This is a genomic window from Humidesulfovibrio sp. (assembly GCF_030689645.1).
GTDB lineage: Bacteria > Desulfobacterota > Desulfovibrionia > Desulfovibrionales > Desulfovibrionaceae > Humidesulfovibrio.
The window spans coordinates 115,344-334,512 of sequence record NZ_JAUYFU010000048.1 but is presented as its reverse complement, the minus strand read 5'-3'; the positions used below and the strand labels follow the sequence as shown (position 1 = coordinate 334,512).

The window sequence follows — 219,169 nt, the reverse complement described above, 5'->3', positions numbered from 1 at the left end:
CACCACCTCACGTTCAGGTTCCGTGAGGTCGGGAAACTCGGCTTCAGCCATTTTGAGCAGGCGTGCGACATTATCCGGCATGGAAGATCTCCTTGCCGGGCATATTATGCGCAATATCGGTGAATTGAAAGAGTCTTGCCGCTAATCCACCCGGTAGTGGCAGCCCATTGTGGTCTTGTTGCGCATGGCCGCCTGGGTGACCACGTAGGCCGTCTGGCAGCCGTGGAACAGGTCGATGATGGGTTTGCTGATGGGCGTCTGCTTGTAGAAGTCGTGCATGTTCTTGGAGAGCGTGCGCAGGTCTTCAAAGGCGCGGCGCAGGCGCGCGGTGGAGCGGATGATGCCCACGTAGTTCCACATGGTGTTGCGGATGGTGGCCCAGTCCTGGGCGATGAGCGCCGGGTCCTCGTTGTGGATGTCGCCGGGGTTCTGCCATTCCGGGATGGAGTCGATGAGTTTCTTGGACAGCCGCCACTTGGCGCCAAGGCGCTTGGAGATGTCCTGGCCCGCGCTGTGGCCCCAGAGCATGGCCTCGAGCAGCGAGGTGCTGGCGAGTCGGTTGGCTCCGTGCACGCCGGTGCAGGTGCACTCCCCGGCGGAATACAGGCGCTCCAGGGTGGTGCGGCCTCGCGTGTCGACCAGAATGCCGCCGCAAAAATAATGCGCAGCCGGGACCACCGGGATGGGCGATCTGGCCATGTCCACGCCATGTTCCAGGCACTTGCCGTAGATGGTGGGGAAGCGTTCGGCCACGTTGTCGTGCATGCCGCGCGTGGTGTCCAGGTACACGCAATCCTCGTCGGTGCGCAGCATCTCGGCCATGATGGCGCGGGTGACGATGTCGCGGGGGGCGAGGTCGGCCCGCTGGTCGTAGCGCGCCATGAAGGGCTCGCCAGCGGAGTTCACCAGTTGCGCCCCTTCGCCGCGCACGGCCTCGGAGATGAGGAACCGCCGCTCGAAGCGCCTTGCTCCCTGGTAGAAGGCCGTGGGGTGGAACTGCACGTATTCCATGTTGTGCAGCTTGGCGCCTGCACGGTGGGCCATGGAAAGCCCGGACCCGATGGCCTCGCGCGAGTTGGTGCTATGCAGGTAGATGCGCCCGGCCCCGCCAGTGGCCAGCACAGTGAAGTCCGCCAGAATGATCTCCACCTGGCCGAGGGCTTCGTTGAACACGTAGGCCCCCACGCACTGATTTGCGAGGTTGTACTTGAAGTCCAGGTGTGTGGCGTGGTGGTGGGTGGACAAAAGGTCGATGGCCGTGCGCTTGGTGAGCACGCGGATGTTGGGGCAATCGCTCACGGCCTTGGTGAGCTGCTCCATGATGGTCAGGCCGGTGTGGTCCTTGGCGTACAGGATGCGCGCAACGCTGTGGCCGCCCTCGCGCGTGAAGTACCAGGAATCTGGGTCGCGGTGGGCGAAGGGCACGTGGTAGGCGTCGATGAGTGTCTTTTGAAGGACTTTCGGCCCCTTGTGACACAGGTATCGCACGGCCCGCAGGTAGTTCTGCTTCCACCCGGCGGTCATGATGTCTTTTTCCAGAATGCCGGGATCGTCGTCCTCGGAATGAAACACGATGCCGCCTTGGGCCAGCCGCGTGTTGCCTGCGAACAGGTCCTCGCCCGAGGTGATGAGGGTCACGTCCGCCCCGGACTCCGCCAGGTTGAGCGCGGCGAGGGAACCGGCGATGCCGGAGCCAATGACCAGCACATCGGTCTTCAGGCGATACTCGTTCATGGTGGTCCTTCGGCCGGAGCTTGTCCGGCCTGCGTCTTGCGGCGCTCTAGGAACAGATGTCCAGCATGCGCGTCAGGGCCACCTGGGCGTGCTCGGCGACATCGGCAGGCAGGGAGAGGGGCGTGGCGCTGTCGAGGGTGTCCAGCAGGTCAGCCAGGCGCTCCTCGGTGGTCTTGGCCATGTTGGTGCAGCGCATGGTCTTGAGGGGCACGATGATCTTGCCCTCGGCCTTGTGGCGCTCGGCCAGTCGCAGCACCAGGTTCACTTCGGTTCCGATGGCGATCTTGGCGCCGGGCTTGGCCTCTGCGCAGTAGCGGATGATGTGCGAGGTGGAGCCTGCGCTGTCTGCTGCGCGCACAACCGCGGGCGCGCATTCGGGGTGCACCACGATGCGCACGCCGGGCATGGCCTTGCGCATTTCCTCCACGTGCTGCTTCTTGATGGCGTGGTGGATGACGCAGGAGCCGGGCCAGAGCAGGAGCCGGGCGTAGGCTGCTTTCTTGGGGTCCACCACCTGCCTGCCAGGGCGGATATCCACCTGAAGACGTTCTGAGGAAGAAATGTTTAGCAGATTCGCCGTGTTGTTGCCCAGGTGCTTGTCTGGCAGAAAGAGCACGGCATCTCCCTGCTGCAAGGCCCAGTCGAGCATGACCTTGGCGTTTGCGCTGGTGCAGACGCTGCCGCCGTAGAGGCCGCAGATGGCCTTCACCTCGGCGCTGGAGTTCACGTAGGCCAGGGGAATCACTAGCCGTCCTTGCTCGCGCAGTTCGGTGAGCACATCCTCAAGGCGCTGGGCCGGGGCCATGTCGGCCATGGGGCAGGTGGCGTCGGCATGGGGAATGTGGATCTTCTGTCCGGGCCGGGCCAGGGCCACGGCGGATTCGGCCATGAAATACACGCCGCAGAACACCACGTGCTCGGCCTCGAGCCCGCCAATTTTGCGCGCAAGCTCCAATGAATCGCCCTGGAAGTCCGTGTGGCGGATGATGGCGTCGTTCTGGTAGTGGTGGCCCAATATGGCCAAGCGTTTGCCGTAGCGGGCGCGAACGGCCTTAATGCGCTCATTTGCGGAAGTCATGTGCTGTATCTCCGTCCTTGAAACGTGAGGTTTTACGATCCTTCGTTCACAGGGCGCTGATGCGCATGCTCAGGTCAGCCACGGGGGCGGAGTGGGTGAGGCGGCCCACGGACACGAAGTCCGGGCCGATGGCGCCGATGGCTGCGATGTTCTCCAGGGTCACGCCGCCGCTCACCTCGGTTTCGATGCCAGCAGGCACGCGCGCCAAGGCCAAGCCCAACTCCTCAAGGTCCATGTTGTCGAGCATGATGCGGCTGACTTTGCAGCCTACGGCCTGGTCCACCTCGTCAAAGCTGCGGCACTCCACCTCAATGGGCGGGCAGTCCTCGCCATAGGCGGCGCGCAGCTTGTCCACAGCCGGGATGATGCCGCCGGCGCGATCGATGTGGTTGTCCTTGACCATGAGCATCTGGCCCAGATTCAGTCGGTGGTTCTGCCCGCCGCCCACACGCACCGCATACTTCTCAGGGTAGCGCAGCCCCGGCAGGGTCTTGCGCGTGTCGAGAAGGGTGGTCCGGGTGCCTTTGAGCGCCTCGACGTACTTGGCCGTGAGTGTGGCGATGCCGGACAGGTGGCAGAGATAGTTCAGGATCACGCGCTCTGTGCGCAGCAGGTGCCGCGCCGGGCCTTGAATGGCTGCGATGAGCGCGCCCGGGCCCACGCGGTCGCCCTCGTCCACGTTGATGATGTGCTGGAACTCGCAGCCTGCGAATTCCAGAATCAGCGGGATGAGCGGCAGGCCGGCGATGACCGCGTTGTCTTTTGACATGATGTGCCCTGTGGCCAGGTCGGCATCGGAGAAAATGCCTTCGCTGGTCAGGTCTTTGCCGTCCTCGGAAAGGGCGATGCGGATGGTGGCCAACAGGAACAGCTTGGCCTCGGCCTTGAAGAAATCGTCGAACAAAGAATCGGTGGCGGACATGGTTGCGTTCCTTTGGGTGCTCGAACCCCGCGCCGGGCGGGCGAATTGATGCGCTGCAAACTACAGGACCGGACAGCGCCAGTCAACTTGCAGCAAGGTCTGAGGCTTGCGGCTGCTCAAGGAGCGGGATGAGTCCGCTTCACGCTGCACGGCCTTGCTGATCCCTATCCTCCGCCCACTGGCAGGGTCAGCACGGGCGCGCTCTTTGGGGGATCGGCTGACTGCAGCGAGAAGATGTTGAGAATGAGCTGGAACACTTCCTTTGAGACGTTGTCCTCGGTGCGGATGTAGTACCAGTGCTTCTCGTGCCGCACGGCCAGGTAAGATTCGGGGGGCTCGCTTTCGGAGACGCGAATGTCGCACAGCTTGAGGAAGTGCTGCCGCATGTCGAAGGCCATTCGTCTGGCGAGGTTGTTTTTGGGCACTTCCACGCCCTGCGCCACGTAGTCCATGGCGCGCAGGCAGTTGCGCAGGCGCAGCGGCACCGCTGGCAGTCCGTCGGCGTCCTTTGGGGCGTGCCCTAGGGTGCTGGTGGGCACCAGCCGGAAGGTGGAGTAATAGTGTCCGGCGGTGTTCATCATAACGTGCAGGTCGTAGCCCAGCAGGCTTTGCACAGTGCCCGCCTCCGTGGCGTTGTGGAATTCCATGCTCATGACCGTGGCAGTGGAGTTGTCGCTCAGGTTCACCTTGAGGATGTCCAGGTCGCCGCGGTCGTCCATGCGGGCCAGGATTTCGGTGAGGCTCTTGAAGCGGCTGTGCTGTTCCGCAGCGAAGCCGTTCCTCGCGTCGTAGCCGTGGTCGATGGCGCCGAAGCGCACGAACAGGATGGGCATCAGATATTCTATGTCCCAGCCAGCCTTGTAGAGCATGACGAAGCGGTCGAAGTCCATCTCGGCCAGGAATTGCTGGGCGTATGTCTGGCCCTGGTAGGCGGTGTAGGTGACGGTGGGGGAGTCGCTGTACTGCCCGCTGACGTTGGGCGTGTAAGTGTTGTACACGCCGTTTTCCAGGCTGCGGTGATCGGGCAGCGTTGCGGAAACGCCGCCGGCAATATTGAAGCTGAAGCTGGAGGCCACCGAACCCACCTGCAGGAACAAGGGCTGTTCGAAATACTTCATGCGCACGAGGTTCAGGAGCATTTCCTCGTTGTTCGACCTCTGGATGGCCCGGTTGTAATCCATGCGCGAGGGCGCGAGCTTGCCGGGGCCGAAGCTCAGTCCGCCTGCGCAGCCGCCAAGGAGGATGACGAGCAGCAGGGCGCAGAGGGCTGACAGTGAAGGCGCGTGGTGTTTGGGATGCAACCGGGGCTCCTAGGTGCGAAGGCGATAGTGCCTTCTAGTACATCCAAAGCTCCCTCGGCAACAGGCAAAGGACAGGAATATGCACGGCTCAGTGAAGTGCGCGTGTTTTCAAGCGGGCTGCGCGGAATGGCAAAGGGCTCAGCTTCGTGTACTCAGGCAGGACGGGGGTCATTAATAGACGAGGTCACGCCCCACGTAGTTTTGGGGCTGACCACTGGGGTTGGCGATCTTGTGCGGATTGCCGTTCAACTTGGTGCGCACTGCAGGCTTCATTCCGCCGTTTTGCTTGAGTTGCGGCAGCAGCGCGCGGGTGTTGCGGTTCACGGGCACTGTCCAGCTGTGTGCGGCCAGCACCTGGCCGTCGTCCAGGGCCACTATCCGGGCGGAAATGTAGATGACCTTGTCTGCGATGAGATAGGTGCCAGAGAGCAGGCTTGGACGCGCTTCATTATGGGCCTCCCAGGTGCGCTTGTCCGCAGCCTTGGCCTCCGGCCCGGAAAGGGCGAGCCCTTCCGGCCTGTCAGCAGTCTCTGGCGCGGACTTCGGCGCGGGTTTCTTCGGAGGGCCAAGCGTGACCAGGAAGTTGCGCAGGGCCAAGCGTGCGGCAACCTGCTCAGAAACGAGCCCGCCGAAGGGGGAGGGATCATTCATGTCCATCCGGTTGCCAAAGGGCTCCACATAGATGGCCGAGTTCTTGTTCAACGCGGGCATGAACATGCCCATCATCATGTCCGCCGCATCGTAGTTGATGTCGATGAGCGGGGTGGAGTCTTCCTTGAAGAGCTCGCTAGTGGTGGGCCGCGTGCTCAGTAGGTCGTCTTTGGCGTCCACGACGGTGCGCTTCATGGCGGAATAGTACGAGGTGCTGCCGCCGCAGCCAGACAGCAGAAGCCCGGCCAGGAGGACCAGGAGGGCTGTGGCTGCTCTGTGTTGATGCTGCATGTTCATGTTTGCTTTCGCTGCGAAGCGCGGGTTGGGATGAATGTGGGCGCTCCGTGTCCTGTATGCGTATCGTACATTTTGAGGAAAAACTTTACGCCGCGCCGGAGGGCGTGTCCAGCGCAGGGTTCGCGGCCAGAGCGGACAAAAGCCGAGCCATCTGCTTTGCGGTGCGTCCGGCCATGTCCAGCACGGCCTCGTGGCTGATGGGGTCCATGCAGTCGGGCATGTTCTTGTTGGTCAGGCAGCTTATGCCCAAAAGGCGCAGGCCCATGTGCCGCGCGGCGATTGCTTCCATGACCGTGGACATCCCTATGGCATCCGCTCCCATCTGCCGATAAGCTCTTGTCTCGGCGGGAGTCTCCAGGCTGGGGCCGGGGATCTGCATGTAGACGCCGCGCTCCATCAGGAGGCCCAGGCCGACGGCTTCCCGCCGCGCCAGGGCGACGAGATCCGGGCACCAGGCCCGGCCCATGTCCGGGAAGCGCGGGCCGAAGGCGTCGATGTTCGGACCTGTGAGCGGGTTCTGCCCGGTCATGTTGATGTGGTCGGTGATGAGCATGAGGCTGCCTGCGTTGAACAGCGGATTCAGGGCTCCGGCGGCGTTGGTGATGATGAGCGTGCCCACGCCGAGGGCTCCCAGCGTGCGCACTGGCAGGCATGTTTCGGCGGCGCTTGCGCCCTCGTAGAGGTGCACGCGGCCGCACAGGGCCAGCACCGGCCTGCCGGAAAGTCTCCCGGCGCGAAGGAAGCCTCCGTGCCCGGCCACGGCGGACTGAGGCAGGCCAGTGATTTCTGCGAAAGGGATGTCTACGGCTCCGGTGATCGCATCGGCCACGGGGGTAAGCCCGGATCCGAGCACGAGGCCCAAGGTTCCTGCTTGAACATTTCCTAACTTTTCGCGTATGAGTCGGCTAGCGTGGCTGACGGTCTCTTGGTGATTCACGTTTGTTCCTGTGTTTGTAGCGTGGAGCATCTGTCCGCCTCATAGCGCAACAGGACGTCATCTTACAAGCCAGGGTAGGCTCGCCATATGGATTTTGCAACACTACTTGGACTGATTTCCGGTTTGGCCCTGGTGGTCGCCGCCATCATGATGGGCGGCGAAATGAACCTGTTTGTGGACCTTCCGTCGGTGATGATCGTCTTTGGCGGCACCTTCGGAACCATCTTCGTGGCCTTTCCTTTCGAAGAGGTGAAGCAGGCTTTGGGCGCAGGCTTCAAGGCCTTCTCTTCGCGCAAGGTGCAGGTGCGCGAAGTCGTCAACATCATGGTCAAAATCGCGGAGATCAGCCGCCGCGAGGGCCTTATTGCCCTTGAGCATGTGAAGACCGAAAACATGGTGCTTAAAAAGGCCTGCCAGCTCATCGCCGACAACGCCGACCCCAGCCTCATCCGCAGCACCCTGACCATTGAGATCACCTCCATGAAGCGCCGCCACAAGGTGGGCGAGGAGGTCTTCAAGCGCCTTGGCAGCCTTGCCCCGTCCTTCGGCATGATCGGAACCCTCATCGGTCTGGTGCAAATGCTGGCGAACTTGAACGATCCCAAGGCCATCGGCCCGGCTATGGCCGTGGCCATCATCACCACCTTCTACGGTTCTGTCCTGGCCACGGTCATCTTTCTGCCGATAGCAACCAAGCTGAAGGCGCGCACAATGCAGGAGGAGCTGCAACTGGAGGTTATTTTCGAGGGGGCGAAATCCATCCTTGAAAATAACAACCCCATGCTTGTGTATGAGAAGCTCTCATCCTTCCTGGCGCCCAGAGAGAGGAAGTAAGCCATGTCCGAAGATTACGAACGCCGCGTAGACGAGGAAGAAAGCGACGCCGTTGAATGGTTGATGACGTTCTCGGATTTGACCATGCTCATGCTGGTCTTTTTCATTATGCTCTATGCCATGAGCACGCCTGACACGCAGAAGGTTTCCAACGCCCTGCAGGCCGTGACCCAGGCTCTGAGCGGCAAGGAAAGCAAGCTGGCCACCAGCACCATCAGCCGTGAAGAGGCCGGGGTGATTTTGGACCAGGTGTTGATGAACAAACAGATTCAGATTGCTCAGCAGAAGGTTTTTTCCGACGTAAAGTACCTGCAGACGAAGAAAGGTCTGGAGGGCTTGGTGGGCGCGAACTTCGAGGATGGCATCATCACCATCCGCGCTCCCGGCGACGTGCTTTTCGCCACCGGCGAGGTGACCCTTACCCCCAAGGGGCGTGAGGTCATTGAGGCCATGAAGGATTTTTTCATTCAGCACCCGGACCAGACCATCAACATCCGCGGCTATACCGATGACCGGCTGCCCGGCGCGGGGGGACGTTTCCGCGACAACTGGGAGGTCTCTTCCATGCGCGCGGTGAACGTTTTGCGGCTGCTCATGGACATGGGCATTGAGCCCAAGCGCCTCACGTCAACCGGCCTTGCGGACTTGAACCCGCTGTTCCCCAATACCTCCGAGGAATACCGGGCTCAGAACCGCAGGGTGGAATTTGTGCTGGAAAAACGTGTTACAGGGAAGTAGACTGGCGGCAATGCCGACCTAGGCACGGCACAGGCCAGCAAGTGTGCGAGGACGATCATGGACTTTGAAATCAAGATGGACGGTGACGACAAGCTCCGCCAGGCATACAGAACCCGTGTGCCCGGTCTTGACGTGCGCATTATCACGAATTCCGGCCCCCAGGATTATCCTGTGAGCGACATCAGCGCCTCGGGCTTCGCCTTTGCGGACAACCCCCGCGGCTACAGTTCGGGCATGGTCTTTTCCTTTGACCTGCTTCTGAGCAAACGGCTTTTTCTGGGCGACCTGAAGGGGAAGGTCATGCGCGTGCTGGACAAGGGCATCATCGGATGCAATTTCGAGAGCATGGAGCGCCGCCAGGAGATCAAGCTGGACAAGCTGGTGCTTGAAGTCCAGAAACGCCTCATTGAATTGCGCAAGGCCAAGCGCGAAGCTGAATAACCCCTCGCCCAAGGCAGCAGTGACGCAACACAAAGTTCTTATTGCCAACCGCGGCGAAATCGCCATGCGGATCCTGCGGGCCTGCGTTGGCCTGGGGCACGAGTTTGTTTGCGTTTACACCCAGGCGGATGCAGCCTCGGGCCATGTGCGCTTGGCGCGTGAACTGGGCGGCGGGCAGAGCCTCTTTCGCATCCGCTCCTACCAGGACCCCAGCGAACTCTTCGCCGTGGCCGATGCCTCTCAGGCAACGGCGGTGCATCCCGGTTACGGCTTCTTTGCCGAGGACTACCGCTTCGCCCGCAGGACGGAAAATCGCGACCGCCCGCTGATCTTCATCGGCCCCTCGTGGAGCGTCATTCGAGATCTGGGCGACAAGATCAACACCAAGCGCATCGCCCGCTCGCTCTCCGTGCCCACCATCCCAGGCTCAGACAGGCCGATTTTTGACGAGATGGAGGCTGTGGAGTTGGCCCAGGCCATTTTCGCCTTCCAAAACGACCAGGGCATCACCGAGGGCTGCGTGCTGGTGAAGGCCAGCGCTGGCGGCGGCGGCATGGGCATCGAGGAAGTCTACGACCTGGACACTTTCCGCTCCGTGTATCGGCGCATCCGCAACTACGCCAAGCGCAATCTGAGCGACGAGGGCGTTCTCATCGAGCAGCGCATTTTCGACTTCAACCATCTGGAAGTGCAGGTGGCGGCAGAGCGCGGCGGCAAGAACGCTGTGCACTTCGGAACGCGCAACTGCTCGGTGCAGAGCCTAGGCAGGCAGAAGCGCATTGAGGTGGCGCCCGGATTTGATCCCGCGAGCCTTTCCTATGCCTTCGACGCCAGCCACGTGCTCGACTCCATCACGCAGCACTCCGTGAACATGGCCAAGGCCGTGGGCTACGACAACGTTGGCACCTGGGAGTGGATCGTGACCCCAAAGGGCGAGCCTTTTCTCATGGAGGTCAACACGCGCATCCAGGTGGAAAACGGGGTGTCTGGCGTCATTTCGCGTTGTCGCTGTCAGGCCGACACGAAGCACGGCGTGGACATCATTTCGGAGCAGATCCGCCTGGGCCTGGGTGAGCCCCTTGGCTACACGCAGGATGACGTTGGGTTTGAGGGCGTGGGCATCGAGTACCGCATCATCGCAGAGGACCCGACGGACCGCTTCACGCCCTGCCTGGGGCGCATCGAACGCTTCGCCTGGCGGCCCGAACCTTGGCTGCAGGTGTTTACCCAGGTGCCCACAGCCGTTGACGCGGACATTGCCTACGACATCCCCATGGACTTCGACCCAAACCTAGCCCTGGCCATCGTCTGGGGCCAGGACCTGGGGCAGGCTCGCGCACGCGGCGAAGAATTTCTGCAGAATCTTACCCTTGCTGGCACGGACACATCGGGCGCCCCCCTGCGCACAAACCTGGGCTTCCTTCTCTCCAGAACCCAGACCATCCTGCATTTCTAGGCCAAGGCGCACGCAATGGACATCGATAAACGCACCCAGCAGTTGGCCGCGCGGCTGACATATATCCGCGACATCTTCGGCCCGCGTGAAAACTCGTCTGTCTCGCTCCTGAAGCATCGCCTTGAGGAGTTTTTGACCAACGCTTCCGGCTACGGCATGCGTGAACTCCAGCTCCAGGTGTCGCGTCTGGAGGAGCTGTTCTCGCTTCTGGAGGGTAAGCTTGAAAGTGAGCTGTGCCCCATGGACCGGGTGCGCATCGTGCGCCACCCCCAGCGCATCAGCCTCAAGGACATCCTGGAAAACGTCTACGACAACTACGCTGAGATCGGCGGGCAGGACGAGTGGAGCATTGATCCGGGCATCATCATCGCCCGGGCCACCATCGCCCGGCGCATGGGCAAGAAGACCGTGCACCAGCCGGTGATGGTCATCGGCCAGGAGAAAGGCCACGGCCAGGAATTCCGCAATGGCGGGTCCATCAAGCCCTGGGGCAACGCCAACGCCTTGTATTATATGCGCGTGGCCGAGGTGGAGAATATACCCATCCACACCTATGTGTTCACCCCCGGAGCCTATCCGGTGGAGGACTACCCCGGCGCGGCCCAGCAGATAGCTAAGAATCTCTACGTTATGGCGGGTCTGAAGGTTCCGGTTATTGCCGTCTTTTCCGAGGGTGGGTCCGGCGGCGCCGAGGCCATCGCCCTGGCCGACAAGCGGCTCATGCTGTCGCACGGCTACTACTCCGTCATCTCGCCGGAGGGCGCAGCGGCCATCGAGGGTGGACTCAAGGACAAGGCAACCCCGGAGCTCATCGAACGCTGCGCCGAGCGCCTCAAGATCACGGCCCAGGACAATTTACGCCTGGGCTTCATCGACCGCATTATCCAGGAGCCGCCCCTTGGCGCTCGGCCTGAACATTATGAGTTCTTTCGTCAGCTCCGGCGGGAGGTCATCCGCGCCACGGACGAGGTGGTGCATTCGGCCCAGAGCCTTGGCCCATTGCGCGCCCTGGCCATCCGCCGCCAGAAGCGGAGCGCAGATCCCCAGGACATCTTCGTGCGTTGGCAACTGCGGCAAAGCGCCCGCAACACTCTGGTGGAGCTTCGCTATACGCGTTTTCGGGCCATGAGCCGCACGGCCTTCATCGATAACCGCACCTTGGGAATCCGCCTCGCGACGGGCCTGGCGCGAGGCCTGTGGCGCGTGCACTCCCTGCTGCGGCACGATGTGCTGGCGCGCTACAAACGCAGGACATTGAGCCTGCTGGAGCAGTTGGAGGCGGAGCTGCGGGCCCTGGGACAGGGCGTGGGCGGCCATTTCTCGTGGCTCGGCATGGGGCGCACCGGCGTGCCGCCGGAAGCCTTGGAGCGCCTCACTACTTTGTCTTGCCCGGAGGAAGGCGCCTGCCGCATTGAGGACGTTTGGGGCTATGTGAGCCCTAAGAGCAAAGAGGACCGCACCCTCACCTGCCCGAACACGGCCAGCCACGGTTGCCAGGATCTTTGGGCGCCGGACCTCTTTGGCGAATTCGCAGGTGTGTGCTCCCACTGCGGCCACCATTTTCCAATGGAATTCCAGTGGTATCTCTATAACGTTTTCGACTTCGCCCAGGCCTACGAGTTCAACTCCGCTCTTGAGTCCGCCAACCCTTTGAACTATGAGGGTTTCGGCCTGAAGCTCGACGAGGCCAAGCGCGCCACGGGGCTCGGCAGTTCATGCATCACCTTTGAGACCCGGCTGGAGGGCATCGCCACGGTGGTGGCCATGCTGGTGAGCCCATTCCGGGGCGGCACTGTGGGCGCGGCCGAGGGCGAAAAGCTCATCCGCGCGGCGGAACGCGCACGCATCAAGCGCATGCCGTTTTTCATGTACTCCCACGGAACTGCGGGCATCCGCATTCAGGAAGGCACCTGCGGAGTGATTCAAATGCCGCGGGTGACCATGGCTGTGCGGCGCTATATTGATGCTGGCGGGCTGTATTTGGTGTTGTACGACACCAACTCCTACGCCGGGCCGGTGGCGAGCTTCCTGGGCTGCTCGCCCTACCAGTTTGCGGTGCGCTCCTCCAACATCGGCTTTGCCGGGCCGGGCGTCATCCGCGAGACCACAGGCGTCGATGTGCCCCCGAAATATCACCGCGCCTTCTCGGCCTTGTCGCGCGGGCATATTCAGGGTATCTGGGACAGGCGCGACTTGAAGAAGAACCTGCACCAGGCTTTGCTGACCATGGGCGGCAGGAACCTTTATTACCGTTGAAAAAGAACAAGAGGAACCGACTTTGCTGAACGTCAAGGAATTGCTCGAGGAACTGAAGGCTTCTCCCTATGAGGAGATCGAGGTCAGAACCCCGCACACCGGCATCGTCCAGTTCGTGGGCCTCAATACCGGCGACCGGGTTCTTGGCCCTACCGGTAAATGGAACGAGAAGCCGGGTACGCTGCTCGCCAATCTGACCCGCGAGAAGAACAAAAAGCCCATCTGCGCCACGCAGAAAGGCGTGGTGACCGACATCGCCAGCGACTTTGAGGGCAAGTTCGTGGAGGCCGGAGAGCGCCTGATCACCATCCGCCACTTTTTGTCCAAAGAAGAAGTCATCGCCCGCATCTTGAAAAAGGCGCTGCACCTGTTCTGCGCCCCGGAGCGCGCAAAATACTATTTCGTTCCCGAGATCGACGCCAAGATCAAGGCGGGCGGCGAACAGTCCGTTAAGCCCCGCGAAGGCATGGAGATGTTCATCGTCTCCCGCATGAAGCGCGAGACCCCGCTGGCCTACAGCGGTCCGGAAGGCATCATCTACGCCGTGTACTTCCAGCAGGGCGACAACGTGGACGGCGGCCAGCCGCTCATCGGCGTGTGCCAGGAATCCCAGCTGTCCCTCATCCAGGACGTCGTCAGCCGCGTTCAGGGCGAGTGGGAAGAGCAGGACTAGCAGTGGGCCGCACCCTGCAAATCCGCGTTTCGGCCTGGACCTTTGATCCGGCTGAGGTGGAGAAACGCTGGCCGCGTTTAGTGGCTTTGGGCTTCAGCCCTCCTGTGTTGTTGAAGCAGGAGCGGGGCGTTCTTGAGCTGGTGGACAATCTGGCCGACCGCCTGGACATGGGCGTGCTGCCAGAGCCTGCCCAGAATGCCCTGGGAGATTCTTTGCGCCGCGCAGCCGCAGCGCGCGAGCGTCTGACAGCAGCCCTTGCCGAATGGAACGCCCGCGCGGCGAACACCGCAACGGACGAGATCGAAGAGGCCCTGGACGAGGCCGAGCAGGACGCGCGAAAGCTTAAGAGCCTGCCTGGGCAGGATTAATTGACGTGTGCTTTCGCATGTGCGTTGAACGCCAAATATTTCAAGGAGCGAAAAAATGGCTGGCAGCCTGAATAAAGTAATTCTTGTTGGACACCTTGGGCAGGATCCGAAAATTTCCTACACCCAGTCCGGTCAGCCCGTGGCCAACCTGCGCATGGCCACCAGCGAGCGCTTCAAGGACAAGTCCGGCCAGTGGACCGACCGCACGGAATGGCACACTGTCGTGGCCTGGGGCAAAGACGCCGAGTTTTGCAGCAACTACCTTGGCAAGGGCGCGCTGGTCATGATCGAAGGCCGCCTGCAGACCCGCAAGTGGCAGGACAAGGACGGCCAGGACCGCTATTCCACTGAGGTCGTCGCCAACCGCGTGCAGTCCCTTGGCGGACGCCAGCAAGGCGGCGAAGGCGGCGGCGCTGGTGCTGGAACGGGCAGCAGCGGCATGCGTCCGCAGGGCGGCATGGCGCCTCAGGGTGGGCGCGGCCAGCAGCAGCAGGGCGGCGGCAAGCCGCAGTTCCACGATGATGAGGACCTTGGTCCTGCGTTCCCGTCCGAGGCCAGCGGCATGGATGACGTGCCGTTCTAAGCGATCATCTCATGGGGCGCGTTGTCCCCTGGCTTCGCTGAGGATGCCGCTTTTTCACAAAGCATCGCGGTAAATGAAAGGTCCGGTCTGTGCGTTACAGACCGGACCTTTTGCTTGTGGTCGGCGTGAGGAGATCCGAGCGTTGCGCAGCCCATTTTGGGATTTTCTTACCCCCGCCCCTCATGCTCCAGCTTGGTGATGAGGCTCTTCAGCTTCAGCGACTGCTCAGCCAGTTCGCTTACGGCCTTGGCCGCCTCGTTCATGGCTTTCGAGGTCTCGGCGGAGATGATGTTGACCTGCTCGATGGAGCGGTTGATTTCTTCGCTGGCCGCTGACTGCTCCTCGCTGGCGGTTGCAATGGAGCGTACCTGATCTGATGCAGAATCGACGAGATGGACAATTTCACCAAGCGCAACGCCTGACTCCTGAGCCAGGCCCGTGGCGGTCTCAATAAGCTGCACCGACTTGTCGACATTCTCCACATTGAGCCGCGTGCTCTGCTGGATGACGCTGATGGCGTCACCCACCTCCTTCGTGGCCGCCATTGTCTTCTCGGCCAGTTTGCGCACTTCGTCGGCGACTACGGCGAAGCCGCGCCCGGCGTCACCGGCGCGGGCGGCCTCGATGGCGGCATTGAGGGCCAGCAGGTTGGTCTGGTCGGCGATGTCCGTGATGACCGTCATGATGCGGCCAATGTCCTCGGCCTGCTTGCCCAGGCGAGCCATGTCGCCCTTCAGTTGGTTTGACTGCACCTGAACTTCGCTCATGCTGGACACGACCTTGCTGACGATCTGTGAGCCGTGTTGAGCCTTCGTCCGAGCGCCACCCGCTGTTTCAGCCGCCTGGCTGGCGTTCTTCGCGACTTCAATGACTGTTGCCGTCATTTCTTCCATGGCAGTTGCCGTCTCGCTCACGCGGGCAGCTTGGGTCTCGGCTCCGTGGCTTGATTCCTCGATTTGGGAAGATAGCTCTGTTGAGGCCGAGGTTACAATCTCTACTATGCCTTCAAGTTGCTGAGCGGCATGAAGCATGCCGGCACGCTTGGCTTGCTCAGCCTCTGCTTTTGCTGTCTCGGCTTCGTCCGTAGCTTTTCTTGCCAGTTCCGTTTGCTGTTCGGCTTCTGTGGTTTTCTGCTGCGCCATTGCTATCATCTCGCGGAGGCTGCCGACCATCTTGCGCAACGAGTCCGCGAGTCGGCCCAGTTCGTCGCTGCGTTCAACATCCAGTTTGTGGTCGAGATTTCCTGACGCGACTGTTTCGGAGAAAAGCACGCAGCCAGCCAGGGCGCGCAACATGTGATTCAGGATGACAACGATGGCTCCGCAGACCAGCACGATGCCTAGCGCGCCGAAGAGCATGCTGGCGTTGCGGACGTTGCTGGACGCCTTGGATATGTCGTGGTTGCTGACAGTGATGACCGCGCTCCATCCCGTGGTCTTGTCACGAGCGAATACTGCGGTCTTTGCAACTCCGGCCTCATTGTAGCTAATGGACCCGGCTTCGTCGCTGATGAGCTTCTTGCCCCATTCGGTCTCGGCAAGCTTGAGCTTGAGCAGGAGGCTCTTGTCAGGGTGGCTGAACACCACGCCGGTCTTGCTGATCATGTAGGCATAGCCGCTTTGCCCAACCTTCACCGGGGCCACGATGTCTTCCGAGAAACGTCCGAGGTCCACGCGGGCGTACACGATGCCGAGGATTTTTCCGCCAGATTTGAGCGGCGCGGCGGCGATGAACACCGGCTTGTTGGTCACGCGGCTCATGGTTGGCTCTGAGATGTTGGCTTCGCCCGTGATGGCCTTTTTGAAGTAGTCGCGGTCGGCGAAGTTTCCCTTGGCCTTCGGGTCATCGCCAAACAGCACTTCCCCCGAAGTATCAAGCACGTTGACGCCTTGTATGGAAGGATCAAATTTGACGAGGTCCACCAGGGCTTGACGGGCGTCTTCTACGTTCGCGGCGTTTGGAGTTGTAACCGCACGGATTAGCATTGAATTGTGTGATTGTAGCACAACTGCTGCGCGCACGTCACCGGCGAAGGTGCCGACGTTGTCCGCAAGATTCTTTGCAAGAACGCTTGAAGCATTGATAAGCTCAGACCACAACTCGTCGGAGGCTCTCTTTGCGGAAAAGTAGCCTGCCATGGCCATACAGATGATGACGGCGCTTAAAGCGGGAATCAATAGTTTGGAGCGCAGTCCTAACTTCATAATTCCTCCAAAGACTAGTGGGCTACAGGGCTATTTGTGAACGCAATACTCGACGTGACATCGTAAAAAGGGAAACTATGAAAAGTTAGCATGTAGCACAGCCAGAATCAATATTAATTCCGGGGAAGTTCCGTATGCATGCTATTGATGCGGACTCTTGCAAAGGCGGGGATGATCGGGAGAGGTCTTTGCTCAGCTTTTGCTGCTCATGGCGATGCGCTCAAGATCCAACTCGGTGAGAAGATCAATGAGGCTCCAGGTTTCAGACGTGGGGGTGAGGGTGGCCCAGTTTTGGCGCGGCAGGCCCAGGTGTTTCCAGGCGGCCATGAAGGTCGAGAGCTCTTTCTCGGTGATGCCAGCAAGAATGATAGCGCGAGGCAGCGGGCTGTCCTGGCCGCGCCCATGCGGCGGGGCGAGGGACAGCAGTTCCGAAAGCGTGCGGTCCATGTCGTCGCCCGTAGCGAAAAGGGCAGGCAGGTCGGTCAGGCGGAAGCGCTCCATCATAGCCAGAAGCGCATCTTGCTCTGAGACCGTATAGCCGCACACGAGTACAGAGCGCGGACCGTAAATCCGCTTCCTTGCGCTTGCGCCTACTTTCGAGAACCCGGAAGGGGACATGGGGCGCCTGCTGCCGGATGGGAGGTTATGGCGTAGAAGCGGTTGGAGGCATAGGTGAGGCCCAAGGCAAAGACCATGGCGCCAACGCCCATAATCACCGAGAGTATGGTGTCTGCCGTCAGGGCCATGCGGATGAACAATGTGGAGAGTGCGAACCCGGAATTTCTAAAAATAGCATGAAATTCAGGCATATATCGCTGGGCGATGAGAACGATGAGAATGTCCGTGAAGATGAGCAGCGTGTAGAAGTCGTGGAAGATGTCGAAGGTGGGCTGCCCGCTCAGCAGTAGGTAGCTGTCGTAGACCCCCATGAAGATGAAGGCGCCGAGCAGCAGCAAGGCCACCAGCTTTTTGGCTGTTATGAATTTTGTCAGTATTTCCGGGGCCCAATGGCGCGGTGCGCACCGTTGTGCGTATTTGTAGGCCCCCAGCAGTACGAAGACGACGAGGGCTCCAGCCCCATTTGCAGCTAGGCGGATGAGCACATCGGTGTGGCCGATGACCTCAATCGGCACAGGAAGGTTCGTGAGTTCCTTGAATGCGTTGCGTAAGAGAATGAGCGCCAGGATCTCGAATTGCTTTGCTACCGCACGCGAGGTGGACCGTGGCAGCGAAAAAATCAGGTCAACCACTTCGAGCACCAGCACCAGGGTGAAGGTCTGGGTCACGGCATGAAAGCGGTTCATGGACACATGCGAGGACAGCCATTCGGGGAGGAGTCCCAAGGTGTTCAGCTCAATGAGCGTAAGCGTTCCAAGAAAAAAGAGGATGAGCCCCTTTCCAACGCGTCGGCGCGTCACCTCGGATTCGGCATGTGCCTGAATCGTATCGAAGAGATGCACTAGGTAGAGCGTAATGATGTTCATTGTGTGGAGATGGTCCCTTCTGGAAGGCTAAACCTCAAAAAGCATCTCAAGGTCATCCCGGGTGAGGGACTTGAAGGCGGACTGGCCTGGGATAATGGACTCGGCCACGTCCTTCTTCATCTCCTGAAGCTTCAATATCTTCTCTTCCACCGTGTTCTGGCAGATCATTTTGTAGGCGAACACCTGCCGCTTCTGGCCAATGCGGTGTGTGCGGTCCGTGGCCTGATTCTCCACAGCCGGGTTCCACCACGGGTCGTAGTGTATGACATAATCGGCAGAGGTCAGGTTGAGCCCGGTGCCGCCAGCCTTGAGTGAAATCAGGAAGATAGGGATCTCCGGCGTATCGTTGAACTTGTCCACCTGCTCAAAGCGGTCCTTGCTCGATCCGTCGAGATAGGCAAAGGGCACCTCGCGGATTTGCAGCCAGGAACGGATGATGTGCAGCATCTGCACGAACTGCGAGAAGACCAGCACCTTGTGGCCACCGTCCACAATGTCCGTCACAAGATCCTTGAAGGCGTCGAACTTGCCGGACGGAAGGTTGGTGTTGATGCCGGGGATGTCGAGCTTGAGCAGCCTCGGATGGCAGCAGATTTGGCGCAGCTTGAGAAGCGCGTCCAGAATGGACATCTGGCTCTTTGCCAATCCCTTTTCGTCCACGTCGCGCAGCACCTGCTCCTTGAGCTTGGCTGCCAGCGCGCCGTAGAGGTCGCGCTGCTCGTCGGCCAGTTCGCAGTAATGCGTGGTTTCGATCTTTGGGGGCAGGTCCTTGGCCACTTCGCTCTTGGTGCGCCGCAGAATGAAGGGCTTCACGCGTGAACGAAGGTAGTTGAGAGTTTCCTCGTCAGCGTCCTTGATGGGCTTTACTATGCCGCGTTGGAAGGCGTGCTGCGAGCCGAGGAAGCCGGGCATGAGGAACTCGAACAGGCTCCAAAGCTCGAACAGATTGTTCTCAATGGGCGTGCCCGAAAGGCACAGACGCATCTCGGCGTCAAGCCTGCGTACGGAACGCGCTGTGATGGTGTTGGGGTTCTTGATGTTTTGGGCCTCGTCAAGAATCACCACCAAGTACTTGTACTTGGTCAGTTCCTCCAGGTCGCGCCGGAGCAATGCGTAAGTGGTGATGACGATGTCAGAGTCCTTGATGCGCGCGAACAGGTCGTCGCGCTTTGCCCCATAGATGGTGAGGCGTCGCACGCTCGGCACGAACTTCGCGGCCTCGCGTTCCCAGTTGGGCAGCACGCTGGTGGGCACCACGATGAGGCAGGGGCCGGTGATGCCGCGTTCGATGAGCGAGAGCACGAAGGACAGAGTCTGCACGGTCTTGCCCAGCCCCATCTCGTCGGCCAGGATGCCGCCGAAGCCGTACTCGCGCAGGAAGTTCATGTATGACATGCCCATCAGCTGATAGGGACGCAAGGTTGCGTTCAGGCCGCGCGGCGGGGGAAGTTGGCGAATCTGTTGGAAGTTGCTGATTTTTTCACGCAGCTTCACAAAATACGCGTCTGTGCGCGCTCCAGGCATGTCGTCCAGCAGATTGTCGAGCACCGGGGCCTCGAACTGCTGGAACTTGCGCTGGGGTGGCTTTTCAGGGTCGAAGCCCAGGGCCTTGAGCTTGTGCCCCAGCCTTCTGAGCCAGGATTCCGGCAAGCTCGTGTACGAGCCGTCCTTCAATTGCACGTAACGCTTCTTCTGCACCCAGGCGCGCCAGATGTCTTCGATGGGCACCTTCTGGTCGTCGTATTGGATGGTGAGATCAAGGGTGAACCACTTGTTCTCTTCGTCGCTTGTAACTTCGGCCACGATCTGCGGCTTGGTCAGGCGCACCTTGTAGCGGGTCAGGTTCTGCTCGCCGTAGACGCGGTAGCCCTCCACCAGCATGGGGTAGAAATCCAGCAGGAAGTTGATGGCCGCTTCCTGCTCCATGAACCAGGTGTGGTTGCTTCTGGGCTGGAAGCCCATGTGCTGGAGCTCTGCAAAGAGCACGGCCTCTTCGTCCTGGGCGCGGCGGATGAGGTAGCTTTTGTCCGCGAAGCGGTAGCTGCCGGTCTGCAGGTCCGGGTTGGGCCCGGGCAGGGTGACTTCTCCGTGTTCGGTTTCGTACACGCACTGGATCTTGAGCACGAGCAGGCTGCCCTCTTCGTCGAGGAACAGCTTGGGGTTGAACTCCGCAGGCTGGAAGATCGGCCCCATGCGCTCCAGAAAGTCCTCCTGGCCGTAGAGGTCGGAGACTGGAATCTTTGTCCATACGCGATCAAGATATTCGGAAATGTCTGCGTGCGGGATGATTGGCCCCTGCTCGACCATTTCCTGGATGAGCTCGGGGTCCAGCCCGGTCTGCACGGGGTGGAAGTTGCCCTTCCAAAAAAGCCAGAGCGGCAACCGTCCGTAGAAGAAGATCTCGTCCTCCTTGCGGATGGAGAAGGGGGGGCGATCCTCCCGGGAAAGCATGATGTCGAAGCCCAGACCGTCCTCTGAAAGTTGGGGGGAAAGCTTGAGCTGTAAGGTCTTGTTCTCAAGGCGCACGGGCGCTTCGGTGTCGCGCAGGTACAGGTAGTACTCGTTCTTTATGGCGCGGAAGAACCAGGAATGCAGGCCCGCAGGCAGCTCCACGCGGTGCCCCTGGTAGTCCAGGTGGTGGGCGATCATGGCTGCGACCTTTGGCAGGCCGGGGGAAAGTTCGCACCAGTCCGGGTTTTTTATGATCTGTTCGAGGGTGATATCCTGTTGCACAGCGGAGATGCCGCTTTTGTTCTGACGGGCGCGTGCAAAGGCCACCTGCAGCCGACCAGGCTCCGGGTAGAAGCGGAAAACGAGATAGTGCTTGCCTGGCTCGGCCTCAAGCTCGGTGGAGAAGAAGACGCGGAAGGTCTGCCGCCAGTCCGTGCGAGGGCGGGGCAGATCGGACTTCTTCTTGTCGCCGGAGAGGCTCTTGAGCATCTTGAGGGCCGTGGCCCCTACGTGGCGACATACACCGGAGAATGATTCCGGGCAGTTACAGTATGAGTTGATGGTGCCGTCGGCGAGGTTCAACCCCAGTTCGGAGGTGTAGATCTGGAAATCCTCACCCTGCACCTGTCCGTCCACGTCCAGAAACTGGTCGCGTTGTTGGATATCGAGCTTTTGCACGCCATCAGACTCAAGGATGGCGCTGGAACTCTCGATGATATAATCCGGGATCGTCTCCCGTGTGAACCGGGTGAGTATGGCCCGGACCTTGTCTTGCTCGGCAATGGGCATGGGGTCGGAAACTCCCTTGGATATTTATGGCTTGCAGCGTCTTGGCTCGCAACCTGTGTGCTAATTCATACGGAAGCGAGGGACAATAGTCACTGGGAACACAAAAGCAAGGTCTGCTTGGCTTTTTGTTGCGTCTGGGACATACTGTTATCGCAAGGCGCTCTTCGCATATTGTATGCGCAAAATATTGGCGTTTGGCAAGAGGATTGATGAAGCGGTCGGCACTCCATCTGGCGTTATGCGCCCTGCTTTTTCTAGCCGCTTGCGGCCGGGGCGAAGCCCCGCGCACCCAGGCCGGAGAGGCTGCTCCCCAGGATGTTCCCGCCGCGCCCGAGGTGGGAGGACGCCTGGTGGAAGCCACCATCGGCGAGCCAAGCAACCTCATCCCTCCCCTGGCTACAGACTCTGCGTCGCATGAAGTGTCGGAACTCGTCTACGTGGCGCCTCTTAAGTACGACAAGAACATCAATCTCGTTCCGCACGCTGCGGAATCATTTGAAATTCTTGATGATGGACGCCTCTTGCGCTTCACCCTGCGCAAGGGAATCCGGTGGACCGACGGCACGCCCCTGACGGCGCACGACGTGGAGTTCACCTATAAGCTCATGGTCGACCCCAAGACGCCCACGGCCTACGCCGAGGACTTTCTGGCGGTGAAGGAGTTCAGGCTCACCGGCGATTATACCTTCGAGGTGCGCTATGATAAACCTTTTGCCCGTGCTCTTGTCACCTGGGCTCACGCCATCCTGCCCCGGCACCTGCTGGAGGGGCAGGACCTGTTGAAGACGCCCCTGGCCCGAAAGCCCGTAGGCGCGGGGCCTTATATGCTGAAGGAATGGACTGCCGGGAACCGGCTGGTGCTTGTGGCCAACCCTGACTATTTTGAGGGCCGCGCGTATATCGACGAAGTGGTCATGCGCATTATCCCGGACCAGTCCACTCAGTTCATGGAGCTTAAAAGCGGCAACCTGGACCAGATCAATCTCTCGCCGCAGCAGTATTTGTATCAGACCGAGGGCCAGGACTGGGCGAAGGACTACCGCAAGTTCCAGTACGTTTCCTCCGGCTACACCTTCATGGCCTACAACCTGAAGAGCCCGCTGTTCAGCGACGTGCGCGTGCGCCGGGCGTTTTTGTACGCCATCGACAAGGATGAGATTGTGCGCGGCGTGTTGGCCGGGCTGGGCATCGCCACGGGCGGACCGTACAAGCCGGGCACCTGGGCCTTCAACGACAAGATCCCGGCCAACGAGTTCGATCCGGCCAGGGCCAGGCAGCTGCTGGCCGAGGCCGGCTGGACGCGCCGCACTCCAGACGGCCCCCTTGTGGACGCCAGGGGACGCCCCTTCGCCTTCACCATCCTGACCAACCAGGGCAACACCCCGCGCATCAAGTCGGCCATCATCATCCAAAGCCGCTTGGCGGGCCTGGGCATCAAGGTCGAGATCCGCACAGTGGAGTGGGCAGCGTTCGTCAAGGAGTTCGTGGACAAGGGCCGTTACGATGCCATCATTCTTGGTTGGAACATCGTGCAGGACCCGGACCTGTACGACGTATGGCATTCGTCCAAGGCCCATCCCGGCGGGCTAAACTTTGTTGGCTACAAGAATCGCGAACTGGACGAGCTTTTGGAGCGCGCTCGGCGCATGCTGGACCAGAAGAAGCGCAAGCCGCTGTACGACCGCCTTCAGGAGATTCTGCATGAGGACCAGCCTTATTGCTTTCTTTACGTGCCCATGGCCTTGCCCATGGTTCACGCGCGCGTGCAGGGCATCGAGCCCGCCCCCGCAGGCATTTCATATAATTTCATCCGCTGGTGGATCCCCAAGGCGAGCCAAGGCCCGGAGTTGACACAATAATGATCCGCATCGACGAGATTACCGACAAGGTCGCGAGCTACATAGAAAAGCCCGATTTGGAGCTGATCCAGAAGGCTTACATCTTCGCGGCCGAGGCCCACACGGGACAGACGCGCCTTTCGGGCGAGCCCTATCTTTCGCACCCCATGAGCGTGGCCAAGATCCTGGCGGACATGACCCTTGACGAGGCCACGGTGGTGGCCGGTCTTCTGCACGATACGGTGGAGGACACAAAAACCAGCATTGATGAGATCGAGGAGCTTTTCGGCGAAGAGGTCGCCGACATTGTCGACGGCGTCACCAAGATCAGCAAGATGCAGTTCGAGTCAAAGGCCGTGGCCCAGGCCGAGAACATCCGCAAGATGATTCTGGCAATGGCCGAGGACATCCGCGTACTCATGGTCAAGCTGGCCGACCGGCTGCACAACATGCGCACTCTGGACTTTCAGAACTCGGTGAAGCAGCGTCTCATCAGCCAGGAGACCCTTGAGATCTATGCGCCGCTGGCCAACCGCCTGGGCCTGCACCGCACCAAGGTGGAGCTTGAGGACCTGTGCCTCAAGTACCTCAAGCCCGATGTGTACGAGCAGATCGATCAGGGCGTTGCCGCGCACCACACCTCTGGCAACGACTACATCGACAAGGTCATCGGCCTCATCAACGGCATGCTGGCTGAGAACAACATCAAGGGCCGGGTGGCCGGGCGCACAAAGCACCGCTACAGCATCTACAACAAGATGCAGCAGCAGGAGCTGGGCCTGGATCAGATCTTCGACCTCATCGCCTTTCGCGTCATCGTGCCCTCTCTCAAGGACTGCTATGCCGCCCTTGGCCTCATCCACTCCATCTGGAAGCCGGTGACTGGGCGCTTCAAGGATTACATCTCCATTCCCAAGGCCAACATGTATCAGAGCGTGCACACCACGGTCATCGGGCCGGACGGTGAGCGCATAGAGATCCAGATCCGCACTGAAGAGATGAACCGCGTGGCTGAATACGGCGTGGCCGCGCACTGGCAGTACAAGGAGAAGGGCAAGAAGGGCAGCAATCGCGACGCCGAGCGCTTTACCTGGCTGCGCCAGATCCTGGACTGGCAGCGAGACCTTCAGGACCCGCGCGAGTTCATGGCGAGTTTGCGCATCGATCTGTTCCAGGACGAGGTCTATGTGTTCACCCCGCGCGGCGACATCAAGGAACTGCCCGAAGGCGCCACACCCGTGGACTTCGCCTACGCCGTGCACTCCAAGGTGGGCGACCACTGCGCCGGGGCCAAGGTCAATGGCCGACTGGTGCCGCTGGGCACGCCGCTCAAGAACGGCGATCGCGTGGAGATCATCTCCGACTCGCACCGCAATCCCAGCCGCGACTGGTTGAAGTTCGTCAAGACCGCGCGCGCCAGAACGCGCATCAAGCAATACATCCGCACCGAGGAACGCGCCCGCAGCATCACCCTGGCCAAGGAAATGCTCGAAAAGGAAGGACGCAAGATCGGCATCAACGTGGCCAAGGCCATGAAGGACGGGCACTTCCTGAAGCTGGCCGAGGAATTCGCCTTGCCCAGCGTGGATGAGCTGCTTTCCCAGGTGGGCTATGCGCGCCTGACTCCGCGCAAGGTGCTCCAGAAGCTTTACGGCTTGCTCCATGTGGGCGAGAAGCTGGTGGACGACCCGCGTGAGCGCAAGGCCCAGGATGCTCCGGCCGCCGCCGCGGCGGCAGCGGACGCCTTCAAGATCAAGAAGAGCGAGGGGATCAAGATTAGCGGCGTTGACGACGTGCTGGTTCGCTTCGCCAGTTGCTGCAACCCGCTCCCGGGCGAGCCCATAGTCGGTTACGTGTCGCGCGGGCGCGGCGTCACCATCCACGCTGCGGATTGCCCCAATCTGAAGGACCTTGAGAGCGAGCGCCTGGTCTCGGTGGCCTGGGATGGGGTGGAGGACAAGCCCTATCCTGCCAAGATCCGCATCGTGTGCCGCAACTTCAAGGGCGCTCTTTCGCAGGTCACGGCCCTCTTGACCATCGACAACGTGAACATCGACTCCGGCACGTTCCAGTCCAGTGTGGACGGCAATGCGGTGATGGAATTCACTGTGGAGGTGACCAACCTCACGCAGCTTTACGGCGTGCTGGACAAAATTCGGAATATTGATTCCGTCACCGAGGCCGTGCGCGTCTCATAGTTTCAGACCCGCCAAAAACCCTGCCAAATGCCCGCTGGCCCTGGACGACATCCATCGTCCGGGGCCAGCGTTTTTTTTTACTTGTAGTCCCCCGTCAGGGTGAAGGCGCTCCAGTATCCGGGATGCGGGAAGCGCGTCTTCACATGCAGCATGGCCCGGCGCAGGCTCTCGGCCTTGGGCCGGGTCTGATACTCCCGGTAGAACTGCTTCATGAGCATGGCTGTGGAGATGTCGCTCACGCGCCAGAGGCTTGAGATGAGCGCGTGCGTTCCGGCGTACAGAAACGCCTGGTTCATGCCCTGCACCTCGTCGCCGCTGGTGACCTTGCCAAGACCCGTTTGGCAGGCCGAGAGCACGATGAGATCCGCTGTGATCTTGAGGTCGAATATCTCCGCCGCCTCCAGATCGCCGCTGCCTTGTTTCTTGCTCCCCGTAAGCTTCAAGGTTGAGAAGAGCGGATTCACTGGGTCGAACTCGCCGTGGGCGGCCAGGTGAATAATGCCGAACTCAGCTATATGTTCGGTGATCCAGCTCTTGGTGGCCTTGTCGCGGGTCAGCGCGGTCATGTTGGGATAATTCCAGGACAGCGATCCCACCTCTCGTTCGGCAAAGGGGAGCTCAAGGGACTGGTCCTGCAGGTCCGGGTTGCCCACGGCAAGCACGCGCGTGTTGCGCTCGGTCTTGCGGCGTTCGAGCGTGAACCGGAAGACGCTGGCGCTGGGCAGCTGGAACAGCGGGTAGCTGTCCAGCAGGTAGTCGGCTCCGTTGGTCAGGCTGGCGAAGGAGAGCGTGTGCAGGGAGTCGTGGGGGATGATGCCCAGTTCCTTCACACCCGCGAGCTTGGGCAGGGCCGGGGCCACCAGCAGGGCATACAACTCCTTGGAGTGGGTTTCCGCAGGCTCAAGGTTCTGGAGCATGCGCCGGTAGGTCAGCACCATCTTGCCCAGGCTCTCCCGCCCGATGCGTGTGCGCGTCAGCTCCACGCGCTCCTTGTCCACGGACCAGCAGAGCACTTCGTTGGCGGTGACGTAGTAGGTCAGGAGCCCAACGCCGGGCTCCAGCAGCTTCTGCACCTCGGCCAGGTTCAGCGGGTTTACGGAAACCAGGCTGGCGATGTCCGGGCGGCTGGCCTGGAGTTCCAGCAGCACGTCGCGGTGCTCGTCCTGCATCCGCTTGACGCCCCGGGCGTAGATCTCGCGCTCGCTTTGCGCCTGGGCGTGGGCCAGCAGCGACTCCTGCTCGGAGAGCTGGGTGCGCAGAGAGGCGATGCGGTCATACAGCGCCTTGTCCTGGGCGCGCTGCGGAGCCCGGCGCTTGTTGCCCAGGAGGTCGATGAGGTTGCGGGCGCGGGAGCGCTCAGCCGTGCGGAAGCTCTCGGCCACCTCGCCCATGTCGGCCAGGAGCGTCACCAGATCCTCGTAGACCACGGCCTTGTCGGCGATGAAGCCATCCTTCAGCTGGTCCACCTTGAGTTCGGCGCGCATGCCCTCGATGACCCCCACGGCCTTTTCCAGCAGGGCGCGGGCCTCGGGCTGTTTCCGTGCGGCGATATCGAGACGTGCGAGGCCATGCAGGGCGCGCCACTGGCTGTCTCTCAGGCCCATGGAGCGGGAGAGCTCGTCGGCTTGGGCAAAGGCGGCGCGGGCCTTGTCGGCTTCGCCCAGGGACAGGTGCCCCTCGCCCTGGGCCAGCAATATCTTGGTCTGGTTGATGCGGTTGCCCGTGCTTGCCACGATGGCGAGGGCTTCATCGAGCAGGGGCAGGGCCTTCTTGGAATCGCCCATGCGCGTGTAGGTTTGCGCGATGTTGCGCAGATCGTAGGCAATGGCCCAGCGTGATCGGATCTCGCGGTCGATGACAAGCGCTTCGTTCAGGGTCTTAAGAGCCTTTTCCGGCTGGCCCATATCGCGCTCCACCAGACCTCGGTTGTTCAGGGTGGTGGCCACCTCGTCTTTGCGGATGCGCAAGGACTTGGCCAGAGGCAGGGCTGCGTCAAGCTCGCGCACGGCGCGGTCGTGGTCGCCCAGGCTCCACCACAAAAGCCCGGCGGTGTTGCGGGCGATGACCTGCTCCAGCACCCAGCCGTTCAGCTCCGCGCTTTTAAGCACTTGGCGCTGCAAGTCGAAGGCTTGCTGGAACCGGGCCTGGAACCAGGCGTTGTTGGCCTGCTCAATGATGATGCGCAGGCGCAGACGCTCCTGGTCCTTTGCGGTTCCGGCCAGCTTGAGCGCTTCGGAGTACTTGGCCTCGGCCTCAGGGAAGTTGCCGATGAGCCGGGCGCAGCGGCCAATGTCGAGCAGGGCCTGAGCCATGTCGGCCCTGCGATTGAGGGCCGTGTAGATGGCGAGGCCTTGGCCGTAGGCTGCCTTGGCCTGGGCGTATTGCGAGAGGCGCAGGTCGTGGATGCGGCCAATGCTCATGTATTGCTTGGCCACCAGTTCCTGCGAACCCGCCTTTCTGGACAGCTTGGCCGCGCCTTCGAAGTGGGCCAGGGCCTTGTCGTACTGGATGGCGTTTTCCAGCACAGCGCCCAGGCTGGACAGGGCCTCGATTTCCCTGGGCGCAAGCTCCAGGTTGGCCAGGATCTCCGCAGCCTGCTCCAGCGCCGGGATGGCCTTGGCGTATTGCTCCAGGCGGGCGTGCACCAGCCCCAGGCGCATGAGCGCTTCGGCCTGGGCCGGGGTGTCGGGCTGGGTTTTGGCCAGCATCAGGGTCAGCTCCTGGGCAAAGGCCAGAGACTTGTCGAACTGCTCGGCCCCGTAGGCGCTTTCCCGCCCATAGGCCAAGAGGTCTGGCAGGTGCTTCTTGAACTGGTCGGATGGTCTGGCAACGCGCAGGGCGTTCTCGAACAGCGCAAGCGCCTGGGCGCTCTTGCCCGCCTTGAAGGCGTCCATGCCCGTGCGCACATAGCGGGCGAACTGGGTTGCGGCAAAAACACCTGCCTCCTGCGCTGTAAGGCCCGGATCGCCTAACAGCAGCCAGGAAGCCTGCGCCCCGCCTTGGGCAGCGGCCTTGGCCCCAGAAGCCGCTGCGTCTGCATAGGCTGTCAGGAAGGGCTCGATAAAGGCCTTTGCGGCGGGGGCTTGTGAAGCCAGTACAGTGGGAACGCCATAAAGTGACAGCAGGTGAGCGATGAGTGGCAGGTCCTGGGGCTCGGCTTGGGCCAGCACCGCCAGGGACGCGTCCTGCATGCGCGCAGCCAGGCTAGGCAGAGCCACTGGCTCGTTTTTGGTTGGTGCCAGGGCCAGGAAGCGCACGGGCAACTGGTCCTGGCGGCTGGGTGCGGTCTGGACGGCGCGGACGGGGTCCGAGGCCACGAATGTGTGCGTTGCCGCAGTCATCTCCGGCAGGGACGGAAGAGCTATGCCTGCCTGCGCAGATTCAAAAGCCTTGGGCGCGGCGAAGGCCCCGGAAACGAACAGCACATTCTTGCGGAAGGGCTTGCGGGCGGCCAGACTGCGCTTCATGTGCGTGCCGGAGAGGCCAACGGCGAGTGAGCTCGCTGCATCCTGACGGGCGAGTGCGGACGGCTCCTCGTAGAGCAGCAGGCGCTTCTCGCCTGGGGCCAAGGGCGGCAGCGCTGGTTGCGGGCCGTTGCCCAGGGCCATGATCTGCACGGAGTCGGAGTCCAGCCGGAAGCCGATCCATCTTGCGCCCGGCAGCAAGGCCACGCGCAGGGCGTTCGCGCCCTTGGGCAGCACATCCATGAGGTCCATGGCCTCTGTGGGCGCGGCGAGAACGAGCCCCAGCGCGCCCGGGGCGTCCTGCCTGCCCAGGGTCTTTGCTGCTTCGGCCTTGAGCGCCGCCAAGCGGGCGGCAAGCTCGGCATGACGCTTGCGCGTTGCCATGCCGACAGGGTCATCGCCCGCGACAACGGCCATGTCTGCCGTGGCGGAGAGTTCTGCCGCTAGGCCGAAGAGTGTCGTCAGCCAGTCCTGTTCCGCCGGGCTTGCGCCCAGACGCGCCACTCCGGGCAGATACTCGCGTTCCGAGCCCAGGTCGCGCTTCAATATATCCTCTTCCTGGTCCAGGCGGCGCGACAGATCCAGGCGCTCCTGATCCTTGGCGAGGGCAATGCGAGCCTTGAGATCGCGGATGACCAGCAGGCGTGCGCCGCTGCGGCGCAGGAGCCCCAGTTCTGCGGTAGTTGGACTGGGTACGCCAAGCCGCCCCATGCGGCCCACGCGCTCAAGTTCCGACAGGCGCTCCAGCAGGTTGTAGGCATCCTCGGCCCTCTTGGCGTCGACGAGGGAAGCAACCAGCGGCGTGAAGGTGTTCATGATTTCGCCAGCACCGCAGGCCAGCTCATCCACGGGCAGGGCTTCGACCACGGCCAGGGCCTCCTTGAGGCGGCCCAGCCCGGCGAGCGCGCGCCAGCGTTGCGCTGGAAGCAGGCCGCGTTCCGCCAGAGCCAGGGCCGCGTTGAGGCTCTGGATGCGGTGGGCGTCCTCGCCTAGGCGCAGTGCCAGCTGGGCTTCGTTGAGCCTCAGCGCGGCATTGAGAGCCAGGGCGCGGCGGGTGACGGGCTCATGCGCGGCGAACCAGGACAGGCCATCGGCCACACGCTGACCCGCACGGGAAAGGCAGTCCATGCGCAGGGCTGCGGCATCGGCGCTTGCGGCGGCAAGGCGGTCAGCCAGGGCCATGTTCGTGGCGGCCATGATGTTGTGGAAGGCCGCGGCGGCAAGGGAATCCGCTCCAGGGGGGGCGTTGCGCAGGGAGTTTGCCGTTCGGTCTTCCAGGCGGCGCAGTTCGGCCAAGCGCGCGGCGAAGTCGCCGCTTGTTTGCGGCAGGGTCAGAAGCGCACCCGCCATATCGACCACGTTGAGGGAGGCGCTCATCGGATTGCCCAGTTCAAGGGCCAGTTCAGCCGAGCGGCGGAAGCGCTCGAAGGCCGCGGCCTCGCGTCCAAGGGAGGTCTCCAGCAGTCCGGCGCGGTGCAGCAGGAGCGCGGCTCCGAAGGCATCCTGCATGGCCACTGCGCCCTTTTCAAAGCTTCGCGACTGTCGCTCCACGAGGCTGAGGGCCTCGCGCGGCCGGCCGCGCTCTGTGGCGATGCGCGCCAGGAATGTCTCGGCCAGGCGCTTTTCCTGCTCGATGCTGAAGCCGTACGAAGCCTGGGAAGCCGCGCCCTTGTCCAGCGCTACGTCGATGTCCAGATTGATGAGGCCCTTCATGCGGCCGCCGCTCTTCTTGTCGGCAACGCCGTACTTGTCCAGCAGCTCCGGGATGCGCCGGAAGCCTGCTTCGGCCTGTTCCAGCAGCCGGTCGCGGTCCTGTCCGGTGGTGAGCCCGGCCTCCATGAAGGCGTTGTAGGAAACCGAGCGCTGGTTGGCCGCAAGGTTGCGGGTCAGCCCAAGGGCCGTGTTCATCGCCAGAGCTTTTTCGAAGGCTTCGCGCGCCTCGCGCCAGCGCCCGGCCTCCTGATAGGCCAGGCCCAGGCGGTCGTGCAACTCCGAGCGCAGCTCCACGAAGCGCGGGGGGAAGGCCAGGGCCTCGCGCACCTTGGTCGCCATGACGGCCAGAGTCTGCATGCTGGCTTCGCGGTCATCACGCAGAAGCGGGGGCAGTTCCGCGATGATGCGCTCCTGTTCGGACAGAAGGGACTGCACGGCGGAGACGTAAGTGTTCCATGTGGGATCGGGCGGTGGCCCGGCGGGTTTGATGCTGGCCTCGAAAAGCCTGTTGTTCAGCTCGCTTTGACGCGTGGCTAAAGCCTTCGCCTTGTCGGCAACCTCGGCGCGGCCCAGAGCCGGAGTGAGCACGCGGTCGAAAACGAACTTGTTGATGCGCCCGAAGACCTCGGAGGCGTACTTGGGCTGGATGCGCCGCTCAACCAGCTCCAGGGATTTGGAATAGGCCAGGATAGGCTTATCCGGTTCCCGCGCCTGGAAGGCCGAGGCGCCGAAGCGCTGGTAGAAAAGGATCTCCGTCTCCTCGTTGTCAAAGGGAACCTTGGAGTCGAAGCGCTTGGTGTATTCCTCGAAGGCGTTGGCGTACTGGCCCAGCAGGAAGTGGATGTTGCCGATGTTCAGGTCCAGGTTTGCGGCGTTCTCCGGGTTCTGCTCCCGGGAGTTCAAGAACCGTGCGCGCTGATAGGACTCAAGGGCCGACTCAAGCCGTCCGCGCTCCTTGTGCACGGTCTCCAGCACCTCGTCGACATACCCCAGAGTCTGATGGAAGTACTCCACCTGGCCGTTCTTCAGGATCGCCTGGCTGATGAGCTTGCGCGCCTCAAGAAGCTGCCCCTTGCCGTCCAGATAGGTCATGGTCAGGCCCGTGGCGTAGAGCAGGGTGGCGTCGCCGGGTTTGGCGGCGAGCTGCTGCCGATACTCGGCCAAGGTAGCGGGGATGGTCTTGAGGGCGGAGCTGGCGCGTATCATGCCCCTGTGGGCGGGCACGCAGTCCGGGTCGTCGCGCAGCAGTCCGGCGAAGATGGCCCGGGCCGACGGCACCTCGCCGATGCGCAGCAGGTAGTCACCTGCGGCTATGGACTTTCGTAAATGCGCGGTTTTGGCCAGCCGGTACAGGCGGTCCTCAAAGGGCCGAGCTGCCATTTCCGTTTCATAGAGGTCCAGCGCTTGGTGGAAGCGTTCCTCCCGGTACAGGATCTCAGCCAGGGCCAGGCGCGCAGCGGCCAGTTGTGTGGCCACTTGCGGGGCCTCGCGGGCAGAGTCGATGGATTGACGGTAGGCGTCCTTTGCCTTTGCCCATTCGTCGGCAGCGTAATACACGTCGCCCAGGCGGTTTTGTGCGCCTAGCGAGAGCTTGAGCAGGTCCTTGCGGTGCTGCTCGGCCAATAGCACCAGGGCTTGTGCCTGGTCCTCATGCTTCCTGCCTGCGCCGGAAAGGCTCTGATCCAGCACGCGCGACACCGCCAGGTCGGCCCAGGGGCCATCCTCCGGGTATTGGCGGATGACCTGGGCGTACAGCGGCAGCACGGTCTGGATCTGGCCGATGCGGGCGAAGGTCTCAGCCTTAAGGAATAGGGCCTCGGCGAATTGCTCTGGGCTCTGGCCCTGTGGGGCCATCTGTATGTCCAGCAGGCGCAGGGCCTCGGTGAGGGAGCGCGAGTCGCCTCCCAGTTCAAGGAGAAGCCGCGCCTGCTCGATGCCAGCTTGGCAGAGCACGCGCGGGTCTGACGCCATGAGCCCCGCCAGAGCCTTGAGGGCGTTTTGCAGCGACGCCCGCCTGCCCTTGTCATTGGCGGCCAGACGGCGTTCGGCCTTGGCCTTGAGCAATATGGCCCGCACCTGTGCAAAACCGGAATGCGGCTGCATTGCCAGCTTCACTGCGGACTCATGGGCTTCCAGGGCTTTGGCTTCGAGGGACAGGGCCTCGTACTGGCGGCCCTGGGAATACAGCGCCACCGCAGCCAGATGCGCGGCTGCCCCTGCTGTCTGGGCGGAGCGGCCATAGGCCAGGATGGTCAGGTGGCGGTTCACAGGCAATTGGTTGGCCAGGGTATCGGCCAAGCCAAGCAGTTCCTCAGACGGGCGGTTGGGGATCTCGCCCTCCGCAGGCAATGACCACAGGTTTATCGGACCGGTCTGGGCGGACAGGTAATACAGCCTGCCTCCGGCCATAAGGGGGGCGAGGTCGGCATTCTTGGCAGAGGTAAGGGGCTGAGGGGCGGAACCTGGCTGGGCTGGTGCGCTGGCAATAACCGGCGCGAGGAGCTTTGTGGCTTCTGCAAAAGTGCTTTGTTCTGAAGTGAAGGGCGAACTGACGAAAAGAACGCTGGCGCCGTCTGGGGTGAAGCGCGGCATGGATTCGCTGGTGCGGCCAGTGGTGAGGCGCGCCGGGAGCCCTGCGGGCAGGTCCATGAGGTATACGGCGCTTGCGTCTTGACGGCCCTCGCGGTTGGAGACGAAGGCCATGCGTTTGCCGTCGGGCGAAAGGGCGGGGGCGTAGGCGTCGCCGCCGGTTTGGATGACCCGCAGGGATGCGGGCGCGCTCAAATCAAGGGCAGCGATGCGCCGGACGGTTTCGCCGGGCAGCCGCTGGTGGAAGTAGAGGGTGCGGGCATCGGGCGAGAACACGGGCGCTCCGTCCTCGGTGTCGCGCCCCGTGAGCTTCTGCGGTGTAGCGTCAGCGCGGTTCAGATCCAGCACGTAAATGTCGCCCTTGACGTCGTCCTCCATGCCCACGAAGGCCAGGCGTTTACCATCGGGCGAGAGGGCCGGGGAAAGCCGGTCGGCCAGCGCCGGGGCCAGTCGCCGAGGCAGCATGGAAAGCCCTGGGTCCAACGAGCGCAGCCAAAGCTCGCTGTACCCGCCGGAAAGACGGGCCAGGGCCAGCCACTTGCCGTCCGGGGTGATGTCTGCCTGCTGCACAGCGCCGGTCTCGAAGCTGGCCTGCACGGGAAAATTCACGTCGAGACGGCGGGGCGCGGCGCGTTTGGCGCTTGGCCGCAGAGCCTCGGCAGCCAGCTTCTGGGCGGAAACACTTTGGGCTGAAATATCATCTGCCGGGGGTGCGGACTTGGCTGTGGGAGCAGCGAAAACGGGGCCAGGCAGCAGGCTGGCCGAAAGCAGCGCCCAGGCGAGGAATTGCCGCAGGCGATGCGCGTTCATCTCTTCACCGTCCAGTTGCCGTCGGAGGCTTGAAGCTTGTCGCCTGGGCGCGAGGTGTCGGCGGCGAGCTTGGCGAATACGGCTTGAACCTTGGGCAGATCGGCTGGAGTCAGGCTCGCGTTGGTCTCAATGGCCCGGCGCATGATGACCTCGCGCGCGGCGTTGACCTCCCTGAGCACGCTGTCGAACTCCTGCTGGCGGAAGCGCGCGGCGAAGTCCTTCAGGTCGTCTGGGGTCTTGTCGCGGGCCAAGCCAAAGGGCGTCAGCAGGCCCTTGTTGTCCTCACCCACCCAGCCAAGGCGTTTGAACGACTCCACGTCATCAGCGTGGAAGGAGAGCACCTGCATGGCGGCAATCGCGTCCTGTTGCTCCTGGCTCTTCTTCGGCGGGGTCTGGATGCGTCCGAGGGGGTCCACGCCGCGCACCGAGGCCACCAGCAGCGTCTCTTCAGACAGCGAATTGTAAGAGCCGAGAATCTGGTTTTCAAGTGAGGTGCGCTCGCTGGCCACGTTGACCTTCACTTCGGCCAGGGTACACCCGGAAAGGGTCAGGGCCAGGCAGACTGCTGCTGCGGGAAGGCGTTTCATTGCGATGCTCCTTGGCTGGTTGGTTGCACGACGCGAAGCGTGCCAGGGGCGGCTGCGGGATCGAGACATATGCGAGTTCCAGAGGCTGCGTCCAAAACCTTGATGAGCCCTGGCACAGCGGCCAGCGGCTTGGCGAGCTGCTTCTTCAGAGGCAGGTTGGCGATGGATAGGCGGTCCACCGGCGGCAGGTCGAGCTGGAAGCCCTTCACCTCCACCGCACCTGAAAGGGACAGGTTGCCGTAGGCTGCGGCCATGCGCAGGTGACGCGGGAAGCCCATGCCCATGAGCCGGCGCTGCTGTACGATGGTCTCGTTCTGCTCGTTCGGGTCCAGGGCGTAGAGCATGCGCTCAAGGGTGCGTGGCCCGATCTTTGTGATGTCCGCCCGGAATGTGAGGCGCTGAAGCAGATCTTCCGGGGCCGGGGTCAGCGGAACGGACAGGCTCACCCGGCCCGAAGCTTCGGCCTGGGTACCCATGTCGCGGGCAGATTTTTCAGGCAGCAGTCGTCCGGTGTCGATGCCGGTGAAGGCCAGATCGGCGTCCATGGAATACCGCCCGGCGCTCTTGCGCAGCATGGCGCTGCCCAGGATGTTGCCGCCGAGCAGCCCGGCCCTGAAGGAGCGAAGACTCGGCACCGGGCCGGAGTCGTCCAGAACAGCGTGCACGTCGCGGATGTCCAGCGGCAGCCCGGCGGACTTTAGTTTGAGTTGCGCCAGGCTGAGGGAGCCTCCTGCCCCACGCGCGTCGTCGGTGCGCAGAAGTTGGCCCAGGGCAGCGTTTCCCGGAGCGGGTCGAGCAATGCCTTGCGCCGGATACAGATCGAAGACCTGCTCGGACAGGGGGGCAAGGACCGCCTCGGATTCGCCGCCGCAGCGCAGACCGGGAGTGATGCTGTAGCGGTGGTTGAAGCGGAGGGAGCTGACGAGGCCGTTCACGGCCAAGTCCGGACTCAGGCGCATGTCAAGACCGGGACTCAAAAGACGGGCGGACAGGGCCAGGCTTCGCCCTCCAGTCAGTCGCGCTTCGGCCCCTGCTTCCATGCGGCCTTTTCCAGACAGCCCTTGGGCAGCAGCGCTTGAGCCCAGTGCATTCAGGCCGGCAACCACATTGAAGGAGAAGCTGGCGTCGACGCCTTCGAGCACCGCGGCCATCCTGTCGGTGTCGCGGTCCAGAACCGTGTCCAGCTTGTCCAGCATCAGCGAAAGACTCTGGTCCAGATCCAGCCCTTCCAGGCGCAGCGCCTGGGAGAATTGCACAGAGCGCGCGCCTTGCTGCGTGGCGTTGACGGTCAGAAGGCCGCGCAAGGGTTTGGTCAGCCTGCCTGCGCCCGGCAGGGTGTCCATGGGGCCGAAGGCCAGAGTTCCCGTGAGGCTGGCTTGGGCGACGCCGTCGCGGGACGACAGACGCAGCGCCCTGGGTGTGGTGAACCCGCGCAGGCGCAAGGTCTCGGAGGACTGTCCCGCCGCTGCCGCCAAGGGCCAGTCCAGGCTCAGGCTGTCGAGCCTGAGGACTGCCTCGACCTCGTGCAGGAAGCTCAAATCATTGAGAGTCTGCGAGAGTTTTTTGGGCGCTCCGGGTTTGCCCTTGGCTCCTGGTGGGGGCGCCGGCAGGGTCGCGGCCAGTTTCCAGTCTACTGAAAGTTCGCCGGAAGCCTTGGCTTGGCGCGGTGCGTAGGTCGAGGCCAGGGCCATCAGGTGCTGCGCATTCAGAGTCAATGCGCCTTCAGTCCGCAAGTCGCGCCCGGCAGGGCCGTCCAGGCTCGTGGTGGCCTGGAGGCGCAGGGCTTTTCCCAAGCTGAGGTCAAGCTTCATGCCGCGCAGGGCGGGAGCCGTGCCCGGACCGGAGAGGACTATGCCCGGCGCGCTTGCGTGCAGGTTCAACGGTGTTTCCAGAGTTTTTTTGCCCGGCTGGAGCACGCGCATCAGGGGAACGTCAAGATGCATCTTTTCAAGGTTCAGGCTGGCGGACTTTGACGCTGGAAAGTCCGCATGCAGGCGTGTGGTCTCGATGAGGAGCGGGATGGAGGCCTTGCCTCTGGCCTCGATGTCCATGGCCTGGGCGTCAAGCTCCAGAAGCGCCTTGCCGGTTATGCCGAAAAGCGCCTGAGCGTCCTGGGCTAGGTTGTCCATGCGAAGGCTCACGCGGGGCAGGCTGAACTGGCGCACGCTGAGCGGCATGGGGCCGCCGATGCGGATGTCGTCGATTTCGGCGGAAAGGCTGACCTCGGCCAGTCCCGGCCCTGCGCCGGGCAGGCTCAGGTTTGCGGAGCCCACGCGCAGGATGGCGTGGCCGATGTCCTGCTTTCCTGACGCGTCGCTGCGGCGGAGCCTTGCGGCAGAGAGTTCCAGACCCTTGAACCGAGCCTCCATGTCTGGTTTGCGTCCTTCATTGGGAAGCGTTGCGGCTAAAGCAAGGCCTTCGAGGTTGAGGCTGGTTTGGCCAAGGGTCAGCCCTGGCGGCAGAAACGCGCGCACGGCAGGCAGAAGCTCGCTCAGGACAATATGCACCTGGGCTATGGCAAGGGTCGCGCGCGGATTTCCTTCCGCTATCCCGGAAAGCTCGCCCACCCAGCGGACCGGGTTTGAGTTCCGACTGGTGGCCTTGAGGTCCAACTGCCCAGGAAAACGCACAGTCTCGGCCTTAAGGTCCAGCGCGGCTTCTTGCAGCAGGCTCAGGCTGATGGGGCCAACTGACTTGTCGCCAAGTTGACCATTTGCGGCGTGCAAGCTGTCGGCGAAGAATACCAGGCCGAGGTCCAGCCTGTCCGGCGCGGTCTGGGCCAGGGTCAGCGCCAGGGCCAAGGCTCCGCCCACAGTTAGCAAAGGGCGAGCGGCCAGGGGGCGCACGGCGTCCAGAACCTCGCCTGGGCGTGCGCGGAGATCGACTTTGATGCTTTTTGCCAGGCTGCCGCCAGCGTTCAAGTCCAGGCCTGGGGCCGTGAACTTTGCCGTAAGGTGGGCCTGGGCCGGGCTCATTCGCCCCGCCGGGTCAGTCAAACCTTCCAGCTTGGCGGAAAAAACGAGCGGCGTCAGCATTCTGTCCTCTATGACGAGGTTCGCGCCCGCATCGATGGTCAGGGGGTTGGTTTTGATCCCTTGAACCTCAGCCTTGAATGATGCGTCGCGCAATTCCAGAGGTTTGCCGCCTGGGGGAGGCGCCAGGAGCACAGCCATGTCCGTCATGTCGATTGTTGCATGCGCATCGAGGTTTTGGGGTATGGGCGCGCTGATTGAACGCAGGACGGCGAAGAGCCCTCGCAGTGCATCGGAGAGGGGTTTTGCCGGTGGTTCGGGCACTGTCGCGGAATCGGAGTAGGGCAGGCGCAGACGCAGGCCTTTCAGCGAAAGTATAAGCCGTACGTCCTTGCGCAGGGCTGCGAGGAGGCTGAAATCGGCGTGCAGGTCGTCGAGCGCCACAAGGAAACTCTCGTCTGAAAGCTGGCCATGTCCTATGCCCAGGGCCTTGATGTGCAGCCCCTGGCGCCAGCTGAATGAGAGGCTGCCGAGGCTTGCTCTTTTTCCAGTGGTTTTGGTCATATACTGTTCAATGTGCCCGCGCGCCCAGTCTGATGAAACAACGACCGGCAGGACAAGGATGAACAGTATGGACAAGCTGAGTAAACATGCCAAGGCCAACGCGGAGCGGCGCAACACCCTGAATGAGCGTGGCTTTAGTATCTTGCTGGGCTTGGTGTCAGGCATTGCCGCTCCGGTGCGGTTGGGGCGCCTCCGCTGCGGGTCGCAGGGTGGTGTCAGTCGTCCCTACTCTCCATTCAATTTTGCAAGAATCCCGTCATGGTTGCAATGAATTTTCTGAATACTGCGGGTATGCGATTTGGCCGGGTTCTTGCTCATGATGGCCTTGTTGTCACTCAACGCAAGGAGCGCGAAATATTATGACGTCACGAGCATGCTTGGTTTATACATTAATTATCTCGGCGCTTAGCCTTTTGGTTGTCGGGGTGCTCGCAGCCATTCCGGGTATGCCAGCGTTCACTTCTGAGATGAATAATCTGACGAATTTGCAAAAGTATAGCCTGGAGTATGGAAGAATTCTTGCCATACTCATGGTTCTTGTCAGTCTGTGTATTACTGTGCGTATGCGCGTAACTGTCCGTAATTATATGGCTGATAGCATCGGTTGTGCAACTTCTGTTGCAATTTTAGGTTCTACGAAAAAGGAATCACCGATTCTTGTTGATGGCGACATATTTGTTGAGTTATCACAGCAAATAAACAATATTGTAAGTGAATGTTTGGATTTACGTCAACGCGAGGCGGATCTTCAAGTTCAGCTTGATCTGGAGACAAAGGCTGCGAGGGCCGCGTGCTCTGAGGCTGTGATTGCTCGTGAACGTGCGGAGACGTCACGTCGCGAGGGCCTCATTTCGGCATCCAAAACTCTTGGGGTGGCTATTGGCGGGATCCATTCCTCATGTGAAGAGCTTCGCACTCTTTCTGAGTCCAGCGGATCCGGTGCACAGCGTCAGCAACGCCTCATGCAGGACGCGGCAAGTTCCATGGACCAGCTTGATGACGCAGTGCGACAGATGTTGTTGCGGTCCTCTGGCGCCGTGGATCAGGCGCAGACTGCGCAGGACAAGGCGCGCAGCGGCTCAGTGGCGGTTGACGAGACTGTTTCCGCCATACGGTCTGTGGAGCAGAAGGCTCAGGATCTTGCATCAGTTGTGCGCGATCTTGGAAGACAGGCCCTGGCAGTCGAAAAGATCATGGACGTCATTTCAGACATCGCCGACCAGACCAACCTTCTGGCGTTGAACGCCGCCATTGAGGCAGCCCGTGCTGGCGATGCAGGTAGGGGCTTCGCTGTCGTGGCGGATGAGGTGCGCAAGCTGGCCGAGAAGACCATGAACGCTACGCGAGAGGTGGCGCAACGGACCCTCGGCATTCAGCAGGGAGTAGAGCGCACGGAGCGCGACATGGAGGAGACGGCCAGTCGGGTGAATTGTGCAGTGGACTTGGCCCAGGGTTCCGGCGCTTCCCTGCGCGAGATCGTGCTGCTTGCCGGAGATACTGCGCAGCATATCCGCGACATGGCCGATGCGGCCGACAAGCAGGCCGACACAAGTGGTCGCATCAGCGACATCGTGCGGCAGGTACGCACCATTTCCGAACAGAGCTACGCTGGGGCGCAGGGGGCGATTGAATCCGTGGCTGGGCTGCTTGGCCGGGTCGTTGAACTCGAATCGATGAATGCGGTGTTTCAGCTCATCGGCAGCGGCACTGTCCAGGGGATTGTTGAAGGCCTGGCATCGGATCCGCGTGTGCGCTCTTCGCAGCGCGCTGAACAGGAGACGGCCATGCGCCAGTCCCTGAGTCAGAATGAGGCACTTGAGCTGGTGTATCTGACCGATGCCAGGGGGTTGCAAGTGGTGTCGAACATCGGGCGCGGGCCAGGAGGCATCAGCGCCGATGCAAGCGCCTATGGGCGCGACTGGTCGAACAGGGATTGGTTCCGGCAGCCCGCTGAAACGCGAAGCATGGCTGTGAGCGAGGTCTATGTGTCGAGCGCCACAAACGAGAACTGCATCACCGTATCAGCTCCCATCATGACGCAAACGGGTGAGTTGGCGGGAGTGCTTGGGGTCGATGTTAACCTTGGACGGGCCATAGGGGTGAAGCTCCTGGCCTGATGAGCCTCCTCCAGGTGCTGAAAAGAGCCGACTTCGCCTGGGCGGGGGGCTTTTACGGTATGCGCTTAAGGCTCAGGCCTGATAACGCCGCAGGACACTGCCGGGCCGGAGTTTCCGGTGGGTTGGGTTGTGAAGTCGTCTGGCCGTTCCGTGACGATGACAGTGCGCCCCCGAATGCCTGTGGGCGCGTTGTCCAGCGTCAAGCCGGGCATGCGTGCCTGGAAGCGTGCAGAGCCGTTTTGGCCTGCGGTGAGCATGGGCAGGTCGCCCAGATGGTGCGAGGGGCTGGCCGGGCTGCCGTGGCGTGCGCCGGTTGGATTGAAGTGGCCGCCCGCATTTCTTGCGGCGGAGCCACCGCAGTCGCCTCCCTCGTGGATATGCAGGCCGTGGGCGCCTGGCGTAAGACCGGAGAAGGTGCCTTGGATCAGCACCTCATTTCCCTGTTGGCGAAAGGTCATGAGCCCGCTGGCCTGATTGCCCTTGGTGGGTTTGAGAGCTGCCTGGAGGCCTGCGGGGCTGCCGAAGTGCGTGGCAAGGCCGCAGCCGCTCAGGAACAAGGCCAGGCCAAGTGGCAGCAAGAGGGGGAGAGTGCGTTTCAGCATGGGGGCTCCCGGAGTTGAAGAATACTGGCTGTGCGGCAGAAACAAAAAAGGGCCATGCCGTGGCATGACCCTTTATGAAAGCTGGTGGGCAATGGGCGGTTCGAACGCCCGACCTTCGGCTCCGGAGGCCGACGCTCTATCCAGCTGAGCTAATTGCCCGTAGGGTCGCCTAGCTAACCTTTCGGCCAGGCTCTGTCAAGGAGCCGCTCGCGCTAGAGCTAGAGGCCAAGGCTGGACAGAAGGTCATCCACTGATCCTTGGGTGCTGTCCAACTGGGGGCCTTGTAGGGTCGAAAGCTGGTCCTTGGCTTTGGCCTGCAGATGTTGGAAGTCGGCCTTTTCGTTGGGAGCTTCGGTGTGCGCCTTGATCATGAGGCCTGTGGTCATATAAACGTCGAGGACGATTTTCTCAATTTTCTTGATTGTTTCGATGATGATCTTGATGCGCTGGCCAGTGAGGTCCTGGAAACTCAGCGTGGTCATGATGCTCATGAGGTCCATGCTCAAGGTGTTGTTGATGCTGGCCAGGGTTTCGCGCTCAGCCTTGGACACGCCGCCAGTTTCGAAGGATTTGACGATGCCTGCCAGAGTGTCTGAAAGGGTCTGAAGATTCTCGATTGTGTCGATGATCTTGACAGTGGCGCTTTCCGTGGTCTGCAGAATGGCGTCAAGCTGGTTGGATGCTTGGCTGAACAGCTCGTTGGGGTCTTCGCTCAAGGGCGCGGGAGAGCTGGACGTCTTGGCGACCTTGATCTCCTGGTATATTTCCTTGAAGCCCTTTTGCAGGTCCTCGTTAACCCGGCGGTAGAATTCGCCCTCCAGCAGCGCCCCGCTCAGCGTCTTAGAAATCTCACGCTCCACCGCAGCGGTCAACGTTTCGCGAAGGTCCGCCGCCAGTTGGTCGGCAACCTTTTGCATCAGCTCTCGCATGAGCGGGTTGTCTTCGGTCACGTTCCGCCTCCTTAAGGGGAAGGGTCAGCTTAAGTCGTTGTCGTTCATGTCCACAATCATGGCGCGGACGGGGCAAACGCGCGTGCACATGCCGCAGGCAGAGCATTTCTCGACGTCGAAGGTGATCCGGCGCGAGGGGATGTCAACGAAAAGGGCCTTGGCGCGGCAGAGCGAGGTGCACAGACCACAGTGCATGCAGGCGTCTTCATCGCGCGAGACCTTCTGCGAGGCTGGAGTTATCTTTACCCCATTCTCTTTCAGGTACGACAGGCCTTTGTGATAGTTTTCTTCTCGGCCCGTGATCTCGAGCGTCAGGCTGCCCTCATGGCGCGGGCTGATGTCAGCCTTGAGTATGTTGAAACTCAAGTTGAACAGCAGGGCCAAATTGCAGACCACGGGGCGACCGCTGGCCTCCGGTGGAAAGGAGAGGTAGATGATCTTGCGGAATCCGTTGCCTTCTTCGGTCATGTGAGCCTCTGGATCAGGTCCGTGCGGTGGTTGTCCGTACGGGCCGGGCGTTACTTGTGGTCTTTGAGGAACTTCTTGGCGCTGATGGCTTCGGGCGAACTGGGGAACCTGGCGATGAGGTCCTCAAGCACGGCCTTGCCCGCCTTGTCCTTGCCGATCTTGAAGAAGGCCATGCCTTGCTTGAGCACTGCGGACTTGTACTTTGTGCTCTTCGGGAAGCGTTCGATGACCTCCTGATAGGCCAGTACGGCCTTGCCGTAGTCCTGCAGGTTCAAGGCGCATTCGCCCACCCAGTACACGGCTTCAGAGGTTTTGGGGTGCTTCTTGAAGTTGGTGGCGAATTCAGAATAATACTGCCGGGCTTCTTCGTATTTTCTGGCCTTGAAGGAGGCATCGGCCTTGGCGAAGAGGGCGTCGGCCGTATCCACCTTGATGACTTCTGCGGCGGGCTTGGGGGCCTCTGCCTTGGGGGCGGCCTTGGCCTGAGCAGCCAGCGCCGGCGTTTCTGCTGGGGGAGCTGCTGCTGCGGCGTTGCCCAGGTCCATGCCGAACTGGCTTTGCAGCGCCGTCTTGATGTTCTGCACGTCGCTGGCCACGTCAACGAGGCTCGGGCCGCCAGCAGCGGAGTTGGTCATGGCGTTGAATTTGACGGAGAGTGTGTCGAGTTTTTCTTGAAGCTTCGCCACCTGCATGCGCATTGATTCCAGCTCAGCCCAGGTGTTGGCCTGCTTCGCCTGCACCGGAGAGGTGCTCTTTTGAATCTCTTCACGCAGCTCTTCTTGGGTTTGGGTGAGCTGCTCTTCAAGCTTTTGGATTGTGCGGCGGCTTTCTTGCCGGTCGCGATAGGCCTGGTTCTGAAGGGTGTCCAGGTCTGATTTGGTTGCGCAGCCCGAAAGCATGGCTGCAAGACCGAGGGCCAGGACCACATTGCGGCTGGTCGATGCGGACATCAGAGTTTCCTCCCTCTTTTTCTACCAAAAATCAGATACGCCAGTCCACCGAGAAAAGGAACCATCACGGACAGCTGAATCCAGCCGAACCGGGCCGTGGGAGACCCGAAGTCGCGGCGTGAGGCGTCCCAAATGGCGTACAGGCTGATGGCGGCAAAAACACCAACGGCGCCGAGGATGACGATCCATTGGGACGGGGCCAGGGGCGGCAGTTCGAACATGTTCGTGTGCTCCTTCGGCCTTTAGGCGCTTTGCGTCGGCGATTTTTTATCGCTTTGATTCTTCATGTACATGGAGATGATAACGCTGAAGGCTCCGCAGGTAATGGCGATGTCCGCAACGTTGAACGCTGGCCAGTGATATTCGCCGATATGGAAATCAAGGAAGTCCACGACGAAGCCGAAGCGGACGCGATCGATGAGGTTGCCCAGCGCTCCGCCAAGCACAAGCCCAAGACCCCAGATGAAGAATCTGTCCCCGTGGTCAGCCGTGGTGAGCAGGTAGTAGATGAAGCCCACCGCGAAGATGGTCACGGCCACGAAGAACCAGATCTGCCAGTTGGTGTCGGGCTGGTTCAAAAAGCCGAAGGCCGCGCCTTTGTTCAGCACGTGCACCAGATTGAAGAATCCGGGAATCACGGGGTCTGTGTCCCACAGGACGTACTTCTGCTGGATCACCGCCTTGGTGATCTGGTCTGGAATGATGATGCTGGCGGCCAGGATTGCCGCCGTCTTCAGGCGCGAGTCCATTTAGCTCCCCAGTACAAGCGCCTGCACCACGGTGGTGCAGCGCGGGCAGATTTCCGGGTGCTCGGCATTGGAGCCGAGCTTCTCGTCGTAGCGCCAGCAGCGCTGGCACTTGGCGCCGTTGGCCTTGGTCACCGCAATCTTGACCGGCGTGGCCGCGTCTGCGGAGATTGCGTTGTCCGGGGCCGCGTCAAAAGGCATCAGCGCAAGCTTGGAGATGATGAAGAACTCCTTGCCGCCTTCTTCGCCAAGCTCATCCAGCACAAGCTTGCTGAACTCTGGTTCGGCGAAGAGGGTGATCTCCGTCTCCAGGGAGTGGCCGATTTCTCCGGCCTTGCGCATGGGCTCGATGGCCTTGGTCACTTCGCCGCGAACGGCCAGCAGAAGCTCAAAGCCCTGTCGGCGCGCGTCGGAAAGGGCCGGTGCGGCCTCGGGCAGGCGCATGGTGAACACGCTGGATCCGCCGGGGCGCTGCGTTTCGGGCAGGGTCTGGAAGGCCTCCTCAGCCGTGAAGCTCATGACCGGGGCCATGTCGTTCAGGAGGATGAGCAGGGCCCGCCAGAGCACGGTCTGGGCGGAGCGGCGCTCAAGGCCGGAGCACACGTACAGGCGGTCCTTGATGATGTCGAGGTAGAAGGCCGAGAGGTCCGTGGTGCACAGGTTGTGCAGCGTATGGTAGACCTTGTGGAACTCGAAGTCCTCGTAGGCCTGCTGAATGGTCTTGTGGCGGCGCTCAACCAGATCGAGTGCGAAGCGGTCAAGGGGCAACATGGCCTCCGGGGCCACGGCGTCCTTGGCCGGGTCGAAGTCGGCCAGATTGCCCATGATGAAGCGCACTGTGTTGCGGATACGGCGATAGGCGTCCACCAAGCGGTTCAGGATCTCGTCGGAGATGCGTACATCTTCCTGGTAGTTCACGGCGGCAACCCACATGCGCAGGATTTCGGCGCCGTACTTGTCGATGATCTCCTGAGGCGCGATGACGTTGCCGATGGACTTGGACATCTTGCGGCCTTCGCCGTCCACCACGTAGCCGTGCGTGAGCACGGTCTTGTAGGGCGGCACGCCGCGCGTGCCCATGCTGGCCAGCAGTGAGCTGTGGAACCAACCGCGATGCTGGTCCGAACCTTCAAGGTACAGGTCGGCCGGGCAGGAAAGCTCCGGGCGCTGCTCAAGCACGGCGGCGAAGCTGGTGCCGGAATCGAACCAGACGTCCAGGATGTCGGTTTCACGCCGCCAGTGATCGCGGCCGCACTTGGGGCACTTGAGCCCTGCGGGCACGATGTCCTCTATGGGCGCTTCAAACCAGTAGTCGCAGCCCGTGGCATGCTGGGCGAACTTGTCTACAACGCCCATGACCCAGGCTGTTTCGAAATAGGCTTCGTCGCAGTCCTCGCAGATGAGGGCCACGATGGGCACGCCCCAGTTGCGCTGGCGCGAGATGCACCAGTCCGGGCGGTTCTCAATCATGTTGCCGATGCGCTCCTCGCCCCAGGCGGGAATCCAGCGCACGGTCTCGTGGATTGCCTTGAGCGCATTTTTGCGCAGGTCGTTGGCCTCCATGGAGATGAACCACTGGGTGGTGGCGCGGAAGATCACCGGCTCTTTGCAGCGCCAGCAGTGCGGGTAGGAGTGGCTGATCTTCTCCTGGGCCAGCAGGTTGCCCACCTGCTTGAGCTTTTCGATGACCTTGGGATTGGCCTCAAACACGGTGAGCCCTGCGAAGAACTCCACGTCGGTCAGGAAGCGGCCCGCGTCGTCGAGGGGGGAGTAAACCTCCAGGCCGTACTTCATGCCCACTTCGTAGTCCTCGCGGCCATGGCCGGGGGCGGTGTGGACGCAGCCCGTGCCCGCGTCCAGGGTCACGTGGTCGCCCAGGATGATGGGCGACTTGCGCTTGTAGAAGGGGTGGCAAGCCTCAAGGCCCTCAAGCTTCGCACCGGGCACGCGCGCAACGACTTTGGGCGAATCCCAGCCGAAGATCTCGGCGCAGGGGGCGAGCAGCCGCTCTGCCACCAGGTACAGACAGCCATTCGCCTCGGCAAAGACGTAATCGAACTCCGGATGCACGCACACGCCCATGTTGTCGGGCAAAGTCCAGGGAGTGGTGGTCCAGATGGCCACAAAGGTCTTGGCCGGGTCGTATTTGGCCCCGGCTGGCAACAAGGCCTGCACGCGCTTGTCCGTGAGCGGGAAGCGCACGAAGATGGACGGCGAGGAATGGTCGGCGTATTCGACTTCGGCCTCGGCCAGGGCGGTGTGGCACGAGCAGCACCAGTAGATAGGCTTCTTGCCGCGGATCACCGAGCCCTTGTCCATGAAGTTGCCAAGTTCGCGCGCCGTGGCGGCCTCGTACTTGGGGTCGAGGGTCATGTAAGGCTTGTCCCATGTGGCCAGGACACCCAGGCGCTTGAATTCGTTGCGCTGGATGTCGAGAAATTTCAGGGCGTAATCGCGGCAGAGCTTGCGCACAGTGACGGCGGGCAGCTCCTTCTTCTTTTTTTTGAGCTCGGTCTCGACCTTGTGCTCAATGGGCAGGCCGTGGCAGTCCCAGCCGGGCACATACTGGGCCTGGCGGCCGCTCATGTTGCGCGACTTGACTACGATGTCCTTTAGGGTCTTGTTCATGGCCGTGCCCATGTGAATGTTGCCGTTGGCGTAGGGCGGGCCGTCGTGCAGGACGTATGTCTTATTGCCCTCGTTGGCCGCCACCATCGCGCCGTAGGCGTCGATCTGCGCCCAGAACTTGAGGATTTCCGGCTCTTTCTGCTTCAGGTTGGCCTTCATGGGGAAGCCGGTCTGGGGCAGCTTGAGGGTCTGCTTGTAGTCGCTCATTTCTTGTTTTGTCCTTACTCTTAGCGCGCGGCATTAGAGGCGCCTGCACGCCGGTTCATGGAACGGAGTAACTTGGAACAACATGGCCTGGAAGTCAAGCCGCAGCCCATCCTCCCGGATTAGCCGGGCCAGGTCTGGAGGGGCTGCGGCAGCCATTCCGGCTATTTGCTGGTGTGTGTGTACACTCCGTCCCAGTCCGCCGCAGGCGGGTGATCCAAGAGGGTTTGGCAGCGCTCGGCGTACATGGAATAGAGCGCCTCGTTCCCGGTGAGGCTTTGCAGGTCTTTGAACGCTGTTTCGGCCTCGGCGAAACGCATGGCCTTGTAAAGCGTCAGGGCTTCATTGTGACTGAATATCTCCTGGGCGCGCTCCGTCGCCTGTTCGTGCGTCATGGCTGTGTAGATTGTGATGGGCTTGTTTTTGCCCTTCACGCGCACGCAGTCCATCTCCAGGTAGCTGTAAGCATCGCCGCAGGCCTCGACCATGGCCTCGCTGACCAGCAGGATCTGGCCGTAATATTTGGTCAGGCTCTCCAGGCGCGATGTCAGGTTCACGTTGTCGCCGATGAGCGTGTAGTCGAACAGGTCGGCCGAACCCATGTTGCCCACGCGCACGCGCCCGCAGTGCAGGCCCACGCCGATTTTGATGGTCAGCCCGAACTTCTCCTGGAAGCCCACGTTCAGGGTTTTCAGGTGCTCGAACATCTGCAAGGCCGAGGAGACGGCCTTTTTCTGATGTTCAGGCACGTCAAGGGGCGCATTCCAGAAAGCCATGATGGCGTCGCCGATGAACTTGTCGAGTGTGCCCATGTTCTCAGTTATCACGCGGGTCATGGGCGTCAGGTAGTCGTGCAACAGGTCGGTCACCTGGGTCGGGGTGAGTTTTTCAGACATGGTGGTGAAGCTGCGCACGTCGGAGAACATGACAGTGACTTCCTTCTCCTGGCCTTGCAGGCTCAAGGACTCCGGGGAGTCATAGATCTGCTTGATGACCGCAGGCGCCAGATAGTGCGAGAAGGCGCCGTGGATGAACTTCCTTTGTTTCTCCTCCCGCCAGAACTTTATCAGCGTGAGCAGGGCGAAGTTGGCGGCCAGGATGAGGTAGGAGTAAAGCGGCGAAATGTACACGCGCAGATTGGACATCATGTAGGAGGTGCCTTCCCACATGCCAAGGGCCATGCCAACCAGGGGCACGATGATCCAAACCGCTTTGGCCCATGTTACGAGCAGGGTGATGAGGATGCCCGCCAATAGCGTCGCCGTCAGTTCGACGGCAGGGGCGTAGTCCGGGATGGAGATGAAGTCCTGGGTCAGGATGTTGTCAACGATGGTGGCGTGGGTCTCCACGCCCGGGTACACAGCGGTGAAGGGGGTGGCGCGCAGATCCTTGAGGCCGGCAGCCGAGGTTCCGATAAAGGCAATTTTGCCGCTCAGGAGCGCCGGATCAACCTTTCCTTCCATGATGTCCACGGCGCTGACGTACGGGAACATGCCGCCGCCGCCGCGATAGTTCACCAGCATCTGACCGGCGCGGTCCACCGGGATGACCGCCTCGCTGTAGCGCAAGGATTCCGTGCCCTGGGTGTCGATCTTGAGCAGGACACTTGGGTCGCCTGTTGCCTGCATCAGTGTGGACAAGGCCAAGCTGGGATAGATTTGCCCGTTATAGTTGATGAGCAGGGCTACTCGGCGCAGGATTCCGTCCGCGTCTGGCGTGGCGTTGAAGAAGCCGGTGGCGGTGGCCGCCTCGGCCAGCACCGGCAGGGGGCATACTGCTCCGTAAGCCGAGTGCAGAGCTTGCTCTGGCGGCAGGGCGCCAGGTGCGGAGAGCACGGACACCTGCCCGGGCTTGATGAAGCAATCGCCGACCTGTTTTTGCTGGTCGGCCTCGGCCTTGGAGAATGAGAAGTAGAACCCCAACACGTATGGTTTGCCCTGAAGCACGTTGGCCAGGAGCGCGTCGTTGTCCTCAAGAGCCGGGGGCAGTCCTTGGAAGGTAACGTCGACCATAAGCTCATTTTTGATTTGCTTTTTGAGCAGCGCCGGGGAGGTGCGGTCCGGCTCCGCCAGCACTACGTCCATGCCCACGGCCAGCGCTCCTGCCAGCCGGATCTTCTCAAGCAGCAGCGCAACGCGATAGCGAGGCCAGGGCCACTGGCCCAGTGCGGCCAGACTTTTCTCGTCGATGTCAACAATGACGGGGATGCCGGAGGTTTTTTCAGAGTGGTTGCGGCGGAGGTGCTGATCGTAAATCTTGTAGTCGAGGAAACGCAAGATCTGCGGTTGTAGTACGTAGAGCACGACCATCAGAAAAGATGTGCATAGCCCTGTGGCCAGAAGCAGAAATTTGTCGCCTTTAAAGAACTTTTTGAGCTTGCCCAGCATGGGGCCTCCCTCGCAAAAAAATGGTAGACTACAGTGATTTTTGTGTCAGGAACTATCAGAATTACTGGGGCATCCTCTTGCAAATCGGCTGTGCGTAGTGTAGCGATCTCGCTAACTGAGCATGATAGTCCCGAGGTCTTGTCCAGTCGGGCTTTGGGGTCACAGGCAATCGATACAGGAAAGGTACGAATTTGCATAGATTACGCAGCCGCAAAAATCCAGTTTTTCTGGTGCTGGCAGCACTGCTTGTGCTGGTCGGCTCTTCGGGTGCCCTCTGCGCAGAGGAGAACCAAGCACTTACCGCCAAATCCACAGCCGAGATCCCTGTCACACTGAAGGAATCCATCGGCCACCTCATGCAGATCCATGATCGCATCAAGGCTGCGGAGGCCTCTCTCAAGTCCGCCGAGCACATGGAGCAGCGGGCCAAGGGCGTCTGGTATCCTCGCTTGAATGCCCAGATTGACGGCGGGCGTGAGGATATCAACCACTCCGACGGCACCAAAGGCACCGGCATGAACCGCAACGTTGAAACGTTGTCGGCCAATCAGCTTATCTACGATTTTGGCGGAGCCAGCGGCACCATCGCACAGGCCAAGGGAGCGCGAGAGGAGACCAAGGCCAAGCTCGAACAGATGCGCCAGGAAGTCTCCATGCAGGGCGTCAGCGCCTATCTTGGCCTCATACGCGCCCGTGAAATGCTGCGCTACGCCATCCGCTCCGAGGACAACATCAAGCGCCTCTCCGGCATGCAGGAAGCATTGGTTGAGCGCGGCGTCGGGTTGTCTTATGAAGAGCTTCAGATCAAGGCCCAGCTCGCTGGTGCGCAAGCGCACCGCGTGAACGTTGAGCGCGGCATGGTCAGCGCTCGCAACAATTATCGCGCCGTGTTCCAGTTCGACATAAGCGATGCTCAGATCGACTCCCTGCTGCTTCCGGGAATGCCCAAGACTCAAATGCCGCAAACCCTTGATGGCGCAGTCGAGCTTGCCCTCGACGCCAACCCCACTCTCATTGAGCTCCAGTATTCCATCGCCTCCCGCCAGGGCGAACTTGCCGTGCGCGAGTCTGCCATGTTCCCGAAGTTCGAGGCCGTGGCCGAGGCCATGCGCAAGGAGAATGATTCCGGCGAAACCAGCGTGCGCACCGAAGGCCGCGCCGGGCTGCAGGTTACCTATAATCTTTTCCAGGGGTTCCGAGACGTAGAAGCCACGCGCGCCGCCAAGAGCGACATCGTCGCCGTGCGAAAGACCATGCTTGACCGCCGCCGCACAGTCGAAGAGCGCGTCCGCAACGCTTGGAACGACATGACGACCCTCACCCGCACTGTCGCCTTGTACGACAATCAGGCCAACATCACCTGGTCGTTTCTTGAGCTCATCAAGAAGAAGAAAGCCCTTGGCGGAGAGGTGAACCTGCTGGACATCCTTGTGGGCGAGCGAGACTACATCTCGGCCACCAGCTCTAAGGTCACGGCTGATATCGACCTCATCAGCGCCTCGTACACCCTGTTCTATCAGATGGGCCAGCTGCGCCCGGAAGTTGTCGAGAACTAGGCTCGGCCAGCCGCCGCGCCAGCCGCATAGGTCCGCCTCTTTCGCGCCGGTTGGCTTGGGTCGCCCATGAAGGAACTCCTCCGCCGCCTGTCTCTGTGCCCCCGCATCGCCTGGGAGATCCTGGCCGCCTCTTTCTTGTCCAACCTCATGTCTCTGGCCTCTTCGATTTATGTCATCCTGGTGCTCAACCGCTACGTGGGCTACGGGTTCGACGGCACCTTGTACACACTCACCACGGGCGTTCTCATCGCGGCCGCCTTGGGCTTCGCCTTTGGCGAGGTGCGAAGCCGCCTTGCCGGCGTGGTAAGCCAGGGGCCAGACGAGGAACTGGGCGAACGGACCCTGGGGGCCCTCGCGCGCACACGCCTCAGCGACCTGTACCGCCTGCCAGCCGGGCGGCACCAGGAGATGCTCGGAGCCTTGCAACAGGTACAAGGCTCTTTCGACGCCACCAACGTCTCCGCTGTTCTTGACGCGCCCTTCATGATTATCTTTCTTCTTGCCATAGCCCTCATTCATCCCTGGCTCATGGTGCTGACTTTTGTGGCCATTTGCTTCACCGCAGTCTTCACCCTGGTTGGGCTTCGCAAGGGGGAGGCGGACGGCCTCAAGTATCAGCAGGAGAATCAGGCGCATCGCAACCTTCTCAGTTCCGCCGTCACCGGTGCAGAAACCGTCCGGGCCTTTCTGGGAGGTGAGTTTCTTCGACGCAGTTGGCGCAAGCAGGTGGAGGCGCTTTCGCAACTTAAGGAGCTTATGGACAGGCGGCAGCTCAAGAGCCGCATGCGCTTGGAATCAGTCACCGTTTTGCTTCGCGTGTTCATTTACGCCATTGGAGCCATGCTTGCCGTGGCTGGCGACATGAGCGTAGGCGGGCTCATCGGCGCGAGCATCCTGTCTGGCAAAGTGCTTCAGATGAGCAGCAGCTTTTTGCAGGCCTACCAGGCAACGCGCAGGGGTGAGCATGCCTTGGCGCGCCTGGGTGAGTTTCACGCCATGCCCCTTGAACCCCTTTCTGGAGCGGCTCTGCGGGAGTATTCCGGCCGCCTGGAGTTCCGCGACGTCGGTTTCGCCTATTCCGGCAGCGCCAGCCCGCTCTTCGAGTCTTTGAATTTCGTCCTTGCGCCTGGCTCCGTGCTTGTCGTCACCGGCTTCAACGGCGCGGGCAAGTCGACATTCTGCAAGGTGGCGGCTGGACTGCTTGATCCGGGTAGGGGGCAGGTGCTGGCCGATGGCGTGGACCTGCGCCAACTGGCCCCGGATTGGTGGCGCAGGCAGGTGCTCTACCTGCCTCAGGAGCCGACCTTTCTGAACACCACCATCCGCGAGAACATAGTGCTGGCCGACCCGGAGCCTCAGGGGGCTGCCAGCCAGGAGCGACTGAATCAGGCCGTGCGCGCCGCCTCCTTGCGCCGTTTTCTCGACACCAGCCGTCAGGGTTTGGATATGCCGGTGGTGGAAGGCGGCAAGGCGCTGCCTCTTGGCATTCGCAGACGCATAGCTCTGGCGCGTGCGCTCATGAATCCTGGGAAACTGGTGGTCTTTGACGATCCTACCGAGGGCCTTGATTCCGAGGGATGCCTGGCCGTTTACGCCATCCTGAACGCCTTGGCCAAGGCGGGGCTCACCATCATCGTCTCCACGGCGGACGCCAACATCATGAAGGGCGCGTCCGTGGTGCTCGATATGAACGAGAAACCCACACCAGCCTTTGGGCCAGCGCCTGCGCGCGCGCCCAAGGCCGAGGAGGCCTGATGGACGAGCCTATCGCCTCCGTTCTCGGGCCGCAGGCTCGGGCCTGCACTGTGGATGTTGCCCTGGTTGCGCATCGCCGTTTTCTGTACCTGTGCTGCTGTCTTTTTGTGCTTGCCTTCGCCTGGTCCGCGCTCACGGATCTGGACATCGTCAGCGAGGCTGTCGGTGAAGTGATCCCCCAGACAAAGGTCAAAAAGATTCAGCATCTTGAAGGCGGAATTGTGCGCGAGATCTTGGTGCGCGAAGGTGACACAGTGAAGCAGGACCAGCCGCTGATTGTGCTTGACGCAGCAGCGGCTGACGCCACCACTGAGGAGCTGGACGTGCGTCTCATCAGTTTGCAGATTGAGGCCATGCGTCTTGACGCAGAGTCCAAGGGGCTGCCTCAACCCATTTTTACCCCGGAGCTTGAGGAAAAGCACAAGGAGCTCGTCGACCAAGCCAGGAATCTATTTGAGGCTCGCCGCAAGCGACTGCAAACCGACATGGCCACCTTGTCTGAACGCGTGCGCCAGCGCGAGCAGGACATCCGCGAGACAAGCGCGCGCCTGGAGAATCTGCGTCGAAATCTGCCCCATGTGGTCCGCCAGGTGCAACGAAGCGAGGAGCTCATCCGCGAGCGTCTCGTCAAGGAAGACGAACTCATCGGGCGCATCAAGGAGCGCAACAACACCGAGAGCGCCATTCAGGAGAATTCCGCCGCCCTTTCCCGCGCCAGCGCCGCCCTTGCCGCAGCCAAGGAGGAGTTGGGCCACGCGCGCAACACCTTCAACGAGGAAGTTGAGAACGATCTCAAGAAGGTTCAACGCGAACTCGGCGAACTCACACAGCGCATGAAAAAGTTCCGCGACAGCCAGAACCGCACCGTGCTTCGGGCCACGGAGGCCGGCGTCGTGAAGAGCATTTCTGTCTTCAGCGAGGGTGAGGTGGTGATGCCCGGCATGACCGTGGCGGAGATAGTGCCTGTTGGAGACAAGCTCGTAGTCGAGGCCCACTTGCCCATTCAGGACATCGGCTACGTGCGGCCTGGCCAACTGGCGGTGATCAAGCTGGCCTCACGTGACGCCCGGCGTTTCGGAAACATCGAGGGCAAGGTGCTGCACGTGAGCCCGGACGCAGTGACCCAGAACATGCCGGGCGGGGTGAACACCTTCTACAAGGTATTGCTGGAGACAGACACCGACCACTTCTCCCGCAAGTCCAATCGCTATGATTTGTTCCCTGGAATGCGTGTTGTGGTGGGTATTCACATTGGCAAGCGTTCAGTGATGGGCTATTTTTTGGATCCCTTCGTTGACGCCTTGAGCGGCTCCATGCACGAGCGCTAGTATGGGCAATAAGCGCATGGTTCATTCGCTTGCTGTATGCAATGGATTTGTTCCTACTGCTTAAAGGGCAAAGGCCTCCCTTCGGAGGCTGTTTGTCGCTGCCGTTTCCAGCGGTGAGGCGAGAGTCTTCGGCTAGGCCGGATTGTTCAGCAGAACCCCGGTCATTTCCTTAATGGAGGCCGTGAGCTTCAAGAGGTCATCCTGCGGGATCTTGCGCAGCACCTTGTTGCTCTTTTGGTCCACGATTTCCACCTGGACGCGGTTCTGCGAATCGTCAAGCACCCGGATCTTAAGCCCGGTGTTGCTTGCCTGGAGCTGCTTGTCGAGCTTCTCGGCAGCATCCTTGGCCGCAAGCCTGTCGGCAGCGGCAGCGGCGGCCTGGGAGCGGGCATCCATGCCGTTCGACTCCTGATTGGCGACCTGCTGCGCACTGGCCTGTGCGGAACTCCGTTGCGTTTCCGCTGTAGTAGCTGCTGGCGTGCCAGCAGGGGCGGTGACGGCGTTTTCGGCAAGGGAGAACCCCAGCCTGACATCCATGTCCGAGGGGTTGATGTTCATGACTGTCACCTCTTTCTGTTTGGTCCTGAGTGAAGGATGATTTTATCCTTACGATGACTCTATCGACGCAATTGAGACGATTCTTTAGGCTCGTTTGAAACAAAGTAGTTATTGCGTATGTTTTGCTTGAAAACTGATGGCCTGGTCGGTTCCGGCATCTTGCCCACGTGATGTGTATTTGCTAGGCGCTCAAGAACTGCACCCTGACCTTGAGATTGCGAACACAACTTTCTGGGGGAAGTATGAAGAAATGGTTTGCGTTTTGCGCTCTTATACTGGGACTGTCCGCCTCGGCTCTGGCGTCCTCGGGCGGGTCCATGCTGCCTGCCGATGAGGCCATGCAGCTCCTGAAAGACGGCAATGCGCGCTATGTGGCCGGGAACTCGACCCACAGTCATCAGGGGCTTGATCGCCGCGCCGAAACGGCGAAGGGCGGTCAGCATCCTATAGCCACCATCGTTGGCTGTTCCGACTCCCGCGCGCCCCTTGAAGTGCTGTTCGATCAGGGCGTCGGCGACATCTTTGTCATCCGCGTGGCGGGCAACCTTGCCGGTGCCGACGAACTTGGCAGCGTCGAGTATGGCGTTGGCCATCTTGGCACCCCTGTCGTTCTGGTGCTGGGCCACACGGCTTGCGGAGCTGTGACCGCCGCTGTGCAGAACGCCAAGGTCCATGGCAATATCCCGGCGCTCATCGATCAGATCAAGCCCGCCGTTGCCAGGGCCAAAACCTGGAGCCCCACTGCCAGCGGCGATGACCTGCTGAACAAGAGCATCAAGGCCAACGTCTGGCTGACCATGGAGAACATCCTGCGCAAAAGCCAGGAAGTGCGCGAGTTCGTGGCAAGCGGCAAGGTGCTGCTTGTGGGCGGAATCTACGACCTCAACTCGGGCCAGGTGGCTTGGATTGGGCAGCACCCGGAGCAGGGCAAGTTGCTTACGGTCCCCATGCAAGCCAAGTCCAAGCCCAAACCCAAGGCCAAGGCAAAGCCCAAGGTTGAACCTGAAGCCAAGGCCGACGACCAGGGCGATACCAAGCCTGAGGCTGAAAAGGCTGGAGCCGCCAAGCCTGCCGCCAAGCCTGATTCCAAGTCAGACGGTGCAGGCGAACTGCTTGCTCCCACACCGGAGAAGGCTCCGGCAAAGGCCGTCAAGGGCGCGCACCAGTAGGCGTCCGCAGACCGAAACGCACCGGGGGGACGGCGACCTAGGCCGTTTCCTCCGGTGCTTTTTTCGTGCTGAATCTTCGGTGTCTTCGCCTGGAAAGTCCCAGCATCATCTTGATCGTATCAACCTCGGACGCGGCATTCTGTGGGTCGAGCCCGGACGAAAGGTGCAAGCCCAGCCAACACGCGCCGCCCTTGACCTCTTGGCCTGATTTTTTTAGCGTGCATGACTTCGTGAGTCTTCGGCCCGGCCATCTGGCGCGGCGCGGGGGGCTCCCCCACAATCGTGCAGTAGGGAGTCTAGGAAATGGTTCAGAAAGCGGAAAAGATTTGGTTCGACGGCAAACTCGTGCCCTGGGACGAAGCCAACGTGCACATCCTTACCCACACCCTGCACTACGGATGCGGCGTGTTTGAGGGGATCCGCTCGTATGAATGCACTGATGGCCGTAGCGCCGTATACCGCCTGACGGAGCACATGCAGCGTCTTATTGATTCCGCGCACATTCTGAACATGAAGATCCCCTTCAGCCGTGATGTCATGGTTCAGGCCGTCATCGACACCCTTGTGGCGAACAAGATGAAGTCTGGCTACATCCGGCCCTTGGTCTTCATCGGCGACGGCGTCATGGGCGTGCATCCCGGCGCCAACCCCATCCGGCTGGCCATCGCCACTTGGCCCTGGGGCGCGTACCTGGGCGACGACGCCCTTATCAAGGGCATCTCCGTCAAGACCTCCAGCTTCTGCCGCCATCACGTCAACGCCATGATGACCAAGGCCAAGGCCTGCGGCAACTACGTGAACTCCGTGCTGGCCAAGACTGAAGCAGTGGCCGACGGCTACCATGAGGCCCTCATGCTCGACACTCAGGGCTACGTGTCTGAGGCCTCGGGCGAGAACATCTTCATCATCAAGAATAAGGTCATCAAGACCACGCCCCTCACCAGCGTGCTGCCCGGCATCACCCGCGACAGCATCATGGTGCTTGCGCGCAAGCTGGGTTATGAGGTCCAGGAACAGCTCTTCACCCGCGACGAGCTTTACGTCGCCGACGAGGCTTTTTTCAGCGGCACTGCAGCCGAAATCACGCCCATCCGCGAAGTGGACCGCCGAGTCATCGGCGCGGGCCAGGCCGGTCCCATTACGCAGCAGGTGCAGAAGGAGTACTTCCGCATCGTCAAGGGCGAGAACCCGGCGTTCGCGTCCTGGCTGCACGAATACAGCTTCTAGACAAACCCCCGGACGGGGTCTCGGGACAGTGCCCGCAGGCCCTGTCCATATGTTTCATAAGCCCCAGGAGCCCAGCCATGTCCAGCCTCACCGCCAAGTACAGGCCACGCCGCTTCGCCGAAGTCGCCGGCCAGGATGCGGTGAAGGCCATCCTCAGCCGCGCCTCGGCCACGGGCAAGATCGCACCGGCCTACATGTTCAGCGGCACCCGCGGCGTGGGCAAGACCACCATCGCCCGCATCTTCGCCAAGGCGCTCAATTGCGAAAAGGCCCCGGCTGCCGAGCCCTGCAACGAGTGCCGCCTGTGCAGGCAGGCCAACGCTGGCAGCGCCGTTGACATCATCGAGATCGACGCGGCCAGCCACGGCGGCGTGGGCGACGTGCGCGCCCTGAAAGAGGACGTGGGCTACGCGCCCCTTGAGGGCCGCTTCAAGGTCTTCATCATCGACGAAGCGCACATGCTCTCAACAGCGGCCTTCAACGCGCTTCTGAAGACCTTGGAGGAGCCGCCCGCCCGCGTCACCTTCATCCTGGCCTCCACGGAAGCCCACAAATTCCCCGCCACCATTTTGTCGCGCTGCCAGCACTATGTGTTCAAGATGCTGCCCCAGGCCGAGCTTGCCGCGCACTTGGAGAAGATTCTCCAGGCCGAGGGTCTGCAATACGAGGCCGGGGCTGTGCGCATCATCGCCCGGCGCGGCGCGGGCAGCGTGCGCGACAGCATCTCGCTTTTGGGTCAGGCGCTGGCCTACAGCGCCGGAACATTGGTGGAGAGCGAAGTCCGGGCCTGCCTCGGCTTGGCGGGCCAGGAGGTGTTTTTCGCCCTCATGGAGGCCATTGCCGGGCGTGACCTGCCGCTTCTGTCGCGCACCCTGCGCGGCGTGCTGGACCAGGGCCTGGACCTTGGGTTCTTCCTGCGCGAACTTTCGGGCTGCTGGCGGAACATGTTCTTGCTGCGCCAGGCTGGCGAGGCCATAGTGCCTGAGCTGGGCCTGCCCGCAGAGGAGGCGGCCCAGTGGACGGAGTGGGCCGGGCGCTTTTCGCCTGCGCACATCCACGCCTGCTGGCAGATGACCCTGGACGGCCAGCAGCGCGTCATCAAGAGCCTGGAGCCCGCACAGGCCCTGGAGCTTCTTTTGCTGAACTTGGCCTGCCTGCCGGACCTGCTGCCCCTGTCCGCGCTTGGCGGCTCCAGCTCACAGGGCGCGGCCCCACGGCCAGTCACCGGCGGAGGCAGCGCCCCGCGCACGCCTTCCACGCAGCCGCCGCCTGCGGCCCCGCCTAAGGCTTCCCCAGTGCAGGCCAGCGAGCCTGCCCCGAAGCCGCCGGTCGAGGCCAGGCCAGCGCCTGCGCCCGACCTGGCTGCCCAGGCCGCCCCGGAAGCTCCCGTTGCCGGGCAGGGCAGGGTGGCCGAGCCTGAACCAGTCAGTCGCCCTGTAGCGGCTGCACCGCAACCCGCACCGCACGCCTCCGAGTCCTCGGCTTCATATGCCGGTGGCGGTGGGCGCAACTGGGAGGGCTTCCTGGAGTTCGTGGCGGGCAAGAATGGCAACGGTTTTGTCACCGGCTTGAGCCAGGCCCGCGGCGAGTTCTGCGGCGGCGTGCTGACCTTGTCCTGCCACAACGAGACCCACAGCGGCATGATGGACAAGGGCGACAACTACCTGCGGCTACAGCGGCTGGTGATGGAGTATTTCGGGCCGGAATCCTCGGTGGCGTTCAACTGCCTTGACCGCGAGCCCGTAAAGAGTGAGGGCATCATCCAGCGCGAAATGCAGGAGCATCCGGTTGTTCAGCGCGTGCGCGAAACCTTTGAGTGCCGCGACCCTGCCCTGGTGTATCCGCGCGGACGCTAAGCAGATCTTTCCCGGCGCGCACTTCGCGCCGTATCAACCCCTATGCAACAATTCGGAGGAACTTATGCGCGGAATGCAGGATATGCTGCGTCAGGCCCAGCAGATGCAGAAAAAAATGACCACGGTTCAGGAAGAGCTCAAGACCCGCGAGGTTGAAGGCACCGCTGGCGGCGGCATGGTCACTGTTCGCGCCACAGGAGGGCAGCAGATCGTGTCCGTGGTCATCGACAAGAGCGTTGTTGAGGCTGGCGATGTGGAGATGCTCCAGGATCTGGTGCTGGCCGCAATCACCGATGCGCTGAAGAAGGCCAAGACGATGATGGAAGAGGAGATGGGCAAGATCACCGGGGGCTTCAAGATCCCCGGCATGTTCTAAAGCCATGTCCATAGATCGGCTGCCCGGACCCCTGCGCGAGGTTGCCGAGCATCTTGCAAAATTGCCTGGGCTGGGGCCAAAGTCCGCCTTGCGCGCGGCTTTGGCTCTGCTCAAGTTCCCTCGCGAGCAGGCCGAGGGGGTTGGGCGCGCCATCCTTACCCTGCGCGAGCGCCTGTGCCTGTGCGGCACCTGCGCCAGCCTGGCCGAGAGCGATCCCTGCCCCATCTGCGCCGACGAGACCCGCAACCGCGAGCAGCTCTGTGTGGTTTCGGAGTGGGATTCGCTGCTGGCCCTTGAGGAAATGGGCCTGTACCGGGGCCTGTATCTTGTGCTGGGCGGACTTTTGTCGCCCTTGGACGGAGTGGGGCCGCAGGTGCTGGAGTTCGATCTCCTGCGTCGCAGGTTGGATTCCGGCCAGGTGCACGAGTTGATCCTGGCCCTTGGCTCCACTTTGGACGCCGAGAGCACTGCCTCCCACATCAAGAATATGGTGGCCCAGGGCTACCCGGGCATCGGCGTTTCGCGCCTGGCCCAGGGCATCCCCATGGGGGCGGAGGTGAAGTATATGGACCGCGAAACCTTGCGCCAATCCCTCATGCACCGCCAGGCGGTGTGACCCGGCCATGCCTGCCTCCATAAAGGCCGAGGTGCAGTCCGTGGTCTACCACAACCCGGAGAATGGGTATGCGGTGGCACGCGTGCGCGCCAAGAACGAGCCAGGCATCATCACCGTGGTGGGCTGTCTTGGGCAGTTGCAGCCCGGCGAGTTTCTGGAGATGGAAGGGGAGTGGAAGAACCACCCCAAGTTCGGTCGTCAGTTGGAGGTCAGCAGCTTCAAGCAGACCTATCCGGCCACCGAACACGGGGTGGTGCGCTTCCTCAAGAGTTCCTTGAAGGGCGTGGGCGAAAAAACCGCCGAAGCGCTGGTCAAACAGTTCGGCGTGGCAGTGCTCGACATTCTGGACACAGACCCGGACCGCCTGCTGAAGCTCAAGGTCATCACCAAGAAGAAGCTTGAAGGCATGGTCGAGTCCTGGCGCACCCAGCGCGAGATCAAGAGCCTCATCGTTTTCCTGCACAGCCACGAGGTGCCGCCCACATACGCCTCGCGCATATTCAAGCTTTACGGCGCCCAGAGCGAGGAAAAGCTGCGGGCCAATCCCTACGAACTGGCCTACCTCATCCGGGGCATCGGCTTCCGCACGGCGGACACCATGGCCCTAAAACTCGGCTTTGCCGAGGACGCGCCGGAGCGTGTCGAGGCGGCGCTGGGCTATGTGCTCATCTCCCAAGGCGACCGCGGGGGGCACATGTTTTGCCCGGAGGAGCAGCTATTCAAGGAATGCTCGCGCATGCTCGGCCTCGACAACGTGACGCTGCTTGAGGAAGGGCTTGAGTCCCTTGAGCGCAAGAAACGTGTGCACATTGAGGACCTGCCGGAGCAGGGCGTCACACGCGCCGTGTTCCTCATGAGCAGCTACCGGGCCGAGCGCGAGATATCCCAGCGGCTCTTCGGGCTGGTGAGCCACCCCTCGCCCGTATCGCGCTCCAAGGTGCAGCAGGCCCTGCCCAAGATCGAGGCGGCGCTGGGCTTCGACCTCTCCCGCGAGCAGCGCGAGGCGGTGTTCGAGGCATGCGTGAATAAGGTGTTCATCATCACCGGCGGCCCCGGCACCGGCAAGACCACAATCACTCGGGCCATTGTGGCCGCCCTTACCCAGTTGAAGCTCAAGGTGCGGTTGGCCGCGCCCACGGGCAGGGCCGCCAAGCGTCTTTCCGAGGCCACGGGCGAGCCCGCTCAAACCTTGCACCGCCTGCTGCTGTATTCTCCAGAGCACGGCTTTTACCACTGCGAGGACCAGAAGCTTCAAGCCGAGGTGCTGCTGGTGGACGAGGTGTCCATGCTGGACGCCGGACTGTTTCTGGCGCTCTTGCGTGCGTTGCCCGTCACCTGCCGCCTCATCCTGGTGGGTGACGTGAACCAGTTGCCGTCCGTCGGCGCGGGCAACGTCCTGGCCGATCTCATCAACAGCGGCGACGTGCCCAAGGCCGTGCTGACGCACATCTTCCGCCAGGCCCAGGAAAGTTCCATTGTCGTCAACGCCCACCGCTTCAACGCGGGGAAGTTCCCCGTTGCGAGCGACAAGGAGCCGCCCGAAGCCGACTTCTTCTGGATTCCGCAGGACAACCCAATCAAGGTGCAGGAGATGATCCTGGAGATGGTCTGCCAGCGCATTCCGGAGCGCTATGGCCTGAACCCCCTGCGCGATGTGCAGGTGCTGACCCCCATGCATAAAGGCGAGGTGGGCACCAGCGCCCTTAATAATCTCTTGCAGGAGCGCCTGAACCCCAAGCGGGGGCTGGAGCTCAAGCGTGGCTACGCCACCTTCCGCCCCGGCGACCGCGTTTTGCAGCTGCGCAATAATTACGACAAGGACGTGTTCAACGGCGACCTGGGCTGGGTGCATGAGGTTGACCCGGAAGAGGGTTCGCTTTCCGTGGACTTCGACGGCAACCTGGTGGCCTTTGACGCCACCGAGCTTGAGGACCTGACCCTGGCCTATGCCGTCAGCGTGCACAAATCCCAGGGCTGCGAATACCCAGCAATCGTGGTGCCCGTCGTTACGCAGCACTATGTGCTGCTCATGCGCAACCTGCTCTATACCGCCCTTACCCGCGCTCGCAGTCTGGCCGTGTTCATCGGTTCGGAAAAGGCGCTCACCATGGGACTCTCCAACATCACATCCGGCCAGCGCATGACGCATCTGCAGCACCGCATACGTCATATCTTCAAAGGCAACCTCCTGGGCTAGCACGCGGTTTTTCTCTCTATCCGCCCTTCACAACCGCATGCCAAGTGCGTATGTACTGAAAATGGCCCAGTAAGAACGCTACCTATCCTCACTCGAAAAGGAGACGCGCCATGTTGAGCAAGAAGATGGAAAAGGCCTTCAACGACCAGATCAAGTGGGAGTATTACTCTGCGTATTTGTACCTGTCCCTCTCCGCCTACTTCCAGAACCTTGGCCTGAAAGGCTTTGCCAATTGGATGGACGTGCAGTTTCAAGAGGAGCAGTTTCACGCGCGCAAGATGTTCGACTACGTGAACGAGAAGGGGGGGCGTGTCATGCTCCAGGCCATCGAGGCTCCGGGGAACACCTGGAAATCGCCGCTGGCAGCCTTTGAGTTCGCCCTGAACCACGAGTTTGTTGTCACCAAGCGCATCAACGACCTTGTGACCCTGGCCCAGAAAGAGAACGACCACGCCTCGGCCATCTTCCTGCAATGGTTCGTCACCGAACAGGTGGAGGAGGAGTCCAACTTCGGGGACACGGTGAACCAGCTGAAGCTGGTGGGCGATGGCGGCGGGCTGTTCATGCTCGACCGCGAACTGGCTGCCCGCGTCTTTGTCCCGCCTGCCGCAGCCTAGGGGCGCAGCAGTTGTTCGAATGCAAAAGGGGCGCTTCTGGCGCCCCTTTTTTTGGGCCTATGCCGCAGCTTCAGGATTGTCGTACGCAGGTGAGCTGTCTTGCCCCACTGGTTGAGTGCCCAGGGGGGGGCGACGGTCCCAGGCGTAGACGTTGCCGGGCATGGACTTGGCGTATTTCTTGACGTGGGCGGCTCGTTCACCAATTTCCAGCAGGGTGCATTGCCCGTCAATCTCCAGAATACCGATTGAAAGCGATACCAGGGGGTAGGAGCGCTCTACGCCGTCGCGTCCGGTTGCCACGACCTCGCCACGTTGGCGGTCCTCAGGGCTGTAGCAGGTGCGGATGATTCGCTTGAAGCAGCGCGTGGCGGACTGGCAGATGCGCTCCACGTTCTCCGGCTTGGTGAGCAGCACGAAGTCGTCGCCGCCGATGTGGAAGAGCTTGTCCGAGGCATCGCCATAGCGGCGTACCGCGTGGTCAAGAATTTCTGCTGCGAGCTTTATGACGCGGTCGCCATTCTTGAAACCATAGGTGTCGTTGTAGACCTTGAAGTTGTCCAGATCGGCGTAGGCGATGGAGAACCGTTTGCCTGAACAGATGCCTGCCTCCACCTCGCGCTCCAGGTTCACGTTGCCAGGCAGCCCGGTAAGCGGGTTGGTGCCCTTGGCCATTTCCACCTGCACATGGGCCAGAGTGTTCAGAAGTCGCTGCACGGTGACGATCCCCAGCACCTTGCCCTGACGCGTCACGATGATGTCGTCGTAGGCTTTGATATTCTCGCGCAGCATGGCTGATTTGGCCGTTTGCTCCACCGCCGTGGTCTCGTCCACAATGAGCGGGTGCCTGTCCATGATGGCGTCTATGGGACGCTTGGAGTAGAGGGCCGCGCCATACTGTGCGGAAAGTTGGCGGTTGAGCTGATACTCCATGATGAGCCCCACGGGAGTCTCCCGGTCCTGGTCGACAACCACGATGCTGGCCTGCTGGCGATTGATCTCGAAACTGTGCTGGGCGTCGGGCACCAGAGTGCCCTGAAGGCGGGTTTGGGCAGCCTCGATAAGGTTCCCGATGGGCATGAGGCAGGAGGTGTTGATGCGTGTCTGCTCCTGAGACTTGCGCAGGTAGGTCGTGTCCATAGAAAGTGGTGGCTTTGGCGTTGTTGGCCGCGCCAGGTAGTATCCCTGTCCGTAGTGCACACCGATGTCGATGAGGCAAGCGGCTTGGGCCTGTGATTCGATGCCTTCGGCGATGATCTTGGACCCGATCTTGTCCGCGAAAGTGACGAAGGTCTCAATGAGCGCGCGCTTCACCGGGTCTTTGTCGATGCCTTGGATGAGCGACATATCGACTTTGATGTACTCCGGTCGAATCTGCGCCACGCTGGTGAGGCCGGAATAGCCGGCACCGGCGTCATCCACGGCGACCAGATAACCTTGGCTGCGATAGTGGTCGAGGGTGCGGTGAAACAAAGCGAATTCCTGAATGCTGTGTCGCTCGGTGATCTCGAAAACGATATTTTCCGGCGCGAGGCCGACCTCGTTCAGTAATTCCAGGGTCTTGCCGTGTGTGAATTCCGGGTCGGCCATTGTTTTCGGGTGGATGTTCAGAAACAATTTTTGCCCCTGGTTGATGTTGCCCAGGCTGCGGATGGCTTTCTCCCGGCACAGGCGCTCAAGCGCAAAAAGCTTGCCGCTTTGCTCGGCGAAGTCGAAGAGCATCGCGGGGGACTGGAAAGCGCTTCCTTTGGGGCCACGCGTAAGGGCCTCCCATGCCAATATGGTGCCGTTGGAGAAGTCTGCGATTGGCTGGAACAGGGCGTTAAGGGTCCCTTCGTTCAGGATGGCGTTGAATTCAGAGGAAAGGGACAGCTGACTCAAATCCACGCGCATCCTTGCGCGCAGCCGAGCGTCACCAACGGCCCGGAACAGCCTGGATTCTGGGTTGGTGGCGGAATCCGCTGGGGAGTTCAGGTGCCTGGCGCAGCCGAATCCAAGGTCCAGCTCTCGCCCAGCCCATCGCAACAGGTAGGCGTTGGCTTCATGTTGGGCCACCAGCTTGATTTCATAGGCCGTATCATGTTGGGAGCGAGTATCGCCGCCGCGCGTGGGCCAGCAGAGCAGGTACTCGCCGGGTTCAAGCGGCATGCAGGTTGGCACGATGTGCAGGCGTTCGGTAACGGCCCTGCGCAATATCGTGGTGAGCTGTACCTCAATTTCCTGTGACAGCTCAGAACCGTAAAGCTCTTTTAATAGTGCAAAGTCCCGAACGTTAATGAGCATGATGTCGAAGTTTTGCCCGCCATGCAACAGCTCGCGCAAACGGCTTGGTGGCGGTGGAACGCTTTTCCGGCGCGTGTTGAAGCGGGTGTGCAGGGCGTTGGAGCAAAAATTCTTCAGCGCGGTCTTGAGCATTGTTTGACCTCATTTTGGATGCAGCCTTGTGGGGTGCCTTGAGCGAACGTTATGTGAAAGAGAAGTGATCCGTGTGACGAAGAGGTTACGGGTGGGTCATGATTGTCCGCAGGACGCAAAAAAGCCCGGCAGGATTCAACTCCTGCCGGGCTTTTGCTGTTCTTCTTGGATGCGTGGCTAGCGGTAGTATAAGTTGCGTCCGCCCATGGTCAGGAAGGCCTGGTGCATGTTGGCGCGAACATCGCGGCGGTCCCAGATATCCTGGATGTGCCCGCGCGACAGCGCCTTGTACGCGCTGTGGTAGTCAGGGGGAATGTCCATGCCCGTGGTCTCTCGGATGACGCCGGGACCAGCAAAGCCGATGCGCGAGCTGCGGACCGCGTACTGGTAGGGCGAGCAGCCGAGGAAGCTGGCCACCGGACCAGCGTAGGAGTTGGTGTCGTAAAGCACGATGTACAGGCCGCCCTCTTCAATGTAGCGGCGCACGGCCAGGGTCACGCGGGGCATCTGGATGAGGCCGTTGACGCCCTCCTGGATGCGGATGCCTGCGGTGCCGTGCACATAAGCCAGGAAGGGCTGGTGGCGTTTTCTCGCCAAGTCCAGGGCCCGGATGAGCTTTTCGCCCTCTGCCGAACCTACGGTGCCGCCGCGGAAGTTGGCCACAAGCATGCCGCAGGTGAGCCGGATGCCGCGGATGCTGGCGTTGAAGGTGACGCAGGAAGACTGCAGATGCGTCGTCTCCTTGGCCTTCTGGATGCGCTCGTCGAACTTGGGGAAGCCTGTGGGGTTGCCGGCGGCGATGGACTGGTTGAATTCGCGCACGCTGCTGCGGTCGAACACGTTGGCCATGTACCACTGGTATTCCATGGGAAAGTGATAGCCGCAGTTGGGGCACACGCCTGCGAATTCGCCGAACAGATCGCGAGTCCAGATGTCCAGGCAGCCGCGTGTGGCGGCGTGCGGGCAGGATACTTCGCGGTCGTCCAGGGATTTAGGGCTCACATAGGCCGGGCCGCCAGACTTGCCTGTGTCTCGGGTCGGCTCGGAAAGGCAGGTGAGGGCGGATTCGTCGCCGCTGCCGCCCCACTGTGGAATGCCCAGCATCTCCATGGCCTGGCAAGTCATGCGGTCCATTTTGCTGGTGACCACATGGATCTCGTCGGTGACATCCGTAGCCATGCGCGCGATTTTCTTCTGGTAATGCTTGAGTATCTCGTAGCGCACCGTGGAGTAGATGGAGAACAAAAACTCCATGTGCTTAGCGCCCAGGCGCTCAAAGATGCCGCGCTTGTCGATGTAAGCCTGGCGGGACATCTTGCGGTACTTCTGGTAGCGCCGCCAGACCAGCAATTCGCGGTCAGCCGGATCCATTTCCCAGCGAACGATGACGTCCTCGCCCACCTGCTTACGTTTGGAGCCGCGCATAGCCAGACGGCGCAGCAGGCTTACGCTCTGCACGCCGACAACCACTTCGTCCGTGGCGCGGATGACCGAGGCCCGCAGTTGCTTGAAGAAGTCGAAGTGCTCGTTTCTCGCGCCGAGGGGCGGTTCCTGCAAAATGCCGTCGATATAGCCGTTGCGCAGGTTGTCCTGGGCGGTGATCTGCTGGTGCTTGGCGCATTGGCCGATGAGTTCCGGGGTTGCGCGGGTCAGGCCGTGGAAGTTGCATTCGATGGCGGCTGCGCCTTCGGGGGAGATGACGGAATAGTAGCCGTGCGAAAACATCAGACGTTTGTCCGCAAGGGCGATGGCCTCGGCGCCGCCGCTGCCGCCTTCGGAGAAGATGGCCACAATGGGCACGTCGAGCCCGGCCATTTCATAAATGTTCTCGGCGATCTGCTGAGCCGCGCCAGGGTAGTCCTCAACAGGGTATGCGCCCGGCGTGGACACGTAGGCGTGGATGGGGATGTTCTCCCGAGCCGCGACCTTCATGTATTTTAGGGCCTTGGCGTTGCCCCAGGGCTTAATGGACCCGCCGTTGCGGAACTCCTGGCCATGACCCTTTTCCTGGCCAACCACCATGACCGGATGGTGGATGACGCGCTTGCCCACGCGGCGGGTTATGTACGCCCTGGCGATGAGCATGCCGGGGTCGATGGACACTTCGTCTCGCCCGCCGATCTCGGTGTAGTTGTCGTAGACGTTCTCCAGGATGTCCTTGAGACAGACGCGTTGCGGGTGCCGCACGATGCGCACCTTGTCCATGGGCGTGAGCAGGCCGTCCAGGTCATCCTCAAGCGCGGTCAGCCGTCGCGAGAGTTCCTGCGTCTTGTCGATGGACTCTTCAATGCTCAGGCTGTCGGCCCTCTGGCCCAGACTTATGATGTCCTGGCTGACGGCTTCCAGGCGTTCGCTGACGCGCGCGCCCATGATGTCGCGGGCGTAGGCCACGCGCTGCGTGAGTGATTCGAGACTTTTTTCAATATCCATGCGGCCGTCCCTGGCTGGCTAGAATTCCAGCAGATCCTTGGTTTTCTCGCGCAGGAAGGCGATGTTAGATTTAAGGGCCACACCCTGGGCGTCAACACCTTCGAGGACAAAGTCGTCCAGAAAGGCTGCGCCGCGCGCCTTGGCTTCCTCCAGATCCTTGCCCCAAATGATGGCCAGCGCCAGGTTCGGGTCGTATTCCGTGGGGATCTGGTAGGGGCGATCCTTGGGCACATGTGTGTGCATCTTGAGCCAGTCCTGCTGCTGCCAGGCGATCTTTTCGATTCGTCCGGTCCAGGGTGCGAAGCGGTTCTGCGTGTCCTCGGCGATGATGCGGTACTCAATGCCAACGCCGCCGAAGGAGACGTCGTCCTGGCTGTACCCCATGGGTTCGCCCAGGCCCAGGCGGATCTGTTCGCGAATGAGGTTCACGCCGTCCTGCCCCTTGATGCGGGCGATGGCGGCGGAAACGCCGTTCTCAACCTGGATGCGTGTATTCACTTCCATCAGGAAGGGATCGCCCTTGGGCGTCACGATCCATTCCCAGGTGCCCACGTTGTCGTACTTGATCTCGCGGGCGATGGACAGCGAATGGCGCACGATGTCGTCCATGACCTTGCGGGCGTCGAAGCTGTAGGAGAGGCCTTCAGGGAAGAATCCCGGTGCGGTCTCGATGCGCTTCTGGCGGCCTGGGCTCTGCACGGAGCAGTTTCGCGTGCCGAAGTGCACGGGATCATCGCCGCCGCGGGCGGAAACGATCTGCACTTCAAGGTGGTTGTAGTTGAAGATCCGCTGCTCGATGAGCACGCCTGGGTCGTTGAACTGGCGCTGGGAGTAGTTGCGGATGCGCCGGTACGTCTGGCGGAAGCGGTTCATGTTGTGGACTTCGTCGATGCCCATGCCGCCGCCGCCGGCGCTGGCCTTGACGAGCACCATGGGCCGGGCCACGCCTTGCTTCTCCTGGTAGTCGAAGAGCTGCTGGGCGATGGTTTCGGCCTCCATCTCGTCATAGATGGCGCGGTCGCTGCCCGGCACCGTGGGCACGCCGAGGGAGCGCGCAAGGCGCTTGGTGTTGATCTTGTCGCCCAGGTCGCGGATGACGCGCCAGGACGGTCCGATGAAGTGCATGGGGCGGGAGCGTTCAACCACGCGCCGGGCAAAACGGTAGTTCTCCGAGAAGAACCCGTAGCCGGGGTGGATGGCCGTTGCGCCCTTGGCATCGGCTGCGGACAGGATGTCGCCCGCGTCAAGATAGTTGTGGATGCGCACCAGGGCTTCTTCGCCGCCCAGTTCACGTGCGAGTGCCACGTGACCAGAGGCGGCGTCTTCCTTGGTGTAGACGGCGACGAAAGCCAGGTTGAGATCGCGGCACGACTGCATGATGCGCACGGCGATTTCGCCCCGGTTGGCGATGAGTACTTTGTGCTGGTCCCTGCTCACGTTGTGGTGTTCCTGTATGATGTTCGTGGTGGGAGTTGGACAGCGCCCTTTAGCCGTTCTTAAGCCTTCTGGCAAGTGGACCGGGCTGGTCCTGTATTGGCGGGGCCTTGAAGCAGGCCGCAAAGAGGCAAGGAAAGACCCCACCGCGTGTGCTTGCGGCGGGGCTTCCCTCGGGGCGTTGTCTTGATCGATCGGCGTCGTTTAGATGTTGATGTCGGTGATGGCTCCCAGGCTGGCCGCGTGGCCGCCAAGGATGGCCTTGTTGAAGTCGTAAGTCTGGGCCATGTCTGAACCAGGGCTGTCGCCGCTGTTCATGTAGTCGAAAGTCTTGGAGACGACGGCGGCCCCAAAGCTTTCTTTGTCGGTGATGGCGAAATTGTTGCCGGATCTCTGGCCGTTCATTGTGTCCAGGGTGGAGCTGACCACCTGAGCACCGATAGTGCTCTTGTCGTAGGCGGTGGACAGCCCGCCGATGGAATCGATTGACATGCCGTGACCACCTCCTTTACGCCGCAGGGTAAGACAACGCTTTCATCGTGTCCTATCGGCAAATCCTTAAAAAACTTTAGGGCGGGTACGAAAAAGCGCCCTCTTTGTTTGACAAGCGCGCTGCCTTCGTTAATACACGCCCCAGGCGGCTCATTGCCGCCAATATCTTCGCGGAACATCGCACAGGAGCAGCAGATGACGGATCAGGCACAGAACACCGGGGATCAGGAGCAGAGCTTCGCCGAACTCTTCGAGGCCAGCTATGCGGGACAGGGCGAGCCCTTGAACTTGGGCGACAAGATTTCCGCCCGCATCATTAGCATCGGCGCGGAGAGCGTCTACTTCGACACCGGCACCAAGATCGACGGTGTGGCCGACAAGAAGGAGCTCCTGGACGCTGAGGGCAACTTCCCCCACAAGGAAGGCGAAAGCATCGACCTCTACGTGGTCTCCAAGACCCGTAGCGAGATCGTCCTCTCCCGCGCCCTGGCTGGCGCTGGCGGGTACGAGATGCTCCAAAGCGCCAAGGACGCGGGCCTGCCCGTGGACGGCAAGGTGAAGGAGACCTGCAAGGGCGGCTTCTCCGTCGAGATCATGGGACGCCGGGCATTCTGCCCCGTGAGCCAGATCGACGCCCGCTTTGTGGAGAACACCGAAGCCTACGTCGGCAACACGTATCCCTTCCTTATCGCCAAGCTGGAGGAACGGGGCCGCAACATAGTTGTTTCCCGCCGCGCTCTCATCGAACGCGAGCGCCAGGCGGCAACCGAGGAATTCCTCGCCGCCATCAATCCCGGCGATGAAGTGGAAGGCACCGTGGTTCGCCTGACCGACTTCGGCGCTTTTGTTGAGCTGGCCCCGGGCCTTGAAGGCATGGTCCACGTGAGCGAGCTTGGCTTCACCCGCGTGAGCAAGCCGGACGAGGCCGTGAGCGTGGGCGAAAAGATCCGCGTGAAGGTTCTTGGCGTCGAGCCTGGCAAGAAGCCCGGCCAGATGAAGATCTCCCTTTCGCGCAAGCAGACCATGAGCGACCCCTGGGCCGACATCGCTGGCCAGTTGAAGGACGGCGAGAAGGCCACCGGCAAGGTGGTTCGCCTGGCCGACTTCGGCGCCTTTGTGGAGCTTCTGCCCGGCGTGGATGGCCTCATCCACGTGAGCGAGATGAGCTACAAGAAGCGCATCAACAAGCCCTCCGACCTCCTGAGCCCCGGCGACGTCGTTTCCGTGGTCATCAAGGAGATCGATCTGGTCAAGCGCCGCATCTCCCTGTCCCTGAAGGACGCCGAGGGCGATCCCTGGGTTGAGGTTGCGGCCAAGTACGCTCCCGGCACCCAGGTCACCGGCACCGTGGAGAAGCGCGAGACCTTCGGCATCTTCGTGAGCCTGGAGCCCGGCATCACCGCGCTCCTGCCCAAGTCTCGCATGGCCGTGGCCGTTGACCCCAAGCAGTTCGACAAGCTCCAGCCGGGCGACAGCGTCACCCTGGTGGTGGAGGACTTGCGCGCGGCCGAACGCCGCATCGCCTTGTCTCCCCTTGAGGTTCGCGCCGGTTCGCAGAACGAAGGCGGCGGCGGAGGCGGACGAGAGAATTCCGACTGGAAGAGTTATGCCAAACCAAGCAAGCCCGCTGAGAAGCCCATGGGGCTCTTGGGCGAAAAGCTGGCCCTGGCGCTGAAAACCAAGAAATAGCGAACGCAAACAAAGAGGGCCGGGTAATACCGGCCCGCTTTCATTAAAAGAGCAGGAGAAAAGACCGGCATGGCCGAACCTTACAAGATTATTTACAGCATGATGCGCGTGAGCAAGTTTTACGACAAGCGTCAGGTGTTGAAAGATATCTCGCTGTCGTACTTCTATGGCGCCAAGATAGGCGTCCTGGGCCTTAACGGTTCGGGCAAGAGCTCGCTCTTGCGCATTTTGGCCGGTGTGGACACTGACTTCCAGGGCGAAATCGCCCCTTCCCCTGGATACAGCATCGGGCTGCTGGAGCAGGAGCCCCGCCTCGACGAGACCAAAACCGTTCGCGAGGTGGTGGCCGAGGCCGCCCAGGAGACCGTTGACCTGCTCGCCGAGTTCGAGCGCATCAACGAGAAATTTGCCGATCCCATGAGCGACGACGAGATGCAGAAGCTCATCGACCGCCAGGCGGCCGTGCAGGAGAAGCTGGACGCCCTGGACGCCTGGGACCTGGACAGCAGGCTCGAGATGGCCATGGACGCCTTGCGCTGTCCCCCTGGCGACACGCCCGTGAGCGTCATCTCTGGTGGCGAAAAACGCCGCGTGGCCCTGTGCCGCCTGCTTTTGCAGAAGCCGGACATCCTGCTGCTCGACGAGCCCACCAACCACCTGGACGCGGAATCCGTGGCTTGGCTGGAGCACCACCTGCAGCAGTATGCTGGCACTGTCATCGCCGTTACCCACGACCGCTACTTCCTGGACAACGTAGCTGGCTGGATTCTTGAGCTGGACCGTGGCCGGGGCATCCCCTGGCAGGGCAACTATTCCTCCTGGCTGGAACAGAAGCAGCAGCGTCTGAACCAGGAGGAGAAGTCCGAAACCGAGCGCCAGAAGACCCTTGCCCGCGAGCTTGAATGGATCCGCATGAGTCCGCGCGGCCGCCACGCCAAGGGCAAGGCGCGCATCAGCGCCTACGAGAACCTGCTTTCCCAGGAGAACGAAAAGCTGGCCCCGGAGCTGGAGATTTTCATCCCCGCCGGTCCGCGCCTGGGCAATGTGGTCATCGAGGCCAAGGGCGTCAAAAAGGCCTTTGGCGACAATTTGTTGGTGGACGGCATCGACTTCAACCTGCCGCCGGGAGCCATCGTGGGCATCATCGGCCCCAACGGCGCGGGCAAGACAACGCTGTTCCGCATGATCACCGGCAAGGAGACCCCGGACGAGGGCACCCTGCGCCTGGGCGAGACCGTGCAGCTGGCCTACGTGGACCAGGACCGCTCCATGGACGCCGACAAGACCGTGTATGAGGTCATCTCCGGCGGAAACGACATAATGAAGCTGGGCAACCGCGAGGTCAATGCGCGGGCGTACATCGGCAAGTTCAACATCACCGGTTCGGACCAGCAGAAGAAGGTCGGCCTCCTCTCCGGCGGCGAGAGAAACCGCGTGCACCTGGCCTCGCTCCTGCGCGAGGGCGCCAACGTGCTGCTCCTTGACGAGCCCACCAACGACCTGGACGTGAACACCATGCGCGCCCTGGAAGACGCATTGGTGAACTTCGCGGGCTGCGTGCTGGTCATCAGCCACGACCGCTGGTTCCTGGACCGCATCGCCACGCACATCCTGGCCTTCGAGGGCGATTCCCAGGTGAGCCTGTACGAGGGCAACTGGAGCGAGTACGAGGCCGACCGCAAGGCCCGTCTTGGCGCTGCCGCCGAACAGCCGCACCGCATCAAGTACCGGCACCTGACGCGTTAAGAGAGTTTGATAATTCCGGGGCGGGGATTTCCCCGTCCCGGTTTACGCACAGGGAGGCGATGATGCGCAAGAAGCTTCTGACCGTCTGTGTTCTCGCCCTGGTTCTGCTGCTTCCGGCCTTGGGCTTGGCCCAATACAAAAAACCTTCGGATGTCATCCGCACCGACGCGGGAGACGTCGCCATCACCTTTCTGGGCCACGGCACCCTGATGCTTGAGTGGCAGGGCAAGATCATCCACCTCGACCCCTGGTCCGCACAGGCGGACTATTCGAGCCTGCCCAAGGCCGATCTGGTCCTCGTCACCCACGAACACCGCGACCATCTGGACACGGGCGCCATCGAGGCCGTCCGCAAGGAGGGCACGCTCTTCGTCGCTTCTCTCAAGGCCTCCGGACCGCTCAGCGGTGCCGTAGTGCTCAAAAACGGCGACTCCAAGACCTTCCTCGGCATCCGCGTTGACGCTGTGCCCGCTTACAACCGCGAGCACATGCGCTCCCCTGGAGAGCCTTTTCACCCGCGCGGCGCTGGCAACGGCTATGTTCTTCACTTTGGCTCCACGCGCATCTACGTCGCGGGCGACACCGAGGTTGTTCCTGAGATGGCGGAACTCAAGGGCGTTGATGTGGCCTTCCTGCCTGTGAACCTGCCCTACACCATGACCATAGACATGCTGGTGGAGGCTGCGAAGCTGATCCAACCCAAGATTTTGTATCCCTACCACACCGGTGAGACTGACATGATTCAGGTGCAGGCCCGGCTCAAGGATATCCCCGGCGTCGAAACGCGCATCCGCCCCATGAAGTAGACCCGACCTGGCCGGGCTGTCCTGCCCGGCCTCACCACCGGAGGCCCCATGACCGTTGCCAGCGTCCCGTTGCCCTGGAAAGAACTCCCGGCGCCGGTACGTCGGTTGCTGCTTCATGGTTCTGTCGGGCGCGAGCATCTGTTGTCCGTGGCGCGCCAGCTGACCAGCCTTGCCGCCGTCGATGCCGCTTCCCGTGCGTCTTTGCTGTCTCTGTTTCAGGAGGTGCGCTTGGCGGCTTTTGCCGAAGCACCTCTTGATGGCTCCCTGGCCATGTTGCTGCTCGCTACGCAGGCTCCGGGCGGGCCGACCCTCCCGCAGCCCCTTGCCGATGTCCTGAAGGCCTTGGCGCACTTCTGGGCCCCCCCCGCGCAGGATGATGCGTGGTGGAACTCCGCTAACTTCGACGAGCGCCGCAACCTAACGCTTCAGGGCCTTGAAGCGGAGCCGAAGAATCTGTTCTGGAAATTCTCCGCCTGGAATTTGGCTTGGCCGCAGGCGGATTGGGCCCTTGTAGACGCATTGCTGGCCGAGGGCGCTTGGCCGCGCACTCTGGCCCCTGTGCGTCAGCGTTTCGCGGCCCATGCCCTCCTGGCAAGGGGGGACGTCTACGGCGCTTTGGCCAGCCTCAACGCCTCCGCTCTGGCGTCCTTTGTGGACGACACGGGCCCGCGCGCAGAGTGCCTGCTTGTTATGGGCCGCGCTGACGACGCCCGGCAGGTGTTGCGGCAGAGCCTGACGCGTTCTCCCTGGCGCGTGAGCCAGTGGCTGCGCCTGCACGACCTGGAACGCGGACTGCATCAGGCCCTTGCACCTTTGCCTGGCCCCGTCGCCATTCTGCTCTACACATGGAACAAGGCCCGTGAGCTGGAGGAGACCCTGGCCTCCCTGGCCGCCTCCGATCTGACACTGGGTAATGGCGAAGCCCGCGTATGGGTGCTGGACAACGGCAGCACGGACGATACTCCGAGCGTGTTGGCGCAGTGGCGTGATCGTCTTGGTGAGCGACTCACTGTGCTGCGCCTGCCTGTAAACGTGGGCGCGCCGGCCGCACGCAACTGGCTGCTGTCGCTTCCCGAAGTGCGCCGCTGCCCGTATCTGGTTTTTTTGGATGATGACGTGACCTTGCCCCCAGACTGGCTGCTGCGCTTGGGCGCCGGGCTGGCCGCATGCCCGGAGGCCTCGGTTTGGGGCTGCCGGGTGGTGGACGAGGCCAATCCGCTGGTGGCCCAGAGCGTAGACCTGACCCCGGCCCCATCCACTGACCAGCCTCTGGCGCTGTCCTCCTTGCATCAAGGCCAGCCGGACCTGGGCCAGTTCTGCTACTTGCGGCCTTGCGTCAGCGTTACGGGCTGTTGCCACCTGTTGCGCGAGGCGGACCTCGACAAGACCGGCGGCTTCGACATTCGTTTTTCTCCCTCGCAGTATGACGACCTTGAGCGCGACCTGCGCCTGGGGCTGGCGGGCGGCTTCGCCGCCTATCAGGGGCACTTGTCCGTGCGGCATAAACGTCGCAGCGGTGCTGCTGCGGAACGCACGGCCGCTGATCTTGGCAACGCGACCGCCAACACGCACAAGCTCATCACCAAACACTCGGCAGACGATTTGCTGCGTGTGCGTGAGCAGGGCGAGGCTATTCTGGAACGAGACCTGTTGCTGAAGATGGAGCGTTTGGGCGGGCTTGTCTTCAAGGCTTAAGCGCTGGGCGGATTGGGCCCAGAGGGTCCGGACTGCGGGGAGATGTTCAGGCGTCCTTCCAGCAGAGTCATGAGCTTAATCTGATCTTCCACGCCATTGAGCCGGAACGATAGGCCAAGGTGGTAGCTTGTGTCTTGCGCCCTGCGCACACGCCGAACCTCGGCTTGAAGTGGCAGGTGAATTGATCCCGCAGCATCGGAGAGCACGAGGCTCAGCAGGGTTGAGGTGGGCAGGGGGGCATCGGAACTGCAGGAAAGCCCGCCAAAGCTGATGTCTAGGGCGTTGGCTTCTAACTTGTCTTGTTGTTCTGTCACCATGCGCAAGGGCAGGGGGGTGTTCAACGAATAACGCCTATGGTTGCGCTTGTGGTCGTGGAACCGCCGCACGCAGTTGCGCAGTTCCTTGGCCTGATACAGCGCGAGGTCTGCGCATTGCACGAGCCCAGCCATGTCCATGGCGTCTTTTGGAAAAACTGCCAGTCCTATGCTTACTGTGATGACGCCCACATCTTGTCCCGCGTAGTGCATGCGGTGGCGCTCCATGGATTCGCGGATGCGCTCGGCAACAATCATTGCCTCGTCACAGTTCGTTTGTGGTAGGATAATGGCGAACTCCTCGCCGCCGTAGCGCACCACCCGGTCATACAGCCGGGCAGTGTCGATAAGGATGCGCGCCACGTCGCACAGGGCCTGGTCTCCTGCCAGATGTCCATGGGTGTCGTTAAATGTCTTGAAATGATCGAGGTCGAGCATGAGCAGGGAGAATACCTGCCCAAAGCGCCGGAACCGCTCCATCTCGCGGGGGAGTTCTTGGTTGAAGGACCGTCTGTTGAGAAGTCCTGTGAGATCGTCACGGAAAGCGCATTCTTCCTTTTGCTGAAGCAGTCGCACTTCCACCAGGACAGGGTCTCGCACCAATGGCTGGATGTTGGCAAAGTAATCGCTGGTGGCGGTGATGAGGCTGACGTTGCGCTTCAGTTGCACGCTCATATTACTCTGGTGCTCAAGTATGGCAAATAGGCTTTCGCGCGCCTTCTTTGGCGGCAATTCCAACCGGGTGAGGCAATACAGAGCCTCGGAGTATACCTCCTGGCCACATTCATAGCTCAAGGCTTCCCACTGCTCCGGCGCTATCGGCGTCTGGGAGGAGCGTTGCAGGATTTTCTTGAGGCCTACACAGCAATTTCCTAAAGGTCGGTATGGGACATTCATCGTCGCCACCCTTTTTTAGCACAGTTGCGGAGGTAACGTTCTACGTAGTCAGTAGTCTCGGTTCAGGGCTGTGTCAACGCGATACGTGATCTTGACCTAAACGTTGCCCAGGTGCAGGGTGTTAATGACTATTGGCTGGCTTGCGGCAGAACTGGAGGATACGCCATGGTTGAGATGTTTCGTAACGACGATTCGGCGTTGCGCGCCCGTGTGGAGCGCGTTCGGCAAGAACGGGTGGCCCTTGGGTTGTCTGGCCTTGTGGGCGGACTAGAAATCGTCATGGTCTCTGTAGAGCCTGATCGCCTCAAGGGTGCGGCATCTGAATTTTTGAACACCACGGGCTATGACTTTGCAACCTCCCTGCAGTTCGATGACGGGCAGGGGTGTGTGTTGTCCATGCCAGGCTCTGCGGACTTTCTCTTTCGCACACGCACCAGCGGCACCCAGCCCTTTGCCGGGGAACCCCTTGGACCCAAGTCCGCACACCTGCCTGGAACAAGGGTTGAGGCCATGGTCTTTGCCTGTCGAGACCTGGAACGCTTCGTAGCTATTCAGAAAAAACGCGGCGTGCGCTTTCTCACTGAGGATATCGTCCGCTCCGACGCCTCGCTGTTCATTCAGACTGTTCCATCGGCCTACAGCGCCCTGTCGTTCGGATTTGTGCAGTGGTTGCATGGTGAGCGCCGCCACGTGTCCAGCTTGGTGCGCGCAGGCGGGTGGTGCCTGCGCAAGCCAGAGTACTTTCACCTGAAGGATATCGGGGTATTCGACCACGCCTCGGTGCGCGTGCGGGCGAAGGACCGTGACGACGCCATTGTCGAGTTCCTGGAGTTGACTGATTATGAATTCGCCATGGCGGTGTACGTCGACAATTTGAATTCCATCACCAATGTGGCGCGTCTGGCGAATGAGCCATACGCCATGGTCATCACCTCCGGTCTAGGCGATGCTGCAGCAGGAGAGGAAGGCCCCACCGAGAAGTTCATCCAGAACTACGGGCGGCGCATCCACCATCTGGCGTTCCGCACCGAGAGCATTGAGAACACCTTTGCCAGCCTCAAGGCTCAAGGCATGGAGTTTCTTCTGGAGCTCGTCGGGTCGCGGGAGGATGGGCTCAAGCAGACCTTCAGCCGACCCTCGGCACAGACGCTCATCGTCAATGAATACATTCAGCGGTATGAGGGTTTTGACGGATTCTTCACCAAGAGCAACGTGACGCTGCTCACCGAGGCCACGGCCAAGCAATAGCCTTGACAGATTGCTTGGCTGGGGATAGGCTGCATGTATGAGCACTCGTTCAGATGATCTCGGACAGTTTGACGTCTGCGAAAAGACGTGCATCCATCACGAGCGTGTAGCGCAGGTCCAAGGGGCGTTGCTGGATGACGACGCGGCGGCAGATCTGGCCGAAATCTTCAGCCTCCTGGGTGATCGGACCCGCGTGAGAATACTGCATGCCCTGACCCTTGGGGAGTTGTGCGTTTGCGACATTGCGGCGGCACTGAATATCACTTCTTCGGCCATTTCGCATCAGCTCCGGCTGTTGCGCACGGCAAAACTGGTAAAGGCGCGCAAAGAGGGCAAGAACGTGTTTTATTCGCTGGATGACAGCCATGTGCACAGCCTGATTGCCCAAGGGCTGCAACATATTTTGGAATAGCCCCCCCCTTTTTTTTGTCGCATTCAGTGAATAGTTGCTCACACGTTTGAATGAATGGAAGGAGCTGGAATGATACCTCAGATTCTACAAGATTTTATGTTGGAGTGTTGGTCCGTACTGTGCGAGGCCGCCCCTTTCGTCCTTTTTGGTTTTTTCGTCGCAGGTCTGCTCAAGGCCCTGTTGCCAGACACTTGGTTGTCGCGGCATTTGGGGGGGCGCGGTCCGCTTTCGGTACTCAAGGCGGCGCTCATTGGAGTGCCGCTGCCCTTGTGCTCATGCGGAGTTGTTCCAACGGCTTTGGGTTTGCGCCGCCAGGGGGCAGGGCCGGGAGCCACAACGGCTTTCATGATCTCCACACCTGAGACGGGGGTTGATTCTCTGGCCATAACTTGGGCCATGATCGACCCGATGATGACAGTGCTGCGGCCTGTGTCCGCGTTTCTTACTGCCACGGTGGCCGGGCTTGCGGCAAATCTATTGCCGGTGCGCATGGTTCCGGCCATTTCTGCTGGTTCTGCGGCAGCCGGAGGATGCTGTGGCGGTTCGTGCGGGACTGCTGCTTGCGGTGTCGCCGACTTCAGCCATGTGCGACCCGGCTTGTTTCAGCGTCTGCGCGGCGGTCTTGGCGACGCCTTTGGCGAAATGCTGGCCGATGTCGGCGGCTGGCTGCTCATTGGCATTCTCGTCGCCGGGGCCATCTCGCTGCTTGTGCCTCCGGATTTCTTCCTGGGCGTTCTCGGCGGCGAGTTCACGTCCATGCTGGCCATGCTTCTTGTGGGCATCCCCATGTACGTGTGCGCGTCCAGTTCAACACCCATCGCTGCCTCACTGATATTGAAGGGGCTATCGCCCGGCGCGGCTCTTGTGTTCCTGCTCTCCGGCCCGGCCACCAATGCGACAACCATCACGGTTATGACCCGCAGTTTCGGCCCTGCCATAACGGCGGTATACGTGGCGTCCATCGCCGTGTGCTCACTGTTTTTCGGATTCCTGGCAAACCGCATCTACACAGCCCTTGGGTTCGATCTCCACGCGGTGCTTGGCGCTGTTACCGAGACGTTGCCGCACTGGGTTGGTGTTGTCTCCGCTCTTCTGTTGCTGGCGCTCATCTTTCGAGCATTTTTTGAGCAACGTCGCAGGGGGCATGGTCACGCGACCGGTCTTGCGGCTCAGGGCTGATTGCTGTAGCCAAAGACAACGAGCAATCAACGGAGGCAGGCGCACGGCATGAGCATGAAGGGCGGGTCCACCCGCAAACTGGAGTTCCAGGATTCGGGGCTGGCCAACAAGCTCTTTGGCCCCCAGGGAGCCAACTTGGCGCTGCTTACGGAAAAGAGCGGAGTGGTCATCGAAACCAGGGGGGCGGCTTGCACCCTCACGGGGGAGCCTGACCTCGTTGAAGTGTGCGCCAGTGTGCTGACGCAGCTCTACGGGTTGTTTCGCGAGGGCAGGCAGGTGCATCCGCAGGACGTGGACTGCGCCTGGCGCATTCTGCTCCGCGAACCCGGCTCGGACATTCGCCGCATCTTTCAGGACACGGTCTACGTGGCCTCGCCCAAGAAAACCATCGCGCCCAAGACCATCAGCCAGCGCGACTACCTTGAGGCCATCCGCCAGAACGATCTCGTGTTCGGCATCGGCCCCGCAGGCACGGGCAAGACGTATCTCGCCGTGGCCCTGGCCGTCTCCTCCCTCATGCGGCGCGAGGTGAAACGCATCGTGCTGGCCCGGCCCGCAGTGGAGGCTGGCGAGAAGCTGGGCTTCCTGCCCGGCGACCTGGCCGAGAAGGTCAACCCCTACTTGCGCCCCCTGTACGACGCCTTGCACGACATGCTGGACTTCGCCCGCGTGCAGGACATGCTGGAAACCGGCGTCATCGAGGTGGCCCCTTTGGCCTTCATGCGCGGCCGCACCCTGAACGACGCCTTTGTCATCCTTGACGAGGCCCAGAACACCACCCCCGAGCAGATGAAGATGTTCCTCACGCGGCTGGGCTTCGGCTCGCGCTGCGTGGTCACCGGCGATGTGACCCAGATAGACCTGCCCAGCCACACCCGTTCTGGCCTGGTGGAGGCGCACAGGATTTTGCAAGGCGTGCAGGGTATCCGATTCGTGGCTTTCCACGAGGAGGACGTCATCCGCCATCCGCTGGTTGGGCGCATCGTGCATGCCTACGAACGCAGCCAGCGCGAGGCCAAGGGCGAGACCAAGCCCGGCGCCGTGTCCGAAGCGCAGCCAGAAGACAAGCCCGCGCCTAAGGCGGCAGCGAAATCCGGGGCCAAGAAATGATCCGCGCCTCCGGGATCACCCTGGACTTCATCACCCCGCCCGCCACCCTGGATCCGCGCTTCCCCCTGGCCCGGCGCGAGGTGCTCGCCCTGGTGGACACGCTGCTTCTGGTGTTGGGCCTTCGCGGCTGCCGCCTGTCCCTCACTCTTGTGGATGATGCGGGCGTGGCCGCCCTCAACGCCAAGTTTCTGGGGTGCAAGGGGCCGACAAACATCCTGAGCTTCCCCGAAGGCGACCCGGATCGGCCGGAGGAGCTGGGCGCGCTGTTTCTGTCCGTGGAGACTCTGGCGCGCGAGGCGTTCCTGTACGGCCAGGATCCGCAGGAGCATCTTGCGCGCCTGCTCGCCCACGGCATCCTGCACCTGGCCGGGCATGACCACGGCGTGGAGATGGACACCCTGACGAATCTCGCAGTGTCCTGCGCCTGCTCGCCGGAGCTTTACGTGGATCTGTGACCGGGCGATTGGGCCGGTTTCCGCTCTGCCTCTTTACATCCTCCGCCCCGTTGGGCAAAATACAAAGTTCGCACCAATATCGCACCAATCGCCCCCAGGCGGTTCCCGTGAGGAGAAACAGCCATGCCCAGACATTTTCTGAATATTCTGGACCTGACCAAGGACGAGGCGCACGCAGTGCTTCATCGGTCCAAGGCCCTCAAAGACGGCAAGGTCCGCACCACGATGCTTGACGGCAAGACCGTCATCCTCATTTTTGAGAAAGCTTCCACGCGCACCCGCGTGTCCTTTGAGGTCGCCGTGCGCCACCTCGGCGGCCAGACTGTGTTTTTGACTCCCCACGAATCACAGCTGGGCCGCAATGAACCCCTGAAGGACACGGCCCGCGTGCTCTCGCGCTATGCCGACGCCCTTGTGGTGCGAACCTTCGGGCAGGAGAAGCTGGAGACCCTGGTGGAGTGGGGCAGCATTCCGGTGGTCAACGCGCTTACCGACGAGCACCACCCCTGCCAGGTCATGAGCGATGTGCTGACCATGTATGAGCGCACGCCGGAGCTGTGCGCCCTCAAGGTGGGCTGGATAGGCGATGGCAACAACATGGCCCATTCCTGGATCGAGGCCGCAGCGCAATTCGGCTTCGAGCTGACCCTGGCCTGTCCCTCCGGTTATACCCCGGATCTGGGCATTCTGGCCAAGGCCAGAGGGCTTGGCGCGCGCATCGTTCTTACCGAGGATCCGATGCTGGCCGCCAAGGGCGCGGACTACCTGAACACTGATGTCTGGGCCTCTATGGGCCAGGAGGCCGAACAGCTGCGCCGCGAGGCTGCCTTTGAAGGCTATCAGCTGAACGACAGCCTCATGTCCCTGGCCAAGCCCGGCTGCAAGGTCATGCATTGCCTGCCCGCCCACCGGGGCGAGGAGATCTCCGACGAGGTCTTCGAAGCCAATGCCGACATGATTTTCGACGAGGCTGAGAACCGCCTGCACATGCAGAAGGCCATTCTTGAATGGGTCTTCGAGGCCCTGTAACCATATTTTCGCAAGCAAGGGAGCACGACGCATGAGTTCCATCAAGAAAGTTGTTCTGGCCTATTCCGGTGGTCTGGACACCTCCATCATCCTCAAGTGGATCAAGAACACCTATGATTGCGAGGTCGTCACCTTCACCGCCGACCTGGGCCAGGGCGAGGAGTTGGACGGCGTTGAGGCCAAGGCGCTGGCCACCGGCGCAACCAAGGCCTACGTCGAGGACATCCGCGAGGAGTACGCCCGTGACTTCGTGTTCCCCATGCTGCGTGCCGCCGCTTTGTATGAAGGCCGCTATCTGCTGGGCACGGCCATCGCCCGGCCGCTCATCGCCAAGCGCATGTGCGAGATCGCCGAGGCCGAAGGCGCTCAGGCTGTGGCTCACGGCGCCACCGGCAAAGGCAACGATCAGGTGCGTTTCGAGCTCACCGCCATGGCTCTTTCCCCCAAGCTCAAGACCATCGCCCCCTGGCGCGACTGGGACATGAAGTCACGCACGGATCTCATCGCCTACGCCGAGAAGCACGGCATCCCGGTCCCCGTCAGCCAGGCCAAGCCCTGGAGCCAGGACGCCAACCTGCTGCACGTGAGCTTCGAGGGCGGCGAGCTTGAAGATCCCTGGAACGCCCCGGCCAACGGATGTCATCGCTACTGCGTGCCTGTTGAGGAAGCGCCGGACAAGGCTGAGGAGATCACCTTGGACTTCGAGGCCGGCAATGCCGTGGCCCTCAATGGCAAGCCCCTTTCTCCCGCGCAGATGGTGCTGACACTGAACGAGATCGCCGGACGCCACGGCATTGGCCGGGTGGATATGGTCGAGAATCGTTTCGTGGGCATGAAGTCCCGCGGCGTGTACGAGACACCGGGCGGCACTGTCCTGCACATCGCCAAGCGCGACCTGGAAGGCCTGTGCCTGGACCGCGAGGTCATGCACCTGCGCGACTCGCTTATTCCTCGCTATGCCGAAATGGTTTACTACGGCTATTGGTTCGCGCCAGAGCGCGAGGCCCTGCAAGCCCTGGTGGACAAGACCCAGGAGAAGGTCACCGGCACTGTGCGCGTAAAACTCTACAAGGGCAACGCCATTCCGGTGGGCCGTAAGTCGCCGTTTTCTCTCTACCGCATGGACCTCGCCACCTTTGAGGAAGATGTTGTCTATAATCAGGCCGACGCCGCGGGCTTCATCAAGCTTGTGGGCCTGCGCTTGAAAGGCCGCATGGCTGGCAAGTAAAGAGAATCAGGGGACGCTGTCCCTTGCACCCCTGCAAGGGGGGACACGCCCCCCTTGACCCCGTGTACCGCCTGATTCGCGCGGCCTTTGCCGCGTGAATCAGGCGGCATGGGGGTTCCAAGGGGAATCATTCCCCTTGGCGGAGGGGGCCTGGGGGAGGCGGAGCCTCACCCGGTGCAACATCAGCGCAAGGACGACACCATGACCAAGAAAATGTGGGGCGGACGCTTTGCCGAGGCTGCGACGGCCTCGGTTGAGCAGTACACCCAGTCGGAGAGCTTTGACCGCGCCCTGTACCGCGAGGACATAACGGGTTCCAAGGCCCATGCGCGCATGCTGGGGGCGACGGGCATCATCAGCCCGGAAGAGGCCGAGGTGCTTGTGCGCGGCCTGGAGCAGGTTTTGGGAGAGATAGAGTCGGGCGTGTTCGTCTGGAAGCGTGAGCTGGAAGACGTTCATATGAACATCGAGCGTCGGCTGACGGAGATCGTTGGTCCGGTGGGCGGCAAGCTGCACACTGCTCGCAGCCGCAACGACCAGGTGGGCCTGGACTTCCGTCTGCACGTCAGCGTCCGGCTGGATGTTTGGAGCCAGGAATTGGCACGGCTGGTGGATGTGCTGGCGAATCGCGGAGAGGAGCATGCGAACACGCTGCTGCCTGGTTGCACGCACCTGCAGCCGGCACAACCCGTGAGCCTGGCCCAGCATCTGCTGGCCTATGCGCAGATGTTCAGAAGGGATCATGAACGTTTGACCGACTGCCTGAAGCGTGTGCGCGTGTCGCCCCTCGGCGCAGCTGCGCTGGCGGGAACGACGCATCCCATCAATCCTGCGCTGGTGGCCGAGGCCGTGGGCTTCCCCGCCACCTTCGCCAACAGCATGGACGCGGTGAGCGATCGTGACTTCGCCCTCGAGGCGCTTTTCTGCGGCAGCGTCATCATGATGCATTTGAGCCGCTTCTGTGAGGAGATCATTCTCTGGGCCAACCCGAATTTCGGGTATGTGAAGCTGCCGGACGCCTATTCCACCGGTTCGAGCATCATGCCGCAGAAGAAGAATCCGGACGTGTGCGAACTTATGCGCGGCAAGACTGGCCGCGTGTACGGCGCGCTGACTACGCTTTTGACCATCATGAAGGGCCTGCCCCTGACCTACAACCGCGACATGCAGGAGGACAAGGAGCCGTTCTTCGACGCGGACCGCACTGTGTCCGCCTCGGTGTCCATCATGGCCGACATGCTTGCCGTGCTGGAATTTCAGCCGGAGAACATGCGCCGCGCCCTGGACAAAGGCTTTTTGAACGCCACGGAGCTGGCTGATTATCTGGCCGCCAAGGGATTGCCTTTCCGCGATGCGCACCATGCCACCGGCGCGGCGGTAGCCCTGGCTGAGAGGAAGGGCGTTCGCCTGGAAGACCTGAGCCTAGAGGAGCTGCGCGGCTTTTCTGAACTTGTCGAGCAGGACGTTTTCGCCGTTCTTGAGCATGAAGCCGCAGTGCGCAGACGCGCACTTTCCGGGGGTACCGGTCCTGGCCCTGTGGCTGCCCAATTGACGAATCTTCGTTCCTGGCTGGCTGGCCTGCGCTGAACATTATTCGTTTTGCCGATGGGATCCAGGGGGGGGCGCTGTATGGCGTCCTCCCCTTTTTTCTAGGAAATCCATGTGCATTTTGGAACATGGGTTGCGTTTTCCTGGGATAATGACCTAATGAGTTGCACCGTAGAGTCACAGCCATCCGCTCCCGGAGGGAAACAATGACGACGTACACAGTGTACAAGGAACAGCTGCCTGGGCTGTTTGAGAAATGGAGCCAGCAGCATGCGCTCCATGTTCCGGCAAAGCTGCGCGAAGGTTTTTACGATCTGGTGCCCTGGAAAAAGGGCCTGGAGATCGCCTGGGACTTCGACGTTGCTTACAATTCGCCCAAGCGCTTTCTTTTGCCTCCGCGCGAAACGCTCATCACCTTCAATCTCAAGACCTGCGAGGCAGCGCCAGTGTTCGAGGCCCCTCCGCAGATCCTTTTCGGCGTGCACCCGTACGACGTCAAAGCTATCAATCAATTGGACCAGTTGCTTGAGTCCGGCGCGCCAGATCAGAATTACGTTCGCCGTCGCGCTGCCACGGTGATCATGGCCTTTGAACCGCTCACGGTTTCGCCTGCGGCCTTTTGGGCCACTGTGGGGGCAGCTACGGCGGCCCACGGCTACGATCTTTACTGGACCAAGATCGGTCCCGCTGCTTTCACTGTGGAGGTCGGGTCGGTGCGTGGCGAGGAACTCCTTGCCATGGGCGGTCCTCTCCTGCTTTCCACTGCTGGCGACAAGGAAGGCGCGCGCCGCGCCAAGGCGCGCATTCTGTTCAAGGCCCGCAGAAGCGGTCTGCGTTACAACTGGGAGGAAACCCCGCGCCTGCTGGCCAAGTGCTGGGATTCTCCGCTTTGGCGTCGCTACTCACAGATGTGCCTGGCCTGCGGCTCGTGCAATCTGGTGTGCCCCACCTGCTATTGCTTCGACATCCGCGAGGAGGCTGACGACCTGCTTGAAGAGGGCATCCGCTATCGCGAGTGGGACGGCTGCATGCTGGAGAGCTTCGCCAAGGTTGCGGGCAACCACAACTTCCGGCCCAAGGCTCAGGATCGTTACCGCCACCGGTACTTCCGCAAGGGCAAATACATTTACGACAAGATCGGGGAGCTTGGCTGCGTGGGCTGCGGGCGCTGCGTGCGCGCCTGCACCGCTGGCATCGCCAACCCCCTCAAGGTCTTTAACGAGCTTTGGGAGGAGACCGTGCATGAACACTAAACTCTTCTCGCCGTATGTGCCGCGTCCGGTTACGCTGGTGGAGAAAACCCAGCTATCCGACTTCGTCACCCGCTTCACCTTCGAGCAGGACAACGGCAAGCCGCTGGCGCACAAGCCAGGCCAGTTCGTGAACCTGTCCGTTTACGGCATCGGCGAGGCACCGTTCTCCATCAGCTCGCCTCCGCGGCGCACGCACAACACCTTCGAGATCGCCGTGCGGCGCATCGGCGCTGTGACAGGCGCCCTGCACGCCCTTGAGCCTGGCGCTAAGGTGGGTCTGCGCGGCCCTTACGGCAGCTCGTTTCCGGTTATGAAGTTCGTGGGCAAGGACGTGCTCATCGTGGCTGGCGGCCTGGGGTACATCCCTTTGCGCTCGCTCCTTTTTTATCAGTTGCGCCACCGCGACGAGTTTGGCCGCATGGTGCTCATGGTGGGTACGCGCGAGCCCAAGGAGCGCATTTTCGTCGACGAGATCGCCGACCTCGCCAAAAGCGGCGACATTGAGGTGCTGGAGACGGTAGACATGCCGGACGACACCTGGAAGGGCAATGTGGGTGTCATAACGACGCTTCTGCCTAAGGCCGAGCTTGATCCTGGCAACACATTTGTGGCCATGGTCGGTCCCCCGATCATGTACCGCTTCGTCATAGCCGAATGCCGCAAAAAGGGCATCGCCTCGGACCAGATCTTCGTCTCCCTTGAGCGAAAGATGAAGTGCGGCCTGGGCAAGTGCGGCCACTGCCAGATCAACGAGCTCAACACCTGCATCGACGGCCCCGTGTTCTGCTACACGGACATCGAGGCCTACCAGGAAGCCATCTAGCCGCGGCCGGAGGGGACAGTCATGGCAAAACCAAGAATAGCCTTCTTCGACTTCGCCGGATGCGAGGGCGACCAGCTTCAGATAGCCAACCTGGAGGAGCGCCTGCTCGATATCCTGGGGCACGTTGAGGTGGTGAGCTTCCGCGAGGTGGCCACCGGCCACTCCGACGACTACGACGTGGCCTTCATCGAAGGCTCCATCACCAGGCCGGAGGACGAGATACGCCTGAAGGAGATCCGCAAAAACGCCAAGGTGCTTGTGGCCCTGGGCGCCTGCGCGGCCATTGGCGGCATCAACTGCCTCAAGAACTTCCTGGCCGAGAACGTGTACCGGGAGGAAGTCTACGGCAACAGCGCCCGCTGGTTCAGCACATACGCCGCCCGCCCGCTCAAAAGCGTGGTCACTGTGGACGCCGAGATTCCCGGCTGTCCCATCGACCCCGCTGAGTTCGCTCGCATCACCAAGGAGCTGCTCCTGGGCCGCACGCCCTGGATACCGGACTTCCCGGTGTGCGTGGAGTGCAAGCAGGCGGGCAACGTTTGCCGTTACGAGATGGGCCGCATGTGCCTGGGTATCATCACCCGAGCGGGCTGCAAGGCGGCCTGCGTGAGCCAGGGCGCCCACTGCTGGGGCTGCCGCGGCCTTGTTCCCGGCGCCAATCTCGACGCAGCGCGCATCGTCATGGACCGGCCCGGCACCAGCCGCAAGGCCATTCAGGATCTTCTGCGTTTTTTCCTGGGCGACACGGGCGCGGCCCTGTAGCATCGACGTCAGCCACCGGCCCGGCAACGGGACGAGGAGAGGATAGACCATGGCCAAGACACCTGCAAAGACCGCCACAGCAAAGCCGAAGAAGGCCAAGTCTCCGGCTACGCCCGTGTCCGTGCCCGAGAACGTGCCAGGACCCAAGAAGGTCCGCGTCCATTACCTCACACGCGTGGAGGGCCACGGCAATATAGTGGTGGACGTGGAGGCCGACGGCACCGTTTCCACCTGTCGCTGGGAGGTTCCCGAGGCTCCGCGCTTTTTCGAGGCCATGCTTGTGGGGCGCGACTACACCGACGTGCACCACATCGTGTCGCGCATCTGCGGCATCTGCGCCATCGGCCACCAGCTTGCCAGCCTGCAGGCCACCGAGGACGCGCTCAACATCAACGTGAGCGAGCAGACGCACCTTTTGCGCCGCCTGGCCCTGCATGCCGAGAACCTGCAAAGTCATCTGCTGCACATCGCCTATCTGGTGCTGCCGGACCTCATGGGCGTGGACTCCATCCTGCCCCTGGCTCAGACACATAAAGAAGCCGTGCTCAAGTTCATCGGCGCGCGACGTGTCTCGAACGAGTTTAGCCGCCTCATCTGCGGCCGCACCACGCATCCCCAGCGCATGACTCCGGGCGGCTTCACCATGTTCCCCTCCACCGAGGACCTGGTCACCCTGCGTGGCATGCTTGTGGATACTTTGCCCAATCTTGACTTCGCTGTGGACTTCTTCGCCGGGCTCATGGACAAGTTCCCCAAGTTCGAGCGCGAAACCGAGTACGTGGCTCTTGTCTCCCCATCGGAATACGCCATGTACTGGGGCGAGATCGGCTCCAGCCGCGACGAACGCAGGCCGGTGCGGCAGTACCGCAACGTCACCCGTGAATACATCATCCCCACCTCCACCGCCAAGTGGACCAAGAATCAAGGCGAGTCATACATGGTGGGCGCCCTGGCGCGCTTCAACCTCAACGCCGACTTCCTCATGCCGCGCGCCAAGGCTGCAGCCAAGAAGCTTGGCCTCAAGAAGGGCGAGACCAATCCCTTCCTGATCACCATCGCCCAGCTGGTTGAGTGCGTGCATACTGTGGAGGAGGCCATCACCCAGGTTGACGAGCTGCTCATCCGCGGCATCCGCGAAGAGGCTCCGGCCCGGCCAAGCATCTCTGCCGGGCGCGGCGCGGGCGCGGTGGAAGTGCCGCGCGGCATCCTGTTTCATTTCTACGAATACGACGATAATGGCCGCATCTTTCAAGCCGATTGCGTCATCCCCACCAATCAGAACCATGCCAACATCCAGCGGGATTTGGACGCGCTTGTGCCACAGCTTTCTGGCCTGTCCGAGAAGGAGCTGGAGCTGAAGCTGTCCATGCTGGTGCGTGCGTATGACCCCTGCATCAGCTGCTCCACGCACTGCATCGATGCGCGCGGTCTGGACGACGGAGCTCGGAGTCTGGTGCGGTTCAATAGGAAGTAATGGATGGCATTCCTCCCCCGGAGGAATGCCCCCCTCTAGCCCTCTGGCAAACGTGGTGACCGGTTCGAGCAGTAGTTCGAACCGGTCGCCACGTTTTTGGTGGTCATGTCGCCGAGACCTCAAGAATGCTGTTGCTTTGTTTTATGAGGATGCTAATATTCACCATGGTCTTTTTTAGGTGCCTGGTCCTGGCGACGTTTTTGGTGGTGATGCATGCGTCTTTTGCTCATTGCCTGATCTTGCAAAGATAAAATGCTGTTGTTTCCGTGATGCCACGTGAAAACAGTTAGTTTATTTGCTGTGTTGATAAGATCAGTATATTTTGTTCTTGTTGGTTTATATGCCTGTGATTTATGTGTCTTGCTTGATTTTATTAACCTGTTATTGTTTAGTGTTGAGTTGCTGCTGCATACTCTTGTTAAGTTTTTGGGCTGGTCTGTAGGATCGAGTATGTCATGGTCAATACAACCGAAAGGAGACTAAAATGAAAATGGGCACAACATTATTTTCTACTTTGGTCATGCTGGCTGTGCTGCTTGGTTTTGGATCTGCGCAGGCCGCAGAAACAAAGGTAGAGCACTTCCTGGGTAAAGACTATTCTCTGCTCAAGGCTAGGGATAAAGACGGCAACATAATGAAGTGGCGCAATCCAAAGTTTGATCCGAAAAAATACAACAAGATATTAGTGGACGATGTTGTCTTGTGGCCCACTGTGCAGTCGATGAATGAGCGCACTGGCGTAGAGAAGGAAGACCTCGTGGTGATCCAAAAGTATTTTCGTGATGTTCTTGTGAAGGCCTTGAAGGACATCGAGTTCCCCCTCACGGAAACGCCTGGCCCCAAGACGATCCGCGTTCAGGCGGCCATCACCGATGTGACGCCGAGCTACCCTGTTGGCAACGCCATCACCTCAATCGTACCTGTTGGCATCCTCTTGTCGTATGGCAAGAAGGCGGTTACCGGGAAGCACACTGCTGTCGGCCAGTGCTCTGTTGAGGTGCGTTTTGTTGATGCCGTCACCAATGAGCCGCTTGCCTTGTTTGCGGGCAAAAAGGCTGGTGATAAGTACGACTCTGCGGGCTACGAGAGTCAGGGCGTTACCAAGCAGGCCATGGAACAGTGGGCCTTGCAGAGGGAGAAGGCCATTCTTGACGCTTGGGGCGCCAAGGCCAAGTAAAGTTGCCCCAACTCTGTTCGTGGGGTATGTGATGGTAACGTAGCGCACAGTATAGCACTGCGCCAGTAGACACGACAAAATTACGACCACCGGTCGCTTTCGGACCACCGTTAGCGGCCGGTGGATGCTTTAATCTTAATGTGTTCATCTTCTCTGAGCAGTTCAGCCAGCATTTGAGATGGGCCTGTACCAGGAGGATTCATGCCGCGAAAATGTAATGCCCCATGCCGCAAGGTGGTTCTCTCCACTCTGATGGCGCTGCTGCTCACGGCTCTTGTCCCTGGCTTGGCCTTCTCGCAGAATTCGTCGGACTCCACGACTTCGGCAGGAATTGAAAGCCCCGTGAAAGGCATGCTGGACAGTCGCTGGGTCGGTGACTTGGACACGTTGACGCCCAAGCGCATGTTGCGTGTTCTTGTGACATACAGCCGCACAAATTTCTTCATGGACGGCGCGGCGCCAAGCGGCGTAACGGCAATGGTGTTCCAGGACTTTGAGCTTTGGCTCAATAAGCGCCTTAATACCGGAAAGTATCCCGTGAGCATTGTGTTTATCCCGGTTCGCCGCGACGAACTGCTGCCTGCCCTGATAAGCGGTCGGGGGGACATTGCTGCGGCAAGCCTCACCGTCACTGAGGCGCGCGACGCAGTGGTGGACTTCTCTAATCCTATCTCATCCACAGTGAAGGAGGTCGTGGTTCAGGGCAATCAATCGCCACACTTGAAGTCACTGGATGACCTGTCCGGCAAGCGCGTGTATGTGCGCCGTTCAAGCAGCTACTATGAGAGCCTGTTGGGCTTGAGCAAGCGCCTGGCTGCTGCTGGGCGAAAGCCAGTGATTATTGAAGAAGCAGACGAGCATCTTGAGTCTGAGGACATCCTGGAACTGATTGGGGCCGGTGTGGTGGATTACACCGTTGTGGACGATTATCGCGCCAAGCTCTGGGCGCAGGTCATTCCGAACCTCAAGGTCCGTGAAGACCTTGTCCTGGCTGCAGATAGAAGCGTCGCCTGGGCCGTGCGTTCGAACAGTCCGCAGTTGAGCAAGGTTCTGAATGACTTTCTTACAGAGTACAAGGCGTTAGGGTCCGTAGGTCATCTTGTGGGCAAATATTTTGGCAAGGCAGGCTATCTGCGCAATCCGACCACCAGTCAAGAGTTGAAGCGCTTCAACAAGTCCGTGAAGCACTTCAGGAAGTACGCAGAAACCTACTCGCTGGATTATCTGCTTATCGCCGCGCAGGCCTACCAGGAGTCGAGGCTTAACCAGGCAGCACGAAGCTCACGCGGGGCCGTTGGCGTTATGCAGATCATGCCCAGCACGGCAGCGGGCTCGCCCATCAACCTGCCACGTGTTCACGAGTTGGAGACGAACATCCATGCTGGGGTGAAGTATCACAGGCATCTTATTAACACCTATTTTGACGATGCGAACGTTGAGCCGCTTGATCGCATGCTTTTCGCCTTTGCCGCCTACAACGCCGGGCCTGGAAATATGGCCCGCATGCGCCGCACCGCAGACGAGATGGGCCTGGACAACAACAGGTGGTTCGGCAATGTCGAGATCGCTGCCGGCAAGGTTACCGGAATCGAAACGGTCCGCTACGTGTCGAACATCTATAAGTATTATGTGGCGTACAAGCTGACCGCCCAGCGTGAGCTGGAACGCAAGAGCCACAAGGCGCGGGGAATTTCAGGCAATGGCCGTGCTGAGTTGAAGGCTAAAAAATGAGGTTGTCTCCCCCTCTGCTGCTCATGGCCAAGGGTCGGTTCCGCCTTTTGCAGTGGGGGGTCGCCCTAGTGGCGCTGCTGCTCGCGCTCCTTTTTGGGGCGATGGCTCGAGAGTTGGGTTCACGCGCTGAACGCAACGGCTTGCTGCTGACCCTGCAGGCGATGGAGGCGCGGCTGGCCCTGGTGTCCAGCTCGATGGCCGAGGCCGTTTTCCTTTCGCGTCATGGCGTGAATCCTTCTGTGCAACCTCTGACGCGAGTCTCGCTGGAGCGGCTTTTCAGGCCCATTGTCGGGCGGCTCCGGTTCATCGACTCCGCTGTCGTCACACGTGGCTCCGATGTATTGCTCTATTTACGAAAGAGCCAGGATCGCGTGGAGTCTCTGCCGCCTAGCCGCGCCGCGTTTGCTGTAGGCATGGTGCAGCCCTTGAGTGCGGGCCCTGTGCTGAGCCCTGCCACCGATGAAGGGCTCTTGGCGCCCCAGGGCTTCGACGTAAGGGGGAGAAGCGGGGGAGACCTTGTCTGGTCCAGCACGCCGGCAGGGGCGGAGCCTGGGCAGGTGTTCGCCAGCTTGCGGCTGCCTGATGACAATGGGCGACCTTTGGTTGTCTCTTTTGGCATAGAGCTTTCAAGCTTGGATTCTCCGTTTACCGCATTGGCTGGCAGGGAGGCGGGAGTCACCATTTTCGGATATGGCGACAAGGTCGTGGGGTCGCTGGACCAGCAGGGTTTTCATCCGGCGCGAGATGGCGTGTTGGACGCCGCCGCCGGGGCAATGGCCGAGGCTTTCGCCAGGTCCGGGAACAGCTATCTTGAGGTCGTCGAGTTCAGTTGGAAGGGCGAGCGGTGGCGCGGAGTTTTTGACAAGCTCACCCTTATTGACCGTGCATCGTTCATTGGCTTTGCTGTGCCCCGCGGCAAGGCGCAGGCAGGCATTGGGAGCGGCGCAAATCTGCTTTGGGGGCTTGCCGCCGTTTGTCTCGCCGCTGGCGCGGTCGGCTTATGGCTTGTGTCGCTTCTCAGGAAACGCTTGCGCTCGGGACTGCTCACCATTGGATTGGATCGCCAACTTTCAGCGGATGATGTCTATGCGTTTCTTCGCGCTGGCGAGCGCGAGGACATTGAATTCAAGTCAACGTTGCGCACAAATCTTTACTCTGGCAAGTCCGACAAACGCATTGAACTGGCATGTCTCAAGACCATCGCCGCTTTCTTGAATTCCAAGGGAGGAGTGCTGCTGGTGGGAGTAGAGGACACGGGCGCGGTGCTTGGCACCGAGGCCGACGGCTTCCCGAGCAAAGACCGCCTGCTTCTGCATTTTGTCAATTTGTTCAACCAGCACATCGGGGCTGAATATGCCCGGTTTGTCTCCGCCCAGGCTGTGACTATTGAGGAAAATGTGGTTCTGGCCATCACGTGCCAGAAGGCGGAAACCCCGGTCATCGTCACAAACGGCGAAGAAGAGCACTATTACGTGCGCGTCGGACCCGCGACAGGCGAGCTGAAGATGAGCCAGGTGGTGGCTTTGCTGCGAAAGTAGGCCCACGTCCTCCCTGTTCGCCGCCAGCCCTTTGCGATGTGGCGCCGCCTGCGGGTTACTCTTCGCCAGGCCCTTCCTGGGCCAGCTTCATGTTCTTGGCGTAGGTGGCGGCGTTTGTCCCCGCAACGCAGCCCTCGCCCACGGCCTTCGCCATTTGCAGTGGCGCGCCGCAGATGTCCCCCGCGGCGTATACGCCTGGAACGTTGGTGGCCTGTTTCTTGTCGGTCTCAATATATTTCATGGATTCATCAAGCATGAGTCCAAGGGACGAGGCCAGCTCCAGCACGCCCTTGGCCCCGAGTTCGATGAACACTCCGGCCACGGGCAGGTTCGTGCCATCGGAAAGCTCCAGGCCGGTGACCTGCGATTCGCCGTGGATAGCCTTGATCTTGACGCCTTCGTGCAGGATGGCACCGCTTGTGGCTAGCTTGGCCTGGAGCACGGGAGATACATCAAGGGTTTCCGCTACAATATGCACGCTCTTGGCGAGGTGGAGCAGGGTGAGCGCACCGCCCGCTGCGGCGCTCTGTCCGCCGACAACGGCCACGTCCTCGTCTCGGAAGAAGCCGCCATCACAATCCACACAGTAGGACACGCCGCGTCCAAGGAATTCCTTTTCGCCTGGGACGCCAAGCTTGTTGCGCGTTGTGCCGGTGGCTATGATCAGCGTCCGAGCCAGCAGGAGCGTTCCGCTCTCGGTTTCGATTTCAAAGAGTCTTCCCGCAGGTGTGAGGCGAAGGGCGTCTTCCTCAAGAACTTCTGTACCGAAGCTCTTGGCCTGAGTCAGGCCGGTGGTGAGCATATCCTCGCCGCTGGTTTTGAACATGCCGAGGAAATTCTCAACGTGCGCCCAGAACAGGCTGCTCTTGTTGAGGCGTCCCAGCATGAGCACGCTTGTCTTCTTGCGAGAGGCGTGAATTGCTGCCTGTATGCCTGCGGGGCCGCACCCCAGAATCACCACGTCGTATACTTGCTTCTGGTCCATGAGGTTCCCCTGGCTGGCTGGAGGTTCGGTCAGGCGACGGAGTTAAGCACCCGCAAGCCTGTGGGCAAGGTCTGTCGAGATTTGTCGCCTGAACAGGGCAAGCTTCTCGTCGCGGGGAAGGGTGTCGAAGAGGGTGTCCAGGTAGGCGCGTTCCTTGAGCAGGCGGCAGGATGTGCGGAAGTTCAGGTCGTAGAGCCACCCTATGGTCATCAGTTTGAAATCGTTGACGTAGACGATTGTCCGGTAGTCGCCTGGTTCCCGGCGTAGCAGGGCGTCCAGCACTGGGGCGGTGTACATTCTCGGCTCGTCGATGACGTTCATCGCAACCTCGGGATGTTCTGGATTCTCCTGCGAGAAATGGGCGATTATGACGCTGTAGATGTCCAGCTTGTCGCTGTCGCGGATGACCCTGGACACAGTTCTGAGATCTTCGGAAGCGAGGTGCGGCAAGGAGCGTTTGTTATGCAGAAAGGTGGCGCCCAGCACCAATCGGCGGATGTTGCCGGGCACATCGGCCAGGAGTTTCTCCCGCAGGGCGTGGGTGACGCTTAAGCCTGCGTGGTTTGCGGAATCGGGATCGCGGAAGGTGCGGAACTGACGGTATTGCGGGAAGCGCCCAACGTCGTGCATCAGCGCCGCCAAGCGCGCCGCCAGGGCCAAATGCTCTGGCAGGCCTTCATCTCTGGCTATGGTCTCAGAAATTGCTTGCACGCGCTTGGTGTGCGCGATTTTAAGTCGAAAGGCGAAGTCGTCGCCGGGATCGTTGAGGAATTGGCCAGCAAAGGTCTCGAAGCGCTCGGCCACAAGGCGCACAAGAGCTTCGCTCATCTGTCGATGGCCTTCTTTTTCAGTTTGTACATCTGCTGGGTGATGCGCCCGGAACGCAGGTCCGAGTCAAGCCGGGCGTGTTCGCGGCGTCGGGTTTCCTCGGCCTCACGCTCCATTTCCTTGTCGCGCCAAATGCCCTTGGGGCCGTAAAGCGCGCGCAGGAAAAGGCAGATGGCCGCAAGAATGACGAAAGAGAATGCGTAAGTGGCGAGACTGGTTTCCCAGTCGCCGCCGGCGCCGGAATGGAACGGCCAGCCCTTCCATTTCGCGGGCAGGTCGGACTGGGCTGAAAAGCTCAAGTAGGACATGAAGCGTATGCCTCCAGAATGTGTTGGGCCTGGGGGGAACCCGGCCTGGGGGGTACAGATACTTCGACTCGCCCCTTGTGGCAAGGGCGCACGCGAATGCCGTATGTGGAGCGATTGTTTCTTGCCGGAAGTTCAGATATGGATGGAGGCAAGGGAGAGACGCCATGCGCATACTCATCGCCGAAGATGACAGCACCAGCGCTCGCTACATGTCTGGACTTCTTTCCAGGTTTGGCGAATGTACGGTTGTCGGCGATGGAGATATGGCTCTTGCCGCCTACCGCCTTGCGGTGGATGAGGGCAGGCCCTACCAACTCATTTGCCTGGATATTATGATGCCGCGTAAGAACGGCCAGGAAGTACTTGAGGATATACGCAGCCAGGAGCAGGTTGCCGGAGTCCGATCCGGGCAGGGAATCAAGATAATAATGACCACGGCTTTGGGCGACATGCGTTCAGTCATGAGCGCTTATAAGGGCGGAGCAACCGCCTACATTACGAAACCTATTCTGACAGAACGTCTCTACGAGACAATTGGCAGCCTCGGCTTCGAGGTTTGAAAAGAGGATACAGGTTCATGAAAACGAAGATGAAGACCCTTTCCGCTATGCTTGCGCTGACGCTGGTGAGCGCCCTGCTTGCTGATGCGGCTTTGGCAAAGCGGGTGGGCGGCGGCGGTTCCTTTGGTGGCAAGAGCAGTTATTCCCGCAGCTACACCCCGGCCACTCCCAGTTCGCCTACCGGCCCGGCACAGACTGCGCCGGCCAGTCGTCCTATGAACCAGCAAGCCGCGCCGACCCCGCCGCCACAGGCTCCGGGCGGCATGTTTTCTCGTATGGGGTGGGGGCTTGGCGGTTTGGTCGCCGGCGGCCTGATCGGCTCAATGCTCTTTGGTGGCGGCGGTGGCTGGGGCGCTGGCGGCGGCATGGGCATGTTCGACATCCTGCTCATCGGGCTTGTCGCATTCTTGGCCTACAAGCTCTTCCGCCGCTGGTCTGACTCCAAGAAGGCCGCTGCTGCTTCGGGATCCATGTCGGCTCCCTCCGCTGGCTCCCACTCCGCAGATCCCCGCTCTCGTGCGGAAACAAGCTGGGGTCCTCTGCGCAACGATTCCGGCCAGGCTTCGACTGGCGGCTTTGGCGTAACCGCTGCAACAGACGCCCCGGCTGGGCCCATCGTGCCGCAGGGCTTTAATGTGCACGAGTTCCTGGAAGGTTCCAAAACAGTGTACGCGCGTCTTCAGCACTCCTGGGACCGTCGCGACCTGAATGACATCGCCCTGTTCACCACGCCGGAGGTTTTGGCCGAGATTCGCCGTCAGGCCGCCGCCGACCCCACCCCCTCCAAGACAGAGCTGCTGCTGGTCAACGCCCAGTTGCTGGAGTTCCGGGAAGAAAGTGTGGACACTGTGGTTACTGTGATGTTTGACGTTTTGATGCGTGAGGACGCAGGCGAGGAACGGCCCAAGCAGATCCGCGAGGTTTGGCACTTCTCACGCCCCACGGCTGACGTGAATGCCAACTGGCGTCTTGAGGGCATCCAGCAACTGGACAGTTAGCTCCATTTGCCATTCACATGAAACAGAAGCCCGGAATGTCCATTCCGGGCTTCTTTCTGCAAGGAGCATCCATGTTGAAGCTCAAGGACTGTTTCAAGGTCTACACAGCGGATCAGGATAAGGCGGCCTCCCCCGCTCAGACCGTGGCGTTGGTCAAAGCCCGGTTGGAGGAGAAATGTCCCGGCGTGCTGGAGGAGACCAAGCGTGTGGACACTGGTCGCTTAGGCATTCCAGTTTTTCTGAGCATCTGCGGACCGGAGGCCCGGGCCGTGATGCCCACCCGCAAGCAGATGGGCAAGGGCGCGAGCCCTGAACAGGCTGAGGCTTCGGCTCTGATGGAGCTTGTGGAGCGCTTCAGCTATTTCAGCTTCTGGGCCGATGAAACGAATTTCACCCTGGCCACCTGGTCTGAGGCTGAAGATCTTTTCGGGTCGCAGCTCATGGACATCGCCCAGATTTGTCAGTCTGTGGACGATGACCTTACCATTGAAGACGCCCGGCGGCTTATGGATTTGGTGCGCTGGCGCTTCTGTCCAGTTCTGAATGTGGCTACTGGAGAAACGTGTGTGGTGCCGCTGGACTGGTTCAAGACCCTGAACGAGTTTAACGGTTCCTCAGCCGGAAATACCCCTGAGGAGTCGATCCTTCAGGGTGGTTGTGAGCTGGTGGAACGCCATGTTTCGGCCCTTGTCGATCGTTCATCGCCAGAACTGCCCACTATCAACCAAGAAACGCTGACCGACCCGGTGTTGAAGGATTTGTGCCAGCGTTTTCGCAAGAACGGCGTGCTGCTGCTGCTGAAAGACATCAGCCTGGGCATGCCCGTGCCCACCGTGGCCGCGCTGGCCTTTGACCCCAAGACCTTTCCGGCCTTGAGCGAGATCGTCTATACGGCAGGCACCGCAGCCAACCCTGTCAAGGCGGCGGTGCGCGCAGTGACGGAGATCGCCCAGCTAGCGGGTGATTTTGAGACCGCGCGGGTGTACGAGGCCTCTGGCCTGCGCAAATTCACCGATCCGGCGCAGTTTGATTGGCTGCTCAAGGGGCCTGTGGTCGATTTGAACAGCCTGCCTTGCGTGGAGGATGCGAACATTCGTGTGGAGTTGTCCCGGCTGGCCGACGGTTTGCTGGCCCAAGGCTATACCCTGTATACGCTCGAGACCACGCGCGCCGATCTGGACGTGCCCGCCAACTACAACTTTGTGCCTGGGTTCGACTTTCGAGAGCGCACGCAAAATCGCAGTCTGGGGCTCTTTGTTGGCCGCAAGTTGGCCGAGGAGTCGGCCGACGACGAGGCGCTGGCCGGGCTTTCCATTTTGTCCGATGTAGCGCCGGACGTATACTATCTGCCTTTTTTCCAAGCTCTGCTGATGCTGCGCATGGGCGACATACATGGCGCGGCAGCGCTTTTCGCCAAGGCCGAGCCCGCCCAGCCAGGAGCAGGGGAGCGCGCCCTGTGTGCTTTCTATCAGGCCTATGCGCTGTCTCAGAATAACCGCTGGGAGTCGGCGATGCCGCACCTTGACCGAGCCATAGAGCTTGACGGCGAAGTGAAGGAGTATTTTAACCTGCGTGGGGTGGGCCGATTCAAGGCCGGTGAATACGAGCGGGCCAAGATCGATTTTCATGCCGTGCTGACTCTGGATAGCGGCTCCGCGCCAGATCTGGCCAACCTTGGCCTGTGCCACAAGTTTTTAGGTGAGCGCGAGGAAGCTCTGGAATACCTGGAGTCGGCCCTGAAGCTTGACGCAGGCCTTGACTACGCGCGCAAGCATTTGAAGGAATTGTGCGAAGGCGCCGGGGAATAAAAATCCTCCTCAAAGGCGGATATACTCCCAGACCGTATTGACCGGGAGCCAGAAATCAATTAGTCCCTCTCTGACGCGGATAGGCTTTTGCCATGTCTGCGGCAATTTTGGAATGAACGGCTGTGGCTTTATCCATAAGATCCTAGAGGAGGAAGACGAATGGCTATTCTTGAGTTCAAAGGTAAAAAGTTTGAAGTTGACGAGGACGGCTTTCTGTTGAAATTTGAGGAATGGAGCCCCGAGTGGGTCGAGTTCGTCAAGGAGAGCGAGGGCATCCCCGTCATCTCCGAGAACCACCAGAAGGTTATCGACTTCCTGCAGGACTACTACAAGAAGAACGGCATCGCTCCCATGGTTCGCATCCTGTCCAAGGTGACCGGATACAAGCTGAAGGAGATCTACGAGCTGTTCCCCTCCGGCCCCGGCAAGGGCGCCTGCAAAATGGCTGGCCTGCCCAAGCCCACCGGCTGCGTGTAAGCCTCCAGTTTATGATTTGCAAAGGGGCGGAAGCTGATGCTTCCGCCCCTTTTTTTGCGTCTGCCGTCAGGCAACGGCAGACGCTTCCGTTCAATGAAGCTTATTTCTCTGGTTCGGCCATGCGAATGGCGCAGAATTTTCCGCACATGCCACACTCTTTGCCATGTTCCGTGCCCTGCGAACGCTGGCGCACCAAGCAGGGGTCCAGGGCCGCATCGGCCATACCCGCCCAGTCCAGGCGCAGCCGCGCCTCGCACATGGCTTCCTCGCGGGCCACAGCCCAGGGACGGCCAAGGGCCGTTTCGCCGGCCTGGGCGGCGATGCGGGAGGCGAGCACACCCTCGTGCACGTCCTTGGCGTCTGGGAGGCAGAGGTGTTCAGCCGGGGTGAGGTAGCACAAGAAGTCTGCGCCAAACTGGGCGGCCATGGCGCCGCCGATGGCCCCGGCGATGTGGTCTCGACCGGCCGCCGTGTCAGTCACAAGCGGCCCAAGGACGTAGAGGGGCGCGCCGAAGGTGGCCCTTTTTATACCCTGGATCTGGGCCTGAACCAAATGCAGGGGGACGTGGCCAGGTCCTTCGATCATCACCTGAACGCCAGCGGCCCAGGCGCGTTTGGCAAGTATCCCCAAAGTCAGCACCTCTTCCCATTGGGCCGGGTCGCCCGCGTCGATGCCTGCACCGGGCCGCAGGCCGTCGCCTAGGCTGATGACGACGTTGTGCCGACGGCAAATCTCCAACAGCTCGTCATAGTGGGTGAGCAGCGGGTTTTCCTCGCCCGTGCGGCGCATCCAGCGCGCCAAAATGGCGCCGCCGCGAGACACGATACCGAGCTTGCGAGAACCGCTTTGGGCCAATTCGGCCCCGCGTTTAGTCAGGCCGCAGTGGAGCGTCATGAAATCCACGCCTTGCTCGGCCTGTTTGGCCACCTCTGCCAGAAGCTCGGCGGGTTCGAACCCGGCAGGATCGCGCCCGGACTCTGTGCATTGTTGGGCAACGGCGTAGAGGGGCACTGTGCCCAAAGGAAGATAGGTGGCGGCAAGCATGCGTTCACGAATGCCGTCCAAGTCGCCTGCGGTGGAAAGGTCCATAACCGCATCGGCTCCGGCGGTTTCGGCCACCTGGAGTTTGTCTGTCTCGGTGCCCATGTCGCTCGTAATGGGCGAGGTGCCGATGTTGGCGTTGACCTTGACCCGTGCGGGCTGGCCTATGAGTGTGGGCCTGACCTTGGCGTGCTTGGGGTTGCCAAGAAGCGCTAGGCTCCCCTGGTCAATGCGGGATCTGATGTCCGCTTCGCTCATATGCTCGAAGGCCATGAGCTCGGGAAGGCTCTTGGCCAGGATCTGCGCAAGGGCCGGGTTGGCGTTGATGATGGACATGACGCACTCCTTGTTTCGCCCTGGGGCCAGGGCGGTTCAAACTGGGACATGCGTGAGGAGGGGGGCCGATCATCCAGCCTGTTCCAATTCCTCCAACGGCATGACCCGTCTTGAGTTCCACGGTCGGTCTCGATGCTAGAGACCCTCTCAGCCCGGTTTTCCAGACTCCCGTATGGCTTTATGCTGGCAATGAACGAGGTTCCTTGCTAGCTTCACGTGGTGTGGAAGTCAACAGGCGCAAGGCATGGCTGGATTTTGCCCCAGCGCGGAAAACTTGCTTCCGGGCTCTTGCAATCGTGGACCATCGGGCGTATATGGCCCTTCTTCAAGTGAACAATGAGCACGGAGATTACCATGAAGAAAGATATTCATCCCAATGTGAATGACGCCATGGTGCGCTGCAACTGCGGATACGAAACCGCCATGCTGACCACCATGGGAAAAGAAGTGACTGTGGAAATTTGTTCCAACTGTCACCCCTTCTACACGGGCAAGCAGCGCTTCATCGACACCGCCGGCCGCATCGATCGCTTCCGCAAGAAGTACGCTGCCGTCGCCGACGCCAAGAAGTAGCGCACCCGCGCGCACACTGGAATGCCTCTGTTGGGTACCCAATGGAGGCATTCTTGTTTCCTTTTGTCCGCCCTCCTGCCTCGCGCTATCATTGCGCGCCTTTACTTCGGAGGTTCCGGACTTATCTGGAAGGGGCCTGCCGGATGGTCCGGCTGGCCGTATGTTGGCTCTAGCCCCTTGACCATCCAGAGGTTGCCCCCTTGAGACGCGCCCTATTTCCATTTCTCACCGCCGCTCCGACTGTCGGCGGCCAGGCTGTCATTGAAGGCGTGATGATGCGCGCCAAAAACCGCTTGGCCATCGCCGTGCGCAAGCCCGACGGCGAGATCCTGGTGGAGTTGCGCCCGTGGTTTTCGCTCACCGATGCCGCCATCCTGCGCAAACCGTTTTTGCGCGGTTTTCCTGTGCTTTTGGAGACCCTGGTCAATGGCATCAAGGCGCTGAATTTTTCGGCCATGCAGAGCGGCGAGGGCGAGGACGGCGAAAGCGAGCTCTCGCCCTGGCATCTGGTGGTGACCATGGTCGTCGCCCTGGGCGTCGCCCTGGGGCTCTTCGTGGTGCTTCCGCACTTCCTGTCCGCCCTTATGCAGTGGTTCGGCCTCTCGGGCGATGTCGAGTCTCTGAGCTTCAACGCCTGGGACGGCATGTACAAGATGGTGGTCTTTGTGGGGTATATCGGCATCATTTCTTTGGTGCCGGACATCCGCCGCGTGTTCCAATACCACGGGGCGGAGCACAAGGTCATATGGAGCTTTGAGAACGGCGACGAACTGACCATCGCCAACGCTCGCGCCATGAGCCGGCTGCATCCGCGTTGCGGCACCTCTTTTCTTCTCTTCGTCCTGGCTGTGAGCATCCTGCTGCACACTGCATTGGTCCCGTTGCTGCTCAAGTTCTACAAGCCGGATGTCGCCATTTTCAAACATTTATACATTGTTGGGGCAAAGCTGTTGTTCATGGTTCCCGTGAGCTGCCTAGCCTATGAGATCATCCGCTTTGCTGGGAAGTTTAATTCTAACGTGCTTTGCCGTATGCTTTGTTGGCCTGGGCTGGTGCTCCAGATGTTGACCACCAAGGAACCGGACGATAGCCAAATCGAGGTTGCCATGGCAGCTTTAAAGTGTGCCGTGAACGAGGAGGGCTGTTCCTGATGTTTGCCAAGCTCGAGGAAATCGAACACAGCTTCGAGGATCTTGAAAAGGAACTCGGAGCACCTGAGGTGTTGGCCGACCAGGAGCGTTACCGCAAGGTCGCTAAAAGCCATGCTGATCTGGGCGTCATCGTTCGCGCTTTTCGCGAATTCAAACGCCTTTCCCAGGAATTGGCCGACAACCGAGAGTTGTTGAAGGACGCTGACCCTGAGATGCGGGAGATGGCTGAAGCCGAGTCTGAAGGGCTTAAGGTCAGCCTTGAGAAGCTGGATACCGACCTGAAGCTCATGCTTCTGCCTAAAGACCCCTTGGACGACAAGGACAGCATTCTGGAGATTCGCGCTGGCACTGGCGGCGATGAGGCTGCCCTTTTTTGCGCCGATCTTTTTCGCATGTATTCTCGCTTTGCAGAACGTGCTGGGTGGCGTGTGGAGGTTCTTGACGCGAGCCCGACGGACACTGGCGGATATAAGGAAGTCATCGCTTCCATTTCCGGCGACCGCGTGTTCAGCAAGCTCAAGTGGGAGGCTGGCGTCCACCGAGTGCAGCGCGTTCCCGCCACAGAGGCCCAAGGCCGCATCCACACCTCCGCCGTCACCGTGGCCATAATGCCCGAGGCCGAAGAAGTGGACGTGAACCTTCGAGGTGAGGACCTGCGCATCGATGTGTTCCGCGCTAGCGGCGCTGGCGGCCAGCACGTCAACCGCACAGAGTCCGCCGTGCGCATCACTCACATTCCTTCCGGGCTTGTGGTGCAATGCCAGGACGAAAAATCACAGCACAAGAACAAGGCTTCGGCCATGAAGGTTTTGCGCTCACGCCTGCTGGCCCAGGAGCAGGAAAAGGCCAAGGCCGTGGAGACGGACATCCGCCGCGCGCAGGTTGGATCGGGCGATCGCTCCGAACGCATCCGCACCTATAATTTTCCTCAAAGCCGCGTGACGGACCATCGCATCAACCTCACCCTGTACAAGCTGGATGCAGTGATGGAAGGGGATGTGGGCGATTTCATCCAGGCCCTCACCAGCCATTACCAGACCGAATCCCTGAAGTTGCAGGCTTCCGGATCCTGAACTCGTGAGCGAACGGCGCCGCCCTTCATCTCTGCGTGAACTTCTGGCCAAGCACGACACCCGGCCCGGAACCATCAACGACGCTGTGCTGTGTGCGGAGAAGCAACTCATTGCGGCTAAGGTGGATTCCCCACGCTTGTCGGCAGAGCTTCTTGCCGCCAAGGCCTTTGGTTTGTCGCGCCTGGGGCTCATCATGCGCGCCAAGGATAAGCCTGATGACGCGAACCTGACTGCCTTTCGGGAGTTGGTGTCCCGGCGCGAAAAGGGCGAACCTGCAGCCTACATATTGGGAGAGAAGGAGTTTTTCGGCCTGACTTTCCGCGTCACGCCGGATGTGCTCATTCCTCGTCCTGAAACGGAACTCATAGTTGAAGAGGTTCAGCGCCTGTTCCCGGCAAACGCCTCCTTCGCTTTTGCAGATTTTGGCACTGGATCCGGCGCATTGGCAGTTGCACTGGCTCATGAGTTTCCCGCAGCGCGTGGCCTGGCTGTTGACGTCTGTGGTCACGCCCTTGAAGTGGCCCGGCAGAACGCCCGCGCCAACGGCGTTGAGGAACGGCTCGCTTTCCAGTGCGCTGACTTCACACGTCTGGATTTCCCTGTAGCTTCCCTTGACCTTCTCGTTTCCAATCCCCCATATGTGACGGAATCCGAATATGCGGAATTGTCGCCAGAGGTCCGTTTTTTTGAGCCTCGCTTAGCGTTGGTCAGTCCTGAACAGGGGCTTTGGCACCTTGAGGCTCTGCTTCCGGTCGCAAGGCTGGCCTTACGTCCCGGAGGCGTGCTTCTCTGTGAGATCGGCAGCGGCCAGGGGGCGGCTGCCCAAGAATTGACCCGCCAATCGGCCTATGAATTTGCCCATGTGTCTATCCTTAAAGACTACGCGGGGCTGGATCGCATTCTCAAGGTCGTTTTACCCTCGCAAAAATGCGGCGAATGCGCGTGACCGTGTGGCAACCTTGCCACCTTGTTGCAGAAAAGACACAAGTTGATGTTTTTGTTTGGACAAATAAATTCCTTTGATGTCGTTGGTTTAGGTTGTGGTTCGTGCTTGGCATCCCCTGTGCATATGGTCGGTCGTTGGAGGGAACATGCATCAGACCACCATTAAAAACACAGTGCGTTGCGCGGGCATCGGCCTCCATGGCGGCAAGCAGGTTGAGTTGGTGCTGCGTCCCGCTCCAGAAGACACGGGCATCCTCTTCGCCCTGCGCAGCGGGTCTGGCACTTCCTTTCTGAGCCCCAAGCCCCGCATGGTCGTTGATACCGGTCTGGCCACCAGTCTTGGCAATGGTCATGACCACATCGCCACCGTTGAGCACTTGCTGGCCGCCGTGCGCGGACTCGGCATCGACAACATCCGAATCGAAGTTCAGGGCCGTGAGCTGCCCATAATGGACGGCAGCGCAGCCTCTTTCGTGTATCTGCTGAATCAGGCCGGTGTCCGTCGCCAGACCAAGGCGCGCAAGGTTCTGGCCATCACCAAACCCATCAGCTTCGAGCGCGACGGAAAATTTATCAAGGCCACCCCGCATGACGGTTTCAAGGTCGACTACACCATACAGTTTGCCCACCCGCTTATTGGTCGCCAGAGCTTGAGTCTTGAAGTCACCCCGGACGTTTTCGCCACAGACATCGCCAAGGCGCGCACCTTTGGGTTTCTGCGCGAAGTGGAGTACCTGCACGCCAATGGCTTGGCCCTTGGCGGCAACCTCGACAACGCTGTAGTGCTTGACGAATTCGGCGTCCTGAACACTGACGGCCTGCGCTACTCCGACGAGTTCGTGCGTCACAAGATGCTTGATTTTGTGGGCGACATGGCTGTCATGGGCCTGCCTCTTCAGGGTCACTTCGAGGTGTACGCCTCGGGGCATGCGCTTAATAATTCCTTCCTGCGCTACATTGAGGATAATACCACCGAGTACCTTGAAGAGCGCACCCTGGCTCTGCCTGAGGTGGCTCCAGCCGACGCGCCGGGAAAGGCTCCCGTTGCCGAGCCGGCTCGTGGCGGTTTGCGCGGTCAGCCAGCCATGGCTTAGTTTTTCGGATGAGCGAAAAGTGTAACGCCCTTCGGGGCGTTTTTTTGTTTCCGGCCTAACTAAACTCGTGTGTTGAGACCGCCAGAGGTCCAGCCTGGCACTGAGCCGAAGAGTTCGCCAAGCACTCCGCCTTGTGGGTTGTTGCGTCGCCGGGTTGGCCCTAGCATCTCAGGTTCGACGGAAAACTCATGCCGAATCAGGGCGGCCAGCTCAACCTGGAGCGGACCGCAAGCCTGCGGCAAGTCGGCTGCGAGAAACAGTCGGGCTGTGCCGGGGGCCGCAATAAGCCGGGACTCGAAGGAGCCGGCAGCGGGGTCGACTGCGCTAAGGCAAACCTCCGTGCCGCCTTGGCTGCGCATGGACCGAAGCATTTCCTGCCTTCGGCCCATGGGAAGGAGCCAGGGCTGGTAATCGGCAACAGTGTTCTGATCTGCAGCAAGGCTTGCGTTGATCTGAGCGAGGAGATCCTGAACTTTTGCGAGACGCATGGCGCTTTCCGGGTTGTCGGCTAGAGCCAGTTGGAAGCTTTCGTGTCGCAAGCCTGGGTGTGGTGGGATGGAGCAGAGCGTTGCCAGAAGCGTGCTGTCCTGGACCTCGAATACTTCGCGCGCGGCGCGGAAGCGTTGCACCAGCCCAGGCACGTCGCCTGCGGACATTCCGCCGGAAAGCGCCTGAAGCATTATCTCCGGGGTCAGGGCACGCACGATGAAGATGAGATGGTCACCGGGTTCAGCCTGGACCTCAAGACGCGCCAGCAGTTCACCGCCGCCCACTTGAACCCAATACAAACCGTTGTGCTCACGCCGGAGTATGCGGCCATTGATGCGTTGACCGATGCTGTGCTTGGCTCGAAATGCTGCGGCGCGGTCGCGGCTGTCGCTAGGTTTACCGAAGCCTGATCCGTAGCCGTTGATACGCATGGGGATTGTCGCGCTGGGCTAGTCGCCGGACTGATCGATGATGAATTCCACCTCGTCCGCGCCGATGCCCGTAGCCTTGGCCAGTTCCTTGACGGTTTTGCCTTGCCTGTGCCCGGTGATGATTATCTGGCGCAGGAATTGCGGAGAGCGGGCGTATTCGTCGGCCTGCTTGAGCAGCTTGTTCAAGATGAACACCCGTTCCGTGAGCTGGGTGTCAAGGCGTGAGAGTTCGTCCTGTCTGCGTTCGAAGCTGTCTACCAACTCTTGTTCTAGCTGAGCGTTGGCACGAAGCTTGACGAGAAATTCCTCCTGCTTGGTCTGCATGCGGGCAATGAGCGCCTCGCTTTTGCGCAGGCGCAGGTAGAAGGCGATGACCACGAAGAGGAGCACCAGTTCTGTGACTGTAAGGGACAGAAGCAGGAGCGCGGAAATCTGCATGTCGGCACCTATGCGGTTGTGCTTGTTGGGAGGGGGGCGTTGCCAGTGAGATGCCCGGTTTTGCGGGGAATTGCAATCAAGCGTAGCGGGCGTGTGGGATGACAAAAAAACGCGGGCGACGCCGGATGTTGCCGGACGCCGCCCAGCGCGGAGGTGTTCTGTAAACGACGGCCTATTGGCCTGTGCCGAAGGATCTGGCGAAGAGAGCCGCGATGGCTGCTCGGCCATTGTCTTCGATGAACCGGGTGCCAGTGCCTGTGAAATGAGCTTTGCTGATGACAGGCTCGGCGACTGGTTTCCAGGCGTTGTCCTCCCATGAGAACCAGCTGTTTTTCACCTGATCGAAAACAAACAGGGGTTTGTTGCAGATTTTAGCGAATTCTGCTCCCCAGCCTGTGCCGCCGTTGACCGTGCCGTTGTCCAGAATGGCTCCCACCACAAAAACTTCGAGCCCGCCGTCAACCTGGTGCATTATGGTGCGCAGCACCATGCGGATAAGCGGCCCGTTGCTGAAGTTGCGGTCCAGCAGTTTGGAGACGTAAGTCAGACTGACGTCCTTTCGCATGAGCTCTTCCTGGGTCAGCATGCGCAAGCCTCTGGAGCGCTCGATCTTGTGCCCTTCGAAGGAGTAGTTGACCTCCTGCACTCCGAAGCGCTCGGCTTGGCTGCCGAACTCTGCTTCTGCGCCCTGGGCGCCACCGCTGAACAGGGTAAACTCGCTGGCTACGGGCATAAAGGCTCCTTGTCGTGATTGAGTTGGCGAGTGGGATACCGCATTGTCAGAACATTATGCATATTTCTGTGTGAAGAGGCAATGCGGGAAAGGTCGAGAATTAACCTCGCGTTTCGAATCTGTGTAGGATAATGTGTTAAAACTGGTGAGTTTCATCCAACCGCCTGCAGGAGGCACCGGACATGTCCACCTGGTTGTTCGCAATTATCGTGTTGCTAATCGGTGTCTGCTTTGCCTTTTTCTTTGACCGCATGAAGGTGAGGCCTGGCAGTGGGCCTACGGAGTTGAAGACCAGAAGCGAACGCGCCAAGTGGATTTATTACTGGTACACAGGGCGCTTTCCAGAAAAGGAGGAGCAGGAGGCGGATGACGAGCAGGCTCAACACGAGGAGGAGGAGGGGCGCAAAAAGGGTGTGCAGTTCAACAGCGATGAGCATCGCGGGAAGTGAAAGATAGTCAAATCTTGACGTTGATGATGTTGCCTGACCATGGAGAGGCGTTGGAGGACTGTGGGCCGGGACTGGCTGGTTGGTCCTGGTCAGGTGTGCTCTTGGGGCGACTTGGTCGTGGGGCGTGTTGCGAGGCGTTCTTGTTGCCGCCAGAGTCGCGCCCCATGGCATCCAGTCCCTCGTTCTTGTCAACTTCTTGGACGGTTTGCTCTTCCTTGCGTTGCTTTTCGGCAACAATCTGGCCAAAAAGATACTTTTGCGCTTCGTGCGGCATGTGCTGAGGCCCCAGCAGCTGCTGCACGTTCGGCAGTTGTGAGATCAGAATGGGCATGTCCAGCGGGCTGGAAGACATTTACTTCACCACATACTCCTCGAACATCAGTGTGTCGAATTTGCCATCGGCGACGTACTGGTTGATGACCAGAAGTAATTCCGCCTTCAGTTTGTCTGTATTCTGCTCATCGACCAAAAAATGGACGTCTTTATTCTTCAAGTAATAGAAAATGGCGTTTCGAGCTGGCAGGAGCTTCATCTCGAAGTCCTTGGCCACTGCTGGGTCTTTGGTGCCAAGTTGCATGCGCACGATGAGGAAGCGAACTTCTTCCGGGCCAGCCTTTTGTTCAACCCAAAAAGGCTCCATGCGAAAATGAATTTCCGGCTTCTCCGGCTCGGCCACCGTAGCGTTTTCTTGGGCAGGGGCAGCCTGTTCGGTCTTTGCAGGTTCCGGTGCTGCCTTGCTCTTGAAGAACAGGAACTTGACGGCTAGCGCAGCTACGATGATCAGTACAAGGGTAGCCGCGCCAATGATAATGAGTTTCTTTTTCTCAAGGGGCGGCTTCTCTTCTTTCGCAGGCTCAAGGCTTACTGGCGCTGAGGGCTTTACCGGCTCCGGCTTTACTTCTTCTTCTTCCTCAAGGAAAGGGGCATCGTCGAGATCAAGTTCAACCTTCTGGGTGCCACGCGAAGTTTCACTGGTGTCAATCGCGATATCATTTTGGCTATCCCCGCCGGCGCGTGAACCAGCAGTCTCATCCAGTGGATCAGCAGCCATGCAGCAAGCACCCCCCCGTCAAGGGTTCAGTGCCCAGAGTGGCTAGGTGAAAATCTTGTCGATCTTCTGCCCCAGCGTCTCGGGCGTGAACGGTTTAACGATGTAGTTGGACACCTTGGCCTGCACAGCCTCAATGATATTTTCCTGCTGGGCTTCCGCAGTGACCATGAGGAAGGGCGTTGTGGCGTATTCTTCGCTGCCGCGGACTTTGCGCAGCAGTTCAATGCCTGTCATCTGCGGCATGTTCCAGTCGGAGATGATGAAGTCGATGTTGTCACGGTTCAGGGTTTCCCATGCAGTGGTTCCATCGTCTGCCTCAACCACATTGTTGAAGCCGAGCTGGCGAAGAATATTTTTAATGATTTTGCGCATGGTGGAAAAGTCGTCAACAACGAGGATGCGCAAATTTCTGTCTGCGGGCATGGTTTTATCTCCTGTCAGTCTTCGTTTTCGTAACGTCTGCGGAAACTGTCCCTCAGCTTGGCCAGCGCCTGGGAATGCAGTTGGGAGACTCGTCCCTCGGTTATGTCCATAACCTGGGCCGTTTCCTTCATGTTCAATTCTTCTCCGTAATACAACGATATGACAAGCTTCTCTCGCGGTGTCAATTCTTCTATGAGCCCAGCAATCTTGTCAACCATTTCCTGGAAGGCTGTGGATTGATAGGGTTCATTCTCTGACAACGATTCCCGGCTCCCGACAAAATTCTCTTGAAAAGCGTCCAGGCTGACGCATAGCTGGTTTTGCAGCGCCTCAAGGCCGTTCTGAACCTCCCGGGCGGAGAGACCGGTCTTGGTCGAAAGCTGCTCCTGCGTTGCCGCGGCGCCGGTTTCGTGCTCAATCTGACGCATGGCCTCGTCGAGCATTTTGACTTTTTGGCGCATGCCGCGCGAGAACCAGTCCATTCTCCGCAGCTCGTCGAGCATGGCGCCCTTGATGCGGTTCTCGGAGTAAGTGTCGAACTTGATGCCGAGTTCAGGGCGAAACTTACCCAGCGCATCAAGAAGCCCCATGCTTCCCGCGCTTATCAGTTCGCCAAGTTCAACACTCTGCGGAAGCTTGTTCTTCATCCGCAGTGCGAGAATGCGAATCTTCGGGGCGTAGTGGCGGACGATCTGCTCCTGGTCGCGCGGGGGAAACTGCGCCCAGGCCGTTTGTCCGGCCTCCAGCTCACGCCACGGACTGCTCCTGGAAGAGGAGCTTTTTCCAAAAGAACTTGATGTTTCCATCTGCTTTTGCCGTGACTTTCCAGGTGTTGATCTTCTCTGCCGCCTTATTGATGGCCACGCTGGCCGGACAATGCGGGCTCATGCTCGCAAAGGGGGTCTGGTTGATGACGGCCTTGCGCACCGCCGGATCCATAGGGATGGAGCCCACGAGGTCAAGGGAAACGCCGCTCAAGAAATGGTCGCAGGCCTTGTAGAGCTTGGTGAAAATTTCCTTGGCCGTCTTCTCGTCATTGGCCATGTTTACCAGCACGCGGAAGCGGTCCACGCCGTGGTTCAGCTTCAGCACCTTGATGAGCGCGTAGGCGTCGGTGAGGGAGGTGGGCTCTGTAGTAAGCACAACCAGCCGTTCCTGGGCCGCGATGTTGAAGTACAGCACATTGTCGTTGATGCCTGCGCCTGTGTCCACAATGAGGTGGTCGATGTCGCCCTCAAGGTAGTCCATGGCCTCCAACAGGTCGAGCTTCTGCCCCGTGGTGAGGTTCACCATGTCGCTGACGCCCGAGGCGGCAGGCAGGATGCGGAAGCCGTAAGGCGTGTCGCACAGGATGTTCTCCAGCGTCATGCCCTCGTTGAAAAGGTGGAACAGATTCAGTTTGGGCGCAATGCCCAGGATGACGTCCACGTTGGCGAGGCCGAGGTCGGCGTCCAGAATCACCACGCGTTTGCCCATCCGGGTCAGGGCGCAGGCCAGGTTCACCGATATGTTGGTCTTGCCCACCCCGCCCTTGCCGGAGGTGACGGAGAAGACCAGGGGGAGAGCCGTACGTGTCATGGTGCCTCGCCTTATGCCGCCTGCTCGGCTTGGTGGCCGGGCAGCGTGTGCTTGAAGATCAGTCGCCACAACATGTCGCTTTGGGCCGGGGCGATGCTGTTTTTGAGGCCCGGGCCAAAGGACAGGGCGGAAACAGGCAGTTCCGTAAGCCGCGCCATATTCAGCAGCGCTCCGAAACTACAGGCTTCGTCCAGTTTCGTCCAGATGAGACTTTGCAGTAGCGTGCAGGCATAGCGCTTTGCTATCTGCGCATACTGACTTGCGGAGAAATATGGCGCCAGCACTAGATGTGCAGCCATCTCCCGATTGTCCGTAAGGCCCAGGTCCGTCAGGTGCTCGCTCAACGTGGCGGACCCAGAGAGTCCGGGCAGGTCGATAAAGATCAGGTCGAACTTTGAGGACTCCTTGAGCACTTCCTGCATTTCTTCGGCGCTGCCCGCCTCGCGGAAGGCCAGGCCGGAAAGGTCGGCATAATGACGCAGCACCAAGCGGCCCTTTCCCTGGCCCTGGTCGGCCGCGACAACGCAGATGCGCGCCTTGGGGCGGGCCTGCTTCTCCCGCAGGGCCAGGCGGATGAGCGACAAGGTTTTGCCCACGCCGTGCGGGCCGGCAAAGATGTGGAACTTCTGAAGCCATTTTTTTGACTCGAACCCATAGCAGGGCGCCACAGACTCAAGCACCGGAAGGATGGGCCGCTCCGGGTTGGCCTTGAGGTCCAGAAACACGCGCAGGAGCACCTGCATGTCCACTTCTTCGCGCTCCAGGTACTTGATGGCAACGCGCTGACGCGGCGACAGGTCGTCCATGTTGAGCTGAGGCTTCACCAAGGCCATGAGCTGATCCTTGATGTGCCGCCACTCGCAAGCCCAGTCGGCTGGATTCTCATCCAGCTGCTGCGGTGAGCCAGCGCCGTCGCGGGACGATGAGCCGCCCTTACCCTTGCTCCCGGCGCTTGATCTCGGATCAATGGCTGCGGTTATCTCACAGCCCTTGCCTGACCCGCTGCGCACGGTCTTGGTGTTCAGGATGATGGCGTCCTCGCCCAATTCGGCCTTCACCCTCGCAAGGGCAGCCTGGACATCCGATCCTCTGAAAGTTTTTACATGCATGGCACTAGCTCAGTTTAACAGTGGCCAATGATTGGATTCTGATATCTGCCGGTATCTCCGCCTGTGATATCACGGGCATGGTTGGCAGGAACCGAAGCAACAATTGGGCCAAGTGCGGGCGAACCTGTGGAGTGGTAAGCAGGACAGGCTGGCCGTCCGTGCCCACGGCGCTTTCCTGGGCGTTGCCGATGGCCTTGATGATCTGCTGCGCCTTGGCAGGTTCAAGCGCCAAGTATCCGCCCTGATCCGTGTTGCGCAGGCTGCTCATGAGCGTGGCGTCAATGTCGCTCGAAAGGGTGACGATGGGCAGGGAATTGTCGCTCGCCAGATATCCCTTGACGATGGTGCGGCCCATGCGGGAGCGCACGTACTCGGTGAGCATTGCCGCATCCTGGACGGCCGGGCCGTAATCGGCCAGGGCCTCCACGATGGAGAGCATGTCGCGGATGGAGATGCTCTCGCGAACCAGATTCTGCAGCACCTTCTGCACTGTGCCAAGTTGAAGCACACCGGGGACCAGGTTCTCCACTGCCTTGGGAGCGCGCTTGGCCAGATTGTTCAAAAGTTCCTGCACTTCCTGGCGGCCCAGGAACTCGTGAAGGCTGCGGCGGAAGACTTCCGTCAAATGTGTGGCGACCACTGTGGACGGATCAACCACTGTGTAGCCAGCAAGCATGGCAGCCTCGCGACGTGCCTCAGGAATCCAAACAGCGGGCAAGTTGAAGGCCGGCTCCACCGTAGCAACGCCTTCGATGCGATGCTTGGCGTCGCCTGGGTCCATGGCCAGGAAGTGGTCGATGAGGATTTCCGCAGAGGCGATGGGGTTGCCCTTTACCAGCACGCGGTACTCGCCAGGCTTGAGCTGGAGGTTGTCGCGCAGGTGCAGCGAGGGGATGACCACGCCCATATCCAAGGCAAACTGACGACGGATGCTCCTTATGCGTGACAGCAGGTTCCCGTTCTGTTCCTCGTCCACCAGCGGGATGAGGCCGTAGCCGACCTCCAGTTCCAACTGGTCGAGCGGCAGCAGGGACTGCACCTCTTCGGGCGTATCGAGCTTGGGTGCGGCGCCCTTGTTCTTTTCGGCCTGCTGCTGGGCGTCGTGGGCTGGGCGGGTGCGCTCGGCCACTCCGGCGATCCAGTAAATGAGCGCGCTAAAGGTGAGGAAGGGCAGGGTGGGCAGGCCCGGCACAAGGCCAAACACGAGCAGGATGCCGGAAACGAGCTTGAGGGCTCGGTGGTGGAAGGTCAACTGTCCCAGGAACTCCTCGCCCATCTTGGCCTCTGCCGCGGCGCGGGAGACAATGATGCCGGACGCGGTGGAGATGATAAGCGAGGGGATGGTGGCGACGAGACCGTCGCCGATGGTCAGCAGCGTGTAGGTGCGCGCGGCGTCCATCCAGGGCATGCCCTTCTGGAATACGCCGATGAAGAATCCGCCGAAGATGTTGATCAAAAGCATGATCATTCCGGCCTTGACGTCTCCCTGCACGAACTTGCCCGCGCCGTCCATGGCGCCGTAGAAGTCGGCTTCCTTGCGGATCTTGTCACGACGGCGGGTGGCTTCTGGCTCGTCGATGAGCCCGGCGTTCAGGTCTGCTTCAACCGCCATCTGCTTGCCGGGCATGGAGTCCAGGGTGAAGCGTGCGGCGACTTCTGCGATGCGCGTCATACCGGCGACGATGACGGTTTTGTTGATGGTGAACAGGATGAAGAAGATGACGATGCCGATGGCGTAGTTGCCGCCGACGACGAATTCTCCGAAGCTTTGGATGACGCCGCCAGCGGCTCCTGTCCCCTCATGGCCGTGCAGCAGAATGAGGCGCGTCGAGGCGACATTCAGCGACAGCCGGAGCAATGTCGTGACCAAGAGCAGCGAAGGAAAGATCGTGAACTCCATGGGCGATTCCAAGAACATGCAGGTGACGAGCACCACGATGGAAATGCTGATGCTGAAGGTGAGCATGAGGTCGAGGAGGAGCGTGGGCATGGGCACGAGCATCATCATGAGGATGATGACGACGCCAACAGCCAGCATGATGTCGCCTTGCTTGGCGAACTTTGCGTAGTCGATGTCTATGGAGGCGAATTTGGCGCTCTGGGACATTTTGTTGACGCTCCTCTCGGTTTGAAACCGGCCAGGGCATCAACTCGCGAAGGGGAGATCAGGTCGGGCGCTTCTTGAATTTCGCCAGCTTGGCGAGAATTGCCGCCACTGCCTGATACATCTCTTCGGGGATTGTCTCGCCGATTTCCACCTGCTTATACAAAGCTTGTGCCAGAGGAGGGTTCTCGTGCAGGGGGATGTCGTTTTCTATTGCTATTTCACGTATTTTAAGCGCCATGCGGTCTACGCCCTTGGCCAGAACCATTGGTGCTGGGGCCTCGGTGACATCGTAGCGCAGGGCGATGGCGTAGTGCGTGGGGTTTGTGATGACCACGTCGGCCTTGGGAACTGTGGTGTTGAGCCTGCGCCCCATGACCTCAAACATTTTGCGTAGCTGCTTCTGCTTGATTTCCGGGTCGCCTTCCATCTGCCGGCGCTCGTCCTTGGTCTCTCCCTTGGTCATCATCAGGTTGTCTTCGTAGCGGTAGCGTGTCCACCACAAGTCAGCCAGCGCGATGAGGATCATGGGCACCAGGGCATAGCAGATCATCTTGTACGAGACGAGCAGCATGTATGTGGTGATGCCCATTATGTTCTGGTGGAACAGTGGGATGAGGTTTGGAAGCTCCTGCTTGATTACAATATACGGGGCGATGCCGACAGCCAGGGCTTGGGCGACATCGCGCCCCAGGCGCACCAGAGTTTCTGGGCTGGCCATCATCTGCTTCAGTGAGCTGAATATGTTGAGATTGATTCTGTCCCACTGGAATTTGAGGGACCAGAGTTTGCCGACCTGCAGCCGCATTGTGATGTACGCCGCGGCTGCGATGATAAGCATCACCGGGAGAACCATGTAAGCAATCTTGAGCGAGGACCACAGGAGCATGCTATGCACGGTTCGTTGATTAAGGGGTTGGCGCAGACCTTCAGTGAAGAACCAGTGGAAGACTTCGTTTATGTTGTTGAAAAAGAACTCGCCCATGTAGCGCATGGCCACGACCCCAGCAAGGAGCACCACCACCTTGCTGAGTTCGGCGGATTTGGCGACGCTGCCTTCATCGCGGGCTTTCTTGATCCGCTTTGGCGTCGCCTTTTCTGTTCTACTAGGATCTTCTCTCGACATTTCCTGTGGTTCCTCTGTGTGCCGCTAGGTGTGCGGTGCGCCAAGCTTCATCAGGTGAATCAGCACCCCGTCCATGGCCACGATGAAGTTGGTGACATATTCACTCATTATCTCCATGACATAAGAGAGGAAGAGGAAGCCGACGGCGATTTTGAGGGGGAAGCCCATTACCAGGATGTTCATTTGCGGGGCCATGCGAGAAATGAGCGCCAGGGCCAGGTCCACAAGGAATAGCGCCATGATGACTGGCGCGGCGATGCGCACGCCCAGCACGAACATCTGTTTGGAGAAGAGCATGACTTCGTTCATGAGTTCCGGGGAAAGGAAAAGGCCCCCCGGCGGCACTATGTCGAAACTGGAGCCAAGGGCCTTGATAAGGTGCAGGTGCCCATTGAGGGACAGGAAGGTGAGCATGGTGCACATGTAAATGAAGTGCGTTGTCATGGGCTCCTGCTGACCCGTGAGGGGGTCGATGGAGTTGACCATGGAGAATCCCATTTGGAAGTTGATGATGGCGCCGCCAATCTGCACAGCGGCGACGAGCATGCGCACGATGCAGCCCAGAGTCATGCCGAGCACAATTTCGCCCGCGAACATAATGGCGATGTTGAAGGGGTGGGCCGGAAAGGCCGTGCCGGGAAACGAGAGGTTGGGCCATACGGCCAGGGAGAGCACCAGCAGCAGGGAGGCTTTCATCACGTTGGGCAGGGTGTCCCCGAAAAAAGGCATGATGAAGAGCACCACGCTGATTCGGAACAGCGTGAGGTAAAAGCTCAAAACCATGCTCGGGTCGAAATTGAAGATGTCCATTGCCCGCCATCACACGTTTGTATGGCTGCGCATAAATGGCCGCGCACATTGCGCGTACCTGTGATTGGGCGCAGCTCTTTGTACCTAGCCCACCTTGCGCAGTGCGTAAAGTGGCAAGGTTCTGCGGGGTGTTGCGCCGCGTTGGCGGGCGGATGGAGGCGCTAGTTCAGAATGTAGCGCATGGGGTTCACGGGAACGCCGCCGATGCGCACCTCGTAGTGCAGGTGCGGGCCGGTGCTGCGGCCGGAGTCACCGATGAAGGCGATGACTTCGCCGCGTTGGACTACCTGGCCCTGCTTGGTGTTTACGCGCTGGAGGTGGGCGTAGCGCGTAACCAGTCCGGTGCCATGGGTGATGTTCAGCACCAGCCCATAGGAGGGGTCGCGCTCGATGAAGGAAACGACGCCGCGTGAGGGGGCGTAGATGGGCGTTCCGGCTGGTGCGGAAATGTCGAGCCCCTTGTGAAATTCCTTCTTGGCCGTGAAGGGCGAGCTGCGCCAACCAAAGCCGGAGGTAACCCAGCCGCCGGCGGGCCACACCGATGGGGTGGACTCAAGCACGTCCTTGTTGGCGCGCAGGCGCTGGATGATTTCCTGCTGGCGGACCTCTTCCAGGCGCGCCTCCACGGAAAGCTGGCGCAAGAATTCATTCATCTTGCGGGCAAGAAGCTCTTGTCTGTAGATGGGCAGGTAGCCCTTGGTCATGTCCTGGCCGGGGCCGCCGCGGGATGCCACGCTCATGGTGTTTTCCTGCTCAAGGTTGATCATCACCCTGAGCTTGGAGTCGAAATCGCGAATGCGCGAGACGTCTTTTTGAAGGGTCACGAGCTTCTGGCTTAAGTTAAGGAGCTGTGATTTCTGTTCGTTGGCGGATTTTTCAGTGAGGCTCAGGCTGCGTTCCAGCGTGCCGCTGTTGGTCGCATTTTTGAGAAGCACCAGGTTTCCAGCCAGAAGCGCCACCAGAAGCGTCCCGAGGCCAAGCAGCATCCAACCGCGCAGTTGCAACTTTCGGGTGCTGCCGCGCTTCTCGCGGAAGATGACTATGTGGAACTTGCCGAATAACATGATAAATTATGTTTACGCCTTGATGAAATGTGGACATGACCCCAGAGTTCATTCCCCTAGCCCATGATGGAACCGGGGTCAAGTTCGTGCCCCGTCAGTCCCTTTTGGCGTCCCAGCTGGAATTTCGTCAGTGCATTAAAAATGTTCTGCCGGATGCGTTTGTCGCGGCCCATCTCCAATTGCAGCCAGTCGTGAATTTCTTTGCGCCTGGTGCTGCCGGAGGACGGACAATCGTTCTTCCAGATTGGCAGCTCCCATTGGCGTGCTGCAGCACGCATGAAGGATTTCTCCAAAAATAGCGCAGGCCGGATGATTCTGAGGCGACCCTTGAAGAAATCCTCGGATGCCGTAAGCCCGTCTACTCGTCCGTTTTGCACAACGTTCATAAAAAAGGTGACCACGAGGTCATCGGCGTTGTGGCCAAAGGCCAAGTGTGTCAGGTTGTACTCGCGGCAAAGATCAAACAGCCGTTTGCGACGCAGCATGGCGCACAGAAAGCAAGGCGAATTCTTGCGGTTCTCATCGGAGTGCGCACGCGGGCCGTGGTCGGTGAGCTCAATGTGTGCGGACAAGCCTTCGCTCTTGCACCATTCCACCAGCGGAATGTGGCTGTCCGGGCTGAACCCGGGATTGATGTGCAGCACCATGAGTTCGATGGGAAAGGGCAGAATGGCCTTGCGAATGGTCAGGGTCTTGATGAGGGCGAAGCTGTCCACCCCACCGGACACAGCGACCCCAATCCGTGCGCCTGGACCGGCCATATCCACTTTTTGCATCAGCATGCCCACGGTGCTGACGCATTTTTTTTGCGCATACGAGAGCTTGTTGAATCCTGACATGGGAATCTCCTCAGCTGTCTTTCTGAACTGCCTGAGGCCCGGGCTTAGGGCATTTGAGCTTGACATGCAAGGGAGTCACGGTTAACTAAAACTCCTTTGCGTAGTCGACATACAAGCAACTGAATACTTCGCACCGCGAAACCGCTTCGCGGTTCACGTTACACCCCCTTGGGCGCTGCCCTTAGCCATATTCGGAAGGCCAGCCTTGACCACCCCATTCACCCGCTTCGGACTGATGCTGCTTCTGGTGCTCTTTATGGCGCTAGGTGTCGCTTTTTTTCTGTACCAGCAGGAACAGCGCCTTGCCATGAGCATCTGGCCCGACTACACTATCGACGCCGTGCAGAGCATCGAAGTTGCCACGCCTAAGGAACGCTATTCTCTGCTGCGCGAACCCTCGGGATGGGTGGTGCGCTTTGACGGAGCCGAGGCTGACGCACTGCCTGTGCCCGCAGACACGGCCCGCATTGAGGCTCTGCTTGCCGCCATAGCTCACAACCGTCCGAGCCAGATGCTGGAGCAGGCCGCCAGCGCAGACACCTCGGCCCTGGGGCTGGATGCGCCGTCCGTGCAGATCCACATCAAGCCTGCCAGCGCTGATGACCGCGAGGCCAAGCTGACGCTTGGCCATGAGACCCCGACCGGCGCTGCGCTTTACGCTCACAGCTCCCTTGCGCCGGAGTCTGTGTTTCTGCTGGACGCCAGCGTGCTGCACCATTTCGACAAGCCCATGGACTTCTATTTCGACACCCGGCTGCTTGAGGTGCGGGGCGAAGATGTTCAGCGTCTCACCCTGCACGGCGCGCACGGCGTCCAGTGGGATCTTGAGCGCAAGGACGATCTGTTCACCTTTGTTGTTCCCGCATCCATGCAGGGCACCACCGTCACATCCTCTGAGGTGCGGCTGTATGTCCACAATCTCACGGCTGTAAATGCGGATGTCATTCTCACCAGGCCTGACAGGCAGGTGACTGGTCGGCCTGTGTGCAGCATTGAGATGACCATGCCCAAGGCTGCTGCGCCCCTTCGCCTGGAGCTGTTTGCACCGTTGGATGCGGACCAGGTTTATGGCCGCTCCACTCGGCACCCGGCTGGTTTCCTTATTGACCGCGAAAAGGCCAAAAGCCTTGTGCGCCAAGCCTACGACATGCAGTGGCGCGGGGTGGTTAATTTTGATTCATCCCGCGTAGAGGGTGCGCGCATGTACTCAACCATGAACAATCAGACCCTTCAGGTTGATAAGACGCCCTCCGGCTGGGAGGAGCGCGACACGGGACGCAAGGTCTCCGGTATTGACATGACGCTGTGGAGACTTAAAGAGTTAAGGTTCGAAGCCGAACCCGTTGCCCGCCTGGGCTACCCGGCAGTGCAGCGCCTTGAGTTCGACCTTCTTACGAAGGACGGCAAGGTGATGTCATCGTTTACATTCTTTACAGATCCCCGCCTTCCGGCGGACCAGTGCTGGCTCAAGGTCGGTTCGGAGGAGATGTTCTACCCCGTGACCAGCCAGCTGCTCGAAGATGTTCAAGGATATCTGCCCGCGAGGCAGCCCAAAGCCCCGCAGTAGCGCGGCAGTTCTGTTCAACACCTGTTCACAAGGAGTGCTTCATGGCGAGAATCACCGTCGAAGATTGTCTCGAAAAGGTCCCCAATCGCTTTCTCATCGTGCAGATGGCCATCAAGCGCGTGAAGCAGTACCGCGAGGGATACGCCCCCCTCATCGAATCCAACAACAAGGAAGCCGTCACCGCCCTGCGTGAGATAGCCCAAGGCAAGGTTTTGCCTGGCGCTGCCATCCCCGAGGCCGGTATCCAGGCTCCTGAAGCATAAAGAACAGACTCATGTCCAAACGAGATTTTTACGAAGTCCTCGGGGTGCAGAAGACCGCCTCGGAAGACGAACTCAAGCGCGCCTACCGAAAATTGGCTTTTGAGTTCCATCCCGACCGCAATCAGGAAGACCCGGACGCAGAGACGAAGTTCAAAGAGGCCGCTGAGGCTTATGATGTTTTGCGCGATGCGGAGAAGCGCCGCCGTTACGACACCTTCGGGCACGATGGCCTGAATGGCGCCGGGCAGGGCTTCAACTCGTCCGAAGACATCTTCGGAGCCTTCAGCGACATCTTCGGTGAGGTGTTCGGCTTCGCAGGAGCAGGCCGAGGCGGCGGACGACGCCCCCAGGCCGGCATGGACCTGCGCTACAATCTGAACATTAGCTTCCGTCAGGCCGCCAAGGGCGACGAGGTGACCCTCAAGATCCCCCTGAACGTGCCTTGCGCAGAGTGCAAGGGCACAGGCGCGGAGCCGGGCACCGAGATGTCCGAGTGCAGACAGTGCCGTGGCACTGGCAGCGTGCAGCAGGCGCAAGGGTTCTTCCGCATCTCGGTCACCTGTCCCAGCTGCCATGGCCGGGGTAAGCTCATCACCAAGTTCTGCACTGCCTGCCGGGGTGCTGGGCTCACCAGCCAGACTCGCGAACTCAAGGTGCGCATCCCTGCCGGGGTGGACGACGGCTCGCGCCTGCGTCTGCGCGGAGAGGGCGAGGCTGGAGTCAACGGCGGCCCCCATGGCGACCTGTACGTTGTCATCAGCGTCGAGGTGGACAAGACTTTTGACCGCCAGGACCAGAACCTGATCCTGCGGCGCAGCATCAGCATGGTGCAGGCCGCTTTGGGAGACAAGATCGAGATTCCCACTCTTGATGACCCCATCACTGTGGATATTCCCAAGGGGACTCAGGGCGGAGAAGTATTCCAACTGCGGGGCATGGGCCTGCCTCATCCGAGCGGTGGTCGCAAGGGCGACCTGCTCATTGAAATCAAGGTTGAGACACCAACCAGTCTTTCCTCAAAGCAGGAAGAACTCTTGCGGGAATTTGCCAAGCTGGAAGACGAAAAACCCCTGAAGAAGGCCAAGAACTTCTTCAAGAAGGCCAAAGAAAAGGTCATGGGGGATTAGAGTATGAGCCAGGAATTCTCGCACCTTGACGATGCTGGACGTGCCCGCATGGTGGATGTTTCGGGCAAGAACGACAGTGTTCGCATTGCCCGCGTGCGGGTGGATGTGGTGTTGAATTCTGAGACCATGCGCCTGCTCGTCCTGAAGGCCCTGCCCAAGGGCGAGGTTCTCGGCACGGCGCGCATTGCTGGAATCCTGGCCGCCAAACGCACGGCTGAGCTTATCCCGTTGTGCCATCCCCTTGCACTTGATTTCGCCGACGTCAGCTTCGACATAGACGAGACTGCCTGCATCATTCGCATCGAGGCCGAGGCCCGCACCAGCGCCAAGACTGGCGTTGAGATGGAGGCCCTTGTGGCCGCTCAGATCGCTGCGGCCACCATCTATGATATGTGCAAGGCTGTGCAGAAGGACATCTGCATCACTGATTGTCGCTTGGTGTACAAGAGCGGCGGCAAGAGCGGGCTGTTCCAGGCCGACTAGCTCCTCCGTTTTGAATGCACAATGAAGCGCCCGCCCCGGTACTGCCGGAGCGGGCGCTTTTTCATGCGCATGTGGTTGGGTCAGGAGCGGTATAGGTGCGCAGTCTCCCGCAGCACTTCCGTCAGGCCACGCTGTGCGCGGCTCAATTCCTCCGGGGTGATGCAGGCAGGCGGCATCAGGTACACCACGTTGCCCATGGGGCGAATGAGCAGCCCTCGCTCAAAGCACATCGCTTTCACAGCAGCACCAACGCCTGCGTGGTAGTCGCTTTGGTCCGCGCCCAGCGTGACTGCGGCGATTGAACCAAGCGCTCGCGGTCGTGTGACGCCGGGCAGTTGCGCCACATCCTCCAGCCAGGCGCGATTGGCTTCGGTAATACGCGAGATGCGCGCCAGGGTGCCTTCTTCCTCGAACAGAGCGAAGGAAGCCAGCCCGGCGGCGCAGCCAAGGGGGTTGGCGGTGAAGGAATGCCCGTGGGCAAAGGCTGTGTGGAAGTCTTCGCCCAGAAAGGCGTTGTAGATGCGCGAATTGGCGACAGTGGCGGCCAGGGGCAGAAAACCGCCGCTAATGCCCTTGGACAGGCAGACAAGATCCGGCGTCACCTGCGCCTGTTCCATGGCGAACATGGTGCCCGTGCGACCGAACCCAGTCATGACCTCGTCTAGGATCACCGGAATGTCGCGGGCCTGCATGAGTTCCACAACGGCGCGCAGGAACTCCGGGCGGCACATGTTCATGCCGGAGGCGCCCTGAACCAGCGGCTCGGCCAGGAAGGCTGCGGCCTCGCGCCCATGCGCTTCAAGCAGGGCGTCTATCTGCGCAAGAGCGAGAGCTTCGCGTTCCTCAAAGGAGTTGTCGCCGATCCAGGTGTGCACAAAGGGTAGATGCCGCACCTCGCACATGAGGTCGTTGAAGGGCGCGTAGTAGCCGCTGGTGCGGCCCACGGCCATGGCCCCGAAGGTATCGCCGTGGTACCCTCCGTTAAAGGCCAGGAACAGGCGGCGGCGCGTGTCGCCCGTATTGCGCCAATACTGCCAAGCCATCTTCAGAGCCACTTCCACCGCGGTGGAGCCGTTGTCGGAATAGAACACACGGGCAAGAGGACGGGGCAGAGCGTTAACAATGCATTCGGCCAGCCGCGCTGCTGGCTCGTGGGTAAATCCGGCGAAGATCACATGCTCCATGGTGGCAGCCTGGTGGGCCAGGGCTGAGGCGATCTTGGGATGACTGTGCCCGTGCACGTTGACCCACCAGGAACAGGCCATGTCCAGCAGTTCCCGACCATCCTCAAGAAACAGGCTTGCTCCATTGGCCCGCACCACAGGCAGCGGCGGCGGCGCGGTGCGCTCCTGCGTGAACGGATGCCAGACGTACTTGCGGTCAATGTCGACAATGCTCAAGACTTCCACCGTATCCAGCCCAGGGCTCCGGGCAGGGGGGCCACGCGTTGCAACGAATCCCTGGTCAGCGGCTCCAGGGGCGGAATCTCCGCCAGCACCTTCACGTTTCCGAACTGTTCGATGCCTTCGCGGTTGCCGGGGTTGATCGGGCCGCAGAGCACTACGCCCAGAACTGGAATGTTGCGTGAACGCAGGGCAAGCAGGGTCAGGCATGTGTGGTTGATGGTGCCCAGACTGCTGCGCGCCGCCACTATTACAGGCGCCCCAAGGCGCAGCATCAGGTCCAGCATTGTGGCCGACTCGTTCACCGGCACCAGCACTCCGCCAGCGCCCTCCATGACCAGTGGGCGTGAGGTGTCTGGCGCGCGAAAATCGTCCAGTTCGATGCGCAGGCCTTGGAGTTTGGCGGCGTGGTAGGGGGAGAGCGGCTCGCGCAACAGATGTCGCTCCGGGTGCAGGCGTGCCCCGGAGAGATGCGCAACAGTGTCGGCATCGCGGTCTGGCGGGTGGCCGGATTGGATCGGCTTCCAGTAGTCTGCGCCAGAGTGCAGGCACAACCAAGCCGAAACGATGGTCTTTCCGACATCAGTGTCCGTGCCTGTGACGAAAACCTTCATCCCTTCTCCTTATCTGACGTAGCCGTAGAGGACGTGAGCCGTAGCGTCCATGCCGTCCGCGAAACGCGCCAGCACGGGACGGATGGGCTCTGGCCTGTAGCCTTGCCTCGGCTGGTCCGCACCGATGTTCCGGAAGCTGTCAGCAAAGGCGCGGGCGCTTTCGTAGCGGATGACGTGGGTAGCTGTCTCGAAAAATCCAGTTCTGCCCGGCAGGGCGGCCAGGGCGCTAGTGAGCTCACCGGCGTCGGGAAGGGGCAGCAGCCCAGGCTCGCGTCCCAAATCATGGAAGGCCTGGCGCCATTCAGGAAAACTGCCGGAAACCGGCACAGCAAAGGCCAGGCGTCTGGTTTTTACTGCCAGTCGGCAAAGTCCTGCGACGGGATTCTGGAACCATTGGGCCGTTAGGTTGGTTACGATGGCTGCCGGGGGAGAGGCGAAGCAGATCTGTTCACCGTCCTGCACGTCAAAGGACAGTTGCGGCAGGTGCCCCAGGCGCTCCCGGCAGCGCGCCAGCATCTCCGGCGCAATGTCCGTGGCCAGATAGCTCTCGGCGCTGGGCGACAGCAGGCTCGTGAGCAGTCCGGTGCCGCAACCGATTTCGGCCACCAGGCCAGTGGCAGGCAGGCCACCGTGTGCCCCTATGAACGCTGCCAGCCGGGCGGCGGACTCGCGCTGGAGCAGGGCGTGCTCGTCGTACTGCGCGGCCCGTGCGCCGAAGCGTTTGGCCACCAGCTCGCTGCGGCTGCTTTTTGAATCAGGCCGCGTCATGGAGGAACTCCCGCACAAGGGCAAGGCAATCTGCTGTGCGAGTGAAGGGCAGGGCGTGGCCGCCTGATTCGAACACATGCAGCAGCGAGTCCTTCAGCTTTGCATGAGCCTCTTGCGCAAGGGCCAGGGGGGCGATGCGGTCGTCGGCGGCGTGCAGAAGAAAAATTGGCGGCGCACCGTGAGGTGCGGAAAGGTTGAGGTGGCGCAGAGTCAGCAGATCCCGGCGCAGCAACTCACAGTCATCAGTCGAGGATGAAGACGGGCGCGAGCCTTTGACGCCGCTGCGGCGCAGGAAGCGCGCCAGCACGTCCGCAGGATCAACGTCCAGCCGGGTGATCATGGCGTCGAGGGTTTCCGGCGGCGTGCCGGAATCCTGGCCAGTTGCGGAGCAGAAGCGCAGGAACGCGCCCAGGCCGATGAGCCCGCGCCAGGGAACGTCCATGGCCAGCAGCCTAGCAAAGCCGAGGGAGTGGCCAATGCCTACCCAGCCGTCCGGGTTGGGCGGCACTGTCATACGCTCTGGGGTGTAGTAACCGGCGTTCAGGAGTGCGATGGGGCGGTCTGGAAAGGCCCTGGTCCATTCAGTCCAGGCGTCTGGGCCAAAGCCCCAGCCGTGCAGGAACAGCAGGCCGGTCATAGGGAGCCCAGCGCTGTCAGCAAGCGCTCGATGTCCTGGTCCGTGTGCGTGGCGCAGAGTCCGATGCGCAAGCGGGATGTTCCCTGCGGCACAGTGGGAGGCCGCACTGCGGAGGTTGTGATGCCTTGCGCAGCCAGGGCGTCCCTGGCCGAAAGAGCGCGTTCCGGGGTGCCGAAAATCACGGGCACGATATGTGTTGTGGATGCGCCGTGGTCGAGGCCTAGTCCTCGCAGCCCCTTGCGCAGGGTCTCGGCGCGGGCCAGCAGGGCGGCGCGCTCGGCGTTCAGGCTGGGCAGCAGCTCCCAGGACTTGAGCCCTGCGGCGACAGTGAGGGGCGAGGGCGCGGTGGAAAATATGAAGCCGCCAGCCTTGTTGATGAGGTAGTCGCGCACGATGCCTGCACAGGCCACGTATCCGCCGCTGACGCCCAGAGCTTTACTCATGGTACCCATGACCACGGTTGATGGGGCGAGGGACACGGCCTCGCACAGACCGTATCCGCGCGGGCCGAAAACGCCGGTGGCGTGGGCCTCGTCGATGTACAGGAGCGCACCGAAGCTAAGGGCCAGATCTTGAAGCGCGGCAATGTCAGCCTGGTCGCCGTCCATGCCGAATACGGACTCGGACAGGATCACCTTGGGCCGGGATTCTGTGGCGTGTTTGTCAAGTAGAACTTTAAGATGTTCAAGGTCCAGATGCCTGTAGCGCGTCTGCCGGACACCAGCCAGTGCGCAGCCCAGGTGCATGCTGGCGTGATTGAGTTTGTCTGCAAAAACTATAGGTTCCGCACCAAGGATGCTCTTGTCCAGCAGGGCGGCGATGCAGGCGGCGTTGGCCTGATAGCCGGAGGCGAAAATGAGCGCTGCTTCTGTGCCTTTGTCGGTCGCGATGCGCCTCTCAAAGGCCTCGTGGACAGGGGTGTTGCCGGAAAGAAGGCGCGAGCCCGTTGCGCCAGCGCCGTAGAGGTGTCCGGCCTTGGTGGCGGCCTCGACGAGTTCCGGCCTTCGGGCCAGCGCCATGTAGTCGTTGCCGGAAAAGTCCAGCAGCCCCTTGCGCTCCGTAGACGGCAGAAGTCGCAGCAGACCCTGGGCGTTCAGGGACTCCAGTGTGTCGGCATAGTGGCGCAGGAGTTCGTTCATGGTGGATGCGGCCCTTTTGGCCGCGTTGGGGGCTCTTTGGCTTACCAGACCATGCGCATGCGCACGCCCTGATCAGCGATTTGCTCTTTGATCTGGCGGATTGTGTACTCGCCATAGTGCACGATGGAGGCGATGAGCGCGGCTGACGCTTTGCCCTTGGTGAAGGCGTCGGCCATGTGCTGGGGGTTCCCCGCGCCGCCCGAAGCGATGACCGGGATACGCACGCTTTCGCACACCAGCCGTGTCAGTTCAAGATCGTAGCCGTCCTTGGTGCCGTCGGCGTCGATGGAATTGAGGCAGATTTCGCCAGCCCCAAGGGCCTCGCCGGTCTTGGCCCATTCCAGGGCGTCAAGGCCGGTGAATTTGCGCCCGCCGTGGATGACCACTTCGAAGCCGGAGGGGATGGCCTCGCTCTTGTCCACGCGCTTCACGTCCATGCCCAGCACCACGCACTGAGCGCCAAAGGCGGCTGCGCCTTCGCTGATGATGTCAGGATTCTTCACCGCGCCGGAGTTCACCGAGACCTTTTCGGCCCCGGCGAGCAGCACGGCGCGCATGTCGGCCACTGTGTTGATGCCCCCGCCCACGGAAAAGGGGATGAAAATCTGGCTGGCCACGCGCTCGACAACGTCGAGAAAGATGCCACGGCCCTCGGAGGAGGCGGTGATGTCGTAGAACACTATCTCGTCAGCGCCCTGCTCGTAATAGTGCCTGGCAGTCTCAACAGGGTCGCCTATGTCGACGTTGTCCTTGAACTTTACGCCTTTGGTGAGCTTGCCGTTGCGCACGTCAAGGCAAGGGATGATGCGCTTACTGAGCATTCTGGGCCTCCAGGCAATACTCGTGGAAATTCTTGAGCAGAGTCAGGCCTGGCGTTCCGCTTTTTTCCGGGTGGAACTGCACGGCCCACAGGCCGGTGCGGCCATGGACGGAGCAGAAGTGCTCACCGTAGTTGGTTTCGCCGATGATGAATTCAGCTTTGGGCGCGGGGTGGTAGCTGTGCACAAAGTAGAATTCGGCTTCGGCCGGGATGTCCTTGAACAGCGCGCAGTCCTTTTTCAGCACCACGCGGTTCCAGCCCATGTGCGGCACGCGGATGGGGGTGCCGTCTTCCTCAGACCAGGAGGGGTTGAAAAGGCGGCATTCGCCGGGAATGACGGCCAGGGTGCGGGTGTCGTTCTCCTCGCAATAGTCGAGCAGGATTTGGCAGCCAACGCAGATGCCGAGCAGGGGCTTCTCCTGCCAGATAAGGGCCTTGAGCACCTCGTCCAGGCCCCCGGAGGTCAGCTCGTCCATTGCTTGACCTGCCGCTCCGACGCCGGGAAAGATTATGCCGTCGGCCTTGGCGAGAACGTCTGGATCATTGGTGATCAGGTTCTTGATGCCGAGGTGGTCCAGGGCGCGGCGCACGCTTGTCTGGTTGCCTGCTTTATAGTCGAGAATGGCGAGCATTCTTGGCTCCTTGCTGCGGGGGGCATAGGTTTGTGATGCAGAGGGTTCCCAGCGGACTAGTCAATTTCCGTACGGAACACAAGGCCGCCATTTGCGCTATTTGGCCAGAACCCTCAGGAACAGATCCCCGGTGAAGGGGCCGAGCTTGCGGCCAAGGCCTTTGAGGCGGATGGGGCGACCCACAACGAAATCCGGCGGCAGGGTGATCTCCACGGTCTTGGGATCGCCGAAGCGCGAACTCACAGTCAGCCGCAGAAGCTTGCCTGGGCCAACAGCGTGGGCCGGGTAGCTCACGGTCTGCTCGTCATCCAACTGACCCCTGAGCCAGGATTTGACGCCGCCAATCAGTCCTTTGCTCAGATCAAGGCCCAGGGATTTGTCGCCCCAGGTGATTTCCAGCTTGCGGCGATTGGTGGTGGGGCCCTCCTGCTGCGGTGGGGGGGGCTGAAAGAGTGGAGCCTTGTGCGTCGTTTGGCCGGGTCTGGGGTGCCCATGTTTGAGTTGGCTGTATATGTCCTCGAAAACCTGCCGGGCAAAGGGGTCGGTGAGCAGGTCGCGCAGGACTTCTTCTTCCCGGAAGTGGAAGCCACCGCCTGATGATGCATTCGCTCCAGCGGTCTGCGAAGCTTGCGCCGCGCCGCGAGCATAAGCCTTGCCAGCCTGTGCTTTGCGTGTCTTTGCGTCCGTGGGCTCCTGAGCCTTGGAACGCGCCTGGCCAGTCGCCTCGACAGGTTCGTCCTTCAGGGCGCGGGTGAGCAGGATATAAGCTTCGTTCAGTTCGCGGAACTGCTCGGCGGCCTTTGGGGTCGGGTTCAGGTCCGGGTGAAGCTTGAACGCCAGTTTGCGGAACGCAGCCTTGACCTCGTCTAGGTTCGCGTTCGGTGAGACTTGGAGGATGCGCTGGCAGTCCCGGATGTTCATTTGCTTTTGCGGTTCATCAGCGTTTTGGTGAGCACAAGAGCGTGAGGCGAGTCCGGGCCTGCTTCATGGATCAGACCGTGCTCGTGGAGATAGTCGACGCCTTCCTGGACAAAGGCCTCGTGTCCGGCGGCGTTGTCTACCCCGGGGCAGTCGGTCTGGATCATCTCCCAGCTGGTGGAGTCCACCAGGTTGCCGCGAAAATACGGCCAGGCGCGGCAAATGTCTGGCCTGCCGGGATGCACTCCACAGCCTTCGCCCTGTCGGAAGAACACGCAGAAGCCGTCATCCCCAACACGCAGGCGGAGTTTCTCGCGGGCGCTTTCGGTGAATTGCCCCAACATTTCTTCAATGGACAGGCCTAAATGCGCAGCAAGTCGTTCGCGGTCATGCTCGGTGAGCACGATGCCGCCCTCACCCTGGCAGCAGTGGCCGCAGCGTTTGCAGTCAAAGGCTGCCTCAAGCATTCGCATCTCCCTTAAGCAGCCGCGCATGCTCCACCATGAGGCAGCGGTCCTCCACCACGAAAATGCCGCAGCCATCCAGAGTCTGCCGGGCCTGGGCGCTGTTGATGCCGGACTGCATCCAGAAGCAGCGCGGGCGGTTCGGCAGGAGCAATGTTTCCTGGGCATGGGCCGGACAGGCTTCGGCCGCTCGGAACAGGTTCACGAGGTCTATGGGCTTGGGCACATCGGCCAGGCTGGGATAGGCTGGGATACCCCACACGCTTGTGCGTTTGGGATGCACGGGGATGATGGTGAACCCGGCTTTGATGAGATAGCGTCCCACCATGTCAACCGGCTGGCCGGGCTTATCCTTGGCGCCAACAATGGCGATGGTCTTGACCTGCTCAAGAAGGGCGGCTAGCTCTTTGTCGCTGTACAGCATGATTGTCCTTGTTGTGTCAGCCAGCCGCTGGAAACTGCGGCGCGTCTGATCGCTGCGTGATTCAAAACTGTAGCGCAATCCGTTGCAATTGCCTAGACCCGCAACCCAGCGGACACCGGAGCACCCCCCATGTTCGAAGCCCTGGCCACCATCCCCGCCGAGGAGCTGTCCCTCCGCCATTCCCGCTGCCGCGCCCTTTTGGCCGAGTTCGCCCCTGAGGCGGGTGGCCTGCTCGTATTTGCGCGCCCGGCCATCTATTACCTGTGCGGCACCTTGGGCATGGGCTGCCTTTGGCTCCCGCGTCATGGCGAACCCCTGCTCATGCTGCGCAAGGGCGAGGGCCGCGCAGCCCTGGAGGCCCCGAGCACCCGCATGGCCACCTATCGTTCCTACACCGACCTGCCTGACCTTGCCGCCGAGGCTGGCGTTCCCTTCAGCGAGACCATCGCCGTGGACATGTCCGGGCTCACCTGGCAGTTGGGCGACATGCTGCGTTCGCGTCTTTCCGCCCATCGCTTCGTTTCCGGCGATGCGGTCCTGGCCATCGCCCAATCACTTAAAAGCGAATGGGAGTTGGATGTCATGCGCACTTGCGGCGAGCGGCACCATCTGGCCCTGTATGACGTGCTGCCTCAGCTCATTAGGCCTGGAATGAGCGAGCGTGAGATTGCGCACACTGCCTGGGCCGTGTTTTTTGAGCTGGGACATCAGGGGGTTCTGCGCATGAGCGCCAATGGCGAAGAATGTTTCCTGGGGCACGTATCCGCAGGCGATTCCGGGATTTATCCCAGCAGCTTCAACGGCCCTTTGGGCGTACGCGGGGAACATCCGGCGGTGCCGCTGATGGGGTATGCGGGCAAGGTCTGGAAAAATGGCGAGCCCCTCGCGCTGGACATCGGGTTCCAGTTGGAGGGTTACCATACGGACAAAACCCAGCTCTATTGGGGAGGCGCATCCGGGAGCGTCCCTGCCGAGGTCCAGGCGGCCCACGATTTCTGCGTGGACGTGCAGGCCTGGGCGGCGGAGAAGCTCAAGCCTGGCGCGCTGGTGAGCGAGATATGGGCGCACTGCCTGGTGTGGGCCAAGAAGGCGGGCTTTGCCGATGGGTTCATGGGCTTGGGGGCCAACAAGGTGCCCTTCCTGGGACACGGCATCGGCTTGGCCATCGACGGTTGGCCAGCCATAGCCAAGGGCTTCGACCGCCCGGTGGAGCGGGGCATGGTCTTTGCGCTGGAGCCCAAGCAGGCCATTCCCGGCCTTGGCATGGTCGGTGTGGAGAACACCTTTGAAGTCACAGACGCGGGCGCGGTCTGCATCACCGGGCAGGCCTACGACCTGCTGTGCGTCGAGGGATAGGGGCGCTGGGTAGCTGGGCTAGCCTGCGGCGATCATCTGCAGTTGGCCGGACTGCAGGAGCCAACGCAAGGTGCCGTTGCGGCTCTCCAGGCGAGGCGCGCCGATGGCCAGCAGCGCGCCGCCTTCAAGGGCCAGGCTCAACTTCGGACCAGAGGTGAGCAGGTGCGAGGCCAAGCTGCCCAGCAGAGGCAGTTCGCCGCAGATGAGCACGGACTGGAACCGTTCGCACTCGCGCAGGTGCTCCAGACAGGTCTTGAGGCTGGTGCCTCCGCGCAGCGCTTCGAAACTGGTGACGCTGGACAGGGCGTAGCCCATGCCTTCGGCCACGATGCCCGCCGTCTGCATGGCCGGATGAAACGGGCTGGCCAGCAACGCGTCGAACCATAGCCCCATTATGCGCATGGCCCTGGCGGCGCTGACCATCTGGTCGTGCCCGACTGGGGTGAGCGGTTGGTTGGCCTTTACTTCCTGGGGCAGGCATGCGCCGTGCTGCATGAGATACAGATTCATGGCTCCTCCAGGTTGGTGAGCAGTATCTACAACCCCTAGCCCATCGACCACGGCACCGCAACCACGGAAATTTTCAGTATCCTGCATGGTATATTGCTCTCCGGGGGCGTTGTGCCCGCTAGAGATGTGGTGTAGGAGCCACAGTCATGACCGTAGCAATGGGACCTCGGGCGGCCATGGCCGCAGGGAAGCAGGAATTGGTGCAACTGCAGAGGGTTGTCTCCGTGTCGCGCAGGCGCGTTCAGGCTGGCGGCAAGGTCTTCTGCTGTTTGTCCAATGCTCTGCTGGTGCTGGCCGTTTTGGCTGCGCTGACTCTTTCGGCGGGGCTTGCGCGCGCCGAATCCGTGCATGTCAGCGCCGCCGCCGATGCTGGATTGCCGCAGGTCCAGGCCCGTCAGCAGGCTCTTGATCGCGCCCTTGTTGAGGCCGTGAGCAAAGAAGCCCGGCGCTTGCTGTCCGGAAATTTTGCAGAGCACCGCATGACCGCCTTGCGCGTTCATCTTGCTCCCCACGCTCTGGACTACGTCCTTGCTTATCAGGAAGTTCCTGCGGTCAAGCCGTCTCTGGAGGAATCCTCCGTCGACCAGAATCAAAACACATCGGTGAAGCCGCTGGCTCAGGGCCTGCCCCTTGAACTTGAGCTCAATGTGGACGTGAACCGCGCCTATTTGCGACAGACCCTTGTTCGTCTGGGATTTTTCGCCGGGAGACTGCATCCGGGCGTGTATGTGCTGCGCCTTGGTCCGGGGGTGACGGAAAAGGACGCCAAGGGTCTCGAGGCATCCAATCCTCTGCTGGGCTTAACTCGTGGGTCGCTTGGCTCTTCCGCGACAGCGCCCGAGGTGACCCTGGAGCGCCTGCCCCAGGGCTACTACAAGGCCGTGTTGCGGCAGGGCGGCAAGGTTCTGGCGGCAGACGCCGCCGATCTGCCGGGGCTGTGGTTCGAGGTGTGGGGCAAATATTTTGCTGATGCTCAGCGCCAGGCTGGGCCGGGCATGCAGCGCCTGACCTTCGCCGGCTTCACCAGCGTGGACGGCGTAATGGATTTTCTCCTGGCCGCGATGGCCTGGGATGAGGCGGTGCAGGAAGCTAAGCTGGAAATAATTGAACTGGCTGGTGCAGACATCCATGCGCAGTTCACCTGTCGCGTCGTCAGCCAGCAAGCCTTGGACGCCCGTTTGCGCGAGGTCTTGAGCGCTCGCAAGCTCAGTCTTGTGAGCCAGGCAGACCTTTCCGGTTCTGCGAGCCAGCCGGTCGTCGTGTCCGGCAAGGCGGGGTTGTCCGCACCATGACGCCTCCTCTGCGCGAGAACAACTGGACTATCCCGAACATGCTCACCGTGACGCGGATCATGCTTACGCCGGGCTTTGTCATGGCCTTTGTGGATCGCCGCTTCGACATCGCCTGGGTGCTCTTCGCCGTGGCCGGGTTCACAGATGCCCTGGACGGCGCACTGGCCCGCATACTTAAGCAGCGCTCAAGCTTTGGCGCCATGCTCGACCCCTTGGCCGACAAGATATTGCTGGTGACGAGCTTCATCTGTCTTGGCGTACAGGATTGGATTCCGGGTTGGCTCACGGTTCTTGTGGTCAGCCGCGACATGTTCATCGTTGGCGGTCTGGCGCTTCTGCACTATTCCGGGGTGGACGTGAAGCGGGGCATCCGTCCGGTGTGGATCAGCAAGTGCGCCACCACGGCCCAGATATCGCTGGTGCTGCTAATCATGGTCGAGCACAGCATGGAGAGCTTCCACCCGGACATCCGCTTGTGGCTTGTGTACACTGTTGCGGCCCTCACAGCCTTGAGCGGAGTGTATTATCTGGTGATCGGCCTGCGCATGTTTCCCCACAACGACAACGGGCATTCCCGGCCATAACGCCAGACATCGACCGGCAGGCGTTGCAGGTTATTCGCGGGGCTCGTTTTTCTTGCGTTCCGACTCCGGCGTCACGTCGATTTCGTCTGGTTCGTTCAAGCTGCGCTTGAAGTTCTTGATGCTGCGGCCTAGGCCAGAGCCAAGTTCTGGCAGCTTGCTGAATCCCGTGATTATGAGCACCACGATGATGATAAGTAAAACACCTGTAAGTCCGCCCATTTGTATAGCCTCCTGTTTTGGCACCTTACGTCTGGGCCAAGGGCAGGTCAATGGCCTGAGCCTTGGCGCGGCTTTACAACCCCCTGCGCTGCAGCGTAATTGTAAAGCCGGAGGCGGCTTCATGATTCGATACCAAGCGGGCGGATCGCATGCCTAAAGGTTCAGACTCAGGCGTTGTGCGCCTGCCTGCCTTTGGCTGCCGCTTCTACCACCTGGGCCGTTGTCTCTATGAGGAGCAGCTGAACCCAGGGTTTCACACGGCCTGGCGCTGCTCTGTTCAGGTCCGCTGGGAGGCCGTGTATGATGACTTTCTAAGCCGGGCCGAGAGTTTCGACCTGAATGAAACGGAGCTTTTGCGGTTGTGGCGCCTGCGCTTTGAGCGATTGGCCGAGGAGCCGATTGATTGCCCGGGTTTTTCTCTGGCGCAGGTGGAGACCCTCCCCGAATGCCTCCATCTTTTGGTGGACATCTGTCTGCTTCGCTTGCCAGCGTGCGCTGGCCATTGCACCAACTACCGCCTGCACCCCAAAGCTTGAATCTGGAGTTCACACATGTTTCTTCATTTTCCGCAGATGCATCCTGATTTTCTTACTGCTTCAGCCCGCGCAGCCCTGCCTGAGGGGGTGCGTTTTCTGGATCCCGGACTTGGATCCGCAGCCAGCCTGGAGCATGTGCGTTCCGAGGTCGCCCCGTTTGATGACCGCACGGCAAAGGCGCTGTTGGCCGACACGCTGCGCTTTGGAGAGAATCAGGCTCACCCCCGCGATATCCTTGCTCAGAGTCTGATCGAGCAGGCCGGAATCCTCTCGTCCGAGAGCGGCAGGGCTGTTCAGTTGGAGGTTGAGAAAAGTGTGCTGGGCGTTATATCCAGCCCTTGCGGAGCAGACGCCCTGGACGCCGCTCGGCGCCAGGCCCAGATGTTCCTTTTGCTGGCCTGGAGTCTTGAGGAGCGTCTTCTGGACCTGCACGGCGTTGAGGACAGGCTCAAGTCGGCCTGGGATCGCCTGGACCAGAGCGTCGCCGCAGGCGCGGAGGTCGTGGAGGATGAAGCCGACCAGGAGGCTTTGGCCCTGGGTCGTGAGCTTTCTGGGCTTGCGCGGCCCGAGACCTCGAGCTTGGCCATGCCCTGGCGCAGGCTGCTTGAAAGCTATGCCGCTCTTATGCCGGGGCAGATCCTGTGCACCTCTGATGCGGAGATCGGCGTTGACTTGGCTGAAGCGGGTGTTCCCGAGGCTTCCCTCGACGAGGTGCCCGGCGCGGCGCGCGTGTTTCGCGCGCAGGCTTGGCGGCTCATGGGGCTTGATCGCCTGCCGGACGCCAAGCCCTGGCTGGACGCCATGCTGACTGTGGGTGTGTTCGCGCAGCCAGTCGGAAACGAGTAGGGGCCCCGCATGTCCTTGCTCGACGCCGGTTTTGATGTTTCGGTCCTGCGCCGCTACAAAGGCTTCATCTTTGACTGCGACGGTGTGCTCATCGACTCCCTGCAGGCCAACGTGGTTTACTACAACAGGTACCGGACGCGTTTCGGTCTGCCGCCCATGAGCCCGGAGGATGAGCGCTACACGCACATTCAGAACGTTTACGACTCCCTCAGGCGCATCGTGCCGGCGGTGCATTATGAAGAGGCCCTGGCCTATCGCTCGCAGATCGACTACCGCGACATGCTGCCTTTCCTCTCTCGCGAACCGGGCATCCGCAAGCTTTTGGGATGGCTCAAGGCTGGCGGATTTCTGCTTGGCGTGGACACCAACCGCATGGACACCGTGCATCTGGTGTTCAAAGCGGTGGATCTTGAAGGGTATTTCGATCCTGTCATGACTGTCGTCAACACTGCCGCGCCCAAGCCCAACCCGGATGGGGTGCGGCAGATTCTTGAAGCCTGGGGGCTTAGGGCGGCGGATGTCGTCTTTTTGGGCGACTCCAGCGTGGATGAGGAGACCGCTAAGAACGCTGGCGTGGACTTCTGGGCCTTCAAAAATCCAGATCTTGCAAGCGATCTTTTGGTGCCGGACTTTCCGATGCTGCTTTCCGCCTTGAAGCGGGCCTGGCCGGAACTTTCATCCAAGCCATAGGGGCTTGATTCTTCGCATTTGGTATGCCACAAGAGAGGCACATGCAGGGTGCCCGGCTTTACTCGACGCCCTGTCCTGTGGAGGTTTGATGTCATATCTCATGATCGTTCTGGTGAAGATTGTGCAGCTGGCTTCCACGCTGCTCACGCTGTATATGTGGGTGGTCATTGTTTCCGCCCTTCTTTCCTGGGTTAATCCAGATCCTTACAATCCAATAGTGCGCTTTTTGCGCAACGCTACGGAGCCGCTGTACGCCCGCATTCGCCGTTGGCTGCCCTTCGTTGTCGTTGGCGGTTTCGACCTGTCGCCGATTTTGATCATCGCGGCGGTGCAGATCTTGAGCGCTCTTCTGGACCGACTGGTCATTGACATGGCCATGAGCGCCCGCATGATGGGCGCTTTGTCTTCCATCCTGGTGGGGTAGGGGCGTGACCATCTCCAAAATCGACCTCCTGAACCGCAAGTTCGCCAAGAAGGTCTGGGGCTACGCCCCGGAGGAAGTCGATCAGCTTATGGCCGAGGTGGCCGAGATGCTGGGGGCCGTGGCCGAGGAGCGCAAGAATCTCCTCAAGAAGGTCAAGCGCATGGAATCCTCTGTGGAGGAGTTCCGCCAGCGCGACGAAACTTTGCGCGACACCCTCATGAGCACGCAGAAGATGGTGGACGACATCAAGGGCGGCGCCCAGCGCGAGGCGCAGCTCATTTTGGACGAAGCCAGGTCTAAGGCCGAGGGCATGGTCCAGCAGGGCCACAATCGGCTTGCTCAACTCTACGAAGATATTGAGAATTTGAAACGCCAGCGCAGCCAGTTCGAGATCCAGCTGCGCGGGCTTTTGGAAACGCATTTGCGCATCATTGACTCTGAGGATCCCGCCGAGACTCGGCTGGAGTCCTTGGAATCGAAGTTGAAGTATTTGCGGAAAGCGGAGTGAAATTGAGTGGGACAGGCGCCCCCTGATTATGTCCGCGTGGCGGGCAGCGGGGATTGGCGGATGCAGGTCTGGGTGCAGCCAGGGGCCAAGCGCAACGAGCTTGCCGGATTGCACCAGAACTGCCTGAAGATCCGTCTGAGCGCCCCCGCCGTGGACAACAAGGCCAACACCGCATTGGTGGAGTATGTGGCGGCCCTTTTGGGGCTTAAGCGAAGCCAGGTGAGCCTTGAGGCAGGGCACACGTCCCGCAGGAAGACACTTCGAGTCCTTGCTCAGAAAGAGCCGATCTGGCCTCAGGTCCAGGAAGCGGACCAGGCTGGCGGGCAACCTCCAACTGAAGGAGCCACACATGGAAGCAATGGATCGCGCCCTCATCGAAAAGTTTGAAATTCAGGATTCTGAACTGCGGGCCCTGTGGCAGCAGCATCAGGACTACGAAAAGATGATCGTAAAGCTAGAAGGCAAGCCTTTCCTAAGCCCTGTCGTCGAACAGGAGATCAAGGAGCTTAAGAAGAAGAAGCTTGCCGGAAAGACGAAACTGCAAGCCTTGTTGGATAAGTATCGTCACCAGGAGGCGTAAGTTTATGGAGCTCACTGGAGCTCAAATCCTGCTTGAGTGTTTGAAGCGCGAAGGAGTGGAGGTTGTATTCGGGTTCCCTGGCGGAGCCGTCATTGACATCTACAACGAACTGCCCAACGCATCCTTCAAACACGTGTTGGTGCGCCATGAGCAGGGGGCCATCCATGCGGCCGACGGCTATGCCCGAGCTTCGGGCAAGGTCGGCGTCTGTCTGGTGACCTCCGGCCCTGGCGCCACCAACACCGTCACCGGCATCGCCACCGCCTACATGGACTCCATTCCGGTGGTGATACTGACCGGCCAGGTGCCGACGCCGCTCATCGGCAACGATGCATTCCAGGAAGTGGACATCGTCGGCATCACCCGTCCCTGCACCAAGCACAACTACCTTGTGAAGGACGTGAACGACCTGGCACATGTTATTCGCCAGGCGTTCTTCCTTGCCCGGTCGGGTCGCCCCGGTCCGGTGCTGGTGGATCTTCCCAAAGACATCATGCAGACCCGCACGAAATTTGTGTGGCCAGCTGATGTCAACATGCGCAGCTACAACCCCAACTACAAGCCTCACGCTGGTCAGATCCGCAAGGTGGCGCAGCTCATCCGCGAATCCGAGCGCCCCATCATTTACGCCGGCGGCGGCGTCATCTCAAGCCACGCCCATGAGGCCCTTACCTGGCTGGCCGAGAACCTGCACATTCCAGTAACCGCCACCCTTATGGGCCTCGGCTGCTTCCCTGGCGACAACAAGCGCCTTTGGCTTGGTATGCTGGGCATGCATGGCACCTACGCAGCAAACATGGGCATCAACAATGCAGACCTTGTGCTGGCCATTGGCGCGCGCTTTGATGATCGCGTCACCGGCAAAGTGAGCACCTTTGCGCCTAAAGCGACCCTTGTCCACATCGACATCGATCCCACGAGCATTCAAAAGAACGTGAGTGTTCACGTACCAATCGTCTCCGACTGCCGCTTGGCTCTGGAGGCCTTGAAGGAAGAGCTTGAGCCCAGCCTGGCCGACTACGACTTTGAGGGCGGGCACATGCCTTGGATCACCAAGGTGGGCGTGTGGGCCAAGGAGCATCCGCTGACCTACAAGCCGAGCGCCACCACCATCAAGCCCCAGTACGTGGTGGAGAAGCTCCACGAGATCACCAAGGGCGACGCCATCATCTGCACCGAGGTGGGCCAGAACCAGATGTGGGCGGCTCAGTTTTATACTTTCAATAAACCGAATACTTTTTTGTCCTCCGGCGGGCTCGGCACTATGGGCTACGGATTTCCGGCTGCCATAGGCGCGCAATTTGCCTGCCCGGACAAAATGGTCATCGACATTGCGGGCGACGGCTCCATCCAGATGAACATCCAGGAGCTTGCCACCAGCGTTTGCAACAACCTTGGCGTAAAAATCGTCATCCTGAACAACGGATTCCTGGGAATGGTGCGGCAGTGGCAGGAACTCTTCTACAAGAAGAACTACTGTGAGACCTGTATGGACGCCCAGCCGGACTTTGTTAAGTTGGCTGAAGCATATGGAGCCACAGGGTTCCGCATCACTCAGGTTGAGGACGTAGAGCGCGTTCTGAGGCAGGCCCTCGACACGCCAGGCACGGTCATTGTGGACGTGCGCGTGGAGAAGGAGGAGAACGTGTACCCAATGGTCCCGGCAGGGGCCTCCCTCACCGACATGCTGCTCGTGTAGGAGGCCAGCCATGCGTCATACCTTATCAGTAACCGTCGAGAACGAGCCTGGCGTGCTTTCGCGCGTGGCCGGGCTGTTCAGCGGACGCGGCTTCAACATTGAGTCGCTGAACGTTGGTCCCACCCTTGACCCAGGTATCTCAGTCATGACCATCACCACCGAGGGCGACGAGCAGATTATCGAGCAGATCGTTAAGCAGCTTCGCAAGCTCATCACTGTCATCAAAGTGGTGGATCTGACGGAACTCAAGAGCGTGCTGCGCGAGATGGTGCTCATGAAGATCAATGCCAACGACGCCAATCGTGCAGAGATCCTGCGCACTGTGGACATCTTCCGCTGCAAGGTGGTTGATGTGAGCATTGATGAGATTACCATCGAAGCCACCGGCAATTACGACAAGATCGCCGCCATTTTGAGTCTGTTGACCCGTTTTGGCGTCAAAGAGATATCGCGCTCGGGCATGGTGGCCATGAAGCGTTCGGTTCAGAATTCGTAAAGTGAACAACGCCGGGGGTGCCCGACGAATGAAAAAAGGGAGAGATCATGAAAGTCTATTATGAAAATGATGCGGACCTGGGCCTTTTGAAGAACAAGACCGTGGCTGTTATCGGTTACGGCAGCCAGGGCCACGCTCATGCCCAGAACCTCAGGGATACCGGCATCAACGTCATCGTGGGACAGCGCCCTGGCGGCGCCAACTACAAGCTTGCTCAGGAGCATGGCTTCGAGCCAGTGAGCGCGCGCGAGGCCGCAGAAAAAGCCGACCTCATCATGATTCTTGCCCAGGACCAGTATCAGAAGATCATCTATGACACCGAGGTCAAGGATTGCCTTACCGCTGGGAAGGCTCTGGCCTTTGGCCATGGCTTCAACATCCACTACGGGCAGATCAAGCCGCCCGTCGACGTCGACGTCATCATGATCGCTCCCAAGGGCCCCGGCCATATGGTTCGCCGCACTTACACCGAAGGCGGCGCCGTTCCGGCCTTGGTCGCTGTGCATCAGAACGCCACGGGCAACGCTTTGAATGTTGCCTTGGCCTATGCCAAAGGCATTGGATCCACCCGTTCCGGCGTCATTGAGACCAACTTCCGCGAGGAGACCGAGACGGACCTCTTCGGCGAGCAGGCTGTGCTTTGTGGTGGTTGCACCGCCCTTATCCAGGCTGGTTTTGAGACCCTGGTCGAGGCCGGGTATCAGCCGGAAATGGCCTACTTCGAATGCCTGCATGAGATGAAGCTCATCGTGGACTTGATGTACGAAGGCGGCATGGCCAAGATGCGCCACTCCATCAGCGATACGGCTGAGTATGGCGACTTCTCCCGCGGCCCCCGGGTTATCACCGAGGAGACCAAGAAGGAAATGAAGAAGATTTTGACTGAGATTCAAAATGGCGAATTCGCTCGTGAGTTCATTCTTGAGAACCAGGCTGGTCAGCCAGTGCTGCATGCCAAGCGCCGCATCGCCTCCGAGCACGCAATTGAGGTTGTGGGGGGCAAGCTGCGCTCCATGATGAGCTGGCTGAAGAAGTAACGTCTCATCAATTGCATTGCAGACGGGATCGCCAACAGGCGGTCCCGTCTTTTTTTGTGCTTGAAACAGGATGGTGCCGAAGTTTTCATCACTCTAGTTGCTGGGCATAGGGGATGGGATGATGACAAACCTTCTTCACATGTTGACGCACCGGTAGGCTGGTGTTAGATATACTCTCAGTGAATCTAGTAGTTTTTTGCAGGTGTAGCCAGTAAATGGATGATACATCAAAGTAAAGGGGGAATCTGATGGATGACTATTTGAAGGAAGCTCTTGAAATCGTCAAGGCGCAGGCCAGCGTGCGGACTATGACTGAGGAAGACATCCTCTCCATGGTCAAAAAGCTGGTTCGCGGCATTCAGGCTATTTCCGGAGAAGCTCCTGTGCCGTCCGTTGACGAAGAAGCTTCTTGTGATCCGTCCAAGTGCGTCCGCGAAAAGACCATCACTTGTTGTGTGTGCGGCAAAGCTTTTAAGATCATCACCAAGAAGCATCTTTCCTCTCATGGCCTTACCCCAATCGAATACCGCGAAAAGTTTGGCTACAAGAAGGGCATGCCGCTTGTCTGCAAATCCTTGCAGCGTGAGCGTCGGAAGAAGATGAAGGAGATGGAGCTCTGGAAGAAACGCGGCAAGAAATAGCTTAAAAGGCTGGACACCATGAGCGTGCGTAACGCAACAAGCCAGCGTCCTGTCGTCCTCCTCCTCGCCAAGCCTTTTCAGATTCTGGTCTTTTGTTTTGCATTTGCTTTTTTGGCGCCCCATTCAGTTGGGATTGCAGCCGAGCGCGCCGACCTGGACCTGAAGGAATCGGGGCTTGTGGAGCCGGCAAAGGTGGACAACAGTCTTGCCCTCGATATTCGTTACGCTACGGGCAACAATTTCACTGGTCAAAGGGTCTATCCTTCCGCCCGTTGCTACCTTCGCGCCGACATCGCCAGAAGGTTGCTCAAGGTCCAGGAGCAACTCCGCAGTCAGGGGCTCGGGCTTAAGATCTTTGATTGTTATCGCCCATTCTCGGTCCAGGAGCAGTTCTGGCGCATCATGCCCGACGAGCGCTATGTGCTTGAACCCGTGCGCGTTGATGGCGTGATCGTGAAAAGTTCCCGTCACAATAGGGGCGCCGCCGTTGACGTGACTCTGGTCGATAGGCATGGAAGCGAATTGGCAATGCCCACAGGGTATGACGATTTCTCTGAAAAGGCTCATCGGGACAGCCGTGCAGCCAGCACTGAGGCCCGAGCGAACAGCCTGACACTGGAAAAAGCCATGAGCTCTCAGGGCTTCGAGCCATTGGCGACCGAATGGTGGCATTTCGATGGTCCAGGCTGGCAAAGCTATGAACCCTTGGATTTGCCCCTGCCTGACGCTCCTTGATTTTCCTTTTCACGCATTTCTTTTGTTTTGCTGCTGTCAGCCTGACAGCGCATGAAAAAGGCCGCCCCAAAGGGCGGCCTTGATTTTGTCATGCTGGTCCGAATTGCTAGCGGATGAACAACATTTCCTGGTAGCTCGGCAGGGCCCACAGGTCATCGGCCACAACGGACTCCAGAGCATCGGCGTAAACGCGGACCTCGCCCATGGCAGGCAGGACCATGTCACAAAGATGCTTGGCCTCGGCATGGGCGTCTTTGGCCTCGTGTTCCATGAGTGCTTCAAGCTTGGCGACGGCTTCCTGCATGCCGCGCAGTTTGGCGGTGACGTCGTCCAGGGTCCCCATCTTGTAATCGTGGCCGATGGCTTTGAGGTTGGCGCAGGCGGAAGCCAGTTCGCTCTGGTAGCGCATGGCGGCGGGGAAGATGATGGTGGTGGCCATGCGTACCACGAGGTTAGCCTCAGTCTTGACGGTCTTGGAGTACTGCTCCAGGTAGATCTCGACGCGGCTTTTCAGTTCGGGCTCCGTAAGGATTCCGTACTTGGTGAACAGCTCAATGCATTCCTTGGAACCCAGCACAGGCAGGGCCTCGGGGGTTGTCTTCAGGTTGGGGAGACCGCGCCTTGCAGCTTCCTTGTGCCAGGCTTCGGAGTAGCCGTCGCCGTTGAACACCACCGCGTCGTGCTCTTTCACGATCTTTTGGAGCAGGGTCTGGACAGCGGCGTTGAGCTTGCCGGGGTCGCCCTTGGTGGCTTTCTCCAGCTCGGTGGCGATGTAGTCCAGGGATTCTGACATTATGGCGTTGATGGCCACCTGTGAGCCAGCGATGGACTGTGAGGAACCGACCGCGCGAAACTCGAAGCGATTTCCGGTGAAGGCAAAGGGGCTGGTGCGGTTACGGTCGCCCGGATCCATGGGCAGCGGAGGCAATGTGTCAACGCCGATGCTCATGACTCCCTTGCTCTTGGAGTTCTTGAGCTTGCCCTTCTTGATCTGGTCGAACACATCGGCCAGCTGTTCGCCAAGGTACATGGACATGATGGCTGGAGGGGCCTCATTGGCGCCCAGACGGTGGTCGTTGGAGGCGGTGGCGACTGTGGCGCGCAGAATCGCGCCATATTTGTGAAGTCCGCGGATGGCAGCGGCGCAAAACACCAGAAACATTGCGTTGTCGTGCGGGGTGTCACCCGGATCAAACAAGCTGCCAAGTTCGGCGTTGCCAACAGAGTAGTTGAGGTGCTTGCCAGAACCGTTAATGCCGGCAAAGGGCTTTTCGTGCAGCAGACACACCATGCCATAGCGCTTGGCCACGCTGCGCAGGGTGGTCATGATCATCTGGTTGTGGTCGGTTGCAAGGTTGCCAGCTTCATATATGGGGGCGATTTCAAACTGGCTGGGGGCAACCTCATTGTGGCGGGTCTTCACGGGAACGCCCAGCTTGAACAGTTCGCGCTCAACCTCCATCATGAAGGAGAGCACGCGGCGGGGCACCACGCCGAAGTATTGGTCCTCGAACTCCTGGCCCTTGGGGGGCTTGGCGCCGAAGAGGCTGCGACCAGCGATAAGCAGGTCTGGGCGCGAAAACACGAAGTTGCGGTCGATGAGGAAGTACTCCTGCTCGGGGCCAGCGTAAGCGGTCACGGGAAGCTTGGTGTCTACGCCAAACAGATCGAGCACGCGCTTGGCCTGCTTGGCAAGGGCCTGGTTGGAGCGCAGGAGCGGAGTCTTCTTGTCCAGGGCCTCGCCAGACCAGGACACGAAGGCGGTGGGAATGCACAGGAAAGTCCCGTTCGGATTTTCTAAAATATATGCCGGGCTGGTGACGTCCCAGGCGGTGTAGCCGCGGGCTTCGAAGGTGGAGCGCAGGCCGCCGGAGGGGAAGCTCGAGGCGTCGGGTTCTCCCTGGATCAGCAGTTTGCCGCTGAACTCGGCGATGGCACCGCCTTTGCCGTCTGGCACCAGGAATGCGTCGTGTTTTTCGGCAGTCATGCCGGTGAGCGGAAAAAACACGTGTGTGAAGTGGGTGGCGCCCTTTTCGATGGCCCAGTCCTTCATTGTATTGGCAACCACATCGGCAATGCTTGCGTCCAACTTCTCGCCAAGCTCAATGGTCTTGATGACCGACTTGTATACGGGCTTGGGCAGACGGTCCTTCATGACCTTTTCGCTGAAGACGTTGCAGCCGAAAATGTCTGTGGGTTTGGTGTCGTGGAAGTTCAGGGGAGCATGGGACGGTTTGTAGTTTATTACTGCCGAAATGGCGTTGAGACGTGCCTGGATTCCGCTCATGGTGGCTGACTCCTGTGATTTAGTGGCGTTTGGTTTTTGGCAAATATGTAAGAAGTGCGGCCATCATTTCAGGAAAGGGCCATACCTCGGACCACCGTATGCCAACTGCCTAGGCCAATCAAGTGGTGGCAAGCCTTGTGAGGGAGCCCGGCTCCCCATCGGCCTTCAGCGTGCGCTGATTGGATCGCATAGTATCAAGAATTGGGCCAAAGTGGATAGTTGTTTTATGTCAACATGTTGGCATGTTTCTGGGGCAGGTTGAAAGCTGTGGTGTTACTATTTTGTAAAAGCCAGTGATTCGCAGAAGGCTTGAATGACAAAATTGTACGCAGGGAGAGGGCGAGGGCTGGCAGCTTGACTTGTTGGCTTTTGATCAGTTTAGGAAATGCCTGTTTCGGTCAAATATGTTCCAAGCTTGCGGTCCTCTGTCAGGATGTGGGTCATGACAAAGTTTTTAATGAAGATGGTGACTTCTTTCTTTGTGGCATGTCGGCCTTCTGCGAATCCCTCGGCATAATCAGTGATTGTTTTAAGGATCTGGCTGTGGTGTTTCTTGTGCGCCTCCAAGGCTGGGAAGGCGTGTTTGCGCATGAGTTCTTCTTCCGTCGTGAAGTGTCTGTTCGTGACCTGAAGCAGTGGTTTGAACAATGCGGCTTTATCATCAATGGTGTTCTTCGCAAACAGTGCATGGTAGAGGGTTTGGGCTGTGCGAAAAAGGTCTTGGTGATCCGTGTCCATTACGCTGATGCCTGTACTGTATTCTTCCTGCCAGGCAAGAGGATTGGACATATTGTCGAATGATATCGCCTTGTCCAGGCGGGTTTCATACGCTTCAAGCAGCTTCCAGCGGATGATGGGCACTTCAGACAACACCTGCGCCGGGATGTCGTAAAGCTCGGTGTCTTGGGTTGTTGCGGCCCGGAACAGGCAAGGTATGTCGAAGAGCACTGTGCTTTCGCAGAAAAAGTCACCTGTTTTCAGGCGTTCCACTGTGCGGTCCCCGATGAGCAAGTCCACGCTGCCTGACTTTACGAGGCCCAGTCTGGGAGAGATGCTGCGCTCGATGGTGGTGCCTTTCGGGTAGTGTTTTACCGAAACTGCGGCAGCGATGGCGTTCTGGCGCGTGCAGGACATGGCGTCGCCAAAAAGGCGGTTAGTGTACAGGAAACTGCGCACGTCCATTTGGCGGATCATACGCTCAAAAAAACCATTGTTCTTTACGAACACGGTGTACAGGTCCATTGGAATTCGCAGGGCCTGGACGAAGTTCGCCGCGCGGTGTGTTTCTGCGCTGGGCTTCCCCGTGAGAGCGGTCACTTCTCCCAGCATGGCCCCGGAAGATAACGTGCCGAATACGCGGTTTTTGGTCTGAATCATTTCAACCTGGCCCGTGAGCAGGAGGTAAACGCAGTCAGCCCGTCGCCCTGCCTTGAGGATGATGGACTCTGGGTTGAACTTGACCACGGGATTGTTCAGCAGCACGCGCAGCCGTGAACGGGGCACGTTGGGAAAATAGCTGGACAGAAAGTGGAACGCGTAGGAACGCACGTAGTCCTGGTGGGAGGGGATCAGCACGTCCACCGTGCCGAAGGGGGCGCCAGAACCTATCTCCTTCTGGCGGTTTGTAAGCGGCAGGGCAGTATGCGCCAGCACGATCTTATCGCTCTTGTCCTCAGCAAAGTCTTCGGCATCGCCGTGAATCATGCCTCCACCGATGTCGAGCTTCTTCAGATTCACTGGGGTCAGGTAACTCTGCGCAACGCAGTCATACAATTCTTGGGAGATGCCTGGCTCATCCGCATCCTCGGTGATCATACCGCGCAGGAGCTTAAGGCTCGCGATGTCTGCAAAGTGGGCGTAGGTGCGGTACCCGGAGCGGTCAAGGGTGCGGAACATCATCACAGTGGTCTCAACAGGGTGCGGTGAGAACACGGGCATGACTTCCAGAGTGTCCACATCATTCCATTCCCCCATGATGAGGTCGTGGAATTCGAAATAGTGCTGGAATTCGTCCTCATCAATCATGGACAGGGCCGCGAGCTTCTTCATCACCGAGGCCCGCACCAAGGGGGTGGCGTAGTATGGGATGCGGTGGTCGGCGCGCATAATGTCCGGCAGGCCGCAGAAGTGGTCGTCGTGGGCGTGCGTGTGAAAAATGCCTGCGATCTCGTTAACGCTGAGGCCAAGGGCATTCAGCGTGTGCATGATGTTTGGTCCGGCGTCGATGAGGTACACCTTGCCCTGAAACATAAGAATGCTGGCCATGGCCGGACGGTTTATATCCCAACCGTCGCCCTCGCCGGAGTGCAGCACGGCAAAGTAGTCACGCTTGATCTGATGAAAGCCGAGCACATAGGACGGCAGGGGGTGCGAGTGCGGCGCTGGTGAGTTCAAGTCGACCCGGACGGATTCGTTGCCGTAGGAAATCTCGAAAATGTTTGGCTTCAAGCGTTTCACAAAAACCCGGTTGCGGATTTCCTGCGGCTCATTCTCCAACACCACGAGGTCGAGATATTCATCCATGCGACGAATTTTGCCAAAGGCGAATTTGAGCTTAAGGCGCATCATGGCTTTCGCCATGTCGGCCGGTATCCCGGTCTGCATTATCTCTTCCTGGCTCACAAGACCGTAGTTGCCCCGGTAGATATACTCCATCTGGGCCTCGACTTGCCTGCGCGAGCCGATAAGCAAGGGCTTTGTCCCAGTGTTGTTGGGGTGCCCAGGAATGATGCGTCCTTGGCGATAAAACATCTGGAGGATGGGGAATTCGGAAAGGTTGGTGAAACGGCCGTTTTGGATAAGCACGTCCGAGAGCAGGATGGCGTTTGGCCCAGTTTCGAAGCTGATCCCGCTGACTTCCTTGGTCTGGATGAGGCCGCGCTTCATTAAGTGCTTGACGCTGTCCGCTGGGCAACCGCAAAGAATGTTCACATCTGCGTCGGGAATTGTGATGTAAAAAATGCCTTCCGCGACTTCGATCTTGGTAATTTCTAACATTCTTCCACCAGGTTTGTGAGCGTTTTCTTGGGCAGGGGAAGGAAGCCCATATTAGGATTTTGGTGGGCAGAAAGGTGCGGCCCTGGATTTAGTATTCATGAGCAAAGGGGAAGCCCGTTCGTTTCAAACGATATACTATGCTGATACTCTATTCGTCCAGCGGATTTGCAGGAGTTTTTCCTGTGTCGTACGTAGGGGGTTGATTCCGGGTGCAAAAATTGATTATTTATCATAACAATTAAAGATGCCCACGAGCAGAACTAATCCCGGGGTGAAAATGACATCACTTACTGTCGAGGCGAGACGCGATCGTATTTTGGTTGTTGATGATGAATTGATTAATCGCAAGGTCCTAGAGGGTCTGCTCAAGGCCCACGGGCTTGATTGCGTTTCTGCGGAGTCTGGTCCGACCGCCCTGCAACTGCTTGACAAGAGCATTGATCTTGTTCTCCTCGACATAATGATGCCCGGCATGGACGGTTTTGCAGTGGCGCGAGCCATACGCGAAGTGCCGGAGTTCGCGGACTTGCCCATCGTCATGGTGACAGCCCTCTCCGCCAAAGAAGACCGGCTAAAGGCTGTCCAGGCAGGAGCCAATGACTTTGTCGCCAAGCCCATCGACGCCACCGAGCTAGGTGTTCGCATGGCTTCGCTTTTACGCATGAAGAAATACCACTCCGAGGTGAAAGAGTATCAACTTCACCTTGAGCAGATGGTCACCGAAAAGACCAGCGCCTTGCGTTCGGCCCTGGCGGACCTTGAGCGCGCTCGGCAGGCCACAGTCCAGGCCCATATGGAAACCATCCATAAACTGTCGGCTGCAGCGGAATACAAGGACGAGGACACGGCCAGCCACATCATGCGCATGAGTCGGTATTGCGCCGTCATCGCCAAAGGCCACGGGCTTGACGAGGAGCAGGTTGACCTCATTTTGAACAGCAGTCCAATGCACGACATCGGCAAAATGGGCATTCCCGACGCCATCCTGCTCAAACCCGGCAAGCTTACCGAGGACGAATGGTTGGTCATGCGGCGGCACACCTTGATCGGCGCCTCTATTTTGCGTGGAGGGTCTTCAAAGTATCTCGACGCCGGAGCTGAGATTGCCCTTTCGCACCACGAAAAATGGGACGGGACCGGGTACCCTAACGGGCTTTCCGGACATGAGATTCCCCTCTCGGGCCGCATCTGCGCCCTGGCTGATGTGTTCGACGCGTTGACCACACGGCGTCCTTACAAGCAGGCCCTGAGCAACGAGCGGTCACTTGAAATAATGGCCGCAGGCCGCGGCCAGCATTTCGATCCGGATCTTTATGACGTGTTTATCGCCAACTATGACCTCGTGTTGGAGATTCAGCGAAGTTACCAAGAAGAGTAGCGCCAAGTCCTCCCTGCCCCTTTGCCGATCTATCTGGCTGAGACACAGCTCCAGAATTTATAAAAACTCTAGACATCACCTGTCGCATGCGGTATGCACGATTAATTCTTGCAGGCAGGCTTAGGTGTGCGGCTTTTGCGCCCAGTCTAGGCCGAGGGAGCTGGCATGGGCAAGGCTGACTGGTCCCTTGACCACCTTGAGCGCGACCTCGCCGCTGGCTTTGCTCAGTTGGGCCGGTTTGAGCAGGCTGGCGGGATTGAGGTTGGCGAGTCTACGGCTCTGGCTGAAGGCGTCCTTCAGTGCATGAATGGCGCGCTTTTGAAGGTTTCCGAAAGCCTTGAGGCCCAGGGCCGCCTTCAACGTGAGCTGGCCCTGTTGCGGGAGGAAGCGCGTCTTGCGCAGGCGGCGCAAGCGGAGCGCATCCAAATGCTTGAAGCCGATGTCGCGGCCTTGCGCCGCGCTTTGGACGAGGAGCGTGGCCGCGTAACTGTGGCCCTCGCTAAACTCGCTGTCGATGAATCGCCGTATTTTCCTCCTGACGATCACTTGAGTCGACCGCTGGTGTTGCGTTCGCAACAAGGTGAGTTTCTCGGCGTTACTGACCTCGCCGGACAGGCTTTGAGCCTCTTTGGGTTTTTGCGCCTCGTCGAGGGTGTGGGCCAGACTGTAGCGAGAAATTCCCGCGTAGTCGCTTCATGCTGGGAGGCGTGCCTTGGCGGTTGGTGCCTCACTCTTTCCATCTCCGGTCCGCTGGTCCGAAAATGCTATGTTCTTGAGACCCGTGCGCTGCGCACCCCCAACGGCAATAAAGTGACTCAGCTCACCGAGATGCGCGTGGACGGAGATCCAGTCCCCCAAGAGTTTGTTGTTCAGATGTTTCGCCAGTTGCGAGACAGTTTGCAGGAAGATTGAGGATTTGCTCTAGATTTACTCTTGATAGATGCTATCCATATAGTATAGGGAGAATACATCTCCCGCGAGTTATCCGGAGGAGCAGACATGCCGCAAGTCGCCGCCAGGATTAGCACCGACCACGAGAAGTGGCTCAAGGACTTTTTTAAGACCAAGAGCGCGGGTGCGGAATTTATCCTACCGTGGGCCGTGGACGTTTTTTTCAAGATGATCCGGGGCGTGTCTGTGGAGTTCACCACGGCTGAGCTCAAAACCATCCTTGAAGCACATCGAGATGTGCGGCTTTTGCCGAATCAATCGAAACAGGCGTACCTGCTGCTTCGGGTTGAAAGCGCATGTGACGAGCGTGAAGCGCACATCATGCAGGGCGCCAGCCGCAGCAATCTTGAGATCAAACTGCGCCGCCTTAGTGATTTGCAGGCCACGGCGCTGATGATCTGGGCTACTGCTTACTGGACCAGCAAGGCCTGGGGGGGCGTATCCCTTGATGACTACGTCAAGCTGACCTGCACCGGCAATTAGACCGGGCTGCTATATCTTCGGTCTTCCAATTCCTTTAATCCGGCCAAAGTATTCTTGCGTCCGACACTGGGCACAGGGTTTCGGCCGCACAATTTCTGAGGAAGCATTCCCATGCACGATAGTCCGACCATTCTGACCATCGCCGGGTCTGACTCCGGCGGCGGCGCCGGCATTCAGGCCGATCTTAAGACAATCAACATGCTGGGCGGCTTTGGAGCCTCGGTCATCACCGCCCTCACTGCCCAGAATACCGTGGCCGTCACGGGCATTCACGCCGTGCCCCCGGACTTTGTTGTCAAACAGCTCGCCACCGTTCTCTCCGACCTCACAGTGCGCGCCGCCAAGACCGGCATGCTTTTCTCCGGCGAGATTATCCGTGCAGTGGCGGATCAACTGTCCCGCCGCGACTTTCCGCTTGTGGTTGACCCGGTGTGCGTTGCGCAATCCGGCGCGCGTTTGTTGGAGGAGTCAGCTGTGAACGAGATGGTGCGCCACCTCTTCCCAATAACGGACCTGCTTACTCCGAATATCCCTGAGGCCGAGCTGTTCACCGGGCTTACGCTCAAAAGCGCCCATGACATCTGCGAGGCCGCCGAGCGGCTGTTGGCCATGGGGCCCAAGGCCGTGCTCATCAAGGGCGGGCACATGGACTCTCCGGCCTCCACCGACTGGTACGTGACGCCGGGCCAGAAGCCGCTTCCGCTCATGCAGAGCAGGGTGGATACCAAGAATCTCCACGGCACGGGCTGCACCCTGTCTGCGGCCATCGCCGCGCACCTTGGCCAGGGGCACGACATGCTCGCCAGCGTGCGCAAGTCCCAGCTTTATCTTCATGCGGCTCTGCGATCCAGCTACTCCGTGGGCACGGGCGGCGGTTCGCCCAACCACGCCGTGCCATTGCTCAAGGAGCAGGCGCGACTGGGCACCCTGGACGAGCTGGCCGAAACGGGCAGGGTGCTTGCACAACTGCCGCGCTTCGCCAAGCTTATTCCCGAGGTGCGCTCCAATCTGGTGCTGGCTTTGCCCTATGCGTCCACCACTCAGGACATTGCCGCCTTCAGCGGACGCATCACCTGCACCCGGCGTGGCGAGGTCATCCTCGCGGGCGGGCCGGAGTTCGGCGCATCCTCGCACATGGCGCGCGTGCTGCTTGCGGCGCGTAAGTATAACGCTCGTCTTACCTGCTCGCTGAACATCGCCTGCAACGACCAGACCCTGGCTTCCCTTAAGCGCACGGGGATGACTTGCGCAGGCTTTGACCGGGCCGACGAACCGAGCGATGGTCTTGGCCGCGAGGGAGGCACCATGGATTGGGGCACCCAGGCGGCGCTTGAGGCCTCGAACACCCCGCGCACGGTCGATGCCGTGGTGGACATGGGAGGTCCCGGCAAAGAGGCGATGATCCGCATTCTTGCGCAGGATTCCAAGGAGCTTTTGGGCAAGATCCGGCGCATACTGGATCTGCTGTAGATTATTGTATGAGCTTGGGCCGACGCGTGGGCCCGGTTGACAGTTTGCCGCCCCCCGCTTATCTAACGGGACTTTTGGCAGCTTGAAGGCGAGAGTGGCGGAATTGGTAGACGCACTGGACTTAGGATCCAGCGGCCTGTCCGTGGGAGTTCGAGTCTCCCCTCTCGCACCACGAAACAGAAAACGCGACCCGCGCACACCCGCGGGCTGACATCTTAGGAGGACGGCAAGTCAATGGAATACAAGGTTGAAGAACTTTCTCCGGTCAAGCGCAAGATCAACATCCAGGTGCCTGTGGAAGAGGTCAACGCCGCCCTCTCCGCTGCCGTCGCCCTCTACCGCCATCGCTACGAGATCAAGGGCTTCCGCCGCGGCAAGGCCCCTTCTTCCGTTGTTGAGGGCAAATACCGTTCCCAGATTTACCCCGAGGCCACCACTGACCTGGTGAACTACCAGATCAACGAGGCTCTTGGCGGTCTGGGCATCATGCCTCTTTCGCGCATCGACGTGGACGCCAAAGAACTGGTGCGTGACCAGGAATTCAATTATTCTGTTGAGTTCGAGATTGCACCTGATTTCGCCCTGCCTGATTACGAAGGCTTGGCCGTTGATGTCGAAAAGGCTGAAGTGAAGGAAGAAGAGGTCAAGGAGGTCGAGAAGCGCATCCTGACCAACGCCGCCACAGTGAAGCCCATCGAAGTCGTTCGCGCCGCCACGGACGGCGACATCGTTGTCATCACCTTCGCCGCCTACAAGGGCGACGAGGTGTTCCAGGGCATCCAGGCTGAGAACTTCGAGCTTACCCTGGGCGACAAGCAGGCTCTGCCCGAGTTTGAGGAGATGATTAAGACCCTCAAGACCGGCGAGAAGGGCGAGTGCGAAATCGCCTTCCCCGAAGACTTCATCAATCCCGCCATGGCTGGCCATACACTGACCATGCGCGCCACGCTGCACTCCATCAAGGAGCGCATCATGCCCGAACTCACCGACGAAGTGGCCAAGCGCGCCGGCGGTTTCGAGTCCGTTGAGAAGATGCGCGAAGCGATCACCAAGTCCTACCTGCAGAGCCGCGAGCAGCTGAACAAGTCCATGGCCCAGAAGAAGCTGCTGGATCAGCTGCTGGCCCAGGTGGACTTCCCGCTGCCGCCCAGCATGGTCGAGAATCGCATTGACCGCCTGCTGGCCGATCTGGAGCAGAAGCTTGACCGCCAGGGCAAGAGCCTTGGCGCGCTCGGCAAGTCCATGGAAGAGCTGCGCGAAGGGCACCGCACCCAGGCCGAGGAGGCCGTGCGTGGCGAAATTCTGCTTCTGGCTGTCGCCAAGAAGGAGAATATGGACGTCAAGCCTGAGGAAATCGATGCCGCTCTTACCCAGGTTGCCCGTCAGCACGGCCAGGATCTGCTGAGCGTGAAGCAGTATTACGAAGAGAATAACCTCATCTATCCCTTGAAGGATCGTCTCCTGGCCGACAAGGCCATTGAGCTGGTCTACGCGCGCGCCGCCAAGACCGAAGTTGCGGCCGCCGCTCCCGTGGATGATGAGAGCGCCGAGACCACTGCGAAGCCCAAGAAGCCCCGGGCCAAGAAGGTTGAGACGGCCAAGGAGTAATCTTGACTCTTTCCCGCCACCTGCACGGCTGAAGACACCGCGCGGCGGCCGGCGAAATCCGGTCGCCGCGTTATGATTTTGGGGCTCGGCAGTCTTTTTCGTTAGGTTCGCGCTACTATTGACGCGGGCAAACGAGCCCTTATTCTCTTTTCGGCATATGGTTACTGATGAAATCTGCCGATGAATTCTGCGCAGTCAACTTGAATGGACGCACCACCCCGTCCTGTATGAAGGAGCCGCCCATGCCCGCCGTGCCCATTGTCATCGAAACCACAGGCCGCACAGAGCGAGCCTACGACATTTATTCGCGTCTGCTCAAAGACCGCATCATCTTGCTCGGCAGCGCCATCGACGACCATGTGGCCAGCCTGATTTGCGCCCAGCTGCTTTTCCTGGAGTCTGAGGATCCGGAAAAAGAGATTTACATGTACATCAATTCTCCCGGCGGCGTCGTGACAGCTGGCATGGCTATATACGACACCATGCAGTACATCGCCCCGCCCGTGGCCACCCTGTGCATGGGCCAGGCCGCCAGCATGGCGGCTTTGCTGCTTTGCGCGGGAGAGAAGGGCATGCGATACGCCCTGCCGCACAGCCGTATCCTCATCCACCAGCCCTTGGGCGGCGCCCAGGGTCAGGCCACAGACATCGGCATTCAGGCTCGCGAGATCCTGCGCATGCGCGAGGAGCTGAACGGGATCCTGGCCGGGCACACGGGCCAGAGCATGGAGCGCATTGAGAAGGACACCGAGCGCGACTATTTCATGACCGCCAAAGAGGCCAAGGAATACGGCATCATCGACACCATCATGGTCAAGCGCGGCGACGCGGAAAAGAAGGCCTAGAGGAAGCTCATGAACAGGAAAAAAACCGGCTCCCCCACGGATCTTGCCTGCTCCTTTTGCGGCAAGAGCCAGGTTGACGTGCAGCGCCTCATCGCAGGCCCGGACGTCTATATATGCGACGAGTGCGTGGGGCTGTGCAACGACATCATCGCCCAGGAGCACGTGAGTGACTCCGTCGGCGATGTGCGTTTGCTGCCTCCGCAGGAGCTCAAGGCCCTGCTCGACCAGTACGTCATTGGCCAGAACAAAGCCAAGAAGATCCTCTCTGTCGCGGTGCATAACCACTACAAGCGCGTCTTCTACGCACAGAACAACAAGGATGACGTGGAGATCGACAAGAGCAACGTGCTTTTGATCGGCCCCACGGGTTCCGGCAAGACTCTGCTGGCCCAGACCCTTGCCCGCATGTTGAAAGTTCCCTTCGCCATTGCCGACGCCACGACCTTGACCGAGGCCGGCTATGTGGGAGAGGACGTCGAAAACATCCTTGTGGCGCTTCTGCAGAACGCCGACTACGACATCGAGGCCGCCAGCCGCGGCATCATTTACATCGACGAGATCGACAAGATTGCGCGCAAGGGCGACAGCCCGTCCATTACCCGCGATGTTTCGGGCGAGGGCGTGCAACAGGCTCTGCTCAAGATCATTGAGGGCACAGAAGCCAACATCCCCCCCAAGGGCGGACGCAAGCACCCGCAGCAGGAATTCATCAGGATGAACACCTCGAACATCCTGTTCATCCTGGGTGGCGCCTTCATCGGGCTCGACAAGATGATCCAGCAGCGGATGCAGGGCACCAGCATGGGGTTCGGCGGCAAGATGGAGAACAAGAAGAAGGAGATCGCCATGGGCGAGCTGCTCGCCCAGAGCCAGCCCAACGATCTCATCAAGTTCGGCCTGATCCCCGAGTTCGTGGGCCGCATCCCCATCGTCACCGCCCTGGACGAGCTCACTTGCGAGGACCTGGTGCGCATCCTCACCGAGCCCAAGAACGCTCTTGTGAAGCAGTACCAGAAGCTGTTCGAGCTTGATAAGGTCAACCTGCGCTTCACCGAGAATGCGCTGAAGGCCATCGCCGAGGCGGCTATCATCCGCAAGACCGGAGCGCGCGGCTTGCGCAACGTGCTTGAGTCGACCATGCTGGAGATCATGTACAAGTTGCCGTCCCTTTCGGGCGTCAAAGAGTGCGTCATCAACAGCGCGGTCATAGAGAAGGGCATGGAGCCCCTCATTTTGTACCATCAGGAGGTCAAGAGCGCGTAATTCGCGCTTTCGTCCTTTACATTCGTTGCCTGGAAGGTATGCTGACCGCAACTGCCAAGCACGCGCGGCCAGCATACCTCCGACCACCGAACCAGCCCGGCTTCGGCCTTTAAGGAGCATCCATGAACGACTTCGACGCTCTGGAGCGCGATATTCAGCCGGACGATTCCGTGTTGCCGCTTATGTCGCTGCGGGAAGTGGTGATGTTCCCGCGCTCCATCGTGCCCCTGTTCGTAGGGCGCGAGGCCTCCATCAAGGCCATTGAGAGCGCCATCGCCCTGCATGACAAGCATATTTTTCTCGTCACTCAGCGCTCGCCGGAGAAAGAGAAGCCCGAGGCCGAAGATCTCTTCGCCGTGGGTACAGTGAGCCGTATTTTGCAGATGCTGCGCCTGCCCGATGGCACCATCAAGGTGCTCTTCGAGGGCCTGTACCGTGCCAACTGGAGCATTCTGGAATCTGATCCCGCCGAGGCCGGAGATTTCCCCCTGGTGCGCGTGGACCGGGTGGACGAACTCCACGGCGACAAGTCCGAGGGCGACGCGCTTATCCGCGCCGTGAACGAGTCCCTTGACGTCTATGCTCGCAACAACAAAAAGGTGGCGCCGGAATCCATCCTGGCCATGGCCGCCCTGCGCGAGCCAGGCGCCCTGGCTGACGCGGTGATGCCGCACCTCAAGGTGGATTTTCTGCGCAAGCAGCGCGCTCTGGAAATCTCCGAGACCTCGCAGCGCCTGGAATACGTGTACGAGCTTCTGCTGGGCGAGATCGAAATCTCCACCATCGAGAAGCGAGTGAAGGGCCGCGTCAAGGGCCAGATGGAGAAGAACCAGCGCGAGTATTACTTGAACGAGCAGATGAAGGCCATCCACAAGGAGATGGGCCGCGAGGATGACCCCGCCGCCGAGGCTTTGGAGCTTGAAAAGCGGCTGGACGCCAAGGTTATGAGCGACGAGTCCCGCGAACGCGTCAAGAAGGAAATCCGCAAGCTCAAGCAGATGCAGCCGTCCTCAGCTGAGTACACAGTGGTGCGCAACTACGTTGACTGGGTGCTGGACTTGCCCTGGGGCGTGCTCAAGGAGACGGACCTCGACATTTCCAAGGCGCGCGTGGTGCTTGATGAGGACCATTTTGGCCTGGAAAAGCCCAAGGAGCGCATCCTTGAGTATATCGCGGTGCAGAGCCTGGTTAAAACAATGAAGGGTCCCATCCTGTGCTTTGTGGGGCCTCCGGGCGTAGGCAAGACCTCCATCGCCAAGTCCATAGCTCGCGCCATGGATCGCGAATTCATGCGCATTTCCCTTGGCGGCGTGCGCGACGAAGCCGAAATACGCGGCCACCGCCGTACTTACGTGGGCGCTTTGCCGGGCAAGATCATCCATTCGCTCCGGCGCTGTAAATTCAACAATCCCGTCATCTGCCTGGACGAGGTGGACAAGATGAGCATGGACTTCCGGGGTGACCCATCGTCCGCGCTATTGGAAGTCCTCGATCCGGAGCAGAATTACGCCTTCAACGATCACTACCTGGACCTTGACTACGACCTGTCCAAGGTATTCTTCATCACCACGGCCAATACGCTGGATTCCATCCCGCTGCCCCTGCGCGATCGCATGGAGATCATCCGCCTGCCGGGCTATCTTGAGACAGAAAAGCTCAAGATCGCCAAGCAGTTCTTGCTCGGTAAGCAGCGTGAGCTGCACGGCCTTTCCGAGGAGTCGCTGAACGTCTCCGATAATGCCATGCTGGAGATAATTCGTCGCTACACCCGCGAGGCCGGGGTTCGCAATCTGGAGCGCGAGATCGCCGCCGTGTGCCGTAAGGCGGCCATGAAGATCGTGGAGGACAAGGCCGTCACCTCCGTGGCTGTGAGCAAGCAGAGCATCGCAACCTATCTTGGCGTGCCCAAGCACCGCCATGAGGAGCGCGAGGAAAAGTCGCAGGTGGGCGTCACCACCGGCCTGGCCTGGACGCAAATGGGCGGCGAGCTGTTGCTCATCGAAGTGGTGCTCATGAGTGGATCCGGCAAGGTGGAGATCACCGGCAAGCTGGGCGAGGTCATGCAGGAGTCTGCCCGCGCCGCGCTCTCTTATCTGCGCTCCCGTTCGGACCTTTTCGGCCTCAAGCGCGACTTCCACAAGGAGATTGACATCCACGTGCACGTGCCCGAGGGCGCGACGCCCAAGGACGGTCCCTCGGCCGGTGTGGCCCTTGTCACCTCCATCGTGTCGGCCCTGCTCAACATTCCTGTGCGCAACGATGTGGCCATGACCGGCGAGATCACTCTGCGCGGGCGCGTGCTGCCCATCGGCGGTCTGCGAGAGAAGCTCCTGGCTGCTCACCGCGGCCTTGTGGGCACGGTGTTCATCCCGGCTGAGAACGAGAAGGATCTGAAGGAAGTGCCTGAGGAGATCTTGAAGGATCTCAAAATTGTGCCCGTTGAGACCGTTGACACGGTTCTTGAACAGGCCCTTGAGTGCGGCAGTTCCGGCGCCCTGTTTTGCGGAAGGGACAACATCTCACCCCTGAGCAATCTGCTGGTGAAGGAAGAGTACCTGCCGCCCACGCACTAGGCTGTCCGCATCGACCATGCAATAGAAAAAGGCCGGGATATCCCGGCCTTTTATCATTCAACTTTTCGCATTTTTTGCTATTTGCTCAGGTGCTTCTGGACGTTGTCCTTGATCCAGTGCTCGTCCCACCATTCCGTAGGGCTCACCTGTAGGCCGCTCACAATCATTGCAAAGTGAAGATGGTCGCCGCCTGCCAGCCCGGTGACTCCGGTCTTGCCGATGACGTCGCCTTTCTTGACCTGAGCGTTCTTGGCCACGGCGATTTCGCTCAAGTGTGAGTAGAGGCTTTGCAGTCCAAGGCCGTGATCGATAATGACGCAATTGCCGTAGATTCCAAAGAACCCGGCGAACACAATGCGGCCGGTATTTGCCGCAGGCACGGGGGCATTGGCTAGGCTTGCCAGGTCCACGCCCATGTGGGTCTGGTGGTCGATCTTCTCACCCTTGTAATAGTAATCGCGCTGGTCGCCGAAGCCAGCACGCCCAGCGGCGTTGGGCAGACGCAGGAATGGGCCGGACCAGAGCGGGGTGGGGGAGGTGTCCTGACCGATCTTGAGAAGTTCTGCTTCGTTTTGTTTGCGCAGTTCGGTGTTCACACGTTTGTAAATGTCCAGCGGGGTTTTCTCCGCTGGATACATGGCTGTGTACTGGCTCATCTTGTCGTTAAGAAATTCATCGGGAATGTTCAAGTTGTCCGACTTAAAGACCTTTGGAATGGCCAGCACCGAAATGGTTTGGGAACCTTCGTTGCCCGCCTTGTCCCGGGCGGTGATCTTGGGCTTGAAGTCAGACGGAGCCATGTCGTGGGGCATGCCGAAATAACACACCCATTCACCCCCTGGCTGCTGGAAGGCCGGGAAGAAGCGCTGCCCCACATTCACGCCAGTGTGCACCAAGGGTTTGGACACGGTGTAGCTGACCACGGCAACGCCGCCTTGGTTCACGTGATGGATGCCAGGATTTACGTTGAGCCTGGGCGGCGAGAAGTCCAGGGTAAGATTCTGAATCAAATGAGACTTGCCGCGTCCCAGGAAGGAGAGCAGGGCGTTGTCGCGTACGGTGATGCTCAGCTCAAGGGGGCCTTCCTTGAATCCTGCCTCGCGCGGGAGGCGGAAATTCTCGGTGTGTGAAAGCTGCTTGTCTGGAAAGATTTTACGTACAAAATCAACACGTTTGTTGTCCTGGGTCGCAGAGATGACGCATTCCTTGAGCCCGGCCCGGTTTGAGGTGAGGCTGAGGCTGAAGTCTGTGGTGTAGGAGGCCGCATCGGTTTGCGGGGTGAGCTTGAGCACTGGGGCGCTTCCGTCTCGAAGGAAAGTGAAAACGATAAGGCCAAACAGCGCAAGGACACACAGGGCAACCAATGTACGCATCATGTGGCCGGAGCTCTTCTTTTCCGCTGGAAGTATTTTCATTGTCTCTTTTGGGGGGCTGAAGGTTGTGGGGAGGACGCGAGATCACGCCGGAATTTACCGGTTTAACACGCTATGCGCGTATGATGAAATGGGGGCGTCAGGCTTGGTCGGCTTGGTCCATGGCGTCCAGCAACTGTATGGTGAGCTGGAGGAAGTCCGCTTCGGTGACGATGCCAACCAGCTTCCCGTCCTCCACAACAGGCAGGCAGCCATATTTGTGGTTGTATAGAATATGGGCGGCCTCGCGCACGGTCTGTTCCGGTGAGATGACGCACACATCGGTGCGCATTATTTCCTGCAGGGGGATTCCGGCGTCGATCTCGTCCTGGGTGGCGGGGTCGATGTTCGCCAGGTGCGAGATGGTGTTCGCCAGCACATCACGATTGGTGATAAGCCCTCGGAACATTGTGTCTGCGGTGGTGATGGGCACGTGTCGGATGCGCTTCTTGTCCATGAGCACCCGCGCGCTCTGGAGGGTATCCGTTTCCCGCAGGGAGTAAACTGGTGTGGTCATGAGTTCTCTGATCTTGAACATGGGCATCTCCTCGGCTTTCAGGGTGCTCCAGGGCTTTGCGGGTTGTTTCCTTGATTGTTAAAGGAAAGGGGCAATGTGTCAAGAGCGCATAGGCCTGTGTTGACTTGGCGATGGAAATCTGGTCAGCACGGCGTGACACGAATGAATCCCACAACAGATCTGGAGTGCACAGGATGCGGGTTGACCCCAAAAGACAGCGCGATCGCATGGTGAACGACCAGCTTATAGCGCGCGGCATCACTGATCCGCGTGTTCTGGCCGCCATGGGCGAGCTGCCCCGCCACCTGTTCGTAGAGGAGGCCATGGCCCGGCAGGCCTACCTCGACAGCCCACTGCCCATCGGCGAGGGGCAGACAATCTCACAACCCTACATAGTGGCTCTCATGAGCGAGCTTCTCCAGGTCGAGCCCGGCATGAAGGTGTTGGAAATCGGCACCGGCTCCGGCTATCAGGCTGCCGTGCTGGCCAAGCTCGGTGCGGACGTGCATACTGTTGAGCGCATTCCGAAACTTTGCGCCAGCGCCCGGGAGCGGCTGCTGTCTATGGGGCTGTTTAGTGTCCATGTGAAGCAGGACGACGGCACCCTGGGGTGGCCGAGCGCAGCGCCCTTTGACCGCATCATCGTCACCGCCGGCGGTCCCGAGGTTCCGCCACCCCTGGTGGAGCAGTTGGCCATGGGGGGGCGGCTTGTCGTTCCCGTGGGCGGATCGCGCCGGGTGCAACGTCTTGTGCTTGTGGAGAAGACGCCGCAGGGCGTTTTGCAAAGCGAGGTGTGCCCTGTGGCTTTCGTGGATTTGGTCGGCAAGCACGGGTGGTGATGCCCGCACTGCATCTCCCCCTGACCTCAACCCTCTTTCCGAGATTTACACGCAGGCCAAAATCGGCCATAATTCTCTTTTAACGGCTCCCGCCGTGATCCCAAGACAATGGAGAGTGCAACGTGAGTTCATGTTCTGGAGGCTCCTGCCCCTCTTCCTCGGGCGATGCCAACGCCAAGATGGCCTTGCAAGACCAGCTCATTGCCATGACCCTGGAGCGCATCCGCTACAAACTGTTCGTCATGAGCGGCAAGGGCGGCGTGGGCAAGAGCTCCGTGTCCGTCAATATTGCAGCAGCCTTGGCTGCACGCGGCTACAAGGTCGGCCTCATGGACGTGGATATCCACGGCCCCAGTGTGCCGCGTTTGCTGGGGCTTACCGGTCAGCTTGAGCCGGACCGGGGCAGCTTGGTGAAGCCAAAGAAATATAACGATAATCTGCATGTCGTCTCCATGGAGTCCCTGCTGCTCGATCCTGACCAGGCTGTGCTTTGGCGTGGCCCCATGAAGACCTCGGCCATCCGCCAGTTTATCTCCGATGTGCAGTGGGGCGAACTGGATTTTCTCGTCATCGACTCGCCTCCGGGTACCGGCGATGAGCCCATGACCGTGCTGAAGCTTATACCAGAGGCTTTGGCGGTAGTGGTCACCACCCCGCAAGAGGTTTCTTTGGCCGATGTGCGCAAGGCGATAAACTTTCTACAGTACGCCCAGGCCAATATTCTTGGAGTTGTTGAGAATATGAGCGGCTTGGCCTGCCCGCATTGCGGCTTGTCCATCGACTTGTTCAAGAGGGGGGGCGGAAAGGCCCTGGCCGAGCAGTACGGCCTGGAGTTCTTGGGAGCCATTCCCCTGGACCCCACTTCAGTTGTGGCGGGCGACCTTGGCACCCCTGTGGTGCTTATGGAAGGAGACTGCCCTGCGAAAGCGGCGCTTTTGGCCCTTGGCGAGCGCGTTGCCTTGGCCGCCCAAACAAGCCTGGAGGCCGCCTCCACCGTTCACAGATAGGCTGGGGATAGTACGCTTATGACCTTGAATTTGGCCAACATGCTCACCCTGGCGCGCGTATTCGCGGTGCCGGTCATCGTCGTGCTTCTCTATCTGGAGCAGGCGTTTCAGACCGTTCTCTTGGCGTACGTGTCCGCTGGTGTGTTCGCGCTGGCCTCGCTCACGGACATGGCTGACGGATATATCGCCCGCAGGCAGAACCTCATCACCAACCTTGGCAAGTTCCTTGACCCCTTGGCTGACAAGCTTCTCATCAGTTCGGTTTTAATCATGCTTGTGGAGTTGGGCTGGGTGGCTGGCTGGATTGTCGTGGTCATTATCTGCCGTGAACTTGCCGTCACCGGAATGCGTGGCGTTGCAGCGGACAAAGGCGTTGTCATCGCGGCTGACCACTTCGGGAAGATGAAAACCATTGCACAGAGCCTTGCACTGGTGCCGCTTTTGGCGCATTATCCAATATTGGGTCTGGATGTGGCGCTCATCGGAACAGTCGTGTTGTATGTGGCCCTGGCGCTTACGGTTTTTTCTGGTGGGAATTATCTGTACAATTTCTATAAAAACTGGTTACAAGCTGAATGACCACGCAATCATGCGCGTGGGAGCGGGTTTCCGGAGCAGAGTGATGAACAGGCCGCACAATAGCCATATGGCCCGCATATCCAACTGTCTTGAGACAATTCTGGAGCTTGAGCCGGAACTGGAAAAGATAGAGTTGGGCAAGAGTCTGCTTGAGGAGTTCGATGTGCTCAAGGACTTTTTGCAGCGGATCGACTCCGTGACCTTGAATGAGGAAGACGTGGAACGTGTGGAGACGGCTACGGCCAATTTTCTTGAAGAGCTGCGCGCGCCATTAGCAAAGATTCGTCCCGGCAGGCCCCTTGCGCCGCGCCTGCAGTGAGACGGAGCCATGGCCCGGCGTATTCTGCTAGGCGTACTGATTGCGGTCAATGTTGTTCTGTTGTTTCGCCTCATCTGGAGCGATCACGGCGTCATTGCCTACATGAACATGCGCAACCGCTCTGTTAAGCTTGAAAACCAGTTGCGCGATGTAGACACAAGAAGCCTTGACCTCAGCAACGAGATCCGCAGGCTTAAAATGGACCGCGCCTACCAGGAGATGGTCATTCGGGATCGCATGAATTACGTTAAGGAAAATGAGGTTTTGTATATCTTCTCCGATAGGACCGACGTAGCCCAGGGGGCCGTGGACGATGAGAAGAAAGATTGAATGGTACCAAGAGGTTCTGGCTCTTGAGCCAGGGTCGCGTATTTTTTTCCCACTGGCCAAGCTCTTTGTCGAGTTCGGGCAGTTGGAGGATGCGGAAAAGACCCTGAGGCAAGGGCTTGACCGCCACCCGGACTCCATGGAGGCCCGGTTGCTGCTTATCCAGGTGCTTACGCGCCTGGAGCGGATTGAAGAAGCCCAGGAGCAGCTTCAGGCCGTTATAAAGCCTTTGGAGCGCTATCCGGCCTTTTGGTCGTTGTGGGCGCACCAGACCTCGGACAAGGACCGGGACTTCGCCGTGTTTTTGATGCTCGTGGCCTCGCATTTTACAGATCGTCCAGTTAAGTGGACCGACGTCGTCATCGAGGGCTTGAACTCCCTCACTGAGCGGCTCATCGGCCCGCTGAAGGCCAGCGCCCGAAAAGTGCGCGAACATTCTCAGGATCGCGCCGCGCCGCTCATGGCTGATGTTCCTGCACAGGTTTCGAAGGCGTCTGACGGCGCCGACGCCCCCTATGAGGGACCAGCGCCGGATGCGGGTAGCTATCGCACCCGCACCATGGCCGAACTGCTTGCTTCGCAGGGAGACTTTGGCGCAGCTCTTGGAATATATCGTGAGCTCTGGGGACGCGCCCTTGACGAACGCGAGAAGACTGATCTGTCCAGCCGCATAAAAACCCTGGAAGCCAATCTGACCGCAGCACCTGCTGTGGCCGCAGCGCCGCATGTTGCGCCGGGCGAGGACCCCTTCGGCAAGCACGCCAAGAACCGTCTTATGAGCACCCTGGAAGCCCTGGCGGCACGCCTCGAATCCCGCATCCAGGCCTGACATCGGATCGAGGACACCCAACGATGTTCACACGTATTTTCCTCCGCCGACCGTGGTGCGCTCTGCGTCGCCCCGGCCTTTTTTGTCTGTCCTTTCTCGCTTTTGCCGTCATCGCTGGCTGCGGAGCCCTTGGCCCTTCCTGGGACAACAGCGCCAGCACCGTGCGGTCCACCATGCGCGACACTAGGGATCTCATAAATCCCGCGCCGCGCGTCGATGTTAACCGCTACAAGTGGGACAACCCCAACCAGGAAAAGCTGGCGCTTCTGTTTTCGCCTGTGGACGCCAAGGTCATGTCCCTTACCCGTTACGTGTCCAGCATCGACTACCGTCCGAGCGACGAATGGGTCAGTGCGCTTCTGCTTCGTTTCCCCTGGGTTGACGGTGTCATCATTGCCGACGAAAAGGGCGACATCCTGACCCGCAAGCCGCCTGTTCCCTTGAAGCGCTTCTCCGAACCCCTCGTTTTTGAGTCAATCTGGCGTGAAACCCTGGTGAAGACTGTGGTGGACTATACCCCACTCGGGCCTGAGCTGTACTTCGGAACCCCAAACTTCGAGGGGTCGGAATTCAAAGGGCTTCATGTGGTGAGCTTTGATCCTCGCGTGCTATTCACCTTTTGTCCGAACCCTGAAGAGCTCGTCATCGTCGATCCTCGCGCACAGAAGCTTTGGGTGGCTGGGGAGACCGTTCCCGATGGCGCGCAGGAGCTGGTCAAGCTCCCTTGGCTGGAAATTATGAAGGAGAGGATCCAGGGCACTGTGACGGCTGGTGACAAGCAGTATACATGGCTCGCCCGGTTCATCGGACGCGATCTTTTCGTCTATGCCACGGAGAGCGCCAACGCCACCTTTGAGGACAAAGGCTTCGCTGTGCCGTTCTTCGGCGGAAACTGGTAAAACGGACTGCGGCGTCGACACGCTTGCGGAGGATTCCTCATGTCCCAGCAGATCACCGTCACCGAACACCTGCTCCTGCACCAGAAGCAGGTTCCCATGGCTACCGGCCGCTTCACGCGCCTGTTCAACGAGCTCATCCTTTCGGCCAAGATCATTCACCGCGAGGTGAGCAAGGCAGGGCTTGTTGATGTGCTGGGCTTCACCGGGGATGTCAATGTTCAGGGCGAAGAGGTCAAGAAGTTGGACGAATTCGCCAACAGAGTGCTCATCCACAGGCTTTCAAGATGCGGTGCGCTTTGCGCGATGGCATCCGAGGAAAATGCCGACATCATCGAGATTCCCGACGGGTTGCCCACGGGCGACTACTTCGTCATCTTTGATCCGCTGGACGGCTCATCCAACATTGACGTTAATGTGAGCATCGGCACCATTTTTTCCATCTATCGTCGCAAAAGCCCTAGCGATTCCCGACTGCTTGCAAGCGACTACCTTCAAAGGGGCGCGGAGCAGGTTGCTGCCGGTTACATCCTTTACGGCTCGTCGTGCATGATGGTCTTCACCACCGGCGATGGCGTGAACGGTTTCACCCTCGACCCTAGCGTGGGCGAGTTCCTGCTCTCGCATCCGAACATGCGCATACCGGAGCAGGGCAACATCTATTCGGTGAACGAGGGCTACTACCACTACTGGGACAAACCCACGCTGGACATACTCGCGCACTTCAAGGCCGCAAGCATGACCCGCAAGAAACCTTACAGCTTGCGTTACATTGGGTCGCTGGTGTCCGATTTTCACCGCAACCTCGTCTACGGCGGCATCTTCATGTATCCCTCCGACAACCGCGACCCCAGTCATCCTGGAGGCAAGCTGCGCCTCATGTGCGAGGCCGCGCCCATGGCCTTCATTGTGGAGCAGGCGGGCGGTTCCGCCACTGACGGGATCCGGCGTATCCTGGATATAGTGCCTGAGCATCTGCACCAGCGTGTTCCTCTTTTTGTGGGCTCCAAGCAGGATGTGGAAAAGGTGCAGGAAATTTACACTGCGGCCCAGCAGGCGTAAGGCCGTGCTGGTTCTCGGCGTCGAGACCTCCTGCGACGAGACCGGCGTCGCACTTGTGCGTGACGGCTGTTTTCTGGCCGAGTCCCTGGCCTCTCAGACGGACATTCACGCGGTGTTCGGGGGCGTGGTGCCGGAGATCGCCTCCCGTGAGCACCAGCGGATGCTGCCCATCCTTTTTGCCGACTTGCTGGCCAAAGCCGCTGTGACCGCTCAGGATATCGACGCTGTGGCCGTTGCGCGCGGGCCAGGCTTGCTCGGCAGTCTGCTGGTGGGCATGAGCTTTGCCAAGGGGCTGTGCTTGGCGACGGGAGCGGCGCTTATCGGCGTCGACCATCTGCATGCTCATTTGCTGGCCCCAGGACTTGAAGACGAATTGCGCTTTCCGGCGCTTGGACTGCTTGTTTCTGGCGGTCACACGCACATCTACCGCATGGATTCTCCCACGGAATTCCGGCTTCTGGGCCGCACGCTGGATGACGCCGCAGGCGAGGCTTTTGACAAGGTGGCCAAGCTCCTCAATCTTCCCTATCCTGGCGGCCGGTACCTTGACGACTTGAGCCAGGGCGTTGAGCCGGATAAGACTCTGTTCCCCCTTGCCTATGTTCACAACGACAATCTAGATTTCAGCTTCAGCGGCCTTAAGACTGCTGTTGCGGAGTATCTGTCCAAACGCCCGCACCTCCCCTATGCCGCAATGCCCGAAGCCGACGCCTTGCGCAACGGCGGAGCCCTGGCCTTGGCCGCACACCCGCAGGAGCTGGCCCTGGTGGCGGCTTCTTTTAACCGAGCGGTGGCCGAGACCTTGCGCATCAAAGTAGAGCGTGCCCTGGGCCGTGAAGAAGGGCTCAGGTCCCTGGTTGTGGCCGGGGGTGTCGCCGCAAATTCCCATGTGCGCGCAGCCATGGCCCAAGTGGCAGGAATGCACGGCCTTGCGGCTTGCATACCCAGGCCTGCCCTGTGCACCGACAACGCGGCCATGATCGCCCATGCAGGGGCCTTGGCCCTGTTGGCCGGATATCGTCATGACCTGGGACTGGAATCTGTTCCGCGTGGTCGCGCCGTTCCTCGGGACTGGCACCGGATAACGCCCAATGCCGAAGGGTTGCGGCTTGACAGAACAAGGGCGGAGAACTAGTTTCATAAGAATGCGGCATGGCCTGGATTTCTGGCCTGTCCGCTGAAACTGAGTTGAAAAATAAGACACTACCGAGCCGAAGGAGAGAATATGGCTATTCAGGTGACTGACGGCAATTTCGAGCAGGAAGTTCTCAAAAGCCCGGTGCCCGTTCTTGTCGATTTCTGGGCTCCCTGGTGCGGCCCTTGTCGCGCCATGGGCCCGATCATTGATGAGCTGGCCGTCGAGTTCGAAGGCAAGGTCAAGATCTGCAAGATGAATGTTGACGAGAACTCCGCCAGCCCGAGCCGTTTTGGCATCCGTGCCATTCCCACCCTGATCATGTTCAAGGACGGCGAAGTGGTTGACCAGTCCACAGGTGCCGTTTCCAAGAGCAGCATCAAGGATATGATCGCCAAAAAGGCGTAGTGTGACCCCATGAAAACTTACGACGCTGTCGTTATTGGCGGTGGGCCTGCCGGGCTCACCGCCGCCCTGTATCTCGTGCGCGCCGGCGTGAACGTCGCCCTCCTGGAGAAGCTTTCTCCTGGCGGTCAGGTGCTCATGACTGAGGAAATCGAGAACTATCCTGGTTTCCCAAAACCCGTGAAAGGCTATGAGCTTGTGGATAAGTTCGTTGAACACCTCTCGGGCTACGAGTTTGCACGCCATTCCGACGAGGTGCGCACCATCACCGCCCAGGACGGCGGGTATGTCATCCAGGTGGGTGATGATACTCTGTTCTCCAAATCGGTGGTTTTGTGCACCGGGGCTCGTTACAAGCGCGTGGGCACGCCAGGCGAAGAGAAGTACCTTGGCCGAGGCGTTTCCTACTGCGCCCTGTGCGACGGCAATTTCTTCAAAGGCAAAACCGTGGCCGTCATCGGCGGCGGAAATTCCGCCCTTGAAGAGTCCTTGTACTTGGCGCGACTGGTTGAGAAGATCTACCTCATCCACCGTCGCGACGAGTTTCGCGGCAACAAGTGCTATCAGGATAAGTGCGAGATCAACCCCAAGATCAGCATTCTGCGCAGCACCATCGTGGATGAAATCAAGGGCGACCCCTTCAAGGGGGTGACAGCCGTGGCTTTGACCGACGTCAAGACTGGCGAGAAGCGGGAACTGCCCGTAGACGGTGTTTTTGTTTTCGTCGGGTTTGAGCCAGTGGCTTCCTTCGTCCCGGCGGATCTTACGCGTGACAAGGCCGGTTTTGTCATCACGGATTGTGAAATGCGCACCAACCTGCCGGGCTTCTTTGCGGCGGGAGATGTGCGCAGCAAAAACTGCCGTCAGGTGGCCACTGCGGTGGGCGATGGCGCCACTGCGGCCACTGCGGCCCACGCCTACCTGGAAAACCTGAATGCCTAAGCGCCCACTTGCGGTTCTTCTGCTCTTGCTCTTGCCGTTGATTTCTTCTTGCGGCCTCATTGACTATTATTTCCTGCCGCCCCCGGATGATACCGCCCAAGAGCTCTTTGAAACCGGCATGGATTACATGCAGGAAAAGCGTTATGCGCGGGCATCCGAAAACTTCCTTAAGCTTAAGGACAGGTACCCCTTCAGTCCGTTGACTCCTAAGGCTGAAATAGCCCTGGGCGACGCCTATTTTCTTGACTCCAAGTACCTTGAGGCCTTGGACGCATACAAGGAGTTCGAGACGCTGCATCCCAGCAGCCCGCAAATTCCCTATGTGCTTTTTCAGATGGGCCTGAGCAACTTGAACCAGTTCAAGACAATCGATCTGCGTCAGGACAACGTGAAGGAGGCGCTTGAAATCTTCTACCGTCTCGAGGAGTCGTACCCCAACTCGGAGTTTTCCGAGGCTGTTAAGCAGAACATCTACAAATGCCGCAAGATACTGTGCGAGCATGAGATCTTCGTCGCTGACTTCTTCTGGCGCACCAACCAGTTCGGCGCTGCTTGGCATCGCTATCTGTTCATCCTTGAGAACTATGCCGACGTTGTTGAGTTCAAGGATTACGTGAGGAAACGCGCGGAATACTCCTACTTTGAGTACCAGAAGGTCTTGTCCGAAGAGGAGCGCGAGCGGGTGCAGTGGACTTGGAAGCGCCTGCTCAAGTGGCTCTAGCATCCTTTCAGCATCAGGAGTCGCCGCGGCATGGATTTATTCATTCCCAGCCATGAGGCCAGCCCTTGGTCTTCTCCGGCGTGGTTTGATCCTCATTTGATTGCCGATACCCGCTTCGCCAGGGCTTATAACGCACTGGGGGATCAGCGGCGCGCATTAATCAAAGGGGTCATTGCCAGGCACTACGCCTTAAACCCGCCAAGACTGGTAGCATCTTCAAAATCGAATGATCAGTTCGATCTCATGGAGCGCACGTGCTCAAGGGAACCAGTGCCCTTTGTCTTGCTGCTCCTCGACGACAGCATCGATGCGCCTGCGTTTTTTTTGTCGGCCCTGATGCCAGCCCTATGCGCACGCGTTGGGCAGGTGCATGTCGTTCGCCTTGGCAAACGCAGCTCCGTCCCCGATGCGCTTCTCGTTTCCTGTGAACTCTCCGGACAGGAGCGGTTGGCTGCGCTTGGCCCAGTGCTGTTGCAGCGACTGCTTCTAGATTGCGCCTCTGGCTGCATGGAAACCGGAGAGTCTGGGCTGGTTTTGTATCCTGATACGACTGAATTCCGTCGACTGCTTGCTCAGAAAGCCCTCCGTGAGGCCCTTGACGCCTCTTGCCTTCGCATGATCCCATTGCGCTTCCCGCGTGCGGCAGGCTTGTGGCGCGATACCTCCCTTGATTTTCCCGTTGAGGACATTGAGTTGCTCTATGGCGCGCTGCCTCTTGAAGCGGCTGGGGCCATGCCCGGACAGCGCTCTCGCAAGGCCCCGGACGAGGACGCCTGGGCAGCCTTCAACGCCGTTCCGCGCGATCTGCTGCTGACTCCGGCTGCGCGGGCAGGGCAGGGCCGTGCGGCGGTGACCGTTTCCGGCGACTGCCTGGGGCTTTGGCGCTGGTCTGGGCTGCACCCAGACCTGTTTATTCAGGAGCGCCAGATTTTCGTCTCAAGCTGAAATAATCCCACAGGCCCAACAGCGCAGGCGGCAGACCGTGAGCAAAAAGCCAATTTCCTCCAAATATCTGCACACCATCCGCAATATCGGCATTATCGCGCACATCGACGCGGGCAAAACGACACTGTCTGAACGCATCCTGTTCTACGCTGGCCGTATCCACCGGCTTGGCGAGGTCCATGAGGGCACAGCCACCATGGACTTCATGCCTGAAGAACAAGAACGCGGCATCACCATCGCCTCGGCAGTCACTTCCTGCCTGTGGCGTGGGAATAGCGTGAATCTCATCGACACGCCGGGGCACGTGGATTTCACGGTTGAGGTGGAGCGTTCCTTGCGTGTGCTTGACGGAGCCATTGGCGTATTCTGCGCTGTGAGCGGCGTGGAGCCCCAGTCAGAAACCGTGTGGAGGCAGAGCGAGTCCTACCATGTCCCAAAGCTTGCATTCGTCAATAAGATAGACAGGTTAGGCGCTGATTTCTCTGGAGTGCTTGAATCCATGCGTGAGAAGCTTGGCATCAAGCCCTTGGCTCTGCAGGTGCCTGATGGCGAAGGCGCTGAGTTTCGAGGCGTGTTCGACTTGGTGCGCATGGAGCGGCTTGTATTCGACGCCGAAAGCCGTGGCGTGGAGTACGAGCGCATACCCTTAACGACTGCTGAGCGTGAGCGCCTGGCCCCCTGGCGCGAAGCCATGTTGGAGACACTATCCGACACCGACGATGGGGTGATGAACGCCTACCTCTCCGGCCAGGATATTTCGCCAGAAACGCTGATAAAGGCCATCCGCGAGGCCGTGATTGCCCTCAAGCTGGTGCCCGTTTTTCTGGGGTCTGCCCTCAAGAACGTCGGTGTGCAGCCGCTGATGGACGCAGTGTGCGACTACCTGCCAGGCCCCCTTGAGGCGCCGCTACAGGCGGGCGTGGATCCGACGACGCACTTGCCCAAGAGTTTTGCTGTCGATCCCGAAGCTCCGCTCTCGGCCCTGGTGTTCAAGGTTGTGATGGAATCCGGTCGCAAGCAGTCTTTCGTGCGGGTTTATTCCGGCCAGCTGACTGAAGGAGAGACGGTTTTTAACGTCACCCATGGCTGCGAGGAGCGCGTGGCCCGTTTGTTCCGGCTCCACGCCGATCGCCGCGAGAAGATCGAGGTGGCTCGGGCTGGCGAGATCGTCGCTGCCGCAGGCATGCGTTTTGGCCGCACGGGCGACACCTTGGCGCGCAAGGACAACCCAATACTTCTGGAGCAGATCGCTGATTACAAGCCCGTCATTTCCCTGGCAATCGAGCCCAAGAATGCCGATGAGGCAGACAAGCTCGACGAAGTGATGCAACGCTACCTGATGGAGGACCCGACCCTCAGCGTTGTGCGTGATGCGGAAACCGGACAGGTGGTGCTTTCCGGCATGGGCGAACTGCACCTGGAGGTCCTGCTGGAGCGCATGGCCCGCGAACATGGGCTTAAGCCGCGAACCGGCAAGCCCCAGGTCGTCTATCAGGAGACCGTTGTTGGCAAGGCCGAGGCCGAAGAGGTGTTCCACCGTGAGTTGGGCGAGGTCATGCACTATGGCGCTGTCCGTCTTGCCATTGAGCCCCTTCCCCGTGGTCAGGGCCGCGTGGTCCAGTTCGAGCTGGACCGCAGCCAGTTCCCCCAGGCCTGGACCGACGCCGTGAACGAAGGTCTCACTGATGGCTTGGCTTGTGGCGTCCTGGGCGGTTATCCTGTGCAGGATGTGCGGCTGCGAGTTCTTGACTTGCCCCGGCGCGAAGGCGAATCAAGCGCAGCAGGCTACCGAATGGCCGCCGCCATGACGCTGAAGCGCGTCCTGGCTGATGCGCCCTCCATGCTCTTGGAACCAATCATGTGGGTTGAGGTGGGGGTACCGGACGCCTTTGTGGGTGAGGTTATTGGACTGCTCGGCGCCAAGGGGGCAAAGGTTGAGAACATTCAGGACCGGGGAGGGCAAAAGCTCGTCCAGGCTTACTCGGCTCTTCGACAGATGTTCGGATTTTCAACGGATTTGCGGTCCGCCACACAAGGTCGCGCATCTTTTGTCATGAAATTCGCTAAATTTGACGTCCTCGTCTAACTCTTCACGTTTCCTGGGCCGATATTCATGGCGAGCACATGAATGTCTGATCGCGTTGCATTTTTCCCCGTCTGGGGCTAGGGTCCATAGTGCTGGACGTGTGTCTACGGAACCATACTGTCAAGCGTGCCAAGTATTCCTGGGTTCGGCTGGCGGCTTGGTCGGCCTTCTTCTGATTGAACCGGTGGGTAGTGTGTCTGCCGTGAGGAGCCTCACGTGATGTCCGACGATGAAAGCCGCGCGATATTCCGCGAAGAGGCCTTGGACCTCCTGGCGGAACTCGACTCGACTTTGCTGGAACTGGAAGCCAGCCCACACGACATGGACCTTGTGAACCAGGTGTTCCGTGCGTTGCATACCATTAAGGGTTCCGGCTCCATGTTCGGCTTTGATGACATCGCAGACTTCACCCATGCCCTCGAAAGCGTGTTTGATAAGGTTCGCAACGGTGAACTCGTCGTCACCAGAGAGCTTGTCAGCACCTCCTTTGCAGCTCGCGACCATATCCTGGGGTTGCTGAATGGTGAGGACGAGTTTGGGAATGGCTCGCCTGAGAAAGGCTTGAGCATCCAGGCTGATGCCCGTGCGTTAATGGTTGGAAAGCCCTTGGCTCCAGCCGCGACGCAGGGCGATGCTATTGTTGAGCCTGACAATCTAGAAATTGCCGAGGCTCCCCGCAACACGATTGAAGACATTTCCGCCGAGTCGGCCCTGCATGAATCGGATCCAGTGGGGCCTGGGACGTATCGCATCCGTTTTCGCCCGCGTGAGCCCAAGGTGGATAAAGACCTGAACCTTGACCCGCTTTTTGAGGATCTCCGTTCTTTGGGCCAGTGCATAGTGCAGCTGAATGATCAAGATTTGCCGCCACTGAGCGCCATCGACTCTCAGACCCTGTATCTTGGCTGGGAGGTGAACCTTGTCACCACAGCTACCCGCCCTGAGATACTTGATTTGTTTTTCTTCACAGACATCGATCTTGATGTTGAAGTCGTCGCCGCTGATGCCGATGGGGTATTCCCCGAAGATTCCGCTCAGTCTGAGGTGGCGGTTGCGTTCGCTGAAGATGTTGCGTGGCCGCCCGGATCTGAAGCGCCGCAAGTCTTTGAGCAGCAAGCCCTTGCGCCTGCAGACAAACCAGATACAGCGCCGGCTCCTAGCGCTCAGGCAATCGCAGCGCCGTCCACGCCTTTGGTCGCGCCAAGGCCAACTCCTGCACCAGCCACGGGGCAAGCCCAACGCGAAGCACCCCCCAAGTCTGTTTCGAAGGATGCCGGCAACAGCTTGCGCGTCGCGGCGGACAAGCTGGACACCCTGGTGGACCTGGTGGGCGAACTGGTCATTGTGCAGGCTCAGATTTCACAGATGGTTTCCGATCGCGGCGATGCGCAACTTACGGCCCTGGCCGAGCAGTTGGAGCGTTTGAGCGCCGATCTGCGCGACAGCACCCTGGGCATACGCATGCTGCCCATTGGCACGGCCTTCAGCAAGTTCCGCAGGCTCGTGCGAGACCTGTCTTCGGAATTGGGCAAGGACATCGAACTGTTGACGCGCGGAGAGGAGACGGAACTCGACAAGACGGTGCTGGAGCGCCTGGCTGATCCGCTGGTGCACCTTTTGCGCAACAGCCTCGACCACGGCATCGACATGCCCGAAGAGCGCAAGGCCGCTGGCAAGAAGCCGCAGGGAGTCATACTGCTTGAAGCAGAGCATTCGGGTTCGGAAGTGCTCATCCGCATCACCGATGACGGCAAGGGCATGGACCCGACCGTCATCCGGCAGAAGGCTGTGGAAAAAGGACTCATCGCCCCGGACGCCGAGCTTTCTGATAAAGAGGCGCTGAAGCTCATCTTCCTGCCTGGCTTCTCCACCGCAGCCAAGGTGACCAGCATTTCCGGCAGGGGGGTGGGCATGGATGTGGTCCACAGGGCCATCGATTCCCTGCGCGGGGCCATTGAGATTTCGAGTGAACTCGGCCACGGCACAACCATCACCATTCGTCTGCCCCTTACCTTGGCGATCATCGAGGGGCTTCAGGTGCAGGTTGGCGATGGCTTCTTCGTCATCCCCCTCTCATTGGTGGAGGAGTGTGTTGAGTTGCATCAAAAGGATGTGGACCCCACGGGCCGTAAGCGCATTATCAACCTTCGAGGCGAACTGGTGCCCTACATTAACCTGCGCCGCTGGTTCGAGATGGAAGGCGAATCCCCGGAAATCGAACAGATCGTCATCACTGGGGTTGAAGGTCGGCGCATCGGCATAGTCGTGGATCATGTCATCGGCGAGCATCAGACGGTCATCAAGAGCCTGGGCCGGGTTTACCGCGACGTGGAAGGAATTTCCGGCGCCACCATCAAGGGCGATGGCAGTCTGGCGCTCATTCTGGACGTGCCCCGGCTAGTGCGTTCCGTGGCCGCCGACAACACCCCCTGACGCAGGACTGCCAGCGCACCATGACTGAACACGCCAGATCAGCAAGAGCCAAATCCGGGCAAAGCACATCGGAAGCGTCGAACCTGACGCGCATGAACGATCGCATCTTCGAGCGCTTCAGCGAGTTCATCAAGGCCGAACTGGGCATCAAGATGCCCGCCTCGAAGAAGACGCTTCTTGAGGCCAGGCTGCAGAAGCGCCTGCGCGAGCTTTGCATGTCCACCCACGAGGAATACTGCGACTATCTCTTCAGCCCGCAGGGCATGGAGGATGAGCTGGTGAATCTGGTGGATGTTGTGACCACCAACACTACGGACTTCTTCCGCGAGCCCAAGCATTTTGATTTGATGCAGGAGAAGGTGCTGCCAGAACTCTTTGCACGGGGCGGCGCCAGCCGCACCATGAGCATCTGGAGCGCCGGATGTTCTTCTGGAGAGGAACCCTACACCTTGGCCATGGTCATGAGCGAGTTCGCCCGCCAGAACGCAGGCTTCACGTTCAAAATCCTCGCCACGGACATCAGCACCCAGGTGTTGCGCATGGCCGTGCGCGCCGTGTACCCCGAAACGAAGATCGGCCCAATTCCACAAGAGTACCGCAAACGCTATCTCTTGCGCAGCAAGGACCGCACCCGCAGATTGGTGCGCATCGGGCCTGATGCGCGCAATCACGTGCGCTTTCGCAGACTGAATTTCATGGAGGAGTTCTCGTTCGACGGCATGCTCGACATTATTTTTTGTCGCAACGTGGTCATCTATTTTGACCGCCCGACGCAAGAGATGCTGTTTTCACGGTTCTGCCGCAAGCTTGCGCCTGGGGGATACCTCTTCATCGGCCATTCTGAGAGCCTTGCTGGAATGAACTTGCCTCTTGAGCCTGTTGCTCCGACAGTATACAGGAAGATTTAGTTATGCAGTCCCTTGAAGGAGCACAGTAGTGGGCAAGCAGATTAAAGTCCTTGTCGTGGACGATTCTGCCCTGGTGCGGCAAACGCTCATCGATATTCTGAACTCTGACCCTGGCATTATTGTTGTCGGTTCGGCCGCCGACCCGCTTGCTGCTGCTGAAAAGATGCGCGAGGTGGTGCCCGACGTCATCACCTTGGATATAGAAATGCCCCGCATGGATGGCCTGACCTTTCTGCGCAAGCTTATGAGCCAGCACCCCATCCCGGTGGTCATTTGTTCCTCACTGGCGGAGGAGGGCGACGAGACGACTTTTCGCGCCCTTGAATATGGCGCTGTGGAGATAATCACGAAACCCAAGGTCGGCACGAAGCAGTTTCTTGAGGAGTCGCGCATCCGCATTATTGATGCAGTGCGGGCCGCAGCTCAGGCTAAAGTGCGGCAGATTTCTAGTTCCTCAGTGCTGAAGATCACGCCTAAACTTGATGCCGACGTGATGCTGGCCAAGGCCATGCCAGGTGCTCCTAATTTTCGCACCACGGAGAAAGTCGTGCTGGTGGGAGCCTCCACCGGCGGCACCGAGGCGTTGCTGACCTTTTTGCAGGCCTTGCCGCTGGATTGCCCAGGCATTGCCGTTGTCCAGCATATGCCGGAGCACTTTACGGCAGCGTTTGCCAAGCGTCTGGACGGCATCTGCCGCGTCAACGTGCGGGAGGCCAAGGACAACGATACGCTGCTGCGCGGCCAGGCGCTCATAGCGCCGGGCAGCAAGCACATGCTGCTCAAACGCAGCGGAACCCGCTATCATGTGGAGGTCAAGGACGGTCCCCTGGTGTCGCGCCACCGGCCTTCCGTTGACGTGCTTTTCCGTTCAGGTGCGCGCTATGCTGGAAAGAATGCTCTCGGTGTCATCATGACCGGCATGGGAGACGATGGGGCCAAGGGCATGCGCGAGATGTTCGATGCCGGAGCTTACACCATCGCCCAGGACGAGGCTTCGTGCGTGGTCTTCGGCATGCCGCAGGAAGCCATCAAGCATGGCGGCGTGCATAAGGTCATGCCGCTGACTTCCATCGCCGCCGAGGTCGTTCGGTATTGTAAGGCTTAGCTGACGCCTTCAATATTCCACCCTCCCGCCAGGGTGTTTGAATCCAATCCATCCGCCAACTGGCGCAGGAACTCCTTGCGCGAGATCTCCTGCGCTCCGAAGCGCAGCAGGTGCGCTGTGGTCTGCTGGCAGTCGATGAGCTTGCAGCCGCGAGCGCCAAGCCAGCGAACCAGGGTGACGAAGAGCGCCTTGCTGGCGTCTGGCGCGGCGTGGAACATGGACTCGCCGAAGAACACCCCGCCCAGTGCCACGCCATAGATGCCGCCCGCAAGTTTCCCATCCAGCCAGGCCTCGGCGCTGTGCGCAATGCCTAGGGCATGCAACGCCTCATAGGCGTGCACCATCTCGGGCAGAATCCATGTGCTGTCCTGCCCTGGGCGTGTGGCACGAGAACAGCCCCGGATGACCTGCCTGAAGGCCTGGTCCAGGGTGAAGCTGAAACGAGCGGAGTTGAGCGTGCGCTTGAGGCTCGACGGAACGTGCAGGCGATTAGGAAAAAGCACAAGGCGTGGATCAGGCGACCACCAGAGGATGGGCGACCCCTCAGCGTACCACGGGAATATGCCCCGTGAGTACGCCGTGATGAGGCGTTGTTGTGACAGATCGCCGCCTACTGCCAGCAGGCCGTCCGGGTCCGCCTCTTCCGGGTCGGGGAACACCGGGTCGTCGAAGAGGCGGTAGATTGTCATTCCACCAGAGCCGGTTCGCTAGGCTGGGTTTCCAGCGCCGTGTAGCGGAACGCGAATCCGCCTGAACTCTCGCCGCCGGAGGAGCCGCCGGATTTGGCCGCCGCCTCTGGATCAATGCCCGGAGCAAGGTCCACCAGCACGGTGCCCCCCTTCTGCAGGTTGCCGAAGAGCAATTCCGGGGCGATGGCGTCCTTGATCTCCACCTGCACCACGCGGGCCATGGGCCGTGCGCCGTACGCAGGGTCGTAGCCCAGCACGGCCAGGCGCGTGCGCGCGGCTACGGTGAGGCGCACGCTGACGCGGCGCTCTTTCAGCTGCTCAGCCAGTTCGCTCATGTGCTTGTCCACCACCTTGAGCATGATCTCACGGTTCAAGGCGTCAAAGGGCACTATGGCGTCGAGGCGGTTGCGGAATTCCGGGCTGAACAGCCGCTCAATGGCCTTGAGCGAGCCGCTCTTGCGATCGCTTTCCGCGTTGCGCGTAAAGCCCAGGCCGCTCTTGGCCAGGTCCTGGGCGCCTGCGTTGGAGGTCATGAGCAGGATGGCGTGGCGGAAGTCGGCCTTTCGGCCCGTGTTGTCCGTGAGCGTAGCATAATCCATCACCTGCAGCAGGATATTGAACACGTCCGGGTGAGCCTTTTCGATCTCGTCGAACAGCACCACGCAGTGCGGGCTCTTGCGCACAGCCTCTGTGAGCAGGCCGCCCTGGTCGAATCCCACGTAGCCCGGAGGCGCTCCGATGAGGCGCGATACCGCATGCTTCTCCATGTATTCGCTCATGTCGTAGCGCAGGAACTGCACCCCCATGACCTGAGCCAACTGCTTGGAAAGCTCAGTCTTGCCCACGCCCGTGGGGCCGGTGAGCAAAAACGCCCCAAGGGGCCTGCCGGGCTGTTTCATGCCGGCGCGGGAGCGGCGGATGGCCTTGCACAGGATGCCGACGGCAGCGTCCTGGCCGTACACAGCCTTCCTGATCTCATCCTCCAGGCCCTGCAAGCGGTCCTTGTCCGTGCCAGTGAGCCGCCTGGCCGGGATGCGGGCCATGCGGGCCACCACGCGCTCCACGTCTTGCACCGTGATTCGCTGGTTTTTGCGGGGGCGGGTGGAGAGCTTGAACTGCGCCCCGGCCTCGTCCAGCACGTCGATGGCTTTGTCGGGCAGGAAGCGCTCGGTGATGTAGCGCGAGGACAGCTCCGCCGCGGAACGCAGGGCAGGGGGCGTGTACACTACGCCGTGGAAGTCCTCGTAGTAGGGCTTGAGCCCCTTTAGGATCTCTACGGTTTCGTCTACGCTGGGCTCCACCAGGTCGATGCGCTGGAAACGGCGCGACAGGGCGCGGTCCTTTTCAAAACTGTTGCGGTACTCCTCAAAGGTTGTGGAGCCGATGCAGCGCACCTCGCCCGCAGCCAGGAAAGGCTTCAGGATATTGGAGGCGTCCATGCTGCCGCCGGAAACAGAGCCTGCTCCGACGATTGTGTGGATTTCGTCAACGAAGAGGATGGCTCCGGGCACGCGCTTAAGTTCGGCAAGCACGCCCTTGAGCCGGGCCTCGAAGTCGCCGCGGTACTTTGTGCCAGCCAAAAGCGCACCCATATCCAGGGCGAATACATGGGCCTCCGCGAACTGCTTTGGAACCTTTCCCTGGGCGATCATCAGGGCGAGACCCTCGGCAAGGGCCGTCTTGCCCACTCCGGGGTCACCCACCAGGATGGGGTTGTTCTTGCGCCTGCGCGCCAGCACCTGGATCATGCGCTCCAGTTCGGCCGCGCGTCCGATGATGGGGTCGATCTCCCCTGCCTTTGCTTTGGCGGTCAGCTCACGAGTGAATTCCTCCAGCGGGTTCTTGCGCTGCGGGCCGTCCTGACGCTGGCCTGGACGCTCAGGAGCATCCTCCTCGCCAGACCCGTCGCCACTCCCTTCCGTGCCGCCGCTTGAACCGCCAGGCTCGCGCAAGCCGTGGGAGATGTACTCCAGCACATCCAGGCGCGAAACGCCCTGGCTGCTCAGGAAGTGCACGGCAAAGGAGTCTTCCTCCTCGAACATTGCGGCGATGACGTCGCCCACTTCGACCAGGTCCTTACCCGAGGATTCCTTTTGCCACACCGCGCGCTGCATGACTCGGCGAACGCTCAAGGTCTGCACAACCTCGGTGTCGGTATCAGCGGGGAGGGGGTCCATGTGGTCGCGGAAAAATCCCTCAAGCTGTCCGCGCAGACGTTCCACGTTGGCTCCGCAGGCGTCTAGGATGTTGCTGCCCACGGGTTCGTGGATCATGGCGAACAGCAGGTGCTCCAGGGTCAGGTACTCGTGGCGGCGACGCCGGACCTCATGGAACGCGTTGGTGAGGACGGCTTCAAGTCCCTTGCTCAACATATGGGTCAGACCTCCTCAAGGCTGGCGCGCAGGGGGTATCCCGCAGCTTTGGCCATGGTATGGACTGTGTCAACTTTTGTTTCAGCCACCTCGGCGGTGAACACGCCGCACATGCCCAGCCCCTGCTTGTGCACGGCCAGCATGATGCGCATGGCCTCGGGCTCGGCCTTGTGGAACACGCGCTTGAGCACGTCCACCACGAACTCCATGGTTGTGTAGTCGTCGTTATGGAGCAGAACCTTGAATCTCCTCGGTTCCCGGGTTTCGCTGGCGTAATCCAGGCCCGGCGACTGGCGAGTGTCCGTGTTGCCGCTCATGCTTTTCCGTTCCGATTTGATGATGTTCTCTTCATATCGCACATGGTAGACATTCACCGAGTTTTGTCGAGGGGGGATAGTGCTCAGTCTGTAGTCATGCGGGACAAAACAAGGGCTTTGTCCGTGTCGTTGAAGACGAAAGACTCGTCTACAGACAGGCCCTGGGCGGTGCGGTGTTGGCGGTTCAGATCGTGGTAGGTGGCCTTGGATGCTGCACTTTGCGGCAGGCTTAGGGCGGCGGCGCAAGCTTGTATGTCCGCCTCGTCGCCTTCGATCTCTGCAAAGCACCCGAAGGGCAGGGTGTCCAGGCAAACCTCACATCCAAGCAGCGACCATTCCTCGCGCACCTTCTCGTAGCAGAGCGCAGGCAGGTAGCCTAGTCCTGCAAGGATCTCACGCATGGCTGGCGCGTCCAGCACTTCGGTCTCGGATTCCTCGTAGACCTTGGCCAGATTGGAGGTTTGGGCCGAGGCGGTCTTGAGGGTGAGCACGAAGCGGCTGTTCTTTTCGCGCAGGCGCAGCAAGGTGCCTTGGGCCTTGAGCGTTCTTGCCGCATCGTCGTAAACGACATTGGACTCAAACCCGTAGCTCAGGCGTTGCGCGCCAAGCTCGACAAGCCGAAGGCGCAGGGCATCGTGGTCTACGTTGAGGAACTTGATCTCTGTTTCCAACGCCATTTTCCGCTTTTCTCCTTTGGGCCATGCTGCTAGGGTCTTGTGGCGTCCGATGGCGCTTGCGGGGATAGTGCATGCTCCAGAAATATATGTTTCTTGGTCTTGCCGGGGCCGCCGGTACCCTTACCCGGTTCTGGGTCAGCGGTTTCGCGCAACGCCTTGCGAGCGAAGGTTTTCCCTTGGGGAATTTCCTGGTGAATTTAAGCGGGTGCCTGTTTTTTGGCCTGGTGTACGCCCTTGTGGAAAGTCGCAGCGGCCTGCCCGGAGATATGCGTCTCTATGCGCTCACAGGGTTCATGGGCGCTTACACGACTTTCTCTACTTACATGTTCGAGTCTGTGGCGCTCATGCAGAACGGGCTGTGGCTGGCGGCTTCGGTGAACCTCGTTGGGCAGACCGTGCTGGGATTGGCCTGTGTCCTCGCCGGTTTGGCTCTCGGGCGACTATTTTAGATCAAAACCGCAATGGCTACAAGGTGGCTCTCCCACTTTGCCATTGCTATTATCCAGCCGCCGCCTCGGTTTCAACTATTGGCCGGTGTTGGCCCAAGTCATAGAACCCGCGCAGGGCGATGCCAAGATCAAAGTGCGGAATGCGCTCAAAGTGTATGAATCCGATGCTCTTGCCCTCGCTTATGTCGGACAGGGCCATGAGCCCGATGGGCACAGGGAAGGGGATGGGTGTTGAGAAGATGCCAGAAAGCCGATTGGCGTAGTGCTCATTCAAATAGCAGATGATTTTGTCGCGTTCTTCCTCGCTAAGGGATTCCAGCACGACCCTGCGGCTTCCACAAGCTTCCGGGGCCTCGCTCATGCCGGGGGCGGCAAGAAGTTTGTCCCAGTCGATTGCTTCTTCTTCCTCAGGGTCCCAGATGTGCCGAAACAGATGCACTTCAACATCGCGGCGTCCTTTGAAGCTTTTTATGGTCATGGACAGGGCATAGGCCCGATCAATGGGTAAAGACTGTTCAGGCGCGATGATATTGATTTCCACAGCTGGCCTCCGGCGTTTTTTGTATACGCCAATGTAGTCTGTTCGTCCGCCCTGCACAAGGGGCATGGGCGCTCAAGGAACGGGTATCATGTCCAAAGCATTTGAACTTGTCAGCGATTTCGTGCCCCAGGGCGACCAACCTCAGGCCATCGCAGAGCTTGAAGCCAACGTTAAAGCTGGCGTGCGCGACCAGGTGCTTCTGGGCGTCACCGGCTCGGGCAAAACATTCACCGTGGCCAATCTTGTGGCCCGGCTGAACCGCCCGGCCCTTGTGCTTGCGCCAAACAAGACTCTGGCGGCCCAGCTGTTCAACGAGTTCAAGGGATTGTTCCCGAATAACGCCGTTGAGTATTTTGTTAGTTATTACGACTATTACCAGCCGGAAGCCTACCTGCCGCACTCGGACACCTACATAGAGAAGGACTCGTCCATCAACGACGACATCGACAAACTTCGCCACGCAGCGACCCATGCGCTGCTCACTCGGCGCGACGTGCTCATCGTGGCTTCGGTGTCCTGCATCTATGGTCTTGGATCGCCGGAGTACTACTCCAAGATGATCATCCCCGTTGAGACGGGCCAGCAGATGAGCCTTGAGGCGCTCATCAAACGGCTGGTTGAGGTTCACTACGAGCGCAACGATATGGATTTTCACCGCGGAACCTTCCGAGTGCGCGGCGATGCCCTTGAGCTCATACCGGCCTATGCCCGTGAAAAGGCACTGCGCGTGAGCTTTTTCGGCGACGAAATCGAGAGCATCCAGGAGACCGACCCGCTCACCGGGCAGGTGCTGGCGACCCTGCGCAAGACGGTCATCTATCCCGGCAGCCACTATGTTTCCGACCAGGACAACCTGAAGCGCGCCACCGACGCCATCCGCGACGAACTGCAACTGCGCCTGACCGAGTTTCGCGCCCAAGGCAAACTGGTTGAGGCGCAACGCCTTGAACAGCGCACAATGTTCGACCTGGAGACCATTGAGGAACTGGGCTACTGCAACGGCATCGAAAACTATTCGCGCCACTTGGACGGTCGCACACCAGGCCAGCCTCCGGCCACTCTCATCGATTATTTTCCCGACGATTTCTTGTTCTTTCTCGATGAGAGCCACATCACGATTCCTCAGGTGGGGGGCATGTTCAATGGCGACTTCTCGCGTAAGAGCACCCTCGTGGACTTCGGGTTCCGGCTGCCCAGCGCACTTGACAACCGTCCGCTCAACTTCGAGGAGTTCAAGGGACGGCTTAGCCAGGCGGTGTACATCTCGGCCACGCCTGGTCCCTGGGAACTTGAGCGCAGTCAGGGGCTCGTGGTGGAGCAGGTCATCCGGCCCACCGGCCTGGTGGACCCCGAGATCGAGATTCGCCCTGTATCCGGGCAGGTGGACGACCTGTTGGGGGAGTGCAAGATCCGAATGACGCGCAACGAGCGCGTGCTCGTCACCACCCTCACTAAGCGCATGGCCGAGGATCTCACCGATTACCTGAACCAGATGGGCGTCCGCGCGCGCTACCTGCACTCCGATGTGGAGACGCTTGAGCGTATGGCTATTATCCAGGCCTTGCGCACCGGCGAGTTCGACGTTCTGGTGGGCATCAACCTGCTGCGCGAAGGGCTGGACATCCCAGAGGTGTCCCTTGTGGCCATTCTGGACGCGGACCGGGAGGGGTTTCTGCGCAGCGCCCGCTCCCTTATCCAAACGTTTGGGCGCGCAGCGCGGAATGCTGGTGGGCATGTGCTGCTCTATGCCGACTCAACTACGCCTTCCATGCGTGTGGCACTTGACGAGACGGCCCGTAGACGCGAGAAGCAGCTTCTGTACAATGATGAGCACGGCATCATTCCGCAGACCATCATCAAGGGACTGGACAATCTCCTTGGCGCTCTTGCCGCCCATGTGTCGGTTGGAGGCCAGGACCTGTCGCCAGACGAGCTGTTGCGCGAGCTCGACCCTAAGCGGATCAAGAAAGAAATAGGTGCCTTGGAGCGCGAAATGCGCGAAGCTGCAAAGGAATTGGAGTTTGAACGGGCTGCGACCCTGCGTGACCGAGTGCTCGCGCTGCGTGAACGGCTGCTGCAACTGGGAGAGTAAATGCGTTCACCTTTAAGTATCGCCCGCATACGGGCCATCAGAGACAAATGGGGATCGCTGTTCCAATTTCTGTTGGGCCTGTTTCTCATGTGCATGGTCTTTGCCGCTGGACTGTGTATTTTCATGTTTGTGGAAGGCTGGAGCATCATCGACAGTTTCTACATGATGGTCATCACTCTTTCCACCGTTGGATTTGGTGAGATTCACCCTCTGTCCGAACGCGCTCGGCTTTTGACAGCAATAATCATCGTCCTTGGCGTGGGCAATTTCGCCTACATCGTTGGTTCTTTTTCGCAGATGCTATTAGACGGGCACCTGCAAAATCTATTGTGGAGGCGCAAAGTGCAACGGCGCATAGACAAGCTCGACAATCACTACATCGTCTGTGGCTATGGCCGCATCGGCGGCGTGGTAGTTCAGGAGATTCTCAAGGACAGTTCTGATGTTGTGGTTATTGAGCGTACGCCGGAACTCATCGAAGAACTCAAGCGCGCGGGCATCATGCACCTCACGGGCGACGCCACGGACGACGGCCTTCTGGTGAGTGCGGGCATAAAACGCGCCAAGTCCATCGTCACGGCCCTCACCGATGAGGCGGCCAACGTCTATGTGACGCTCACCGCACGACAGTTGAACCCCAACATAACCATCATCGCCCGGGCCAATAACGCCTCGCACATCACGCGGCTTGAGTTCGCCGGAGCAAACCGGGTCGTGCTCCCGCATCTCATCGGCGGGATGCGCATGGCCCAAACAGTGCTGCGGCCCACAGTAACCGACTTCTTGGATCTGGCCGTGCGCGGCAATATCGACCTTCAGCTTGAGCAGTTGGTCATCAGCCCGGGTTCGACCTTTGTGGGCAAGAACCTAATGGACTCCAACATACGCAAGGATTTTGACCTGATCATCGTGGCCATAAAGCGCGAATCAGGTGAGTTGGTGTTCAACCCAGGCCCCAAGGAGGTGCTTTGCAGCGCAGACACCCTCATCACCCTGGGCAGGCAGAGCTGCCTGCAACGCATCAGCGATTTTTTGTGAGCTGGCAAGTGACCATTTTCGTTGATCCCAGGCAGCGCGTGAATGAGTTGCGCCAACTGCTGGAGCACCACAACCACCGCTATTACGTCCTCGACAGCCCGGAAATTTCCGATGCTGAGTATGACGCGCTGTTCAGGGAGCTTGCCGCCTTGGAGTCGGAGCATCCTGAGTGGGCCGACGCGAACTCTCCCACGCGGCGCGTTGGCGGACAGGTGGCCGAGGGCTTCGCCACGCACCGCCACGCCCTGCCCATGATGAGCCTGGACAACGCCATGAGCCTGGACGAGTGGCGCGAGTTCGCTGAAGTGAAACTGCCTAATGCCTTCCGCGATGCGGTCACCGAGGTCATTCTTGCGGACATCGAGGCAGGCATTGGACGTGCTTTCACCGTCAGCGCTGACAAGAAGAAGGACGAGCGGGGCACCCTGAGCACGGAGCTTCGCAAGATGGTGGCGGAATGTCTGCTGGCCACGACTGCCGTTGGCTGGGATGCCCTCTCGATAAAAGCCGGGCGCTTGGGAGCCTCGCGTTCCCTGCTGCCTTTAGTGCGCATGGGCGGGCCCCTTCGACTGAATGGCCTGGAACGCCTCAAGACCCTGGTTGGCCCGGACGTGCGCGCCGCCTTGAACGAATTTTGGGTCGAGCCCAAGATGGATGGCTTGGCGGGCGAGCTGACATACGAATCCGGCACTTTTGTGGTTGGATCCACGCGCGGTGATGGCGAAATTGGAGAGGACGTGACGGCAAACATGCGCATGGTGCGTAATCTCCGCGGTCACTTGTTCCCATCCGGCCAGGACGTTCCACCGCTGCTTGACGTGCGCGGCGAGGTGGTCATTGGAATCGCGGATTTCGCGGCCTTGAACGAGTCTCAAGAGCGTGCGGGCCTGAAGGCCTTCGCCAATCCGCGAAATGCGGCCGCAGGATCCATTCGCCAACTTGATCCGAACATCGTGGCTGCGCGTCCTTTGCGTTTTCTGGCCTACGGCGTAGGCCGTGTTGCGGACGCGAAAGGAACCCTCGGCTGGACCACGCAGGAGAAGGTCATCAAGGGCATTGCCGCCTTTGGCCTGGCGACTGCGCCAGAGGCCTGCGTATGCCGCTCCGCTGAGGAGGTGGCCCGCTTCTATCTCGACCTCCAAGCCCGTCGCCACGAGTTGCCATTTGAGATCGACGGCGTGGTGGCCAAAGTGAACAATCTGGCCTTGCAGCAACTGCTTGGCCAGACAGCCCGCGCCCCGCGCTGGGCGCTGGCGCTGAAATTTCCGCCCGAGCAGGCCCGCACCACGCTCAAGGCCATCAACATCCAGGTGGGGCGCACGGGCGTGCTTACCCCTGTGGCCGAGTTGGAGCCTGTGCGCGTTGCCGGTGTGGTCGTCTCCAGCGCCACCTTGCACAACTTTAGCCATATCAAGGAACTGGATGTGCGCGTGGGCGATACCGTGCTCATCCAGCGCGCGGGAGACGTTATTCCGCAGGTGGCCGAGGTCGTGCAGGACGCGGAGCACCAGACGCGCGAAGCCTTTGTCTACCCTGATGCATGCCCAGTCTGCGGCAGCGCAGCCGTGGCCGAGGACAAGTTCACTTACTGCCCCAATCACGCCTGCCCGGCTCGTGTGGTGCTGGGCATTGTTCATTTCGTGTCTAAGGCTGGGCTGGCCATGGACGGCGTGGGTGAGAAGTGGATCGAGAAGCTCGTTCAGGCTGGTCTGCTCAAGTCTCCAGCCGATCTGTTCATCTTGACCAAGGCTCAGCTTGAAGGCTTTGAGCGCATGGGCGCCAAAAGCGCGGAGAATTTCGTGTCCTCCGTGGCCGCCGGCGGCGCAGCCGCGACCCTGGCCCGGTTCCTCAGCGCGCTCGGCATAGAGCAGGTGGGCGAGCAGACAGCCAAGGAGCTGGCGCGCCGCTTCGCCAGCATGGACGAACTGCTGGTCGCTGATGAGTTGGAACTCAGGAAGCTTAAAGACGTTGGCCCTAAGGTTGCGGCGAGCATCCGGGCTTTTTTCGCCAACCAGGGCAACAAGGCCATGCTGATGCGATTCAAAGAGCTGGGGCTCTGGCCGCGCGGTGGAGCCGCAGACGGCAACTTGCCCCTTTCGGGTAAAACCTTCGTGTTCACCGGCGGCTTGCCGGGCATGAGCCGCCCTGAGGCTCAGGCCTTGGTGGAAAAGCTGGGAGCTAACTGCTCTGGTTCTGTCTCGCGCAAGGTTGACTTCGTGGTGGCGGGCGAGGAGGCCGGGAGCAAGCTTGCAAAAGCCCGTGATCTGGGCCTGAGCATCTTGGACTTCCCGCAATTTTTGGATATGCTGCGCCAACATGGAATAACTATTCCGTAAAACGGAGGGCTGAATATGGCCAACGATCTCATCACCGACGTCATCATCATGGGCGGCTGCGGCCGCATGGGCTCCACCCTGGTGCGCCTTGCTCAGAGCGACCCTGAATTGAATCTTAAAGCCGTCATCGAGCGCGCGGATAGGCTTTCCGAACTGGAGAACCTGGATTGCCTCGTTTCCGACGATTTGGATGAGGTGCTGCCTCAGTATCCACGCGCAGTGGTGGTGGAGTTCACGTCGCCCGAGGCTACTCTGGACCACGTGAACATATGCAAGCGCCACGGAAACCCCATCGTCATCGGCACCACGGGCATGAAGCCAGAACAGCTTGCCATTGTGGAGGAAGCCGCTACCCGTGTGCCAATTTTGTTCGCTCCAAACATGAGCGTGGGCGTCAACGTGCTCCTGAAGGTTCTGCCCATGCTGGTCCAGATGCTGGGACCGGCCTACGACATGGAGATGATGGAGATCCACCACAACCGCAAGAAGGATTCTCCCAGCGGAACGGCCCTGAAGTTGGCCGAATGTATGGCCCAGGCGCGCGGTTGGGTGTACGACGAGGTCAAGAAGCACTCCCGCGATGGCATCATCGGCGAGCGTCAGGAGAAGGAACTCGGCGTCATGGCTTTGCGCGGCGGCGATGTCGTTGGCGACCATACTGCCTACTTTTTTGGCCCGGGCGAACGTATCGAGGTGACGCACCGCGCGCATTCCCGTGAGAACTTCGCTCAGGGAGCGCTGCGCGCCGCCAAGTGGCTGGTCAAGAGGGAGCCTGAGCGCCTCTTCGGCATCGGCGATACGCTTTAAGGGACTTCACCCTTCTTGAACGTAAAACGCCGGGCCTCCGCAAAGGTCCGGCGTTTTTTTTTACAGCCAGTCAGGGGTCAACTTTGTTCTGAATCCTCGCGCATGACGGCGAAAACGGCTTCAGCCTCCCGCTCGACATTCGCGCAGCTTTGGGACAGGGCCTCGCCGAAGCCAATCCTGGCCGCATCTTCCAGTTCGCGGCAAGCATCGCATAAGCGCTCCATACCCATTGTCGCAGCCGCCCCCTTCAGGGAGTGGGCTTGATAGCGCATCAACTCCAGGTCGCCCTTGGCCACCGCATCGCATAGTGCTGCCAGGCGCTTGGGCTCATCGGCCAGATACATGGCGAAGAGTTCGCGCAAAAGGTCTGGCTTGGTTGCCCGCATGCGCGCAAGCCATTCTGCGTTGATGGGTGGCCGTGTATCTTTCATGGTTAAAACAAGAGGAGCCAGAAGGCTCCTCTTGTAGACTACATTTTGTAAAGCGTTTCGCCGGGCACCATGGCGATGTTGTTCTTTTGCAACAGCTCAATTGCCTGATCCGTGCGGTCGAAGCGAAAGATGATGACTGCGTTTGCTCCGGACTGGTTAACGAACGCGTACATATACTCCACGTTGATTTTGGCGTCGCGCAGCATCTCCAGAATGCTGTTGAGGCCGCCGGGCTTGTCCGTGACCTCCACAGCGACGACGGTGGTGCGCCCAACGGTGAAGCCGCCAGCCTTGAGATTCTCCTTGGCCTTTTCGAAGTCGGAGACGATGAGGCGCAGGATGCCGAAGTCAGAAGTGTCGGCCAGGGAAAGGGCGCGGATGTTCACGCCGGAGTCGGCCAGGATGCGGGTTACCTCGGCCAGGCGACCGGCGCGGTTTTCCAGGAAGATGGAGAGTTGATCGACCTTCATGATTCTCCTCGCTTGGTTTTTTTTGCTCGTGCCCGGTGTGGTTCCAGGCGGGCTATGCCTGGCTCTGGCGCATGTCTATTATGCGCTTGGCCTTGCCTTCACTGCGCTCAATGCTCTTGGGTTCCACCAGCTTGCATCTGGCGGTGACGCCCAGGAATTCCTTGATGTTTTTTTCTATCTTGGATTCGAGGCGTTGTAAATTCTTGATCTGATCCGAGAACACCGCTTCGTCGATCTCCACGCGGACTTCCAACGTGTCGAGGTTGTTGATGCGTCCGACGATGAGCTGGTAGTGCGGGGTGAGGCCATCGGTTTCCAGCAGAATGGTTTCGATCTGCGAGGGGAACACGTTGACGCCGCGAATGATCAGCATGTCGTCGCTGCGGCCGGTGACGCGCTCCATGCGGGCCGTGGTGCGGCCGCAACGGCAAGGCGCGGTGTTCAGGCGGCTGATGTCGCGGGTGCGGTAGCGCAGCAGCGGAATGCCTTCCTTGGTCAGCGTGGTGATGACCAGTTCGCCTTTGTCGCCGGGCTTGAGCTGTTCGCCGGTGTCAGAGTCGATGATCTCGGCCAGGAAATGGTCTTCCTGGATGTGCAGGCCCTTTTTGACCTTGGCGCATTCAATGGCTACGCCGGGGCCCATTATTTCTGACAGACCATAGATGTCGATGGCTGTGATTCCGAGCTTGCTCTCGATTTCGGCGCGCATGGAGTCGGTCCAGGGCTCGGCGCCGAAAATGCCGATTCGCACGGGTAGTTCCTTGATGTCGATGCCCATTTCCTTGGCAGCCTCAAAAAGGTGAAGACTGTAGGATGGGGTGCAGGTGATGACCGTTGCGCCAAAGTCGCGCAGGAGCATTGCCTGTCTGCGTGTTCCGCCGCCGGAAATGGGGATCACTGTTGCGCCAAGCTCTTCGGCCCCGTAGTGAACGCCCAGGCCGCCGGTGAACAGGCCGTACCCGTATGCGTTGTGAATGAAGTCGCCGGTGGTGACGCCAGCCGCCGCCAGACTGCGGGCCACAAGTTGGCCCCAGTTCTTGATGTCGCGCTTGGTATAGCCGACGACCGTGGCCTTGCCGGTGGTGCCGGACGAGGAATGCAGGCGTACGATGTTCTCGCGTGAGACGGCGAAGAGGCCGAAGGGGTAGTGGTTGCGCAGGTCCTGCTTTTCGGTGAAGGGCAGGAGAGTCACATCCGAAAGCTTCTGGATGTGTGTGGGCTTCACGCCAAGTTCATCAAGCTTTTTGCGGTAAAAAGGCACGTTTTCGTACACGCGCGCAACGACATTTTGCAGGCGGCGGAGCTGTAGGGCCTCCAACTCCTCGCGGGGCAAGGTCTCGTGTTCCACGTCAAAAATCATGGCCTGTCCTCCTTACAAGGGCACGCAGGGGGCGAACTGCGTCGGCGTATTCAGGTAAGCGGGCGAACACCCGCAACGGGAAGCCAGGTTTATCTCGTCCATGGCCCAGGATTCGCGTACCGCCCCGCTGAAACCCCACCACGGCCTTGGCTGCTAAAAGCTCGTCCAGAGGGAGAGAGTGTGGCTTCGGGGATGATACAGCATGTAAATTTCTTGCCTGAATCCCCTGTGCCCGTCAAGGAACAGGCGGCATTGGGGTGGGTTGCAGCGCGTTTGTTCGTAAGCGCGCATGGGTTCGTTACTGGTTCAGGATGGGTAGGTTTAAGCGCATTGCGCTCGCGTCCTGTTTTCAGTACAAGCGAAGCCAAGCATCCGCCGCCCATCGCGGCCAGAGGAACCATGAAGAAAAAATCGACCCTTCCCACCACCCCTTCCCTCCCCACTGAGCAGAAGAGCCAGCTCATGGCGGCGAGCCTGTACGAGAAGCAGGGAGAAGACATTGTGGTGCTCGACGTTACCGGAATTTGCCCCATTGCAGAGCACATTATCGTTGTGAGCGCACGCGGACAGCGCCACGCCCAGTCCCTTGCGGACGCTGCTCTGCATTTGGCCAAGGAGAAGAACTTCGTGTCCTTCGGCATGGAGGGCTACGACACCGGCTCCTGGATTCTGGTGGATCTTAACGACATCATCGTCCACGTGTTCCAGGAAGACTTGCGCAAGTTTTACAACATCGAAGGCCTCTGGTCTGAAGGCAAGCGCCTTCCCGTTGCCCTGGGAGCAGGCTCGGAGCCTTCCCTGGAGCAATAATGTCCGTCGCGCCTACGCTGCTGCTTATTCTCGATGGTTTCGGCCTGGCTCCGGCCGGGCTGGGAAACGCCGTATCCATGGCGAAAACCCCGGTCCTTGACGGATTGTTCTCCACTTATCCGCATACGAGCCTGGCCTGTGCTGGCCGGGCCGTGGGCCTGCCGGACGGCTTCATGGGCAATTCGGAAGTGGGGCACATGAACATCGGCGCTGGGCGCATCGTCTACCAAGACATGACGCGCATCGACATCGCCATGGAGGACGGCTCGTTCGCCGCCAACCCTGTGCTGCTTGACCTTTGCGCCAAGGCCAAGGCTTGCGGCGGCCGCCTGCATCTCATGGGGCTGGTGTCCGATGGCGGCGTTCACAGCCATCAGAATCACATCCATGCCCTCGTTGCCTTGGCCAGCAGCCAAGGGGTCAAGGATATCTTCATCCATGCATTTTTGGATGGACGCGACACACCGCCCAAAAGCGGCCTGACCTACGTGCAGGCCCTTGAAGCCAAGCTTGGCGAGATCGGAGCGGGCAGGGTGGCTACCGTCACTGGACGCTACTACGCCATGGACCGCGACAAGCACTACGAGCGCAACGAACTGGCTTACCTCGGCCTGGCCTGTGGGCAGGGCGTGCCGGTGCGCGACGCTGTGAGCGCCATCCAGGCAGCCTATGATTCGGGCGAGACGGACGAGTTCGTGAAGCCGCGCGTTGTGGTGGATGAGGCTGGCGTTCCCCTCGGGCAGATCGGCGACGGCGACGCCTTGTTTTTCTTCAATTTTCGTGCGGATCGCGCTCGTCAGATCTGCCGAGCTTTTTTCGAGCAGAACTTTAAGGAATTTGCGCGTCCTTACTGCCCCAAGCTTTCAGCCTTTGCGACCATGACCCAGTACGAATCCACCTTTCCCTTGCCTGCGGCCTTTGGCCCCCAACCCCTGGATGGATTTCTGGGCCAGGTGGTGAGCGAAAACGGACTTACGCAGCTACGCATCGCAGAGACGGAAAAGTACGCCCACGTGACCTATTTTCTCAACTGCGGCGTTGAAGAAGCACTTCCTGGTGAACAGCGCGTTCTGATCCCCTCGCCACGCGAGGTTCCCACCTACGACCATAAGCCGCAGATGAGCGCCCGCGAGGTCACCGAGGCATTGCTTGAGCGCCGGGCCGAATTCGACCTTTGCGTCTGCAACTTGGCCAATCTGGATATGGTTGGGCACACAGGCATAATCCCGGCTGCCATTGCGGCCTGCGAGACCGTTGATGAGTGCGTCGGCAGGCTCGTGAAGGCTTTTCTGGACGCTGGCGGCCAGGTATTCCTCACGGCTGACCATGGCAATGCTGAGGAAATGCTTGACGCATCTGGCGGCCCGCAGACCGCGCACAGCACTAATCCGGTGCCCCTGTTGCACATCGACGCCAAGGGCGGGCGCAGGCTCAGCCCCGGCAAGTTGGGCGACATCGCGCCCACCATTCTGGCCTCCTGGGGCCTCCACAAATCTGCCGCCATGAGCGGTGAAAGCCTCTTCGCCGACTAGGCGCGGAGCAGGGGAGAGCCATGTCCAAGCCCATTACGCCCGTGCGCCCTGCGGGCATGGAGATTATATTCCTTTATCAGTGCCCCCACTGCGCCCGGGAAGTCACACTCATCGCGCCCACAAGGCCGGCCATGGCTCAGTGCGACGCCTGCCGGAAGAATTTCCCCATCGTGCCTGTGGATGAGCGCGCCTTGCGTTACTATAAGATCATGCTGGCGGGCGGAAAAGCGGCCATCGACCCTGATTTTCTCTAGCTCTTTGTCCTATGAAATTTGCGGCTGCGCATCGAGTGGTGCGCAGCCGATTTTTTTGTTGGAGCAAAGATCCTGTTTAAATGTGCTTAAATATCGATATGTAGACAAACTCTATCATTTATCTAGAGTGGAAGATCCTACGAATCGATCTGCCGGGGAAGCCTGAGAGAAGGTCAGAGGGGTTTGCGACGGGCAAGGAAGAAGCGTTTCAGGAGTGCGCCGCAGTCCTCGGCCATAACGCCCTGGAGGACCCAGGGGCGGTGGTTGGAAAAGGGGAGGTTGGCACCGTTGAGATTTGACACCAGAGCTCCGGCCTTGGGGTCGTGCGCGGCGAAGATTATCCCCGCCACCCGCGCGTGCAGCAGCGCGCCAAGGCACATGATGCAGGGCTCCAAGGTTACTGCCAGGATGCAGCCGCTTAGGCGATGGTTGCCGATTTTGCCACCGGCCTCGCGGAGGCAGAGCACCTCCGCGTGGGCCGTGGGATCATTGAGAGCGATGGACTTGTTGTGGCAGCGCGCCAGCACTGCGCCTTGGGCATCAATGAGCACCGCGCCAACTGGAGCCTCGGACTCCGCCGCGGCCAGACAGGCCTCGTCAAAGGCCAGGGCCATGAGGGAGCGCCAGGTCTGGCCGTTCTCATGTCCAGGCGGCAGGGCTGGCGGGGTTGGCGCGGGGCGCATGGTTTACAGGGCTTTCAGGTAGCGCACCCCGGCTTCCAGTAGGGTCAAGCCCAGTGCCGAGGTTTCGCCGCGTGTCCAGCCTGGGTGGTTGCACGGGTGATTGTAGGCTTCGGGGTGGGGCATGAGACCCAGAATGCGGCCCGTGGGGTCGGTGAGGCCGGCGATGGCGTTGGGCGAACCGTTGGGGTTCAGCGGGTATTCTTGGGTCGGCTGTCCGCTTTCAGGATCCACGTAGCGCAGGGCCACCAAGTTGTTGGCCTCCAGCGCGTCCAGTGTGGCTTGGTCGAGTGGCACGATTTTGCCCTCGCCGTGGCGCACGGGCAAGTACAGGTTGTCCAAGCCTTTGGTGAATACGCACGGGCTGTTGCGGTTTACGCTCAGGTGCACCCAGCGGTCTTCAAAGCGTGCGGAATCGTTGTTGGAAAGTGATACTTGGCGCTCGAAGTATTTCCCTTCCAGGGCGGGTAAAAGACCCAGCTTCACAAGAAGCTGGAACCCGTTGCAAATGCCGAGGATGATGCCGCCAGCCTCAAAGAAGGCGCGCAGCTGGTCTATGACCGGTTCGCCCGTGGCTGTTTTGGCGAAACGCCAGCGTAAAGCCGCGGCCTGGGCCGATCCCAGATCGTCGCCATCAAGAAATCCGCCGGGAAAAATGAGGAAGTTATAACTTTCCATCCGCACATGGCCGGAGGAAATGTCTGAGAAATAGGCGATATCCGCTTCGTCTGCCCCGGATTGCCGGGCTGCGTGTGCGGATTCCTGTTCACAATTGGTGCCGTATCCGGTAAGAACAAGTGCTTTGACGCGGGCCATGATCGTCCTCCTGCGGCGATGGACGCGGGAACCGTTCACAATTCCGGTCCCGCAAACGACAAGAATACGTGTGCAGGCTACAGTCGTCAACACACGGGAAATAGAACCTGAGCAGACTTGAAGGGGTGTTTGCATGAAGACCAAATACATTTTCATCACAGGCGGAGTGCTTTCCTCGCTGGGTAAGGGCCTGGCCGGAGCCTCCATCGGCGCGTTGTTGCAGGCGCGCGGCCTCAAGGTCACCATTCAGAAGCTCGACCCCTACATTAACGTGGACCCCGGCACCATGAACCCCTTCCAGCATGGCGAGGTCTATGTCACCGAGGATGGAGCCGAAACGGACCTGGATCTGGGCCACTACGAGCGCTATCTGAACATCCACATGGGCCAGGGCAACAACTTCACCTCCGGGCGCATCTACGAGAACGTCATCAACAAAGAGCGCCGGGGCGACTACCTGGGCGGCACCGTGCAGGTCATCCCGCACATCACGGACGAGATCAAGCATGCCGTGCTCAACGTTGCCAAGAACGATGAGGACGTCGCACTCATTGAGATCGGCGGCACCGTGGGCGACATCGAGGGCCTGCCATTTCTGGAGGCCATCCGTCAGCTCAAGAACGATCTTGGCAAGGAAAACGTTCTGTATCTCCACCTGACATTGGTGCCTTACATGCGCGCCGCAGGCGAGCTCAAGACCAAGCCCACGCAGCACAGCGTCAAGGAGTTGCGCTCCATCGGCATCCAGCCGGATATTATCCTGTGCCGCTCTGAAGTGCCCCTTCCTGACGAGCTCAAGGCCAAAATCGCTCTGTTCTGCGACGTGGACCGCGACGCCGTGTTCTCCGCCGTCGACGTGAAGAGCATCTATGAGGTGCCCCTGGAGTTCTACCGCGAGGGCGTGGACCAGAAGATCGCCATCCTGCTCAAGCTGCCGGCCAAGAACGCTGAGCTGGACCCCTGGAAGGAGCTGAACCGCCGCATCAACAATCCCAAGGGCAAGGTCAAGGTCGGCATCGTTGGCAAGTATGTGGATCTGAAGGAGGCCTACAAGAGCCTCCACGAAGCCCTTGTTCATGGTGGTGTGGCCAATGAGGTCGCCCTCGAACTTGAGTACGTGAATTCGGAAGAACTCACGCCAAAGAATGTTGAAAAGCGCCTCAAGAATCTTGACGCCATCCTGGTGCCCGGCGGTTTCGGCTCGCGCGGCATCGAGGGCAAGATTTTGTCCATCAAGTACGCCCGCGAGAACAAGGTGCCCTTCTTCGGCATCTGTCTTGGCATGCAGTGCGCGGTCATTGAGTTTTCGCGCCACGTGCTGGGCCTTGAGAAAGCTAATTCCCAGGAGTTCGACGAGTTCACGCCTGATCCGGTCATTTACCTCATGACCGAGTGGTATGACTTCCGCAAAAAGAAGGTCGAGAAGCGCAGCGAGGAATCCAATAAGGGCGGCACAATGCGTCTGGGTTCGTACCCCTGCAAGCTGGTGAAGGACACCAAGGCCATGGAAGCTTACGGCGAGCCCAAGATCGAAGAGCGCCACCGTCATCGCTACGAGTTCAACAAGAAGTACGCCGACGCCTTGCAGAAGGCTGGTCTTGTGCTTTCTGGAACCTCGCCCGACGAGGAGTTGGTGGAGATTGTCGAGTTGCCCGGGCACCCCTGGTTCCTGGGCTGCCAGTTCCATCCGGAGTTCAAGTCCGGCCCCATGCATCCGCATCCGCTGTTCCGGGAGTTCATCGCCGCTGCGGTGAAGTATGCCAAGGGCAAGTAGCATGGCGCAGGACAGCTCAGCCCTTTACGCCAAAAGCCTGACTGGACCCTTCATCCTGGCTGGCCCGTGCGTGCTTGAAAGCCGTCAGCTTGCCCTTGATGTGGCGCGCGAGCTTGCGGTTATCTCCAAGCGCCTTGATCTGCCCATCGTTTTCAAAAGTTCGTTCGACAAAGCCAACAGGACCTCGGTGACAAGTTTCCGGGGTCCTGGGATGGATATGGGGCTGTCCTGGCTTGCGGAGGTGCGTGAAGCCACAGGCCTGCCCATTGTTACCGACATCCACCTGCCGGAGCAGGCCGAGCCCGTGGCCCAGGTGGCCGATGTGCTCCAGATTCCGGCCTTCCTCTGCCGCCAGACCGATCTTTTGGTGGCCGCTGCCGAAACTGGCCGCATCGTCAACGTCAAGAAGGGGCAGTTTGTCGCCCCCTGGGACATGAAAAACGCAACGGAAAAGCTGCGCTCCACAGGCAATGGCCGCTTCTGGCTCACGGAACGCGGCACGAGCTTCGGGTATAACAACCTGGTAGTGGATATGCGCAGCATCCCCATCATGCGCGGCTTCGGCGCGCCGGTGGTGTTCGACGCCACCCATTCCGTGCAACTGCCGGGCGGACAGGGCGGCAGTTCCGGTGGGCAGCGCGAATTCGTCGGGCCCCTGGCCTGCGCAGCCGTTGCGGCAGGCGCCAGCGGCGTGTTTCTGGAGGTCCACCCGGATCCGGACCGCGCCCTGTGCGATGGGCCAAACAGTCTTCCCCTGGCGCAACTTGAAGGGCTTTTAAAGCGGCTTATCGCCATCTGGAGCGTGCCCAGTGCCTGATGATGCACTTCTTGCCCTAGGTTCCGGCGTCAAACTTCTGATCCTGGACGTGGACGGTGTGTTGACGGACGGGGGGCTGTACTACGACCACGAAGGCAATGTTACCAAGCGTTTCAACGTTCAGGACGGCCTTGGAATCAAAATTGCACAATCCTTCGGGCTGGATATCGCCGTCATCACCGGGCTCAAGCATAGGGCGGTGGAACTGCGGGTTCAGGAGCTGGGCATCACGGAGTACCACGCAGGACACGTGGACAAGGTGCCCCTGATGGATGCCATACGTGAAAGACTTGGATTGGAGCGCTCGGAAGTCGCCTACCTTGGCGATGATTGGGTGGATGTGGGCATCATGGGCGCTGTCGGTTTGCCCATGGCTGTGCCCAACGCCCAACCAGAAATTTTCCCCTTGGCCAAATGGGTCTCTCGTTGCCCTGGCGGGCAGGGGGCGGTCCGCGAGGCCATCATGTTCATCCTGCGCTGTCGCGGACAATACGACGCAGCCTGGGAGAAGTGGAGCTGATGAATGCGCAAGCCTCTTGTCACTGTGGTCGTGATTTTTCTGCTCGGCTTGGCCATCGGTCTGGTGGTCAACCAGCAGCGCGCGACCCGCAGCGTCACTGCTGAAAAACCCGCAACCAAGGTCGAGCCTGATGTGCTGGCCGAGGATCTGGAGCTTGTGCAGGGCAGCGATGGCAAGGAATTGTGGCGAATCCGGGCCAAAAGCGCAGAGTACAGTCTGGATCAGCGCATTGTGCAGGTCATTAGGCCGCAACTCTCGGCCTACGTTGGATCTGACCGCGAGGAAGTGTTCATCAAGTCCGACACGGGCGAGGTGAACCAGTCCGGCAACACCATGACCTTGCGCGACAATATCGCAGGACGCTACGGTGATTTCGCCCTCACGTCTGATGTCTTTGATTACATCGGGGCCATGAAAAAGGCATATTTCAAGGGGCGCGTCATCATCAGTCGGCCGGATTTCTCCGTCAACGCAACAACGGTCGAGATCAACCTCGAAACGCGCGAGTTTATAGCAGCGGGCGGAGTGGCAGCGGAACTGGTTCCGTCCAGCCTGAAAACGCTCAATAAGGAGAAGAAGCAGTGAGGCAACGCAGGAAACCGCTTTTCATCACGGCATGTGCAGCCGTGTTCCTGCTCGTGTGCCTGTGTGCGCAGGTTTTTGCAGAAGCGCCCGTCGCTGTGGCCTGGGGCGAGGAGCGAATTGCCGAAAAGGCTGTCAGCGTCCGTCTGAAGCCAGATGCCGCCTCCACCCTTGTGCGAACCCTCAAGGCTGGCGACCACGTGCGCGTTGATTTTCCGCAGGCAAACGGATGGATCGCACTGTTCGATATGACTGAACCCGTGCGCGACGTGAAGCGCGCCATCGGCTACGCCGAGGCGGGCCTGTTCATTCCGGCCAGCCAATATCGTCCTCAGGCCGCCAGTCCTGCTGTCAGGGCCGCTTCCGCATCAGGCGCCAGAGCCGAGACCAAGGGCGAAATCAAGAGCGAGGTCAAGAGCGCGCCCGCATCACAAGGCGGTTCTGCCCCCGCGGGCGCGAAGCAGGAACCCGTGCGCATCACCTCTGACAAAATGGTTTACAGCCAGACTGAGAACGCTGTCGTTTTCCAGGGGAACGTGCATGGCACCCAGGCCGACATGGCCATCTGGGCGGCCAAGGTTACGGCCTATTTCGTCAAGGATCAAAAGGCTCAGCCCAAGCCCGGAGCGGACAAGGGCCCCGGCGATCCCGGCGGCGACAGCAAGATCGACCGCATTGTTGCCGAGGGCGATGTGCGTCTCGTGGCTGGCAAGAACGAGGGCGCTTGCAGCACCCTGACGTATTATGTGGCTGATGGCGTGCTGCGCATGGAAGGGAATCCCATCCTGCGCGAAGGGCAAAACACTGTGCGCGGCGACATCATCAAGTATTACATGAAAGAGAACCGCAGTGAGGTCCTGAGCGGCTCCCAGCGCCGTGTGGAGGCCATATTCTTCTCGCCTAAGGGGGACAAGAAATAATGGCTGAGCTGACCGCCACAAATCTATCCAAGCGCTATGGCGACCGCGAGGTTGTGCGGCACATCAATCTGACCATTCACGACAGCGAGGTTGTGGGCCTTCTTGGACCAAACGGCGCAGGCAAGACCACCACGTTTTACATGCTCGTTGGCGTTGTGAACCCGACCACAGGCAAAGTCGTGCTCGACGGTCAGGACGTGACGGAGATGCCCCTTCATGAGCGCGCCCGTCTGGGGCTTTCATACCTGCCGCAGGAGAGCTCCATTTTTAAGAAGCTCTCGGTGCGCAAGAATCTGGATGTGATTCTGGAGCAGATGCCCATGACTCGCGCCCAGCGCAAGGACCGCGCGGCGGAGTTGCTGGATATGTTCAACATCAGTCGACTTGCAAACCAGCCCGCCATGTTCCTCTCCGGCGGTGAGCGCAGGCGGCTTGAAATCGCCCGTGCGCTCATAGTGAACCCCAAGTTCATCCTTCTCGATGAGCCTTTTGCAGGCATTGATCCCATTGCGGTCATCGATATCCAGGAAATCATCGCCGTGCTCAAAAGGATGGGCATCGGCATTCTCATTTCCGACCACAACGTTCGCGAGACCCTGAACATTTGCGACCGCGCGTACCTGGTGTATGAAGGCATGGTCATTCTCGACGGCAGCCCCACCGAAATCGTGCAGAGCAGCAAGGCCCGCAAGCTGTACCTGGGCGAGTCCTTCAGTCTCTGATCTTCCATTACCTCTCTGATTTCATAGTGTATTGCGTGCGCCCCTCAGTATTCTGGGGGGGCGATCTTCGGTTTTGTGGATTTACACAAGACCTGAAGGTTGGTACACTTTTTTCATGCGGCGTGGGGCATGTTGAAATTGTGCGTGTATTTGATGGGTTACCAGAAAATTCTTGCACAAGGCTTGCGCCTGTGGCAGCATGTCCGCACACAAACTTGAAGCACAAAGTAACTTTTTGGCGTTTCCCTCGCCGATGAATGTGGAGGCAGCAGTTTTCTACTATGGGTCTTGAGCTTCGCCAACAACTCAAGCTGACACAACAGCTGGTCATGACACCGCAGTTGCAGCAGGCCATCAAGCTGTTGCAGCTATCGCGTCTGGAGCTTGTTGAATCCATTCAGCAGGAGCTCATGGAGAATCCCTTCCTTGAGGAACTGGACCCCGATGTCGTTGATACCGCGCCTGCCACAGATAATCTCGATGATTACGAATCAGCGCATAATGACGTGCAGAGCAGGGCCGACGAAGACCTGATGCGCAATGCCGACTGGGAAAACTATTTGGGCGAATTTTCGAGCGTCACGAAGCAGTCTCTTGGGCGTGAACTGGAAGTGCCTGAAGAGGGACTATCCTTCGAGGCGCGGCTCACATCTAAGCCCAGCTTGGACGGGCATCTTTCGTGGCAGATGCGTTTGTCGAATTTCTCGGAACGAGATCTTGCTGTCGGTGATGTGATCATCGGCAACCTTGATTCGCGCGGGTACCTTCAGGCCACTGCTGAGGAGATGCGCGAACAGCTTCCCGATGTGGATCTTTCAGATATCGAGGCCGTCATCCGGCGCATCCAGCGTCTGGACCCGGTTGGTGTTGCTGCGCGCAGCGTTCAGGAGTGTCTGCTGGTGCAGATGGAAGTCCTGGGCATGGATCGCGACCCCATTCTCGTCAGCCTGGTTCGGGACCACCTGGAAGACCTCGAGAAGCACCGCTACAAGCCGCTGACAAAGAAGTTTCGCATCAGCATGGAGGATTTGAAGGAGTATCTGGACCTGCTCCAGACCCTAGAACCCATGCCTGGAGCGCATTTTTCCTCCGGCGATCCCCAATACGTGAGCCCAGACGTCTTTGTGTACAAGCATGGCCAGGATTTTGTCATTGTGTTGAACGAGGACGGAATGCCCAGGCTCCAGCTCAACGCCTTCTATGTCGAGAACTTGAAGGCCAAGACGTCGGTTGAGAAGGATTATTTTCAAGACAAGGTGCGCAGCGCGGAGTGGCTCATGAAGAGTCTTTACCAGCGGCAGCGGACCTTGTATAAGGTGATGGAGAGCATTGTTCGATTCCAGCGCGAGTTCTTTGAGAATGGCGTTACGAAGCTCCGGCCGTTGATCCTGAAGGAGGTGGCGGAGGATATCGGCATGCACGAGTCTACGGTCAGCCGCATCACCACCAGCAAGTATGTTGCAACGCCGCACGGCATCTATGAACTCAAGTTCTTTTTCAACAGCGCGCTGGATCTTGACGATGGAACCCAGGTCGGTTCCGAGTCCGTCAAGGCGCTGATCAAGCAGCTCATCGGCGAGGAGAATCCTAAACGCCCCTTAAGCGATGAGCAGATAGGCGAGATCCTCAAGCAGAAACTGGAGGTGAACATCGCACGTCGCACAGTGGCCAAATATCGAACGGCCATGAACATCGAGTCTTCCTCCAAGCGTAAGCAAGTTTTTTAAACAGGCGTCGCCCGCCATCAAGCCTCCTGGAGGTATTGCATGAACATCGCTTTCGCCTTCAAGAATTTCGAACCCTCTGATCACTTGAAGGAATATGCATCTTCTCGGTTCGAGAAGATGGTCAAGTTCATTGGCGATACCGTTGAGACGGAGCTGCAGGTCAATCTCACCGTTGAAAAGTTCCGCCACAAGGCTGAGGTGGTGCTTCTCGCGGACAATTTGCACATCTCCGCCTACGAAGAGTCTGAAGACATGTACGCCACCATCGACCAGGTGTTGGATAAGCTTGAGGCCCAGCTGAAGCGCATGCGTGAACGCCACAAGGAGCGTCGCCGCGCCGGTACGCCCCGCGCCGCCCGCATGGATGTCATCAGCTTCGTTGAAGATGCTGGCGGGCGTGCGCCAACCATCATGGAGACGGACAACTTTGAGCCCAAGCCCATGAGCGTTGATGAAGCCGCCATGCAGCTTGAGAGCCTCAAGTTTGAATTCCTGGTCTTCCGTAATGCGGATACTTCTCGGGTAAATGTCATTTATCGCACCAAGAACGGAGACTTCGGTCTCATTGATCCTGGAAACTAACGATGCGGCTTGACGAGTATCTTGATCCCGGCTTGGTGCTGCCCACTCTTAAGTCCACCACCAAGTCCGAGGTGTTGCGGGAGATGACCGGAGCCATTGCGGTCCGGCATCCCCATCTTGATGCCGATCTCGCCCTCTCGGTCCTGTTGGACCGGGAGGGTCTCGGCACCACTGGCATTGGCGACGGCGTGGCGATCCCTCATGGGAAGCTTCCTGCCCTTTCCAGCATCATCGTGCTGGTCGGCCGCAGTCTTCACGGGGTAGACTTCGAATCCCTGGATTTCAAGCCCTGCAATATCTTCTTTCTGGTTCTCGCGCCGGAGCAGATGACCGGAATCCACCTTCGTATCCTGGCCCACATTTCCCGCCTCATAAAGGACGACTCCTTCCGCAAGGACTTCTTCGAGGCGGCCGACAGCGACGCTCTTTACAGGCTTTTGCAGTCGTATTGAGGCATGTGGCCATGGCGCAAGCACCCTCGGAATCCTTCTCTGTCGTAGTAGTCACCGGGCTTTCCGGTTCGGGGAAGAGTACAGCACTGAATGTTTTCGAGGATTTGGGCTACTTTTGTGTCGACGGTCTGCCCGCCTCCATGCTGCCCAAACTGGTGGCCCTGTTTCTTGGCAAGGATTCCAAGCACCGCGGTCTTGCTCTTGGAATGGATTTGCGTCAGCACGATTTCCTGGATCAGTGGAATGATGCTGTACAGGAGCTTTCAGTTAAGGGTATTTTTGTTCGCGTGCTTTTTGTGGAGGCTAAGGCGTCGACCCTCATGCGACGGTATGCAACAACCCGGCGCCCGCATCCCCTGGAAAACGGGGAGATGGGCCTGGAGCATGCCTTGGTGAAGGAAAGAGCCATGCTGGCGCCCCTACGCAAAGATGCCGAGCTTGTGCTTGATACCAGCGAGTATTCCATTCATGATCTGCGCCGCATGATCCAGGAGCGCTTCAGCGCCAAAGAGCATGCCGGGCAGGGGATGCGGGTGCATGTCATCAGCTTCGGTTTCAAGTATGGCGTGCCCGCTGAGGCGGACCTTGTGTTTGATCTCCGGTTTTTGCCAAATCCGTATTTTGTTCCAGATCTGCGGCCGATGTCTGGTAAGGACGCCCCGGTTGCCGACTATGTTTTTCAATCGGAACCAGGCCTGACCTTCAAACAGAAACTTTTGGAATTTTTGCAGTATCTTCTTCCAATGTACGCAGCCGAGGGACGCTACCGCATTGCCGTTGCCATCGGTTGCACAGGTGGCCGCCACCGTTCCGTGGCCATGTCCGAGCTGTTGTTCGCCTCGTTGCGCGACACAGGCTATTCTGTGACATTGGAGCATCGGCACTTTGACCTGGGTTGACCGGTCGTGCCAGAACCATGTGCGTGATCAGTATGCGCACGCAGGCGAGACAATGGACGAGACTACAGAATTACGAACGGATTCCAGGCAGGTGGGCGTTCTTGTTGTCACCCACGGGGAATTCGGCGCCGCATTGCTAGATGCGGCCCAAATGATTGTTGGACCCCAGCAGGGCATCCACCCAGTAAGTGTGCTTGTTTCTCGCGGTGTCGATGAAATCGTGAGCGATCTCAAGGCCGCGCTTGCTAAACTTGAGGCTGGCATAGGCGTGCTGGTGCTTACGGATTTGTTTGGCGGTACGCCAACCACCTTGAGCCTGTCCCTGCGAAAGCTCGGCAATATCGAGGTTGTGGCCGGAGTGAATTTGCCCATGTTGCTTAAGGTGCTGCAGTCCCGCACTGCGTCTCTGTCCGATCTGGCGGCCCAGGCCAAAGCGGCCGGCTTGCAGGGCATCGTGGTGCCGGGCGAGATGCTCCGCAAAAAAGCCTAGGAGAGGGCAAGTGTTCTGGGTTCGAGTGGATAACAGACTCATCCATGGCCAAGTGGTGGAGGCCTGGGTGCCCTACATGGGCGTCCGGAGCATCATTGTGGGCAACGACGACTTGGCCCAGGATGAATTGCAGCAGGAAATCATGTCACTGGCCATACCGCGCGCCGTAGAAAGCGCCTTTTTGTCCATCGACGCCCTTGCCGGTGATGCGCGTCTTGCTTCCCCTGGCCGTGAATCCACCTTGCTGCTCTTTTCAACCTGCCTTGACGTCCGGCGCGCCTTCGAAAAGGGGTTGGATATCTCAATCCTAAATGTAGGCAACTTGCACTATAGCACTGGCAAACGGCAAATATCCCCCAGTGTTTCCTTGGGGCCAGACGACGAGTCTTGTCTTCGATTCCTGCACGAGAATGGCGTTGAACTTGATTTCCGATGCGTGCCAAACGATCCCGTCACAGTGAGGTTCGCATGACCGACGCGAACATGACCGGCCCCTTGTGGTTCGCCACGATTGGTTTTTTTTTGCCCTGTTCTCGCTCTTTCGTTTTTCGGTAAGCATCGGCCTTTTTGAACGGCCTCTTGTTGTCGGCCTTCTTTGGGGAGTTTTTGTGGGCGACCTGGAGACAAGCCTCCAGGTCGCCATCTTTTACGAGCTGCTCTGGCTCGACTTCATACCCGTTGGGACCTTCATTCCTCCTCATATGACGGCTGCGACCTTTACAGCCTTGCTCATCAGCAACTACTACGGTCTTGACACTCTCCCGCTGGTGAGCTTGGCTCTTTTGGCGGGGCTGCCCATGGCTTGGTTCGGTACGCGGCTTGAGCGGACCATGCGCGATCGCCTCAACCGTTCATACGGGGGCGTGCTGCAATGGGTTCGCAAGCCACTTGACACCGGCGTTCCAGGCAGACTTCTGATTGGAACCCTTGCAAGCAAGGTTATGATGAACTGGTTGTTCTTTATGGTTGGGGCAGGGGGCCTTGCCCTGCTGACCGGGTTTGCCCTGCGCCAGTATGGTCCGGATTTGGCATCGCTCAAGCTCACCTGGAGCCAGCTTCTTATTGCTTCAAGCGTCGGCGGACTACTGGCGCTACGACTCCGCAGTTTGTATCTTTCCGTTGCTGCGGGCGCGTTTGCCTTGGGAATTTTACGCTTCCTCGGCATCTTCTGACTTGGCAAACAAATTGTCTTGTGATAAATGGAACAATCGTCCGTGAGGAATGGACATTCGTGGCATACACATAATTTTTTAGGAGGACATTCATGGCTATTATCGTTGCTGGTCACAAAAATCCGGATTGCGATACCATCACCGCCGCCATCGCCGTTGCCGATCTGCTGAGCAAGCGCGGCATGGAAGCCGTGGCCGTGGCCCAGGGCCCCTGCACCCCGGACACCGAGTTCGTGCTGAAGACTTTCGGTCTGGCCGCTCCCGCCATTGAGACCGACGCCACCGGCAAGGACATCGCCCTGGTCGACACCACCGAGCTGTCCCAGGCCCTGGACAACCTTGACAAGGGCAAAGTTGTTCTCGTCGTCGACCACCACAAGCTGGGCGACGTGACCACCTCCAACCCGCTTGAAATGTGGGTTTGGCCCGTGGGCTGCACCGGCACCGTCATCAAGGCCATGTACGAGTTCTACGGCATCGAAATTCCGAAGAACATCGCCGGCGCCATTATGCTCGCCATCCTGAACGACACCGTTCTGTTCAAGTCCCCCACCTGCACCGACGCCGACAAGAAGGCTGTCGAGGCTCTGGCCAAGATCGCCGGCGTTGCCGACTACAAGGCCCTGGGCATGGACATGCTGAAGATCAAGGGTTCCGTCGAGGGCATCCCCGCTGTCGACCTGATGAACCGCGACTACAAGGATTTCAACATGGGTGGCAAGAAGGTCGGCATCGGCCAGGTTGAAGTGCTCGACCTGACCTTGCTCGACAAGATCAAGCCCGCTCTGGTTGAAGAGTGCAAGAAGCTGCAGGCTGACGGCCGTCACACCGTCATGCTGCTGCTCACCGACATCATGAAGGAAGGCTCCGAGATCCTCGTGGTCTCCCAGGACGGTTCCCTGGTTGAGAACGCCTTCGGCGCCAAGCTCGGCGGCGCGCTCAACTCCATGTGGGTTGACGGCTGCATGAGCCGTAAGAAGCAGGTCGTGCCCCCCATGGAAAAGGCTTTCGCCTAGTTCCACGGCGCGATTGATTATTCAGACGGGCTCCTTCGGGGGCCCGTTTTTTTTGCGGCTCGGCACCCTTCATTGACAGTTTTGGGAGACAGATCCTAAGCGTATGCAATGAAACGTCTGCACGAGAAGTATGCACGGATGATTGTGCCGCTTATTGTCAGTTGCTGTATGACGTGCCTCGTCTCGGCCATCGAAACTCTCCGCGCCGTGGGCTTAGTCGCATTCTGGGACACATGGCCCTTGCCCTGGCTCATTTCCTGGGCCGTGGCCTATCCGGTCATGTTCCTCATGCTGCCCGTGGTCCAACGCCTTTTTGCTACCTGTTCCTGCCCGCCACAGTAATAAAAACGCCCTGGTCTTGCGGCCAGGGCGTTCGAGTGTTCGGGGGGCTTTGTTTCGCCCTACATTTAAATCAGGCCGCTTTCAGCCAGGATCTTTTTGAGCTGATCCAGGTGGCACGGTTCAAGGGGAACCAGGGGCAAGCGGAACTCCAGGTTCATCTTGCCCATGAGCGAGAGGGCGGTCTTGACCGGAATCGGGTTGGTTTCAAGGAACATGGCCCGGTTCACCGGCATCATCTCCAGGTTCAAGGCCTGGGCGCGAGCCGTGTCGCGTTTGTTGAACGCCGCGATCATGCCCGACATTTTTCCCGGCATGACGTTTGATGTGACGGAGATGGTGCCATGGCCGCCGGCAGCCAAAAGCGGCAGCACGGTGAAGTCGTCGCCGGACAGGACGATGAAGTCCCGTCCCATGGCCTCAATGACTTCAGTGCCTTGCTTGATGTCGCCCGTGGCCTCTTTGACGCCGATGACCTCAGGCACTTCCTTTGCGATGCGCGCAAGGGTCTTTGGAAGCATGTTCAGGCCTGTGCGTCCGGGCACATTGTACACGATTGATGGCATGGGCGCTTCGGCGGCGATGGCCTTGAAGTGGGCCACCAGGCCATCGGGCGTGGGTTTGTTGTAGTACGGAGTGATGAGCAGCACGGCGTCGGCACCGGCCTGTTTGGCCAAAGCTACCAGTTCAATGGCCTCACGGGTGTTGTTTGACCCGGCGCCAGCGATGACAGGCACCCGACCTTTTACCTGGTCCACGCAGATCTTGATGACCTGACCCTGCTCGGCATGAGACAGGGTGGCAGCTTCGCCGGTAGTGCCGCAAGGGACGACTCCGTCGATGCCTTGTTCGATCTGCCATTCGATGAAGGCTCTGTAAGCCTCCTCGTCCACTGCGCCGTTTTTGAACGGCGTCACCAGTGCGGTAAACGCGCCGCGAAAACTCATTCAATCCTCCTTCTAGTCTGTGCCCATATGTTGCATAAGCGTCAGCAACTGCGGGTTTTCCTGATACTGATCAGTGAGCCCGAAAAGGGTCATACGAATATTTTGCTCTTCCGTCCATTTGAAAGTGGAAATCTCATCAGGCCAGGCCAGCACTTCAATGCGCAACACGGATTTGCCTTGAGCAAATGATCGCACCCAGGCGGTCTTGCTGCCGTTGGCCAGCGTGCCCACAAGGCCGATGCCCGGCCCGGACCCCAGCAGGACGTCTGGAAGGGGGCCCTTGGCCTTCAAAAGCTCCTGCTCTTGCGCATACCCCCAGGGGCTCATGGCCACAATAAGCTTCACCGTGCCTCGCAGACCATGCACAGCGTTTTCTACTTGATGAATAAGGTTCTGCGGCACGTCCTTGGCGCCTTTGGGCAGTGGCGGCAGCAGGAGCACTGCGATTCTGGGACCGCCAGCAGTCTGCAGGATGTGTTGCTCCAAACGCCCAGAGCCTCGCCATGAAGCTCTGGGAGCTACGCCCGCCTTTGCCAAAACGCTGCGTTCGTAAGGGGTCACGAAGAGCAGGTCGTGGTGTAGCAGATCAAAGGCCTTTGCCATGAACTCAAGACGCTTGCGCGATGGTGGAGTTGCTGCCTCAGGCTGGACAAATTCGAAGGCCCCGGCCAAAAAATAGACGGGAGACTCTCTGGTTGCACCTTTCTTGAAGGTTGATTGCGCGCTGGCCCGCCGGGCCAGTCCCCCCGAGGTCTTGCCACCTCAAGTGGGGCAGGGGCGAACTTCACCTTCTGTGTTCGCACAAAAAAGCAAGGTGAGCCTAGGCCCACCCGCTATGGCTTGCGTTGCTGCAGCCAGAGTTAATATGATGAGAAAAAACAGTGATCTGATCATTAGTCGTTGATGAACTCCTTGAGTTCTTTGCCCGGACGGAAGAAAGGCAGTCGCTTGGGGTGAACCTCGACCACAGTTCCGGTCTTGGGATTGCGTCCTGTGTAACCTTCGTAGTCTTTGACCTTGAAGCTTCCAAAGCCACGGATTTCGACCCTGTCGCCAGCGACAAGGGCATCCTTGATGGAGTCGAAAAAAGCACTGACAACCCTGGTAGCATCGTCGACGTGCAGCTTTTTCTCTTCCGACAGTGCCTTGATAAGTTCACTTTTATTCATGGACCGCTCCCTATTGTTGGGCAGTTCGTGGCACCGTGCCACAGGCTCTGTGGGGGGTACTTAGAAACATGTATCCCTCCTATGCCGAAAAAGTAGGTATTCCGTCAAGGGTTTCGTTAGGTTGGGGGAAGAGGAATTTGCTTAAGCGCCCTGCGTCCGGAAATGGCTTCGAGATTGTCCTCGCGATACCTCGCCACTCGTCCAGCCAGAGCTGTGATGTCCTTCACAGCGCCGCAGTTCGGGGCGTGTCGCGCCAGCGGGGTCTGGTGGATTACGGCGTCGGTCATGGTGCGGTCCAACCGGACGTGCCCTAGGTTCACCAGTTCAAAGCCCAGGAAGTTCTTGCAGGCCAGGTTGAGGCGCTGGAATGTCTCTTTGGCCTCCTGGGCTGTGGCCTGGTTTACCACAACAAGGAAGTCGCGAACGCCGTAGCGCGAGTGCAGCACCTTTATGATGGCGTAGCCATCAGTGAGGGACGTTGGTTCGGGCGTGACAAGAACCACCCGCATTTGCGCCATGCGCGCAAGGGACAAGACCGTGCCGCTGATGCCTGCGCCAAGGTCCAGAATCAGGAATTCATAGGCCGAAATCAGGTCGGTGAGCTTGTCAAAAAGCGCGCTCTGCTGGTTCTGGTCCATCTCGACCATTTCTGGCACGCCGCTTGCGGCAGGCAGGATGTCCAATCCAGGCTCAACGGTCTGCACCACCTCGGAGAAGTGGGCAGATCCTGCCAGCATGTCCTGAAGGTTCTTGTCCGGCGCCAGCCCCAGAAGCACGTCCAGGTTGGCCAGGCCCAGGTCGCAGTCCATGAGCAGCAGCTTGTGGCCCATGTCGCGCAGGGCAAAACCAAGATTTAAGGATAGATTCGTTTTGCCCACGCCGCCTTTGCCGCTCATGATGCAGAGGCTGACAGTCTTGCCGGGGTTGATGGCGTCCATGATTATATCGATCCTGCTACTCTGGCAGCTTTCTGCCGGTAAAAAGGAAATGCTTCTCGCTTGCGCGCACCAGGGTCTCGCGCGAGGCCAGCACGGCATCTGCGCTGGGTGCAACCTCCAGGCGGTTTCCCCCCATGCGGCGCGCGCCCTCAAGGGTATCGTTTGCGCACGCAAGGAGCGCCTCGGCTGTGAGCTGCATCAGCCCGCCATAGCCCACCAGCCCGGCGGAGCAAACCAGTGACGGCTCACAGACTTGGCGGATGCGCCGCAGCATGGCACCGAGGAGCCGTTCTGCTGAGGCAAGCGGGGTGCCGGAGAGCACCACCGCGATAATGCCACTGTCAAGGCAGGCTGCGTGGTCGAAGCTGCGAAGTTGCGCGCGTGCAAGATCGAACACCGTGTCGGAAATGTCTGTGTGCTCCGGCTCCACCAAAGCCAAGGCGAGGGGAAGCTGGCACAGCCTGGCGCGGTCCATCTCGCGCGTCAGGAAGCGCTTCAGGCGGGCCTCGCTGGAAACAGCAGGCACTGCGTCAGGCGGCGCGGCGCTCCAGGCGTCCAAATCAAGCTGCTGCTTGAGCTCCAGCCAGGCTTCTGGTGAAAGACCGCTGACAACCCGGTAGAGGCACAAGGAGCTGTTGCTTACACCGGGGCCCCTATTTTCGAAGGCAGAATTTATGCAGCTAAGCTCGCGCAGCAAATCGTCATCCTCCATGGCCGCTCTTCTTCCCGCCGTGCACATGCAGCAGGGTGGCGCGCAGGAACTCATCAAGGCGTCCGTCCAGCACGGCGTCCACACTTGAGTCCTCATGGCCGCAGCGGTGGTCCTTCACCAGGCGGTAGGGCTGGAGCGTGTACGTTCGGATTTGACTGCCGAATGCGATGGCGTCCTTACTGGCGTAATCGGCCTTTTTGCTGGCCTCCAGTTCCTTTATCTCACGCTCGTAGAGACGCGCCTTCAGGACCTTCATGGCAAGAATCTTGTTCTTGAGCTGTGACTTTTCGTTCTGGCACTGCACCACGATATTGGAGGGCAGGTGGGTGATGCGCACAGCGGAATTGGTGCGGTTCACGTGCTGTCCGCCGGGTCCGCTTGCACGGAAAACGTCGATTCGCAAGTCCTCTTCGCGGACGTCGATTTCGATGTTGGTATCAATGTCCGGGTATGCGTCAACAGAGGCAAAGGCCGTGTGCCGTCGCCCTGAGGCGTCAAAGGGGGATATGCGGATGAGCCGGTGGATGCCCGCCTCGCCCTTGAGCAGACCGTAGGCATACGGACCTGTGATTTGAAGTGTGACGCTCTTGATGCCTGCCTCGTCGCCATATAAGCGGTCCAGCTCGACCACCTGGAAGCCGCGTGACTCGGCCCAGCGCAGGTACATGCGCAAGAGCATTTCCGCCCAATCCTGGGCGTCGACCCCGCCTGCCCCAGGGTGGATTTCAAGGATGGCAGGGGTGTTGTCGTCTGGCCCGTTCAGCAGGGTGGCCAGCTCCGTGTCGTCAAGGCGCTTCTGCAGCAGGGCCAGGTTTTCGTTCAGGGCCTCCAGGGCGTCCTGACCCTGGTCCTCCTGGGCGAGCAGCAGCCATTCGTCAACATTGGTCTTGGCTTGTTCCAGGTCTCGGAACATGCCGAGCTTGAATTCCAGGGCGCTCTTTTCGCGCAGGACTGGGGTCAGAAGTTCAGGCTTGTCCCAGGCACCGGGTTTGGAGAGCTGGGCCTCGATTTCCAAAAGGCGTTCGCGGGATTCCGCGGAGTCAAAGACGCCCCCAGAGCGTTTCGAACTGTTCCTGCAGGGACAGGCCCTGGGTCTTGAGATCGGCGAATTGCAGCATTTTCGTGTCTTGTGCAGCGCTGTTAGCGCAGGCTGTGGTTTTGGCCAGGGCGGCCAACGCCCCGGATGATGAGTATGGCGAACAAGACGGCCAGCGCCCCCAGGCCCATGAGCAGGTAGCCATAGAGGACGTGGAACTGCGTCAGTTCCGTGCGCGTGTGCACCATGCCGGATGTGGCAAGTTGCTGAAACTGTGGTCCGGCAAGCTTGATCCTGCCGAGAGGATCGATGAACGCGGACAGTCCGGTGTTGGTGCTGCGCACTATGTAACGGCCTTGCTCAATGGCCCGAAGAGCGGTCAACTGCAAGTGCTGATGCGGCGCCGAGGTGGAGCCGAACCAAGCATCATTGCTGATGTTGATGAGCAGGTTTGCGCCCTGTGCGACGCGCTCCTGGGCGAGCTCAGCGAATATGGCCTCATAGCAGATGAGCATGCCAAGGGCAAGATCGCCGCTTTTAAGGGCCTGCTCATTCTTGCCGGGCACAAAGTCGCCAACGCCGGAAATGATCTTGTCCACGGGAATAATGCTGGAAAAAGGCATATATTCCCCAAAAGGAACCAGATGCTCCTTGTCGTACCAGGTCATCTTTGCATCTGCGCCGCTCAGCAAGAATGCCCTGTTGAAAAGCACAAAAGAGCGCGGGGCGGCTGTCCGCTCGTAGGCGGGCGCTCCAACTATAAGAGCGGCCTTGCCAGACCGCACAAGCTCCAGAGCTGGGGCTCGAAGCGGGGTGTCGTCCTGGAAATAGAAGGGCATGGATGTCTCAGGCCAGACAATGAGTTCTGGGTTGGAATTGGCTGCGACCTCGCGGCTCAAGCGCACGTAAGTGTCCATGGTTGATCGCTGGTAGGCGGGATCCCATTTGATGCTCTGGTCGATGTTGCCCTGAACAACCGCCACGTTATGCGCCGGTGTGGTTTCGGCATAGGAGTCCATGCGCTGCCAGCCAAAAACAAGCAAGGCCAACGTTCCGCAAAGAGGAACAAGCAGGCACATTCTGCATCGGACACCAAGCACTAGGCCCACGGCGATGGCGGCGAGCACTCCGGATACGCCGTAGGCTCCGATGACCGAGGCGGCCTGTACCACCATGGGCCAGCTGACGAAGGCCGAGGACAGCGTGAGCCAGGAAAAACCGGACAGGAGGCTGGCCTGCGCCAACTCCATGACGGTCCAGGCAAAGCCGAGAAACATTGTTGCCAAAACGTGCGAAATTCTGTTCGAGAGGTGTGCGGCCAGGCCGAACAGTCCATAGTAACAGCCCATGGCCATTGCCAGCAGCACAGGCATGGGCAGGGAGAGCGCCCAGTGGATCTCGCCGTAATACATAACCGGCCAGTAGACCCAGTACAAGCAGGCAAAGCTGGCGACGGAGCCTATGCGCCAAGCGTGCTTGAACGCTGTCCAGGGCGTTGGGGCAGCCATGCCGAATGAGGCCAGAGCAATGGGCAAAAGCAAAGAAGCTATGGGCAGTTGCGTCCAGGGATTGGCATAGCCAAACAGAACCCCGAGGCCGGCGGCAAGGGTCCAGAAGATAGGAGAGTGAAGCACAGGCGTCCTATTCCGCGCGCAGCACGCGCAGGCTTTCGATATGCTTGGCATCGGCTTCATGCACCTGGAAACGCCAACCGCCCAGATCGAAGTTCTCGCCCTTTGCCGGAATATGCCCGGCGATTTCGCTCAAATGGCCGCCGATGCTTTCCACCAGGTCCGAGGAAAGGTCAAGCCCGAAAAGTTCGTTGATCTCATCAAGGGAGACGCGGCCTGAGACGATTTGGCTGCCGTCCGGCAGTTCTTGAACGTCCTCTGGCCGCAAGGCGTCATACTCGTCGCCGATTTCACCCACGATCTGCTCCAGCACGTCTTCCATGGTGAGCATGCCGGCTGTGCCGCCGTACTCGTCCAAGGCGACGACAAGATGGATCTTGCGTGACTGCATATCGTGCAGCAGGCTTTTGAGGTTTGTGGTCTCTGGCACGAAATGCACAGGGCGCATGATGCTGGTGACGGAGGGCTGCTCGCCGGCAGGCAACAGCAAAGGGCCGAGGACGTCCTTCGCGTGGACCACCCCCGCCATGTGGTCGCGGTTGTCTCGGTAGATGGGAATACGTGAATGGCCGTGTTGTATGATCAGCTCCGCCACTTCGGCCAAAGTGCTGTCTTGCTCGGCGCATATGATGTCCGGCCTGGGGATCATTATCTCGCTGACGCGCCGGTCTTCGAGGTCGATGACGTTTTGCAGGATGCGCACGTCGTCGCTTTTGATCTCGCCTTCGGCCACCGCATCCTTGAACATCTCGTCCAAGGGGGAATCAGATTTGCGGAAAAGATTGCGGATGGCCGAAATTATTGTGCCGTTTGACCCTTCGTCCAAGACTGGGCTCCTCTTTTATGCAGTCCAAGCGGACCGCCTTTCTGATTTGTTTGTTACGCTTCTGGCGCTGAAATAAAAAAATAAGTTTTGGCAGGAGCAATGTCAATGATGACGGGATGCTCTAGCGTTGGCTGCCGCCCGCCCAGCCTTGTGCAGGTGGATTTCCAGGCAAGTGATCGCAGCCGGTGTGATGCCCGAAATGCGGCCAGCCTGCCCAAGTGTCGCAGGGCGCACGCGCGTGAGCTTTTCAACAGCCTCGCGGGTGAGTCCTGACACTAGAGCATACTCCATGTCCCCCGGCAAGGGCGTGTCCTCAAGCCCACGGCTGTGCTCTACGCGCAGCGTCTCCTTCTCCAGGTAGTTCTGATAGCGGATGCGCGTTTCGGCCTCCATGAGCACATCCTTGGCCTCGTCGGCCAGGGCTGGCAACAAGGGCGTGAGCGCCAATATCTCCACTTGAGGCTGTCGCAGCAGAGCGGCCAGGTTCACCGACTTGCCTGGGATTGCTGCGCCGATGCTGTTCAGGATGTCGCGGGTTGGCGCGTCAGGTCGTATGTGCACGGTGTTGAAAGCATCAAGTAAAGCTTCAAGCCTGCGCATCTTTGCGGAAAAAATGGAGTGTCTGGCGTCATCAATCAACCCGAGTTTCCGGCCAATGGGCGTAAGCCGGGAGTCGGCATTGCCCTCGCGCAGCAGCAGCCGGTATTCTGCACGCGATGTGAACATGCGGTACGGTTCGTTTGTGCCGCGCGTCACAAGATCGTCCACCAACACGGCCATGTAGGCCTGATCCCGTCGCAGAAGGAAGGGAGCCCTGCCCGACAGGGCGCAGAAGGCGTTGAGCGCTGCCCAGAGGCCTTGCGCGGCTGCTTCTTCATATCCGCTGGTGCCGTTGATCTGCCCTGCCATATAAAGACCAGGGAGCGGCTTGGATTCCAAAGTTGGCAACAGCTGCGTGGGGGGGACGAAATCATATTCGATGGCATAGCCTGGCCGGGCGATGACCGTATTCTCCAGGCCGGGGATGGTCTTGAGCAGCGCCTTTTGTATATCCAGCGGCAGGCTGGTGGAAATTCCGTTCGGGTACACCTCCGGGCTGTCCAGGCCTTCCGGTTCTATGAACACGTGGTGCCGGTCCTTTTCCGGAAAGCGGGCCACCTTGTCTTCAACCGAGGGACAGTAGCGCGCGCCAGTGCCCTGGATGACGCCGCTGAACAGCGGCGAGCGGTCGAATCCTGCACGGATGGCCGCGTGGGTGCTCTCGTTGGTGTAGGTCAGGTGACAGGGCACTTGCGGCAACGGAACAGTGGTGTTCAAGAAGCTGAAAGGGGTGGGGGGCTCATCGCCGGGCTGCTCTTCCATGACGGAAAAATCTATGCTGGCCTTGAGCAGGCGCGGCGGGGTGCCTGTCTTGAGCCGACCCAGTTCGAAGCCGTGGTTGCGCAGGGATTCAGATAGTCCCAAGGCCGGAGAGTCTCCCAGACGGCCGCCAGAAAATTGCGTCATACCGATGTGGATGAGGCCGGAGAGGAAGGTGCCGGTGGTGAGCAGGACCGCACGCGACGGGAATTTCTGCCCCATAAGGGTGCGCACGCCGCTGGCCCGGCCCGAGGTCGCAAGAACCTGCGTAGCCATGTCCTGCATGATCCACAAATTGGGCTGTGCGAACAAGTCGGCCTGGACCACGCGCAAATATTCAGCACGGTCGATCTGGGCGCGTGTAGAGCGCACGGCAGGGCCTTTGCTCAAGTTCAACTGACGGAACTGAATGCCTGCCGCGTCGGCCCAAAGGCCCATGCGTCCGCCAAGGGCGTCGATCTCGCGCACCATGTGGCCCTTGGCCAGGCCGCCGATGGCGGGATTGCAGGATAAATGCCCGATGCGGTCAATGTTTCCGGTGAGCAGCAGTGTGGCGAGGCCAAGGCGCGCGGCTGCGCTGGCCGCCTCGCATCCTGCGTGTCCGGCACCCACCACGATGAGGTCAAAGACCTCTGGCAAGGCGACCCAAGGCAGGGCGCGAAAGGTGTCCATGCGCCCGCCCCCTAGGAGTCGAAAAGCATGGCCGCCATAACCTTGGCGTCCTTGATGCTGCACTTGATGGAGGAGCGCTCGTTGGGTTGATGGGCGTTGTGCATCAGGGTGCTCCACACTGCGGCCTGATGTCCGGCGCGGCGAAGATACGCGGCCACTGTGCCGCCGCCGATGCCTTGCACTTTAGGATTGTTGCCGAAAACCTGGCGCACCGCCGCCATGAGTCTGGTGACTATTTCGCTGTCCACCGGCGTGGGCGGGGCGGCCTGCTCGCGCTGCACGTATTCATAGCTTATGGTCACGCCGTGCTCGCGCTCGACGGAATCCCCAATCTCGTGGATGGCCGCCATTATATCGTCCAGGTCGTAGCCGGGCATGATTCGGCAATCCAGATAGAACACGTCGCGGCCAGGAATGGTGTTGATGTTCTCCACGTTGGCCTCTTTCTTGGTGGGCTGGAACGTGGAGTGGGGCGGGTCGAAAAGAGGATCCTGGCGATCGAACCGCTGGTGCAGCTTGGGCGTTTGGGTGATGAAGGCCGAGGCCGCCAGGAGCGAGTTGATTCCTGCCTTGGGCGTAGAGGCGTGGCACTGTTTGCCCTCCACAATGACCTTGAGCCAGAGCATGCTCTTCTCGGCGATTTCGATCATTTCCGACGTTGGCTCGCCAAAATCGGGCACAAGGAATAAGTCTCCAGGGGAGAAAATCTCCGGGTGGCGCTTGACCACATAATCAAGTCCGTACTTGCTGCCGGTCTCCTCGTCAGCCACCAGCAACACCCCGTAGTTCATGTCCGGGGTGAGCTTGAGATCGAGCAACGCCTTTGCAACAACAAGAGAGCTGACGATGCCCTGATGGTTGTCCTCTACGCCGCGGCCAACGAGGATGTCCCCGTCGACCTTGAGGGTGTAAGGATCACTGTCCCAAAGGGCCAGATCCCCCGGCGGCACGATGTCCGTGTGAGAGATGACCCAGAAGGTCTTGGCGCTGTTTCGTCCGGGGATAATTGCAGCGATGCTTGGCCGGTAGCCACAGGGTACGTGCGGGTCAGGCGCGCGCATCTCGCGGATTTCGGCGAATCCCATGTCCTTGAGATAGGACTTGAGGAATTCGGTCTTGTCCTTTTCGCCTGGGCCGCCATTGAGCGGACCGAGGGCGGGGATGCCCACCAGGGAGCGTTGCAGATCGATGATTGTCTGTGCCGAGGACTCGAGATGCCGATTGATTGCGGCGAGCATTGGGGGCTCCGTGGTGCCGGGTTGCGACCGGGGTCGCTGGTTTGGAAAAAGAAAAGGCGGGGTCGCCCCCGCCTTTTTCGCTTGGTCGGGCTAGCGGCCCCTGGCGGCGCGCTTGGACGCCTTCAGCGGATTGACCTTGGTCTTGCCTTCCTTGTCCACAGTGGCTTTCACGTGGGTGGCAAAGTTGCAAATACCGCGGGTCCATTTGGTGGCGGGGTCGGCATAGGCCGGGCAGAAAGACTGTTCTTCAAAGGCGGCCACGCGCTCGCAACCGGCGCAGTTCTCCACAACGGGAGAAAATATGAAGCCTTTAAAAGACATGCCTTCAGCGGTCATCACAGCGCCTGCAAAGACGCTGGCCTTCTTTTTGTCTTCAGCCATGGGAATGTTCCTCCTTGTCTGGCGCACATGCGGCTGCCAGGGTGTCATCAGAAAATAGAGAGCGGTTCTTTATGCACGGAAGGCCCAGCTTGTCAAGCGCAGGCCATGACTTCTGGCCTTGGGATCAGGCCATTTTACCAATTGATTTAATGAGCACGTCCGTCACTTTCTGTGCGTTTAGCTTAAAGATGGCCAGAATGTCGTCCCAGGTCACTGGGGCCTCGTCCATCTTCCAGCAATCGTAGTCCGTGCTCATTGCGATTGAAGCGTACGGAATCCCGGCCTCGTTGGCAAGAATGCATTCCGGTGCAATGCTCATATTGATGACATCCGCTCCCCAGAGGCGGAACATGTTCGATTCAGCCCTGGTTGAGAAGCGCGGCCCCTCGATGGTGATGACGGTGCCGGTCTTATGATGCTGGATGCCTAGCTCCTGGCACGAGCTGTTCAACAGTCCGCGCAGGGCCGCGTCAAATGGTTCAGCCATTGGCGTATGCACTGGTTCGTGCGGGGCGAAGGACTCGTGAAATGTGAGCGCCCTTTGTCGCGTGAAATCAATGAATTGGTCCAGAACCACCAGATCGCCCCGCCCGATTTCCTGGCGAAGTGATCCCACCGCTGTGGTGGAGAAGATGGCTGTGCAGCCCAATTGCTTCAATGTGTCGATGGCGGCGCGTGAGTTCACCTGTGAGGGCGGCACCGTGTGCTCCCGGCCATGCCGAGCAACAAGGCAGACCTCGTGGTTGGCGATTGTGCCGACGCGAACCGGGGAGGGGAGTTCTCCGTAGGGCGTGGCGATACGTTTATCGTGTGGGTTCTGTAGGATGTCGGGGTTGTCCAGGCCACTGCCGCCGATGATGCCGATGATGCCCATGAATAGCGGCCGTCCTAGAGTTTCAAGAGATATTCGTGCGGTATTCCGGCAAGCTTGCTGGAGCCATCCAGGAATCCGAGCTCGATGAGGAACCCGATGCCTGCCACATTGCCGCCAGAGTTCTGCACCAGTTGGATCATGCCGCCCGTAGTGCCGCCCGTGGCCAGCAGATCGTCTATGATCAGAATGTTGTCGCCAGGCTTGACCGCGTCCACGTGCATTTGCAGGCTGTCTGTGCCGTATTCAAGTTCATAGGTGACGGAATTCGTTTTGTAAGGGAGTTTACCGGGTTTGCGCACCGGGATGAACCCGATATTCATTTTATATGCCAAGGGGGCGCCGAAGAGAAAGCCGCGCGCCTCGGCTGCGACGATCTTGTTGGCGCCGCTGTCCTTGTAGCGTTCAGCCAGCGCGTCGATGGCGTAGCGGAAGGCTGCCGGTTCGGCCAGGAGCGGCGTTATGTCGAAAAAGGTGATGCCAGGCTTGAAGTCAAGAACGTCGCGGATATAGTTTCGCAGATCCATTGGGATAGCTCCTTCCTGTAATGATGCGAGGTTTTACAGAGTCCTTAAAGCGGTTGTCAACTGGCAGGGCAGTTGGTAAGCTTATCTTATGAATGATGATAGCCAGACCGGTCGATACGCCCCGGCGAAACGCAGCCTTGGGCAAAATTTCCTGGTTGACCCGAACATTTCCCGCAAAATAGTCGACGCTCTGGACCTTAAGCCAGGCGACCGCGTTCTTGAGATCGGCCCAGGGCGGGGCGCTTTAACTCGCCATGTGGCAGATCGTGCGCCAGGGCGTTATGTCGTGCTGGAGATGGATGATGCCCTTGCGGATGAATTAGAGCGCCAGTATCCGGGCATTGAGGTTGTCCGTGGAGATGCCATGGCATACCCTTGGGGGCGCCTGCTTCAGGAGGACGATTGGAAGATCGTCGGCAACCTGCCCTACAACATCGCGTCTCCGCTGATTTGGGACATCGTGAGCCAGGCTGCGTTTGCGCGTGCGGTATTTATGGTGCAGCTAGAGGCAGGCCAGCGCCTCGTGGCTGGTCCGGGGGGGCGAGACTATGGCGCTCTTTCGGTCTTCGTTCAATCGCATGCACAAGCGGAGTTGCTGTTCAAGGTTCCGCCGCAGGTTTTTCGGCCACAGCCTAAGGTCACCTCGGCGGTCTTGCGATTTTTTTTGCACCCGCAAAGGCCTACACAAGTCGATGCGATGCGTCTTTCTTCCACTCTGCGCATGTGCTTTCAGCAGCGGCGCAAACAGCTTGGTACAATACTGAAATCAAAGAATATTCCCTGTTTCGCCGCACTCCTTCAGTCCCTGGATATCGACCCGATGCAACGCCCGGAGACGCTTGCGCCAGAACGGTTTCAGGCTTTGGCAAAACTATTGCCATCTGATTTTCTTGCTTGACTTGCCTTTTGCTTTGGTGTTTATCCAGGTCCAGTTGCATATTGCGGCAGGTACGGAGTCATTCGTCTCTGCTGCAAGTGAGGTAAGAGGATGGAGCGCCCCGGCCTGCCGGTCTGTGTTACCCACCCAGACCATACAGAATTTCAAGGCAGACTCGGATAGGTCCGGGCCGCAAACAGTGACCACCAATGAGGAGGAAGGACACATGACTAAAGCTGAGCTGGTTGTCAAAATTGCTGAAAAGGCCAACCTTACCAAGGCCAATGCCGAGCGCGCCCTGAATGCTTTTATCGGTGCCGTTGAAGACGTCCTGGTGAAGGAAGGCAAGCTGACCCTTACCGGCTTCGGTACCTTCCAGGTGGAGAAACGCAAGGCCCGTGTCGGTCGCAACCCTCGCACCGGCAAGGAAATCAAGATTCCCGCCACTAAGGTCGTGAAGTTCCGTCCCGGTAAGCTCCTGAAGGACGCAGTAAAGTAAATTTGGAGGGCTTCCCATGATGCTTCGCGGTGAGACTGTTCATAGCCCCTTGCCCCAGGATCTGCCCTGGTTTCAGGCTGACCATGCGATTTTTTTTGGCGTGCTTTACATCGTTCTGTTCGTCAT

General features: G+C 60.0%; 205 protein-coding genes and 2 tRNA genes (1 of these 207 running past the window's edge). 121 read left to right on the top strand and 86 right to left on the bottom strand.

The window, feature by feature from the left end:
- Nucleotides 1-141: 141 nt before the first annotated feature.
- The 6 genes from nadB to Q8O35_RS08330 form a co-directional block, all read right to left on the bottom strand.
- Nucleotides 142-1,734 (bottom strand): L-aspartate oxidase, encoded by a 1,593-nt coding sequence (nadB, locus tag Q8O35_RS08355; RefSeq protein WP_305572184.1) that lies wholly within the window; start codon nucleotides 1,732-1,734, stop codon nucleotides 142-144.
- A 46-nt stretch (nucleotides 1,735-1,780) separates the two neighbouring features.
- Nucleotides 1,781-2,821: a quinolinate synthase NadA gene (nadA, locus tag Q8O35_RS08350; RefSeq protein WP_305572195.1), complete on the bottom strand. Its 1,041-nt coding sequence runs from the start codon at nucleotides 2,819-2,821 to the stop codon at nucleotides 1,781-1,783.
- A 37-nt stretch (nucleotides 2,822-2,858) separates the two neighbouring features.
- The gene (nadC, locus tag Q8O35_RS08345) at nucleotides 2,859-3,734 is read right to left on the bottom strand and encodes a carboxylating nicotinate-nucleotide diphosphorylase (protein WP_305572183.1); all 876 of its coding nucleotides are present in this window, start codon (nucleotides 3,732-3,734) and stop codon (nucleotides 2,859-2,861) included.
- Between the two features lie 164 nt (nucleotides 3,735-3,898).
- Nucleotides 3,899-5,035, bottom strand: coding sequence for a hypothetical protein (locus tag Q8O35_RS08340; protein ID WP_305572182.1), 1,137 nt, complete (start codon nucleotides 5,033-5,035; stop codon nucleotides 3,899-3,901).
- A gap of 171 nt (nucleotides 5,036-5,206) precedes the next feature.
- On the bottom strand, nucleotides 5,207-5,983 hold the full coding sequence (locus Q8O35_RS08335; protein ID WP_305572181.1) for a FlgO family outer membrane protein: 777 nt from the start codon (nucleotides 5,981-5,983) through the stop codon (nucleotides 5,207-5,209).
- Nucleotides 5,984-6,068: 85 nt separating this feature from the next.
- Complete coding sequence (locus Q8O35_RS08330) at nucleotides 6,069-6,920, bottom strand: purine-nucleoside phosphorylase (RefSeq protein WP_371133111.1); 852 nt, start codon at nucleotides 6,918-6,920, stop codon at nucleotides 6,069-6,071.
- Between the two features lie 87 nt (nucleotides 6,921-7,007).
- Between Q8O35_RS08330 and Q8O35_RS08325 the strand changes: the two genes are divergently transcribed.
- From Q8O35_RS08325 to Q8O35_RS08290, 8 genes are read left to right on the top strand one after another with little or no spacing between them, the layout of a single operon-like run.
- Nucleotides 7,008-7,754, top strand: coding sequence for a motility protein A (locus Q8O35_RS08325; RefSeq protein WP_305572179.1), 747 nt, complete (start codon nucleotides 7,008-7,010; stop codon nucleotides 7,752-7,754).
- 3 nt (nucleotides 7,755-7,757) lie between these two features.
- Nucleotides 7,758-8,492 carry a flagellar motor protein MotB gene (locus Q8O35_RS08320; protein ID WP_305572178.1) on the top strand — a complete coding sequence of 245 codons (735 nt, stop codon included), beginning with the start codon at nucleotides 7,758-7,760 and terminating at the stop codon, nucleotides 8,490-8,492.
- 57 nt (nucleotides 8,493-8,549) lie between these two features.
- Entirely contained in the window at nucleotides 8,550-8,933 is a 384-nt protein-coding gene (locus Q8O35_RS08315) for a PilZ domain-containing protein (RefSeq protein ID WP_305572177.1), read from the top strand.
- Nucleotides 8,926-10,389, top strand: coding sequence for a biotin carboxylase N-terminal domain-containing protein (locus Q8O35_RS08310; protein ID WP_371133114.1), 1,464 nt, complete (start codon nucleotides 8,926-8,928; stop codon nucleotides 10,387-10,389). Before Q8O35_RS08315 ends, Q8O35_RS08310 begins: the two co-directional genes overlap by 8 nt.
- Before the next feature lie 15 nt (nucleotides 10,390-10,404).
- Complete coding sequence (locus Q8O35_RS08305) at nucleotides 10,405-12,645, top strand: acetyl-CoA carboxylase carboxyl transferase subunit alpha/beta (protein ID WP_305572175.1); 2,241 nt, start codon at nucleotides 10,405-10,407, stop codon at nucleotides 12,643-12,645.
- 22 nt (nucleotides 12,646-12,667) lie between these two features.
- Entirely contained in the window at nucleotides 12,668-13,318 is a 651-nt protein-coding gene (locus tag Q8O35_RS08300) for a biotin attachment protein (RefSeq protein ID WP_305572174.1), read from the top strand.
- Nucleotides 13,319-13,320: 2 nt separating this feature from the next.
- Nucleotides 13,321-13,686 carry a hypothetical protein gene (locus Q8O35_RS08295; protein WP_305572173.1) on the top strand — a complete coding sequence of 122 codons (366 nt, stop codon included), beginning with the start codon at nucleotides 13,321-13,323 and terminating at the stop codon, nucleotides 13,684-13,686.
- 55 nt (nucleotides 13,687-13,741) lie between these two features.
- A complete protein-coding gene (locus Q8O35_RS08290; RefSeq protein ID WP_305572172.1) occupies nucleotides 13,742-14,269 on the top strand; it encodes a single-stranded DNA-binding protein in 528 nt (175 codons plus the stop codon).
- A 167-nt stretch (nucleotides 14,270-14,436) separates the two neighbouring features.
- Here the strand turns inward: Q8O35_RS08290 and Q8O35_RS08285 are convergent, their stop codons facing one another.
- The 4 genes from Q8O35_RS08285 to Q8O35_RS08270 form a co-directional block, all read right to left on the bottom strand.
- The gene (locus Q8O35_RS08285; RefSeq protein ID WP_305572171.1) at nucleotides 14,437-16,473 is read right to left on the bottom strand and encodes a methyl-accepting chemotaxis protein; all 2,037 of its coding nucleotides are present in this window, start codon (nucleotides 16,471-16,473) and stop codon (nucleotides 14,437-14,439) included.
- 192 nt (nucleotides 16,474-16,665) lie between these two features.
- Nucleotides 16,666-16,974, bottom strand: a complete 309-nt coding sequence (locus Q8O35_RS08280; RefSeq protein ID WP_305572170.1) for a DUF3783 domain-containing protein — start codon at nucleotides 16,972-16,974, stop codon at nucleotides 16,666-16,668.
- An 89-nt stretch (nucleotides 16,975-17,063) separates the two neighbouring features.
- On the bottom strand, nucleotides 17,064-17,957 hold the full coding sequence (locus tag Q8O35_RS08275) for a hypothetical protein (RefSeq protein ID WP_305572169.1): 894 nt from the start codon (nucleotides 17,955-17,957) through the stop codon (nucleotides 17,064-17,066).
- A gap of 27 nt (nucleotides 17,958-17,984) precedes the next feature.
- A complete protein-coding gene (locus Q8O35_RS08270; protein WP_305572168.1) occupies nucleotides 17,985-21,197 on the bottom strand; it encodes a DEAD/DEAH box helicase in 3,213 nt (1,070 codons plus the stop codon).
- A 209-nt stretch (nucleotides 21,198-21,406) separates the two neighbouring features.
- Here Q8O35_RS08270 and Q8O35_RS08265 point away from each other — a divergent pair, with 209 nt between their 5' ends.
- A complete protein-coding gene (locus Q8O35_RS08265) occupies nucleotides 21,407-23,056 on the top strand; it encodes a peptide-binding protein (RefSeq protein ID WP_305572167.1) in 1,650 nt (549 codons plus the stop codon).
- Complete coding sequence (locus Q8O35_RS08260) at nucleotides 23,056-25,233, top strand: bifunctional (p)ppGpp synthetase/guanosine-3',5'-bis(diphosphate) 3'-pyrophosphohydrolase (RefSeq protein WP_305572166.1); 2,178 nt, start codon at nucleotides 23,056-23,058, stop codon at nucleotides 25,231-25,233. Before Q8O35_RS08265 ends, Q8O35_RS08260 begins: the two co-directional genes overlap by 1 nt.
- 77 nt (nucleotides 25,234-25,310) lie before the next feature.
- Here Q8O35_RS08260 and Q8O35_RS08255 read toward each other — a convergent pair whose 3' ends face one another.
- From Q8O35_RS08255 to Q8O35_RS08245, 3 genes are read right to left on the bottom strand one after another with little or no spacing between them, the layout of a single operon-like run.
- Nucleotides 25,311-33,809 carry a CHAT domain-containing protein gene (locus Q8O35_RS08255; protein WP_305572165.1) on the bottom strand — a complete coding sequence of 2,833 codons (8,499 nt, stop codon included), beginning with the start codon at nucleotides 33,807-33,809 and terminating at the stop codon, nucleotides 25,311-25,313.
- Nucleotides 33,806-34,396 (bottom strand): DUF1318 domain-containing protein, encoded by a 591-nt coding sequence (locus Q8O35_RS08250; protein WP_305572164.1) that lies wholly within the window; start codon nucleotides 34,394-34,396, stop codon nucleotides 33,806-33,808. The genes Q8O35_RS08255 and Q8O35_RS08250 overlap by 4 nt, the downstream gene beginning before the upstream one ends.
- Nucleotides 34,393-37,932: a hypothetical protein gene (locus Q8O35_RS08245; protein ID WP_305572163.1), complete on the bottom strand. Its 3,540-nt coding sequence runs from the start codon at nucleotides 37,930-37,932 to the stop codon at nucleotides 34,393-34,395. The genes Q8O35_RS08250 and Q8O35_RS08245 overlap by 4 nt, the downstream gene beginning before the upstream one ends.
- Before the next feature lie 983 nt (nucleotides 37,933-38,915).
- On the opposite strand from Q8O35_RS08245, the gene Q8O35_RS08240 reads away from it, so the two are divergent.
- Nucleotides 38,916-40,049: a methyl-accepting chemotaxis protein gene (locus tag Q8O35_RS08240; protein ID WP_305572162.1), complete on the top strand. Its 1,134-nt coding sequence runs from the start codon at nucleotides 38,916-38,918 to the stop codon at nucleotides 40,047-40,049.
- A gap of 65 nt (nucleotides 40,050-40,114) precedes the next feature.
- On the opposite strand, the gene Q8O35_RS08235 is transcribed toward Q8O35_RS08240, so the two are convergent.
- From Q8O35_RS08235 to Q8O35_RS08195, 9 genes are all read right to left on the bottom strand, one after another.
- Entirely contained in the window at nucleotides 40,115-40,651 is a 537-nt protein-coding gene (locus Q8O35_RS08235; protein WP_305572161.1) for a superoxide dismutase family protein, read from the bottom strand.
- Between the two features lie 82 nt (nucleotides 40,652-40,733).
- A tRNA-Arg gene (locus Q8O35_RS08230) sits at nucleotides 40,734-40,810 on the bottom strand.
- A 59-nt stretch (nucleotides 40,811-40,869) separates the two neighbouring features.
- Entirely contained in the window at nucleotides 40,870-41,601 is a 732-nt protein-coding gene (locus tag Q8O35_RS08225; protein ID WP_305572160.1) for a protein phosphatase CheZ, read from the bottom strand.
- A gap of 24 nt (nucleotides 41,602-41,625) precedes the next feature.
- The gene (locus Q8O35_RS08220) at nucleotides 41,626-42,069 is read right to left on the bottom strand and encodes an NIL domain-containing protein (RefSeq protein ID WP_305572159.1); all 444 of its coding nucleotides are present in this window, start codon (nucleotides 42,067-42,069) and stop codon (nucleotides 41,626-41,628) included.
- Nucleotides 42,070-42,119: 50 nt separating this feature from the next.
- Nucleotides 42,120-43,019 carry a tetratricopeptide repeat protein gene (locus Q8O35_RS08215; protein WP_305572158.1) on the bottom strand — a complete coding sequence of 300 codons (900 nt, stop codon included), beginning with the start codon at nucleotides 43,017-43,019 and terminating at the stop codon, nucleotides 42,120-42,122.
- A complete protein-coding gene (locus tag Q8O35_RS08210; RefSeq protein ID WP_305572157.1) occupies nucleotides 43,019-43,240 on the bottom strand; it encodes a PLD nuclease N-terminal domain-containing protein in 222 nt (73 codons plus the stop codon). The genes Q8O35_RS08215 and Q8O35_RS08210 overlap by 1 nt, the downstream gene beginning before the upstream one ends.
- 21 nt (nucleotides 43,241-43,261) lie before the next feature.
- Nucleotides 43,262-43,768, bottom strand: coding sequence for a signal peptidase II (gene lspA, locus Q8O35_RS08205; protein ID WP_305572156.1), 507 nt, complete (start codon nucleotides 43,766-43,768; stop codon nucleotides 43,262-43,264).
- Nucleotides 43,769-46,600 (bottom strand): isoleucine--tRNA ligase, encoded by a 2,832-nt coding sequence (ileS, locus tag Q8O35_RS08200; RefSeq protein ID WP_305572155.1) that lies wholly within the window; start codon nucleotides 46,598-46,600, stop codon nucleotides 43,769-43,771.
- Between the two features lie 161 nt (nucleotides 46,601-46,761).
- Nucleotides 46,762-48,984 (bottom strand): CHASE2 domain-containing protein, encoded by a 2,223-nt coding sequence (locus tag Q8O35_RS08195; RefSeq protein WP_305572154.1) that lies wholly within the window; start codon nucleotides 48,982-48,984, stop codon nucleotides 46,762-46,764.
- Between the two features lie 191 nt (nucleotides 48,985-49,175).
- Between Q8O35_RS08195 and Q8O35_RS08190 the strand changes: the two genes are divergently transcribed.
- The 3 genes from Q8O35_RS08190 (at nucleotide 49,176) to Q8O35_RS08180 (ending at nucleotide 53,623) form a co-directional block, all read left to right on the top strand.
- Nucleotides 49,176-50,540 carry a TolC family protein gene (locus Q8O35_RS08190; protein ID WP_305572153.1) on the top strand — a complete coding sequence of 455 codons (1,365 nt, stop codon included), beginning with the start codon at nucleotides 49,176-49,178 and terminating at the stop codon, nucleotides 50,538-50,540.
- 66 nt (nucleotides 50,541-50,606) lie between these two features.
- Nucleotides 50,607-52,295 (top strand): ATP-binding cassette domain-containing protein, encoded by a 1,689-nt coding sequence (locus Q8O35_RS08185; RefSeq protein WP_305572152.1) that lies wholly within the window; start codon nucleotides 50,607-50,609, stop codon nucleotides 52,293-52,295.
- Nucleotides 52,295-53,623, top strand: a complete 1,329-nt coding sequence (locus Q8O35_RS08180) for an HlyD family type I secretion periplasmic adaptor subunit (protein WP_305572151.1) — start codon at nucleotides 52,295-52,297, stop codon at nucleotides 53,621-53,623. The genes Q8O35_RS08185 and Q8O35_RS08180 overlap by 1 nt, the downstream gene beginning before the upstream one ends.
- A gap of 132 nt (nucleotides 53,624-53,755) precedes the next feature.
- Here Q8O35_RS08180 and Q8O35_RS08175 read toward each other — a convergent pair whose 3' ends face one another.
- Nucleotides 53,756-54,181, bottom strand: coding sequence for a flagellar protein FlaG (locus Q8O35_RS08175; RefSeq protein ID WP_305572150.1), 426 nt, complete (start codon nucleotides 54,179-54,181; stop codon nucleotides 53,756-53,758).
- A 242-nt stretch (nucleotides 54,182-54,423) separates the two neighbouring features.
- Here Q8O35_RS08175 and Q8O35_RS08170 point away from each other — a divergent pair, with 242 nt between their 5' ends.
- The 7 genes from Q8O35_RS08170 (at nucleotide 54,424) to Q8O35_RS08140 (ending at nucleotide 62,239) form a co-directional block, all read left to right on the top strand.
- Nucleotides 54,424-55,350: a carbonic anhydrase gene (locus Q8O35_RS08170; protein ID WP_305572149.1), complete on the top strand. Its 927-nt coding sequence runs from the start codon at nucleotides 54,424-54,426 to the stop codon at nucleotides 55,348-55,350.
- Between the two features lie 303 nt (nucleotides 55,351-55,653).
- A complete protein-coding gene (locus Q8O35_RS08165) occupies nucleotides 55,654-56,577 on the top strand; it encodes a branched-chain amino acid transaminase (protein ID WP_305572148.1) in 924 nt (307 codons plus the stop codon).
- A 77-nt stretch (nucleotides 56,578-56,654) separates the two neighbouring features.
- Entirely contained in the window at nucleotides 56,655-58,433 is a 1,779-nt protein-coding gene (gene dnaX / locus Q8O35_RS08160) for a DNA polymerase III subunit gamma/tau (protein WP_305572147.1), read from the top strand.
- Nucleotides 58,434-58,497: 64 nt separating this feature from the next.
- Nucleotides 58,498-58,809, top strand: coding sequence for a YbaB/EbfC family nucleoid-associated protein (locus Q8O35_RS08155; protein ID WP_305572146.1), 312 nt, complete (start codon nucleotides 58,498-58,500; stop codon nucleotides 58,807-58,809).
- 10 nt (nucleotides 58,810-58,819) lie between these two features.
- Nucleotides 58,820-59,425: a recombination mediator RecR gene (gene recR / locus Q8O35_RS08150; protein WP_305572194.1), complete on the top strand. Its 606-nt coding sequence runs from the start codon at nucleotides 58,820-58,822 to the stop codon at nucleotides 59,423-59,425.
- A 7-nt stretch (nucleotides 59,426-59,432) separates the two neighbouring features.
- Nucleotides 59,433-61,622, top strand: a complete 2,190-nt coding sequence (locus Q8O35_RS08145; RefSeq protein WP_305572145.1) for an ATP-dependent RecD-like DNA helicase — start codon at nucleotides 59,433-59,435, stop codon at nucleotides 61,620-61,622.
- A gap of 110 nt (nucleotides 61,623-61,732) precedes the next feature.
- The gene (locus Q8O35_RS08140) at nucleotides 61,733-62,239 is read left to right on the top strand and encodes a ferritin (protein WP_305572144.1); all 507 of its coding nucleotides are present in this window, start codon (nucleotides 61,733-61,735) and stop codon (nucleotides 62,237-62,239) included.
- A gap of 57 nt (nucleotides 62,240-62,296) precedes the next feature.
- On the opposite strand, the gene Q8O35_RS08135 is transcribed toward Q8O35_RS08140, so the two are convergent.
- From Q8O35_RS08135 to Q8O35_RS08120, 4 genes are all read right to left on the bottom strand, one after another.
- On the bottom strand, nucleotides 62,297-64,651 hold the full coding sequence (locus Q8O35_RS08135; RefSeq protein WP_305572143.1) for a bifunctional diguanylate cyclase/phosphodiesterase: 2,355 nt from the start codon (nucleotides 64,649-64,651) through the stop codon (nucleotides 62,297-62,299).
- Nucleotides 64,652-64,828: 177 nt separating this feature from the next.
- Nucleotides 64,829-67,081 carry an acetyl-CoA carboxylase carboxyl transferase subunit alpha/beta gene (locus tag Q8O35_RS08130; protein ID WP_305572142.1) on the bottom strand — a complete coding sequence of 751 codons (2,253 nt, stop codon included), beginning with the start codon at nucleotides 67,079-67,081 and terminating at the stop codon, nucleotides 64,829-64,831.
- Between the two features lie 18 nt (nucleotides 67,082-67,099).
- Nucleotides 67,100-68,518, bottom strand: a complete 1,419-nt coding sequence (locus Q8O35_RS08125; RefSeq protein ID WP_305572141.1) for a biotin carboxylase N-terminal domain-containing protein — start codon at nucleotides 68,516-68,518, stop codon at nucleotides 67,100-67,102.
- Between the two features lie 201 nt (nucleotides 68,519-68,719).
- Entirely contained in the window at nucleotides 68,720-69,007 is a 288-nt protein-coding gene (locus tag Q8O35_RS08120) for a hypothetical protein (protein ID WP_305572140.1), read from the bottom strand.
- Between the two features lie 195 nt (nucleotides 69,008-69,202).
- Between Q8O35_RS08120 and Q8O35_RS08115 the strand changes: the two genes are divergently transcribed.
- The 4 genes from Q8O35_RS08115 (at nucleotide 69,203) to Q8O35_RS08100 (ending at nucleotide 74,943) form a co-directional block, all read left to right on the top strand.
- Complete coding sequence (locus Q8O35_RS08115) at nucleotides 69,203-70,696, top strand: 30S ribosomal protein S1 (RefSeq protein WP_305572139.1); 1,494 nt, start codon at nucleotides 69,203-69,205, stop codon at nucleotides 70,694-70,696.
- Between the two features lie 69 nt (nucleotides 70,697-70,765).
- A complete protein-coding gene (gene ettA / locus Q8O35_RS08110) occupies nucleotides 70,766-72,442 on the top strand; it encodes an energy-dependent translational throttle protein EttA (protein ID WP_305572138.1) in 1,677 nt (558 codons plus the stop codon).
- Nucleotides 72,443-72,504: 62 nt separating this feature from the next.
- Complete coding sequence (locus tag Q8O35_RS08105; RefSeq protein WP_305572137.1) at nucleotides 72,505-73,248, top strand: MBL fold metallo-hydrolase; 744 nt, start codon at nucleotides 72,505-72,507, stop codon at nucleotides 73,246-73,248.
- Nucleotides 73,249-73,296: 48 nt separating this feature from the next.
- Nucleotides 73,297-74,943 (top strand): glycosyltransferase, encoded by a 1,647-nt coding sequence (locus tag Q8O35_RS08100; RefSeq protein WP_305572136.1) that lies wholly within the window; start codon nucleotides 73,297-73,299, stop codon nucleotides 74,941-74,943.
- On the opposite strand, the gene Q8O35_RS08095 is transcribed toward Q8O35_RS08100, so the two are convergent.
- On the bottom strand, nucleotides 74,940-75,932 hold the full coding sequence (locus tag Q8O35_RS08095) for a diguanylate cyclase (RefSeq protein WP_305572135.1): 993 nt from the start codon (nucleotides 75,930-75,932) through the stop codon (nucleotides 74,940-74,942). The two genes, Q8O35_RS08100 and Q8O35_RS08095, sit on opposite strands and share 4 nt — an antisense overlap.
- A 387-nt stretch (nucleotides 75,933-76,319) precedes the next feature.
- Between Q8O35_RS08095 and Q8O35_RS08090 the strand changes: the two genes are divergently transcribed.
- The 15 genes from Q8O35_RS08090 (at nucleotide 76,320) to Q8O35_RS08020 (ending at nucleotide 93,121) form a co-directional block, all read left to right on the top strand.
- Nucleotides 76,320-77,402 carry a hypothetical protein gene (locus Q8O35_RS08090; protein WP_305572134.1) on the top strand — a complete coding sequence of 361 codons (1,083 nt, stop codon included), beginning with the start codon at nucleotides 76,320-76,322 and terminating at the stop codon, nucleotides 77,400-77,402.
- A 37-nt stretch (nucleotides 77,403-77,439) separates the two neighbouring features.
- A complete protein-coding gene (locus Q8O35_RS08085; RefSeq protein ID WP_305572133.1) occupies nucleotides 77,440-77,814 on the top strand; it encodes a metalloregulator ArsR/SmtB family transcription factor in 375 nt (124 codons plus the stop codon).
- A 69-nt stretch (nucleotides 77,815-77,883) separates the two neighbouring features.
- The gene (locus tag Q8O35_RS08080; RefSeq protein ID WP_305572132.1) at nucleotides 77,884-78,993 is read left to right on the top strand and encodes an SO_0444 family Cu/Zn efflux transporter; all 1,110 of its coding nucleotides are present in this window, start codon (nucleotides 77,884-77,886) and stop codon (nucleotides 78,991-78,993) included.
- A gap of 48 nt (nucleotides 78,994-79,041) precedes the next feature.
- A complete protein-coding gene (locus Q8O35_RS08075; protein ID WP_305572131.1) occupies nucleotides 79,042-80,103 on the top strand; it encodes a PhoH family protein in 1,062 nt (353 codons plus the stop codon).
- Nucleotides 80,100-80,558: an rRNA maturation RNase YbeY gene (gene ybeY / locus Q8O35_RS08070; RefSeq protein ID WP_305572130.1), complete on the top strand. Its 459-nt coding sequence runs from the start codon at nucleotides 80,100-80,102 to the stop codon at nucleotides 80,556-80,558. The genes Q8O35_RS08075 and ybeY overlap by 4 nt, the downstream gene beginning before the upstream one ends.
- 123 nt (nucleotides 80,559-80,681) lie before the next feature.
- On the top strand, nucleotides 80,682-81,587 hold the full coding sequence (gene argF / locus Q8O35_RS08065; RefSeq protein WP_305572129.1) for an ornithine carbamoyltransferase: 906 nt from the start codon (nucleotides 80,682-80,684) through the stop codon (nucleotides 81,585-81,587).
- 31 nt (nucleotides 81,588-81,618) lie between these two features.
- Nucleotides 81,619-82,815, top strand: coding sequence for an argininosuccinate synthase (locus tag Q8O35_RS08060; protein ID WP_305572128.1), 1,197 nt, complete (start codon nucleotides 81,619-81,621; stop codon nucleotides 82,813-82,815).
- Nucleotides 82,816-83,016: 201 nt separating this feature from the next.
- Nucleotides 83,017-84,402, top strand: coding sequence for an argininosuccinate lyase (argH, locus tag Q8O35_RS08055; protein WP_305572127.1), 1,386 nt, complete (start codon nucleotides 83,017-83,019; stop codon nucleotides 84,400-84,402).
- 167 nt (nucleotides 84,403-84,569) lie between these two features.
- Nucleotides 84,570-85,616, top strand: a complete 1,047-nt coding sequence (locus tag Q8O35_RS08050; protein WP_305572126.1) for a 4Fe-4S dicluster domain-containing protein — start codon at nucleotides 84,570-84,572, stop codon at nucleotides 85,614-85,616.
- A complete protein-coding gene (locus Q8O35_RS08045) occupies nucleotides 85,606-86,439 on the top strand; it encodes an FAD/NAD(P)-binding protein (protein WP_305572125.1) in 834 nt (277 codons plus the stop codon). Before Q8O35_RS08050 ends, Q8O35_RS08045 begins: the two co-directional genes overlap by 11 nt.
- Nucleotides 86,440-86,460: 21 nt before the next feature.
- Nucleotides 86,461-87,201, top strand: coding sequence for a hypothetical protein (locus tag Q8O35_RS08040; protein ID WP_305572124.1), 741 nt, complete (start codon nucleotides 86,461-86,463; stop codon nucleotides 87,199-87,201).
- Nucleotides 87,202-87,250: 49 nt separating this feature from the next.
- Entirely contained in the window at nucleotides 87,251-88,675 is a 1,425-nt protein-coding gene (locus Q8O35_RS08035) for a Ni/Fe hydrogenase subunit alpha (protein WP_305572123.1), read from the top strand.
- A 484-nt stretch (nucleotides 88,676-89,159) separates the two neighbouring features.
- Nucleotides 89,160-89,852 carry a DUF3313 domain-containing protein gene (locus Q8O35_RS08030; protein WP_305572122.1) on the top strand — a complete coding sequence of 231 codons (693 nt, stop codon included), beginning with the start codon at nucleotides 89,160-89,162 and terminating at the stop codon, nucleotides 89,850-89,852.
- A 252-nt stretch (nucleotides 89,853-90,104) separates the two neighbouring features.
- Nucleotides 90,105-91,583: a transglycosylase SLT domain-containing protein gene (locus tag Q8O35_RS08025; protein ID WP_305572121.1), complete on the top strand. Its 1,479-nt coding sequence runs from the start codon at nucleotides 90,105-90,107 to the stop codon at nucleotides 91,581-91,583.
- Between the two features lie 68 nt (nucleotides 91,584-91,651).
- Nucleotides 91,652-93,121 carry a helix-turn-helix domain-containing protein gene (locus tag Q8O35_RS08020; protein WP_305572120.1) on the top strand — a complete coding sequence of 490 codons (1,470 nt, stop codon included), beginning with the start codon at nucleotides 91,652-91,654 and terminating at the stop codon, nucleotides 93,119-93,121.
- Between the two features lie 55 nt (nucleotides 93,122-93,176).
- On the opposite strand, the gene Q8O35_RS08015 is transcribed toward Q8O35_RS08020, so the two are convergent.
- The 3 genes from Q8O35_RS08015 to Q8O35_RS08005 are packed head-to-tail and all read right to left on the bottom strand — an operon-like array spanning nucleotide 93,177 to nucleotide 95,242.
- Entirely contained in the window at nucleotides 93,177-94,106 is a 930-nt protein-coding gene (locus tag Q8O35_RS08015) for an NAD(P)/FAD-dependent oxidoreductase (RefSeq protein ID WP_305572119.1), read from the bottom strand.
- A gap of 42 nt (nucleotides 94,107-94,148) precedes the next feature.
- On the bottom strand, nucleotides 94,149-94,934 hold the full coding sequence (locus Q8O35_RS08010; RefSeq protein WP_305572118.1) for an HD domain-containing protein: 786 nt from the start codon (nucleotides 94,932-94,934) through the stop codon (nucleotides 94,149-94,151).
- The gene (locus Q8O35_RS08005; RefSeq protein WP_305572117.1) at nucleotides 94,931-95,242 is read right to left on the bottom strand and encodes an SHOCT domain-containing protein; all 312 of its coding nucleotides are present in this window, start codon (nucleotides 95,240-95,242) and stop codon (nucleotides 94,931-94,933) included. The genes Q8O35_RS08010 and Q8O35_RS08005 overlap by 4 nt, the downstream gene beginning before the upstream one ends.
- 164 nt (nucleotides 95,243-95,406) lie before the next feature.
- Here Q8O35_RS08005 and Q8O35_RS08000 point away from each other — a divergent pair, with 164 nt between their 5' ends.
- The 4 genes from Q8O35_RS08000 to Q8O35_RS07985 all read left to right on the top strand — a co-directional run bounded on the left by Q8O35_RS08000 (nucleotide 95,407) and on the right by Q8O35_RS07985 (nucleotide 99,085).
- Nucleotides 95,407-95,802: a response regulator gene (locus Q8O35_RS08000; protein ID WP_305572116.1), complete on the top strand. Its 396-nt coding sequence runs from the start codon at nucleotides 95,407-95,409 to the stop codon at nucleotides 95,800-95,802.
- Nucleotides 95,803-95,819: 17 nt separating this feature from the next.
- A complete protein-coding gene (locus Q8O35_RS07995; RefSeq protein ID WP_305572115.1) occupies nucleotides 95,820-96,800 on the top strand; it encodes a Tim44 domain-containing protein in 981 nt (326 codons plus the stop codon).
- A 71-nt stretch (nucleotides 96,801-96,871) separates the two neighbouring features.
- A complete protein-coding gene (locus Q8O35_RS07990; RefSeq protein WP_305572114.1) occupies nucleotides 96,872-98,608 on the top strand; it encodes a YcaO-like family protein in 1,737 nt (578 codons plus the stop codon).
- A 159-nt stretch (nucleotides 98,609-98,767) separates the two neighbouring features.
- Nucleotides 98,768-99,085, top strand: a complete 318-nt coding sequence (locus Q8O35_RS07985; protein WP_305572113.1) for a TusE/DsrC/DsvC family sulfur relay protein — start codon at nucleotides 98,768-98,770, stop codon at nucleotides 99,083-99,085.
- A gap of 100 nt (nucleotides 99,086-99,185) precedes the next feature.
- Here Q8O35_RS07985 and thiC read toward each other — a convergent pair whose 3' ends face one another.
- Nucleotides 99,186-100,463, bottom strand: coding sequence for a phosphomethylpyrimidine synthase ThiC (gene thiC / locus Q8O35_RS07980; RefSeq protein ID WP_305572112.1), 1,278 nt, complete (start codon nucleotides 100,461-100,463; stop codon nucleotides 99,186-99,188).
- A gap of 354 nt (nucleotides 100,464-100,817) precedes the next feature.
- On the opposite strand from thiC, the gene rpmE reads away from it, so the two are divergent.
- From rpmE to lpxC, 5 genes are all read left to right on the top strand, one after another.
- A complete protein-coding gene (rpmE, locus tag Q8O35_RS07975; protein ID WP_305572111.1) occupies nucleotides 100,818-101,036 on the top strand; it encodes a 50S ribosomal protein L31 in 219 nt (72 codons plus the stop codon).
- 200 nt (nucleotides 101,037-101,236) lie between these two features.
- A complete protein-coding gene (locus Q8O35_RS07970) occupies nucleotides 101,237-102,187 on the top strand; it encodes a DUF1385 domain-containing protein (protein WP_305572110.1) in 951 nt (316 codons plus the stop codon).
- Nucleotides 102,187-103,260: a peptide chain release factor 1 gene (gene prfA, locus Q8O35_RS07965; protein WP_305572109.1), complete on the top strand. Its 1,074-nt coding sequence runs from the start codon at nucleotides 102,187-102,189 to the stop codon at nucleotides 103,258-103,260. The genes Q8O35_RS07970 and prfA overlap by 1 nt, the downstream gene beginning before the upstream one ends.
- A 4-nt stretch (nucleotides 103,261-103,264) precedes the next feature.
- Nucleotides 103,265-104,206, top strand: coding sequence for a peptide chain release factor N(5)-glutamine methyltransferase (prmC, locus tag Q8O35_RS07960; protein ID WP_305572108.1), 942 nt, complete (start codon nucleotides 103,265-103,267; stop codon nucleotides 104,204-104,206).
- Nucleotides 104,207-104,351: 145 nt separating this feature from the next.
- Nucleotides 104,352-105,299 (top strand): UDP-3-O-acyl-N-acetylglucosamine deacetylase, encoded by a 948-nt coding sequence (gene lpxC, locus Q8O35_RS07955; RefSeq protein WP_305572107.1) that lies wholly within the window; start codon nucleotides 104,352-104,354, stop codon nucleotides 105,297-105,299.
- Nucleotides 105,300-105,358: 59 nt separating this feature from the next.
- Here the strand turns inward: lpxC and Q8O35_RS07950 are convergent, their stop codons facing one another.
- The 3 genes from Q8O35_RS07950 to Q8O35_RS07940 all read right to left on the bottom strand — a co-directional run bounded on the left by Q8O35_RS07950 (nucleotide 105,359) and on the right by Q8O35_RS07940 (nucleotide 107,390).
- A complete protein-coding gene (locus tag Q8O35_RS07950) occupies nucleotides 105,359-106,219 on the bottom strand; it encodes a hypothetical protein (protein WP_305572106.1) in 861 nt (286 codons plus the stop codon).
- Between the two features lie 18 nt (nucleotides 106,220-106,237).
- On the bottom strand, nucleotides 106,238-106,657 hold the full coding sequence (locus tag Q8O35_RS07945) for a hypothetical protein (RefSeq protein ID WP_305572105.1): 420 nt from the start codon (nucleotides 106,655-106,657) through the stop codon (nucleotides 106,238-106,240).
- Nucleotides 106,658-106,829: 172 nt separating this feature from the next.
- Complete coding sequence (locus tag Q8O35_RS07940) at nucleotides 106,830-107,390, bottom strand: hypothetical protein (protein ID WP_305572104.1); 561 nt, start codon at nucleotides 107,388-107,390, stop codon at nucleotides 106,830-106,832.
- Between the two features lie 182 nt (nucleotides 107,391-107,572).
- Between Q8O35_RS07940 and Q8O35_RS07935 the strand changes: the two genes are divergently transcribed.
- Nucleotides 107,573-107,839, top strand: a complete 267-nt coding sequence (locus Q8O35_RS07935) for a hypothetical protein (RefSeq protein WP_305572103.1) — start codon at nucleotides 107,573-107,575, stop codon at nucleotides 107,837-107,839.
- Between the two features lie 7 nt (nucleotides 107,840-107,846).
- Here the strand turns inward: Q8O35_RS07935 and Q8O35_RS07930 are convergent, their stop codons facing one another.
- The 11 genes from Q8O35_RS07930 to Q8O35_RS07880 all read right to left on the bottom strand — a co-directional run bounded on the left by Q8O35_RS07930 (nucleotide 107,847) and on the right by Q8O35_RS07880 (nucleotide 117,943).
- Nucleotides 107,847-108,170, bottom strand: a complete 324-nt coding sequence (locus Q8O35_RS07930) for a hypothetical protein (protein ID WP_305572102.1) — start codon at nucleotides 108,168-108,170, stop codon at nucleotides 107,847-107,849.
- Nucleotides 108,171-108,191: 21 nt separating this feature from the next.
- Nucleotides 108,192-108,890: a flagellar basal body-associated protein FliL gene (fliL, locus tag Q8O35_RS07925; protein WP_305572101.1), complete on the bottom strand. Its 699-nt coding sequence runs from the start codon at nucleotides 108,888-108,890 to the stop codon at nucleotides 108,192-108,194.
- Nucleotides 108,891-108,932: 42 nt separating this feature from the next.
- Nucleotides 108,933-109,313, bottom strand: a complete 381-nt coding sequence (locus tag Q8O35_RS07920) for a chemotaxis response regulator CheY (RefSeq protein ID WP_305572100.1) — start codon at nucleotides 109,311-109,313, stop codon at nucleotides 108,933-108,935.
- 14 nt (nucleotides 109,314-109,327) lie between these two features.
- Nucleotides 109,328-110,119: a FliA/WhiG family RNA polymerase sigma factor gene (locus Q8O35_RS07915; protein WP_305572099.1), complete on the bottom strand. Its 792-nt coding sequence runs from the start codon at nucleotides 110,117-110,119 to the stop codon at nucleotides 109,328-109,330.
- The gene (locus Q8O35_RS07910) at nucleotides 110,061-110,891 is read right to left on the bottom strand and encodes a MinD/ParA family protein (RefSeq protein ID WP_305572098.1); all 831 of its coding nucleotides are present in this window, start codon (nucleotides 110,889-110,891) and stop codon (nucleotides 110,061-110,063) included. Before Q8O35_RS07910 ends, Q8O35_RS07915 begins: the two co-directional genes overlap by 59 nt.
- Nucleotides 110,892-110,902: 11 nt before the next feature.
- Entirely contained in the window at nucleotides 110,903-111,949 is a 1,047-nt protein-coding gene (locus Q8O35_RS07905) for a flagellar biosynthesis protein FlhF (RefSeq protein WP_305572097.1), read from the bottom strand.
- Between the two features lie 55 nt (nucleotides 111,950-112,004).
- Nucleotides 112,005-114,107 carry a flagellar biosynthesis protein FlhA gene (gene flhA, locus Q8O35_RS07900; protein ID WP_305572096.1) on the bottom strand — a complete coding sequence of 701 codons (2,103 nt, stop codon included), beginning with the start codon at nucleotides 114,105-114,107 and terminating at the stop codon, nucleotides 112,005-112,007.
- A 58-nt stretch (nucleotides 114,108-114,165) separates the two neighbouring features.
- Complete coding sequence (flhB, locus tag Q8O35_RS07895) at nucleotides 114,166-115,230, bottom strand: flagellar type III secretion system protein FlhB (RefSeq protein WP_305572095.1); 1,065 nt, start codon at nucleotides 115,228-115,230, stop codon at nucleotides 114,166-114,168.
- Nucleotides 115,231-115,254: 24 nt separating this feature from the next.
- Nucleotides 115,255-116,040 (bottom strand): flagellar biosynthetic protein FliR, encoded by a 786-nt coding sequence (gene fliR, locus Q8O35_RS07890; protein WP_305572094.1) that lies wholly within the window; start codon nucleotides 116,038-116,040, stop codon nucleotides 115,255-115,257.
- A 161-nt stretch (nucleotides 116,041-116,201) separates the two neighbouring features.
- Nucleotides 116,202-117,104, bottom strand: a complete 903-nt coding sequence (locus tag Q8O35_RS07885) for a M23 family metallopeptidase (protein ID WP_305572093.1) — start codon at nucleotides 117,102-117,104, stop codon at nucleotides 116,202-116,204.
- A gap of 56 nt (nucleotides 117,105-117,160) precedes the next feature.
- On the bottom strand, nucleotides 117,161-117,943 hold the full coding sequence (locus tag Q8O35_RS07880; protein WP_305572092.1) for a tRNA 2-thiocytidine biosynthesis TtcA family protein: 783 nt from the start codon (nucleotides 117,941-117,943) through the stop codon (nucleotides 117,161-117,163).
- A 205-nt stretch (nucleotides 117,944-118,148) separates the two neighbouring features.
- On the opposite strand from Q8O35_RS07880, the gene Q8O35_RS07875 reads away from it, so the two are divergent.
- The 4 genes from Q8O35_RS07875 to moaC are packed head-to-tail and all read left to right on the top strand — an operon-like array spanning nucleotide 118,149 to nucleotide 121,383.
- Entirely contained in the window at nucleotides 118,149-119,510 is a 1,362-nt protein-coding gene (locus tag Q8O35_RS07875; RefSeq protein WP_305572091.1) for a DUF4340 domain-containing protein, read from the top strand.
- A 41-nt stretch (nucleotides 119,511-119,551) separates the two neighbouring features.
- Nucleotides 119,552-119,773 carry a DNA-directed RNA polymerase subunit omega gene (gene rpoZ / locus Q8O35_RS07870; RefSeq protein WP_305572090.1) on the top strand — a complete coding sequence of 74 codons (222 nt, stop codon included), beginning with the start codon at nucleotides 119,552-119,554 and terminating at the stop codon, nucleotides 119,771-119,773.
- An 11-nt stretch (nucleotides 119,774-119,784) separates the two neighbouring features.
- Nucleotides 119,785-120,900: a molecular chaperone DnaJ gene (gene dnaJ / locus Q8O35_RS07865; RefSeq protein ID WP_305572089.1), complete on the top strand. Its 1,116-nt coding sequence runs from the start codon at nucleotides 119,785-119,787 to the stop codon at nucleotides 120,898-120,900.
- Between the two features lie 3 nt (nucleotides 120,901-120,903).
- A complete protein-coding gene (gene moaC, locus Q8O35_RS07860) occupies nucleotides 120,904-121,383 on the top strand; it encodes a cyclic pyranopterin monophosphate synthase MoaC (RefSeq protein WP_305572088.1) in 480 nt (159 codons plus the stop codon).
- An 80-nt stretch (nucleotides 121,384-121,463) separates the two neighbouring features.
- On the opposite strand, the gene bioA is transcribed toward moaC, so the two are convergent.
- From bioA to Q8O35_RS07810, 10 genes are all read right to left on the bottom strand, one after another.
- Entirely contained in the window at nucleotides 121,464-122,792 is a 1,329-nt protein-coding gene (gene bioA / locus Q8O35_RS07855; protein ID WP_371133110.1) for an adenosylmethionine--8-amino-7-oxononanoate transaminase, read from the bottom strand.
- Nucleotides 122,780-123,400 (bottom strand): dethiobiotin synthase, encoded by a 621-nt coding sequence (bioD, locus tag Q8O35_RS07850; protein ID WP_305572086.1) that lies wholly within the window; start codon nucleotides 123,398-123,400, stop codon nucleotides 122,780-122,782. The genes bioA and bioD overlap by 13 nt, the downstream gene beginning before the upstream one ends.
- A 9-nt stretch (nucleotides 123,401-123,409) precedes the next feature.
- The gene (locus Q8O35_RS07845; RefSeq protein ID WP_305572085.1) at nucleotides 123,410-124,168 is read right to left on the bottom strand and encodes a methyltransferase domain-containing protein; all 759 of its coding nucleotides are present in this window, start codon (nucleotides 124,166-124,168) and stop codon (nucleotides 123,410-123,412) included.
- Nucleotides 124,155-124,805 carry an alpha/beta fold hydrolase gene (locus Q8O35_RS07840; RefSeq protein WP_305572084.1) on the bottom strand — a complete coding sequence of 217 codons (651 nt, stop codon included), beginning with the start codon at nucleotides 124,803-124,805 and terminating at the stop codon, nucleotides 124,155-124,157. Before Q8O35_RS07840 ends, Q8O35_RS07845 begins: the two co-directional genes overlap by 14 nt.
- Complete coding sequence (locus Q8O35_RS07835; protein ID WP_305572083.1) at nucleotides 124,802-125,944, bottom strand: 8-amino-7-oxononanoate synthase; 1,143 nt, start codon at nucleotides 125,942-125,944, stop codon at nucleotides 124,802-124,804. Before Q8O35_RS07835 ends, Q8O35_RS07840 begins: the two co-directional genes overlap by 4 nt.
- A 41-nt stretch (nucleotides 125,945-125,985) precedes the next feature.
- On the bottom strand, nucleotides 125,986-126,765 hold the full coding sequence (gene hisF / locus Q8O35_RS07830) for an imidazole glycerol phosphate synthase subunit HisF (RefSeq protein ID WP_305572082.1): 780 nt from the start codon (nucleotides 126,763-126,765) through the stop codon (nucleotides 125,986-125,988).
- Nucleotides 126,755-127,396, bottom strand: a complete 642-nt coding sequence (gene hisH / locus Q8O35_RS07825) for an imidazole glycerol phosphate synthase subunit HisH (protein ID WP_305572081.1) — start codon at nucleotides 127,394-127,396, stop codon at nucleotides 126,755-126,757. The genes hisF and hisH overlap by 11 nt, the downstream gene beginning before the upstream one ends.
- A gap of 96 nt (nucleotides 127,397-127,492) precedes the next feature.
- Complete coding sequence (locus Q8O35_RS07820; RefSeq protein ID WP_305572080.1) at nucleotides 127,493-128,317, bottom strand: J domain-containing protein; 825 nt, start codon at nucleotides 128,315-128,317, stop codon at nucleotides 127,493-127,495.
- Complete coding sequence (locus tag Q8O35_RS07815; protein WP_305572079.1) at nucleotides 128,314-128,781, bottom strand: YkgJ family cysteine cluster protein; 468 nt, start codon at nucleotides 128,779-128,781, stop codon at nucleotides 128,314-128,316. The genes Q8O35_RS07820 and Q8O35_RS07815 overlap by 4 nt, the downstream gene beginning before the upstream one ends.
- Nucleotides 128,774-129,202, bottom strand: a complete 429-nt coding sequence (locus Q8O35_RS07810) for a CoA-binding protein (RefSeq protein ID WP_305572078.1) — start codon at nucleotides 129,200-129,202, stop codon at nucleotides 128,774-128,776. The genes Q8O35_RS07815 and Q8O35_RS07810 overlap by 8 nt, the downstream gene beginning before the upstream one ends.
- A 129-nt stretch (nucleotides 129,203-129,331) precedes the next feature.
- Between Q8O35_RS07810 and Q8O35_RS07805 the strand changes: the two genes are divergently transcribed.
- Nucleotides 129,332-130,558: a Xaa-Pro peptidase family protein gene (locus tag Q8O35_RS07805; protein ID WP_305572077.1), complete on the top strand. Its 1,227-nt coding sequence runs from the start codon at nucleotides 129,332-129,334 to the stop codon at nucleotides 130,556-130,558.
- An 18-nt stretch (nucleotides 130,559-130,576) separates the two neighbouring features.
- Here the strand turns inward: Q8O35_RS07805 and Q8O35_RS07800 are convergent, their stop codons facing one another.
- Nucleotides 130,577-131,068, bottom strand: coding sequence for a histidine phosphatase family protein (locus Q8O35_RS07800; protein WP_305572076.1), 492 nt, complete (start codon nucleotides 131,066-131,068; stop codon nucleotides 130,577-130,579).
- Nucleotides 131,069-131,214: 146 nt separating this feature from the next.
- Between Q8O35_RS07800 and Q8O35_RS07795 the strand changes: the two genes are divergently transcribed.
- Both Q8O35_RS07795 and Q8O35_RS07790 read left to right on the top strand, forming a co-directional pair.
- Entirely contained in the window at nucleotides 131,215-132,360 is a 1,146-nt protein-coding gene (locus Q8O35_RS07795) for a hypothetical protein (RefSeq protein WP_305572075.1), read from the top strand.
- Nucleotides 132,357-132,944 (top strand): CDP-alcohol phosphatidyltransferase family protein, encoded by a 588-nt coding sequence (locus Q8O35_RS07790; RefSeq protein WP_305572074.1) that lies wholly within the window; start codon nucleotides 132,357-132,359, stop codon nucleotides 132,942-132,944. Before Q8O35_RS07795 ends, Q8O35_RS07790 begins: the two co-directional genes overlap by 4 nt.
- 30 nt (nucleotides 132,945-132,974) lie before the next feature.
- On the opposite strand, the gene Q8O35_RS07785 is transcribed toward Q8O35_RS07790, so the two are convergent.
- The gene (locus Q8O35_RS07785) at nucleotides 132,975-133,163 is read right to left on the bottom strand and encodes a twin-arginine translocase TatA/TatE family subunit (RefSeq protein ID WP_305572073.1); all 189 of its coding nucleotides are present in this window, start codon (nucleotides 133,161-133,163) and stop codon (nucleotides 132,975-132,977) included.
- Between the two features lie 149 nt (nucleotides 133,164-133,312).
- On the opposite strand from Q8O35_RS07785, the gene Q8O35_RS07780 reads away from it, so the two are divergent.
- The 12 genes from Q8O35_RS07780 (at nucleotide 133,313) to Q8O35_RS07725 (ending at nucleotide 141,355) form a co-directional block, all read left to right on the top strand.
- Entirely contained in the window at nucleotides 133,313-133,699 is a 387-nt protein-coding gene (locus tag Q8O35_RS07780; protein WP_305572072.1) for a hypothetical protein, read from the top strand.
- 15 nt (nucleotides 133,700-133,714) lie between these two features.
- On the top strand, nucleotides 133,715-134,545 hold the full coding sequence (locus Q8O35_RS07775) for a hypothetical protein (protein ID WP_305572071.1): 831 nt from the start codon (nucleotides 133,715-133,717) through the stop codon (nucleotides 134,543-134,545).
- Between the two features lie 9 nt (nucleotides 134,546-134,554).
- The gene (locus Q8O35_RS07770; RefSeq protein WP_305572070.1) at nucleotides 134,555-135,235 is read left to right on the top strand and encodes an HAD family hydrolase; all 681 of its coding nucleotides are present in this window, start codon (nucleotides 134,555-134,557) and stop codon (nucleotides 135,233-135,235) included.
- An 88-nt stretch (nucleotides 135,236-135,323) separates the two neighbouring features.
- The gene (locus Q8O35_RS07765) at nucleotides 135,324-135,659 is read left to right on the top strand and encodes a YggT family protein (protein WP_305572069.1); all 336 of its coding nucleotides are present in this window, start codon (nucleotides 135,324-135,326) and stop codon (nucleotides 135,657-135,659) included.
- Between the two features lie 4 nt (nucleotides 135,660-135,663).
- Nucleotides 135,664-136,167, top strand: coding sequence for a DivIVA domain-containing protein (locus Q8O35_RS07760; RefSeq protein ID WP_305572068.1), 504 nt, complete (start codon nucleotides 135,664-135,666; stop codon nucleotides 136,165-136,167).
- Between the two features lie 60 nt (nucleotides 136,168-136,227).
- Complete coding sequence (locus Q8O35_RS07755; RefSeq protein WP_371133113.1) at nucleotides 136,228-136,554, top strand: DUF167 domain-containing protein; 327 nt, start codon at nucleotides 136,228-136,230, stop codon at nucleotides 136,552-136,554.
- Nucleotides 136,517-136,747, top strand: coding sequence for a DUF465 domain-containing protein (locus tag Q8O35_RS07750; protein ID WP_305572067.1), 231 nt, complete (start codon nucleotides 136,517-136,519; stop codon nucleotides 136,745-136,747). The genes Q8O35_RS07755 and Q8O35_RS07750 overlap by 38 nt, the downstream gene beginning before the upstream one ends.
- Before the next feature lie 4 nt (nucleotides 136,748-136,751).
- Nucleotides 136,752-138,446 carry a biosynthetic-type acetolactate synthase large subunit gene (gene ilvB, locus Q8O35_RS07745; protein WP_305572066.1) on the top strand — a complete coding sequence of 565 codons (1,695 nt, stop codon included), beginning with the start codon at nucleotides 136,752-136,754 and terminating at the stop codon, nucleotides 138,444-138,446.
- Nucleotides 138,447-138,456: 10 nt separating this feature from the next.
- Nucleotides 138,457-138,942 carry an acetolactate synthase small subunit gene (gene ilvN / locus Q8O35_RS07740; RefSeq protein WP_305572065.1) on the top strand — a complete coding sequence of 162 codons (486 nt, stop codon included), beginning with the start codon at nucleotides 138,457-138,459 and terminating at the stop codon, nucleotides 138,940-138,942.
- Nucleotides 138,943-138,989: 47 nt separating this feature from the next.
- Nucleotides 138,990-139,979 (top strand): ketol-acid reductoisomerase, encoded by a 990-nt coding sequence (ilvC, locus tag Q8O35_RS07735; RefSeq protein ID WP_305572064.1) that lies wholly within the window; start codon nucleotides 138,990-138,992, stop codon nucleotides 139,977-139,979.
- A gap of 248 nt (nucleotides 139,980-140,227) precedes the next feature.
- Entirely contained in the window at nucleotides 140,228-140,620 is a 393-nt protein-coding gene (locus Q8O35_RS07730) for a MucR family transcriptional regulator (protein WP_305572063.1), read from the top strand.
- Between the two features lie 18 nt (nucleotides 140,621-140,638).
- Entirely contained in the window at nucleotides 140,639-141,355 is a 717-nt protein-coding gene (locus Q8O35_RS07725; RefSeq protein WP_305572062.1) for a M15 family metallopeptidase, read from the top strand.
- A gap of 106 nt (nucleotides 141,356-141,461) precedes the next feature.
- Here Q8O35_RS07725 and Q8O35_RS07720 read toward each other — a convergent pair whose 3' ends face one another.
- Both Q8O35_RS07720 and Q8O35_RS07715 read right to left on the bottom strand, forming a co-directional pair.
- Nucleotides 141,462-143,642, bottom strand: coding sequence for a glutamine synthetase III (locus Q8O35_RS07720; RefSeq protein ID WP_305572061.1), 2,181 nt, complete (start codon nucleotides 143,640-143,642; stop codon nucleotides 141,462-141,464).
- A 378-nt stretch (nucleotides 143,643-144,020) separates the two neighbouring features.
- Nucleotides 144,021-146,639 carry a bacteriohemerythrin gene (locus Q8O35_RS07715; protein WP_305572060.1) on the bottom strand — a complete coding sequence of 873 codons (2,619 nt, stop codon included), beginning with the start codon at nucleotides 146,637-146,639 and terminating at the stop codon, nucleotides 144,021-144,023.
- A gap of 244 nt (nucleotides 146,640-146,883) precedes the next feature.
- On the opposite strand from Q8O35_RS07715, the gene Q8O35_RS07710 reads away from it, so the two are divergent.
- Nucleotides 146,884-148,017 (top strand): HD domain-containing phosphohydrolase, encoded by a 1,134-nt coding sequence (locus Q8O35_RS07710; RefSeq protein ID WP_371133109.1) that lies wholly within the window; start codon nucleotides 146,884-146,886, stop codon nucleotides 148,015-148,017.
- 120 nt (nucleotides 148,018-148,137) lie between these two features.
- Here the strand turns inward: Q8O35_RS07710 and Q8O35_RS07705 are convergent, their stop codons facing one another.
- Complete coding sequence (locus Q8O35_RS07705) at nucleotides 148,138-148,443, bottom strand: hypothetical protein (RefSeq protein WP_305572058.1); 306 nt, start codon at nucleotides 148,441-148,443, stop codon at nucleotides 148,138-148,140.
- Here Q8O35_RS07705 and Q8O35_RS07700 point away from each other — a divergent pair, their 5' ends adjacent.
- From Q8O35_RS07700 to lon, 8 genes are all read left to right on the top strand, one after another.
- Nucleotides 148,444-148,929 carry a hypothetical protein gene (locus Q8O35_RS07700; RefSeq protein WP_305572057.1) on the top strand — a complete coding sequence of 162 codons (486 nt, stop codon included), beginning with the start codon at nucleotides 148,444-148,446 and terminating at the stop codon, nucleotides 148,927-148,929.
- 87 nt (nucleotides 148,930-149,016) lie between these two features.
- Nucleotides 149,017-149,451, top strand: coding sequence for a hypothetical protein (locus Q8O35_RS07695; RefSeq protein ID WP_305572056.1), 435 nt, complete (start codon nucleotides 149,017-149,019; stop codon nucleotides 149,449-149,451).
- A 111-nt stretch (nucleotides 149,452-149,562) separates the two neighbouring features.
- Nucleotides 149,563-150,921, top strand: a complete 1,359-nt coding sequence (gene thiD, locus Q8O35_RS07690) for a bifunctional hydroxymethylpyrimidine kinase/phosphomethylpyrimidine kinase (protein WP_305572055.1) — start codon at nucleotides 149,563-149,565, stop codon at nucleotides 150,919-150,921.
- An 88-nt stretch (nucleotides 150,922-151,009) separates the two neighbouring features.
- Nucleotides 151,010-151,093 (top strand) — tRNA-Leu (locus Q8O35_RS07685).
- Nucleotides 151,094-151,155: 62 nt separating this feature from the next.
- On the top strand, nucleotides 151,156-152,529 hold the full coding sequence (gene tig / locus Q8O35_RS07680; RefSeq protein WP_305572054.1) for a trigger factor: 1,374 nt from the start codon (nucleotides 151,156-151,158) through the stop codon (nucleotides 152,527-152,529).
- 242 nt (nucleotides 152,530-152,771) lie between these two features.
- The gene (gene clpP / locus Q8O35_RS07675) at nucleotides 152,772-153,374 is read left to right on the top strand and encodes an ATP-dependent Clp endopeptidase proteolytic subunit ClpP (protein WP_305572053.1); all 603 of its coding nucleotides are present in this window, start codon (nucleotides 152,772-152,774) and stop codon (nucleotides 153,372-153,374) included.
- 9 nt (nucleotides 153,375-153,383) lie between these two features.
- Nucleotides 153,384-154,637, top strand: a complete 1,254-nt coding sequence (gene clpX / locus Q8O35_RS07670; RefSeq protein ID WP_305572052.1) for an ATP-dependent Clp protease ATP-binding subunit ClpX — start codon at nucleotides 153,384-153,386, stop codon at nucleotides 154,635-154,637.
- Between the two features lie 122 nt (nucleotides 154,638-154,759).
- Nucleotides 154,760-157,210 (top strand): endopeptidase La, encoded by a 2,451-nt coding sequence (gene lon / locus Q8O35_RS07665; protein WP_305572051.1) that lies wholly within the window; start codon nucleotides 154,760-154,762, stop codon nucleotides 157,208-157,210.
- Between the two features lie 77 nt (nucleotides 157,211-157,287).
- Here lon and Q8O35_RS07660 read toward each other — a convergent pair whose 3' ends face one another.
- Nucleotides 157,288-158,625, bottom strand: a complete 1,338-nt coding sequence (locus tag Q8O35_RS07660; protein WP_305572050.1) for a M23 family metallopeptidase — start codon at nucleotides 158,623-158,625, stop codon at nucleotides 157,288-157,290.
- Nucleotides 158,626-158,722: 97 nt separating this feature from the next.
- A complete protein-coding gene (locus Q8O35_RS07655) occupies nucleotides 158,723-159,160 on the bottom strand; it encodes a CBS domain-containing protein (protein ID WP_305572049.1) in 438 nt (145 codons plus the stop codon).
- 173 nt (nucleotides 159,161-159,333) lie between these two features.
- On the opposite strand from Q8O35_RS07655, the gene Q8O35_RS07650 reads away from it, so the two are divergent.
- The 17 genes from Q8O35_RS07650 (at nucleotide 159,334) to Q8O35_RS07570 (ending at nucleotide 175,677) form a co-directional block, all read left to right on the top strand.
- Nucleotides 159,334-159,978, top strand: coding sequence for a protein-L-isoaspartate(D-aspartate) O-methyltransferase (locus Q8O35_RS07650; protein WP_305572048.1), 645 nt, complete (start codon nucleotides 159,334-159,336; stop codon nucleotides 159,976-159,978).
- Between the two features lie 179 nt (nucleotides 159,979-160,157).
- Complete coding sequence (locus Q8O35_RS07645) at nucleotides 160,158-160,985, top strand: Mrp/NBP35 family ATP-binding protein (protein ID WP_305572193.1); 828 nt, start codon at nucleotides 160,158-160,160, stop codon at nucleotides 160,983-160,985.
- Between the two features lie 18 nt (nucleotides 160,986-161,003).
- Complete coding sequence (gene pgsA, locus Q8O35_RS07640) at nucleotides 161,004-161,564, top strand: CDP-diacylglycerol--glycerol-3-phosphate 3-phosphatidyltransferase (protein ID WP_371133108.1); 561 nt, start codon at nucleotides 161,004-161,006, stop codon at nucleotides 161,562-161,564.
- A 43-nt stretch (nucleotides 161,565-161,607) separates the two neighbouring features.
- Entirely contained in the window at nucleotides 161,608-161,883 is a 276-nt protein-coding gene (locus tag Q8O35_RS07635) for a hypothetical protein (RefSeq protein WP_305572046.1), read from the top strand.
- 9 nt (nucleotides 161,884-161,892) lie between these two features.
- A complete protein-coding gene (locus Q8O35_RS07630; protein WP_305572045.1) occupies nucleotides 161,893-162,213 on the top strand; it encodes a septum formation initiator family protein in 321 nt (106 codons plus the stop codon).
- The gene (locus Q8O35_RS07625; RefSeq protein WP_305572044.1) at nucleotides 162,197-163,039 is read left to right on the top strand and encodes a lipopolysaccharide assembly protein LapB; all 843 of its coding nucleotides are present in this window, start codon (nucleotides 162,197-162,199) and stop codon (nucleotides 163,037-163,039) included. Before Q8O35_RS07630 ends, Q8O35_RS07625 begins: the two co-directional genes overlap by 17 nt.
- 173 nt (nucleotides 163,040-163,212) lie before the next feature.
- The gene (locus Q8O35_RS07620; RefSeq protein WP_305572043.1) at nucleotides 163,213-163,938 is read left to right on the top strand and encodes a hypothetical protein; all 726 of its coding nucleotides are present in this window, start codon (nucleotides 163,213-163,215) and stop codon (nucleotides 163,936-163,938) included.
- Between the two features lie 39 nt (nucleotides 163,939-163,977).
- Entirely contained in the window at nucleotides 163,978-164,997 is a 1,020-nt protein-coding gene (gene fbp / locus Q8O35_RS07615; protein ID WP_305572042.1) for a class 1 fructose-bisphosphatase, read from the top strand.
- 4 nt (nucleotides 164,998-165,001) lie between these two features.
- Complete coding sequence (gene tsaD / locus Q8O35_RS07610) at nucleotides 165,002-166,132, top strand: tRNA (adenosine(37)-N6)-threonylcarbamoyltransferase complex transferase subunit TsaD (protein WP_305572041.1); 1,131 nt, start codon at nucleotides 165,002-165,004, stop codon at nucleotides 166,130-166,132.
- 90 nt (nucleotides 166,133-166,222) lie between these two features.
- The gene (gene trxA / locus Q8O35_RS07605; protein ID WP_305572040.1) at nucleotides 166,223-166,540 is read left to right on the top strand and encodes a thioredoxin; all 318 of its coding nucleotides are present in this window, start codon (nucleotides 166,223-166,225) and stop codon (nucleotides 166,538-166,540) included.
- A gap of 9 nt (nucleotides 166,541-166,549) precedes the next feature.
- Nucleotides 166,550-167,479: a thioredoxin-disulfide reductase gene (gene trxB / locus Q8O35_RS07600; RefSeq protein ID WP_305572039.1), complete on the top strand. Its 930-nt coding sequence runs from the start codon at nucleotides 166,550-166,552 to the stop codon at nucleotides 167,477-167,479.
- Nucleotides 167,472-168,200: an outer membrane protein assembly factor BamD gene (locus Q8O35_RS07595; protein ID WP_305572038.1), complete on the top strand. Its 729-nt coding sequence runs from the start codon at nucleotides 167,472-167,474 to the stop codon at nucleotides 168,198-168,200. Before trxB ends, Q8O35_RS07595 begins: the two co-directional genes overlap by 8 nt.
- 615 nt (nucleotides 168,201-168,815) lie before the next feature.
- Nucleotides 168,816-169,145, top strand: coding sequence for a hypothetical protein (locus Q8O35_RS07590; protein ID WP_305572037.1), 330 nt, complete (start codon nucleotides 168,816-168,818; stop codon nucleotides 169,143-169,145).
- A 37-nt stretch (nucleotides 169,146-169,182) separates the two neighbouring features.
- The gene (gene fusA, locus Q8O35_RS07585) at nucleotides 169,183-171,231 is read left to right on the top strand and encodes an elongation factor G (RefSeq protein WP_305572036.1); all 2,049 of its coding nucleotides are present in this window, start codon (nucleotides 169,183-169,185) and stop codon (nucleotides 171,229-171,231) included.
- 219 nt (nucleotides 171,232-171,450) lie between these two features.
- Complete coding sequence (locus Q8O35_RS07580) at nucleotides 171,451-173,664, top strand: chemotaxis protein CheA (protein ID WP_305572035.1); 2,214 nt, start codon at nucleotides 171,451-171,453, stop codon at nucleotides 173,662-173,664.
- A gap of 92 nt (nucleotides 173,665-173,756) precedes the next feature.
- Complete coding sequence (locus Q8O35_RS07575; protein WP_371133107.1) at nucleotides 173,757-174,572, top strand: protein-glutamate O-methyltransferase CheR; 816 nt, start codon at nucleotides 173,757-173,759, stop codon at nucleotides 174,570-174,572.
- Nucleotides 174,573-174,600: 28 nt separating this feature from the next.
- Entirely contained in the window at nucleotides 174,601-175,677 is a 1,077-nt protein-coding gene (locus Q8O35_RS07570) for a chemotaxis response regulator protein-glutamate methylesterase (protein WP_305572033.1), read from the top strand.
- Here the strand turns inward: Q8O35_RS07570 and aat are convergent.
- The 4 genes from aat to Q8O35_RS07550 form a co-directional block, all read right to left on the bottom strand.
- On the bottom strand, nucleotides 175,674-176,366 hold the full coding sequence (gene aat, locus Q8O35_RS07565) for a leucyl/phenylalanyl-tRNA--protein transferase (protein ID WP_305572032.1): 693 nt from the start codon (nucleotides 176,364-176,366) through the stop codon (nucleotides 175,674-175,676). The two genes, Q8O35_RS07570 and aat, sit on opposite strands and share 4 nt — an antisense overlap.
- Nucleotides 176,363-178,738 carry an ATP-dependent Clp protease ATP-binding subunit ClpA gene (gene clpA / locus Q8O35_RS07560; protein ID WP_305572031.1) on the bottom strand — a complete coding sequence of 792 codons (2,376 nt, stop codon included), beginning with the start codon at nucleotides 178,736-178,738 and terminating at the stop codon, nucleotides 176,363-176,365. Before clpA ends, aat begins: the two co-directional genes overlap by 4 nt.
- Nucleotides 178,739-178,743: 5 nt before the next feature.
- On the bottom strand, nucleotides 178,744-179,055 hold the full coding sequence (locus tag Q8O35_RS07555; RefSeq protein ID WP_305572030.1) for an ATP-dependent Clp protease adaptor ClpS: 312 nt from the start codon (nucleotides 179,053-179,055) through the stop codon (nucleotides 178,744-178,746).
- Between the two features lie 83 nt (nucleotides 179,056-179,138).
- The gene (locus Q8O35_RS07550; RefSeq protein WP_305572029.1) at nucleotides 179,139-179,732 is read right to left on the bottom strand and encodes a class IV adenylate cyclase; all 594 of its coding nucleotides are present in this window, start codon (nucleotides 179,730-179,732) and stop codon (nucleotides 179,139-179,141) included.
- 71 nt (nucleotides 179,733-179,803) lie between these two features.
- On the opposite strand from Q8O35_RS07550, the gene Q8O35_RS07545 reads away from it, so the two are divergent.
- Complete coding sequence (locus Q8O35_RS07545; RefSeq protein WP_305572028.1) at nucleotides 179,804-180,181, top strand: CrcB family protein; 378 nt, start codon at nucleotides 179,804-179,806, stop codon at nucleotides 180,179-180,181.
- Between the two features lie 49 nt (nucleotides 180,182-180,230).
- Here Q8O35_RS07545 and Q8O35_RS07540 read toward each other — a convergent pair whose 3' ends face one another.
- A complete protein-coding gene (locus tag Q8O35_RS07540; protein WP_305572027.1) occupies nucleotides 180,231-180,722 on the bottom strand; it encodes a hypothetical protein in 492 nt (163 codons plus the stop codon).
- An 88-nt stretch (nucleotides 180,723-180,810) separates the two neighbouring features.
- Between Q8O35_RS07540 and uvrB the strand changes: the two genes are divergently transcribed.
- The 4 genes from uvrB to dapB are packed head-to-tail and all read left to right on the top strand — an operon-like array spanning nucleotide 180,811 to nucleotide 186,995.
- A complete protein-coding gene (gene uvrB, locus Q8O35_RS07535) occupies nucleotides 180,811-182,814 on the top strand; it encodes an excinuclease ABC subunit UvrB (protein ID WP_305572026.1) in 2,004 nt (667 codons plus the stop codon).
- Nucleotides 182,815-183,852: a TrkA family potassium uptake protein gene (locus tag Q8O35_RS07530; RefSeq protein ID WP_305572025.1), complete on the top strand. Its 1,038-nt coding sequence runs from the start codon at nucleotides 182,815-182,817 to the stop codon at nucleotides 183,850-183,852.
- A gap of 8 nt (nucleotides 183,853-183,860) precedes the next feature.
- The gene (ligA, locus tag Q8O35_RS07525) at nucleotides 183,861-186,188 is read left to right on the top strand and encodes an NAD-dependent DNA ligase LigA (protein WP_305572024.1); all 2,328 of its coding nucleotides are present in this window, start codon (nucleotides 183,861-183,863) and stop codon (nucleotides 186,186-186,188) included.
- A 15-nt stretch (nucleotides 186,189-186,203) separates the two neighbouring features.
- The gene (dapB, locus tag Q8O35_RS07520) at nucleotides 186,204-186,995 is read left to right on the top strand and encodes a 4-hydroxy-tetrahydrodipicolinate reductase (RefSeq protein ID WP_305572023.1); all 792 of its coding nucleotides are present in this window, start codon (nucleotides 186,204-186,206) and stop codon (nucleotides 186,993-186,995) included.
- Nucleotides 186,996-187,072: 77 nt separating this feature from the next.
- Here the strand turns inward: dapB and Q8O35_RS07515 are convergent, their stop codons facing one another.
- The 3 genes from Q8O35_RS07515 to Q8O35_RS07505 are packed head-to-tail and all read right to left on the bottom strand — an operon-like array spanning nucleotide 187,073 to nucleotide 189,256.
- A complete protein-coding gene (locus tag Q8O35_RS07515; protein WP_305572022.1) occupies nucleotides 187,073-187,426 on the bottom strand; it encodes an Hpt domain-containing protein in 354 nt (117 codons plus the stop codon).
- A 38-nt stretch (nucleotides 187,427-187,464) separates the two neighbouring features.
- Nucleotides 187,465-187,896 (bottom strand): ACT domain-containing protein, encoded by a 432-nt coding sequence (locus Q8O35_RS07510; RefSeq protein WP_305572021.1) that lies wholly within the window; start codon nucleotides 187,894-187,896, stop codon nucleotides 187,465-187,467.
- A 52-nt stretch (nucleotides 187,897-187,948) separates the two neighbouring features.
- A complete protein-coding gene (locus Q8O35_RS07505; RefSeq protein WP_305572020.1) occupies nucleotides 187,949-189,256 on the bottom strand; it encodes a phenylacetate--CoA ligase family protein in 1,308 nt (435 codons plus the stop codon).
- A 399-nt stretch (nucleotides 189,257-189,655) separates the two neighbouring features.
- Between Q8O35_RS07505 and rsfS the strand changes: the two genes are divergently transcribed.
- The 3 genes from rsfS to Q8O35_RS07490 are packed head-to-tail and all read left to right on the top strand — an operon-like array spanning nucleotide 189,656 to nucleotide 191,852.
- Complete coding sequence (gene rsfS / locus Q8O35_RS07500) at nucleotides 189,656-190,066, top strand: ribosome silencing factor (RefSeq protein WP_305572019.1); 411 nt, start codon at nucleotides 189,656-189,658, stop codon at nucleotides 190,064-190,066.
- Nucleotides 190,066-191,598, top strand: coding sequence for a 2,3-bisphosphoglycerate-independent phosphoglycerate mutase (gene gpmI, locus Q8O35_RS07495; RefSeq protein WP_305572018.1), 1,533 nt, complete (start codon nucleotides 190,066-190,068; stop codon nucleotides 191,596-191,598). Before rsfS ends, gpmI begins: the two co-directional genes overlap by 1 nt.
- Nucleotides 191,599-191,618: 20 nt before the next feature.
- Nucleotides 191,619-191,852 carry a hypothetical protein gene (locus Q8O35_RS07490; RefSeq protein WP_305572017.1) on the top strand — a complete coding sequence of 78 codons (234 nt, stop codon included), beginning with the start codon at nucleotides 191,619-191,621 and terminating at the stop codon, nucleotides 191,850-191,852.
- Nucleotides 191,853-192,025: 173 nt separating this feature from the next.
- Here the strand turns inward: Q8O35_RS07490 and Q8O35_RS07485 are convergent, their stop codons facing one another.
- Both Q8O35_RS07485 and Q8O35_RS07480 read right to left on the bottom strand, forming a co-directional pair.
- Nucleotides 192,026-192,535, bottom strand: a complete 510-nt coding sequence (locus Q8O35_RS07485) for a nucleoside deaminase (RefSeq protein WP_305572016.1) — start codon at nucleotides 192,533-192,535, stop codon at nucleotides 192,026-192,028.
- A 3-nt stretch (nucleotides 192,536-192,538) separates the two neighbouring features.
- Nucleotides 192,539-193,348: a phosphoribosylformylglycinamidine synthase subunit PurQ gene (locus Q8O35_RS07480; protein ID WP_305572015.1), complete on the bottom strand. Its 810-nt coding sequence runs from the start codon at nucleotides 193,346-193,348 to the stop codon at nucleotides 192,539-192,541.
- Nucleotides 193,349-193,481: 133 nt separating this feature from the next.
- Here Q8O35_RS07480 and Q8O35_RS07475 point away from each other — a divergent pair, with 133 nt between their 5' ends.
- The 15 genes from Q8O35_RS07475 to Q8O35_RS14840 all read left to right on the top strand — a co-directional run bounded on the left by Q8O35_RS07475 (nucleotide 193,482) and on the right by Q8O35_RS14840 (nucleotide 205,363).
- Entirely contained in the window at nucleotides 193,482-195,122 is a 1,641-nt protein-coding gene (locus tag Q8O35_RS07475; protein WP_305572014.1) for a CTP synthase, read from the top strand.
- Nucleotide 195,123: 1 nt separating this feature from the next.
- Nucleotides 195,124-195,939: a 3-deoxy-8-phosphooctulonate synthase gene (gene kdsA / locus Q8O35_RS07470; RefSeq protein ID WP_305572013.1), complete on the top strand. Its 816-nt coding sequence runs from the start codon at nucleotides 195,124-195,126 to the stop codon at nucleotides 195,937-195,939.
- Nucleotides 195,932-196,459, top strand: a complete 528-nt coding sequence (locus tag Q8O35_RS07465; RefSeq protein ID WP_305572012.1) for an HAD family hydrolase — start codon at nucleotides 195,932-195,934, stop codon at nucleotides 196,457-196,459. The genes kdsA and Q8O35_RS07465 overlap by 8 nt, the downstream gene beginning before the upstream one ends.
- Before the next feature lie 3 nt (nucleotides 196,460-196,462).
- On the top strand, nucleotides 196,463-197,044 hold the full coding sequence (gene lptC, locus Q8O35_RS07460) for an LPS export ABC transporter periplasmic protein LptC (protein WP_305572011.1): 582 nt from the start codon (nucleotides 196,463-196,465) through the stop codon (nucleotides 197,042-197,044).
- Nucleotides 197,041-197,961: an LptA/OstA family protein gene (locus Q8O35_RS07455; protein WP_305572010.1), complete on the top strand. Its 921-nt coding sequence runs from the start codon at nucleotides 197,041-197,043 to the stop codon at nucleotides 197,959-197,961. The genes lptC and Q8O35_RS07455 overlap by 4 nt, the downstream gene beginning before the upstream one ends.
- The gene (gene lptB / locus Q8O35_RS07450) at nucleotides 197,961-198,683 is read left to right on the top strand and encodes an LPS export ABC transporter ATP-binding protein (RefSeq protein ID WP_305572009.1); all 723 of its coding nucleotides are present in this window, start codon (nucleotides 197,961-197,963) and stop codon (nucleotides 198,681-198,683) included. Before Q8O35_RS07455 ends, lptB begins: the two co-directional genes overlap by 1 nt.
- Nucleotides 198,684-198,964: 281 nt before the next feature.
- Nucleotides 198,965-200,410 (top strand): RNA polymerase factor sigma-54, encoded by a 1,446-nt coding sequence (gene rpoN / locus Q8O35_RS07445; RefSeq protein WP_305572008.1) that lies wholly within the window; start codon nucleotides 198,965-198,967, stop codon nucleotides 200,408-200,410.
- A 39-nt stretch (nucleotides 200,411-200,449) separates the two neighbouring features.
- Nucleotides 200,450-200,992 carry a ribosome hibernation-promoting factor, HPF/YfiA family gene (gene hpf, locus Q8O35_RS07440; protein ID WP_305572007.1) on the top strand — a complete coding sequence of 181 codons (543 nt, stop codon included), beginning with the start codon at nucleotides 200,450-200,452 and terminating at the stop codon, nucleotides 200,990-200,992.
- Nucleotides 200,993-200,994: 2 nt separating this feature from the next.
- Nucleotides 200,995-201,444: a PTS sugar transporter subunit IIA gene (locus Q8O35_RS07435; RefSeq protein WP_305572006.1), complete on the top strand. Its 450-nt coding sequence runs from the start codon at nucleotides 200,995-200,997 to the stop codon at nucleotides 201,442-201,444.
- Between the two features lie 11 nt (nucleotides 201,445-201,455).
- Nucleotides 201,456-202,343 carry an RNase adapter RapZ gene (gene rapZ, locus Q8O35_RS07430; RefSeq protein ID WP_305572005.1) on the top strand — a complete coding sequence of 296 codons (888 nt, stop codon included), beginning with the start codon at nucleotides 201,456-201,458 and terminating at the stop codon, nucleotides 202,341-202,343.
- A gap of 52 nt (nucleotides 202,344-202,395) precedes the next feature.
- Entirely contained in the window at nucleotides 202,396-202,833 is a 438-nt protein-coding gene (locus Q8O35_RS07425; protein ID WP_305572004.1) for a PTS sugar transporter subunit IIA, read from the top strand.
- A 10-nt stretch (nucleotides 202,834-202,843) separates the two neighbouring features.
- Complete coding sequence (locus Q8O35_RS07420; RefSeq protein WP_305572003.1) at nucleotides 202,844-203,305, top strand: PTS sugar transporter subunit IIB; 462 nt, start codon at nucleotides 202,844-202,846, stop codon at nucleotides 203,303-203,305.
- A gap of 25 nt (nucleotides 203,306-203,330) precedes the next feature.
- Complete coding sequence (locus Q8O35_RS07415) at nucleotides 203,331-204,005, top strand: PTS sugar transporter subunit IIC (RefSeq protein WP_305572002.1); 675 nt, start codon at nucleotides 203,331-203,333, stop codon at nucleotides 204,003-204,005.
- A gap of 92 nt (nucleotides 204,006-204,097) precedes the next feature.
- Nucleotides 204,098-205,021, top strand: a complete 924-nt coding sequence (locus Q8O35_RS07410; RefSeq protein ID WP_305572001.1) for a manganese-dependent inorganic pyrophosphatase — start codon at nucleotides 204,098-204,100, stop codon at nucleotides 205,019-205,021.
- A 108-nt stretch (nucleotides 205,022-205,129) separates the two neighbouring features.
- The gene (locus Q8O35_RS14840; RefSeq protein WP_371133106.1) at nucleotides 205,130-205,363 is read left to right on the top strand and encodes a DUF2798 domain-containing protein; all 234 of its coding nucleotides are present in this window, start codon (nucleotides 205,130-205,132) and stop codon (nucleotides 205,361-205,363) included.
- Nucleotides 205,364-205,428: 65 nt separating this feature from the next.
- Here Q8O35_RS14840 and dapA read toward each other — a convergent pair whose 3' ends face one another.
- The 13 genes from dapA to Q8O35_RS07345 form a co-directional block, all read right to left on the bottom strand.
- A complete protein-coding gene (gene dapA, locus Q8O35_RS07405; RefSeq protein ID WP_305572000.1) occupies nucleotides 205,429-206,307 on the bottom strand; it encodes a 4-hydroxy-tetrahydrodipicolinate synthase in 879 nt (292 codons plus the stop codon).
- 12 nt (nucleotides 206,308-206,319) lie between these two features.
- Entirely contained in the window at nucleotides 206,320-206,793 is a 474-nt protein-coding gene (locus Q8O35_RS07400; protein WP_305571999.1) for a hypothetical protein, read from the bottom strand.
- Between the two features lie 407 nt (nucleotides 206,794-207,200).
- Nucleotides 207,201-207,476, bottom strand: a complete 276-nt coding sequence (locus Q8O35_RS07395) for an HU family DNA-binding protein (protein ID WP_305571998.1) — start codon at nucleotides 207,474-207,476, stop codon at nucleotides 207,201-207,203.
- Between the two features lie 116 nt (nucleotides 207,477-207,592).
- A complete protein-coding gene (locus Q8O35_RS07390; protein WP_305571997.1) occupies nucleotides 207,593-208,414 on the bottom strand; it encodes a MinD/ParA family protein in 822 nt (273 codons plus the stop codon).
- Between the two features lie 16 nt (nucleotides 208,415-208,430).
- The gene (locus Q8O35_RS07385) at nucleotides 208,431-209,126 is read right to left on the bottom strand and encodes a GGDEF domain-containing protein (RefSeq protein WP_305571996.1); all 696 of its coding nucleotides are present in this window, start codon (nucleotides 209,124-209,126) and stop codon (nucleotides 208,431-208,433) included.
- Nucleotides 209,116-210,244, bottom strand: a protein-coding gene (prfB, locus tag Q8O35_RS07380; RefSeq protein WP_305571995.1) for a peptide chain release factor 2 whose coding sequence is annotated in 2 segments (ribosomal slippage) — nucleotides 209,116-210,168 and nucleotides 210,170-210,244 — 1,128 coding nt in all. Because the reading frame shifts where the segments join, the coding sequence is not laid out codon by codon here. The genes Q8O35_RS07385 and prfB overlap by 11 nt, the downstream gene beginning before the upstream one ends.
- A 22-nt stretch (nucleotides 210,245-210,266) precedes the next feature.
- On the bottom strand, nucleotides 210,267-211,847 hold the full coding sequence (gene lnt, locus Q8O35_RS07375; RefSeq protein ID WP_305571994.1) for an apolipoprotein N-acyltransferase: 1,581 nt from the start codon (nucleotides 211,845-211,847) through the stop codon (nucleotides 210,267-210,269).
- On the bottom strand, nucleotides 211,804-212,619 hold the full coding sequence (locus tag Q8O35_RS07370) for a hemolysin family protein (RefSeq protein WP_305571993.1): 816 nt from the start codon (nucleotides 212,617-212,619) through the stop codon (nucleotides 211,804-211,806). The genes lnt and Q8O35_RS07370 overlap by 44 nt, the downstream gene beginning before the upstream one ends.
- Before the next feature lie 102 nt (nucleotides 212,620-212,721).
- Entirely contained in the window at nucleotides 212,722-214,650 is a 1,929-nt protein-coding gene (gene mnmG, locus Q8O35_RS07365; protein WP_305571992.1) for a tRNA uridine-5-carboxymethylaminomethyl(34) synthesis enzyme MnmG, read from the bottom strand.
- 11 nt (nucleotides 214,651-214,661) lie between these two features.
- Nucleotides 214,662-215,888, bottom strand: coding sequence for a M20 family metallo-hydrolase (locus Q8O35_RS07360; RefSeq protein ID WP_305571991.1), 1,227 nt, complete (start codon nucleotides 215,886-215,888; stop codon nucleotides 214,662-214,664).
- 90 nt (nucleotides 215,889-215,978) lie between these two features.
- Nucleotides 215,979-216,269, bottom strand: coding sequence for a PxxKW family cysteine-rich protein (locus Q8O35_RS07355; RefSeq protein WP_305571990.1), 291 nt, complete (start codon nucleotides 216,267-216,269; stop codon nucleotides 215,979-215,981).
- A 124-nt stretch (nucleotides 216,270-216,393) separates the two neighbouring features.
- Nucleotides 216,394-217,143 (bottom strand): S-methyl-5'-thioadenosine phosphorylase, encoded by a 750-nt coding sequence (gene mtnP, locus Q8O35_RS07350; RefSeq protein ID WP_305571989.1) that lies wholly within the window; start codon nucleotides 217,141-217,143, stop codon nucleotides 216,394-216,396.
- 14 nt (nucleotides 217,144-217,157) lie between these two features.
- Complete coding sequence (locus tag Q8O35_RS07345; protein WP_305571988.1) at nucleotides 217,158-217,667, bottom strand: adenine phosphoribosyltransferase; 510 nt, start codon at nucleotides 217,665-217,667, stop codon at nucleotides 217,158-217,160.
- Nucleotides 217,668-217,755: 88 nt separating this feature from the next.
- On the opposite strand from Q8O35_RS07345, the gene rsmA reads away from it, so the two are divergent.
- From rsmA to Q8O35_RS07330, 3 genes are all read left to right on the top strand, one after another.
- Nucleotides 217,756-218,565 carry a 16S rRNA (adenine(1518)-N(6)/adenine(1519)-N(6))-dimethyltransferase RsmA gene (gene rsmA, locus Q8O35_RS07340; protein WP_305571987.1) on the top strand — a complete coding sequence of 270 codons (810 nt, stop codon included), beginning with the start codon at nucleotides 217,756-217,758 and terminating at the stop codon, nucleotides 218,563-218,565.
- 205 nt (nucleotides 218,566-218,770) lie between these two features.
- A complete protein-coding gene (locus Q8O35_RS07335; RefSeq protein ID WP_305571986.1) occupies nucleotides 218,771-219,043 on the top strand; it encodes an HU family DNA-binding protein in 273 nt (90 codons plus the stop codon).
- A 19-nt stretch (nucleotides 219,044-219,062) separates the two neighbouring features.
- A protein-coding gene (locus tag Q8O35_RS07330; protein ID WP_305572192.1) for a hypothetical protein crosses the window boundary here: on the top strand, nucleotides 219,063-219,169 show its 5' portion. Its footprint extends 76 nt past the window's final position; the window shows 107 of its 183 coding nt (coding positions 1-107); it begins with the start codon at nucleotides 219,063-219,065; the stop codon falls past the right edge of the window.

What these genes read in the sequence shown, in the direction of transcription:
- nadB (WP_305572184.1), bottom strand. Translation starts at nt 1,734, where the DNA reads ATGAACGAGTATCGCCTGAAGACCGATGTGCTGGTCATTGGCTCCGGC.
- nadC (WP_305572183.1), bottom strand. Translation starts at nt 3,734, where the DNA reads ATGTCCGCCACCGATTCTTTGTTCGACGATTTCTTCAAGGCCGAGGCC.
- Q8O35_RS08335 (WP_305572181.1), bottom strand. Translation starts at nt 5,983, where the DNA reads ATGAACATGCAGCATCAACACAGAGCAGCCACAGCCCTCCTGGTCCTC.
- Q8O35_RS08325 (WP_305572179.1), top strand. Translation starts at nt 7,008, where the DNA reads ATGGATTTTGCAACACTACTTGGACTGATTTCCGGTTTGGCCCTGGTG.
- Q8O35_RS08320 (WP_305572178.1), top strand. Translation starts at nt 7,758, where the DNA reads ATGTCCGAAGATTACGAACGCCGCGTAGACGAGGAAGAAAGCGACGCC.
- Q8O35_RS08315 (WP_305572177.1), top strand. Translation starts at nt 8,550, where the DNA reads ATGGACTTTGAAATCAAGATGGACGGTGACGACAAGCTCCGCCAGGCA.
- Q8O35_RS08305 (WP_305572175.1), top strand. Translation starts at nt 10,405, where the DNA reads ATGGACATCGATAAACGCACCCAGCAGTTGGCCGCGCGGCTGACATAT.
- Q8O35_RS08290 (WP_305572172.1), top strand. Translation starts at nt 13,742, where the DNA reads ATGGCTGGCAGCCTGAATAAAGTAATTCTTGTTGGACACCTTGGGCAG.
- Q8O35_RS08285 (WP_305572171.1), bottom strand. Translation starts at nt 16,473, where the DNA reads ATGAAGTTAGGACTGCGCTCCAAACTATTGATTCCCGCTTTAAGCGCC.
- Q8O35_RS08280 (WP_305572170.1), bottom strand. Translation starts at nt 16,974, where the DNA reads ATGGAGCGCTTCCGCCTGACCGACCTGCCTGCCCTTTTCGCTACGGGC.
- Q8O35_RS08275 (WP_305572169.1), bottom strand. Translation starts at nt 17,957, where the DNA reads ATGAACATCATTACGCTCTACCTAGTGCATCTCTTCGATACGATTCAG.
- Q8O35_RS08270 (WP_305572168.1), bottom strand. Translation starts at nt 21,197, where the DNA reads ATGCCCATTGCCGAGCAAGACAAGGTCCGGGCCATACTCACCCGGTTC.
- Q8O35_RS08265 (WP_305572167.1), top strand. Translation starts at nt 21,407, where the DNA reads ATGAAGCGGTCGGCACTCCATCTGGCGTTATGCGCCCTGCTTTTTCTA.
- Q8O35_RS08260 (WP_305572166.1), top strand. Translation starts at nt 23,056, where the DNA reads ATGATCCGCATCGACGAGATTACCGACAAGGTCGCGAGCTACATAGAA.
- Q8O35_RS08255 (WP_305572165.1), bottom strand. Translation starts at nt 33,809, where the DNA reads ATGAACGCGCATCGCCTGCGGCAATTCCTCGCCTGGGCGCTGCTTTCG.
- Q8O35_RS08250 (WP_305572164.1), bottom strand. Translation starts at nt 34,396, where the DNA reads ATGAAACGCCTTCCCGCAGCAGCAGTCTGCCTGGCCCTGACCCTTTCC.
- Q8O35_RS08245 (WP_305572163.1), bottom strand. Translation starts at nt 37,932, where the DNA reads ATGACCAAAACCACTGGAAAAAGAGCAAGCCTCGGCAGCCTCTCATTC.
- Q8O35_RS08240 (WP_305572162.1), top strand. Translation starts at nt 38,916, where the DNA reads ATGGACCAGCTTGATGACGCAGTGCGACAGATGTTGTTGCGGTCCTCT.
- Q8O35_RS08235 (WP_305572161.1), bottom strand. Translation starts at nt 40,651, where the DNA reads ATGCTGAAACGCACTCTCCCCCTCTTGCTGCCACTTGGCCTGGCCTTG.
- Q8O35_RS08220 (WP_305572159.1), bottom strand. Translation starts at nt 42,069, where the DNA reads ATGACCGAAGAAGGCAACGGATTCCGCAAGATCATCTACCTCTCCTTT.
- Q8O35_RS08215 (WP_305572158.1), bottom strand. Translation starts at nt 43,019, where the DNA reads ATGTCCGCATCGACCAGCCGCAATGTGGTCCTGGCCCTCGGTCTTGCA.
- Q8O35_RS08210 (WP_305572157.1), bottom strand. Translation starts at nt 43,240, where the DNA reads ATGTTCGAACTGCCGCCCCTGGCCCCGTCCCAATGGATCGTCATCCTC.
- lspA (WP_305572156.1), bottom strand. Translation starts at nt 43,768, where the DNA reads ATGGACTCGCGCCTGAAGACGGCGGCAATCCTGGCCGCCAGCATCATC.
- ileS (WP_305572155.1), bottom strand. Translation starts at nt 46,600, where the DNA reads ATGAGCGACTACAAGCAGACCCTCAAGCTGCCCCAGACCGGCTTCCCC.
- Q8O35_RS08195 (WP_305572154.1), bottom strand. Translation starts at nt 48,984, where the DNA reads ATGCTGGGCAAGCTCAAAAAGTTCTTTAAAGGCGACAAATTTCTGCTT.
- Q8O35_RS08185 (WP_305572152.1), top strand. Translation starts at nt 50,607, where the DNA reads ATGAAGGAACTCCTCCGCCGCCTGTCTCTGTGCCCCCGCATCGCCTGG.
- Q8O35_RS08180 (WP_305572151.1), top strand. Translation starts at nt 52,295, where the DNA reads ATGGACGAGCCTATCGCCTCCGTTCTCGGGCCGCAGGCTCGGGCCTGC.
- Q8O35_RS08175 (WP_305572150.1), bottom strand. Translation starts at nt 54,181, where the DNA reads ATGAACATCAACCCCTCGGACATGGATGTCAGGCTGGGGTTCTCCCTT.
- Q8O35_RS08170 (WP_305572149.1), top strand. Translation starts at nt 54,424, where the DNA reads ATGAAGAAATGGTTTGCGTTTTGCGCTCTTATACTGGGACTGTCCGCC.
- Q8O35_RS08165 (WP_305572148.1), top strand. Translation starts at nt 55,654, where the DNA reads ATGGTTCAGAAAGCGGAAAAGATTTGGTTCGACGGCAAACTCGTGCCC.
- dnaX (WP_305572147.1), top strand. Translation starts at nt 56,655, where the DNA reads ATGTCCAGCCTCACCGCCAAGTACAGGCCACGCCGCTTCGCCGAAGTC.
- Q8O35_RS08155 (WP_305572146.1), top strand. Translation starts at nt 58,498, where the DNA reads ATGCGCGGAATGCAGGATATGCTGCGTCAGGCCCAGCAGATGCAGAAA.
- Q8O35_RS08145 (WP_305572145.1), top strand. Translation starts at nt 59,433, where the DNA reads ATGCCTGCCTCCATAAAGGCCGAGGTGCAGTCCGTGGTCTACCACAAC.
- Q8O35_RS08140 (WP_305572144.1), top strand. Translation starts at nt 61,733, where the DNA reads ATGTTGAGCAAGAAGATGGAAAAGGCCTTCAACGACCAGATCAAGTGG.
- Q8O35_RS08135 (WP_305572143.1), bottom strand. Translation starts at nt 64,651, where the DNA reads ATGCTCAAGACCGCGCTGAAGAATTTTTGCTCCAACGCCCTGCACACC.
- Q8O35_RS08130 (WP_305572142.1), bottom strand. Translation starts at nt 67,081, where the DNA reads ATGGATATTGAAAAAAGTCTCGAATCACTCACGCAGCGCGTGGCCTAC.
- Q8O35_RS08120 (WP_305572140.1), bottom strand. Translation starts at nt 69,007, where the DNA reads ATGTCAATCGATTCCATCGGCGGGCTGTCCACCGCCTACGACAAGAGC.
- Q8O35_RS08115 (WP_305572139.1), top strand. Translation starts at nt 69,203, where the DNA reads ATGACGGATCAGGCACAGAACACCGGGGATCAGGAGCAGAGCTTCGCC.
- ettA (WP_305572138.1), top strand. Translation starts at nt 70,766, where the DNA reads ATGGCCGAACCTTACAAGATTATTTACAGCATGATGCGCGTGAGCAAG.
- Q8O35_RS08105 (WP_305572137.1), top strand. Translation starts at nt 72,505, where the DNA reads ATGCGCAAGAAGCTTCTGACCGTCTGTGTTCTCGCCCTGGTTCTGCTG.
- Q8O35_RS08100 (WP_305572136.1), top strand. Translation starts at nt 73,297, where the DNA reads ATGACCGTTGCCAGCGTCCCGTTGCCCTGGAAAGAACTCCCGGCGCCG.
- Q8O35_RS08095 (WP_305572135.1), bottom strand. Translation starts at nt 75,932, where the DNA reads ATGAGCGTGCAACTGAAGCGCAACGTCAGCCTCATCACCGCCACCAGC.
- Q8O35_RS08090 (WP_305572134.1), top strand. Translation starts at nt 76,320, where the DNA reads ATGGTTGAGATGTTTCGTAACGACGATTCGGCGTTGCGCGCCCGTGTG.
- Q8O35_RS08085 (WP_305572133.1), top strand. Translation starts at nt 77,440, where the DNA reads ATGAGCACTCGTTCAGATGATCTCGGACAGTTTGACGTCTGCGAAAAG.
- Q8O35_RS08080 (WP_305572132.1), top strand. Translation starts at nt 77,884, where the DNA reads ATGATACCTCAGATTCTACAAGATTTTATGTTGGAGTGTTGGTCCGTA.
- Q8O35_RS08075 (WP_305572131.1), top strand. Translation starts at nt 79,042, where the DNA reads ATGAGCATGAAGGGCGGGTCCACCCGCAAACTGGAGTTCCAGGATTCG.
- ybeY (WP_305572130.1), top strand. Translation starts at nt 80,100, where the DNA reads ATGATCCGCGCCTCCGGGATCACCCTGGACTTCATCACCCCGCCCGCC.
- argF (WP_305572129.1), top strand. Translation starts at nt 80,682, where the DNA reads ATGCCCAGACATTTTCTGAATATTCTGGACCTGACCAAGGACGAGGCG.
- Q8O35_RS08060 (WP_305572128.1), top strand. Translation starts at nt 81,619, where the DNA reads ATGAGTTCCATCAAGAAAGTTGTTCTGGCCTATTCCGGTGGTCTGGAC.
- argH (WP_305572127.1), top strand. Translation starts at nt 83,017, where the DNA reads ATGACCAAGAAAATGTGGGGCGGACGCTTTGCCGAGGCTGCGACGGCC.
- Q8O35_RS08050 (WP_305572126.1), top strand. Translation starts at nt 84,570, where the DNA reads ATGACGACGTACACAGTGTACAAGGAACAGCTGCCTGGGCTGTTTGAG.
- Q8O35_RS08045 (WP_305572125.1), top strand. Translation starts at nt 85,606, where the DNA reads ATGAACACTAAACTCTTCTCGCCGTATGTGCCGCGTCCGGTTACGCTG.
- Q8O35_RS08040 (WP_305572124.1), top strand. Translation starts at nt 86,461, where the DNA reads ATGGCAAAACCAAGAATAGCCTTCTTCGACTTCGCCGGATGCGAGGGC.
- Q8O35_RS08035 (WP_305572123.1), top strand. Translation starts at nt 87,251, where the DNA reads ATGGCCAAGACACCTGCAAAGACCGCCACAGCAAAGCCGAAGAAGGCC.
- Q8O35_RS08030 (WP_305572122.1), top strand. Translation starts at nt 89,160, where the DNA reads ATGAAAATGGGCACAACATTATTTTCTACTTTGGTCATGCTGGCTGTG.
- Q8O35_RS08025 (WP_305572121.1), top strand. Translation starts at nt 90,105, where the DNA reads ATGGCGCTGCTGCTCACGGCTCTTGTCCCTGGCTTGGCCTTCTCGCAG.
- Q8O35_RS08015 (WP_305572119.1), bottom strand. Translation starts at nt 94,106, where the DNA reads ATGGACCAGAAGCAAGTATACGACGTGGTGATTCTGGGGTGCGGCCCC.
- Q8O35_RS08010 (WP_305572118.1), bottom strand. Translation starts at nt 94,934, where the DNA reads ATGAGCGAAGCTCTTGTGCGCCTTGTGGCCGAGCGCTTCGAGACCTTT.
- Q8O35_RS08005 (WP_305572117.1), bottom strand. Translation starts at nt 95,242, where the DNA reads ATGTCCTACTTGAGCTTTTCAGCCCAGTCCGACCTGCCCGCGAAATGG.
- Q8O35_RS08000 (WP_305572116.1), top strand. Translation starts at nt 95,407, where the DNA reads ATGCGCATACTCATCGCCGAAGATGACAGCACCAGCGCTCGCTACATG.
- Q8O35_RS07995 (WP_305572115.1), top strand. Translation starts at nt 95,820, where the DNA reads ATGAAAACGAAGATGAAGACCCTTTCCGCTATGCTTGCGCTGACGCTG.
- Q8O35_RS07990 (WP_305572114.1), top strand. Translation starts at nt 96,872, where the DNA reads ATGTTGAAGCTCAAGGACTGTTTCAAGGTCTACACAGCGGATCAGGAT.
- Q8O35_RS07985 (WP_305572113.1), top strand. Translation starts at nt 98,768, where the DNA reads ATGGCTATTCTTGAGTTCAAAGGTAAAAAGTTTGAAGTTGACGAGGAC.
- thiC (WP_305572112.1), bottom strand. Translation starts at nt 100,463, where the DNA reads ATGTCCATCATCAACGCCAACCCGGCCCTTGCGCAGATCCTGGCCAAG.
- rpmE (WP_305572111.1), top strand. Translation starts at nt 100,818, where the DNA reads ATGAAGAAAGATATTCATCCCAATGTGAATGACGCCATGGTGCGCTGC.
- prfA (WP_305572109.1), top strand. Translation starts at nt 102,187, where the DNA reads ATGTTTGCCAAGCTCGAGGAAATCGAACACAGCTTCGAGGATCTTGAA.
- lpxC (WP_305572107.1), top strand. Translation starts at nt 104,352, where the DNA reads ATGCATCAGACCACCATTAAAAACACAGTGCGTTGCGCGGGCATCGGC.
- Q8O35_RS07950 (WP_305572106.1), bottom strand. Translation starts at nt 106,219, where the DNA reads ATGCGTATCAACGGCTACGGATCAGGCTTCGGTAAACCTAGCGACAGC.
- Q8O35_RS07945 (WP_305572105.1), bottom strand. Translation starts at nt 106,657, where the DNA reads ATGCAGATTTCCGCGCTCCTGCTTCTGTCCCTTACAGTCACAGAACTG.
- Q8O35_RS07940 (WP_305572104.1), bottom strand. Translation starts at nt 107,390, where the DNA reads ATGCCCGTAGCCAGCGAGTTTACCCTGTTCAGCGGTGGCGCCCAGGGC.
- Q8O35_RS07935 (WP_305572103.1), top strand. Translation starts at nt 107,573, where the DNA reads ATGTCCACCTGGTTGTTCGCAATTATCGTGTTGCTAATCGGTGTCTGC.
- Q8O35_RS07930 (WP_305572102.1), bottom strand. Translation starts at nt 108,170, where the DNA reads ATGCCCATTCTGATCTCACAACTGCCGAACGTGCAGCAGCTGCTGGGG.
- fliL (WP_305572101.1), bottom strand. Translation starts at nt 108,890, where the DNA reads ATGGCTGCTGATCCACTGGATGAGACTGCTGGTTCACGCGCCGGCGGG.
- Q8O35_RS07920 (WP_305572100.1), bottom strand. Translation starts at nt 109,313, where the DNA reads ATGCCCGCAGACAGAAATTTGCGCATCCTCGTTGTTGACGACTTTTCC.
- Q8O35_RS07915 (WP_305572099.1), bottom strand. Translation starts at nt 110,119, where the DNA reads ATGGAAACATCAAGTTCTTTTGGAAAAAGCTCCTCTTCCAGGAGCAGT.
- Q8O35_RS07910 (WP_305572098.1), bottom strand. Translation starts at nt 110,891, where the DNA reads ATGACACGTACGGCTCTCCCCCTGGTCTTCTCCGTCACCTCCGGCAAG.
- flhA (WP_305572096.1), bottom strand. Translation starts at nt 114,107, where the DNA reads ATGTCCCAGAGCGCCAAATTCGCCTCCATAGACATCGACTACGCAAAG.
- flhB (WP_305572095.1), bottom strand. Translation starts at nt 115,230, where the DNA reads ATGTCGAGAGAAGATCCTAGTAGAACAGAAAAGGCGACGCCAAAGCGG.
- fliR (WP_305572094.1), bottom strand. Translation starts at nt 116,040, where the DNA reads ATGGACATCTTCAATTTCGACCCGAGCATGGTTTTGAGCTTTTACCTC.
- Q8O35_RS07885 (WP_305572093.1), bottom strand. Translation starts at nt 117,104, where the DNA reads ATGTTATTCGGCAAGTTCCACATAGTCATCTTCCGCGAGAAGCGCGGC.
- Q8O35_RS07880 (WP_305572092.1), bottom strand. Translation starts at nt 117,943, where the DNA reads ATGTCAGGATTCAACAAGCTCTCGTATGCGCAAAAAAAATGCGTCAGC.
- rpoZ (WP_305572090.1), top strand. Translation starts at nt 119,552, where the DNA reads ATGGCGAGAATCACCGTCGAAGATTGTCTCGAAAAGGTCCCCAATCGC.
- dnaJ (WP_305572089.1), top strand. Translation starts at nt 119,785, where the DNA reads ATGTCCAAACGAGATTTTTACGAAGTCCTCGGGGTGCAGAAGACCGCC.
- moaC (WP_305572088.1), top strand. Translation starts at nt 120,904, where the DNA reads ATGAGCCAGGAATTCTCGCACCTTGACGATGCTGGACGTGCCCGCATG.
- bioD (WP_305572086.1), bottom strand. Translation starts at nt 123,400, where the DNA reads ATGAAGGTTTTCGTCACAGGCACGGACACTGATGTCGGAAAGACCATC.
- Q8O35_RS07845 (WP_305572085.1), bottom strand. Translation starts at nt 124,168, where the DNA reads ATGACGCGGCCTGATTCAAAAAGCAGCCGCAGCGAGCTGGTGGCCAAA.
- Q8O35_RS07840 (WP_305572084.1), bottom strand. Translation starts at nt 124,805, where the DNA reads ATGACCGGCCTGCTGTTCCTGCACGGCTGGGGCTTTGGCCCAGACGCC.
- Q8O35_RS07835 (WP_305572083.1), bottom strand. Translation starts at nt 125,944, where the DNA reads ATGAACGAACTCCTGCGCCACTATGCCGACACACTGGAGTCCCTGAAC.
- hisF (WP_305572082.1), bottom strand. Translation starts at nt 126,765, where the DNA reads ATGCTCAGTAAGCGCATCATCCCTTGCCTTGACGTGCGCAACGGCAAG.
- hisH (WP_305572081.1), bottom strand. Translation starts at nt 127,396, where the DNA reads ATGCTCGCCATTCTCGACTATAAAGCAGGCAACCAGACAAGCGTGCGC.
- Q8O35_RS07820 (WP_305572080.1), bottom strand. Translation starts at nt 128,317, where the DNA reads ATGAACATCCGGGACTGCCAGCGCATCCTCCAAGTCTCACCGAACGCG.
- Q8O35_RS07815 (WP_305572079.1), bottom strand. Translation starts at nt 128,781, where the DNA reads ATGCTTGAGGCAGCCTTTGACTGCAAACGCTGCGGCCACTGCTGCCAG.
- Q8O35_RS07810 (WP_305572078.1), bottom strand. Translation starts at nt 129,202, where the DNA reads ATGCTGTACAGCGACAAAGAGCTAGCCGCCCTTCTTGAGCAGGTCAAG.
- Q8O35_RS07805 (WP_305572077.1), top strand. Translation starts at nt 129,332, where the DNA reads ATGTTCGAAGCCCTGGCCACCATCCCCGCCGAGGAGCTGTCCCTCCGC.
- Q8O35_RS07800 (WP_305572076.1), bottom strand. Translation starts at nt 131,068, where the DNA reads ATGAATCTGTATCTCATGCAGCACGGCGCATGCCTGCCCCAGGAAGTA.
- Q8O35_RS07795 (WP_305572075.1), top strand. Translation starts at nt 131,215, where the DNA reads ATGACCGTAGCAATGGGACCTCGGGCGGCCATGGCCGCAGGGAAGCAG.
- Q8O35_RS07790 (WP_305572074.1), top strand. Translation starts at nt 132,357, where the DNA reads ATGACGCCTCCTCTGCGCGAGAACAACTGGACTATCCCGAACATGCTC.
- Q8O35_RS07785 (WP_305572073.1), bottom strand. Translation starts at nt 133,163, where the DNA reads ATGGGCGGACTTACAGGTGTTTTACTTATCATCATCGTGGTGCTCATA.
- Q8O35_RS07780 (WP_305572072.1), top strand. Translation starts at nt 133,313, where the DNA reads ATGCCTAAAGGTTCAGACTCAGGCGTTGTGCGCCTGCCTGCCTTTGGC.
- Q8O35_RS07775 (WP_305572071.1), top strand. Translation starts at nt 133,715, where the DNA reads ATGTTTCTTCATTTTCCGCAGATGCATCCTGATTTTCTTACTGCTTCA.
- Q8O35_RS07770 (WP_305572070.1), top strand. Translation starts at nt 134,555, where the DNA reads ATGTCCTTGCTCGACGCCGGTTTTGATGTTTCGGTCCTGCGCCGCTAC.
- Q8O35_RS07765 (WP_305572069.1), top strand. Translation starts at nt 135,324, where the DNA reads ATGTCATATCTCATGATCGTTCTGGTGAAGATTGTGCAGCTGGCTTCC.
- Q8O35_RS07755 (WP_371133113.1), top strand. Translation starts at nt 136,228, where the DNA reads ATGCAGGTCTGGGTGCAGCCAGGGGCCAAGCGCAACGAGCTTGCCGGA.
- Q8O35_RS07750 (WP_305572067.1), top strand. Translation starts at nt 136,517, where the DNA reads ATGGAAGCAATGGATCGCGCCCTCATCGAAAAGTTTGAAATTCAGGAT.
- ilvB (WP_305572066.1), top strand. Translation starts at nt 136,752, where the DNA reads ATGGAGCTCACTGGAGCTCAAATCCTGCTTGAGTGTTTGAAGCGCGAA.
- ilvN (WP_305572065.1), top strand. Translation starts at nt 138,457, where the DNA reads ATGCGTCATACCTTATCAGTAACCGTCGAGAACGAGCCTGGCGTGCTT.
- ilvC (WP_305572064.1), top strand. Translation starts at nt 138,990, where the DNA reads ATGAAAGTCTATTATGAAAATGATGCGGACCTGGGCCTTTTGAAGAAC.
- Q8O35_RS07730 (WP_305572063.1), top strand. Translation starts at nt 140,228, where the DNA reads ATGGATGACTATTTGAAGGAAGCTCTTGAAATCGTCAAGGCGCAGGCC.
- Q8O35_RS07725 (WP_305572062.1), top strand. Translation starts at nt 140,639, where the DNA reads ATGAGCGTGCGTAACGCAACAAGCCAGCGTCCTGTCGTCCTCCTCCTC.
- Q8O35_RS07720 (WP_305572061.1), bottom strand. Translation starts at nt 143,642, where the DNA reads ATGAGCGGAATCCAGGCACGTCTCAACGCCATTTCGGCAGTAATAAAC.
- Q8O35_RS07715 (WP_305572060.1), bottom strand. Translation starts at nt 146,639, where the DNA reads ATGTTAGAAATTACCAAGATCGAAGTCGCGGAAGGCATTTTTTACATC.
- Q8O35_RS07710 (WP_371133109.1), top strand. Translation starts at nt 146,884, where the DNA reads ATGCCCACGAGCAGAACTAATCCCGGGGTGAAAATGACATCACTTACT.
- Q8O35_RS07700 (WP_305572057.1), top strand. Translation starts at nt 148,444, where the DNA reads ATGCTTGAAGCCGATGTCGCGGCCTTGCGCCGCGCTTTGGACGAGGAG.
- Q8O35_RS07695 (WP_305572056.1), top strand. Translation starts at nt 149,017, where the DNA reads ATGCCGCAAGTCGCCGCCAGGATTAGCACCGACCACGAGAAGTGGCTC.
- thiD (WP_305572055.1), top strand. Translation starts at nt 149,563, where the DNA reads ATGCACGATAGTCCGACCATTCTGACCATCGCCGGGTCTGACTCCGGC.
- tig (WP_305572054.1), top strand. Translation starts at nt 151,156, where the DNA reads ATGGAATACAAGGTTGAAGAACTTTCTCCGGTCAAGCGCAAGATCAAC.
- clpP (WP_305572053.1), top strand. Translation starts at nt 152,772, where the DNA reads ATGCCCGCCGTGCCCATTGTCATCGAAACCACAGGCCGCACAGAGCGA.
- clpX (WP_305572052.1), top strand. Translation starts at nt 153,384, where the DNA reads ATGAACAGGAAAAAAACCGGCTCCCCCACGGATCTTGCCTGCTCCTTT.
- lon (WP_305572051.1), top strand. Translation starts at nt 154,760, where the DNA reads ATGAACGACTTCGACGCTCTGGAGCGCGATATTCAGCCGGACGATTCC.
- Q8O35_RS07660 (WP_305572050.1), bottom strand. Translation starts at nt 158,625, where the DNA reads ATGAAAATACTTCCAGCGGAAAAGAAGAGCTCCGGCCACATGATGCGT.
- Q8O35_RS07655 (WP_305572049.1), bottom strand. Translation starts at nt 159,160, where the DNA reads ATGTTCAAGATCAGAGAACTCATGACCACACCAGTTTACTCCCTGCGG.
- Q8O35_RS07650 (WP_305572048.1), top strand. Translation starts at nt 159,334, where the DNA reads ATGCGGGTTGACCCCAAAAGACAGCGCGATCGCATGGTGAACGACCAG.
- Q8O35_RS07645 (WP_305572193.1), top strand. Translation starts at nt 160,158, where the DNA reads ATGGCCTTGCAAGACCAGCTCATTGCCATGACCCTGGAGCGCATCCGC.
- pgsA (WP_371133108.1), top strand. Translation starts at nt 161,004, where the DNA reads ATGACCTTGAATTTGGCCAACATGCTCACCCTGGCGCGCGTATTCGCG.
- Q8O35_RS07635 (WP_305572046.1), top strand. Translation starts at nt 161,608, where the DNA reads ATGAACAGGCCGCACAATAGCCATATGGCCCGCATATCCAACTGTCTT.
- Q8O35_RS07630 (WP_305572045.1), top strand. Translation starts at nt 161,893, where the DNA reads ATGGCCCGGCGTATTCTGCTAGGCGTACTGATTGCGGTCAATGTTGTT.
- Q8O35_RS07625 (WP_305572044.1), top strand. Translation starts at nt 162,197, where the DNA reads ATGAGAAGAAAGATTGAATGGTACCAAGAGGTTCTGGCTCTTGAGCCA.
- Q8O35_RS07620 (WP_305572043.1), top strand. Translation starts at nt 163,213, where the DNA reads ATGCGCGACACTAGGGATCTCATAAATCCCGCGCCGCGCGTCGATGTT.
- fbp (WP_305572042.1), top strand. Translation starts at nt 163,978, where the DNA reads ATGTCCCAGCAGATCACCGTCACCGAACACCTGCTCCTGCACCAGAAG.
- trxA (WP_305572040.1), top strand. Translation starts at nt 166,223, where the DNA reads ATGGCTATTCAGGTGACTGACGGCAATTTCGAGCAGGAAGTTCTCAAA.
- trxB (WP_305572039.1), top strand. Translation starts at nt 166,550, where the DNA reads ATGAAAACTTACGACGCTGTCGTTATTGGCGGTGGGCCTGCCGGGCTC.
- Q8O35_RS07595 (WP_305572038.1), top strand. Translation starts at nt 167,472, where the DNA reads ATGCCTAAGCGCCCACTTGCGGTTCTTCTGCTCTTGCTCTTGCCGTTG.
- Q8O35_RS07590 (WP_305572037.1), top strand. Translation starts at nt 168,816, where the DNA reads ATGATCCCATTGCGCTTCCCGCGTGCGGCAGGCTTGTGGCGCGATACC.
- Q8O35_RS07580 (WP_305572035.1), top strand. Translation starts at nt 171,451, where the DNA reads ATGTCCGACGATGAAAGCCGCGCGATATTCCGCGAAGAGGCCTTGGAC.
- Q8O35_RS07575 (WP_371133107.1), top strand. Translation starts at nt 173,757, where the DNA reads ATGAACGATCGCATCTTCGAGCGCTTCAGCGAGTTCATCAAGGCCGAA.
- aat (WP_305572032.1), bottom strand. Translation starts at nt 176,366, where the DNA reads ATGACAATCTACCGCCTCTTCGACGACCCGGTGTTCCCCGACCCGGAA.
- clpA (WP_305572031.1), bottom strand. Translation starts at nt 178,738, where the DNA reads ATGTTGAGCAAGGGACTTGAAGCCGTCCTCACCAACGCGTTCCATGAG.
- Q8O35_RS07555 (WP_305572030.1), bottom strand. Translation starts at nt 179,055, where the DNA reads ATGAGCGGCAACACGGACACTCGCCAGTCGCCGGGCCTGGATTACGCC.
- Q8O35_RS07550 (WP_305572029.1), bottom strand. Translation starts at nt 179,732, where the DNA reads ATGGCGTTGGAAACAGAGATCAAGTTCCTCAACGTAGACCACGATGCC.
- Q8O35_RS07545 (WP_305572028.1), top strand. Translation starts at nt 179,804, where the DNA reads ATGCTCCAGAAATATATGTTTCTTGGTCTTGCCGGGGCCGCCGGTACC.
- uvrB (WP_305572026.1), top strand. Translation starts at nt 180,811, where the DNA reads ATGTCCAAAGCATTTGAACTTGTCAGCGATTTCGTGCCCCAGGGCGAC.
- Q8O35_RS07530 (WP_305572025.1), top strand. Translation starts at nt 182,815, where the DNA reads ATGCGTTCACCTTTAAGTATCGCCCGCATACGGGCCATCAGAGACAAA.
- dapB (WP_305572023.1), top strand. Translation starts at nt 186,204, where the DNA reads ATGGCCAACGATCTCATCACCGACGTCATCATCATGGGCGGCTGCGGC.
- Q8O35_RS07515 (WP_305572022.1), bottom strand. Translation starts at nt 187,426, where the DNA reads ATGAAAGATACACGGCCACCCATCAACGCAGAATGGCTTGCGCGCATG.
- Q8O35_RS07510 (WP_305572021.1), bottom strand. Translation starts at nt 187,896, where the DNA reads ATGAAGGTCGATCAACTCTCCATCTTCCTGGAAAACCGCGCCGGTCGC.
- Q8O35_RS07505 (WP_305572020.1), bottom strand. Translation starts at nt 189,256, where the DNA reads ATGATTTTTGACGTGGAACACGAGACCTTGCCCCGCGAGGAGTTGGAG.
- rsfS (WP_305572019.1), top strand. Translation starts at nt 189,656, where the DNA reads ATGAAGAAAAAATCGACCCTTCCCACCACCCCTTCCCTCCCCACTGAG.
- gpmI (WP_305572018.1), top strand. Translation starts at nt 190,066, where the DNA reads ATGTCCGTCGCGCCTACGCTGCTGCTTATTCTCGATGGTTTCGGCCTG.
- Q8O35_RS07490 (WP_305572017.1), top strand. Translation starts at nt 191,619, where the DNA reads ATGTCCAAGCCCATTACGCCCGTGCGCCCTGCGGGCATGGAGATTATA.
- Q8O35_RS07485 (WP_305572016.1), bottom strand. Translation starts at nt 192,535, where the DNA reads ATGCGCCCCGCGCCAACCCCGCCAGCCCTGCCGCCTGGACATGAGAAC.
- Q8O35_RS07480 (WP_305572015.1), bottom strand. Translation starts at nt 193,348, where the DNA reads ATGGCCCGCGTCAAAGCACTTGTTCTTACCGGATACGGCACCAATTGT.
- Q8O35_RS07475 (WP_305572014.1), top strand. Translation starts at nt 193,482, where the DNA reads ATGAAGACCAAATACATTTTCATCACAGGCGGAGTGCTTTCCTCGCTG.
- kdsA (WP_305572013.1), top strand. Translation starts at nt 195,124, where the DNA reads ATGGCGCAGGACAGCTCAGCCCTTTACGCCAAAAGCCTGACTGGACCC.
- lptC (WP_305572011.1), top strand. Translation starts at nt 196,463, where the DNA reads ATGCGCAAGCCTCTTGTCACTGTGGTCGTGATTTTTCTGCTCGGCTTG.
- lptB (WP_305572009.1), top strand. Translation starts at nt 197,961, where the DNA reads ATGGCTGAGCTGACCGCCACAAATCTATCCAAGCGCTATGGCGACCGC.
- rpoN (WP_305572008.1), top strand. Translation starts at nt 198,965, where the DNA reads ATGGGTCTTGAGCTTCGCCAACAACTCAAGCTGACACAACAGCTGGTC.
- hpf (WP_305572007.1), top strand. Translation starts at nt 200,450, where the DNA reads ATGAACATCGCTTTCGCCTTCAAGAATTTCGAACCCTCTGATCACTTG.
- Q8O35_RS07435 (WP_305572006.1), top strand. Translation starts at nt 200,995, where the DNA reads ATGCGGCTTGACGAGTATCTTGATCCCGGCTTGGTGCTGCCCACTCTT.
- rapZ (WP_305572005.1), top strand. Translation starts at nt 201,456, where the DNA reads ATGGCGCAAGCACCCTCGGAATCCTTCTCTGTCGTAGTAGTCACCGGG.
- Q8O35_RS07425 (WP_305572004.1), top strand. Translation starts at nt 202,396, where the DNA reads ATGGACGAGACTACAGAATTACGAACGGATTCCAGGCAGGTGGGCGTT.
- Q8O35_RS07410 (WP_305572001.1), top strand. Translation starts at nt 204,098, where the DNA reads ATGGCTATTATCGTTGCTGGTCACAAAAATCCGGATTGCGATACCATC.
- Q8O35_RS14840 (WP_371133106.1), top strand. Translation starts at nt 205,130, where the DNA reads ATGAAACGTCTGCACGAGAAGTATGCACGGATGATTGTGCCGCTTATT.
- dapA (WP_305572000.1), bottom strand. Translation starts at nt 206,307, where the DNA reads ATGAGTTTTCGCGGCGCGTTTACCGCACTGGTGACGCCGTTCAAAAAC.
- Q8O35_RS07395 (WP_305571998.1), bottom strand. Translation starts at nt 207,476, where the DNA reads ATGAATAAAAGTGAACTTATCAAGGCACTGTCGGAAGAGAAAAAGCTG.
- Q8O35_RS07390 (WP_305571997.1), bottom strand. Translation starts at nt 208,414, where the DNA reads ATGGACGCCATCAACCCCGGCAAGACTGTCAGCCTCTGCATCATGAGC.
- Q8O35_RS07385 (WP_305571996.1), bottom strand. Translation starts at nt 209,126, where the DNA reads ATGGAGGATGACGATTTGCTGCGCGAGCTTAGCTGCATAAATTCTGCC.
- lnt (WP_305571994.1), bottom strand. Translation starts at nt 211,847, where the DNA reads ATGCCAAGCATATCGAAAGCCTGCGCGTGCTGCGCGCGGAATAGGACG.
- mnmG (WP_305571992.1), bottom strand. Translation starts at nt 214,650, where the DNA reads ATGGACACCTTTCGCGCCCTGCCTTGGGTCGCCTTGCCAGAGGTCTTT.
- Q8O35_RS07360 (WP_305571991.1), bottom strand. Translation starts at nt 215,888, where the DNA reads ATGCTCGCCGCAATCAATCGGCATCTCGAGTCCTCGGCACAGACAATC.
- Q8O35_RS07355 (WP_305571990.1), bottom strand. Translation starts at nt 216,269, where the DNA reads ATGGCTGAAGACAAAAAGAAGGCCAGCGTCTTTGCAGGCGCTGTGATG.
- mtnP (WP_305571989.1), bottom strand. Translation starts at nt 217,143, where the DNA reads ATGGGCATCATCGGCATCATCGGCGGCAGTGGCCTGGACAACCCCGAC.
- Q8O35_RS07345 (WP_305571988.1), bottom strand. Translation starts at nt 217,667, where the DNA reads ATGGATCTGCGAAACTATATCCGCGACGTTCTTGACTTCAAGCCTGGC.
- rsmA (WP_305571987.1), top strand. Translation starts at nt 217,756, where the DNA reads ATGAATGATGATAGCCAGACCGGTCGATACGCCCCGGCGAAACGCAGC.
- Q8O35_RS07335 (WP_305571986.1), top strand. Translation starts at nt 218,771, where the DNA reads ATGACTAAAGCTGAGCTGGTTGTCAAAATTGCTGAAAAGGCCAACCTT.